Consider the following 230,686-nt stretch of genomic DNA (forward strand, 5'->3'; position numbering starts at 1 on the left):
CTGGCTGGCGATGATGGGGCTAACCCGGACGTTGTGGACGAGCGACAGCGATTTCTGGACGCTGAGCCTGCCACAATTTTTCCTGGGGCTGGGCATGACGTTTTTCATGCTGCCGATCATCAACCTCACGCTAAGCACCGTGGACGAAGAAGAGGTTGCATCTGCCGCCGGTCTCCAAAGCTTCATGCGCACGATCGCAACGGCTTTCGCCACTTCGGTCTCACTGACCTATTGGGGCGACACCCAACGTGCTGCGCGCAGCGATATCGTCGCGGTTTTGGAACCCGGTGCGGCGGGCGGCTCAATTTCCAGGCTTGGCTTCTCGCCCGACGCGGTGCTTCAAATGTTCAGCAATATGGTTGAGGCGGAGGCCACGACACTGTCTGTAATTCATATCTTCTGGACGACATCGGCAATTCTGTTCATCGCAGCGGCCCTGATCTGGCTGGCACCGCGTCCAAAGCGAACCGGAAGCATGTCGATGGAGCATTGAGCTGTCCGCAGCTGAGTTAGGTCGAGTTCGCCGCGTTCGGTCCGCTCCGCCGATCGACGCGCGAGCGCTTAAGGGCGGGCCTGCAAGGTTGCCATGATCGAGGTCGGCTGGGATGCAAGTCTAGATTGCGACCGTCACCGAAAGGGATAATGGGGCCGATGGCCTGGCAATGCGTAAGCGTCCGGTGATCGCCGCCTTGCGGTTGGCGTGACGAGCAAGCCACAGGTGTAGCACTGGTGCGGCACTATGGCTACGCGGATCATTGATGTCGTGGACGCGGTGCCGACTGGTCCGCGGCGGCGGTGCAGCGAGCACGACAAGGCGCGGATCGTGTCGGAAGCGATGATGCCGGGCACGTCGGTGGCCGAGGTCGCGCGCCGATATGGGGTGTGCGGGTCGCTGATCTACCGCTGGCGCAGAACGCTGCCCGGGTCGAGCGTGGCGTGACCGGAGCGGTCGCAGCCGCCGCCGGGCGGCTACGTGCCGGTCGAGGTCGCTGGTCCGCTTGCGACTGGTCCCGAGGCCGTGGGCGTGGTCGAGGTCCTAGCGGCGACCGGCCATCGCGTGCGGTTCGCTCCGCCAATCGACACGCGCGTGCTCAAGACCGTGCTTGCCGGGCTGACGTGATCGGCCCGCCGGCTGGGATCCGGGTCCATCTGGCGGCCGGCGTCACCGAAACGCGCAAAGGTTTCAACGGGCTGGCTGCGCTGATCCAGCATCGTCTGAAGCGCGATCCGTTCGGCGGCGCGGTCTATGCGTTCCGCGGCAAGCGCGGCTGGTGAAGCTGCTGTGGTGGGACGGACAGAGTCTGTGCCTGTTCGCCAAGCGGCTCGAGCGCGGCCGCTTCACCTGGCCCGCGACCCCGAGTGTGTTGCTGTGCTGACCGCGGCGCAGCTGTCGATGCAGCTCGACGGAGTCGAGTGGCGGCACCTCAACAAGCTCGATCCGCAAGTATCCTTCGCCGATACAATCGCCAGCATTGCCGATCATCCAGCTCGCCGCATCGACGACCTGCTTCCCCGGAACTACCGGTCAGCCCGAGAAACCCGCTTACCGGACGCTTACAATCCCAGTGTTTTCGGGTCCTGAGCGGCGTCGGCGGTGGCGTGAGGAGGAGCGACTGCGGATTCTTGCCGAGGCTTTTTCGCCGAGTAACTGTGTCGCCGGGGTTTACCGGCGCCACGATGTCTTTTCGGCGTTGATCTACATCTGGCGACGCAAGCACCGCGAGGAGCACGCCGAACCGGCGCCCGGCGATCTAACCGGGCCAGGATTTGCCGAGGCCATGGTGGTTGACGCACAAAGATCGCAGAACTCCCCTGCGAAGCCAACTCTACTCGCTCAAGAAACTCAATGAGTTCGAGACCAACGGCTCACCAGCAAAGTTCCACACAGCCCATGCCGACAAAAGCCGCGCTAATCGGCATGCCTCGCTTCAAATAGGGCGCTGCCGTCAGGCCACCCGTCAAGATGATCGAGCCGGCTGCTATAGTTTCTCCAATCCGTTGAAGTTCCGTGCAAAGCCACCTGAAGGCCGCTAACGTCCCCCCCATCGCAGCAGACGAATGGCCCGCAAGATGTTCGCCGCTCGGGGTGGTTAGCAAAACCCCGCAGCCGTCGCCTGCGATCATACGAGGAGAGCACGGTGCCCCGAGAACGAAGCCGGCGGCGGAGCTGTTGTCCGCCACATTGTCCTCGAAGGTGAAGACATAGTCGTGATAGCGGGTGTCCACAATTTCCAGCGACGGAATTGCGGCGTCGATGACCATCAGCGCCTCTTCGTCGGATCGGGGTACGAAGTCGATGTCTCGGCCAATGCGCAGCGCTACCTCCGGTTCGATGCGCGGATGGATCAACGGCACTGTAACCTCGTTGCTGCAGTCCATGCGCTGTTCCAGTCGGCCAAAATTCGGCACGTCGATATTCATCTGCCTGCGCATGGCTTGGCTGGTGTAGCCGAGCTTGAAGCCCACTTGACGTTCGCCCGACAGGGCCAGCGTCGCTTCCGCGATGCGCTGGCTCTCACGCGTCGTCACTGTAGGCCATATGCTGGTGACGAGATCGGTCGTCGTGCACGTTATGCGCGCGGTGAAGAGGCGCTGTGCGTGGGCAGCGATCAAATCCGGTTCGTCGGGCATTTTCGCTAAGTTCCTCGTCTCTGTCGAGCTTCGCAATGCAGAGCAGGCTTCTCATAAATTCAACGGCTCATTGACGCTGCTGCCTACGAGCTTCGTGCTATACTACTCCCTTGGCCCGAACAGCCCGTGGCTCAACCCAAGATGCGCGATTGTCCACCGACACCTTGGTCAAGAACGTTCCCTCCCGGTTAGGCTGCCGGCCAATCGACTCGCCGGGTCAGAACCGGCAAAACCGGATCAAAGAAGACGCCTCTGACGTTGGCAGCACTGGACCGCATTGACGTTGGTGACCGTGCGCCCAAGCTAAAGGATGTCTTGCAATCACGCTGAAAGGTTTGGTGGTGGCATCGAACCGCATCGACGTTAGAAACGAACTCGAGACCGTCAGCGCACTGCTGACGCGCGAGACTCTCGAAAGAGGCATAAGATGGATGAAGCCGAGCACGGAGTCGACCGATCGGATCGAAGCAAATTACGAAAGGGAGTCGTCTTCGCGACGGTTGCTTATCTGATCTACGGGATCATGCCTTTTTACATGAAGCAGCTCCAGGCGGTTGCGCCAGGGCAGATAATGGCCCATCGCGTCATTTGGTCCGTGCTCCTGCTCGTCATAATCGTAAGCGTCATCCGTCGATGGAAGATCGTGCGTTCAGCCGCCAGTATGCGTATGGTCTGTGTGTTTACGATTACCGCGGCCCTCATCGGCACAAACTGGCTGGTTTACATTTGGGCCGTCCTTCACAATTTTGTACTCGAGACCAGTCTAGGATTCTTCATCACCCCACTCATGACGGTGCTCCTCGGAGTCTTGGCGCTAAAGGAACGGTTGAGCCGAATGCAGGTGCTTGCGGTTGCACTCGCCGGTTTCGGCGTCGCTGCCCTCGCCATTGGACAGGGCGGGAGTTTGTGGATCGCCTTGGCCCTGGCCGTGACGTTTAGCACCGCTGGCCTGATCCGCAAGATCGCCCCACTCGATCCGCTTTGCGCGCTGTTGATCGAGACTTCAATCATGGCACCGCTGGCGATTGTGTGGCTTGGGTGGAATGCAGCGCATGGGCAGCCGGTCTTCGAGGCCTCGTTGGGCCAGAATGCTCTGCTGGTGTTGACCGGAGTGGTGACAGCGCTCCCGCTGCTGCTCTTTTCTTCGGCCGCCAAGATGATGCCTTATTCCCTTGCAGGTCAATTCCAGTACCTTGGACCCACGCTTCAGTTTCTGCAGGCGGTTTTGCTGTTTCACGAACCGTTCCGACCGCTCCACATGTTCACCTTCGGTTGCATCTGGGTTGGCCTTGCCATCTTCACCTTCGACACGGTGCGTGCGGGCCTGGCATTCGGACGGAATTCCGAGGCGTATGCCGAAGGGGGAGGCATGATCACTTCGGCACACTCCAACCTTGAAGGGCGGTGCCGGGAGCGATCGACTGGTCCGTGGCAATGCATATCAATGCCTTGGGTCGGCAAACGCAGGGGGCGGCTCGGAGAAATCTTTCGCTGGCAGCGCGTTTTCGACGGCATTTGGCCTAGCCAGTTTTTCTTGGCGAGGCAATCTAAGGTGATTGGAACGTTCGGCATCGCCAAAGCCAAGGCAATATGTCAGCGTGTAGCGGCAGTCTTTTCATTACCATGATCCGCAGGCACGGGTCAGGCTGCCTGCGCGATGTGCTGTTGATCGGTGGTTGCCAGTTCCAGGTTAGCAACTCGTCCCAGCGCTTCGCGGGCCAGTTGGCGACGATTTTGGGGATGACGTCGGCGATGTAGGCTTGCGGCCAAATGCCGTTTATCTTGACGGTGTCAATGACCGAATAGATTGCGGCGGGTGCCCGCCACCGGTAAGCGCCCGGCGAACTCCGCCTTGCGGTCGGCTTGAGGCGCAAGTCACAAGTGTAGCACAGTGACAGGCACTGATGGGGCGTATTGGTGCCAAGCCGGAGGCGTGGTTACATCGGAACGAGCCCGCCGCGCAGTAAGCGGTGAGCCTGTCCCGATGTCCTCATCGTCAGAATCGCACTTCGAATGATGCGCCGACCTTACGTGGCTGCTCGTAAAATCCGTCCGTGTCGAATGCCCCAGGCCTCACGGTCTGAAGAACTTTTTCGTTCGTCAGATTTGTTACCCACAGACCCGCCTTCCATTTTTCGCTTGGCGGAGACCAGGAAACAGATGCGTTGGCGAGGGTATAAGACGGCTGTGAAAAAGCCTTTGTATTGAGAAAGTCGTAATATACCCGCGAACTGAATGAGACGTTGGCGCTCGCACCCAACGTACCACCGCCCAGTTCGCCCTTGTAATCCGCGCCGACATTCCCAGACCACTTGGGCGCGCGGGTCATGACGTTGCCTGAGGCATCGACCGTTACAACGTTGTTGCTGCCATTGGAAAGCGGGACGAAGCCTTGGGCAGCGGTAAAATCCTGGTATCGCGCATGTGTGTAGGCCACTGCAGCGCGAAGCTTGAGCCCGTCAGCGACGCTGAAAAAGGTTTCGAGCTCGCCGCCATAGATTTCGGCGTTGGCGGCGTTCTGCAGAATATACGCCGGACTATTGGCCGCCTTCGCCTGGAGCTGAAGGTTCTTGTAGTCATAGTAATAGCCGGCCAGGTTCATTCTGAGCCAGGGCAATGGATCGGTCTTCAGGCCCGCCTCGTAGGCCTTAATCTCTTCTGGGTTGACCGGTGTGCTTACAGTTGCCGCCATATTGTAGACGCCGCTCTTGAATGCCGTGCTGTGCGTTGCGTAGACATTGGTCCGCGGCGCTATCTCGTAGCGCAGCCCCACCTTATAGTTGAACTTGTTGAACGTTTTGCTCACGTCGTTGACGACGACCGTGCCGTTGACCCGTTGCGTGAAATGGCGCGTCTCGGTCGAATAGCGCCCCCCCAGATTGACGAAGAATCCCTCCCCGAGCTCGTAGGTGCCATCGGCGAAGCCTGCAAACGAGCGGCCGGCGAGCTCCGGCTGCAGAAAGGGGCCGACCAGCGGGCTGGGCGGCGTCCTCGTCGACACTGGAAGCAAGTCGGAATGCCCGCCGAACTGGTAGAAGTAGCCCCCCACAATCCACTGAAAGGGTCCGGGATTTGCGGAGCTGAGCTTCAGTTCCGAACTCCCCGATTCAACGAAGAAATTCGCGGGGAAATTAGAGATATCGATGTTCGACGCATCTCCGTCGGTCTCCTGGTACCACTTCAGCTTGAGGTAGCCGCTGGTCGACTCGAGATTCACGGCTCCAAGATCGAGCGAAACGTGGAGTGCCCCGGTCCACCTGCGCAAGTCGAGCCTGGGTACCCGGGTGAGTGAAGCCTGCCACGCCTTGGTCGGGATGATGGCACCCGGGAAGGATTTACCGAGCGTTTGCCCGTTAAGGGGCTGCGGCGAATTGGTCGTGCTATCCTGATCGAAGTATTCACCCGTCAGCACCACCTTGAGATTGTCGGCCGGCTTCACCAACAGCTTGCTGCGAATATCGATGACCCGCTGATCGCCGAGCCCACCGCCGCGGACCAAGTCCTTGATGTAGCCCTCGTTTTTGCGATACAGCGAGGCAAGGTCGACCGCTACGGTGTCGCCGATCGGGCCGGTGACATAGAAGCGCGCGTCGTAGTCGCCAGCGTCGTTGCGCATGCGGCCGGCGCGCACCGAAGCCTTGCCGTGGAAGTCAAAGCTCGGATCGGGCGTGATCACGTTGATCAGGCCGCCCGTGGCATTTCTGCCGAAGGTTGTCCCCTGCGGGCCGCGCAGGACCTCGACACGCTCGACCTCGACGAGGTCGATCCAGTTCGCGGCTGATTCCGGCTGATAGACGCCATCGACGTAAGTCGCGATATTCGGTTCGTCGCCAATCGAGATGCCGGTCGACCCGACCCCACGGACCACGGGCTGGAACACTCCCATGTTGCGGCTGCCGATGAATCCAGGGACGATCTGGGTCAAGGTCCTGAGCGTCGATACGTCTGCTGCTGCCAGCCCGTCGCCGGTTATCGCCGTGACCGCGACGGGTACGTCTTGCAGCTTGGCCTCGCGCCGGGTTGCAGTTACGACGATATCCCCGAGCTGAGAAGTCGGCTCGTCAGCCTGATTGGCGCTCGTCTGCGCTTCGCTCGGCTGTACGGTGGTCTGGGACGCAGCGGCCTGTGCCCAAGCAAATGACGGAGCTAGGAGCGCCGTCGAACCGGCACACAAAAACAAGGCTACGCGATTGCGTTGGTACTGCTCTCTCACCGCATCTCTCCCTTGGTTGTGCCCCGCCGTCTTCAAGGCGGTGGCTTATCGTTGTGTATCTTTCGTCGGGCCGGAGTCCGCCATCTCTGACATCACAGCGGCCCAGCATCGGTGCAGTAAGACGGAATGTTGCGCGGAACCCGAGTTTGGTCGGTCCCACGCGGCCACCTTAACCTCCACTGACGCGAATCGCATTAGCAAACGCGATGCACCATATGCAACTATTTTTGGATAACGCACTGCACATTGTCCAACGTGGGTAGCGCGAGACTGGATCTGGAGATCGTAACGTCATCGCATCGATTAAGCATATCTGTCCGAGATAAGGGTCCCGGGCGTGCAGTATGCCGCCGAACCGCTCCTGTCGGTCTTGAAGAATTCCGCTCCGGCACCACGCCGATCCAGTCGGCGAGATCGCGATCAATCGTGAACACGGTCTGGCCAGCAACCGAGGCAGCCTGCGCGCTGCGGCCGACCATGGCTGGCGCCGAGAGGCTGCGCCGGGGTCGTGACGCAGATGCGCGTCGATGGTGTAGTGACCGCCATTCGCAGCGGCGACTTCGGCAACGGTGCGGTCGACGTCGCGCATGGCGACCGCGACTGGCTCGATCCGTACGATCGCGCCCTCCACCTGCGGCTCTACATCCACGCCGCGGCCGATCTAGACATAATGGGTAGCGCCCGACGACGTTGGCCGCTGTGTCTGCAAGCTGAAGACCGGGCACGGTCTTGGACGGCGCAACGACGATGTTCGCCGAGTTGAAATTGAAACTGCATGATGAAGAAACACTTGAAGTGCTGGAAGCGCAGGCACGAGAGCACCCTCAGATTGTCGAATGCTTCTCGATGAGCGGGCAGAGCGACTCATCTCATGCGGATCGTCGTCCGCTGCGTCGGCGACTATGAGAACTTCCTGAAAAAGGTCCTTCTTCACCTACCAGGCGTCGGATCGATAAACTCGAGCTTTGCCCCGAATTGCATCAAGATGACCATCAGATTGCCGATCTGAGCGACATTGCGCTCTATCGGTGCTCGGCGTGATGACTTGTGACGAAACCTCTGATAAAGTCTCGATCTGTTAAAGGATTCGTCACATGGCTTCCGCGGAGATCTCGCAAAGGACTAAGCTTCGCGATCTGTTCGCCGCGCATACCATGATGCGGGCAGGCGAGCTACGCACGGCCGGCATCGGGCCGCAGACGATAGCCCGCGCGGTTGAGGACGGCGAGCTGGAGCGGATCTCACGCGGCCTCTATCAGCATCGCGATACTCAAATCGAAGAGCATCAGATACTGGCTGAAGCCGCGACCCGCGTTCCCAAAGGAGTCATCGCCCTGACCTCGGCGCTGGCCTTTCATGGACTGACCGATCAGATGCCGCGGCGGGTATGGATCGCGATCGGCACGAGCGACTGGTCACCGGTTCCATCGTACCCGCCGCTGCGGATCGTTCGCCTCACCGCCCCCTATCTGCGCGAGGGCATCGAGCATCATGTGATCGCCGGCGTGAAGGTGCCTGTCTATTCGATTCCCAAGACGCTCGCCGACATGTTCCGAAATCCCAAGCTGGTCGACCGTTCAGTCGCAGTCGAAGGCCTGCGTAGCGCACTCGAGCAACGCAAGGCGACGCCGAGCGAGATCGCCGAAGGGGCCAAGGCAGGCGGCGCCTGGAAGACCATGCACCCTTTTCTCGAGGCCCTGACCGCCAATGGCTAGACCGCCGGTCAACATCGCCAAATCGGTCAAGGACCGTTTGCTCAATATCGCCCGACAGGAAGGCCGCGCGTTCGACGTGCTGCTGGTTCGCTTCGCGCTCGAGCGCCTGCTCTATCGGCTGTCGATCTCGCCCCATCGCGAGCAGTTCGTCCTCAAGGGTGGAATGCTCGTTACAGCGTGGATCGACGACGACAATCGTGTCACGCGCGATGCCGACTTCCTGGGCTTTGGCGATGCCGATCCCCACAAGCTGATTGCCGACTTCCGCGGGATTATGGTTATCGAAGGTGGCGACGGGCTGGTCTTCGATACCGGCGCTCTGACCGCGACCGCCATCCGCGACGAAATGGAATACGGCGGAGTAAGGATCAAGACCGCGGCCTACCTCGAGCGGACGCGGATTTCGGTGATCATCGATATCGGATTTGGCGATGCCATGGCCGTCACGCCCCAGCAACTCGACTTCCCGACGCTTCTCGATCTCCCGGTTCCCCGCATCCGGGCATATCCCCCCTCAACGGTCATCGCGGAGAAGTTCCAGGCGATGGTCGCGCTGGGCGTCCTCAACAGCCGGATGAAGGACTACTACGACCTCTGGGCCATTCCGCGGAATGTGGTCATTGCTCCAGAGGACCTCGACGCTGCGATCCTCGCGACCTTCACCCGGCGCGGCACCGCGATCCCGACGGAACGCCCGCCAGGGCTTTCGACGGAAACGACCCAGGATCAAGCGAAGCGACGGCAGTGGAGCGCCTATGCGAAGTCGCTTGAGCTCGAAGGCGTCGCCTTCGGTACGGTCGCCGATGCCGTGTGGGCGTATGTCGGTCCGTCATGCGAACGACTGACGGTGAATCCCAGTGTGACCCGACCGGAATGATCACATCTAACACCTGCTTGCCAGGATACCGATCGTGAGGCCCATCCACATGCGTTTATTCGCCGTGCTTTTAACCGGCGATAATTGTTGCGCTTTGTCACAGAGATTCTATGATTTTCGAGCGCTGCTGCACGCGGCGCCGAGGCGTGAGAACCTCGCTTGAGATAAGTTCCTTGCCAGCGGCCGGGTCGCCGGCGCGCATGTCCAGGCCGCTCGCGGCTAAAGGCGCTGGCGCATGCCCTCAAGCATGTTCTCACCACCCGGCTCCGGCCGGTGCCTCTGACGGAGGCAAGGCGGATGGGAGCAGGAAAGTCGTCGGTTAGGCTGGTTGCGCGCAACGCTCGCGAGCGCGCGCCATGAATGCGTCGTTCTCGCCAACGGTCGCCGCGGACGAATGTGGAGATCCGTCCGGCACCGCGCCGTCGAACACGACGACGGCAAGCGCTCTCGAGAGACTCTATCGGACCCAGTCCGCGCGTCTGCGCCGCTACTTCGCCCGGCGCACTGGCAGCGACGACGCCGGCGACCTCGTCCAGGAAACCTTCGTCCGCTTCGCCGGCGCCGCCGCTGACGGGCAGGCCGCCGTGGATTGCCCCGAAGCCTACCTGACGCGGGTCGCCACCAACTTGCTGCGCGACCGCGCCCGCACCGCCGCGCACAACGCGCTTTACCTGCAACAGCAGGCTGTTTCCGCTGCCGGCCGCTACGTCGACCCGCATCCGCTCCTCGAAAGCCGCGATGCCTTGCGCGGGCTCGAACAGGCGCTCGCGAGGCTCAACCCACGGCGCAGGAAGATATTTCTGCTCCACCGCCTCGAGGATATGACTTACGCCGAGATCGGCGCGGCGGTCGGGATGAGCGAGAAGGGCGTGAAGAAGCAGATGGCCAAGGCGCTTCTCGAGCTGCGGCAAGCCACGGACCCTTCGGCGTGAGCGGGCCGGGCGGGCGCAATGCGGAACAGGTGCAGGCCGACGCCGCGTCCTGGCACGCGCGCATGCTCGAGCCGCGTTCCGAAACCGAGGTCGCAGCCTTCGAGGCCTGGCTCGCCGCCGACCCCGCGCATCCACGCGCCTATGCAGACATGGAAGCGCTGACGTCGGCGGGAGCCAAGTTGCCGAGGGCCGACTACGACATCGCACCGGCTGCCGCGCCGCGTGGGGGCTGGCGTCCGGTCGCCGCGATGGCGCTCGCGGCGGTCGCGCTGGTCGCCGGTGTGTGGGCCTGGCAGCTCGCCTCCTCGCCGGCCTTTGCTGCGGTGAGCAACTTTGGACCCGCCGTGCGCGGGTTGCGCTTCGCCGACGGGACCGGGATCGTCCTCGATGCCAATTCTCAGATCGCCACCGCGCTCCGCTCGGGCATCCGCACAATCCGCATCGTCGGGGGCCGGGTCCGCATCGACGGGCGCCAAACCTCGCACGCGCTCCGCGTCGAAGCGGGTGCGCAAACCATTGCCGCGCGGTCAGCCCTCTTCGACGTCGCCCTGGAAGGCGCCAGCGTGTCAGTCGCAACGCTGCAAGGCAGCGTGGCGATCAGCGATCCGGCGGCGGCCGCTCCGACGGCGATCGCTCAGGGTGACGCCGTCGTCGTCGATGGCGACGGCAAGCGGGCAACCCGGCTCGACGGGAGCTGGCCGGCAAGCCGGATGCGGTTCGAACGCGCGACGCTCGCGCGCGTGGTGGATATCGCCAATCGCCTCGGAAATCCCGACATCGTCCTCGCCAGCCCCGACCTGGCGAGCATTCCGGTGTCGGGCGTCCTCGACGTCCGGCGCACGCGACCTCTCGCGCGCAAGCTCGGTGCGGCGCTGGACTTGCAGGTCCGTGATGACGGCGCGGTGCTCCAGCTCGGCCGCTGAGCCCTCCAGCGAAGTCGTGTGCGCCGGTCAACCTGACGGCGGCTCGAACCCCGGCCCGCTACGGCGGCGCGCCATCGTCCAGCTGATTCCGCTGGCGCGCACGATCCCCGAAACCTGCTTGCCCAGATGCCGCTCGAGCTCGGGGCGCCACGGCACCAGCGCGAACTCGCGGGACCGCCCGACGACCGCATAGGCCCCGCTTGCCAGCTGCTCGCGGCGCAGCAGGGTGCCTTCGATGCGCGCGCCGGGCTTGATCTCGACGTGCGCGAGACCGAGCTGGCCGGCGAGCCGCGCCCCTGCCGCTGCGACCTCGCGGCGCTCGAGCCGCGCGTGCAGGTCCGCCGGCCACGCCCCTGGCCCTGCTTCATCCCGGCCGAGGCCCTGAGCGATCAGCCAGCGCCGCCGCTGCTCCTGGGCCCGCCGCGCCTCAGCGCCGAACCCCGCCTCACGCAGTGGTACCGGTGATGCGCTCGTGAGTTCGCGGTCGAGCCAGGTCGCTCCCTCGTGATCGACCAGCTGCTCGAGCGGCCATGGGGAGAGCACCGTCAGCACGACGGGCCGGCTGCGTCGTTGCGCCGCCTCGTAGGCCTCGACCCGGGACAGGTGATCGGCACCGATCCTCCAGCTCCCGTCCGGATTGCGGACGGCGGCGCCGCCCCGGCGCAAGGCCTCGAGCCGTCGCACATGGGCCTTGGCGAACTCCTCGGATGCCGATGGATCGTGGCGCAAGTGGGCCTCGGTCCGATAGATGCCATCGTTGGCCGCGGCGACTTGGGCGACGATGCGATCGACCTGGCGCACGCCGCCGGCGCGCGGCGCGACGCGAACGACCGAGCCTTCGGCCAGCGGCTCGAACCCGGCACCTGCGCCGAGCGCGACGTAGTGTGCTCGCCCGTCGGTCGCCTCGATCACCACATAGCGGCGATCGGCGTGCTCGTCGGCAAGTCCGCTCGTCACGACCTTGCCGACAAGCGGCGCCGTACGCGCTTGGGCCGCATCGTAGATCGCGCGGTCGCTCAGCGCCGGAGCATTGTCGCGCCCCGCGTAGGTGCGCTGCATCGTGCGGATGATGTCCCCGCGCTCGCCCATGCGCCGCAAGGTGTCGGCCAGGCCGTCCTCGAGCCGCCACACCCCACTCCCGACCTCACGCGCCAGCCCCATCCGTGCCAGCGTCGCCAACCTCCCGGCGCGCAGGCTCTGCTCGAACGGCTCGCGCGCCGCGGCGAGCACCAGCCCGCCCTCGCGGGCATCGGCGAGCAAGCGCCGGTCGATCCCGGTCAGACGCTCCTGTCCGATCTCCGCACGAAGCGAGCGTTCGATCGCGCGATCGTCGCGCGGCCCCAGGTCGAGCGCGATCAGCTCGGCCGCGCGCTCGCGCATGCCCTGGGTCAGGTAGTCGCGCGCAATCACCAGGTCGCGTCCGCTGGCATCGACCCCGCGCACGACGATGTGGGAATGTGGATTGCCGGTGTTGAAGTGATCGACCGCGACCCAGTCGAGCGGCGTTCTCAGATCCTGTCCGACGCGCTCCATCAGCCGGCGCACGAGCGGCTTGAGGTCGTCGTACTCGGCGCCGTCCTCGGGCGAGACGATGAACCGGAACTGGTGACGATCGCCGACACCGCGTTCGAGAAAGGGTCGCGCCTCGACCCGATCCGAGGCCGGTCCGTAGAGGCTGCCGCGCTCGCCCTCGCGCGTGGTTCCGTCCCGCTCGAGGTAGCGCAAATGGGCCCGCGCCCCGGCGGCGCCCTTGCAGGCCAGGCGGACGATGCGCGCCTTGACGATCACCCGCCGCGCGCGAAACGCTGCGAGCCGGCCGCGGTTCGCGAGGACCCGCCCGACACCCGAGCCACGGCTGACTTTCGCGCCAGGCGCGCGTCCGCCCGCGCCTACCCCGACCCCGCCTCGGGCGAGATTGGTCGCGGCCAGGACCAGCGAGGCGTAGCGCGCCGCTCGGCGACCCTTGGTCGCGCGCATCCGCCCAATACGGGGCGTGAAGTCTTCGTCGCCGGCCATCGCCGCCGATCCTGCGGGGATTTCGGCGTTGGGCCAAGCGGTGCCGCCAGGAATGGCGGATTTGCGCCGTTCGCGAGCCGGACGGCACTGCCCGCGCGCCGACAGTGCCGACTCGCGCCACAAAAAACGATGTGCAGACAAGGACTTGAGCGCACGCCAGTGCCGCTCCTTTATCTTGCCTTACCCTTCCCCCTCCTTCCGCCTCCTTCTCCGCCTTAAATTCACCCCTTCAGCAGCAGCCTGTTCGACGCCGCGATCGACCCACCGCATCGGCAAAAAGAGAGCGACACGTCGCCGTGCCGCCCTCGAAATGATCTCGGTCGCGTTGCTCAATGCGCCCGATCGTATTCGCCTTCGGCACCTTCCAGGTCACCGAACGAGCGCAGCCAAAGCAGCGTTTCGACCTCGCCGTCGCCGTCCGCCAGGCACACTCCAGCATGCCATTGTCCGCCAAGCTGGCTCAGGATCGCGATCCGCGACAGCTCCTCGCCCGACCCGAACACGTCGTCGCAATACTGTCCGAGATAACGCTCGCGAACCCGCGCCTGCCAATGAAAGTCGGCTGCTTCGGCCTCGAGAATGCGCGACGCGACGATTGAACCGAACTGCGCTTTGAGCGCGTCCAGTTGCGCGTTGCAGTTGAGAACCTGTGCGTTTGCGAACAGCGGCTGGAAGGACATGACCAATCTCCTCAAGTGCGTCTCCCAATCGAAGACGAAGCTCTCGGAGGCGGGCGGCGGGGCGGCTGTCAGGGACGCGGCCAGCTTGCTGGTCGCGCCGCGAAGCGGGGCGTGGGGGAACCGATTTGCGATAGCAAATTGGGGGGGACCGCGCATCCTTGATCAGCCGTCCCGCCGCCCGCCATACTCGGACTCCACCGAGACAGCCCCCTCCCACCCTCGCCCCCTCTGCTCTTCCTTCCTGCGCTGTCCGGACACAAAAAAGCCCCGGCGGCGAACCGCCGGGGCATCAGGGAGGAGAGGACTTTACTCGGCCATCTCGAGTTCGGGATCAATCGGTTCCTGCGGCTCGCTCTCGGCCTGCTTGGGCCGGTTGAGGAACTGGACGTCGTCGGCGATGATCTCGTAGCCGTAGCGCTCGATGCCGTCTTTGTCCGTCCACTTGGTGTTGTGGATCCGCCCTCGGACCGAGACCAGCATGCCCTTGGCGGCGTACTGGGCGACGGTTTTGCCCAGCCCGTTGAAGCAGGTGACCCGGTGCCATTCGGTGTCCTTGACGGTGAAGCCCTGGCTGTCCTTGAAGGTCTTGCCCTCGCCGTCGCGCTTGGGCCGGCTGGTGCCGAGACTGAAGCTGGCGATGTCGGTGCCGCCAGTGGTGGTGCGAAGCTCGGGGTCGGCGCCGAGGTTGCCGACGAGCAGAACGATGTTGGTCATGGGTTTTCTCCTGATCTGTCTTGCGGGACCATCCCGTTCGACAGCCCAAAGGAGGGCGCGGACACCAGCGGCGGAGCGCACCGCAGGGGCAAAGCCCCAAGGGGAACCCGCGGGCCAAGGCTGGCGCGGGCAGCCCGTAAGGGCAACACGGGCCGCGGGACCGCCGGGTTGCGCGCCGCCGCGACCGCGCCAGGACGGGGCTGTGAGACGAACGGGTGGACCCCGATTCAGCCAGGCCACAGATGATGCCATCACGAGTTCTGCTCGTTCGACCGGCTAGCCGATCTCAAGCACGCCGCCCAGGTGGGCAACAGTGACTATCTGTCTTACGGCATCGAACCCGCCATCGCGCCTACCGAGCGTGCGGGGCAAGCCTTCCAGACACAGGCAGCCAGCGCCATTCTCGACCGAATGCGGGAACGAATTACGAGGATCGAAACGGCCCAGCAGAAAGCTGCGTTCAGAGGCCGCCTGGGTCGCTGGCTTAGTCTAGGCGCAGGTTGAGGACCGGATCGGCTTGGCTCCGTCGTCAGCGGCCCTTCCGTCCTCGGCTTTCCTTAAAGTCCGCAGTGGCCTCCAGATCTCTCGCCAATTGGTCCAGCGCGCGTCGAGCGCCCAGGCGCTCTAGTGCGTCTCGATGATCCACCGATCGCGGCGGGCTGCTCCTCGCTCGCGCAAGCCTCGCGGCGGCCCTGAGGGTTTCCGAATCCATCTCGTTCATCCTCCGATTGTTTGGCTACCGATCTGTACCACTTGCATTCCCAATCGCTCACGATTCGTAGACAGGCTCCTTGATTTTCCATCAAGGGAACCTCGCGTAGACTTCGCACATTGACCTATTTGCCGCTGCAATCTGCAAATCATGTTCGCAATCGAATGCGCTGCCAGGAGCGGCTGGACCTGATCAGCGGCTCGCCAAGATCGAGGAGGCACACTGCGGATCCGGACAACCGTGCCGTCGATGCTGTGGCGGAGTGCCTGGTAAAAGTGCACGGCAACAGGAAGCACACGCGTAGAACGTTGGTAGGCTTTCAGTCGAGTGCATCTCCCGGGCCGGTTTGTAATGTGCAACGATGCCAAGGCCTGACACCCGGCGATCCTTCTATGCGCAACCTGCACCCGACACTGAACAGGAGCCCATCTGGGATCGCATGGTCCGTTGATCACGGCGCCCAAGGGTGATGGCCAGAACCACAGGTGTGAAACGTGTGGGAAGAGCGTCCTCGCCGATGTTGAAATTTTGTTCTTTGTATGTTCCAACAAAGCCATGACCCGAATCGACCCCGAGAGCCTAGCGACCCACCTTGAGGTCGCTCTCGCCTGCAGCCCGCCCGCCGCGATTGCTGCGCTCAATCATGCCGATCGCTATCATCGGACGAAGGCCACCCGCTCGCTTGCCCTGTATCTCGCCGAGCGCCTCGGCTGCTTCGAGGTGACCGCCGGACCGGACCTGGCCGGTGCCCACCCCACCCTGTTCGAAGAGCCTACGCGCTCGGGGCGATGAGGCAGCCGCGCTTCGGCTGGGTTCCGGGCAAGGAGGACTACCGGCCGCTGCGCACGCTGCTCGATTGCGCGCGCTTCAAGCTCAACCTGCGGATGACCTGCCGGGCCTGCGGCCATTCGAGAGTCGTTGACGCGCCTAGCCTATGGTGGCTGGCCGACCGCAAGGGCTGGGACGACGCGATTCCCGCAATCGCCAAGCGCTGCTATTGCGAACCGTGCTGGACAGAGCGACAGGTCAAAGTGCGGGGGCCGGCGATCGTGCAGACCAGCGACGCCGCCGATGACCTTGTGCAGGCGCCCGATGCGCGCGATTGGAAGCGGGTCGTCAACCGGCACCGGAGCTGACAAGGATGTGCAATCTATACCGCATGACCAAGGGCGCCGATGAGGTCGCCCGGCTATTCAGCGCCGCGGTCGGCCAAATCGGCAACGCCGGCGGCGAAGTCTACCCCGGCTACCCCGGTCTGGTCGTGGCGGGGGGTGAATTGCGGTCGATGACGTGGGGATTCCCGCTAGTCATGAAGGGCAAGAGCGGACAGCCGCTCAAGCCGAGGCCGGTGAACAACGCTCGCGCCGACAAGCTCGACAGCTTCATGTGGCGCTACAGCTTTCAGGAGCGGCGCTGCCTGATCCCGGTGACGGCATTCGCCGAAGCCGAGGGTCAAAAAGGCCGAATGACCCGCACCTGGTTTAGCCTCCCCGACGAGGAGGTGTTCGCCGCCGCTGGCATCTGGAAGGATTCGCCCGAGTGGGGCCCGGTCTATTCGATGGTCATGACCGAGGCGTGTATCCACGTCGCCGACGTTCACGATCGGATGCCAGTGATCGTGAGACGCGACGATTGGCAGGATTGGCTGGACGGTCCGCCCGACAATGCAGAATTGCTCTGCCGCCCATATCCCGACCTGGTGGTGGTCGAACGAACAAGCGAGTTATGGGCCAAGCGTACGTAAGCGGTTCGCCTGCACCCATCTCCCAGCGCGTCAAGGCGCCAGCAACACCGCTGCGGGTCTTGCGAATGCCACGCTGCCCTAGGGTCTGGGTTTGTGCATCGAGCGCGTGAAGCCGACCCAGGCGATAGCTCACGCTGTCCCCTCGGTCGTCCACATGCCCAGCGCTTGGAAAATCTTGCTCGCCGGATCGTCGCCGCCATCATGCATCGCGTTGGCGAGGCCGGCGACGTATTTGGCCCACTTCTCGCTTTCCAGGCGCAGGTCGCGCCGCGTCTTGAGCGCGCGGTTCGAGACCAGCAGCATCGCCAGGGCCATCGCCACAGCTTTGGTCAGTTCGGCGCGATCGAGGGTGGCGGCGGCGGGAACCGCCTCGCGGTCGCCGAAGGTGTGGAACGCGGACTGCACGATGATCTGGGCGCGCATGTAGAGCTGCTGCTCGGGCGGCGCATCGGCCGGGATGTCGAAGACAAATTCCGGAACTTCGATCCCTTTAGACATCGTCGCTCCTCCCTCCCCGGCCGAGCTCAGACCGAGCTCGCTCCAGTTGGTAGTGCGGGCCGGGGCGGACCGGATCGGCGTAGTAGCCTGGATGTTCGCGTTCGACCTTCTCGGCTTCCAGGATGCGCGAAAGGTAACAAAGCTCCATGCGAACGTGGAGGCGATCTCTGCCGCCCGCAGCCTGCGCCGCCGCCGCGGATGCCCGATAGCTCACGCCGAGGGCGTCGCGAACGTCTTGGGGAATAGCCTCCGCCTTGCCCCGGCAATCATAGCCCTCGCACTCCCATTCGGCGGCGAAGACCTTATCGAAGGGCAATCCGCTGCGCTCCAGTTCCAGCCGCGCCGCCACGATGCCCGCGCGCAGCTCGGCTTCGGTCGCGCCTTCTATCGCCAGGAATATCTCGCCGTCGTCAATGCTGGCCATCGTCTGCCTCCGAATCGAGCCTCGATCATAGAGCAGAACGAACAAGGAACAAATCCCTTGCGTCCGCTCGGGCCTCGCGCTCATGAAGGCGCATGGTCAGACGTTCCGAGTCACAGTTCAAAGCCGACGATCGGGCCTATCCGATCCGGGTCAAGTTCAAGGCTCATATCGGGGGAACGAGGATGCTCGGGTTACCCGAATATCCGGAAACCTGGTTGCGCCGGGAACTGCCCAAGCTGGCATGGTCCTGGGGACCGGCGCAATCGGTCGGAAGCGCGGCCACCGCCTACTACTTCCGCTCGATCGATGATGCCCAGCGGTTCGTGGCGGCGTTTCCCCAGCTCGAGCTGGCCGACGCGATCGACGGCCCGGTCTACACCTCGCCGGCCAAAAGTGGGGTTTTCGGTCCTCGTCCTTGAGGCATCGCAAGACCAAGAGTATAGTAGCCGGATCGGCCGGTTTCTTAACTTTCGCTCTTCCGAGACTCTTCCGGATCAAAACAGCGCTGTCAGGGTTCCCCGGGAAGCCCACGCACAAGTTTTGTTTCAATGCCTACTGTCTCGATCAACCATCTTACCCGCTATCGCTATCGCCAGGACGTTGCGTTCGGGGAGCACCGCATTCTATTGCGGCCACGCGAGAGCTACGACCAGCGGCTGCTCTCCGCCGAGCTCGAAATTACCCCCGAGCCCGAAAGCCTGCGCTGGGTCCAGGACGTATTCGGCAATGCCGTGGCCATCGCCAACTTTTCGACGCTCGCCGATCAGCTCGAGGTCCGCGGCTCGGCTGAGGTCGAGCATTTGCCAATCGGTCCCGAGCAGATCAAAGTCGAGGACTATGCCGAACGTTTTCCGTTCCATTATTCGGCCGAGGATCTCCCTGACCTCCAGCGCTCGATCGAACGACACTATTCAGACCGGCGGCGCGAGGTCGACGAGTGGGCGCGCAGGTTTCTTCCCAGCGGAACGCCGATCCGCTCACTCGATCTGCTGCGGGTCATAACCGAGACGATCCACGAGCAATTCGACTACCGCCGGCGTGAGGAGAAAGGCATTCAGACCCCCACCGAGACGCTGGCCACGCGCTGCGGCACCTGCCGCGATTTTGCGATGCTGATGATCGAGGGGGTGCGCGCGCTGGGGCTCGCCGCGCGGTTCGTCTCGGGCTATCTCTACGACCCCGACGGGCGCGAGCGGGTCGGCGGGCGTAGTACCCATGCCTGGGTGCGGGTCTTCCTTCCCGGGTCCGGCTGGATCGAGGTCGATCCGACCAACGGCACCATCGGCAATGAAGGACTGATTCGCGTCGCCGTGGCGCGTGATCCCATTCAAGCGCTGCCGCTTTCGGGCTTTTGGCGCGGCGCCGCCGACAGCCCGCTCAACATGACGGTCGACGTGCGGATCAAGCGCCTCGATCTTGCCACCCGCCACCCCCGCTTCACCGCGAAGGAGCCCGCCTGATGCTGATCCGCACCGGCTTCGACATTGCGTTCGAGACCGACGCCGAGGTGCCGATGATGGCGCTGCTCAATGTCCGCCCCGAACGGCGCCCGGGCTTGCGCTCGGCCGAGGTGTTCGAAACCGAGCCGAGAGTGCCGGTTCGTCGCTATCTCGATACGTTCGGCAACGTCTGCAGCCGTTTCGTCATCCCGCCCGGCGGCATCGCCATTCGCACCGATTTCGTGATCACAGATTCCGGCGAGCACGATCCAGTGGTCCCCGACGCGCCGCAGCACCCGATCGCCGAGCTGCCCGACGATGCGCTCGTCTACCTGCTCGGATCGCGCTATTGCGAGGTCGACCTGCTCGCCGACGAGGCGTGGAAGATCGCCGGGCATCTGAGCGTTGGTTGGCAACGGGTCCAGGCGCTGGTCGATGGCGCGCATGAGCGGATCGAGTTCGACTACGCGAAGGCCGATGCGGCGCGAACCGCCGTCTCGGCATTCGAAGACCGCTTCGGGGTGTGCCGTGATTTCGCCCACCTGGCGATCACACTGTGCCGCGCAGTGAACATTCCCGCACGCTATTGCACCGGCTATCTCGGCGACATCGGGATCGCGCCTATCGACGCGCCGATGGACTTTTCCGCGTGGTTCGAGGCTTACGTTGGTGGGCGCTGGTACGCGTTCGACGCACGCCACAACCGCCCGCGGATAGCGCGCATCGCCATGGCTTACGGCCGCGATGCTGCGGACGCGGCGATCACCACGGCTTTCGGTCAGGCCAGGCTGGTTCGCTTCGAAGTGCACACCGACGAAGTCGCCGAAGTCGATCTGGCGCTTCCACCCGAGGAAACGGCGCTGCCGCAGAAGCCGCTGGTACCGGACGTGGCCTAAGCCCAAAGACCTAGGCGCTAGTCCAGCTTAAGCGTGTGACGCATCACTCGACTGAAGGGCTCATTTTTTGGGTCGCTTCTCGCCTTGTGCTCGTTTGGCCATTTATAACATGCTCGAACCAAATTTCTGGTCGTTCCGCGGTCTCCAAATACCTGTTGAACATGCCGCCCCTTGACTTGATCGTAGTGTCGCCAACGGGGCTGACAGCTGACAGTCGGCTTTCAGGCGGCGCGCGGCGCCAAGCGGACATTTGATCCAAGCTGAGCGCCTAAGCGCCGATCACGGATAAGGATCGACTTTCGCAGGCGTGACTGACCAATCACCTCGAATATGCGGGGCCGGTCAAACGTCCACATGCTATTGCGAGCCATGGCATCCGACGAACGCTACGAACCACATGACGCCAACGACGGCGTCCTCGATCTCTTCTTGGACGAATCCGGGTTCACCGGTTCGCGTCTCCCTCGATGCGAACCAACCGGTCTTCGCCTACGCGTCCGTCGCCATCGAGGAACGACGCGCATGGGAGATACTCGATCGTGCGCGGAAAGATAATCCGGTCCAGATGCCTGAACTGAAAGCGCAGAAGCTGCTGTCGTCCGAGAGGGGCCGAAGCCTGATCGCTCAAGTTCTTGCCGAGATAGACGGCCTCTATTCCTTCGTCGTCCAAAACAAGCGTGTGGTGCTCTGCGGCAAGCTTTTCGAGTACGTTTTCGAGCCTGTCTTCCAGTTCTCGCCGGAGCTGCTGTATGAGAAGAACCTCCACCGGTTCGTCGCGATGTACTGTTTCATCAATTCGGTGGATGAGGTCGGCGAAGAGACCCTCGTGCAGTTCGAGAGCTACATGCGCTCCCTCGAGCCCGGCGACGCCCCCCTACTCTTCGATCCGGATGCATCGGTGCATCTACCGGAAGACCACCCTCTCAAGCTCGTGCTGCGCTTCGCGAACGGATATCGCGACATAATCGTCGCCGACAACGCTCGGCTGCGAACGACAACGCCCGACGAAGGGAAGTACGTGCTCGACGTATCAGCGGCGGGGCTATGGAGTCTCCTCAATCATTGGGGGCGACAGAAGCGTCCGTTGCGGGTGGTTTGTGACGACAGCAAGCCAATCGCGGCATTTCTTCCTTCCCTTATCGACGAGGGCAAGGAGTTCGCGATCCGGAGGGCCGTCGCCTTGGGCGGCTCTCCGGAGCAGTTCGGCTGGGATCTGGCCGAACCCGTCGCGTTGACCGATTCCCGCGGCAGCCCAGGTCTGCAGATCGCGGATCTGATTGCGAGTTCCGCGACAAGGGTCGCGAAAGACAGCGATGAAGATTCCGAGATAGCGAGGGCGCTGGATCGCCACATCCATCCTCACTCAATTGGAACTGATTTGGCACCGGTGCGGCTGGGCACCCGCGAGGCGGACGTGAACTGGCTCGTCCTCATGGAATTAGCTGGGCGTGCGGATCGCCAGAACGATCCATGCCTCGGTCTCGAAGCGGTATATGAATACGCGGAAAAGAGCTGGACGCCCGATCGATTGGGTGGATGAGGGGGCCGGTAGCAGCGTGGCCGCTTTAGGAACCGAAGTCGTAGTAAGCTGCCAAAACAGGTGGCGAGCTCGTATGACGGCGGCCGCGTCAGATACTGAACGTATTACGGGGCAAAGGAACTATTCCAACCTCTTGCTTCAATATTCGGTGGATTTTGACCGTTACTCAAGTGGCAAAATATATAAAAATTTCTGCTTGATTTACTTGGAGACCTTGCCAGCGGCGTCCAGGTCCGCCGGCGATCCCCCTTGTTCACGCGGCTATTGCAGTCATTAGATCCGGGGAGCGCAGCAGACCCGCAAGCTGTGGCTTGGCCGCAACCAGCGCTGTTATCGCCCGGTGAAGCGCCGCTGCGCGCGCCCCTGTCTCGATGGTCCTCGAGATGAACGTCAAGCGCTGATTTAGTACTTCGTCGCGACTTGCCTCATCCTCCCGCGTCATTGCAATCGTAAGCGCCTGTTCGAGAATGCCCGTTGCGCCCATTTGATCGAAAGGAAGAAATTCAGCCAGTTTGTCGGCTAGGTCGGTGAGCTTCCAACTCAGCGCAAGCTGCATCCCCGCTTGGTGATAGGCCTCACGCGTTTCGCCGACGGCAGTCTGGACATGGGTTAGGATCGCTTCGACAATTGGGACGACGTCGGTCTCGGGTCGCGCAAACCCAATGGCGATCTTGAATAGGACGTCGGCCAAAGCCAGTGACGGCTCTTCGGTCAGTCGCGAGAGAAGCACTTGAGTGTCATCGACCGAAAACTGCGGCTTGCGCCTGCCCTTCTGCGACAGCCCATCGATTGGTCCGGGGAGATAAAGCAGAAACTTCATGCCCCGCTCGTCGAGACGGTCGGCACGCGCGGCGATCGCATCGAGCCAGTCCCGCGGTCGATCGGCCTCGTCGATGGTGTCGAGCAATTGATCGAAACGAGACAACAGGTTGGCCTCTACGGCATCCGGTATATGCCAAGTGTCCGACCAGGTCGGATCCTCGCTGCGATCAAGTAGCGCGCTTATCGTGAACTGTGGACCAAATCCTCGCCGGACGTGCTCGAGCAATGTCGGCCGCTCGATCTGGTAGTGTCGGAACACGCGGCATATCAGGCCAGCATGGGCAAGCACCGCGAGACGGCGTCTAGGCAGCGGCCAACCCCTAATCGGCGTTTGCCAGCGCGTGACGACCGTCGTCAGGATTGCTGCGGTGCAGAAATCCTCCGCAAGGGCGGAAGCGTTGCCGTCAGCGGACCAAAGGGCAGCGAACAGTTCGTCGCCGACCGCGCGGCAATCGGGATCATGAATGTGCGCACATATCAGTTCAAAGGCGGCGAGTTGGCTGAACAGATCGCCTTGCTCGATCAGTGCTTTCGCCAAGGCAGCCGCCGTGGCGGCGTCCGGCAGAGGGACAAACGACCCAAGCTCGAATCCTGGGACAACAGCAAGGACAGCGCTGGCGATTGCGCTGACCGTGGGGTCCATTCCTTGGCGGCGAGCGGCCGCGAGCGAGGAGACCATCATATCAACAGTCCCGTCCTCTGCGGCCAGGCCAACAAGGCTTTCGTAGTGGAGTGAGGGAAGGTCTGCCAGTTCCTGGAACTCGAAATCCTCTTTGCCCATTGCCGCAATCATCTGGTCGACGAAGCCTTGCGCACTGCTGCGCGCGTCCTCGGCCAACTGCTGAAAGTGAGTCGAATTAAGCGGTCCCGCGACAGCGATTGCACGCCAACGCGCTTCCCTTTCGGGTGCCAGCGTGCGGGTAGAAAGAAGGTCGCGCAGCGCCTCCGTCCGAACAGCTGCTTGGGGTGAGTGAAGTCCCGAGTGCGCGAAGCGCAGACGGCGCTCCTCTCGCATGATGCAGACCGTCCCGTCGTCGGCCACCTCGAACCGATCAGCGATGAGTTCGCCTCCCGAATCGCGCAGTTCGGCAGACGACCCGCTGAGCGCTGCAGTTAGAAAAGCAGTCAGTTGTTCCTGTTCGATCCGCGCGCCATCGACGTTAACTGTCGCACGCCGGCCAATGGCTTCGCGAACTACGACATCCTGAAGGAGCTTGTCGCGAACGAACTGTGGGAGGTGCGCGATCATCCAGCGTGCAATTTCTTCTTCAGAAAGCAGTTCGACACCATCGGGCCCTTCGAGCCCGTTGCCGCGTTCGACGATGATCGCCTTCAGGCGGCCGATGACGTCGTCTACGAGGTTAGCATCCCTGCCGTGCAAGCGTTCGAGCGGAGAACCCGCGTACCAATCGTGATGAGCGCGGAGTTGGTCTTCGCTGAGCTCGAGCGGCGTCGCGAGGAGAGCGTGCAAACCGATTGTCAGTGTGTCGGCCCAAAGCGTCTCGTCCGGTGTGCCAGCCTCGTTGGCCAGCGAACGAACATCCGGCAGCGTGGCAAACAAATATTCCGCGGCCTTTTGGGCGGCGTCACCAGGCAGGGAGCCAAAGCACCGCTTGATCCCGACCGCCACCGCATAGGTCGTCTGCTCCAGCCAATGCCTTTCCAAAGGCAGGAGTATCGATCGGCGCAGCATCGGCAGCAGGACCGAAGCCTTGATCTCGCGCATCGCGCGGCCGGGCCCGTGGGACCAGTCGCTCTGCATCGCCGCCGCGACGACTTCACCGCTCTCGATGGGCACCAGCCCGATCCCGCAACTTCGCAAGCGCCGGAGGGCCGCACCATGACGCAGCTCATCGATGGCACCGATGTCCCGAAGGTGGTCGAGAACGTCGAGCGACAGCGCGACAGGCCCCGTTTCGCCCTGTGAATCGGTGAACTTGCCATACCGGTTGACGAAGCGATCGTCGGCAACGAGGCAGTCGATGTCTGCGCTGTCCTGCAGTATGGCCGTCAGCGGCTCGATGTTCGAAGTCGGCAAATCATCGTCGCCGTCATCCGCGTTCGGACCGCCTCCTCGCAACGCCCGCCCGATGATGGCGCGACCCGAGCGCAGCGCAACACTCAGAGTTCCTCTCAAGCCGTCAATCTCGCCCTTCAGCTTTTCAATCGCAGCATGCTCCTCGATTTCGCCCTCGGCTCGCGTAACGACTTCGCTTCCAACGATCAGCCGAGTGCCGACACGGCGCAGCGGCGCGATCAGTTCGCCGTCGATGAGATACAACAGGCTGACGCTGTCGAGCACCAACGGGCGAGACAAGTCGATCGGACGCTCTTCAGCCCATTCTTCCCGGACCGACGGGAACCTCCGCGCACGGGTGGCGTGCGCCTGATCGATCTCGCCTCGAGCAAGCAGCGCAGAGACCACACCGCCCACGCTCGCCAGTCGCGACGCGAACGGCTCGGGATCTTGGAGTTGCTCTCCCAAGGAGCCCGGAACCCGCAGCGGCGGGATGTGGACCGCCATCCCCTGCTCGCCCTCGGCCGCCGCAAACTGGTCCTCGATCGCTTCGAAGGATTGGTTGTGCGGGGCGACCTCGAGCTGGCGCGTGCGTACGAGCCGCATCGTCTCCTCCGCGCGCAGCGCCCGCGATGGTTGCCCGCGGTTGCCATGCAGCAAGTCGTCGAGCAATGCGGGCAGAGTTCCGGCGGGCAACACGACTTGGTCGAATGTCTCGAATATGATCGGCAACACGCCGACCAGATGCAGCACGAGCAGAGCGGTGGGCTCGATGCCAATCCGCCGGACATCCGCAAGCGGCGTCTTCAGCCGATTGCCGGAGAATAGAGGCAGATAGAGACGGGTCCGAGCATCGGTCTTCGTCTCGTTCGCGGCTGCATGCTCAAGCAGGAGCGACGTCAATGTCGTCCCGAGCGGTCTTGCCGCAACGCTTACGGTAACCTCACTTGTGAGCAGCATGCGGTCGAGCCTGGCGCTTCGCTCGCGCTCCTCGTCGCGCCACGCGATCAGGTCACGAATTGGCCGCGTCTGGATTGGACCATCATCGTTCGAAAGAGCGACGGCCTGGTTTAGCCAGGCGATCGCCTGATCCTCCAGGTCTTCGCCGCGTCGAAGCGCGAGGTGAAACGCGCTGATATAGACTTGCGGATCGTCGCCGCCTTTTGCTGCGGCGGCAGCCAGTAACGCCTTGCCGTCGGGATTCCCGGCGGAGGTCGCCAAGGCCGCGCTCTGCAAGAGTTGTCGCGCCGAGCGATGTTCGGCGCGGAGAAGGTCCTGTGTGCACAGCTCGGCGAGGCTGTTCCACTCGCCGGTCTCGATCGCGATGTTGATCTGAAGCTGGCGAAGGGCATCGTTGTCAGCGTCCTGAGCGCGCAGCGCCGATGTCAGAACCGCGGCCTCGGCTAGCCGGCCTTCGCGATACCGCACCCAAGCAAGCTGCGCTTGCAAGACGGGATCATGCTCGATGGTGTCGCCCAGCTCATCGAAAAAATCGCGCAATTCGCGATCACGGCCGAACCACGCAAAGGCGTTGGCCGCCATAACCGCATCGTCGACGCGCCTACGTCGTTGCCACAGCCAATAAGCGAAGTCGGGAAGTCTGGCGTCCTTGGCCTCCGCCATCGCCTGGACTGCAAACTGCAAATCCTGATCGTCACCGCTGCTCTCGAAGCGCTCGATGTGGAGGTCGGGGGTGTCCTCGCCCGCGACGTGGGCGACGAGATCGGCGAGTCGCTGACGCTCCTCCGCCGAGATCTCGTCCCCGGCCGCCGTCAACTTTTCGCGCGCTTCACCGAACCGTTCGGCACGGGCCAGTGATTCCACCTGAATCCCCGCGGCTTGCGTCCCCACGACTTCATTCAACCGGCTGCGATGCTTATCGACGAAGTCCGAAATGATCTGCGCGTCGTGACTGTGAACCGCCAGGTCGAAGGCCGCGCGGAGCTGCAAATCATCCCACCCGGTCACTACGGCCGCTTGATCGAGCTGGCGGGCAAGCGCCTGCCTGTCGAAGTCGATGTCGAACAGCGTAGAGAGCGGCGTGAACTTCACCACCGTCGCCGGGTCGCCAAGTCGCGCTGCGACGGTCGCCCTCGCCTCGGCCGAGGTTGCAGGATCGTTGGAGACCAACGCGAGGTACTGGCTGGTAAAGTCGACTAGCTCGATAAACGGCTCAGGCGCCTTGCCCTCCAGGTCGTCCAGCAGCTCCCTGGCGTCGGCCAGAGCGAGCGATTTGAGCCGGTCGCCCTGGGGATCGTCGCGAAGCGTCGCCGGCGGCGGGAATGTCCAATGCGTCGTGACGACTTCCAAGCGCCGCTCAAGTGGAACGCACAGCGCCAGCCGGAAGCGCAGGCGGACAATACGCAGCGTACGGTTTTCGGCCATCTGCAGATCGGTGGCCGCCGAAAGCAGCCCCTCGCCAGATGCAACGTCGCGCTCTTCCGCGAGCCAAATGGCGAGGGTAACAAGCATGAAACCGTTGAGGTCGCCAGCGCTGAGATATTTCTTGAAATACTCAATCGCCGCGGCGCGGCCGTCCCGTCGCTGTAATGCGTCGAGCCGCAGCGAGTTCGAAGTGCGATCATCTTGCCCGCCGAGGAGGTGCAGGGCCGCGGCGGGATCGTTACGCGCGAGCGCAATTCTGGCGCGGTCGGACGACAGCTCGATATCGTCGTAACTGGAAGCGTGTGCGAGCCACCGTTCCGCGGTCTCGGCATCGCCATCGCGTGCGCACGTTGCCGCAACGAAGCGAAATACTCTGCTGCGGACGGACGGGCTTGCGCCGGCGAGGTTGCCGGTGAGAACCCTCTCGGCCAACTGCTCCGCGCGGGCGCGCCCATCCGGATCAACGATGGCGCGCGTCGATTCGCGTCGATCCAGCTCCAGCTCCAAGAACCGATCAATGACGTCGACCGGCGGATCGCGCGTCGCGAGCAATCGGTCCAGCTTCTCATCGGCCGTGCGGATGTCGGCGCGGATGGTTTCGGTTCGGACATCGTCGACGGCCAGGATGAGCTTGGTATCGAAGCTCGACCGTGCGCGAAGCGACAACGCGAGGAACGCCACCGCATACTCGAGGAGCGGCGCGCCGAACCAATCGCCATCGTCCGCGGTCGCACCGTACAGCGCCTTGGCGTCCGCCTCGAATGCCGAAATGTCGTTGCCCGCGATGAATTCGAGCGTCGCCTGCTTGAGCAGCGACTGGACATCGTCGCGCGTCAGCCAAGCCTGCGCGTCCGCGCGATCAAAGATGACAGGCCGATCGGACAGTTGCGACTTGGCCCAGGCCCACGCCGTTCCGATTGCCGTATCGCTCGACTGGCGCAGAACTGCGATTGCCTCATCGAGTTCGGCGGTCACGTCGGCGGGGTTGGCTGCGGCGAGTTCCGCACCGCGTCGATCCCATTGACGTCGCGCAACGGCGAGGAACGGCCGGGCTACGAGCCCTGCTACCTTGCCGAGTAGAGGTTCCGGGAGAGACATTTCTTACCGTTCCCCTGCTTCGGGAGTGCGCATCGACTCAAGGCGCATATGTCCTTGGCCTTGCCCTTCGTTCAAGTACGGCTGCACACGCGGCGGGCGGTCGAAGTGCCGCGCCGTTTATTCGCCGACCGGACGTCGCGTCGTCGCGTTCAAAGCAGGCGAACGGGAGGGCAACGTGGTTGTCGTCACTTCCAAGATCTCCCCGCAAATGGAGAGCCGGAGTCGTACAAGCTTAGTTCGTCGCTGAGCGTGCTGCCGGACCGATACATCGATCGTCAACGCTTCGAACGGGCGGCTGCTTGAGGACACTCGGCTCTCGATTTTGAGGGCGGGGAGCGGGCCCGCGGTTAGCATGTCGGCAAATTTGAAGCGACGGGGAGTCGGAAATTGGCTCCGCTCGCCGCCATAGTACGGAGTGCGTTGGCCAATGCTCTACCCGTCGAATCCGGGCAGTTGCATCGCGTCTCCCATCCCGTAACGGCGCACGCATTCGCGACATTGCGGCTCGCGACGGGGTAGGACAGCTTTGATGAGGCGCTTGAGGAAATGGAAGTGGGTGTAGGGCGGCGTGTTCGCTGGCCTACGCAGCGCCAGGAAGTCGAACAGGAAATCGTTGACCGCGTGCGCCGCAGCGACAGCGTTCAAGGTGATCACGCTCGGATTGGCTTCGTTCGTCCCATAGGCCTGGTCTTTGCGCTCTTGGTCAGTTTTGGCCTCGACTGCCAATTGCCCGGTATCGATGAAGCCGTTGCACCAGAGGCAGCCCTCGCCGGGCCGCACTTGGCGAACTACGCTCATTGACTCGTCGAGGCAGCCATTGGCCGCGGACCGGATCTTTGCGCCGAGCTGGACGACCGGGATGAGATACTGGTGCGCGAGCGCATTGACGATTAGCCGCGCCCGCATGGAGTCAGCGGCAAGGAAGATATAGTCGCAGCTTCTTAGCTGCATCGCCACCGAACGCCTTGCGACGTCGCCGTCAATCTCGGTCAAACTTATGCCCGGCGCCGCCTCCCGCGCATGCCGGGCCGCGATCTGCGTCTTCGTGAGACCATCGCGGACGTCGCGCTGGGTCGCGCCGACCACGCGGGAAAGGTTGGTCTCCTCGATATGGTCCGGATCGATGAGGATCAGCTCGCCAACACCAAGTCTTGCCAGATACTCGCTAACCAAGGAGCCGACGCCTCCGAGCCCGACGACGGCGACCTTGCTGGCTTTGAGCATTGTCTGTCCCGCCACGCCGAACATCCGGACTTGGCGGTCGAAGGCAACGTCGGCGTAGCCGGTCTGGCGCGGCGCCGGATAAAATCGCCGAATCGTCTGGCCGATCACGCGCAGCTCGCCGAGCGTGCACCGAGCCCGACCGGGCAACCAGACGTCGGCTTGCGCGGAGTCGCGGCCGAAGACTAAGGCGCCGACGGGGATGCCCTTGCCGATATCGAGCAGCGCCGGATAGCCGCGCTCATGCGAGTCGAGATCAATCGTGCTGAAGGCGACGCGGTCACCGCAATCGTGATTATGGACCGCAAGATAGGCAAGCTTTTCATTGCGGCATTGGATGATCTGGCGATGGATGAAGGTCGGGTGCAGCGCGCGATAGCCGATCTTGCCTTTGACATAGTCGCGCCCTGGCAGCGCGAGCTCGATGTGCCGAACGACGAACCGTAGCACGTCACCGTCGCGCACTACGCCGGCATGAAGGACGGCGCCATGCTCGTCACGGTCGCCGGGGAAGAGATGCCCAAGCAGCTGGTCGTGATGCGCCGCGCCGATCCAGACGTCGCAGGTGGCGGAGGCAATCATGGCAACTTCTCCAGGAAGTCGAGGACCTTGATGAACTTGGCGACCGCGGTCTGCGGGCAGGTTTGGATCTGGTTGTTGCGGCGCGATACCTGGATGGCGGGGCGACCGTCAAAGGAGGCGCCATGGGTCACCGGCGTCTCGAACCCTTTGCCATCGGCTCGCCGCACGGCCGCATCGATGAACAAAGGGTAGATGTCGGCATTGGGATAGAGCGCCGTGATGTGGCCGCCCATCCAGGTCTGCCGCGGCGAGAAGTGCGCCCCTAGGTCCACCGGATCGACGATCACGCGGGCACCACCTTCGCCATCGTCATTGGCCGTGACCTGCGCCTCCGGGAAAGCGCGCCTCAGTTCCACGACCGCTTCGCTGACGTCCGAGTTCATCTCGAGGCCCCTGGCGATCAGCTGTTGTCGTCAGGCGCGATGGCGGTGAAGCTCGAATTCTCGTTGAGCTTCACCGTGTCATTGTCCCCGATCACTTTACTGGAGCCGTTGGCGAGTTCCTCCTGCAGGACGAAGTTCGGCTGGATCGTCACGCCTTGCGCGATGGCCGCCTGCTTGATCTCCAGGCCGGTCGAGTCCTTGTCGGGCATCGTGACCTTATGGCCGTTGACCTCGATCTCAATAGTCTTGGGTTTGTCCGGCTTGCCGGCCCCGCCATCCTTTGCAGCCATCGCACTTTCTCCTTTGACAATCGATTGCTCTTAAGCAACACATATAGACGTTGCCGATGGGCAATGCAATTGCCTTTTAGCAACTCCTGGAGATATTTTGGATGGACAAGCGCAAATTCGATTTCCAGGCGTTCCAGCGCGCCGTGGGCGCGACCGTCGAGGCCCGCGGGACGAACTGGAAGAGGGTGAGCGAGGAAACCGGCATCTCGCAGACGACCCTGTCGCGGATGACACGCGGACGTCAGCCGGATGCCGAAGGTCTAACTGCGCTCGCAGCCTGGTCGGGGGTTAATCCAGTCGATTTCATGACGGGGCCCAAACATCCGCGCGAATCGATCGCAATGGTCGGGCGCCTGCTACGCGACGATCCGAACCTCGACGATGACGGCGCCGAGGCGCTGGAGGCGATCATCCGGGCCGCCTATGCGCGCTTTAAACGGTCGCAGACTTAGTTTCAGCCCCGCTTCTTCCTAAAGCGCAGGCTAGACGACGCCGAATAACGAAGCTCGGCGGCAAGTTCCTCTCGCGCCCTTATGTCCTCGACGATCGCCGGTATTACCTCGCCCTCCATCTCTGCGGCGTGGCTCGCCAACACTTTGGGATCGAGCGGCGTGGCGCCGCGGGCGCGCATATAGTCTTTCAGCGCATCACTCATAATCATCTCACCTTTCCTGCATCGGAGAGGAACAGACAAGTCGCTCACTTGGGTTTCGCATTGGCTGGTCGCAGATTCTGCTCCATCCGCCCCAGCGGCGTACAGAGCGGCCGTTTGAGGTTCATCACGTCTGCGACCGGTTTCGCCGAGGATCGGTCGAAGCGGATGCCGACATTTTCATCATGAGCGAACAGCACCGGAGTCGGGTCGCGCGGACTTGCGGTCGCGTCGATAATAGCGCGCCCGGCGATATGGCCATTCTTCCACTGCTCGTAAGACGCATATTCGACCACCCAGATGAATTGCGCGGTCTTCAATCGCATTAGGATATTCACAAGCTCGTCACCGAACTGGGATTCATATTCCCGCGCATAGCGCCGCAGCGCCGATATCGTCGTGATGAAATACCGTCGCAGCAGGACGTTCTCCGCCGGCAAGCTCAGGGTAGACGCCAATCCCTTGTGAAGCGCAAGCGAATAGCGCTCCATTGCCTCCGCGGAGTAGAAGACCTTCTCCGGCAGCGGCACGATGAAGCTGTCGAAGTCGGCGACGCTGTAGGTCATCGACCCGGGGGTGCCTGTCTTCGCCGTGGACGCCTTCAGGGGCACACAACGATAGGGCAGGCTGTTGTCGTCGACCGCAAGCAGGATGTCGACCTGCTCCCAGGCATGGCTGACGGCATAAGTCGGAGCCTTGGCGACCGGTCGCCAGGCGTAACCCGCGGCGACAATCGCATGCTTCTTCCCGGACATGGCGATGAAAAGCGGAAAGCCGGATTCCAGATAGGCCAGCAGCTGCACGTAAAAGGACTTCTCGCCCGCCTTCTTCCTGCCGACAATGACCGGGTAAGTTCCGGCTGACTGGAAAATCCGCTCCGCCTCGAGAAGATTGAGACCGTGTGCCGGCGTCAGCCCGCCGGGGTCGAACGGCTTGGCCAGCATCGTGATGTCATGAATAAGGAGCTCCCGGTGCGCCGCGTAACGCTCGCTATAATGGCGCAGAATCGCCCAGCAGGACACATGGGCGCAGACCGAAATGTCGATATGCTGCGCCATCGAAGGGAAACCCCAGACCGGCAGAGTCTCACCGAGCAAATGTACCTTGTGGAGCGACTGGATCGCGCGTCCGCGGGCGCCTTGCCGCATCTTCGGGGAAACGATCGAGCGGCCCAGTGTCGCCACGATGGTCGGCCGCAGCACGATATAGCCGAAATAATGGTCTTCCAGGCGGTTGTTGCCCGGACAGCTCAGTATCAGCCGAGTGGCATCGAACGCGACGCAATCCTCGAAAAAATGCAGCCTGACACAATCGTCGCGATACTGCCGACCTTTCTTCGCGTAATGATTATAATAAGTGCTGCGATAGTCCTTATCGATATACTCAAATTCGATCAGAATCCCGCAGACAGCAGTAGTGACAGCCACTTTCAGTTGCGCAGCGATTCGCGCGGGCTGGAATTCGAGGTCTATCGATGACCCCAGCTGATCAAAATCAGCGGGACTGGCAATTATCAGCCACTTGTAGCTCGTCACGCGTTCTCCCCTTGCATCGTTCTTGGCCGAACAAACACCTGGGAGTCAAACGGGCCTCGGACATTTGAGGGTGGGCAAATGCGCGGATCAACAACAGAAATTCTAATCGCAACGACTGTTTGCGCTACCCGCAACCTTCCCTGACAACAAACTTCCGCTTTCGGACATCGCAAGCGCCCGGCGGAACGGCCAAAAAGAAGCGCGAAGCCGCCCGGCGGTTAAGCCGCCTGCAGGCGGTTCTCGCAAGCCTGCTTCACCAAGATCTGCAGGTCCGCGGCTCGTTCTCCCAGCCACGCAAGCTGATCATCAGTGATCGCGTATTTTGGCGAGTAACGTGCGTTTACGTAAGCCTCACGGAGCAGTTCAAATGTTCGTCGGCTAAATTTGTCCCCCCGTGGCCACGCTGAGATTAAATCCGGAGCCACTTCCTCCGCGTGCGACCGGAGAAAGTTGAGCTTGTGAGACTTGGGGCTGTAGAGGGTCAGAACGAGTAACACGCAGTGGTATAGCCGCTCCGTTGCTTGATGGAGCTCGAAGGCAGCCTCATTCCGCCACCCTTTCTGGGCATGGGAAATGCCAGTTTGCAGGTAGCGCCCGGCACTTTCGAACCACCGCTCAAAATGCTTCTCCGCCTCCGCCCTCGCTTCCTCTGGCGGCAGCGCTCGCGGCGTCGTCAATTCGAACCCTTCGGCCTCGTAGAGCGCGATCCCCTGCTCGGCGATATCGACGAAGAACGGCCGCCCATGGCTGAGCTGATCGTTCACGTCGGCCAAGTCGTGGACGATAAAATTGACCGGCGCAGACAACGCCTTGTTGATCGTCGTGTCGCGCATCAGCCGGTCATCGGCGGTGGCCCAGTATTCGACCGGATCGGTCAGCCGCGCATCGTTGACCACGACCAGGATGTCGTAGTCGGACTGGTACCCACCCTTCTTGTCGTCAACCCAGTCGCCGCGGGCGTAGCTGCCGTAGAGGACCACCTTGAGGATGCGCCCGCGCTTCTTCCACCCCTGGGTCGCTAGCGCGGTCTGCGCCTCGAACTCCTCGAACAGCACACGCACGACATGCGCCAGCTCGCGCTGCTTGGATTTGGGGAGATGATCGAGATTGGTCTTCATGGGCGTGGCTTTCCGATTTGCCGGGCGAGCGGCAAAGGACAAGTGTTTTTCCAGAGAGATCTGGGGATGAGCCGGGCCGAAGAGCGACGACCCGGCTCAGGCAAGTCTCAGCCAACCGTCGCCATCGCAGGCGTCGCGCGCTTGGGATGCGTGCCAAGCGGCCCCCGGCGATCGACCACCGCGATGCGCTGGGTCTTGGCCTGGACCACCAGCCGCTCGAGCACGCCGTTGCCGGCAAACGCGACGACGTAGCGGGGCTTGAGCCCGAGCATCTGCTCGTTGCGGCGGAACCCCGCGCGCCTGCCGAGCCGTGCATCGAGCGCGAACGCAACCTGGACGATCTTGCGGTTCTCGGCCCACGAGGCGGCGATGCGATCGAGCCCCTTGCCATCGCCGCCATGGACCAGGACCATGTCAGCGACGCGCTCGCGGACCTTGTCGAGCGTCGCCCAGACGCTCTCGCCGCAGGTTTTGGCATCCTCCGTGCTCGCAAAGGTCAACCGCCCGCCGGCGAATACGACCGGGGTGCCTTCGGGCAAGGCGGCGCGGTGCCGGGTTTCGGCACGGGCGTTGAGGAATGCACGGCCATCGACCACCGCGGAGGTCAGGTGCGCCGAGTGATTGAGCCGCGACCCGGTAGCGGGGCGCCAAGATGATCCGGTCTCGCGCGCGTACAGCGCCGCCGCCGTCTCGCGAAATTCCTCGAGCCCGAGCATCGCGGCTTCGGCGCGCCGGGCGCGGTCGATCTGCTCCTCGAGTTCGACGCTGTGGACCTCGGAACCGTCGGCGCAAGCAACCAGGCAGCGGATCTCGTCGGTGGCGCGATCGACCTGGTTGGAGCGCTTCGCAGCGGCGCGGTGGAACAGGTTGACCAGGCCCCAAGCGATTTCCTCGGCGTCGTCCTCGAGCACGGTCTCGGGGAACAGCATGAACAGCTCGGACCAGATCGCGGCGAGGGTCTGCTCGATCGCTTCGCTGCAAGGCGGGTCGATCGCGGTGTTCTCGAACCGGCGGACGCTCAGATGACCGAGGTCGAGCCGGGCGAGCTGATGGGCGAAGCTGAGTGGCATGACGGTACTCCTCGAAGGGTCACGCCGGCCTGTCCGGCGCGCCAGGCGGCTACCGGCCCGGCGCTGCACCGCCCCGCACCGAGCGAAGCGAGGGGAACCCCCGGCGCGCGGCTGGCGCGGGCAGCGGCGAAGCCGCAACCCGGGCCGCGCACCGGCGGGTTGCGGGGACGTTGCAAGCCGGGCCACGGGCGCTCTCTCGCGCCGGGCCGGGGTGCTCCGCGATTGGAGCACCCGATCAGGTGACGATCATGCCGGCCGCGCGCGCGGCGCGGGCGTAAGCGCTGAGCGGACGATCGGCGACGAAGGCGATGTCGCGCTCCACGGGCAATCCGAGCCCGCCCCGAACCTCGGCGATCTCGGACAGCGAGACACTCCCGAGCTCGGGAAAGCCAAGCCCCAGGTCACACAGGCCGAACGCGATATCCGGGCAGTCGGGATCGAGCTCGCTCAGCAGCCAGGTGGCGTTGGCGTCGGGGGTGAACAGCTTCACCACCGGAGGCGGATCGTGATCCTTGCCGACGGCGGAACGCTGGCCATTCTCGAGCATGCGCAGGCGCAAGTCGGCGGGAATGAGTTCGGGCATAGCAGGTCTCCTAAAGAACTCGGGCGATTTCGGTCCGGAGGTGAAAGGTCTGGAAAGAACTGGGCACCGGGGCGTCGCGCTGGTCCACGGGGACGCGAGCGCTTGAAGTCGGGTTCGAGTTCGCGTGGGGCTATCGCCAGAACTGCCACCAGGGACGCGCAGCCCGGCTCAGGCACACGTCGAGCTTGATCAGTGCAGCGACTACGCGCGCCTCGGCGGCTTCGGCGCTGAACCCGAGGATCGTGCCAATTGCGGCATAGCTCAGGCGGTCGCGTGTCTTGAGCATGAAGGCCTCACGCTCGACGAACGGCAGGCGCCACAGCGCTCGCTCAAGGCGCTTGGGATCAACTTCGCGTAGATTGTCGGCGGCAGGTCGGGTGATCGGAATGTCGGACATGGGATTCCTCCAGTCCGGCGGCGGTCGAGATACGGTGGGGAGTCCGGGCCGCGGTGACCGCGCGCCAAGTTCCGATTGCCGATCTCCGGCTCGCGACGATCCTCCGCCCGCTTCCGGATGCGGGCATGGTGGGAGACCGCGCGGCAAGGTCACTCGGCTGGACGGCGAACGCGCGGACGACCGCGGCGGATGGTGGGAGCGCGCCCGCATGTCGCGTTGGACGCGCCCTGCAATCGCTTGTGACCAGGTCCGGTACACCGTATTCGACCGCCGCCGTGGCAGGCTCCGGACGGCACGCCGACAAAGCGCGCCGTCCGGTACTTGGGTTGGTGTCAGGCGGCGAGATCGACCGGGATTTCGGCCGAAGTGCCGACCTCGTCCTCTAGGTCTTCGGGCTCGTCGGACGCTTCGATGTCGACATCGTCGTCGCCGATTCCGGCCAGCGTGAACGTCACGCCCTCCAGGTCGGGATCGTCGGACACGAAAGTCACCGCGATGGGTTCGGCCTCGGGTGGCATTGCCGTTTCGGTGCCCGTTGCGAGCGTGCAGTCCGCATCCACCGCCGGGACGCCGTCACCGACATCTTCTGCTGGCGCGAGTTCATCTGGCGTGAGTACCGCGTCTCCGCCGTCGCTCGCGGCATCGGTCACTGCCGTCTCGTCCGAGATGACGATGGCGCCATCGCACAAGGCGTCGTCGCCTTCGCTTTCGCAGCCATCCGCGTCCGCTGCTTCGACATTCCAGGGCGGCGTGCCGTCGTCGAACCGCATCGGCTCGGGCACCCAGGCCAGCGCCCGCGCCTTGAGGTCCGCCTCGATGATCGAGGCACCCGCGAACACCCGCTCGCACGCCTCGGCGATCTCGCCCTTCTTGGCCTTGAGGTAGCGCTGGCCAAGCTCGGTCGCCCCGATCTCGGCAAGTGCGGCGAGGCATTGCGCCTTGGCCACGCGGTCGAACCAGTTGAGCGCGGTCGGCCGCCACCACGTCGCGACGTCGATCCCGAGCAACCGGCCGAGGTGGTCGTGGAATGCGCAGGCCTTTTGGCTGCCGCCGAACAGGCTGGCACCGCCCACACTGGCTTCCAGCGTGCGCGCCACTGCATGCCCGAGCCAGGCCTCGCGCTGGTCTCGGGACAGCGCGCGGAACGCGTCGAATCGCTCGGCCATGCTGGCGTGGTCGAGCCAGGTCCGATCGAGCGCCTCGCCCGTCTTGGCCCGAGCCTCGACGATCGCCGCCGATGCCGCTGGCATCGCCGAGATCAGCACCGGATCGGAAGGTCGGCGCGCGGTCAGGGTCGAGCCGGCACCGTCCCAGGTGTAGCCACCTTCGTCCGCAACCATCAGCACGACCGCGAGATCGAGCGCCAGCGCGGGATCGGCAGCAATGTGCAGCGCGAGTATGTCGCGGCGCTGCATGGCCAATTCATCAACGAGCCGCTGCGACAGCTTGGCAGACTTCGGTTCGGCCACCGCTGCCGATCCGCCGATCCCGACGGGGCCGCCTTCAGCGGAACTGCCAGTACCGCCATTCTCCGACCCTGCCCGGCCTTCGGTCAATGCGCTCTCGCCATCGGGCGCGCCCGAATCCTCGACAACTGGCGCATAGACTGCCTTGTCGAGACGCGGACGCCCTTCGCCGTCGATCAGCAGGAACACGCCCACGTTGGGCCTGAGCGCGGGTTCCACCTGCATCGGCTTGTCCGAGATCGCATCGATCGCCGCCTCGAGTTCGCAGATCTTGGTCTCGGCCACGTCGCGCGCGTGATCGTCGGCGTCCTCGTCTTCGAGCACCGCGATCTGCGCCTCGACCTCGGTCTCGAGCGTGGCGACCGCTTCGAGCTCTTCCTCGCTCAACGGCTCGGGTTCGACCGACAGACGCCGCAAGTCGTCGTACTGCCAGCCGTTGACGTGGAGGTCGAGCGTCGGACGGACGAACCCGTAGCCCAGTGCCTCACACTGTCGCTCGGCCTCGGCCTCGAGCTTTTCGATTGCGAGACGCTCGAGAATGGCGATGTCGAGCAGGCGCGCCTGGCTCTCGTCCTCGAACAGATCGCGTTCGATCCGGCCACCGGCGGCGACGTAAACCTCTTCGCCGACGAAGCGGAAGCGGCGGTCGTTGGCCGGGACGGTGGCGTTGACCATCATCCGCCGGATCGAGTCGGGATGCGCCCCGCCCCAACTGTTGTTGAGCTGGTCGAACACGTAAGCCTGCCGCTCCTGGTCGGAAGTCGCGGCGTAGGCCTTGGCGGCGTCGAGCGTGATCTCGCCGGCGCCGAGCGCCTCGAACACCACGAGTGCGAGGTTGGCGAGGCGTAGGCGGCCCTCGACGAACCGGACGGTGAGCCCGAACCGACGGGCGACACCCTCGACGTCCGCGCCTTGCTCGATCAGCGTGCCGAACGCGAGGCACTCGTCGGCGGGGTTCATCGCCAAGCGGTGGAAGTTCTCGGCGAGACTGGCCTCGGTCGCGGCCGCGGCGTCGGTGCTGAGCACGAGACACGCGACCTTGTGATCGACCGGGAGCACGCCGTCGAACTGCAACTTGTGCAGCGCGCGCAGGCGCCGACCACCCGCTTCGACCGCGAACATGCCTTTGGGGCGGGAGGGTGTGACCACGAGGTTGTTGAGCAGACCGCGCGCGGCGATGTCGGCGGCGAGTTGGGCATCGGCGGCTTCGTCGCTCACCCGGCGCACGTTGCGCTGACTGATCGTCAAGTTGGCGAGAGCTAGGGACTTGATCATGGGAACGTCCTTTTTCACAAAGTGAGCCGGTCCGGACCATCCGCACCCGTCGCTCACCCGCGTTCCCGCTCCCTTCCCTCTCCCGCGGGACGGTCGCCCCGGGCACCTTCGCCGGCCTCCGCCACCCGCCGCCCGCCCAGCCGCAGCAGCAGGTCGGACGCTTCCTCGGCCCGCGCCGCCGCGGTGAGGATCGCGCGATCGTCGGACCGCAGCAGCGTGAGCCAGTGATCGATGTACGACGCATGATGGTCGAGGTGCGCGACGGGGAGCCCCAGTTCGGCCCCGAGCATCGCAGACGACAGCTCGGCGATCAGCTCTTCGGCGGCGTAAGCCGACGTCCCGAACCGATGCTTGAGATTGCGATTCAGTCGGCTCTCATGCCCCGAAAAATGCGACATTTCGTGCGCGAGGGTGGCGTAATAATGGTCGTAGCTGTCGAACAGGCTTGGCGGCGGCATCGTGATGCGGTCGATCAGCGGCTCGTAATAGGCCTGATCGCCGCAATGGCGGACATCGGCCGGGATCGCGGCGAAGAACGCATCGAGCGCGGCCTCGCGCCCGGCCGGCTGGGCCACGCCGGCGTCCTCGGGTTCCGGTAGAGCGAACCGCGCCGGAAGCCCTTCGATTTGGTCGGCGTTGAAGATCGCATAGGACTTAAGCACGCGGCGTTGTTGCGACTGACCGTCGCCCTCCGCCCCCAGCTCGACGCAAGCCTCTGCGTCACCGTTGCGCTGGGTGTAGCACTTGTAGAAGACAGCGATGCTGGCGTGCTCGCCCTTGCGGACTTGGCCGCCCAAAGCCTGCGCTTGGCGATATGTCATCCACGTTGGCGACCGATAGCCTTGGCAATCGGCGACGAGCCACAGCCAGAAGACGTTGATCCCGCGATAGGGCGTGCCGCAGGCGCGCAGCGGACGCGCGCTCGCCGCGCAGCGCCAGGGGCGGATCCAGGGCTTCACCCCGGCCTCGAGACGGGCGACGATCGCGGCGGTGATCGTGGCGGCGGGTGACGGTGCCGCGGATTCGGGGCGGCGGGGTTTGAAGGTGGACATGGCGGCTCTCCGGCAAGGCCGGCCGGACGATCCGGCCGATCCCGCGAGAGCGGTCGCTCACCTCTTCCTCTCGAGTGCTTCGCAAAAGCGCAGCGCTTCGGCCGAATTCTCCGAGGTCCCGCTCACCGGCGCGAAGCGCTCCGAAATCAATCCGCTCGCCCACGAATGCTTCGCCCGCTGGAAGGGCCTATGAAGCCGCCAAACGGGTCGATCTTAACGGCCACCGAGTTCGACAAACAGCGATTGGCCGCGTCGGTTTGCGCCTTCGGGTTCATCGTCCAAAGGCGGCACGCCGGTATCCCGCCGCAAAACGAACAGGCCATGCCCACGTGTGGGCCGTTGCCCCTCCAACGCTGATCCTGGCGAGATCGACGGCGCAAGGCCGGTCGTCCGGACCAGATAGAGTCGGGTCTCGCCGGGGAGCGACTGGCGTCCGGAAAGATAGGCCGCATAGCGTTCCGGGCCCGCGTTGTACGCCGCGAACAAACCAGGATAGCCAAACCGGTCGCGCATCGCGCGCAAGTAGGCGGCGCCGGCCAGGATGTTGGCGCGCGGTTCATGGGGATCGGTGCCAAGCGCATGCCGCCGCGTCAGCATCGCCCAGGTCGCCGGCATCACCTGCATCAGGCCCATTGCGCCTTTGGGGCTTGTGGTGGGGCGGCCGGCGATCCGGGTTCGTCCGCCGCTTTCGGCACGCATGACCCGTTCGATCCAGCTCTCGGGAATGCCGAAGCGTTGCGACGCCTCGGCGATATAGCCGCGCCATTGCTCGAAAGGCTCGGCCCGGACCGGCGTCGCGGCGACCAGCGCCAGCGACAGCGACAGGCCAAGCGGTATCAGCGCACGCACAGCGGATGAGCCCGGCCGAGAATCGAGGCAGTTTCGCTCGGGCCGAAATAGCGCCCGTCGAACGATGCCGCCGCATCGGCCATCAGGAGGAAGATCTGGTCCGGGCGGACGGTCGTGCAGCCTTCCCACCACGGGAGCGGGCGTCCGGCCGCATCGCGGCGGCGACGCTCGACGACGCGTCGGCCATTGATGCTGATGACCGGGCCGGTCGCGCAGACCGTGTCGCCGGGGACGGCGGCGATGCGTTTTACTGCCGGGATATGGGCGGGGAGATAACCGCGCCTCGCCGCCAAGCGCCGCGCGCCGGTGGGAAAAACGGCGATTACCATGTCGCCCCTGCGCAAGGGAGCATCGACCCCGACGCGATACAGACCAAGCGGCGCGCTCGCGCTGGCGTTCCAGACCAGTTCGGCCCGCGGTTCCCACACCAGGGTCGCGAGCGCCCCGATCGCTGATGCTGCGGCCAGGACGAGGATGCCGCACGGCAGGCGCGAGCGCGCCTCGTCGGCGTCGGCTGGATGAGCCTCCGCCCAGGCGAACAGCGGCAACGAGGTAGGCTCAGGCACAATCGCTGCCGCGCGACCGGGCATTCGACCAAGCCTCGATGTCGTTGATATGATAGCGCCAGGCGCCTCCATGCAGGCGACCGCGCGGACCGGCGGCGTGCAAGCGCAAGTCCTTGAGCGTGCCCGGCGCGATGCCAAGGTAGAAGGCGGTTTGCTTGGCGGTGAGGAACGGGCAGGTCTGGCGGGCGGCCTGCGCCCGGTGAGCATCGTCGTCCATCGCTGGCTCCAGTCGGTGCCGCCAACGCGCGGCACCGTTGCGTCTGTGCCGAAGCCCGGCGCCGAACTGGAAGTTCGAAAACGTGTATACACGAATTCGTACGGGGGCCGGCCTCGCCTCGCTTGGAATGCGGCATTGGTGGCGCAGCACGTATGCTGCCTGGGACAACACCACCCGCCCGATGAACAACTAGGACGATGTCAAAAGATTCTGGGCGCCGCACCGCGCTTCGGAGCGGCCCGGCGCGGGCGCAGTGTTGGGCGCTAGAGGACGATCGGCGGGCTAGACCCGCGGCCTGCGCATCAGCATCCGCCATGCTCCGCCACGCAGCCGGGCGGTTTCCGCCACGAGGCGGTGGATTCGCAGCCGCAGCGATTCCCTAACTTCGAAAGACGCCGTGCCGGCGTCCCACAGCTCTTCGGCGATCTCGCGGTTCGTGGCGCCGGCGGCGAGTGCGTCGGACACGCGGAGCGCAAGAACGTGCCGCTTGAGCCTCGGGTCGCGCACCACCAGGGCCTTGCCGAAGCGACGGTTGCGGACCAGCCAGATCAGCCTGCGCAGCGGGAGGATCTTGGACTCGGCCGAGACGATTCCGCCGATGCGATAGTGCAGCACCACGGGAGTGCCGGAGAGCAGGCTGCCGTTCTCGACGTCGATGCGGACATGATGCCGCCCATCGGAGAGGACGGCGTGTTCGATCCCCGCTGCATCAACCGCGGCGTTCAACCACGGCAGCAACTCGGCCAGGGCGAGCGCATCGGGATCGTTGGGCTCGGCCGCGACTGCAACCGCCGTGAGCACACCGGGGTCGAGATCGGCGCTCCAGATGATCCGGGCATCGCGGGCCGAGATCGTCGGATCCTCCGCGAAAATGGACCCCCCAGTGCCGCGCTTCGGCGGCTGTCGGCAACACGCCCCCGCCGGTCGCGGCGGTGGCCTTGATATGCCAGGCAAGGTAGGTCTCGTCACGGCGCAGCCACTCCCACATCAGGCTCGCACGATCCGCGCCAGTCAGCCACGAATAGGCCGAAGAGTTGCGCCAGTTGGGCAGTTCGAGGGAGGTCCAAGCGTCCACGCTATGGCGTCCAGAACCCGCGCCGCGCCGGCGAGCCGGCGAAATAACCAATATATTTGAAGAATATATTTGAATGGCTCCCACATTTTAGGCAACTTGTCCGGCAACAAACGGGCGCGTAGGCACCGGTGCAGCAGCGGAGTGAGATCCCGCCGGCGTACCCCAGGACAGGGGAAGGAACGAGCGCAGGGGATTTGGCGACTTGAGGCGCCGCCGGTGCTCGGTTGAAGGATCGATGGACGAGTTCCGGATGTCCGGCGAGCTGTGCCGGATTGTCGAAGCTGCAGGCAGCGTCGACGACCTCGCCGTGGCAATGACCGCGGTCGCGACCAAGCTCGGCTTCCAGTTCTACGCCTTGTCGCACCACGTCGACATCGCGCGCGCCGGTGGCGATGCAATCCGCCTGCACAATTATCCCGCACGCTGGGCCGACTACTACGACAGCCGATCGCTGAGCGTGTCGGACCCGGTCCACCGCGCCAGCCATGTCACCAGCTACGGGTTCTGCTGGTCGAACATGCCGGCGATGATTCCGCTGACCTGCGAGGACAAGAAGGTCCTGGCGCTCGGCCGCGAGCAAGGGATCGGCGACGGCTTCACCGTTCCAGCCAACGTGGCCGGCGAGGCGCGTGGCTCGTGCTCGTTCGCCAACGAGGCGGGCAGGCCGATGCGAAGAGAACTGTTGCCATTCGCCCAGTTCGCCGGCGCGTTCGCGTTCGAGGCGGCGCGCAGGCTCATCACTCCGCGAGGCATCATAGGAGGATCGCCCATGCCGATGTTGACCGATCGCCAGCGCGACTGCGTGATGTGGGTGGCGCGGGGCAAGACCGACTGGGAGATCAGCCGGATCCTTGGCGTGACCGAGGAGACGGTGCGGCGCCATATCAAAATGGCGCGTGAAAAGCTGGGGGTGGGAAAGCGCACACTGCTGGCGGTCCGGGCCCTGTTCGACGGATCGCTGACTTTCACCGATGTTTTGAAATCCTGACATTCCCCGTTCGGGGAATAGGCAGCCCGAGCGTTCCTGCCGACCCTTGCGCGATCACGCCCAAGGGAGGCCCCGGCCATGCTCCACCAATTCGCGTTTTTGACCCAACCCACCGAAGACCATGTCCTGCGGTCGATGTTCGAGGCGCGCAAGCGCGTCTTCATCGACTTGCTCAAATGGGACGTTCCCGTCCTCGAGGGTCGCTACGAGCTCGACCAGTTCGATGATGAGCACGCCGAATACCTGGTGATCCAGACGGCCGAGGGGCGCCACGCCGCTTCGGCCCGTCTGCTCGAGACGACCCGACCGCATATTCTCGGCAACCTATTTCCCGAGCTGTGCCAAACCGAACTGCCGCAAGGGCCGCGCGTCCGCGAGATCACCCGGTTCTGCCTCGATCCCGAGCTCACGACGCTGGAGCGCCGCGAGTTCCGCAACGTCCTGGTGTCCGGCTTGGTCGAGCATGCGCTCGCCAAGGGCATAGAGACCTACACGGGGGTCGCCGACATGGGGTGGATGCAGCAGATTCTCGCTTTCGGCTGGCACTGCCACCCTTTGGGGCTTCCCCAGGTGCTCGGGGGCCGGATGCTCGGCGCCCTGTCGATCGCGATCGATCATGAAACGCCCGCGCTGCTTGCGCAAAGCGGGATCTACCGGCCCGTGGCCGCGGCCGCCGCGCGCACGCTCGAGCTGGCCTGAGCCGATGGAGAGCCCGATGACCCAACCCGCTTGCGACCAGGCTACGATCGACCGCTGGGCGGCCGACCTATTCGGCGACGGCTATTGCGTGATCCCGGACCTCGTCCCGGCGCGCGACATCGCCCGTCTCGACGAGGATCTCGCACCCGATTTCTGCTTCACGCCGTTCTGCCAGGGGAAGTTCTATGGTGAGAAGACCAAACGCTTCGGTCGGGTGCTGGCGCGCACCGACCATGCAACACCGCTGGTCATGCATCCGCTGGTGCTCGGCGTGGTCAAGCGCGTGCTCGATCCCTGGTGCGACACGATCCAGCTCAACCTGACCCAGGGAATTTCGATCTATCCGGGCGCGCTCGCGCAGATGCCCCACCGCGACCAGGACATGTGGGGCGGCCCCAAGGGCAAGGTTGAATATCTCGTCAACGTCATGTGGCCGATTTCGCGATTCACCCGCGAGAACGGCGCGACGCGGATTTGGCGCAACAGCCATATGGCGCGGATCAACGACAATTTCTGCGAGGGCGACGAAGTCGTTCCCGAGATGGCGCCCGGCTCGGCGCTGCTGTTCCTCGGCTCGACGCTTCACGCGGCGGGTGCCAACTGCAGTTCCGAAACGCGCCGCGCATTGGTCACCGGATATAGCCTTGGCTGGCTCAAGGCCTACGAAAATCAGATTCTCGCCTATCCGCCAATGATCGCGCGAACCTTCGATCCCGAGCTGGCCGCGCTCGTCGGCTACCGCCAGCACCGTCCCAACCTCGGCAACTTCGACGGGCAGTGTCCCTCGGTCTTGCTTGGCCCGATCCCGACAGAGCCACTTGCGGCGATCGACGCACTGCGCCCCGACCAGGTCGCTGCGGTCGATGCGCATGCGGCCGCGCAGCCGCCCACGGTGCCCGTTGCCTAGCCCGGCCCGCGAGCGCGCCGACTTCTGGCCCATGAGCCCCGGCCCCACATTCGACCGCGTCTATCGCGAACTCAAGGGGCGGCTGATGACCGCGGAATTCGCACCGGGCGAGCATCTCGAGCCGGTGGCACTCGGCGAAAAGCTGCACGCCAGCGCCACGCCGGTGCGCGATGCGCTGCAGCGACTGGCTGGCGAGCGCCTGGTCGACGCCCCGTTGCACGAAGGCTTCCGTACGCCGGCGCCGACCGAGCCGGACCTTCGCGATCTGCTCGAATGGAGCGCCAAGCTCGTCGATCTGGCGCTGCGCAGGGTCGCGCCAGCTGCGGTCGCGACCTCGGACAACGCGCCTTTCGCGACGCCGCACGCGCCCGAGAGCGCCGACGAGATCTTCCTGGCCATCGTCCGAACGACGGGTAGCGACGAGCATGTGGCCGCAGTGGCGGGGCTGTTCGACCGGCTCGCGGCGCTGCGCACCGTCGAGCATTTGGTTTTCGACGACGTCGCGGAGGAATACGCCGAACTTCACCTAACGTTCGCCAGCGGCAATCTGGTCGAACTCCGCCGCGCCGTGGCCGCCTACCACCGCCGCCGTCAGCGCGCCGCCCCTGATCTCCTTGCCGCCCTGCGTCGCGAAACCGGGCGCAGGCGGTGACGAGCCCCGATCTCGCAAATCGTGGAGCCGACAATGACCCATCGCAATGAGGCGCAACGCCGCTGTCCCGGCGCCTGGCTTGCTGTGTCCCGATCAAAGCGAGCCAGCGACGGCGCGTCAGTCCTCGAAAGAGCGGGGCCGCCCACCGCGGCCGGGCGACCTCCGGCCGCCTCGATCCGGCGGCTGCTTGCTCTTGCGCGCGTACTCTTGCCGCGAGCCATGGCGCCGTGCGCGGGCGCGGTCGGCACCGCGCCGCCGACCCGTGATGCGCGACTCCACGCGCTTGCCCGCAAACTCGAGTCCATTCTCGACGAGCTCGACGAGCTCGGCGCCCAGCGCGTCGCGATCGACGTCTGCATGGCGTTGGAGCGGATCAAGGTTCAGCTGGCGGATGAAGGCGATGCGCCTGCGCCCTTCGCCGAGAACGGGAGCGCGCACGCCGAGATCTGACCCGCTGGCGGGACGCTCGGACGCTTCGATGTGACACGGGCGTGTCGGCCCAGCTCACCCGGATTGGGGCGTTTACGTCGCGATTCCGGGCATTAGGGCGGTTCCGCCAACATTCGAAAAATCCTCGCCGTATAGGTTTCGTATATCGAGCCGCCCGGCCCAGCCTTCGCCTTGCTGCACTCTCGCAGCACAGGAGAAGAACGATGACCTTCGAACTCGACAACACCAGCGAGCTGATCGACCTCGGCGCCGCCACCGCGGAGACCCATGGGGGCTTCGGCCCGCCGATCGACGATGCGCAGCAGTCGCTCGGCGGCGGTCTCAGCGACGACTGACCGGGACGAGGCGGAGCGGTGGTCGGTCGGCCGCCGCTCCGCACGCTGCGCCGATGGCCTACGGTTTTTCTCCTGGAGTGAGTGGTTGCGTCGCCGATGGCCGCCTGATCATTCTCGATGTCGCAGCGGACCGCTACCGGATGCTGCCGCCAGCAGCCGAAACGGCCATCTTGCGGCATTTCCATGGCGACGGCCTGCAATGTGGCGACGAGCGCGCGCTGGCGCGCTTGCTCGCCAATGGCATCTTGCAGGTTCAGCCCGATGGCGTTGGCGGACAACTTTGCGGTCACGCGCTTCCGGAACTCAGCTTCTTCGACGATCCATGGCGGACGCCAGGCGCGGTGGCTGTCGCACGCGCCGCGCTTTCGGTGGTGCGCGCCATGGCCGACCTGCGCTTGCGCGGCCTCGCGCGCACGCTCGAGGCGTTCCCGCGCTCGAACTCATCACCCGCAGCCGCGCTGTCCTGCTCGCAACGTCACGCTGCCGCGTTCGCGGAATTGCGCCTGATCATGCGGACGCTTGACCGCTGCCTCCCACTCTCGATCGCGCTTGCGCGAACGGCGCGCCGCTCAGACGGCGACATTCGCCTGGTCATCGGCGTCAAGCTTGATCCGTTCGGGGCGCATGCCTGGGTTCAGCGGGGCAATGTCGTCCTCAACGATCGCCTCGACGCCGTCGTCCCGTTCACGCCGATCCTGGTCCGGTGAAACGTCCTCGGTTCGCTGTCTGGGTGCCGCGGGGGCGATCGTTCGCGGAGCACGAGACCGCAGAGTTCGAGCGCAGCGCTGGCGATGCTGGCTTAGTGGCCCACATGCTCGAAGGGGGCATGCTGGTAGCCACCGATCCTGGCTTGGCGGCCTTCGCGCCTTCGTCGGCGCTGATCGGCGAGGTCCACTGGCGGGGCCAGGCGCGTCTTGCCGATCGGGACGATGTCCTTGCGGAGGTCTGCCGACTGTCCCCGTCCCAGATCGTCGATCGCATCTGGGGTAGCTACCTCCTCTTTCTTGGCGGCAATGGGCGCGACGCGGCACGGATCGTGAGGGCACCCTTCGGCGACATTCCGTGCCGGTGGATCGATCAGGACACGCGCGTGCTGGCCGTGTCGTCGCCTGGCCTGCTCAAGGCATTCGGCACTCCACGCCCGAAGGTCGCCTGGACCGAGACGCTGCTTTACCTGCTGGCAACCGAACTGCCGCGCGCGACCACCTGCCTTGCCGGGGTTCACGAGCTTCCCAGTGGCGCCTGCCTCGAGGTTGCAGAGGAGGGCGCGAACGTTCGCCCGGTGTGGTCGCCCTGGCCCTTCGCCATGGACGCCGTCGCATCCGACGATCCCGGTGAGGCGGCCGAGCGTGTCGCCCGAGCCGTCGACCTGGCTGTCGCCGGCCGCACCGCGGCCGCCAAGGCAAGCGTGCTGCTGCTGTCCGGCGGTCTCGATTCGGCGGTCGTCGCCGCAGCGATGGCCAGGGCCGGACGAAGCTTCGCGTCGCTGAACATGGTAACCCGCCAACGCAGCGGAGACGAGCGCGGGTATGCGCGCGCCGTCGCGGACGCGACCGGTTCGCCGTTCATAGAACGCCTCCGAACGACTGAAGCGATCGACTGGGACGATCCTGCCCCTGCAAGCTTGCCGCGGCCATCGCATCGAATCTTCCGTCAGCCATCGCTGGTCGCGGCGCGCAGCGTCGCCGCGGAGCATGGCGCCGATCTCGTGATCGACGGCGGCGGCGGCGACAACATGTTCTGCTCGCTGCAGTCGGTCGCTCCCGTGCTCGATCGCTTGCAGGTCGCTGGCCTCGGTCGCGGCGCCTGGCAAAGCGCGCGCGAGATGGCCTTCCTGTGCGATGTCGGGCTCGGCGCGATCGCGTGCAAGCTCGTCGAACGGCTGATCACCCGCCGGGTGCGCTTCGGCTGGCTGGTCGATCCGTCGTTTCTGGTTCGGGATGCGCTGGATCTGTCCGGCCAGGCGACCGCGCACCCGTGGCTGGAACCCCCGGATTCGGCTTTGCCGGGCCAGGCGGCGCACGTCGCGCTCGTGCTCGCGGCGTCCAGCCTTGCCGACAATCTGCCTGCGGATGGCGCCGCCGCTGTCGTCTCACCGCTTGTGGCGCAGCCGCTCGCCGAAGCCGTGCTGGGCGTGCGAAGCTGGCTGTGGTTCGCCAACGGGCGGAACCGCGCGCCGGTTCGTCAGGGCTTCGCCGGGCGGTTGCCGGCGCGCAGTCTGGCTCGCCAGGGAAAGGGCACGCCCGCGGGCTTCATGGCGGAAATCGTCGGGAGCGAGCGCGCTCGCCTTCGCGAGTTGCTCCTCGACGGGCTGCTCGTGGCGAACGGCGTCGCCGATCGCGCCGCGCTCGAAGCCTTCCTGAGCGACTCAGGCCCGCCGCGGGATTTCGACTTCGCGCGCGTCCTTCAGATTGCGGACGCCGAGCGCTGGGCGCGGCTATGGACCTGACGCGATCGGCGTCCCGCCCGACGTCTTGAGCGCACTCCACCGGCGATATTGCGCGGCCTTAACGGGATCGGGATCGACCCTGCCCTGCAGCCAGAAGGCGAACCAGTCGAGGTTGCGCGAATAGATCGCGGCGCGATGGACCGGCTGCCACTTGGTGTGATGCTCGCCCGGGAACACGTACATCTCAACCGGCTTGCCGTGTTCGCGCAGCGCGGTGAAAGCCCCGAGCGCCTGGTGGTATTCGTCGTCGGAAATCTGCATCAGCAACGGCGTCCGGATCGTCGCCGCATTGAGCGTCAGCGACATCGGTTTCCAAAATCCAGCATCCGGTTGGCTCGACGGCGGAAATCCGAAGCTCCTGAACCAGTCGGCCTGGGCGATACCGCCATCAACCATCACCGAATATGGCTCGAGCCCGCAGGTGCTGATCGCGGCCGCCAAGAATCGGTCCGGCGCATGGATCAGCGCGTAGCGGGTGGTCATCGCGCCGTCGCTCAGGCCACTCAGACCAAGGCGCCGACCATCGATATCGCCGCGCGCCAAGACCAGATCGAGGCCCGTCATCAGGCTTTCGTGGACGCTGCGGCGATCGGCCCAATCCTTGTAGACCGCGGCGACCAGGCCATCGACACCGTTCGCGCGCGTGTCGAAGTCGGGTCGCTCGAAGCTGAGCACGGCGATCCCGCGCGCGGCGAGCGGGAAGATCGGATACTCGTCGCCGACGCCGCCGCGCAGAAAGCCGCTGCTACGATATTGGACGACGACCAGCGGCCAACCCGAGGCGGGCGGTTTGCCCTTCGGCAAGACGAGATCGCCCCACGCCTCCAGCCCGAGACTGTTGCGCCAGCGCAACCGCTCGACTTTCGGTAACACCAGGCCCGCCAGTTCAGGATTTGGATCGAACAGGACGCGCTCGCCGCCGCGCCGCACGTCGATCGTCACCAGACGGCGCGGCTGCCGCGAGGCTTCGCTCAGACAAAGCACCCCGACCCGAACGCCGATGCAGCCGGTCAGCCGGTCCGCTGTCCTCTTGAGCAAGCGCATCGTCCCAGTGTCCGGCGACCAGGCGTAGAACGCGCTGGTCTCGCGGGCCCATCCTTCCCGGCGAAGGAATAGCACTTGCCCGCCGGACCAGATCACCGCGGCGAGTTTGCCGGTGCAGGCCTCCATGGCGCAGACGATGCGACGACCTGCGGGAGTCTCGGCCCAGAGCCGGCGAGCCGCGAAGTAGGAATTGTCGACGGCGTCCGCGCCCGCCCGCCAGCCGCGTGAATCGCCAACCGGCCCCAGGTCGCTGGCGCCGAGCGGTGCGAGCGGACTGAACTCCGACACCTGCGCCGCCGTGGCCTCGGCCGCCAGTCCGCCCGATGCGGGCACCGTCATTATCGCCTGGGACAACACCTCGGGCAGCTGCGGCTCGGCGCCCACATGGGGCAGTACGCGCGCATCGTAGAGATAGCCCTGCGCCGCCTCGGCATTGCGCTCCGCTTCGAGATCGCTTCTTCCCGGCCGGACCGCGTAAAGCAGCGTGGCGCCGTCTGCGCTCCATTGCACGCCTTCGACATCCTGCGGCGAGCTGGTCACCTGTCGGGCCGACCCGCCAGCGATGTCGACCCGCCAGACCTGTGTGCGACCGCCGCCTCGCTTGCGATAGGCAAGGGAGCGTCCGTCGGGCGACCACGCCGGGCGGTTGATGTCCGGCACCCCGCTTTCACGTCGCACCCCGCGCAGCGCTTCCTCCGCAAGAATGCGATGGCCGCCGCTGTCGAGGGCGCGCGGCGCGCTCTTCGTGGACAGGTCGAGCACGACTAGGGTGTCGCAGTAGTCGTTCGCGGCGAGCGAAGCCTGCGTGACGAAGAACGCGACCCGCTTGCCGTCGGGCGAGATCGCCAGCGGGCTCGGCGCCGACTGGGCCGCCTCGGGCATGCCGATATCGCGCAGCAGCAGCAGATGCTCGGCGTCGAGCTCAGAAGTTGCCGAAACCGGCGCGCGCGGTGGCCACACCGAGGGACATTGAGCCTCCCCCGCGCGCGCCGGGGCGGCGTGGAATGTTGCGATCATTCCTGCGCCGGCCAGCAGGGCGACCCGAAAGGCCCCGCCGATCACCACTTCTTGCTCAACGAGACCGAGACGAATCGGCCGACCGGCGAGTAGTTCGCGCTGTCGTAGGGGTGGTCGTAGGTGACGGTCTGGGCGATCCGGCCGGGCGTCTGGTTGAACAGGTTCTGCCCGGTCAGCACGAGTTCGATGCCCGCGAGCAACCCCGACGTCTGAGTGCTGCGGATCCGTGCGGTCAGGTCGTACGTGGTCATGCCCCGCACCTTGATCGGGGTGGCGAAGCGCGGATCGGTCACGCCGCCGATGCGGTTGACCGCGCCGGTCAGCGCGAACGGGCCCTCGCTCCAGCCGAGCACGCCGCGCGCCCGGAAGTGCGGGGGGTTGAACACGAGTCCCGCCAGCTGCGTGACCGGTTGCACCGAGGTCAGCTTCTGGCTGCTCTCGAGGTAGCTGGCGTTGAGCGTGGCGGTAATGCGCGCCGGACCGTCTCCGACCGCGCGCGAGATCGTCAGCGCGCCGTCGATCCCATGGATGTGCTGGCTCGCCGCATTGACGTTGGTGTTGTCGACGATCGCCACGACCTTCGCCGGATCGTAGGTCGCTCCGGTGACGTTGAAGAACTGCGCGGCGTTGGCGAGGACTTGGGTGAGCAGCGCCGCGCTGGGCGAGCGCGTCACCTGATCGGCATAAATCGGATTGGTCAACGCCTGGCGGCTGAACACGACCGGCGCGACGATCCGGTCGGTGTAGCGGATGTCGAAGTAGCTCAATTCGAGCCGCGCGCCGTCGAGCGCGCGCGGATGGATGTCTGCGGTCACCGACCAGCTTCGCGCGCGTTCGGGCTTGAGGTCCTCGCGCCCGCCCGTGAGGCCAAGCACAGCCGATCCCGCGGGCAACCCGCTGCCGCCGAACGACGCAGCCGGCTGCAGGACCGCGACCAGGGCCGAATAGCGCTGCAGGAAAGTCGGCGCGCGGAACGACTTCCCCCAGCTAGCCTTGAGATCGAAGTCGGGGATCGGCGAGACCACCAACCCGAGCTTTGGCGTGACCACATCCACGATGTCGGCGTAGCGCTCGTAGCGCAGCGCGCCTGTCGCGCGCACCGCGACCGCGCCATCGCGACGCGCCAGCAGCGGAACGCTGGCCTCGCCGAACGCGTAGGCACTGGACTGACGCTCGGCGATGTTCTGCGGGCTGCCGACCCCGCGGAAGCTGACGAAGCCGACGTCGCGATGGCCGACCCCGGCCGCCAGTCGAACTGGGCCGGCCGGAAGCTCGAACAACGGACCGTCGCCCGACAGCTCGACCGTCTTGAGATCGTTGCAGTAGCAGCCGACCAGAGCGCTGGTCTGCACGCCGCCACTGAAGACGTTCGACTGATAGCGGACCTTGTCCTCGCCGTAGCCACCGGTAAGCTCGGCGCGCCAGCCGCCGCCAAGCTCGGCGCGCAATGTCGGCGCGATCAGGAACGACTCTGTCCTGCTCGGCAGTTCTACGCGGAGGAGCGCACGGTTACCCGTCGCGTTGGCGGCGTAGATCTGCAGGCTGCGGCGATTGTTGTAGAGAGCGTCGAGCGAAGCCGTCAGCCAGCCGAGGTCTTGATGGACGCTCAGCGCCGCGTTGTGGCGCCGGGTCTCGGGCAGCAGGTCGAGTCCGCGCGCGACGGTCGCGGTGTAGTCGCGCTGACGACCAACGACCGGCGTGTTGCTGCCGTACTCGTAGGCGACGATCCCGCCGCCACCGCCCCAGCGCAGGCCGGCTGACGCACTATAGGTCTGCTGGTCGTTGCCGCCATCGGTCGAACCGCCCAATCGCGCCGTGGTGACGAGCCCCTGCATGTCGCGACGCAGGATGATATTGGCGACGCCCGCGACCGCGTCCGAACCGTAGATCGCCGAGGCGCCATCGGCGACCACCTCGATCCGCTCGACGATGCCAACGGGAATTGCCGAAAGATCGATGCTCTGGCGCGAGGCGCTGTAGGCGAGCCGGTGGCCGTTGAGCAGCGTCAACGTCGCGTCGCTGCCCAATCCGCGCAAATTGAGCGAGGTGCCGCCGCCAACGTTGACCCCGCTTGCCGCCGGGACGGCAAACCCGACCCCGGGGTTCTGCCCGCCACCGAAATTCTGCGGGATCGACTGCGCGGCCTCGGTCGTGGTGGCCAGACCCTGGTCCCTGACGGTCTCGAGGTCGACCGTGACCTTGGGCGAGGCAATCGCCGCGCCGCGGATGCGGGTGCCGGTCACCACGATTCCCGGATCGCCGACCGTCTCTGTCTCGGGAAAGGGGGCGGCGCCCGCCGGGCGGATCACGAAAGCGCCGTCGACAACGCGCCACCTCAGGCCGGTTTGGACGAGCAGGCGTTCGACCGCTGCTTCGGCGGATAGGGAACCACGCACCGCGCTGCTGCGCTTGCCGACCAAGATGTCGCTGTTCGCCACGACCTCTCGGCCGGAAGTTGCAGCAAACGCCTCGAGCGCCGGCGCGAGATCCTGCGCGGCGATGTCGTAGCTCCTGAGCGGCTCGGCCCAAGCCGGTGAAGCCAGCACCGCACAAACCGCAAACGCGGAAATTCCCAGTCTCGTCATATCCGTCTCCCTCCCATCCCGCGCTCGTTTTCGCGGTGTGTGGGCGAATTGACGGTCGAGGCGGTGGAGCGGCCCCCTCCCCCCTGGAAAAGTTCTTGCACGGGCAACCTGGAGAGATTCGTCCATTCGATCGGGACGCGGCCGGGCGGGACCGCCAAATCCGGCCAATCTCGGCCGATCTCGGCCGATCACCACCCTGTGCCTGGTGGATGCGATCGGCGAATTCTGCGCGTGCCGGGCTGCTCCGGCAGGAGCCTTCCCCGTGACCCCGACCAAGCTGCTTCTCGGCCAGATCGCGATCGTGTTCGCCCTCGTGATCGGGGGCGTCTGGGCGGCGACCCAATGGGCGGCGGTAATGCTCGGCTACCAGCCCAGGCTCGGCCTCGCGTGGTTCGGCCTCGCCGGGGTGCCGGTTTACCGCCCGTGGCAGCTGTTCGCGTGGTGGTACCACTACGAGGCCTACGCACCGCAGGTCTTCGACAAGGCCGGCATGCTGGCGGGTGCCAGCGGGTTCCTCGGCTGCGCCGCGGCCATCGCCGGCTCGTTGTGGCGCGCCCGGCAATCGCGTGACGTCACCACTTACGGCTCCGCGCGATGGGCATCGGCGGCCGAAGTCGCGAAGGCCGGGCTGCTCGGCCACCGCGGCGTGATGCTAGGCCGCTACTACGGGGATTTCTTGCGCCACGACGGACCCGAGCATGTCATGGCGTTCGCGCCGACCCGTTCGGGCAAGGGCGTGGGGTTGGTCGTGCCGACGCTGCTCGCGTGGACCGGCTCGGTCATCGTCCATGACATCAAAGGGGGAGAACTGGGAGCTGACCGCGGGATGGCGCGCGCGCTTCTCGCACTGCCTGCTGTTCAACCCCATCAATCTTCAATCGGCGCGCTACAATCCGCTGCTCGAGGTCCGCCGCGGCGTCGCGGAGGTCAGCGACGTCCAGAACATCGCCGACATCCTGGTCGATCCCGAGGGTGCGCTCGAGCGTCGCAACCACTGGGAGCGCACTGCACATGCGCTGCTGGTCGGAACCATCCTCCACGTGCTCTACGCCGAGCCCGAAAAAACCTTGCGGCGGGTCGCCCGCTTGCTCGCCGACCCCCAGCGCAGCTTCGTCGCCACGCTTGGCCGCATGCTGGCCACCAACCACCTGGGCACCGCCGAGAGCCCGCAAGTCCATCCAATCGTGGCCGAGTGCGCACGAGAGCTGCTGAGCAAGTCGGAGAACGAGCGTTCGGGCGTGCTTTCTACCGCGCTGTCGTTCCTGGCGCTCTACCGCGATCCGCGGATCGCGCAGATAACCTCGGCCTGCGACTGGCGGATCGCCGATCTCGTCGAGGGGCCCCGCCCGGTCTCGCTCTATCTCGTGGTGCCGCCGTCGGACATCAGCCGGACCAAGCCGCTGATCCGGCTGATCCTCAACCAGATCAGCCGCCGGCTGACCGAGGAAGAGAACCCCACGACGCTGGCAAAACGCCGCCGCGTGCTGATGATGCTCGACGAGTTCCCCGCGCTCGGCCGGCTCGAGTTCTTCGAGACCAGTCTCGCGTTCATGGCGGGCTACGGGATCCGCGCCTTCCTCGTCGCCCAGTCGCTCAACCAGATCGAGAAGGCTTATGGCGAGCACAACGCGATCCTCGACAACTGCCACGTCCGCGTGGCCTTCGCGACCAACGACGAGCGCACCGCGCGGCGGATCTCCGACGCGCTGGGGACCGCGACCGAGCAGCGCGCGATGCGCAACTACGCCGGGCACCGCCTCGCGCCATGGTTGGCGCACGTCATGGTCAGCCGCCAGGAAACGGCCCGCGCGCTGCTCACGCCCGGCGAGGTCATGCAGCTGCCGGCCAACGATCAGCTCGTCCTGGTCGCGGGCACGCCGCCGATCCGCGCGCGCAAGCTGCGCTATCACAAGGAACCGCTGCTTGAGGCGCGCTGCCTGCCCGCGCCCGCGCTTGGCGCGAACGGATTCGCCGACCTGCCGCCGCCGCGGGGACACGACTGGACCAATCAGGAGCGGTTCCACGACACGCGCCTTGCGGCGGACGCCCCCGACGGCGGAGAAGAAGCCGGGGCCGATCTCGAGCGGCAACAGGCGCCCGATTTGGGCGAGCACGACCCAAGCGCCCAAGCCGAACGCGAGCCGGACACGTCGAGCGACGAAGACGACGTCGATCAGGCGGCGACGACTCGCCTCGCCGACCTGACGCGCGGCCCGAACCTCGGTGCCACCGCGCATGGGCTCAACCAGACCGAAGAACCCGACGGTCCCCCGACCGGGTTGGCGATATGAAGGTCCGGCAGAACCTCTACCTCGACCGCGCGGTGACCGACGCGCTCGAGGCGCTGGCCAGCGCGCCGGGAACCAACAAGTCGCGGATGGTCAACGATGCGCTCGCCGCCTGGCTCGCGCGACGCGCGAGCCACGAAGCCGACACGCTGTTCCGGACCCGGCTCGATCGGCTGTCGCGCGAGATCGCATTGACCCGCCGCGATCTCGAGGTCGTGCTCGAAAGCCTCTCGCTGTTTATCCAGCACCAGCTGACGGTCACCGCGCCGTTGCCCGAGGGCGACGCCGCCGCGATCGCGGTGGGACGCCGCCGCTTCCAGGACTTCGTCGCCGAGGTCGGCCGCCAGATCGCGGGCAGCCGCCGGGCGCTGGTCGCCGAAGCGTCGGGTGACGCCGGATGAGCGAGCCGCTTGCCCTCGAGCGCCGCCGCGCGATGCTCAGGACCGCGCTTGGTCCGGCGATCGAAGCCGCGTTCGCCGACAGCGCCGTGATCGAGATCATGGTCAATCCCGACGGCGCGCTGCGCCTCGACCGGCTCGGCGAAGGCGTGGTCGACACCGGCGTGCGCCTCGAACCCGCCCAGATCGAGCGTATCATCCGCCTGGTCGCCGCCCACGCGCGTAGCGAGGTCCATGCCGGCGCACCGATCGTCTCGGCCGAGTTGCCCGCCCATGGGCGCGGTACGGGCGAGCGCTTCGAGGGCATCTTGCCCCCGGTCGCGAGCGCGCCGTGCTTTGCCATCCGCAAGCCCGCGACCCGCATCCACACGCTGGCCGACTATGTCGCCGACGGCATCATGACCGCGCACGCCGCGGGCGTGCTCGCCGCCGCGGTCCGCGATCGCCGCAATATCGTGGTCGCCGGCGGGACGAGTTCGGGCAAGACGACGCTCGCCAATGCGCTGCTCGGCGAGATGGCAGGGCGCGACGAGCGGGTGATCCTGATCGAGGACACCCGCGAGCTTCAGTCGCCCGCCGCCGACACGGTCGCGCTGCGCGCGCGGATGGGCGCGGCGACGATCGCCGAACTGGTGCGCTCGACGCTGCGACTGCGTCCCGACCGGATCGTGGTCGGCGAAGTCCGCGGCCCCGAGGCGCTCGACCTGCTCAAGGCATGGAACACCGGCCATCCCGGCGGGATCGCGACGGTTCACGCCAACAGCGCGGCCGCGGTGCTGACCCGGCTCGAGCAACTCGTCCAGGAGGCGACTCTCGCCGTACCGCGCGCGCTGATCGCCGAAGCCGTCGAGCTGGTCGTGTTCCTGGCCGGCCGCGGCGCAGCGCGCCGCGTCGAAACCATCGCCGAAGTCGCGGGGCTCGACGCAGCCGGAGCCTACCGCCTGCGCGCCCTGCCGCTCGAACCCCACCCACCAGGAGAACACCGATGAACCGCCAAGCCACCCGACCAACCCGTCTTGCCCGCCTCGTCGCGGTCCTGGCCTGGGCGGCCTGTGCCGCGCCGGCTTGGGCCAGCGGATCGGGAATGCCGTGGGAAGAGCCGCTCCAGAAAGTTCTGGAATCGGTGCAGGGTCCGGTCGCCAAGATCGTCGCGGTGATCATCATCATCACCACCGGTCTGACCCTGGCGTTCGGCGAGGCCTCGGGCGGCTTCCGCCGGCTGATCCAGATCGTGTTCGGGCTGTCGATCGCGTTTGCCGCCTCGTCGTTCTTCCTCTCGTTCTTCAGCTTCGGCGGCGGGGCGCTCGTCGGATGAGCCGGATCGAGGGTTTCGAAGCGCCGATCCATGCCGCGCTGCATCAGCCGATCCTGCTCGGCGGCGCGCCGCGCGGCGTCGCGATTCTGAACGGGACGATCGCCGCGGCGCTCGGGCTCGGACTCCAGCAATGGCTCGCCGGTCTCGTGGTCGGGATGCTCGGGCACACCCTCGCGGTGTTCGCGGCCAAGCGCGATCCCGACTTCGCGCCCGTGCTCGTCCGTCACTTGCGCCAGCGGGGGTACCTGGGATGCTAGCCTTGCACGAATACCGCCGCCGCGGCGACTGGCTCGCCGACCACTTGCCCTGGGCGGCGCTGGTCGCGCCGGGCGTGGTACTCAACAAGGACGGCAGCTTCCTTAGGATGCTGGCCTATCGCGGGCCCGACCTCGAGAGCTCGACCGAGGCCGAGCTCGTCGCGATCTGCGCGCGAGTCAACAACGTGCTCAAGCGGCTCGGCAGTGGCTGGGCGCTGTTCTTCGAGGCCGCGCGCCGCGAGGCTGCCGACTATCCCGCGAGCCGGTTCCCCGACGCCGCCTCGTGGCTGGTCGACGAGGAGCGCCGCGCCGACTTCGAGGCCGCGGACGCGCACTTCGAAAGCCATTTCCACCTCGGCCTCACGTGGATGCCGCCCGCCGATGCCGGCGACGCCGCCGGGCGCCGCTTCGTCGAGCGCCCCGAAGCCGACGGCAGCCGCGACTGGAGCGGCGCACTCGCCCGGTTCGTCGCCGAGACCGACCGCATTGCCGACCTGCTCGCCGCGCTGATGCCCGAGGTCCGCGCGCTCGATTCGGGCGAGCTCCTCACCGCACTCCACGCGACGGTGTCGGATCGCGCGCACCCGGTCGCCGTCCCCGAAACCCCGATGTACCTCGACGGGTTGCTCGCCGACACCCCGCTCATCGGCGGCCTCGCACCCCGCCTCGGCGGGCACTGCTTGCGCACGCTGACCGTGCTAGGCTTTCCCAACGTCAGCCGGCCCGCGCAACTCGACGCGCTCAACAGCGCGGCGTTTCCCTATCGCTGGGTCACCCGGTTCATCCCGCTCGATCGCGCCGACGCGATCAAAACCCTGACCAGGATCCGTCGGCAGTGGTTCAACAAGCGCAAGTCGCTGACCGCGGTGCTGCGCGAGGTGATGTACAGCCAGCCCGCCGCGCTGACCGACAGCGACGCCGACAACAAGGTCGCCGATGCGGACTGCGCGCTCCAGGCGCTGGGCGGCGATTACGTCGGGTTCGGGTACCTGACGACCACGCTGACGGTGTGGGACGCAAACTCCGCGCGCGCCGACGACAAGGTCCGCGCGCTCGAGCGAATCGTCCACGGGCTCGGGTTCACCTGCGTTCGCGAAAGCGTCAACGCGGTCGAGGCCTGGCTGTCCTCGCTCCCGGGCCAGGTCTATGCCAACGTCCGCCAGCCGCTGGTCCACACCCTCAACCTCGCCCACCTCATGCCGCTCTCGGCGGTCTGGGCGGGCCCGCCCCGCGACGCGCATCTTGCCGGGCCCCCGCTGCTCCATGCGCGCACCACCGGCTCGACCCCGTTCCGGCTGTCGCTCCACGTAGGCGACGTCGGCCACATGCTCATGGTCGGACCGACCGGTGCAGGCAAATCGGTGCTGCTCGCGCTGCTGACCCTGCAATTCCGCCGCTACCCGGACGCGCAGATCTTCGTCTTCGACAAGGGCTGGTCGGCGCGCGCGGCGATCCTGGCGATGGGCGGCGCGCACTACCCGCTCGGTCTCGGCGGCGCCGACGAGCGCATGCTCGCGTTCCAGCCGCTGCGCGGAATCGACGCCCCGGGTGAACGCGCCTGGGCGGCGGAATGGATCGCCGCCCTCATCGCGCACGAGGGCGGCGCGGTGACGCCCGAAGCCAGGGACCAGATCTGGCTGGCGCTCGAAAACCTCGCCACCGCGCCCCCCGAAGAGCGAACGCTGACCGGGCTCTCGCTTCTGCTGCAGTCTAACGCCCTGCGCACCGCGCTCGCGCCCTACACGCTCGACGGGCCGTTCGGCGCGCTGCTCGACGCGGCCGAGAGCGAGGTCGCGCTGGGCGATGCGGTGTGCTTCGAGACCGAGGCGCTGCTCGGCCACGCCGCGGTGGTCGCGCCGGTCCTCGCCTACCTGTTTCACCGCATCGAGGCGCGCTTCGATGGGCGCCCGACGCTGCTGGTACTCGACGAGGCCTGGATCTTCCTCGACCACCCGCTGTTCGCGGCGCGGATCCGCGAATGGCTCAAGACCTTGCGCAAGAAGAACGTCTCGGTGGTCTTCGCCACCCAGAGCCTCGCCGACATCGCGCGCAGCAGCATCGCTCCCGCCATCCTCGAGAGCTGTCCGCAACGGATCTTCTTGCCCAACGACCGCGCGGTCGAGCCGCAGCTGCGCGCCGCCTACGAGGGGTTCGGGCTCAACGATCGCCAGATCGAACTTGTCGCCCGCGCCACGCCCAAGCGCGACTACTATCTGCAATCGGCGCGTGGGAACCGGTTGTTCTCGCTCGGCCTCGGCCCGGTCGCGCTGGCGCTGTGCGGTGCCTCGGACCCCGACAGCCAGCGCTTGATCGACCTGGTCCGCGAAGAAGCCGGGCCCGACGACTTCCTCCACGGATTTCTCACGCTGCGCGACCTCGACTGGGCGGCGACGCTCGCCCCCGCGTTCGACCGCTCGGCGGGCCTCCCTGCCGACACCTTCCCAACCCCGACCACCAAGGAGATCGGACAATGACCACGCGTGCCTTCTTCAGCCCCCGCCTCGCTTGCGCCCCCGCGCTCGCGCTGCTCGCCGCGACCACCACCGCGTTGCCGCCGTTCGCGCCGCCAGCGCGAGCCCAGATGGCGGTGTTCGACCCGACCAACTACGGCCAGAACCTGCTCTCCGCGGCGCGCGCGCTCGAGCAGATCAACAACCAGATCCAGTCGCTCCAGAACGAGGCGACGATGCTGCGCGACATGGCGAAGAACCTCAGCAAGGTCGACTTCGCCGAAATCGGCGAAGTCGAACAGGCGCTCACGAAAATCGACGGTCTGATGGCGCGCGCGCAAGACATCGACTTCGACAGCGCGAAGATAGAAGCGCAGTTCAAGAAGTTGTTTCCGGGCAAGCCGGGCCAGGCGCCGGCCGCGACGCGTGTCGCGGCCGCATCGAGCCGCCTCGAGGCGGCGCGCGAGGCGCTGCGCCACACGCTCGAGGTTCAGGCAGGCGTGGTCGGCGCCGTCCAGGCCGATGCGCGGACGCTGTCGGCGATCGTCGCGCGCAGCCAGGGCGCCGAAGGCGGCCTCCAGGCCGCGCAGGCGACCAACCAGCTCCTAGCGCTCGCCGCCAAGCAACAGTTCCAGTTGCAGGACATGCTCGCCGCGCAGAACCGCGCCGACGCGATCGAGCGCGCGCGCCGCCTGCAGGGCGAAGCGGACGCCCGCGCGATGACCGCCCGCTTCCTCGGCTCGCGCCCGGCTTCCGCACCCCCTCGGTAGGCCGGACTCAAGCGGCGGGCCGTTCCTCTCGGTCCCGCCGCCGCCGCGGGACGTGCGGTGCCCCCCAACGCGCGTCCCGCGGCATTATCCCCCGTTTTCTCAAGCAGGTTGCTCAGAATGCAGGACCTCGGCGTCATCGACCAGTTCATGGCGGACTTCATCCGCTACATCGACAGCGGGTTCGGCCTGCTGGGCGGCGATGTCGCGTTCCTGACGTCGGCGCTGATCGCCATCGACATCACGCTTGCCGGCCTGTTCTGGGCGATGGGCGGCGAGCAGGACGTGCTCGGGCGCTTCCTCAGGAAGATCCTCTACGTCGGCGCGTTCGCCTTCATTCTGGGCAACTTCGCGCGGCTCGCCGACATCGTCTTCCGCTCGTTCGCCGCCGCCGGGCTGACCGCGGGTGGTGGGACGATTTCCGCCGACGACCTGCTCAAGCCGGGACGGCTCGCCCGGATCGGGTTCGATGCGGCCTGGCCGCTGCTCGAGCAGGTCTCCGAACTGGTCGGGTTCACCACCTTCTTCGACAACTTCCTGGTGATCGCGGTGCTGCTGTTCGCCTGGGCCATCGTGATCCTCGCGTTTTTCGTGCTCGCGGTGCAGCTGTTCGTCACGATCATCGAATTCAAGCTGACCACGCTCGCCGGGTTCATCCTGGTCCCGTTCGCGCTGTGGAACCGCACCAGCTTCCTCGCCGAGCGGGTGCTGGGCAGCGTGGTCAGCTCGGGCATCAAGGTCATGGTGCTGGCGGTCATCGTCGGGATCGGCTCGGGCTTCTTCGCCCAGTTCACCACCGCGCTGAACGGCCAGGACCCCGACATCGGCCAGGCGATGAGCCTGGTCCTCGCCTCGCTGGCGCTGTTCGGGCTCGGCATCTTCGGCCCCAGCCTGGCCTCCGGTCTCGTTGCGGGGGCGCCCCAGCTGGGCGCGGGCGCCGCGCTCGGCACCGTCGCGGGCGCCGCCGGAGCGACGTTTGTGGCGGGAGCCGGCGCGGCCGGAGCCGCGCGGTTTGCCGGCGGCGCGGCGCTCGGGGCGATCCGCTCGGGCACGACGATGGGTGCGGCCGCCCAGACCGCCTACCGGTTGGGTCAGGAGACGAGCGGCTCGCCCAGCGTCGGCGCTGGCCTGAAGGGCGTCGGCGAGGCCGCAGGCAGCGCGCTCAGGCAGCGCGCCGATTCTGCCCTCGGGCTGAGCGAAGCGGCCGCGACCGGTCGCCAGGCCGCGTGGTCGGCGCTCAACGACAACCGCGACGGCGGCCTCGGCCAGTCCGCGGCGACCGACTCCGCGCCACCCTGGGCGCAAGCGCTGCAACGCCGCCAGGACGGCCGTCATCATCGCCAGGTCGCGCTGCACGCGCTGCGCGAAGGCGACCGCGGCGGCGCGTCCGCCACCCCCGACATCAAGGAAAAGGAGGACTAGCAGATGATCTTCAAGCGCAGCGTCCAGCGCTATGGGCGCACACCCGCGCCCGAGACGCCATTCCAGCGCGCCGGGCAGTTGTGGGACGACCGGATCGGTTCGGCCCGGGTTCAGGCGCGCAACTGGCGATGGATGGCGTTTGGCGCGCTCGGCCTGTCCGCGGGGCTTGCCGCAGCGTTCGCCTGGCAATCGGCGCAGAGCCGGGTCGTGCCGTACGTGGTCGAGGTCGACAAGCTCGGCGCCGTCCGTGCGCTGGCTCCGGTGGTTCCGGGCCACACCCCGAACGATCCGGAGATCGCCTGGCACTTGTCCGAGTTCATTCGCCACGTCCGCACGGTGTCGCTCGATCCGATCCTGATGCGGCGCGACTGGCTCGCCGCCTACGATTTCGTGACCCCGCGCGCCGCCACGTTCCTGGGTGCCTATGCGCGCCAAGCCCGCCCGTTCGAGGCGATCGGCGAGCAGACGGTCTCGGTCCAAGTGACCAGCGTGGTCCGCGCCTCGGAGCGCTCGTTCCAGGTCAAATGGAGCGAGACCGCCTACGCGCGTGGCGACGAGGACGGCACCAGCCGGTGGACCGCGATCCTCGGCGTAAAGATGCGGCCACCGTCCGACGCCGAGACGCTCCGGAAGAACCCGCTCGGAATCTACGTCGATGCGATCGACTGGAGCCGCGAGCTCGACGGCCCGGCAGTTCCAGGCACACCGCCTCCCGCAAACCCCTCCCAAGCCCCCAACGCGCGCGATGGTCTCGCCGGTCGCGCCGCTCCCGAGGAGACCGATCGATGATCGCCCACCGCTTCCCTCCCCTCTTTCTCGTCGGTGCCGCCCTGGCGTGGGCGCCAGTGCCCGTAGCCGCGAAACCGGCGAAACCGCGACCGGCAGTTGCTGCGTGGACCGGTGACAGCAGCGCCGTCAGGACATTCGCCTTCACCAAAAACGCCACATATTCAGTGGTCACTGCTCCGGGCCGGGTCACCGACATCGCGCTCGAGCCAGGGGAGACTCTCGGTGCGGTCGCCAGCGGCGATACCGCGCGCTGGGTGATCGGGGACACCACCAGCGGGGCCGGCGGCGACCTGCGCGCGCACGTCCTGGTCAAGCCGGTCGATGCCGGTCTCTCGACCAACCTGGTGATCACCACCAACCGCCGGGTCTATCATCTCCTGCTGACCAGCGGCGGCGGCGCGCCCGTGGTCGCAGTATCCTGGACCTATCCCGCCGATGCCCTGCTCGCGCTCCGACCTGCCCCGACCGGCATGGCGCGGCCGATCGCGGCGTCAATCGGGGTGTCACCGGACCGCCTGAACTTCGGCTACGCGATCAGCGGCGACAAGCCGACCTGGCGTCCGCTCCGGGTTTTCGACGACGGTCGCCAGACGTTTATCGAGTTTCCTGCAAGCCTCGCTTCGGACCAGGCGCCGCCGCTGTTCGTGACCGGGAGCGATGGCTCGCCCGAACTGGTCAACTACCGTCTCATCGGGCGCCACTACATCGTCGACCGGCTGTTCGATGCCGCCGAGCTGCGGCTCGGGACAAAGAAACCGCAAAAAGTAAGGATCGTGCGTGCCCAGGGCGCCCACGACTCCGCTCGAAAGGAGAAGGGGGCGTGACCGAGGAAGCAGGCGATAGCGCCACCGCCGAGTCCCAGCAGCTTCCCGAAAAAGTCGATCCCGAGACGTTCGAGCTGCGAGGGCGCCCTGCTAGCGTCGTGCGTTTTCGCCGCGGCCTCATCGTGGGGGTAGCGGGATGCGCCGCAGCCTCGCTGGTCGCAATTGCCTGGTTCGCGCTGGATCCTCCAAGCCTTGCCACCGCCACGGTCGATGATGGCGGCCGACTGGAGACGGCAAAGCCGGGCGACGCGCTCGCGGCGCTGCCTGGAAGCTATGGCGACGTGCCCACCCTGGGTTCGCCGCTGCCCGGCGATCTCGGTCGGCCGATCCTAGACCAGGCGCGTGAGGATGCTGCGATGCGCGCACCTCCCATCAACGACCAGCGCGAGAGCGAAGCCGCTCGCCTGATCCTGGAACGGCGGGAGCGCATCGCCGAAGCGCGTCGCGCTGCGAGGTCCTCGGCCGTGCTCGCCAGGGTCGGTTCAGGCCCCGCCGGCGGTAATGCGGACGTGTCCACAGCGACCGCGCTAAGTTCGCCCGAAGCGAGCGGGCAGGTCACCTCGCTCGCGGACAACCCGCGGCCACGGCGCGCCGGCCTTGCCCAAGCTGTTGGCGGAGCCAGCGCGCACCAGCTGGAGGATGCGGCATCCCCCTTTGTGGTGGCGGCCGGAAGCGTCATTTCGGCCAGCCTGATTACCGGTCTCAACTCCGATTTGCCCGGCCTGGTCACCGCGCAAGTCACCGAGCGGGTCTACGACAGTCCGACGGGACAAGTGCTGCTGATCCCGCAAGGGGCGAGGCTTCTCGGCACCTACGACAGCGTGGTTGCCTACGGGCAGCGCCGCGCGCTGATCGTCTGGCAGCGGCTGCTCCTGCCCGACGGCTCCTCGCTGGCGATCGACAACGTGCCCGCGACCGATGCGTCGGGATACGCGGGACTAGCCGATGGCGTGGATTTCCATACCTGGGCGCTGCTCAAGGGGGTCGCGCTTTCGACACTGCTCGGGGTGGGAGCGAACCTGTCGATATCCGGCGAGAGCGATCTCGTTCGGGCGGTGCGGGAGTCGATCCAACAAGGAGGCTCGCGGGCCGGTGAGCAGGTTGTGGCCAAGGGGCTGGATATCCAGCCGACGATCACCATCCGCCCCGGCGCTTCGGTCCGACTGCTGGTCCATCGCGACTTGGTGCTGCGCCCGTGGCGAGGGTAGTCCCGATGTCGAACCGCGAAACGCGAAGCGCCGCGCCAGCTGTGTCGGCTCGCGCGAGTCAGCAGCTCTGCGTGCGCGTCGATCGGGCGATGGAGCTGCTCGATATCGGCAAGACAAAGCTCTACGAGCTCATCGCGTCGGGCGAGCTAGAGGCGATCCGGATTGGACGTCGCACATTGGTACTGAGAGAGAGCATCGAGGGTCTCGTCGTCCGACTAAGGAGGGCATCGACGCCACCGCGCTAGGACGCCTTTGCTAGCTTGGCTTTGCGTTGCGCGGATTAGGCTCTTTGCAGTCCGTTCGCAAAATCGGCCCATTCCGACATTAGGACACGGCGCTTCTCGAGACTGCGTCCACGCCGGTATGCGCGCTCGGCCTTGGAGGCGATCGTATGGGCCAAGGCCATTTCGACGTCTTCCCGCGCATGAGACGTGACGTCGCCGGCCCAATCTCGAAAGGTCGAGCGAAAACCGTGAACCGTAATGTCGCCTCGTCCCATGCGCCGCAGCAGTGCGGTCATGGCCATATTGGATAGCGCCTTCTTCGGCTCCGCCCCGAAAACAAAGTCTTCCAGCATCGTTGCCTGCGTCTTCATCGAGCGGAGAAGCGCTGTCGCGGCTGCATCCAATGGCACCTCGTGCTGGACGCGTGCCTTCATCCGATCGGCGGGAACAGTCCACAATCGGTTCTCGAGATCGACCTCCTCCCAGCGCATCCCGAGTACTTCGCCCGAGCGCGCCGCAGTGAAAATCGTGAATTCGAGGGCTCGCGCTGCGGTGCCTTGGCGTTGCGCAAGGTCCTTCATGAAGTTTGGGAGACCGCGAAACGGAAGGGCGGCATGGTGAGCCACGGACTTGTCCTGACGTGGCAGCAGCAGTTGGAGATTGCCCTGCCATTGTGCGGGATTGTCCCCTTGACGCAGGCCCCTGACTTTCGCCGCATCAAGGATGCGAGCCACGCGCTGTTGGACGCGGCGGGCAGTCTCGGGTTTTGACAGCCAGATCGGACGCAAAACCTCGAGTATGTTGTCCCGGCCAACCTTGTCGATCGGCGTGCGAGCAAATGACGCCGTATAGGTTGCAACCGTCGTCTGCCATTGCTGGCGGTGCTTTGCATTGTCGAAGCCACCTTGGATGCTCCGGATGTACTCCTTGGCAAACTCTTCGAACGTGACGGTTGTGGGCGCTTCTGCGTCGCTGAGACTGTTTGCGGGCACGAGGTCGAGCCCGTTCGTCGCGCGTGTGCGAAGGGCTTCCGCGCGCTCACGCGCCAAGGCGAGCGACACGTCGAGAGCTGAGCCCAGGCCCAGCTCCCGCCGAAGGCCTTTTGACGTTCGGATGAATAGCCACGACTTCGACCCACTTGGCCTTACCCGCAGATAGAGGCCTCCTCCATCCGAGTAGACGCCGGGTTTCTTGGCCGCAGCCACGCCTTTGACCGAGAGCTTGTTTCGCACGGGCATCGCACCCCGACTGCTCGCACAGTCCGCCCAATCCGTCCAGTCATAAAGATGGTCATAATCTTGGACGCGGAGACAGGCGAACCGTGGCGAACTGCGGCGGGCTTCGATTTTCAAAAAATCGCCGTAATTCTGCAAGATTTGCGCGACCGCTGGCGTTCGTCAGCGTTCATCGAAAATCGATATTTGGCGGAGCGGGAGGGATTCGAACTAGCTTAGTTTGCGACCCTTTTGCGGGCAATTCGAGGCTTACTGATCTCGCGACCCTAACAGTAACCCTAACGCCGTCCGTTGCGGCGCAGGCAGGCGGCGGCCAAAACGCACCGAGGTGCGCAACCTCCCAGGGTGTTGAAGCGGCAACTTGGCGGTCGGCTGGCTGAACCATAGCGCCTGGAGCCACAACGTAGACTTCGCTGGCCACGGTTCACGACCCGGGCGGCGTTGGCCCCCTGAACTGCATGGTTGCGTTGTTCGTACGCCGAGCGTTCACGCAGGTGTGAACAGCTCGACAGGCTGGGCGATGCCCTTGAGTGTAAAGCTGCCCACGGATGTCATCTCAAGGCCTGATTGCTGGCCGACATCGCCGGTGCAAAGTACAGTCCGGCCAGCTTCCTTTGTCAGCCCCTCGATCCGCGACGCAAGATTTACCGTCGAGCCGATCGCGGTGAAATCGAGCCGCTCGCGCGCACCGATATTGCCATAAGAGAAGGTTCCGCTCGCCAGACCCACCCCGTGGCGAAGGAGCGGTTGGCCGGCATCGCTTCGGCGGGCATTGATCCGCTTCAGCATCTGCGTGCCATTTCGTGCAGCATCGAGGGCAGCCCGGCAGGCGCTGCCCGGGTCGGGGTGGGCTCGATAGGGAAACACCGCCAGAACCGCGTCGCCGATGTATTTCAGGACCTCACCGCCCTGGGCATAGATGGCGGGGACAACCGCGTCGAAGTAGTCGTTGAGCGAGGTCACCAGACCCGCTTCATCAAGCGTTTCGCCGATGGTGGTGAACCCACGCAGATCCGAGAACCATACGACCGCCTCGTCGGAAACGATGGCACCGCGTGAGATCATCCCGTCGCAGACCCGCCTTCCCGGATCGACGCCGACATAGCATCGCGCCAGTGTCTCCTTGGCAATGTTCTCCATCACGGTGTCGAGGCGAAGCGTGAAGAGGTCGAGGCTCCAGCGCAGGTCGGCGAGCCGCGCCGGGTCTAGCCCACCGGCACGCATGGTCGACAGGCCGATCTTTTGCAGCAAACCAGCAAAGTTCGTCAGGCGCCGCGCATAGTACGCGCTACATCCAGCTTTCGCGAGATCGTCGAACAAGGGATAAGGCTGCTGTTCACCCGTGGGCCGGACCAGCTCGTAGAGTTCACCAACCTCCTCCACTTTGGCGAACGGGCTCGCCAGGTACTGGGGGTTGCGCTGCGAGCCGGTGTTGAACAGGATCTCATCGACCATAGCTTCGCCGAGCTGAAACTGGCGGCGCGCGATGATCACGGCGGGATTGATCGCCCCCGGGTCGGCCGAGTGAGGAAACCACACGTGCCGGGTGTTCGTGACCAGAGGATGGACAGCTTCGGTCGCCAAATTGCAGCGATGGATTTCGAAGCCTTCGCGGTTGAGTAGGCTGCACCAGCCGTCGAGGAGGTCGGGGATTGAGCGAGCACGCGCGCCCTCGCCGATCAGCCACGCAACAAATCGCTCGCGAAATGCCAACGAGTCTGGGCTCGCCTGCTCCATCAGCGCAGCTTGCTCCAACTACGTGCGATAGCAATGGGTAGAAGAACAGACCGGCCGCTCAGCACAGGCATATCGGCCGTTGCCGTTCATGAGTCCGGACCGGTGAGCCGACAGTCCGCTTTCCCCGTGAAGGAAGTGAGACACGGTGCTTGCGAAGGCCGAATTGACAATCAAATTCGCGCCAATTCGGTTGCGCAATCGCGGCGGCATTTCGGGCCGTGGGGCTGCGTTCACGCCGCTATCCGCTGCCCCCGGCCAGATTCAGCGCGGCGAAGCGCACGCGGGCGGCATCGATGAAGGCGCGCACGTTGACCGAAGTGCGGCGGTTTGCCTGATAGACTAGGTGTACGGGCAAAGGCGGAGGAGCGAAATCCTCGAGTACGGGAGTTAGGCGACCAGCGGAGATCGCATCCATTGCCTGGTAGGACAGCACGCGAGCGATCCCGACGCCGTCGATTGCTGATGCTATCGCGGCATCGGCGGTATTCACGGTCAGTCGCGGTTCGATCCGGATCGCGGGCTTGCCCATGGGGCCGAACCGCCACTCGTCGGCCCGGTCTAGCTCGGTAAAGGCGACCAGCGGATGCTCATGAAGCGCGGCGACGGTCGTCGGAGCTCCATGCACTTTTAGGTAACCTGGACTTGCCACGAGCACGCGCCGCACTTCGGCAACCCTGAGCGCATGGAGCGAAGAGTCCGACAAGTCGCCGATGCGAACCGCTACGTCGATCCCCTCGTCGACCAGCCGCACAACCCTATCGATCAGGGTCAGTTCGATCCTGAGCGCGGCATGCTGGCGCAGCAAGGTGTTTACGATGGGCAGGATATGGAGCCGCCCGAACGTAACCGGCGCGGTAATCACAAGCGTTCCGCCAGGTTCTGCACCGTCGCCGCGGAGCGCCATCGCGGCATCGTCAAGGTCGGCCAGCGCGCTCCGGCACCGCTCGACATATCGTGCGCCCTCCTCGGTCAGGCGTACCGAACGGGTTGTGCGACGCAACAGCGCAGTGCCGAGCGACTGCTCGAGCGTGGATATCGCGCGGCTTGCAGCGGTTGGCGATATCCGCAGTTGCCGCGCTGCCTCGGCAAAGCTCGCCCGGTCGGCAACCGCGACGAATGTACGAAGCATTTCGAGGCGATCCATGATTATCCCGAATTTGGCAGGAATGATGTGCCAATAGAGAATATTATCACAAAAAGGTAATTGGTGCACTTCCGAACCGCGGACGGCATCCAGCGGCCCGCGCTTCGGAGAACGCCATGACCCGCCTGACCATCCCCTCCCGCGAAAATGCCCCCGCCAAGTCGCAACCCCTCCTCGATGCGGTCGAAAAGCAGCTGGGCATCGTACCCAACCTGTTCCGCCTAGTCGCCACCAGCCCGGCCGCGCTCGAGGGTTTCCTCGGCCTCAACGGCGCGATGGGGCGCACGCTCGATGCCAAAACCCGCGAACGGATCGCGCTGGCGATTGCCCAGGCCAACGGCTGCGATTATTGCCTGTCGGCGCACACCTACCTCGGGTTGAACCTCGCGCAGATCGACGAGACCGAGATCGCGCTCAACCGGGCTGGCCATTCGGGTGACGCCAAGGCCGATGCGGCGGTGGTGTTCGCACGCAAGGTGCTCGAGGCGCGCGGTCGGGTCAGCGATGCCGATCTGGCCGAAGTCCGCCTTGCCGGCTTTTCCGAAGCCCAGGTGATCGAGATCGTGGCGGCTGTCGCGCTCAACGTGTTCACCAACTACGTCAACAACGTCGCCGAGACCGACATCGACTTCCCGGTCGTCCGGGCTGCGCAAGCCGCCTGATACCCCCGCCGTCGGCGGGTTGCTTCCTCGCTCGCCGACGGCCCTCAATTTCCGGACCCTCGCTATGGCAAACGCCTTTCTCGAGATCGCCACCACCCCCGCCGTCCTCGCTGCGCAGGTCGCGAACGGCAGCGCCGGGCTTTACGACAATGTCGGCAAACAAAGGCGCTCGGATCGCTTCACTCCGACCGAGGCGGAGTTCATCGCGGCGCGAGACAGCTTCTACATGGCCAGTGTATCCGAAAGTGGCTGGCCTTACGTCCAGCATCGCGGCGGCCCGCTGGGGTTCCTCAAGCTGCTGGACGAGACCACGCTGGCCTTCGCCGACTTTCGCGGCAACCGGCAGTATATCAGTTTGGGAAACTCGACCGCGAACGATCGCGTCGCGCTAATCCTGATGGATTATCCGCACCGCCGTCGCTTGAAGCTCTACGCCCGGATCGAGGCGCGCGATCTTGCGGCCGATCCCGACCTCGCCGCCAGACTCGACCTGCCCGGCTATCGCGGCATTGCCGAGCGCGCGTTCGTTCTCCGGCTCGAGGCGTTCGACTGGAACTGCCCGCAACACATCACGCCGCGTTTCACCGCGACCGAGATCGCCCCGCTGACCGCGCGCATAGCCGAACTCGAAGCCGAAAATGCAGCACTTCGCCAATTCGCCGCAAAGAAGGACCCGTCCTAATGACTGACGTCGAAGCACCGCGCCCACCGCTGCCCCCGTTCACCCGCGAGACTGCGCTGCGGAAGGTCCGCGCGGCCGAGGATGCCTGGAACAGCCGCGATCCAGCGCGGGTGGTGCTCGCCTACACAATCGACAGCGAATGGCGGAACCGCGACACGTTCCTTTCGGGACGCCCCGCAATCGTCGCCTTTCTTGCAGAGAAGTGGCGTCGCGAGGAGGAATATCGCCTGATCAAGGAATTGTGGGCCTACACGGACAACCGGATTGCGGTGCGTTTTCAGTACGAGTGTCGGACAAACGGGCAATGGCTTCGCTGCTACGGCAACGAGCTGTGGGAGTTCGCCGCGAACGGGCTCATGCGCCGCCGCGAGGCATCAATCAACGACGTCGCCATCAACGAAGATCAGCGTCGGTTCTGCTGGGATACCCCCGGACCGCGTCCCGAGAAGCACCCCGGGCTGATCGGCTTAGGCGGTCGGTGATCACTTATAGGACGGCCGCGCTGATTATCCGCCCGCCGTTTCTCATCTGAACGATCACCGCGGTCTTGAGACCAGATTCGCGTGCAATTGGGAGATGGGCTGCGAAGCCCGCACCGTTCCAGCTTCCCAACTTGACCAGCTGGCGCACGATGTGGCGGTGGAGGAGCGTTCGACCGCCATTCTCGCCCGTGCGGATGGGCATCTGGCACAGCGCGCCGGTGCTCATAGGAGCGCCACTTGGCCGGCTCATCGTTCCGCACGTGGTGCGTTGGTGACAGCTGAATAACCTACCGCGCGCTGTTGGCCGCAATATGGGCCTTTGGTGTTTGGCCATATGCGCGGACAAGCCCCGTCATCCCCTGGCACGGCCGACTTGGCGGGATGGCCCGCGATGGCGCACCGGACTGACGAGGTCATGGACGGCTGCGTCCGGAGGCGACCATTACACCCCGAATAACAATGGGCGACTCCAAAGAGTGCGCACGTTTGATGACTTTGTGTCGCTGCGAGAATTGGCGTCTGCACCACATCGCCAAGATGGGTTCTTGCCGCACCCGAAAATGCGATCCGACGTCCCTTCCCAAAACGTGGTATGATCAGTGGAACCCAAACGCTGTGCCAGTCGTTAAGGCTCCGTCCTTCGGGGGCGGAGGGATCTTTGGATCAGAAAATCTCGATCATGGTGTTCGAGGATGAACCGCTCGTCGCGATGTTTGTCCGGGAAGCACTTGAAGCCGAAGGCTTCGAGGTACTCCTCTCCAACAGTCCCGCTGAGGCTGAACAGGCTATCGAAACGAGTATCGAGGCGGTGTCCGCGCTGGTCACCGATATCCGCTTGGGCGCCGGGCTTAGCGGGTGGGAACTCGGTCGCCTGGCACGGGAGAGATGTTCTGATTTGCCGGTGATCTATGTCTCGGGTGACAGCGCGATCGACTATAGCGCCCAAGGTGTTCCGGGCAGCACCATGATCCAGAAGCCATTCGTTGCAGCGCAGCTCGTGACGGCTATCGCCGGATTGTTGAACCAACAGGGCGGATCGGCCTGAATTTCGCCGAACGCGCGAGTGTGTGTCCGGCAGGTCGTTCATGCCGCGCGGACTTCGTCAGGGATAGACCGTCGTATAGGTGATTAGATACTTCAACATTGCCGCGTCGCGGTCAGGGAGGCCGGATGGCGGAGCAGACACACCCGGAAAGCATCGGCGACGCTGTCCATCAAAGACTTGATGGGGTCGCGCCGTATCGCTGGTGGCACAGCACCATTGTGGGCAGCGTCGATCACGCGGAGGTGATCGGACGGATCATCGAGGAAAGCGGCTGGTCACCGCGGTACTTGTTCATGACGATGATGTCAGCCGGCATCGCGGTGCTCGGTCTACTTCTGTCGTCACCCGCGGTCGTGATCGGCGCGATGTTGATCTCCCCGCTGATGAGTCCCATTCTCGGTCTGGGTTTCAGTCTTGCGTTGTTCGATTTCAGCGAGATGCGTCGCGCGCTGATTGCGCTCGTGGCCGGCTCGGTGTGTGCGGTCGCTTTCACCGCGCTGATCGTCGCGCTCTCGCCGCTCCAGGCGCCCACGGCCGAGATCGTCGCGCGCACGCGGCCAAATCTTTTCGATCTCGGGGTGGCTTTGTTTGCGGCGCTCGCCGGTACTTTTGCGATCATCCGCGGGCGCGGCGACACGGTCGTCGGTGTCGCCATCGCCACCGCGCTGATGCCACCGCTGGCGGTGGTCGGCTATGGTCTCGCTACCTGGAACCTCGCTGTGCTGGGAGGATCGCTGGCACTGTTCGTAACCAACTTCGTCACCATCGCGCTGTGTGCAACGGTGATGGCCAGGTTTTACGGTTTCGGCCATTTCCTTTCGAGCCAGCAGAGCTGGACGCAGACGGTCGTTCTCACGCTTGTGTTCATTGCGATGGCGATACCGCTAGGACTTTCGCTCAAGCAGATCGCGATCGAGGCCGTCACCGTCACGCAAGTTCGGTCGCTCCTGTCCGACCGGTTCGGGGCTGACGCGCGGGTGACCCAACTCGATGTGAACTTCGATGCCTCGCCTATTGTGGCCCGGTCTGTGGTCATAACCCCGCGCAAGCGGATGCAGCGGACCGCTGCGCTTCAGGCCGACCTCGAGAAAAAGTAGGCCAGCCGATCCGCCTGCAACTAGACCAGGTAGTGCTTGAGCCCGGCGCAGGCGCGATCGATGCCCAGCGTGAGGAAATGCGTCAGGCGGGAGATGCCGGATCCGCGCAAACCGCGCAGATTGCCGCGCTTTCACAAATGCTTGCCCTAGCGGCCGGCGTTTCGCCAGACGACGTGATGATCGACCGCGATCATCGCCGGGCGAGTGTCGCTGCGGCACCCCTTCCGGGAGCTTCTGTTGCAACCTATCGTGCCCTCGAGCAGCGCTCGCACCAGGAAGCCGACGATTGGGATATTGCGATCAACCCGCCGCAAGGTCCGTTGCCGCTCATAGCCTTTGCCGACAACGCCGACACGCTCGATCCCGCTGCGCGTGACGCGGTGTTGACGTCGGCGTGGGCCGCGCGGCGATGGAATGTCCGCGCGCTTGCCGTGCCTGGGCTACCCGAAACGACCGCGAAATCGCCTAACCTGACCCAGCGACGCGCGCTTGCCATTGCGGCAATTCTGAAAAGCTCTGGAATCGGAGCCGTACCCACCGCCCCGGCCGGACAATCGTTTCGCCTGTCGGCTGCTGCACGGGAGGGCGCGCCATGATCGGGGGAGTTGCCCTGACGCCATTCGATGCGGCAGCGATCCTGATCGTCCTGGCCGCCACGCTGGGGTATCTGAACTTTCGCTTCCTGAAATTGCCGCCATCGGTCGGGCTGACGATTATGGGCGCGGTGTCGTCGCTGATTGTGGTCGGCCTCGACCGTCTGCTCCCGGGAAGCACCGCGGGTGCCGATGTGGCGCGGTTCCTCGCAGGGATCGATTTCCACACGACGCTGATGGACGGCATGCTTTCTTTTCTGCTGTTCGCGGGCGCGCTCCACGTCGACTGGAGTGAGATGAAGAAGGGGCGCTGGCCGATACTGGTGCTGAGCACGATCGGAGTGCTGATTTCGACCGCACTGGTCGGCGCTGGCTTCTATGCCCTCGGGCGACTGGTCGGGCTGGACGTCCCGCCGATCTGGTGCCTCGTGTTCGGTGCCCTGATCAGTCCGACCGACCCGGTTTCGGTGATGAGCGTGCTGAAGCGGGCGAAGGTCTCGCCGGTGCTCGAGGCAACCGTCGCGGGTGAGAGCTTGTTCAACGACGGGGTCGGGGTCGTGGTCTTCGCAATCCTGCTGGCAACCGCAGTTTCGGGCGAACCGCTCTCGCTCGCCCGCGCGGCGCACCTGTTCCTCCTCGAGGCGGGCGGGGGGATCGTGCTGGGCTTGGCGATCGGCTGGATCGCCTTTCGGGCCATGCGCTCGATCGACGAGTACAAGGTCGAGGTGATGATCACGCTCGCCGTTGTCATGGGCGGCTATGCCCTGGCGAGCGCGATCCACGTCAGCGGACCCGTAGCGATGGCAGTGGCCGGCCTCGTCATCGGCAACGCCGGCATGGCCTACGCCATGAGCGACACCACGCGCGAGTACGTCCACAAGTTCTGGGCACTGATCGACGACATCCTCAACGCGGTGTTGTTCTTGCTGATCGGGCTCGAAGTGGTCACCATCCCGGCAGATCCGCGACTTCTGGTGCTGGGCGGTCTGGCCATTCCGCTGGTGCTCGCCTCACGAACTGTCGCGGTCATGCTACCGCTCACGCTGATGAAGCGACTGCTCGATCTAGGCCCGCTGGCGGCGCCGACGCTGATCTGGGGCGGGCTGCGCGGGGGCATCTCGATCGCCCTCGCGCTCGGTCTGGCGAGTGAAGCGGCGCGCCCGGGTCTGCTGGCCGCAACCTATATGGTGGTGTTGTTCTCGGTCATCGTCCAGGGCGGGACGATCGAACGGCTGCTCCGCCGCGTCGCTGCGCGGTCCAGCACGTGATGAGCAGCGCGGCCCTCAGCGCCATCATTCTCGCCAGCGCGCTGATCCTGTTCGTCAGCGAGAAGGTTCGGCATGATCTGGTGGCGCTGATCGCGCTGTTAGCCTGTCTCGCGGTCGGGTTGGTTACCCCGGCCAAGGCGTTTCTGGGCTTTGCCGATCCGGCTGTCCTGGCGGTCGCGGCGATCCTTGTTGTCGGTCGCGCGGTCGAGCTATCGGGCATAGCTTCGGCTATCGCCAAGGTCGTAATCCCGCAGCGCGCCAGTTTCCTGTTCCGCCTCACCGCGCTGCTGGCCGTGGCCATGGTACTGTCGGCTTTCATGAACAACATCGCGGCGCTGGTCATCACCATGCCGATCGCCACCGAGATCGCGCGCGACGGCCGCCTTCCGCCCGCGGCCACGCTTATGCCGCTTGCCTTCGCGACCATTCTCGGCGGGATGACGACCTTGATCGGCACCCCGGCCAACCTGATCCTGTCCTCGGTACGCGAGACTGAGCTCGGCGCGCCGTTCGGCTTCTTCAGCATGTCTGCGGTGGGCATCGCGGTCGCGCTGCTGGGGTTGATCTACCTCAGCTGGATCGGCTGGCGGCTGCTGCCGATCCGCGAAAGCGCCGAACGGGCGAAGCGCCCACCGTGGCGGGTGTTCGAGGTTGCCCTGTCGGAGAACATGGGACGAACCGAACTGCTAGATCGTCTGCGAGCCGCACGCGCGCGGTTGCTCGCGTGCTTCCGCGAAGGCGCGGCCCCCAGTGAGGGTTATCTTGCCGGGGATCGACTGCTGGTACTTTCGCGCGCCAACCAGTGGACGGTCGCCGAGCAGACCGGGCTGGAGACGATAGCGCAACGCTCCGGAGGATCGGACGCCGTAACGGCTCGTGTCGCGGTGGCGCACGGCTCCACCCTGATCGGAACGGGGTATGACCAGATTCGCAGCCAGAGCGAAGGCACTCTCGAGGTGGTCGCTGTGGGACCACGCGTGGCGCGCGAGAAGCAGCCACTGGTGCGAATGCAGATTCACGCCGGAGACCAACTCTACATCCGCGGCGCGCAAGTCGATTTGGCCCGCTTCGTTCCGCGCGCTCGGCTGCTGGAGATCGATCGTCTCGACCCGGCTCCGGTCGCACGCACCCGCGCCTTCCTGATCCTCGCGATTTTCGGTCTATCGATAGCCAGTATCGTGTCGCTGGGGGTTTCGCCCGCCATAGCGTTCCTCGGCGCGGCAGCGTTGCTCGCCGGGCTGAGGCTCCTGCCCGCCGAGGAAGTCTACAGGTCGATCGACTGGACCGTTGTGATATTGCTCGCCGCGATGATCCCCGTTGGCCAGAGCTTCGACGACAGCGGAGCTGCGGCAATCGCGGCGCATTGGTTGGGGGACGCACTGGCCGGGATGCCGCTTGCGGCTACGCTGGCCATCTTGTGCACGGTCACGATGCTGCTCTCTATCTTCCTGAACAATGTTGCGACCGCCGTGATAATGGGCCCGCTGGCGATCGATGTGGCCCAGCTTCTCGGGATCAGTCCCGATGCGGCGCTGCTGGCGGTGCTCATCGGGGCTTCGTCGGATTTTCTCACCCCGATCGGGCACCAGAACAACCTGCTGGTGATGGGGCCGGGCGGTTATCGCTTTACTGACTATGCGAGGATGGGGGCAGGTTTGGTTGTGATCGTAGTGGCGACTGCGTCGATCACGCTGGCGCTGCTTTACCGCTGATCTTCAAGAAAATTGGCTGACCCGGTTTCAAACAGGTCCGTCATTGTCTAGAGCCACTCATCGGCTCTGACATTTGCGCAAGCACTCTACCGGTCGGGCAGAACGACCGGGGTCGCCCAATGATTGTCACAGTTGTAGCTCTCGCAAGCGCAGTCGCCGTCACCGCCTTCCTGTCATTCGGGCGTTTCGCGCGATCAGAATCATGGCGCGCGACGGTCACGCCGCTGGCCTCGATCATCGGCAGCGGGTTCCTCATATGCGGTCCGATCCTCGCGCGGGAGTTCGGCCAGGCGGCCATCCTCGCCGAGGCGGTGCTGCTCGCGATCGCTTATGCGGCGGGCGCGGTGATCCGATTCAACATCGTTCACGTCGAAAGTTATCTGGAACGGGCCACGCTTCACGATCCGGTGGCGTGGCTCGCCCGGATCACCCAAGCCGTGCTCGCCATCGCCTATGCAATCTCGGTAGCCTACTATCTCAAGCTGCTTGCGGAGTTTCTGCTCAAGCCGATCTCCATCGGTCCCGCGTCGCACAGCCTGGTTTCGAACGCGCTCGTAACTCTGATCCTCTTCGGCATCGTGGCGCTGGCGTTTGGCAGCGGGCTACGTCGGGTCGAGCATCTCGCGCACGGCACCGTCTCGCTCAAGATCGGCATCATCGCGGGCATGCTGGCGGGACTAGCCTGCTGGTGGCTGACGAACACCGCTTCCGACCCGCTACCTCCCGCGAAAATCGGATGGAACAGCATCCCGCTGCTGCTTGGACTGGTCATCACGGTACAGGGCTTCGAGACCTCCCGCTATCTCGGACAAAGCTATTCGCAGGATCTACGCATCCGGACGATGCGTCATGCGCAATGGCTCGCCTCGGGCATCTATCTCGCGTTCCTGGCCCTGCTGACGCCATTTCTGGGACGCGCGGCGGATGCCGAGGGTGTGGCGGGGATTCTCGATATCATGACCCTGGTCGCTCCCGCTCTAGGCATCTTCGTGCTGATCGGCGCGCTCGCCAGCCAGCTCAGCGCGGCGGTCGCGGACTCGATCGGTTCCGGCGGGCTACTCAGCGAGGTCACCCAAAAGAAGCTGAGCGTCCGTGCCGCTTTTGCGCTTGCCGCGGGTCTGGCCGTCGCTGTGGTCTGGCTGACCGACCCATTCGAAGTCGTCGCGATCTCGTCGCGGGCGTTCGCGCTGTATTACGCGTTTCAGTGCGTGCTCGCGTTCATGGTGGCGCGCAAGACAGACGTCGCCACGCCGACAAGATTGGCGGGATTCGCGATCGTTGGAGCGATCTGCCTGGTGGCGACCCTGGTCGGCGCGCCAGCGGAGGGTTGAGGGTGCGCTTGCATCGACTTACCCCGCGAAGGGCTCGCGCCCTGCTGCGCCGGCATGGTCCCGAGGCCCTGGTATGGCGACGGCGAATCGCCATTCTCGGCGGGGCGATCCTGATTGGCCTCATCGCGTTGCTGTTCGCACGCCTGTCCGACTGGGCTGGCGAAATATTCCTGACGATCGAGAGGCGCTGCTGGTGGGCACCGCTGCTTGCGACGCCGCTGGGATTCGCGGGCTTGGTATGGCTGACGAGATTACTGGCACCCGCGGCCGGCGGATCTGGAATACCACAAATCATCGCCGCCTCGCGCGATCCGGAAGCCGCGATAAGGACACTCGTTTCCGCGCGCACGGTCGCGGCGAAGTTCGTGCTGACGATCGGGGCACTGCTGTTCGGCGCTTCAGTCGGTCGCGAGGGACCAACTGTTCAGATCGCAGCCTCAATCATGGGCTACGCGCATCGCGCGATGGCGATCCCGCTGCGCGCTTCGGTTTACATCGCAGGCGGCGCGGCGGGTGTCGCCGCAGCGTTCAACACCCCGCTCGCCGGAGTCGCTTTCGCAATAGAGGAACTCGCTGCGGCCTATGAGCAGCGCATGACCCTGTTGGTCATGGCGGCGGTGCTCATCGCCGGCATGGTCAGTTTGGGATTGGCGGGCGACTACGTTTATTTCGGGGTGATGCGCGAGACCTTGAGCCTGGGGGACGCCCTGGTTGCGACCCCGGTAGCGGGAGTTTTCGGCGGGATCGCCGGGGGGCTGTTTTCGCGGCTGATGCTCAGCGCCGGAAAATCAACCGCCTTCGCACCGGTACTCTGGCTGCGGGCGAGACCGGTAGCATTCGCGGCGGCCTGCGGGATCGCGGTGGCGGTCCTGGGCGTAGCCACCGGCTTGACCTGGGGAACTGGCTATCGAACCGCCAACGCGATCATTTCTGGAGCCCACGTTCCGCTGTGGTTTGGGGCCGCCAAGTTCGTGACGACGCTCGCGACGGCTGTATCGGGCCTTCCTGGCGGGATTTTCGCGCCCTCGCTTTCGGTGGGAGCGGGCATTGGCGACGTGCTGCGCAGCGTATTTCCCCATTACCCGGCTGGCGCGATTGTGTTGCTCGGGATGGTCGCCTATTTCACCGGGGTCGTCCGCGCGCCGCTGACCGCTGTCATCATCATCTCGGAGACGACTGCAAGCCGCGGACTGATGCTGCCACTTCTCGCCACCGCTCTGATAGCCGATTTCGCCGCTCAACTAGTGAGCAAGGAACGGCTTTACCATGGTCTCTCCGAGCGGTTCCTCAATCGGTCAATGTCACCGACAGTCGTCAAATCCGAGAATTCCGGACACTTGGGGGGAAGTTAGATGGGGCCACTCGTCTACTCCGCCAGGCGGTGAATGAAGAACCGCAGCCATGTGGTCATGCAAATCTGTCGGAATAGAAGAACTCCCGCCGCTCCAGCTGAGTGCGAATCCAGACCGCGGGCACAGGCAAACACCCCTCCAGCCCAGCCGGAATTTTGTAGTCACCGCCTCAGTATTTCCCGATTTGACTCATTTCAGATGTGCTCGGCTCATCGCCGGACAGTTACCGAAGGCAAGCCCATTTGGTCCTTTTATCCCATGGCCTATTTGGCCGATGACCATGCCCGCTTTGCTGACTACGGTGACATGATCGTCATCGACGTTCGCGACGTACAGCTTTCCATCCGGGCCAAGGCGAACATTTAGAGCACCCTTACGCGTGAAGAAGAACCGCGGCGCTCTCGCGTGTTTGATCCAGACGACCCCGCCATCGGCAATTGATGGGGCAACGAGCGTGCCATCGGGCAAGCTTTCGAGGTAAATTAGTTGACCTTTGACTGGCGAAGCCCAACGCCGCGCAGTCTTCAGTGTCAGAGGATTCAGCAGCGTGATCTCCCCCTTGCCCGAAGCTGCGAGTTCGCCTTTGCGGGTTAGGCGCAGGCCCCTCACCGACGTATCAAGTTTGAGGGTCGCGAGCATGACACCGGTCTCGGACTGATATTTGGAAATCCCTCCACTCCGGCAAACGCGAAGAGCGAGAGTCCATCAGCCGAGAAGACGAAATTGTGAGTGCCTTTTGCCAAGGGGAATGTTCGGAGCAAGCGGCCGGTACCGGAATTATACACGAGCATCGTATCGCCGCCGGACTCCGCATTGACGAATAGCTCGTCGGTGCGCGGGCGAAGCTTGACACCATGTGGCGCTCGCAGGCCGTCGGGAAGCGTGAAGCGTCCAGTCTCCCGAGATGATCGCAAGTCGATGCGGCTGACGTGATCGCCGGGAGTGCCGATGCGGCTGTCGTAGTCGGTTATCCCGAATTGGGAGATGTAGGCCGTCCGGCCGTCGGGGCTCACCTCAACCTCGTGCGGCCAAGTACCAACTTCGACCCGGTCGATGAGTGTTCCGTCAGGATCTACGATGGCGAGCGCCGTTCCCTGCTCTTAGGCAATCAGGATGCAGAACGGTGTCGTGAGCGCCGCCGCCAAGACGGCACTGGCCAGCAACTGAAACATGAGGTGTTCCTCCAGCGAGGTGTCCGGGATGGACTAGCATCTCAGCCGCAACTGGCCCAACGCCGCCTGCGCACATCTGACACCTTTATGATCATCGTCGCCCACCGCGGCAGGAAGCGGACGCTGCTGCGGTTCTTGGGTAACGCACGCACGCGGTTCTAACTCCGAGAGCATACTCGCGTGCCTGGCTAATGCAGCACTGCGCGTTCGCGTCAGGGGTTGCGAAGATGCGCTCGTCGTTTACCGGGTAGCGAAGTGCCAACGCCGGAGCCTATTGCCAGCCCCTCGGCAGAGGAGGCCGTCGAATTCATTCGCGATACGTTTCGGTCGGTCTGGTCGATCGAAGTGCTTGGTCAATTGCGCGCTCATGTCGATCGGACGATTGCCGAAGGCGACCTGGTTCGCGAAATGCGAGCAAGTTTGCTTGTTGTGCGGCAGAGCCTGGAAAGCTTGATGGCCGCGGGTCTGGTGTCAATCCATGGCGATGACACGATCTGCTATGCCCCCGCCACCCCTCGTCTAGGTGCGCTCGCAGATGCTGCGCTCGAATATTATCGAAAAAACCCCGATGCCGCCCGCAGGGTGATCGTCGCCGCCTTGAACCCTGGCGCAACCGCGTTCGCTGCCGCATTCAAGCTGAGGAAGGATTGATGGCCCCTGCAGCACCGACCTTGGTGTACGTGCTATGCCTTGTCACGGCGGCCATCTGTGCTTGCCTGCTAGGACGGGGATATGCACGCAGCGGCCAACCCCTGCTGTTCTGGAGCGCGATCTGCTTCGTCTTCCTGGCTCTGAACAGCCTGATCGTTGTAATAGACCTGCTGCTCGTGCCCAATATCGACCTGCGTCTATTGCGATACGCGCTTTCGCTCGTGGCGGTAGGTTCAATGCTCTATGGCCTGATCTGGAACGAACGATGACGGCGCTGTTGGCATTGCTCGCGGGAGCTATAACATTTGGCTTCGGCGCCATTGGCCTGTTCTTTCTGCGCTATTGGCTCAGGTCTAAGGACGGCCTGTTCTTGGCCTTCGCAATCGCGTTCTGGCTGCTCGGAATTGGTCAGGCCCTGACGACGCTTTCCGAGTGGCCGGTCGAAGAGCGGAGCTGGCTTTATTTGCTTCGATTGGCAGCCTTCCTTCTCATTATCATAGCGATCTGGCGCAAGAATCGCGGGGAATTGCGGTAGCTGGCGTAGCGGCTCGGCCGTCAGGAGAGGCGTCCTCAGCTGATACCGACATCGTTTGCAAGACGACGCGGACTCGAGAGGCGAAGAAGCTTCGAAAGATCGGACAAAGCTTCGTCGAAAGATATTTGCGCGGATCGCGCCTGGGGCGGCTGGTGTGGCCGTCGCATATTTTCACCGCGTCCGCGATCGGTAGCGAGCTTAGCGACCGCCGGCTATCAGGCAAATGTCACGCCCATCTTCTGGCATGGTGCCGGGCGAATGCCGGTCGATTAGAATGGCGAGAATTCAAGGGCTGGCCCTTTTGAGCGGCCCGGCCGGAACCGGCCCCATTGCCCGTGACCCGAGTGACATCGGGCGATCGGCGGGATAGAAGGCGATAATTTCGGAACCCGGAAACGCGGCATCGAGGTGGGCATGGAGCCGGTTCAGAATTGCACTTTGGTTCCGCAATACCGATAATTTGTTCCGCTCATGCGAAAGTTGCTGGGATTCCTGATGGTGAGGACCGTAAGGCCACCCACTATCACGTCACCGCTTTGAATATCTCGACACTGATCCCCGAGCGTGAAGACGTTGCCTTTCTGCGTGACGGTCTTGATTGAGCATTCGCCCTGGGAGGCGCCGATGGAGCTCTTGCCGCCCCAGTAGGTCACTATCTCCGCATTGGACGCCCCTTTGCAGGGTCGACCAGTAGGCACATAGATGCCTTGCTTGAGGGGGAGAAGGTCGGCCGCGATCGCTCCGCTTGAGGCGAGCAGGGCAACCACGAAAGCAATGCTGGCCGGCAAGCGCATTGGCGATCTCCGAGGGGTGAAGGAAGTGCGACCGCGCCTACGTTAGCCATTTCCTGCCGCCAAGGGAACCGCGACACCCAGTTTCCGCCCAGGTAGCTGCGGATCGACCGCTATCGCGGCCTAAGGGTCCGAAAGCGGTTTGTCGGCCTGCGGCCCCCTCGTCGGTCAATCAGGCTTGGGAACGCTTAGCCAGCTGGCCTGACTGCCTGCGGGCACAGCTCCAACGACCGCGACTGATTAAATGAAGGTGGATAGCGGGCATAGGCTCAACGGGGAGCTTGGGTCGCGCTACCGCCGCCCATTCCTTAGTCTTGGCGACCCCCTCGCGAGAAGTGCATCAGTGGCAGGCATGGCAAATGTCTACCGCATCAGAAAGACAACGTGCGGCGTCACTCGATGCTCCTTCCGTGGAATCTTGCACGCCAACTTCCACAATCACTTCAACCAGGGACGTCACTGGGTTGAGGGTCAGACCCACACCCGTCTCCGTCGAGCCGGCTGAGTGACGGACGCTTCACCGAGTATCTACATCTCGGGATTTCTTCGATATTGCTAACACGCCTACACGCGTTTGAATCCGAGGGAGACCATGTCTTGCCCGCAAGCCTGACAGACGAACACTATCAAGCACTAGCCAATTTTCGCTACGCTTTACGAACCTTTCTCGCGTTCAGCGGGTCTCAGGTTGCAAGATTTGGCCTTACTCCTCAACAACATCAGGCGCTTCTTGCTGTCCGCGCAGCGACACAGGAAGCCGACATCGGATATGTCGCGGAGCGCCTGATAATCAAGCCTCACAGCGCATCAGGCCTTGTCGCGAGACTTGAGGCCACTGGGTTCGTAACGAGCCAAAGCTCCCAGAAAGATCGCCGCCAAAGGCTTATTGTTCTCACCCGAAAGGGCCGCGACGTCCTCGAGCGGTTGTCAGTCATAAACCGGGGGAAATCGATCGCCTACGCCCGATTCTTGAAGCGATGCTAGATACGCTGACCTGATCAAGCCGGACAGGCTTGCCGGATATATCGCTCTATGACATATCTCGGCAAGAGAGGCACTCCTATGTTAGCATCCGGATCGCTTTCCTGTGGCCACATTAAAAGCGAGATTGCCGCGGCCAGCCTCTCGGCACGCTTTCCTCGACCCCGGCGCGCGCGAGCTGGGGGTCAGACGAAAGGACGCGGAGTGGCCGCGATCTTGTTAGCTCTGATACTGATCCCTCCATTGGCGGCCTGCTCCAAAAGTGACCACGTACCCCGCCAATCGACTAGCCTAACTTCGCATGCCGAGAGAGCGGGTTCCTTCAACGCCGCACCAGGTGGAAATGACGGCGACTGGACGAGCCAAGCAAAGGACTTCGCCAATAGCCGGTACTCCACGCTCGATGACATCAATGTGGCGAATGTTTCCCAGCTGAAGGTCGCTTGGACGTTTTCAGATGGCGCCCTTTACGGGCACGAGGGTGCGCCTCTCGTTCAAGGCGACGCCATGTATCTTGTCTCGCCTTTCCCGGATCGCGCTTACGCGCTCGACCTTACAAAGCCGGGATCCCCCATAAAGTGGGCGTTTTCTCCCAATCCATCACCGATGGCCATCGGCAAAGCTTGTTGCGACGCGGTACTCCGCGGCTGGGCCATCGGAGGAGGAAAGTTAGTCTACAGCCTCCTCGACGCCCATGTCGTCGCAGTCGATCTTAAGACGGGCAAAGAAGTTTGGCGCACCAAGATGGCGGACGTCGCCAAGGGCGTCACGATGACTAGCCCAGCATTTATAGCGGGCGACAAAGTCTTCGTGGGCAATTCGGGCGGAGAAATGGGGGTCGCCGGCTGGATGGCCGCACTTGATCTGGGAACCGGTAAGGAGCTGTGGCGCGCCTATTCGGTCGGCAACGACCAGCAGGTGAAAATCGGAGCGCGGTTCAAACCTTTCTACCCGCAACTGCGCGGAAAAGACCTTGGTATCACCTCCTGGCCCGTGGGTATGGCGCAGCACGGCGCTGGTGCCGCTTGGGGCTTCTTCAGCTACGATCCTGAAACAAACCTGGTTTTCTACGGCACGTCCAACCCCGGTCCGCGCGTTCCCGTGCAGCGCCCGGGCGATAACTTGTTCTCCAGCGCCGTGTTTGCACGGGACGCTGACACGGGAGAAGCGGTCTGGGCCTACCAGTTCACCCCGCACGATGAATGGGACTACGACGGCGTCAACGAGATGATGCTGCTCGACCTTCCGATCAACGGCCGGATGCGTAAGACCATTGTGCACTTCGATCGTAACACCTTTGCCTATGTACTAGATCGCCAGACAGGCGAGGTCATCAGAGCAGACAATTTCGCCTACCAGAACTGGTCGACCGGGTTCGACTACAAGACCGGCCGCCCGATCGTGAACCAGGCCAGTGAACCGCATCCCGAAAAGGCGCTCGACCGGGTCTGCCCGCCCGATATCGGCCAGAAGGACTGGGAGCCGCCGGCCTTCAGCCCGCAGACGGGGCTCGTCTACGTCGGCGCGTTCAATATCTGCATGAAGCTGACCGATCACAAAGTGAGCTACATCGCCGGCACTCCCTATGACGGAATGGAAATGAAGCGCATGAGCGTCGACGGTCCGGACGGCGACTGGGGCCAGCTGATCGCATGGGATCCCGTCAAGGGTCGCGCGGCTTGGCGTATCCCTGAACGGTTCATGGTAATGTCCGGCACGCTGGCGACCGCGGGTCACCTAGTCTTCTACGGTACCAGTGATGGCTGGTTCCGCGCGGTCGACGCGCGGATCGGCAAGATCCTTTGGCAGCAGAAGCTATCGAGCGGAATCATTGGCCAGCCCATGACTTATCGGGGTCCGGATGGAACTCAGTATGTGGCTATCGCCAGTGGGGTGGGTGGCGCTGCGGGCGTTCAAGCCGCCCGCGACGGGTATCCGCCGCGCGGGTCCACGCTTTACGTCTTCTCGATCGACGGCAAGAGCGTTTCCGGCACGCAAAGCGGCGCCTCCCGACCACAGGGCGATACGGTGTCGGGTCAGGGACCGGGGAGCCGCGGCTGATGCGCCCGGCTTGCGTGGTGGCGATCGCGCTGGCGTCCGCGGCCTTCGGCGCGGCGGTCAGCGGCTGGATCCTGCGGACCGCGCCTGACACGCGGCTAAGTGCCGCCGTTCTCTCCAACACCGGATACCAGGGGCCGGCATCGGTGCCGCTGGGCGATATGGCCGGCGGAGCCGCAGCGCATGGCGCGATCGATATGCCCAATCCCCGTGGCGACTCGGACGCGGTGGTCGCCGAGGGCAAGCAACTATTCCGCCAGATGAATTGCGCGGGCTGCCACGGCTATGACGGCGGCGGCGGCATGGGACCGCCGCTAAACGACGAATACTGGCGCTATGGCGGCAAACCGGCCCAAGTCTACAAGACATTGTTCGAAGGGCGCCCGCAGGGCATGCCCGCCTGGGGCGTTGCGCTGCCTCCCGACAAGTTGTGGGCACTCACCGCCTATGTCGAGTCGCTCGGCGGGGGCATCGAGCCGAAGGCCGGCGTAGCGGCGCGCGATGGCGATGAGCGCAAAGGCAGCACCGCAAAGGGCGGTTCGCCGATCCTGGAAGGCCAATGAGCGGCAGCGCTCCGCTCAGCTACATGGCGGGCGGCGGCAGCCGAAGCGCCCAGACGCTGCAGACGCTGGCGTGGGGCTTTAGCGCGATCTGCACCGCGGTCGTGGTCATTGTCGCGGTGCTTATCCTGATCTCAATCCGCCGCTCGCGCCGCGCGGCCATTGTGGGCCCGGACGGAATCGCGGGCGAGGGCGACGGTCTGATGCTGATCTGGTGGGGCCTGGGCCTGTCTTTCCCGGTGCTGGCGGCGATGGCGGTGTGGAACTTTCTGGTCACCCGCCAGCTGGCGGAACCGCCGAGCAAGCCGGGTGTGACGATCGAGGTAACCGCTCACCAGTGGTGGTGGAGCGTGCGCTATCTTGCGGGGGGCGCAAACATCTCTGCCGCCAACGAGGTGGTCATCCCCACCGGCGTTCCAGTTCGGCTCCAGCTCGCCAGCAACGACGTGATCCACGATTTCTGGGTGCCAAAGCTGGGCCCCAAGATGGACATGATCCCGGGCCAGACGAACCAGACCTGGCTCGAAGCGGACCGGCCTGGCGTCTATCGCGGCCAGTGCGCTGAATACTGCGGGCTCGAGCACGCGCGCATGGCTTTCACGGTGCGCGCGGTCACGCCCGCCCTCTTCCGACAATGGCTGGCGCACGAGGCGCAGCCCGCCTACGGCACGAACGCGGCGTTCGACAATGCGGCGCATTCGCCGCCCAGTGGAATGTCCCCGTCAGGTGTTCCGTCCGAGGGCCCCGGCGCAATGCTTCCGGAACAAACCATCCAGGCGACTTTTGAAAGCCGCTGCGGCGCCTGCCACGCCGTGCGCGGCACATCAGCCGGAGGCATCGCGGGGCCGGACTTGACGCACTTCGGCTCGCGCGGAACGATCGCTGCCGGATGGATGGCGAACACCCTGGCCAATCTCGATCGCTGGCTCCAGGATCCGCAGGCGGTGAAGCCCGGCGTCAAGATGCCGCGGGTGCAACTGACGCCTAATGAGCGCGGGCGGATGGCCGCGTGGCTCGAACGCCTGTCATGATCAGACCTGAACGCACCGCTCCGGAATCGCGGCGCGCGCGCGCACGGCCCGGTCGACACCAAGCCGCCCCTTTCGCCGATCCCTGCCGATATCGGCGAGGCTCTGGAGGCATCCTGGGGGGAGGCGCCCGGGCTAAAAGGTTGGTTCGGCACGGTCGATCACAAGGCGATCGGCATCCGCTACCTGATCACGGCCTTCGTCTTCCTTATCATCGGCGGGCTCGAAGCGCTGATCATGCGCATCCAGCTGGCCGAAGCCGACAACACGCTGCTCACGCCCGAACAGTACAATCAACTGTTCTCGATGCACGGCGTGACGATGATTTTCCTCTACGCGCTGCCCATCCTCTCGGGCTTCTCAAACTACCTTTGGCCGCTGATGCTGGGAAACCGCGATATGGCGTTCCCCCGGCTCAACGCGCTGAGCTACTGGCTTTTCTTGGCCGCAGGACTGTTCCTCTACATCAGCTTCCCGCTGGGCGCGGCACCGAACAGCGGCTGGTTCGACTACGTCCCCCAGGCTTCCGCGGAGTTTAATCCGGGCCCGAACATCGATGTGTATTGTATCGGCCTGATATTCCTGGGCATTTCCACCACTGTAGGCTCGGCCAACTTCGTAGTGACGCTGCTGCGGATGCGCGCGCCGGGCATGAGCATCAACCGGCTTCCCATCATCGTCTGGGGCACGTTGACGGGATCAGTCGCCAATCTGTTCGCGGTCCCCGCGGTCAGCCTGGCTTGCGTGATGCTGTTCATGGACCGCAACCTGGGCACCCACTTCTTCGAAGTGTCGGGCGGGGGCCAGCCGCTGCTGTGGCAGCACCTCTTCTGGATGTTCGGTCACCCCTGGGTCTACGCCATCGTGCTGCCGGCGATGGGCATGGTCAGCGATGGCTTGCCGGTCCACTGCCGGCGCCCGCTCGTGGGCTACACGTTCGTCGCGATGGCGACCGTGGCGACGATGGTCGTCGGGTTCGGCGTGTGGGTCCACCACATGTTCGCGACCGGCCTGCCGACGCTGGCAATGAGCTTCTTTTCGGCCGCCAGCTTCGTGATCGCGATCCCCAGCGCGATATCGGTTTTCGCCTGGATCGCCACGATCGCGACGGGCCGCGTGCGGATCACCACGCCGTTCCTGTTTTTCGCCTCGGTCATCCTGCTGTTCGTGATCGGAGGCGTTTCAGGCGTGATGACCGCCAGTCTCGCGCTCGATTGGCAGCTGACCGACACCTACTTCATCGTCGCGCACCTTCATTACGTGCTGATCGGCATCAATCTCTTCGCGGTCGTGGGCGGGATCTATCACTGGTTTCCGAAGATGACGGGACGGATGATGGACGAACGCGCGGGCAAGTGGGTCTTTGCTCTGATGTTCACGGGTTTCAACGTGGCGTTCCTGCCCATGCACTGGCTGGGCATGTTGGGAATGCCGCGGCGGGTCTACACCTACGCCGCCGGGATGGGCTTCTCCGGCGTCAACATGGTGATCACCGTGGGCGCGTTCCTATTCGCGCTGGGGCTGCTGTGGTTCTTCATCGAGATCGCCCGCGCGCGCATCTCCGGGCGGCTCGCCGGGCCCAACCCGTGGGACGCTCCGACGCTGGAGTGGTCGATGACCTCACCCCCGCCGATCTACAATTTCGCGATCATTCCCGTCGTCGCATCACGGCATCCTTTGTGGGAAGACCGGCTTGAAGGGGGCGACGAGCGATCGGTCTTTGCCGAGGGTTTCTTGCTTGATCGCGGCAAGGAAACGCTTGCGGTCACGCCCCTGGACGGGGAACCGGACGTGATCCTCAAGATGCCCGGCGACAGCTTGCTACCGGTGTTCCTGTCGCTGGCACTGTTCGTGACCTTCGGCGGGATGCTGTTGCTCTCGCCCTGGATCGGCGGGCTGGGGATGCTCGCGGTGCTGGTTGTGCTGGCAGTCTGGTTCCGGCCCCATGCGGTGACCGCGGGCACCGAGGATGTGCGAGTCTATGGCTGAGGTGCGCACGCTGAAGCAGACGTTGCCCGTCCACGGCCAAGGGCTTGTGGGCACGCCGTGGTGGGGCATGCTGTGCCTGATCGCGACCGAAGGCATCCTCTTCGTCTACCTGATCTTTTCCTACGCCTATCTGGCGACGCAAGGTCCGGCCGGGCCCTGGCCAACGACCGGCGGTTCCCCGTCGCTGACGCTCGCCATTCCGGCGACGTTGATCCTCCTGGGGTCGAGCGTAACCGCAGAGTGGGGCAAGCGCACCGCCCGCCTGGGCAAGCTGGGGACCGCGCGGCTGGCCTACGGCCTGACGATTTTGCTTGGCCTGGTCTTCATGGGGCTCAGTGCCAGGGAATGGGCGGACAAGCCCTTCGGGCTGGGCGACAGCAGCTACAGCTCGATCTATTTCCTGCTCACCGGAACGCATCTCAGCCACGTCGCCATCGGCCTGGTCGCGTTGATCGTCATGCTGGTCTGGAGCCTGCGTGGCAAGATCCACGCGGGGCATGACCAACACCGCACGCTGGCGACCCTGTACTGGCACTTCGTCGATGCGGTGTGGATCTTCGTCTTCATCACCATCTACGTGTCGCCGCGGATCGCATGAGCGACCTGCACCCTCTCATCAGCGCCGTGTCGCACCCCGCGCCGCTCAAGGGCACCCTGCCGCGCTGGCGTATCGTTCTCGGTCTGGTACTGGCGCCGGGCGCCTTCGCCGCGCAGGTGATCGTCAGCTACGCCCTCGCCGCCATTTCGTGCGACGGGGGCGGCGCGTCGCGCCCCATCATCACGGGGGTCAATCTCCTCGCTCTTGTCGTGATCGCGACCGGTCTTATCGTTTCGGCCGGAAATTTCCGCCGCACTCGCGGTGAAGGCAAGGGAGGCCATCGCAAGGTTCAAAGTGAGGGCGATGGGCGGACGCGATTTCTCGCGTATTTCGGCCTATGTGCCAGCATCGTCTTCGCCCTGGCCGTTATTGTCCAGTTGACCTCGCTCATTATTCTCCATCGATGCCTCGGCCTGCCCACCTTGCCCTGATCGCGGTTGGGGTCCTGTGGCCGCTCCGGGCGCTGGCGCATGGAGGCGAGGCGCCCGCCCCCTGGAGCGTCGAACCAGTTGCGCTCGCTCTCCTACTCATGTCGGTGACGCTTTACGCAGCCGGTCTCGCGCGGATGGGACCGCGGCAGCGCGCCGCCATCGCTCCGCGGAGACGAGTCCTAGCGTATGCTGGCGGCGTCGCCACTATCATCGTCGCGCTCTTTTCACCGATCGACGAACTCGCGGATGCCAGTTTTGCGTGGCACATGGCGCAGCATCTCTTGCTGATGCTGGTGGCTGCGCCCCTTATGTCGATGGGCAACGCCCATCTCGTCGCGCTGATGGCCTTCCCTATAGCTCCACGTCGAAGGATCGGACGCACGGTCAACCGCACGCCCGGCGTACGTTGCGGCGGATCAAGTCGCGCCGCACCCCCGCTCGCGGGGCTGGCCTTCGCAGCCGGGCTATGGTTGTGGCACGCCCCGCGCATGTACGACGCTGCGCTAGCCGATCCTACATTGCACACGATCGAGCATCTGACGTTCCTGGTGACCTCGGCGGTTTTCTGGCGGATGATTTCGACCGCTGGCGACCGACGGCTTGATGGACTGAGTGCCGTCGTCATTGTCACTCTCATCGGCCTTCAAGGCAATTTGCTCGCCGCTCTGATTACGCTTGCGCCACTGCCACTTTACCTCCCCTACGCCGCGAACGGGCTTTCAGATCAGCAGGTGGCTGGCCTTTTGATGTGGCTGCCGGCCGGGATGCTGTATCTCGCATCCTCACTCCGTGCGATTTTGATGATACAGTCCGAGCGTTCGCAGATGAGACGCCCTGAAAGTTAAAGGTGAGGCTCCGATCATTTTCACGAAACTAGAATCATCAACGGCACTCGCAGTAATTCGCACTTGCAAGCGCGAGGCAAAACTAATCCTTCCCTTCTCGAAGTAGGCACTTTTGTCCTTCCCTAAAAGGGCATGCCGGATAATGAGGTAGATGCCCGCCGCTTTCGGGGACGGAAAGTGGTGCTCTGCCACCTGAAAACTGGATCGTTTTGAGCTAGAGTCTTTGGCCTCAGATTTCCTTGGCTGGGCAAGGAGGCGTGGCATGAAGGCATCGAAGTTTACGGATGCGCAGAAGGCGTTTGTGATTAAGCAGGGCGAGGAGGGAACGCCGGTGGCGGAGGTCTGCGGCAAGGCGGGGATCAGCCAGGCGACCTACTTCAACTGGAAGAAGAAGTACGCGGGGCTGTTGCCGACCGAGATGCGGCGGCTGCGCGAACTCTAGGAGGAGAACGGCCGCCTCAAGCGGATCGTCGCTGACCTGACGCTCGACCGGGAGATGCTGCAGGATATCATTCGCCGAAAGCTCTGAGGCCGGATCGCAAGCGCGAGCTGGTCGGCGGGATGCTGGCGGACTGGGGCGTATCGATCCGGAGGGCTTGCAAGGTCCTGCCGTTCGACACCTCGAGCTACCACTACAAATCCCGCCGCACCGATCCGGCCGTACTCAAGAAGCGCATCAAAGCCATCTGCGAGACGCACGTCCGCTACGGCTATCGCCGCGTCTATCACATCCTCCGCCGGGAAGGCTGGGTCGTGAACGCCAAGAAGGTCTACAGGCTTTACAGGGAGTTGGGCCTGCAGCTGCGCAACAAGACGACCAAGCGGCGGGTGAAGGCGAAGTTGCGCGAGGATCGTGCGCCGGCCATCCGGCCGAACGATGTGTGGGCCATGGACTTCGTCCATGACCAACTAGCGACAGGTCGCAAGCTGCGCATCCTGACCGTGGTCGACACGTTCAGCCGGTTCTCGCCGGTGATCGATGCGCGGTTCAGTTACCGTGGCGAGGATGTCGTGGCAACGCTCGAGGCGGCCTGCCGGACGGTGGGCTATCCAAGGACGATCAGGGTGGACAATGGCAGCGAGTTCGTCTCGCGGGACATGGATCTATGGGCTTATCAGAGGGGTGTGACGCTCGACTTCTCGCGGCCTGGGAAGCCGACAGACACGGATGTTGTAGAAAAGCCCTTTCATGCAGATGCTGGCATTTTCCTCTCCATGCGTGATCTGGTGCGAGGCCTGGTTCGCCACTGGGAGGTGAAGTCGGCGTACGACTCTTCTGCCTTCTCGACGCGCACTCGCTCGGCCGCTCGCTTCTCCGGGATGTTATAATCGTAGGCCGCGCCGCGCTTGGCGTGCTCGGGCGGCAAGCCTGCCTTGAGCTCGATGCTGCGGAACTTGCGAGCGAGCAAGGCCGGCCGCACCCAGATGTAATCCTCGCCTTTGGTGAGCATATGCCAGATGATCATTGCGAGCTTGCGCGCAGTGGCGACCGCAGCGATCGGCTTGCCCCGCTTCGCCGCCACGCGCTGGAAGAACGCGCGCAATGGGCCCGGCGATCGCGCTGGAGCCCATGCGGCTTCGACGAGCATTCCGCGCGCTTGGCCGCGACCCTGCTTGGTGATGCGCCCATGGTAGGCGGGCCCTTCGCCAGACTGGCGCGTACTCGGGTTGAGGCCGAGATAGCCGACCAGCTTCGTTGGATCGCCGAAGCGCCGAACGTCCCCGATGGCCGCAGCTACGCCCGAAGCGACCGCCATATCGACGCCCGGTAGCGTCATCAGCCGCCGGATGACCGGATCAGACATGGTGGCCCTTGCGATGTCGGCCTCCACGTCCTTGAGCGATCCTTCGATGAGATCGATCTGCGCTAAGTGGCGCTGGACTGCGGCGCGTTCGTCGTCGGGCAGGTACTGGGCGGCGATCCACTTTCGCCCGCTGATACCGGTAAGGTTGCCATGCGGGCACGGTGGGATCAGATGCGCGTGCAGGATCGACTGGATGAGGTTCTTCAACCGCACTCGCTGGCGGATCAGTTGCGTGCGGCGCGCCACCTGTCGTCGGAGGGCGAGCGTTGCCTCGTCGGGAATCCACACCTCCGGTAGGAAGCCGGTTGCGTACAGTTTGGCGAGCACCGCGGCATCGATAGCGTCGGTCTTGATCTTGGCATGCGCAATCAGTCTCACCTGCTTCGGGTTGGCGATGACGACGCGTTCGACGTGAGGGGCCAGCAGCTCGACGACGGCCGCTGCGTTACCTGTGGCCTCGACAATCAGGTGGTCGTCATGCGTGAGCTCCCTCCTGGCGAACTCCTCTAGCCGCTCGCGTAGCATGGGGATGCGGCCGAGCTTCTCCAACTTGCCATCGAGCAGCGCCACGGCCTCGGCCGCTACCCGGTGGATGTCCATGCCAACAATCCGCATAACCTCCTCCTTGGTCCAACAAGGTTGAGGGAGCTGGCGGGCAACACGACAATTACGGATCCGCGCTCGCAGCGCATCCGGGCTAGTCGCAGGGGCGGCCAGATAACGACCTCGAGCTCGCAGCTCATGTCAGTGCGACGGCCTGCCCGCACTCTCTGTGCTCCCGGTGCCCCATGGCCCGGATCAGCGGAACCTAGCAGTTGCCACTGACGTCAGGAACGGGTCACCGTCATGCATCATGCCGGATAATGCGTTCGTGGAATCGTTCAACGGTCGCCTGCGCGACGAATGCTTTAACACGCACTGGTTCCTGTCGTTGGAAGACGCTTGCGAGAAGCTGGACCGCTGGCGTAGACACTACAACGAAGAGCGACCGCACAGCGCGATCGGGAATATCCCTCCGATCATGCTGGCAAACCCGGCCGGGGCCACCAGCCTCCCGGACCTGGGCCAGGCGGAAAACTCTAGACCAGAGTGGTCCAAGGTTGGGTAGCAGTGCACCTTGGGGCAGACTCTACATCAGATCGAGGGAGCCAGCGGGGGGCAGGTCACGCGCAGAGACCTTCTTCGGATCGGTTCTTTGGGGCGGGATGAGCGCGATCATGATAATCGGCGCCACGCGCCGGGCAGACGTCCCTACCAACAGCTTTCTTTTCTTTCGCCTGTTGGCAATCGCGTTCCTGGTCCTCGATCTCTTGAAAGGCGTGGCGACCGGGGAGTGGGCCGGGATCGAGTTTTTGCTCTTTGTCCTCACAGCAGAATATGCGGCGATAATTCGCACAATCCCACCGAGGGAAGCAGGCAAGTCGGCCAGAAAGATAGTTACGGCCAAGTAGGCCCGAATAGATTGGTCGGCGCACGGTGGTTGCCCAACATCGCAGCGCCGCAATTGATCCGGCCGCACGTGCCCGCCCGAGGCTTACAGAGGTTATGATAAGGGCGGTGACGACTGTTCCCAGGTTTTCGGGATAGGCATCTTATCTCGCTGCCTTGTATTCAGTCGGTCCAAGGGCAGAGAGCGCTGCTTCCACTAGTTCGCTCAGTTCTCCTCGTGGCGAAGGGATCGTTGGCGGCGACGATCCAGGTAAGGCACGACCTGTTCGCCGGATTTAACCCACCGCAATGCCTCTTGGTGCGAAGCCAGGACGATCCGCTCGCCCACGTCGTCGCAAAGCGGTTTTCCTTCGGCGTCGATGATTATGAACGGCATCGCTCTTGCCATCATATGCGAGGGCGGCTGAGGTGTTTCGCCTACCCCAACCGCCCACGCGTGCCCCGGCAGTGCTACGACCCAAGGGCCGGGCGTTCAACCGAAGTGACACGGAAAACGGTCGGATCACATTACGACTCATCAAGTTCGGGCCGGTTCCCATGCTGAGAGGCCTCAGCAATTTCGGGCCGGGGCCAGAAACGGAAGGCCCCACCAGCGGTGACAGCGGTCGGCGAAGAGGTGGAATTCGATGTGCGGGTCTCGGGTTCCGAAAGCGAGGTATCGTCCCTCACAGAAGAATGACCCTTCGACCCTCTAAGCAGTCGCGTCGTTTGTTGAAACAGTCGACCGCCTCCCGAGCCGTGCTCGCGAGGCGGGCGACTGTCCATCACCGCTTGCCGGTGCAGGATGGTCCGCACTTGCATGTCGGGCCGCACTTGCAAGCGTTCGGTTGAGTCGAGCACTGGCAGGTGGGAGAGCAAGCGCAGGGATTGCATTTGCAGGTCATTGGTGAACTCCTTTCGTCGGGCCTTGGGAGCTAGCCTTTTAATTCGTCTCCAATCCGGACGATTGAACGTAGCGGCTGACGGGGCGAGTATATTTTGCGATGCCATCGCTTCCCGGGGCGACGCCGCCAGGATTGAAGGACAAGATCATCGCACTTGTGGGCCGTGGCCAGATCGTCGTGTGGGAGGGAGCTGCTCTGTGGCTGCTCGAGGGCACGCAAGACAGAGCTGAGCTCCGGCCGCATTCCCACCACGCGATCCAGGTCACTTTTGCTCTAAAAGGCGATTTCAAGATTGGCGTTGCTGGTGAGGACCTTTCGGGTCCGGTTGCTGCGGTTGATGCAGATGCAAGCCACACCTTCGAGGCAACCGGCGTCGCTGCCTTCCTGTTCGTTGCGCCCGAGAGCGCCGCGGGCAGAGCGCTCCAGCAAGGCATCCTTGCGGGCAGGCACGCGGCTAGCGTCACGACCGGGCCCTTGGCATCGGCCCTCGGCGGGCTTCGCAATTGTTATGAGGGCGGCGCCAGTGGTGCGGAGATCCGGCAACTGGGGCAAGACATCGTCGATGCGCTCCCGACCGCGGACGAGGGGAGTTTGCCCGATCCCCGTGTCCAGGCCATGATCGACTATGCTCGAAACCATCTGGACGGTTCGATCACCCTGCCCACTGCAGCACGCCTTGCCCAACTGTCCGACGACCGCGCGCGGCATTTGTTCGTCAAACACACTGGTCTGCCATTCAAGACCTTCGTGCTTTGGCTGCGGCTCGAGCGCGCGGTCGCAAAATATGCAGGCGGAAGCTCGTTGACCGAGGCTGCCCACGACGCCGGGTTCGCGGATTCTGCGCACCTCAGCCGGACTTTCCGGCGCACGTTCGGTTTGCCGGCTGCGGCGCTTCGGCTCGTCCAAGCGCTGGCGACGATTCCAGTGACTGCAAATCGAACCCATGAAGGGCGGTACTTCCATTTCCAGCGTGCGACAGCTGCCATGCCGGAAACGGCCGCGTAGCTGCAATTCCTGTCCGCCCAGATCACCAATTTGCCGTTCATTAACCATGTTCAGCTAACGGACCTGGCATGATCGAGGGGCAGGCTCAAGCGCGGATATATCAAGCGTTATGCGCTGTCGGCGTGGGCGACGCCCTGCCGCCTGGTGCGCTGGGCGCAATCTACGGCGAACTGTCCCACTTGCGCTGCGCCGGCGGCCCACCCGATCGAGCCGACATCGCCGAAAGGATCCCCGTGAAGCTGTTGCGACTGGAATGGGCCTTGCGGCTCAGGAACAAGCCGGGTGTGGAACGATATCGCGACGATCTGCGCCAGCTATGGTGGGAGTGGCTCAACCAGCCCATCCACGCCACTCTGCGTGCGGCAGAGCGCGAGGACGCGATCGGCCCAGCTAGCTAGCCCGATCTCCAAGCCTCCTGGCGGTCTCGGCCCCGAAGCGGCCTATGTACCAACTCGCCTAGATGTTCCGTTTATGTTCTCATCATGGCATGCGACTCGATCCTGACATTCTCGCCGACACCCTTCTCCTCAAGTCGCCGGGGTGGGCTCGTGTCGGCCTGACCGCGCCCGATCCAGGGATGCGGCACCAAGCGGCCCAGGAACTCGCCCGCGTGATCATCGATGAGATCGGTGACGATCGCGCCGCGCCCGATCCGGCGCAACTCGGGCTGGCCGTGTAATGTGGCGCGCTGGTCGGCGTCCGGGATGCTCGAGGCAACGACGATCCTCGAGACGGCGATCCAGTCCCGCGCGGTGCTCGTCACCTGCGGCTGCGGACGCAGCGCGCGCTACTGGGCGCCCGGCCTGTGGTGGTGGTTTCATCGATGCGGCTGGAACGATGAGTTCGGCCAGGCGCTCGCGCGCTTCCGGTGCCGGAGCTGTAGTGAAAGGGCGGGCCATCGGATCAGGCCGCAACGCATCGAAGTGGTGCGCGAAGGACCGGGCGAGATTCTGTTGCCCGAGCCCGAGCCGCGGGCATGGAAGCGCGCGCTGTCGCGCTTCCGGTAAACGGGAGCCCGTCGATGTCCGTTGATCCTGCTGTCGATGGGCCGGGCAAGCTGGCCAAGGTCCACCTTTTCCGTCGCGACGGAAATGATGCCGCGATTGCCGTGACGCGAAACTAGAAAACCAGGCAATATGGTTCCATTCCGTGCTTTGCGCTGCGGGGGCGGTGACGTCCAACCGAACACTTTTCCTGCGCGTGCGACGGGTCAAACGGGATCGATCTAATGAGCGTGGCATTCCGGCGTGACAGTGACGAGGAACATCTCGAGCCAAAGTTCGAGCTGCCGATCCCGGCTGGCCCTAATCTGGTGACAAAACGCGGCCTGGAACTCATCGCCAGTCGGGTAGCGGAACTGGAATCCGAGATTGACCATGCTGAAGAGGACGCTCTTCCGGCGCTCAAGCGGGACCTGCGCTATTGGCAGACCCGCCAGATCACGGCGGAAGTGATGCCCCCGCCGGCTTCGGACAACGTGGAATTCGGGTCGAAGGTCACCATCTCGCTGAATGGCACACCCAAGACATTTCAGATCGTGGGCAGCGACGAGGCCGAACCCGCGGCTGGCCTCGTCTCGTTCACCGCGCCGCTCTCCCGCGCGGTCGTCGGAGCAGCGGTTGGCGAGGTGCTCCCGTTTGGCGCTGTTGCCGACGCAATCAGAATCCTCGAGATCAGCTCGCCATGACCTTCCCCCAAAGCAAATCACGCTGGCTGGGCAGCGCGACACTTGGCAGGGCCTGAGGCATGAGCCGTAAGAATTCGAAACGTGACCCATATGAGAACGTTGATCGCGTCGCGGAGCCTTCAGCGGCGATAGAACCTTGCTGGCTGTGTCGCCGGCCCCTTGGCAAGACCACCGTCTGGCATCATCCGGTACCGAAAAGCCGGGGTGGCCGCGATGTCGTTCCCATGCATCCGATTTGCCAACAGGCGCTGGTCGCCAATTTCACCAATTCTGAACTGCAGCGCCATGCGATGGATGTGGAGGCCCTTCTGGCCAATCCAAACGTGCGCAAATTTGTCGATTGGGTCGCCAAGAAGGACCCAGACTTCACTGCCACCACCTCAAAAAAGCAGCGCTAATCGGCTGAATAGAGACCGAATTCCGTCCGACAGGTTTCGGATTCGTTTGTCACTAACCGGACGCCAAGGCATCCCCTCAGTGGGGGAGAACGATAGACTATTGGCGATGATTGCGTCCTGTGAAGTCGTTTGAACGCCAATCAGGGTCGCCGCATCCGACGCACGGTGCTTACGAGGTCGACGCCACGCTTTCCCGCCTGTATCGAACGTATCACCATGCAGCCTTCGCACGATCAGTCGGGCGGTGCGAACTCGGCAGGGGTTGACCAAACGCCCGCGCTCGTGGCGCCATCAGGTGCCTTGGTACTGGCGGGGTCAGCAGCAGCGAACGGCGTCGCCAACGGCAGTGGACTCCATGCGGGAGGATTGGCTGGGCCGATCTGGACCAGACCCGCAGCACGACCGGCAGGAATTTCCGGAGGGCGCATTGCGATCAGCCCGCCGAGCCCCAATGCCAGGATCGCCGCGCCAGTGGCGATCATTCCGACGACCGCCTTAGCGCTCATAACCCTTGAGCTTCGAGCGCGTCGCGACGTAGATGTCCGCTTGGCCTTCACCTCCGGGCTTGCCCACCGATCCGACCAGGAGGAAGGTGCCGTCCCACGAAAGCGACGCGCGGGTATCGTTTCCAGGGCCACTCACCACCCCGAGGTGCTGCGGAGGTGACCAGGGGTCGCTGGTCGAAGCGCGCTCCGAGGTCCACACGTCCTGCCCGCCCAAGCTCGATGCCCGGCCCGAGTCGAATACGATCTCGCGGCCGTCCTTTCGGACGTTTGGTCGCGCCGCATCTCCACCGATACTGAGTTCGCCGACGAGTTGCGCGGGTCTGGAATTGACACTGGCATAGATGCTGTGTGGACCGCCAGCGGGCCCTGTCGTGCGCGAGAAATACAATACGTCGTTGCCGTCGTCGTCAGTGAAGAGCGAGGGGCTCCACTCCTGCGCGGTGCTATTGATCGTGTCGGGCAGACGCTCGGGCGTATCCCAACCGTCCTGGCTTAGCCGGCTGCGGAAGATGTCCCCATTGTTGGTCCCTGCGGGCGCGCGGACAAACAGCAGGCCCTTTCCGCGTAACGGCGACGGACAATATTCATTGTCGGAGGTGTTAATCGGAGCGGGCAATTCCACCGGCGCCCCCCATCCCGACGTCGTCGTCTCGCGACGCGCAACCCAAATATTCAGATCGGGAAACGGATCACCAGGAAATTCGGGCCGGTTGGTTGCCATGTACAGACTAAGGCCGTCGGGTGAGAGGATCGGGCAGCCATCATTGAATAGGGTATTGAGCGACGGGTCCGAGCCTTCCTCGGCGCTCACCGGCACGCTCCATTCGCTGAACGCGGCGGCATAAAGCGCCCCGCCAAGCGCGGTCGAGGCCAAGATCGCACAGGCGGTGCTGAATACGAGGCGCCGAGTCAGATATGATCGAGAAGAACGCATCGCTTGTATCCCTTCGGCAGTTCGTCCGGACGAGGCTTGGTAGCGTCTGTTTGTGTCGCCGTCCTGTTCGGATCGGTTCTGCCTCCGACAATGGGCCCAGTATCGGAAAAGTCCTGTTGGCATGCCGACAGAAAGCTGACTTCTTGCCGACTTTTCCCGAACTGCACGTCACGCCGCACCGAAATCGTTCGAAACATGCGGAAATCAGCGTTATCCTCAGCGCGAAGGAGGACAGCGCAGGTGGGCGACGAAAAGCTGGCGTTCGACTTCAGCGGGGTTTCCACACCGGCTCCTGTACCATTGGCACATGTCCCACGGTTTCAGCTGGGGCGTTTGATCGTCGAGCCAGCTCTGCGCCAGGTGCGCTCCAGCTTCGGGCGCACCCAAACGCTCGAACCCTTAGTATTGCAATTAATGATTGCGCTGAGGGCTTCACTGGGAAGCACGCTTAGCCGAGACGATTTGATCGCGGCATGCTGGAATGGGCGGATCGTGAGCGACGACGCAGTCAACCGCGTGGTCTCGAAGCTGCGCCGCGTTCTGATCGAACTTGGCGAGGGCGCTGTCCGATTGGAGACGGTCCCCAAGGTAGGCTACCGGATCGTCGCCGACCCTGTTGATCCTCCGCTCGTGCGTGCAGAGATGGAGACCCCAGAACCGCGCGCCCAATCGCCGCGGCCACGCCAGCGGGTGCTTAGCGCACTTGCGCTCGTTGCAGCGGTCAGCTTGGGAGGTGGGTTCTGGGCTTACGCGACGCAAACCCGCGCCAGCGAATCGCTAACGATTGGCGTCGAGCCCGTGGCCAGCACGGCTGGCGACCGCGAAGTCCAGGCATTCGCCAGCGCGCTCACCGGCGATCTCGCGCAAATGGCCGGCGCGATCAGCCGGGTATCGTTCGTCGAAAACGTGCCCTCTGGCCGTCGCGCCAAGGAAGACCTTGTGGTGCGTATCGCGATCGAGCGCGAGGGCGGGAGATTGGTTGCGCGACCCCGCCTAGTCGACGGGGCGAACGGCGCGGTGCTTTGGTCGGACCGGTTCGAAAGCGACGTCCGCACCCCAGACCGATTGCGGCAGCAGGTCGCGATGGCGACCGCCGGCGTGATGCGCTGTGGGCTCGAACGTTCGGCAAAGGTGCTTGGCGATGCTGCATCGATCCGCTTGTTTTTTAGCGCTTGCAACGCGGTCATGCAGGGCGACCCAGCGCGTGGGGCAAGCTTTGCGCATGAAATCGTGGCGCGTCGACCAGATGTCGCTGCAGGCTGGGCATGCCTCGCGTTGACCACGCTCTATTCCAACTCCGCACCAGGTAACTCGACAGAAAAGTCGGCTGCAACGGCTGAGGCGACGAGATATGCGCTCAAAGCCCTCGAGCTCGATCCCAAGATCGGGCGCGCGTATCAAGCGCTTGCGGTGGCGGCGGCGCAAGGCAGCGTCGAGCAGTTCTCGATCATCGAAAAGGGTATTGCCGTCGATCCCGAGCTCCCGGCCCTGCATCGTGTTCACTCGTATGCCCTGCTCGATGCGGGCTATGTCCGTGCGAGCGTCGTCGCCGCGCAACGCGCACTTGCGCTTGATCCGACCTCAATGGCTGAATTTGGTAATGTCGAGCTCCGTCTCATGGCTGTAGGCCGGTTGGACGAGGCTCGCGCGATGCAGGCTAAGGCGGAGCGGCTATGGCCGAGCGAACCGTGGGTTGCGGGCATGCGAGAGTCCCTCCTCGTATATGACCCTGACCCGCGCCGCGCTCTCGCGGAAATGGAGACGATCGAAGCGAAGGCCCATGGCAAAGGACTGTCGCCGCTTCTCCGACGCGAAATGCGCTGGCGCTTCGATCCCGCTTCACGAAACCTCGCGTCTCTCGAACAAGAAGCCGAATCTGCCTTTGCTGCCGACCCGACTAACGCTTGGGAAAATGCGGCGACTTTTGCTCACCTTGGCTTGCTGGATGCCGCCTTCGCGTGGATGGCGCGCGCGCGCCGGAGCGAGAGGGACTACCAATGGTCACTGCTCTTCCGGCCAGAGAGCGCCGCCCTCCGCCGCGACCCACGTTTCTTTGCGGCGATGGCGCGGATCGGGCTAGCCGACGTTTGGCGCGCTCGTGGGCAGTGGCCCGACTTCTGCTCGGAGCCAGGGCTACGTTACGATTGTCGCACCGAAACGGCCCGCATCAGCGGCGTTAAGGCCTGACTGGAGCTTCATCGAACTTTCTGAAAATGGGATCTGCCGACCAGCATCGTCGGTCGCATTTCGGGCCTGACCGCTTTCGCGAGGTCCGTAACGGGGCCGACAGCGGATTGGCAGGTATTTCAAGATCTCGGTTGAATGCAGCCCTTCAATCTAGCGCTTGACGCAGCGGAACCCGATATGGCTGGTCGAGGTATCAATCGTTTCCGGGTGACGTGCTGCCGGGCGGAAGCGTCGGCAGTAGTTCTCAGCACAGAGGTGCGAACCTCCATTGAGGACCTTACGGCCGAACTTCACATGGGACTGCGTTGGGTCGAAGCTCTCGCGCAGGACGTCATGTAACGACAAGCCCTTCGCTCGCCTGACTGGTGCCTCCGGGAAACAGCGTTTTCATCGCCAGCGCCGGGTCTAGCGCGAAGTGTTGGGCCACTGCACCGGCGATCGTCGCATCCAGCGACGCGGTCGGCCTTAGGTCGCGGCCTTCGTAGAGGCTGGCGGTGGCGAGGCCGGGCCAGTCGGCTACGATCCGACCGCCCACCACCGTTCCTCCCAGCAGCATCGCCAGGCTCGCGGTGCCGTGATCGGTGCCGCCGGTGCCATTGACGGCCGCGGTGCGTCCGAATTCGGTCGCGACCACGACGAGCGTATCGGCCCAGGCCGGTCCCAGCCCCACCTGGAGGGCGCCGATCAGCGCGTCCAGCCCGACAAGCTGGGCGCGCAGCCGGGCAAGCTGGCCGGCGTGGGTGTCCCAGCCGCCGGTCTCGATCATCACCACGCGCGCGCCCTGATCGCCGGTCATCAGCGAGGCGGCAAGCGCGCCGGTCGCCGCCGCACCCCTGCCGCCGTCCGCGGCGAGGTCGCCGGCCATCGCCCGGGTCGCCATCGCCTCTGCCCACAGCGGGTGGAGCAGGGCGTCGCCTTGGTAGAGCTGGGTCACCCGGTTCAAAAGGTCGTCGCTCGCCCTGGGCAGGTTCGAAGGGGCGTAGCTCGCGACCTGCGCCGGGCCGCGCAGCGCGGCCGGGATGGTCGCCGAAATCGCCAGCGCGCGCGCCTCGCTCGCTGGGAGCAGCCCGACCAGCCGGTTGAGCCAGCCCGACTTGACGTCGTACGGCATGTTTCCGCCGGTCTCGAGCACGTTCTGCCCGTCGAAATGCGAACGATCGCGATAGGGCGATGCCGCCGCGTGGACGAACAGAGCCTGCTTCGCGCCATGGAGCTTGGCCACTTGCGCCAGGGCGGGATGCAGCGCGAACATGCCGCCCAGTTGCTGCGCGTCGGCGAAGTCGGCGGCGAGCGCGCCTCGCAGTCCGGCATAGGCGGGGTCGCCGGTGGGAGCGAGGGTGCCAAGCCCGTCTGCGGCGCCGCGCTGGATCACGAACACCAGTCGGCGCTGGGTCGAGGCGCGGGCGAGCGCGATCCGCGGCGCGAACAATAGACCGGTCCCGGCGAGCGAACCGCTGACAATCAGCGAGCGGCGATCTAGCATCGGATTATCTCCGCATCATTTCGGGCGAAGCGAGCAATAGCGCCAGCCCCTGCGCCGGGCTCTCGGCGCGCTGGATCGCGGTGCGCGTCGTCTCGGCTAGCGCGCCCGGAAACAGCTTCTCGGCAAGCGCGCGGGGATCGGCGGGGGTGGTCACCCTTCCGGCGATTCTGTCGGCCAACTCGACCCGGCGGACGAGCGCGTCGGGACCGGCCCAGCTCGCGGCAATGTCGTCCCACCCCGCGGGCGAGCCGGGTTTCCACACCGCCTGTCCGAGCTGGACGAAAGCGCCCGCCGCTGCCCGATCCTCGAGATGCCGAACCCCCGCTGCGCGCATCGCGGCGATGCCCCAGTCCCAAGGAGTGCGAAACTTTGCCGCGGTTTCGTCCCACCCCTCGGGTGCCGCTACCAGCGCGCGATAGACGGTAGGCAAATCGCCGCGTGAGGTGAGGAATGCCTGCTCGAGCCGCGCCACCAGCGTCGGGGGTGGATCATCGGCGGAGAAATGGCGGGCGAGCTTGGTCGCGATGTGCCGTGCGGTCGCCGGGTGCGCAGCCAGATCGGCGAGCACCGCCTGCGCTTGCTCTTCCCCGTCTTCACCATAGCGCTTGCCCATGATCGCCCGCGCACCGGGCTCGTGGAGCGGCGGGGCGTAGAGAAAGCCGCCCTGAGTCCCGCGCAGGAAAGGGAGGCGGCCGAGCCCGCCCACGGTCCACCCGGTCAGCGCGCGGGCAAATTCGGTCACGTCGGCCTGGGTGTAGACCGTGCGCACCCCCAGCGTGTGCAGTTCCATGATCTCGCGTGCGAGATTTTCGTTGAGGCCGCGCTGGCGTCCATTGCGTGCCGCGCGCTGGCCGAGCGGGCTGTCTGGGCCGATCGACTGCGCCTGATCGAGATAGAGCAGCATCGCCGGGTGGCGTTCGACGGCGCCGAGCAGATCGGCGAAGCTGCCCAACACGTGCGGACGGATCGCCTCGAACTCGAGCGCGCCGGCCAGACCGATCGAGACCTGCTTGTCGACCGACACCGCGAAGTGGTTGGCCCAAAAATGGACCAGCCGCTCGACGAACGGTGTTTCGCTGACCAGCGCCACATTGGTGCGCGCGCCAACCGCCGCAAGATAGGCTTGGCGCAGTCCGCGGCCGAGACCCGCGCCGGGCATCGCCGTGGCGGTCCGCAATTCGCCGTTCATTGCGGGTTCGGGTGTGGCCGTTGCTGCGCGCCGTTCCTGCCGCGCCTCGCGCAGGTCGGCCAGCAACGCCACAAGCGCAGGGGTTCCGGGCAGCGCGGCAATCGGGGCGGGACGGATCGCAAAGCGAGCGAGCTGATCCGTCAGCCAGCGGTGCGGATCGGAAGGCGGCGCCTCATCGTCCCGTGCGCCGAGGCCAAATCGGTTCAGGGCAATCCTTGCAGCGCTCATCGGCCTCTCCGCCTGATGTTGGCCGGACGGTGCAGGACGCTGGGACACAAGTCACGTCGCGAAATGTATCCGAATGTCACTTGAACGGTCTCTGAAATGCAGGTCGGACGTCAGCGGCCGATCGAGGGCGGAGGCCCGCCTGCACCGTCGGCTCCGATATTCGTAGGCGCATCTTGCTTGAGCTCGTTCCCGAAGAAGTCGGTGACCGGCGATTCGCTCACCTCTGCAAAGACGCTTTTGCCAGCGTCGGGAAACGGTGGGTGCGCGACAGCCGTTCCGGCGCCGATGGCAGCGCTCCCAGGCAGGAGACGGTATCCCTCGGGCGAAGTCGCTCCAGGATTGGCAATATTCGGGTTGGCCGAGACGACACCGGAACCCATGGCCAGGAGTTCTGCATTCGTCTTGCCGAAAAACAGGTTGTTGCGCAGGTCTAGCGGCGGCCCCCGCAGATCGAGCTTCAACTGTTCGCCGATCATGGCATGGGGCGATACGTAAAAGATGTTGTTCCAAACGTGAGCGTTCAATACGGAGAACGAGAGGTCGGGAAAGAGGCCGGACCTTATAAATACAGTATTATTATAGATATAGACTTCGTCGGACGGATTTTTGCGCGGCGACCATGTGCTGATCCACAAGGTATTTCCGTCCTTTTCGCGCAGACCGTCATTTACACTGATATTATAGCGCCAAATGATATTGCGGTTATTCCCCAGGATCTCGACGAAGCCGCCTTCACTGTCTTCCGAGTAGTTGTATTGGTAGAGGACATTGAGATTGCCGAAGTCGACGTGCATCCCGTACGAGTCCTTGTATCCGCGGACATGGCGCGAACGATTGCGCTGCGCGACGATGTCCCGAGAATTGACCACCCAGGCTCCACTGCCGCGTCCCACCATCCGATCGGGTCTCGCGCTAGAGCCGCAATAGTCGAAATCGTTGTTCTCGATCAGCGCATCGCGCGCGCCGGCCAGTTGCACTGCCGAACCGCCCAGCTCGAAGAACTTGTTTTCGGCGATGACGATGTCTCGGTTGAAGCCCGTCTCGGGATCGCGCGATTGGGCGTCCCCGGCTCCTCGACTGCGCGGACCGGCGTTGCTGATCTGCACCCCAAAACGCCCGGTATGCTCGATCCGGTTCCCCGAAATGCGGATATCCCGAAAGTACGACGGCGCCGCCCGCGTTTGCCTGTCGGTTGTCTCGAAGCGAATGCCGCTCACGGTCACCCGGTTGAACTGATCCTCGGTGGTATGGGTGACGGCCTTCGCGAACACGTCGTGGACGTGGAGGTCGGTCATCCGGATATGCTCGAGCACCCCGCCGCCGTCGTTGACGAACAGAATGCCCGCAGCGGTGTCCTCCGCCTCGCCCGGGCGCGGGCGGTCGACGCTGTTGCTGATTTCGAGCCCGCGGATCTCGATGTGGTGTTGATTGCGGACCAGAATTGCCGCCGCGTAGGCTCCCCCACTGCCGCCGGCGCCATCGATGCGGGGACGCGCACCAGCGCCGTACGTGGCGACGATCAGCGGCTTACCGGGGTTACCCGACGACCGAATCTGCAACTGCCCGTTGAAAATATCTCCAGCCTTGAACAGGATCTGATCGCCAGCTTCAAAGGTCTGCGCGTTGACGCGCTCGAGCGAGGCCCAAGGGCACGATGGAGCGGTCGCAAGGCAATTGTCCCGACCTTCGGAACTGCTTACGTAGAAGACGCGGCCGTGCGGCGAGATGGGCGGATTGGCGGCAATCGCAGCGCCACACGGAAGGCACGCAAAACCGGTGGCGAGCGCGACCGCGAACGCGACCGCGCACGACATGACTTCATGCCTCATTTCGCAGATTTTCTCAGATCGGTCGAGAACGGTCCCAACGGCAGGCCGGAACTGTCGAATACGTTGCAGATCGGCGCGGCTGCGTAGCAATAACGGACAGTATCGGCCTTGACGCCGGCGGGCACGGCGACGCGGATTCGCTCACCGTCGAATTCCGCGTCGGCGAATTGGCAGACATTCTGACTGCTTTTCGTGCCACAGACCATGAAGGGTCCCGGCCTGCCCCATGAAGCGGAGATCAGTGGCTCCGAGGCCCCAGCAATCTCAATGAAGACCGAGCTGCCATCCAGCCGTGCGGCCCCGAGTTCCGGGCCCGTCTTCACCATCTCTCCATACACGAGCCTGCGCAAACCCATCGCGGCCCGGCGGGCAACGGGAAGCTTGAGCGGAGGGTGTATGTCGAGCCGCTCGCCGACATCGATCGTGACCACCAGAGCGGTCCGCGGGTCGTTTGCTACGACCTGGCGTTGGGCTTCGCGAACCTGTGCCCAGTTGTTGTCCTCCGCCATGGCGCTCAAGGGGCCGAAGCTGGCCAGTTGTACGATGACGAAGGGCAGATCGGCGTGGAATTGGCGGCGCCAACTCGCAAGCATGGCAGTGAGCTTTGCGCGATAGACCTGCGTCCCGTCGCGGCGGCCGGCGTTGTTCTCGCCCTGATACCAAAGCGCCCCGGCAAGGCCGTAGTCTGCGAGCGGCGCTATCATTGCGTTGTATAGGTTCGCATAACCGATGCGACCGCCCGATTCCGAAGGCGCGTTCCAGCGAGCGTCCAGCATGGCGCCATACCGAGCTTCTGCAGCTGCCGGGGCGGCGCGAAAGGCCTCCAGAATAGCGAGTTCGGGCTGCATGCCTCCCGCAGCCGCGAGACCGGTTGCAGGCGTCCACGATTCAATCGCGGTTCCACCCCAGGAGGAATCGATCAGCCCCACCACGACCTTCTGCCGAGCGGCGATCTCACGTCCCGTCAGGAAGCAAACGGCAGAGAAATCCTGGCCAGCCTCATCGGCGGTTTGCCAGGCAGGGGGCTTTAGGAAGGTGACGAGAGGCAGCCTCGCCTGGCTCTGCGGGACCGTCAGCAAGCGAAGCGCGGCATCGCCTGGCTGCTTGCGATCCTTGGGCTGTAGCGCGGTCTCGGACATGGCGAACTGCATGTTCGACTGGCCCGAGCACAGGAAGACGTCGCCAATCGCAATGTCCCTGGCCGCAATCGTCTCGCCGCCCGAGCGGGCGACGATCGCTTGGCCCGTCGCCGCCTGCTGGCGGGGGAAGAGCGCGCGCCATTCGCCCTGCCGGTCGGTCAGAACGGTCCGGGTCATCCCGGCGAATTCGATGGAGACCTTCGCTCCCGCGTGGGCGTGGCCACGGATCGCGATGTCCTGGCCGCGCTGGATGACCGCGTGGTCGGCGAACGGGGCATGCAGGACGAAGTCCTGACCTTGGGCCCGGGCGGGCGCCGCTGCCGAAGCAGTCCAAATCGCAACTGCGACTGTGGCGAGAATGAGCGGCGCGACCTTCATTTTCCGAACAAAGCCTTTCTCTCGGCGATATTTTCTTTGGCGACGTGATCGGCGGAATATCGGCGCACGTCCTCCTGCGACCAGAAGGTTCCGGTGTGCCAGCGCGGATGCTCGAGGGTGCCTTCCCACGCAAACAGGCGCTTCATCATCGAGCGCACGCGTTCGGGATCGGCATCGGCAAGATTGCGCGTCTCGCCGATGTCGCCGACGAGATCGTAAAGCTCGGGCGGCCGATCCGGATACCGCAGCAGCTTCCACCGCCCGTCACGCATCGCCGCCATGTTGTCGTAGCGCCAATACAGCGGGCGCGCGGCGAGCTTCGCCGGATCGGACAACAGCGAGAGGCCGTCGAGCGACTGCGGCACTTGCGCGCCGCTCAACTCAAGCGCCGTCGGCAGGACATCCAGCAGTGAGACGGGAGCCGTCACTTTCGTCCCTGCGCGTCCGCGATCGGGCAAGCGGACGATCAACGGCACTCTGATACCGCCTTCCAGAAGCGTGCCCTTCGTGCCCCGCAGGGGCGTGTTGTAGGCACCGATCCCCACCCGGTCGCCTCCGTTGTCGTTGGCGAAGACGATCAGCGTGTTGCGATCCGCGCCGGTCCGCCGGAGTGTCTCGATCACCTTCCCCACCGCGCGGTCCAGCGCCCAGCTCATCGCCGCTAGCCGTCGCCGCTGCGGATCTTTGATCGCCGGGAACCGCGCTTCATCGGCAGCGAGCGCGTCCATCGGAGCATGGACCGCGTTGAACGCGAGATAGAGCAGGAAGGGCCGGTCCTTGCTCTCCTCGATGTCGCGTGCCGCCTCTTCGCCGAACTGGTCGGTCAGATAGCGGCCCGGCGTCTCAGGAGCACCGTCGCGCTGGATCGCCGCGGCCGCGATCCTGTTTGGAAAATAGCTGCTGCCGCCTCCCAGAAAACCATAGAAGTGATCGAACCCGCGGGTTCGCGGATCGAACTGCGGCTGTTCCCCCACATGCCATTTGCCGACGGCGTAGGTCGCGTAGCCGGCGGCACGGAACAGGTCGGCTGCGGTCCGCTCGCCGGTATCGAGGCCCATGAAGCGCGCCTCCACGCCTTTGGGCGGAGCTTGGGTCAGGTTGAACTCGTACCCGAAGCGCTGGGTATAGCGGCCCGTCAGCAATCCGGCGCGCGATGGGCTGCAGAACGGCATCGAGGCATAGGCATCCGAATAGACGATGCCTTGACGGGCCAGCGCGTCGATATTGGGGGTGCTGATTTCGCGGCTGCCCTGGAAGCCGAAGTCGCGATAGCCCGCGTCGTCGGCGAGGATGATCACGACATTGAGCCTTGCCGGTTTGGAGGACGCAGCCGCAGGCGTGTACGCCGACAAGAGAGCGGTCGTACCCAGGCAGGCGGCCGCCGCCAGGCGGAGGCTTCGGCGAAGTCGCGGTCCGCTAGTCCTCGCCGGCGAAGCGATCATCGCAAGCCCCCGGTCCGCGCGGGCTCGGCGATCCGGCGCGCTTCGACTGCCCTCAGCTCCGCTGCGAGGCGCGCGGCCAGCGCCGGTCGGGCGGATGCCAAATTGCGCCGCTCGCTAGGGTCGCGCCGGAGGTCGTAGAGTTGCGGCGACGCGCTTGCCCCGCCTTCGATCCCCTTGCCGGCGATGAAGGCGGCGGTCGCGGGGTACCGGGCGGGGGCGATATACTTGAACGCGCCCGAGCGGATAGCTCTGGTCGGAACCGATTCGGTGAAAAGATAGTCGCGTCCCTTGCGATCGGTGCCCAGCAGTGCGGACAGCATGTTGCGGCTGTCGATCGCCTGCTCCGGAGCGAGCCGCGCCTTGACCAGCCTGGCGCACGTTGCAAGCAAATCGACATGGGACAAAAGCGCCGGACTCGTCCCCGGGCGGATATGGCCCGGCCAATACGCGATCAGGGGAACTCGCGTACCGGCCTCGAAGGCGCTGTACTTGCCGCCGCGGTAAATCCCGCCCGGCCGGTGATCGCCCAGCTGCTGGACCGCGCCGTCCTCGTACCCGTCGTTGAGCACGGGGCCATTGTCGCTCGACAGGATCACCAGAGTATCGCGCTCGAGACCCTGCGCGCGCAGTTCGGCCATGACCTGCCCGACGATCCAGTCCATTTCGACGATCGCGTCCCCGCGGGGCCCCATGCCGGTCTTGCCCGCGAATTCCTTACCCGGAAGGCGGGGGACGTGCGGATCGGGAATGGGGAAGTAGAGGAAGAACGGCCGCTCGCGGTTGTCGCGGATGAAGCCACGCGCTTTGCTGGCGAGCACGGTGTGAATGTCCTCGTCGACCCATTCGGCGGACTTGCCGCCACGCATGTAGCCGATGCGCGAAACGCCGTTGATGATACTGTCCGAATGCTGGTCGTCCGCCTTGTAGCGCAGCATTTCAGGATGCTCGCGTCCAACCGGGCGGCCAGGCAGGGGAGCCGCATAACTGACCGAGATTGGATCGGCGCGATCGAGGCCGACCACGCCCTGGTCCTCCAGATAGACGGTCGGTACGCGATCGAGCGTCGCCGGCAGCAGAAATGAGTAGTCGAAGCCGATTTCCTTCGGGCCGGGAGCGACGCGGGAATTCCAGTCCACCGTGCCCCCGCCCAGGCCGAGATGCCATTTGCCCACCACCGCGGTACGGTAACCCCGGCTCTTTAGCACCGAGGCGATCGTGGTCGTGCCCGGCCGGATCAGTGCCGGCGCATCGCCGGGCAGGATTTCCGCATTGCTGCGAAAGCCGTATTCTCCGGTCAGCAGGGCATAGCGCGAAGGCGTGCAGGTGGCCGCCGGGGCATAGGCATCGGTAAAGCGCAGGCCCCTGGCCGCAAGTCTGTCGCTATGGGGCGTCGCTACCCGCCTCGCGCCGTACGATCCCAGATCGCCATATCCCAGATCGTCGGCATAGAGGATGACGATGTTGGGGGTTCGCGCGGAGGGCCGGTCCGCAGCCTGACCGGATCCGGCCCGCACCGGCGCGAAGGCGCCCAGCGCTGCGCCTAGCGCCAGCAGTCCGGCCAGCGCGCGGCGCCGGGACGATGCGGGTTTCACCGATCGTCGCCCTCCCCCTTCAGCCGGTTTGGCGGGTTTGCCAGCGGTGGCCGCGGTAGCGGCATTGCCCTTGGCCGGCCATGTGCCGAGCGGCGGGAAGGCTGGTTTCGGCGCCATCTGACCAGCCCATGCCGCGTAGAGCTGATCGAATTTTGCCATGGTCTCGACGTTCTGCTTGGCGATGTTGCGCGTTTCGCCGATGTCGGTGCGCAAGTTGAAGGCGGCCTTTCCGTCAGGCGTTGCGATGTACTTCACGTCGCCGATCACCATCGCCCCCTGATGCTGATCGAATTTGCGCCAGAACAGTGCGGGATGCGGATCGCCCTTGGTGGTCCCGGCGAGATAGGGGGTGATGTCGACCCCATCGAGCGGCTTTCCGGACCGGGTCGCCAGCCCAAGCTCGTTGGCGAGAGTAGCGAAGATGTCGAGCGAGCTCACCGGCCGCTCGTAATCCCGGCCGCCGGCGATCTTGCTGGGCCAGCGTACCGCAAAGGGCACCCGCACCCCGCCTTCGAACAGTTGGCTCTTGCCGCCGCGGAGCGGCGCGTTGTCGGCAACCGGCTGCTCGCCCGTTTCATGGGTGACTACCCCGCCGTTGTCCGACAGGAAGTACACTGCGGTATCCTTGGCGATCCCGCGACGATCTAGCTCGTCGAGCACCTGCCCGACCCCGTCGTCTACCGCGCTGATCATCGCCATGTAGGCGCGCCGCTTGGGATCCTTCACTTGCGGGAAGCGGGCGAGGTACTTCTCGGTCGCCTGCAGCGGTGCGTGGGGGGCATTGTATGCCAGGTAGAGAAAGAACGGCTTGTCTGCCGTCGTCATCCGATCGACGAATTCGACCGCACGGTCGGAGAATTCCCTCGGTCAGGTATTTCTTGAACTCGACCGCCACGCCGTTGTCGGTAAGCTTCGAGTAGTACCAGTCGTAGGTCACCTTGGACTGGCTGATGTCGTTCATGCGGCTGAGGCCCGGGAAATATTGGTGGCCGCCCTCGATGAAGCCGTAAAATTCGTCGAAGCCCCTGACCCGCGGGCGCAAGGTCGGATGCGTTCCCAGGTGCCATTTGCCGATCGCCTTGGTCGCATAGCCGGCCGCCTTCATCGCTTCAGGCAGCATCAGCTCCGTGCGCGGAACGCCGCCCTTGGGATCGGCCGGGTCGCCGTTGGGGTTGCGATCGAAGCCGAAGCGCGCCGGATAGCGACCGGTAAGGAGTCCCGCGCGGCTCGGCGCGCAGACCGGGAACGCGACATAGCCGCGCGTGAAGCGGACCCCTTCGCGCGCGATGCGGTCGATGTTGGGCGTGGGTATGTCGGGGCTGCCGTTGAACCCGACGTCGCGATAACCCTGGTCGTCGGTGACGATGACGATCACGTTGGGTCGCGCGGCGGCATCGGCGCGGGCGAGCACCGGTTGCGGCGCGAACAGGCCCGTGGCCAGCGTGCCGGCAACGAGCGCCATACGGCGCATCCGGGCGCGCGCCGATCGGATGACTATCATCGGGAAACTCCTGCGGGTGCGTTGCGCCGTGCGATGACGGCTGGGTCCTGCCCGGACGCCAGGGGAACGAGGCGGAAACTCCAGGCGTAGTTTTTGGCCGGAATGCTGTATTGCGGCAGGGGCAGAGCGCCCCAGCTGTTGATTCCCGCTACGCCCGTCTGGAGATGATCGAGGTTGACGCTCACGAGGTCGCGGAAGGTCACGTCGCCGCCGTGGCGATGCGGCGCGCCGCGGCGGCGATCGTGGTCGAGATCGCTCTGCAGCACTGGCAGCGCCGAGAAGTTTAGCAATCCGTCGCCGGTTACGAGGATGCCGGTCCCGTGCGTATCGCGCAGGGCGAACCAGCGCACGTCGGTCTTGTTGCCGGTCTCCTGCGGCCGCGTGTAGTCGTGATACTGCTCCGCGACCGTTGCCGAATAGCGGCCCACCGCGGCGCCGTTCCGGCGATCCCAGTAATTTTCGTGCGGTCCGCGCCCGAACCATTCGAGATTGGAGAACGCGCCCTTGAACTGCAGGTTGGTGCCGACGCGCGGGATGATGGGCAGCTTCTCCTTGAGGGGATCGAGCCGCGCCGCGACATTGAGCGAACCATCGGCGGCGATCGTGTAGTCGAGCGCGAAATCGGCAATGTCGCCGCCCAGACGATAGGCCGTTTGGACGCGGACCGCCTGCCCGCTGCGGGATACGATGAACGAAGTCAGCTTGCGGTTGGCGACGGCCGATTTCCAGATGCCGGAGGTCTTCAACATCCATGATGCCCCGGAATCGTTGTCGGTCGGCGCGCGCCAGAGGTTGGGAACCAAGCCTGCGGTGAGCATCTCACGATCGTTGCTGCGCCACGATGCCAGCTGGCCGGTCGATCGATCGAACGTGAATGCCGAGCCTTCCCTGGTTACCACCGCAGCCGTCGTGCCGCTTTCAATGAACTTTGGCCGTCCGTGGGCCGCAGGCGAAATCCTCAAGGGAGGGGACCCGAGCGGGAATTGCTCCCACGCCACCACCGCGCCTGCATCAATCAGCGGAATGGCGCCGGGGCGTGCAATCGCCTCAATGGTCAGGAAAGCTTCGGTTTTGCCGTCCTGCTCCGTCGCCTCGGGCGGGAGCGGCAACGTGGCACTCGCGCGGGGGGCCACTTGCGGAGTAGGCAGCGGGCCGCCTGCGACCGTCTTGCCGTCCTCATCGCGGCGCCAGCGGAATGTGAACCCGGACACGTCCTTGAAATCGAGGCGATTGACGACTTCGAGCCCTTGCGCGGGATCGAACCGGAAATCGATCGGCTGGTAGACCTTCTTCAGTTCCCAGGCGTGGGGATTATAGGTCCGATCCGGTTGGACGAGGCCGTTGGCGCAGAAATTATCCGAATCCGGCCGAGGGCTTGGGCCGAAGTCCCCACCATAGGCCCATATCGTCCTGCCGTCGGGCAGCTTCTTGTAGAATGTCTGGTCCACGAAATCCCAGACGAAGCCGCCCTGGAGGCGGGTGGGGTGCGCGTAGATCGTGTCCCAGTACTCGCGAAAGCCGCCCAGGCTGTTGCCCATGGCATGGGCATACTCGGCCATGATTTCGGGCTGCGCATTGTTTGACGCCGCATAGTCGAGCAGTTCCGAAGGGGGATCGTACATCGGTGAATAGAAATCGACGTACGGCAGCACCGCCGGACCATCGACGGTGCCATATCCGCCGTAACTGACCAGGCGATGGGGATCGAGATTGCGCGAGAGCGCCGCGGCCTTCTCGAACGTGGGACCGATCCCGGCCTCGTTGCCGAGCGACCAGAAGAGGATCGACGGGTGATTGCGATCGCGCTCGATCATCCGCTCGACGCGCTCGAGGTGGGCTCTTTCCCACTCCGGCTTGAAGCCGAGCTGATAGTCGGCGCGGGTCTTGGGCGGCTTGGCCTCGTCGCCCATCCGCATGTATTCGTGGCTCTCGATGTTGGCCTCGTCCATGACGTAGAGGCCATACCGGTCGGCGAGTTCGTAGATGTACGGGTCGTTGGGGTAGTGCGACATCCGCAGCGCATTGATGTTGAGCTGCTTCATGATCCGGACGTCCTGCTCCATCAGCGCGCGACTGATGACGTGGCCGGTCGTCGGATCGTGTTCGTGCCGATTGACCCCCAGATCGTAATCGGCTTGCCGTTCACGGTGACCAGACCGTTGCGCATCGCCACGGTGCGAAAGCCAACCATGCGGCGCACGGCCTCGATCGTCGCTCCCCTGCGGTCGGCCAGGCGAACATCCAGCGCATAGAGCTTGGGCGTCTCGGCGTCCCAAGGGACGATTCCGGGAAGATCGCGCGCAAAGGTCGCCGTCGTGCCGATGGCGGGGCGTGTCTCGCGATACAGCACCGTGTCGCCGTCACTCAGCGTCACCTCGACAGTCGCCCTCGAGCGCGCAGCCGCCGGCGACAACGGCGCGGTTACGCGCAGCTGTCCGGTGGTGAGATCGTCGCCCAGTTCCTGTCCGACGACGATGTCGGCGAAGTGCGCCGCGGGGCGCGCAGATATCGCAACATCGCGGAAGATCCCGCTCATGTTCCACATATCCTGCTTTTCCAGATAGCTGCCGTCCGCGAAGCGGTAGACTTCGACAGCAATGGTGTTGCGGCCCGGCCGGATCAGCCGGGTGACGTCGAACTCTGCAGGGAGCCGCGAATCCTCGCTATAGCCGGCCAGCTTGCCGTTCACCCACACGTAGAAGGCCGACTGGACCGCGCCGAAGTGCAGGGTGAGGGTCTGGCCGGCCCAGGCCTTGGGAATATCGAAGTCGCGGCGATACGAGCCGACCGGATTGTAGTCGTCGGGCAGATAGGGCTGGTTGGCCGGAAAGATGTATTCCTGGTTGATGTAGTGCGGGATGTCGTAACCTTGCAGTTCCCAGTTTCCCGGCACCGCTATCCGCGGCCAGGCGGCGACATCGAATTCCGGTTTCTCGAACCCCGTTGCGCGCTCGGACGGGTTCCTGGCCCAGTGAAACGACCACTGGCCATTGAGCGAGAGTTGCCGGGCGGACCGAGCCGGGTCGTCCTGCCGGGCAAGCTCCTCGCTTTCGTAGGCGATGAAGCTCGTGCGCATCGGCAGGCGGTTGATGGCGTTGATCTGTGGGTTCTCCCAGTCGGGCAGAGCCGCCCGCGCTCGCGGATCGGGCTCCGCCTGCGCCACCGTGGGCAAGCTTCCGGACAGAAGGGCCATGGTCAGGGCGATCAGCGCTCGTTCGCGGCGTCTCATCGAATTGCACCTTTGCGCTGGTAGACACGGACGTAATCGACCTCAAACCGGGACGGCAGCTGCGTGTCGCGGAGAGGCCCGCCTTTGGCGCTACCCAGCGCCAGGTTCATGATCAGGTATTGCGGCTTGTGGAACGGGTTGATGCCGCCCGGGGCTTCGCGGTTGCGGACTTTGGCGAGGTCCAGCCGATTGATCTCGCGACCGTCCAGACCCAGGCTGATCCTGCGTTCATCCCAATCCATCGTCCAGATGTGAAACTTCTCGTCCCAGCCGGGATTGCCGGCGAGTTCGGCGACGGGAATCCGGACGCTGTTCCAGACCGGATGCCCGGGCACGCGCGAAGCCCAGGCGAAGTTCGCGAGAATGTGGCCCTGATAGAATTCCATCAGGTCGATCTCGCCGCAGGCGGGCCACCTTCCATCCGTGCCGACAAACCACAGCGCAGGCCACAGGCCCTGTTCCGCAACAAGTTTGGCTCGGATTTCGAAGCGTCCATAAGTCCAGCTTTGCAGCCCCTTGGTCGACAGGCTCGCCGAGGTGAAGTTGATCGACTTGCGCTCACGAAAGGGCGGCTTGAGCGTAGGCGATCCGAATTGCGGGTTCGGCTTGCGCTCGCGCCGCCCCTCGATGATCAGGCGCCCGTCCGCGACGCGTGCATTGTCTGGCTGATACCACTGCATCTCGCCGTTTCGCACGAACCCTCGTTCGAACGTCCACTTCGCCGGATCCGGCGCGCCCTCTCTGTCAAACTCGTCCGACCACACGAGCGCATAGCCCGGTGGACGCAGTAGCGGGTCAGGCCCTGTATCTGCTGCCACGCCGGCCGCCAGGCACCCGAAGGCCGACAAGGTCACCACAGACGTCAAGTAACGCAACTTCCGCTCCTGCGCAGGTTGTTGCGGGGCGCGGCTAGGAAAAGCCACGCCCCGCGCAATCGTTCAAAAGCTGACCGAGACGCCGAAATTGTATTTGCGGCCGGCGTAGGCGAGATAGTTCACTAGTTGCGGATACTTGATATAGCGAAACGTGCCGGTGTTGGTCAGATTGATCGCGTTGAAGGTGAAGCGGATGTTCTTGTTCACCTTGTAGCGCAATGCCAGGTCAAGCTGGTCCCGCGCCGCCTCAGTTTCCGGCAGCGTCTCGGGCCGGGCAAAGCCGAGCGCGACATTTTCCCGCCGAGTGAAGTCGCTCCGCCAGTTGTAGGCGAGGCGTGCGCTGAACTTGCCGTCGTCGTAGTAGGCGCCAAGATTGGCCGCCTTGGTCGACAAGTCGCGCCGGCTGACCGGATCGCCTTCCTGGTCCACGAGGTCGCTGGATTCATCGACGATCGTGTAGTTGGCGGTCACCCCCAGGTGTGACAGGAATCCCGGCAGGTAGTTGAAGGCGTGCGCCATCCCCAGCTCGATGCCCTTGATCTTGGTGCCGCCGAAGTTGTCATAGGTGCGTACCGCGAAGACCTCGTTGCCGATCTGTAGCGGCACCTGGGCCGACCCGAGGAAGATGGTCGGATCGATGTTCTTCATGAACGCCGCGACGGAAACGAAGCTGCCCTTGTCGTAGTACCATTCGAGCGAAGCATCGAAATTGTTCGAATGGACCGGCTCGAGATCGGGATTGCCCGCGGTGCCGAAGCCGTCGAAGTTGGGATCGACGTCGCTGCGGGTGATGGAGAGTCCCGGCGAAATGATCGACAGGCCGGGCCTGCCCAGCGAACGGGTATAGGCAGCACGAAGGATGATGTCCCGGGTGAGCGCGAAGTTGAGATTGGCTGAGGGAAGCCAGTCATCGTACTTGCCCGGCAGCTTCACCGTGTCGAATGCGCCCGTCGTGGTCGCACTGGGAATGTACCCGCCAGAGGTGGTCTTGGTCTTGACGTAACGGACGCCGACGTTGCCGAACAGATCGATGCCGCTAAACGTGGTGCTGAAATCGGCCCGAAGATAGGCGGCAAGCGTCTCTTCGCTCACATCGAAGCGCTGTGCGACCTGCTCGTAATAGCCGGCGCCTGTCGCCGGGTTGACCGCCCGGATGTCGATCAGGTTGAAGTAGGCCTCCACCGCCTTCAGATCGCAGCCGGCGGTCGATCCGAATACGCGGGGAAGATTGCTGTCGAACTGAGCCAGCAGGCCGGCGCGCCCGGCCGAGTTGATGCACGGCTGAAGAAAGACGGAAGTCGCCGCGGCGCCGGCGTCTGTGGTCGACGCGGGATTCACCGGGATGCGCTGGATATTGACCAACTGGGCCGGCGCGCGCACCCCGTCGAAGGCGGTGAAGACGCCCGCGTTCTGGTTGGGGTTCTGATAGACCGCGCGCTGGAAGCTTCGCTCGGCCCAGCGCCCGCCGAGCTTGAATGCCTTGAAGAAGCTCGAGCCTGGATCCCAAGTGAGATCGAAGCGCACCGAATCGTCGCGGTTTTTGGTGTCGGACGCATTGCGCTGATATTGGAAATAACGCTGGCGTACGTAGTTGATGTCGGCGGGGTTGAGGGCCTTGAGGGCGGTCGGCGCGACCACGGCGTTAACCCCGTATGCGGGCGAGGGAAACGGATCCTCGTAGAAAGTGACATTCGGGATTTTTCCCTGTGACTGGTCGAAATCGACGAAGTTGTAGAAGTCCTGCGCGTTGAACGTCGTGTTGGCGCCGCCTTGCTGTTCGATGCCGGTGCTGAGCTGCGCCTGGATGTCGGTGTTCGCCTTGCCACGTGAAGTCGAACCCTTGGCGTAAAAGGTCAGCGAAGAGGTGACGTCCCAGGTCGCCTCGAGCGAATATTGCTGAGACTTACGATTGACCGTGTTCACCGACGGCGCGGCGCCGACGCGGTTGGTCGCCGAAGCTATGCGACCGGATTGCAGGTAGTACACCGAGCCAAGCGCCGGCGTATCCTCGAGCTTGGTATAGACGTTGCCCGGGCCGCCGATCAGCGGGCCCGCACGCGGCACGTTGAAGTTGATCGAGTAGTTCGCCCCGGTCAGATTTTCCTCGATATCGGTCAAGACCGTGTCGAAGCGGATCCTGAGGTTGTTCGCCGGCTTCCATTCGAGCGAACCGTTGAACGACTTCTTTGTATCGTCACGAGTGCGTTCGAAAAACCCGAACTGGCCGGGAATATAGTAGATGTCATTGGAATCGCTCACGCCGTCCTTGTTCGGATCCTCGGCGAGATCATAGCGATAGGGGTTGGCCTGCCCGGAAATCGTGGGCTGAAAGAAGAAGTTGAAATTGGCGTTGGTCGAAGTCGGATTGTTCTGCGGAACATCCGCCCCGGTCTTGCGAATCCAGATCGCCGGAGCTTCCTCGAAATCGCCGCCGCCATAGACCTCGGCGACGCTCGCGGTTTCCTTGTAGCCGAAATTGACAAGCACACCGATGTCGCCGATCGGCGTGTCGCGAAATTGCTTGATCGCCAGCACCGACGCGTCCTGGTTCCAGAGCCTTCCGATCTCGGCATGCTTCTGCGTGGCAGTGGCGTTGAAGACGAAGTCCTTCTTGCCGTCGAGCGGTGCGCGGGTCTTCAGGTTGATGGTGCCGCCCAGTGAGCCTTCGATCGCATCCGCGGTCGGCGATTTGAGGATTTCGACCCCCGAAAACAGCTCGGCGCCCAGATCCTGGAAGTTCACGCCGCGCTCGGCAGCGGTGCCCGAGATCGTCTCGCCGTTGAGCTGGACGTTGTTTTCCGAAAGGCCGCGGATCTGGACACCCCGGCCTTCGCCGTCGTCGCTGCGGTTGACCTGCACCCCGGCGATGCGTTGGAGTGCTTCGGAGATATTGTCGTTGGCGAGCTGCCCGATATCCTCGGCGGTGATCGAATCCTTGATTTCGGTCGACCGCCGCTTGTCGTCGATCGCGCTCTCGATGCTCTGGCGTACGCCGGAAACGACGATCACGTTTTCACTAGGCTTGGGTTCATCGGGCGTAGCCGCCGGCTTGTCCGCCGTCTGGGCCCAAGCTGTCCCGCTGGACGCGCTCAAGCAGGCGATCGCCAAAGCCCATGTGCACGCCGATTGCCCCAGAACCTGACGCATTATCCTCTCCCCAACCCGACTCATATCTTAATGATACGATAAATAAGATATGAGCTAGTTCGGCGAGGCTGTCAACGATGCTTTTGAAGATCAGACGAGCCTTGACCGGCGATCAGTCCGGCGGCCTCGGACAACACTCAGTGGCTGTCGCGCGGTATGCCGAAGGTTCTGTCGATACGCTGGTAGAGTTCGGCGCCTTCGAGCACTGCCCCCTCGGCAAGCCCGCCGACCCGCTGCCGTTGCAGTTCCTGCCAAGGCGTTTGGGAGGCTGGGTAGCGATACCCCCCGGCCGCGGTCAGTTGCTCCCGCCGCCGTTCCATTTCGGCCTGGTCGATCAAGACATCGACGCGTCGCTGTCTAAGGTCGATCCGCATCCGGTCATACGTTTCGAGAAGCGCAATGCCGCCGCCACTAGCTGCCTCGGGAGTGACGTGAAGGATCGAAGGCGAGGCGCTGGTCCCTGACTGTCTGCCGTCTCCGAGGCAGGCCATTTGCATGACGCCCTCACGGATGAGGTAGTCGGGTGGGCGCATGTTGACGACCTCTGCCGCGCCCGGAAAGCCGACCGGTCCGCAGCCCCGGATGACCAAGATGTCTGAAGGTTGCACTGCCAAAACGGGATCGTCGATCCGATGATGGTAATCCTCGCTGCCATCGAACACGATCGCGCGTCCTTCGAAGACTTCCGGATGGTCGGGATCCGAAAGGTATCGCTTGCGGAACTCCTCGGAAATGACGCTGGTCTTCATGATCGCGCTCGAGAAGAAATTGCCGTTCAGCACGATGAACCCCGCCTGCTGGCGCAGGGGGTCGTGGAAATGACGGATGACCTCGGGCAGCGCGGTCGTCGTTCCGCGATAGTTGTCGCCGATGCTGCGCCCGGTAACGGTCAGCGCCTCTTCGCGGATCATCCCTACGTCGATGAGTTGGCCGACCACGGCGGGAACGCCGCCCGCGTGATAGTAGTCCTCGCCGAGATACTCGCCGGCTGGCTGGAGATTGACGAGTAGCGGCACATCATGGCCGACCCGCTGCCAGTCGCTGAGATCGAGCTCTACACCCGCATGCCTGGCGATCGCCGCGAGATGGACCGGAGCGTTGGTGGATCCGCCGATCGCCGAATTCACCACGATCGCGTTGAGGAAGGCGTCGCGCGTCAGGATCGCCGATGGACGCAGGTCTTCGCGCACCATGTCGACAATGCGCTTGCCGGTACGATAGGCCATTTCCTGGCGCTGCCGGTAAGGCGCAGGAATGGCAGCCGACCCAGGCAACTGCATTCCCAGAGCCTCGCACAACGAATTCATCGTGGTGGCGGTGCCCATCGTGTTGCAGTAGCCGGTCGAGGGGGCCGAGGCAGCCACCATGTCGACGAATCCTTCGTAGTCGATTTCACCGGCTGCCAGCTTCTTGCGGGCCTCCCAGATGATCGTTCCGGATCCCACGCGCCGATTGCCCTGGCGGCCGTTCAGCATGGGCCCGACCGAAAGCGCAATCGCCGGAATGTCGACCGTCGCCGCCGCCATAAGCAAGGCTGGGGTGGTCTTGTCGCAGCCGATCGTAAGGACCACGCCGTCGAGCGGGTAGCCGTAAAGCAGTTCGACGAGTCCAAGGTACGCAAGGTTGCGATCGAGACCCGCGGTCGGTCTCTTGCCCGTCTCCTGAATGGGGTGAACCGGGAATTCGATGGCGATGCCACCGGCCTCGCGAATGCCTTCACGGATGCGCTCGGCAAGAACGAGGTGATGGCGATTGCACGGACTGAGATCACTTCCGGTCTGCGCGATGCCGATAATCGGACGGGACGATTGCAGCTCGTCACGGCTGAGCCCGAAGTTGAGATAACGCTCGAGATACAGCGCGGTCATGTCGGGGTTGGCGGGGTTGTCGAACCAGGACCGCGACCGCAACCGGGGAGCTTCGACCGCGCCGTTATCGATGGGGCTGCTCTTGCTCATCGCACAACCGCCTCGCTCTTGGGGACTCCAGCGGGCGTTATGTCCATCCACGCTTCGACCAGCCCCTCGGCATTCCTCGCGATTTCCTCGATAGACATGCTCGGACGGAACAGGGCGCCGCCGACACCGATTCCCTCGGCGCCGGCTTCCAGCCACGAATGGAGCGAACTGGCGTCGGTGCCGCCCACCGCCCAGACGCTGGTCCCCGCAGGAAGCACTTCACCAAGCGCTTTGAGATAGCCGGGTCCCAGCGGTGCTGCGGGAAACAGCTTGAGACGGCGCGCGCCAGCCGCAACCGCGCTGAATGCGTCGGTTGGCGTAGCGATGCCGGGCATCGCTTCCATGCCGCATTCGATCGCCTGGGCAATCACCGCAGGATTGGTATTCGGGGAGACGACGAGCTTGCCGCCCGCTTGGGCGACGTGTTCGACTGCGGCAATGTCCAGGACTGTGCCAGCGCCGCATACGGCTCGATCCCCGACGGCCTCCACCAACCGGGAGATCGACAGAAGCGGGTCGGGCGAATTCAACGGGACCTCGATGATCCTGATACCGGCCTCGACGAGTGCCTCTCCAACAGTGGCTGCCGTGTTCGGAGTCACGCCTCGCAAAATAGCGACCAGAGGCGGAGCTCCGCCATTCAGCAGGTCCGTGATCGTCATTTCGCTTGTTCCTCGCAAATTTTGGCGAGCCGACCCAGGCCCGCGATCACACAGGCGTCGCCATCGTAAAGGGTCATGGTGAGGCCCAGTTGCTTGCCGGCCTGAAGGTACAATGCCGACAGCGAAGGGTCGCCGATCACCGTCAAGGTCGTTGCGGCTTCTCCGATCAGCGCGCGCGCCTCGCCAAGCTCGCCGCCGATCAGCAATCCGGACAGGAAGCCGAGGCCCCACCCGTGGGTGCGACCGTCGACCAGCTGGGCTGCGCGGGCGGCGAAGAGTCCTGCCAGCGAATGGCGCAGTCCCTGGGTCACCCCGGCTTCGAACCCGGCATCGACATCGCCTGGATCCGCGCCGGCACGGACCAGGGTGGAATGGTCGCGCAGCAGCGCGAACAGCTCGCCCGTCGGGAAGGTGTGAAAGCTGCGTATCGTCCCGCCAGCGGTGACGACCCACTTGCTGTGCGTCCCGGGCAACACCATCACATGTTCGCCGCAGGCAAGCCTGGGCTCGATGACCATCGCCCCGAACACCTGAGTTTCCTCCCCGCGCATGACGTCAGGCAGGTAAGCAAAATTCGCCCCCTTCAACCCCGTCGCCACGCGAACCGGATAGGCAAATCCCTCGACGATCCCGACCTGGGCGCTCCAATCGTCGAAGCCGACGGGACACTCGACGTAGCCCAAGTCGATCAGACCGTTGCGCGAGCCGGCCATCCCACACAGCAAGACACCGCTCTCTAGGGCTGGTTCGGTCCACGGCTCAAGCATGGCCGCCAACGTCTGGGAGGGCGAGGCGCGCAACTGCCCGATTCCCGGACCGACCAGCTTGTCGGCGTCCGCCCTCGCCGATCGGAACATTCGCAGGCGCGTCGTTCCCCAGTCGCCCACGATCATCGTGCCCGCCTCCCAGAATATTTCCCGCTCGAATCATGCCAACGGGGTATCGTACTTTTCCCTTCTAATAATAATATAAATATGCTTCAAGAGCAGAGATGCCGACGTCGTCCGATCGGCAGGGGGAGGACCTAGGATGCCACTTCAACCCATCGACGTCGCGGTCATCGCCGCTTACGCGATCTTCATTTTCGGCCTCGCGCAATGGGTTAGCCGCGACAAGCTGGGAGCGGGCCCGAAAAACACCACCGACTACTTCCTCGCTTCGCGCAATCTGCCTTGGTGGGCGATCGGTGCGTCGCTGATTGCCGCGAACATCTCAGCCGAACAGATCGTGGGAATGTCGGGGTCGGGCTACGCGATCGGACTTGCCATTGCGTCCTATGAATGGATGGCCGCGGCGACCTTGCTGATCGTCGGAAAATTCTTCCTCCCGATTTTCCTCCGCAATGAGATCTACACGATGCCGCAGTTTCTCGAGCGGCGTTATGGCCCTTCGATCCGGACGCTCATGGCCGTCTTTTGGCTGGCACTTTACGTCTTCGTGAATCTGACATCGATTATCTGGTTGGGCTCGATCGCGGTCACGAAGGTGGCCGGAGTCGATCAGGATTTCGCCCTCGTCATCCTCGGGTCGTTCGCTCTGCTCTATCAAATACGTGGTGGGCTAAAGGCGGTCGCACTGACGGACATCGTGCAGGTTACGCTGCTCGTGCTCGGCGGGCTGATTATCGCCGGGCTCACCCTTTCCGAACTGGGCGAAGGCGCCGGCATAGTAGCCGGCTGGGTTCGCCTGACTTCCGCAGCCCCCGATCACTTTCACATGATTCTCGAGCCTGGCAATCCTCACTATATGGACCTGCCGGGGCTTTCGGTCCTGATGGGCGGCATGTGGATCGCAAACCTGAGTTACTGGGGGTTCAACCAGTATATCATCCAGCGAGCGCTCGCGGCCAAATCCTTGGATGAGGCGCAGCGCGGCATCCTGTTCGCAGCGTTCCTGAAACTGTTGATGCCGATCATCATCGTGCTTCCGGGGATCGCCGCGGTCATTCTTGCACCTGACCTGGCTAAGCCCGACGAGGCCTATCCAACGATGATGCGGCTGCTGCCCCCGGGTCTCCTCGGCCTTGTTTTCGCCGCGCTCATTGCCGCGATAATCGCTTCGACCGCGTCGAAGATCAACTCGATCGCAACGATCTTCACGCTCGACGTTTATGCGAAGGCGCGCAAATTGAAGACTCACGCGGAAGATCAAACCGTCGGTCATGGCGCCAACGAACGCCACCTCGTTATGGTTGGACGGATTGCCGCGACAAGCGCCATCCTCATCGCGATCTTCACCGCACGGCCGCTGCTGGGATCAAGCGAACAGGCGTTTCAGTTCATCCAGGAGTTTACCGGCTTTTTCACCCCCGGGATTACCGTGATCTTCCTTTTGGGCCTGTTCTGGAAGCGAGCCAACGAAACGGGCGCGATTGCCGGCGCGATTGCTTCCGTCGCCTTGTCCTGGCTGTTCAAGGTATGGCTGTCGGGTGTGCCGTTTCTTGACAGGATGGGCATCGTATTCCTCCTCTCGTTCGGCTTGGCGGTGGTGGCTTCGCTTCTCACGGCGCCGTCCGCACAGCGAGACACGATCGAAGCCGTTGGGGTGAGCTTTGTTACCCGCCGGGCTTTCAACGTGGGGGGCGTCGCGGTTCTGCTGATCCTCGTTGCCCTCTATGCTACGTTTTGGTGACATGGTGGACGGGCCAAGAACTCCCGCGCCAATCGCCCTCGGCCTGATTGGCGTGGGCAAGATTGCGCGCGATCAACATCTTCCGGCCATTGCCCAGGAACGCTCCTTCAGACTGGTTGCCATGGCAAGCCGGGACGCGGCCGATCAGCAGGACGTGATCTACTCTTCGCTGACCGAGCTTCTTGCGGGCACCCCCGAGGTCACCGCGATTTCGCTTGCTTCACCACCAGTTGGTCGCGCGGATCTCGCCCGCGAAGCGTTGTTGGCGGGGAAGCATGTCATGCTGGAAAAGCCACCCTGCGCATCGCTCGGCGAAGCCCATGCCTTGGAAGCCTTGGCCAGGCAGAAGGCGTTGACGTTGTTCGCGACGTGGCATTCGCGGGAGGCCGCCGGGGTTGCCGGCGCGCGAGCTTGGCTGGCGGACAAGCGGATTACGGGCGGACAGATTGCCTGGCGCGAGGATGTTCGGGTGTGGCACCCGGGTCAGAACTGGATTTTCGCCCCCGGCGGCATGGGAGTCTTCGATCCGGGTATCAATGCGTTGTCGATCCTGACCGAGATCTTGCCCGGCGCGCTTACTTTGCGTTCAGCAGACCTCGAGGTGCCTGAAAATCTGCACGGCCCAATCCGCGCGCGGATCGAAATGATCCATGACTTTGATGTGCCGATGGCCGGTCAGTTTGATTTTCTCTACGAGGGCGTCCCCCATTGGACGATCGATATCCACACAGATCAGGGTTCATTGAGACTTGACCGGGGTGGCTCACGCCTGACGATCGCCGAGGCGGAGGTCGATTGTGGCGAAGATCGCGAATATCGCCGGCTTTATAGGCGTTTCGCGAGGATGGTCCTCGGCGGAACGAGCGAGGTCGATCTGCGACCGCTGGTCCTGGTCGCTGACGCAATGCTTGTCGGTGACCGCAACAAAGCTCCTCCCTTCCATTTCTAAGATAAATGAGTTGATTGTTCTGGCAGGATCAGCAGGATGACAGCGGTTGCCGATTTCGAGGATTTCAGAGCATTTTCATGATCGGCGCAGGACAACCGCGGCACCAACTAGGCCGCAATCTCACTTATGGGATGCTCGATGCGCTAGGCAGGGCCATCGTCACCGGTGCTTACGACAACGCTCCGTTTCCGACCGAAGCCGAACTTGCCAAGCAACAGGGCGTCAGCCGGTCGGTTACGCGTGAGGCGGTCAAGATGCTTACCGCCAAGGGCTTACTGAGTGCGCGTCCTCGCCAAGGCACGATCGTGCAACCCATCAGTTCATGGAACTTGTTTGATCCTGATGTCCTGAGCTGGCTGCTCGATCGCCGCTTTTCGATCGACCTCTTACGCGAATTCAACCAGCTCAGGATTGCGATTGAGCCGGAGGCCGCAGCACTGGCCGCAACGGTTGCCGGAGACAGCGACAAGGCCAAGATCCGCAAAGGCTTAGACCGGATGATCGCGGCCGAAGCTGGCGACGACGACCCACTTGAAAGCGACATCGCATTTCATGTGGCAATCCTCCAGGCGTCGAACAATGCGTTCTTCGCGCAATTCCGCGATGTGGTTGGCGCCGCGCTGCGCACCTCGATTCGCTTTACCAACCGGGTCGTGGGCCGAACTGCCAGCGTTCCTGATCACGCCGCGGTGTTCCAGGCGATTAGCGCAGGCGATCCCCATCGGGCGCGCGCCGCCATGCGCCACCTAATTTCCGACGTGCTTACTTTGATCGGAAACTCAGACCCCGTCCCAGATCCAGCAATCTGACGAATCCCGGCAAGATCTTTCGTGACAAGCGATCCATTGTGTCTCGAACCCGCAGGCCAAGTTTCCGTCGGCAACCGGTTGGGCGAGGGAATCGTGTGGGATTCACTCTCGGAATCCTTCCTCTGGACCGACATTCACAAGCGAAAGTTCTATCGGCTGCAGTGGCCGACAATGAGGTTGGAACAGTTCTCTTTGCCGCACAGGCTCGGTTCTTTCGGGTTGACACGACTACCCAACCTGATTCTAGCCGCCTTCGAGGCTGGTTTTGCCTCGTACGACTTCGAGCGCGAAACGTGCGAATGGATCTGCCGCCCGGTGTTGCCGCCTGGCGTGCGCTTCAACGATGGCAGGGTCGACCGGGCCGGCCGGTTCGTTGCCGGGACGATGGTCGAGGACCCGGTGGCGGCGGGAAGCCCAACGGCCGGCGCCCTCTTTCGCCTCGAGACATCTGGTCGCGTGACCGAGCTCCTTTCCGGTATCGGTATCACCAACTCCCTTTGCTGGTCGCCCGACGGATCAATTATGTATCACGCGGACAGCACGGTCGGAGCGCTCAACGCATACGACTATGGGACTCAGTGTGATTGGCGATGCGAACTATCCAGAGCGCACGCGCCATCCACGCCAGACGGCGCAACAGTCGATGCACAAGGGCGGATTTGGGTGGCAATGTGGGGTGGTGCTCGGGTGGCGGTCTTTGCCGCAGACGGCACGCTGCTCGACCAGCTTCCGGTGCCCGTCACGCAGCCGACATGCGTTGCGCTCGGTGGGCAGGAACTCGACGTGCTGGCGGTCACGAGTGCCCATGATGGCCTCAATTCTGTCTCTCTGGCCAAGGAGACGGCGGCAGGGGACGTGTTCTTCTACCGCACGGCGATCCAAGGCTTGGAAGAATGCCGGGTGACCGTGTGACGCTGCCTGGCGGTTCGCACATCGCGGATGGTGGCGAGGTGATTGCGTTGCCCGGCGGCACGTTCCTGATGGGGTCCGACCACTTCTATCCCGAGGAAGCTCCGCGCCGCCGGGTGAGCGTCGACCCGTTCCGGATCGATGCCTGCCCCGTAACGAATGCCGAGTTCGCAAGGTTCGTCAACGCCACGGGCCATGTGACCTTGGCCGAGACTGCGCCTGACGGGAAAGACTACCCGGGCATGATACCGGAGATGGCGCGCGCCGGATCGCTGGTCTTCCACAAGACTGCGGGGCCCGTGCCCATTGACGAGATCCATCGCTGGTGGCGCTTCGAATTCGGTGCGGACTGGCGCCATCCATACGGCCCCGACAGCAGTCTCGCCGGGTTGGACGACCATCCGGTAGTCCACGTCGCATGGCAGGATGCCGCCGCGTACGCGCTATGGGCCGGAAAGGCTCTGCCGACCGAAGCCGAGTGGGAATATGCGGCACGCGGGGGCCTCGAAGATGCGGACTACGCCTGGGGTGACGAACTGGCACCCGGCGGTGCCATGCTCGCCAATTACTGGCAGGGCCTCTTCCCCTTCGCCAACCAATGCCTGGATGGCTGGGAACGAACCTCTCCGGTGCGATCGTTCCCCGCCAATCCCTACGGGCTATACGACATGATCGGCAACACCTGGGAATGGACGGACGACTGGTATTCAGAGCCTGTCGCAATCCGCAAAAGTCAGCCCGGCACCTGCTGCACGCTCAAGAATCCGCGAGGGGGAACCCGGAAACGAAGCGTCGACCCACTTCACCCGGAGATCAAGATCGGCCGCAAGGTCATCAAGGGCGGTTCGCATCTTTGCGCTGAAAATTACTGCCGCCGCTACAGACCTGCGGCGCGCCATCCTGAAACAATCGACACATCGACCAGCCACATCGGCTTTCGCTGCGTCCTGCGGGGACTTTGAATTTGTACGGGCCTCAGTCGTCATATCTATGATGGTCAACTACCGTATAGCCTTGGCCTACTGCCGCTAGCGCGGAAAATCCTTGACCGGCCGACCCGCATCACCCCGTAGGGTAAGGCCGGGCTTGCTTGACTGGATGGTGGAATTACGTCGACCACACTATACTCATTCCGCTTCTGATCCCAGCCAGTCGGCGGCTTCCATATGGCTGCGGTCGCCGCAAAGGTAACCAGGCTGCCGCTTTTGGTGTGGTCAGAATGGAAGTGAATGGCGTGTTTGCGGGCGCATTGCGGCCTGACCGCTTCAGTGGTGCGCCAACGCCAGATCCCAGAGCTCACCAGGTAACTCTACTTTCAGGAACCACTTAGGTTCAAACTCGGCGATGTTACACTTGACATACCACGCGCAGCATGTAGGATGGCGGCCATAGGAGAGTTTCCGTGGCCAAGTCTGTTTTCGACGCCCCGCAGTTCAAGACCGAAGAAGGCGCTTTCGCCTACGTCGAAGCGAAGCTCTGGTCGAACGGCCCGGTGTGCCCGAAGTGCGGCAACTGCGAGGCCGCGCGCATCCGCAAGATGCAGGGCGAGACGACGCGCCTCGGCCTCTACAAGTGCAATGAGTGCCGTAAGCCCTTCACCGTTCGCATGGGCACCATCTTCGAATCCTCGCACCTGGCCCTGCATTTGTGGCTGCAAGTCATTCACCTGATCTGCGCCAGCAAGAAGGGCATCAGCACCCGCCAAATCCAGCGTATGCTCCAGTGCAGCATGAAAACCGCGTGGTTCCTGACCCAGCGCATCCGCGAGGCGATGCGGGACAGCGGCCTCGATATGTTCGGCGGCGAAGGCGACGTGGTGATGGCCGACGAAACGTGGATTGGTAACAAGCCCGGCGTGGAGCGCGCGCGGGGCGGCTTCCGCCACAAGATGAAGGTGGTCGCCCTTCTCGACAAGCGCACGGGTCGCACCCGTTCGATCCATGCTGGCGAGATGGTTGCCAACGAAGTGGCGAACATCGTGCGCGCCAACGTGGACCGTGAAAGCATCCTCGTGACCGACGAAGCACGCCACTACTGGAAAGTCGGTAAGGAATCTGCCGACCATCGCCGCGTGTTCCACGGCATCGGCAACTACGCCAAGGACGGCTTCTCGACCAACCAGATCGAAGGCTATTTCAGCATCTTCAAGCGCGGGATGCGGGGCATCTACCAGCATTGCGCCGAGCAGCATCTGCACCGCTACCTTGCCGAGTTCGATTTCCGTTACAGCAACCGTTCGGCGCTCGGCGTCGAGGATGCAGAGCGCGCCGAGATCGCGCTACGCGGGGTGATCGGCAAGCGGCTCACCTATAAGTCAGCTAACGGCCTTCAAGCCGTCTGCGCCTAAGCCAGAGAAGCGGAACCGCAGTCGATGGCGCACCAAGCCGCACCGAAGAAAACCCCCGGAAAAGACTGCTTTACCGGCCGATTCCCGGTGCGTAGAATCCTCGCCGGAGGCGCGTGAGATGACGAAGCCGGTTCGGCTGACGATCAAAGGGGCCGGTGATGCTGGCGACAACGCGCCCACGGTCGATGACCTGCTTGGGCAGGTTGCGGATTTCGTTGAGATTCTGAAGGGCGTCGAAAAGGCGCTTGGCGACGACCACGGCAATCAGATCGTTTGGCGGGTGACTGACGCAGAGCGACAGAACCCGATTACATTCGAGCTTACCCCGACGCCAATCAGGGCGGGGATAATCATTGATGACCGGGCCATCAACGTAGAGCGGATCGCGCGCGCGGGCTTCGCGGCGCTCCGCAATGGTGATGCTCGACCGCCATTCTTCACTGACGAAATTATGACCAAGGCGCGTCAGATGCACGCGCGCGTTCGCAATGGTCTTGTTGACACGATCATCGATTCGCCTGACGCTTCCGAGCCTATCGTCATCGACACGGTTGCGGCGGGCGGCGCGGAGCGAACCTTTGCGGCTCAGAAGGCCGCCGCGCCGAAACCCTACCGCGAGCTTGGCAGTATCGAAGGGTTTGTGTCGAAGGCCGAGCTGGACGGATTTAGCCGGGCGGTCCTGCGCTTTTGGGCGCGGACCAATGGCGCGGAGATCAAGGCCGTTGCGACCGGAGAGGCGTTCAAGCAGCTAGAGGAAATGCGCCTGTCCGATGTTTGGCATGGGGTGCGCGTGCGTGTTTACGGCACGATCAGCTACAAGAGCCTTGGTATTATCGACAGCATGACCGCGACGGGAATCGAAGTTCTCGACCGGAGCCATCTACCGGGGATCGACGAAATCGTTGACCCCAACTTCACGGGCGGCTTGTCGGTCGAAGAATTTTTGGCAGAACAACGCCGTGATTAAGCATCCGCCCCGCATCTACTGGGACGCTTGCGCGTGGATATCCTACATCAACAAGGAAATGCCGGGGCCGGGCAAGAACTTCACGGACGCGCGCTTTGATATGTGCCGTGAGACGCTGAAGGCTGCGGAGGCCGGGGAGATCGAGATCGTCACATCGGCGTTCACGCTGGCCGAAGTCTGCAAACGCGCGCCCGATCCAACATCGCCCGCGATCAACCTGCCCGCGTTCTTTGACCAGTCTTACATCCTGCTTGTGCCGGTCGATAAGGCTATCGGACAGCGCGCGCAGAACTTGCAGTTGGCAGGACTATTCGGGGTCAAGCCGCCCGACGCGGTGCACCTTGCATCGGCGCTCGTTCACAGTGTCCCGGTGCTGCACTCGTTCGACACCGATCTACTCGACTTAGATATGCGGCTCACGCTCGACGACGGCAACCAACTCAAAATCTGCAGGCCGACGCACGAGAAGCCGACTCCAGGCTTGCTGGAAAAGATGCGCGATGGCTAACCCTAAGAAACCGCCCCTGACCGACGCCGAGCGCCACAAGCGCTTCAAGGACATGGCTCGCGAAGTCGAAGCGGTCGATGCGCCCGATGCTTTTGACCGCGCCTTCAGGCGTGTCGTCCCGCTCGACAAGCCAGCGCCGGGCAAGTCAGAGTGAGCCAGTGGGACGGCAACAATTACCAGTTATACACCCAGATTTTGATCGGCGGTTGCGTCATCTGCCTTCTGGTCGATCGGTTTGCCGCCACCGGTGACGGATCGCTTTTTGGCCTAGCCATCCTGTTCCTGATCGTTGGCATCTTCCTAGTGCCGGAAGGCCCGCAGCCACCGAACTAGCCCATATGGTGCGTGGTATGCGAAGTGTATCATCGCCTCAAACTCCCAATGAGCGAGCTGCCCGCCCACCCATGAACCTAAATAGGAGACCCAGTCACCGTCGTTGAACAGTCGGGCGCCCGGAACCGGACACCTAGCCGCATCAAGAAATCCGACCTCACGCAGCTGAGGAAGCAATAGCCCGACCGGGGTCCAAATCGTTGGTTTTTCCCAAACTCAAGCTCATAGAACCGTTCTTGGGTGTCGGCGTCAAAGCCGCCAAAGTCGGCCGTGCCGTCACCGTTCCTTTTGGAGGAAAGGACACTAGGGCCATGCTGAGCGAGCGCTTCCGTGAGGAGCACTCTGGCAAAGCGGAAAGCAGGCGCGCGCAACTTTAAGAAAGACCAGATTCGTCGGCCAAGTGATAACTCAGTCGACGTTGACCTATGGCGGGGTCCGACTCCCACTTCGCGACCATTTTCCCACATGAAATTAGATTGTGAACTGCTCGTTGGACTTGGAACCTGTGAGCTCGATCCCCGAGCTGGGTCGTCGCCCTCCGCCATGGGGAAACCAAGGGCCGCATACCGACCATTTTGTGAAAGTACTCGTGCACTTCGGCACTCCTGATTAGCTGATCTGAAGAAGGAATGAGGACCATTCAGCCATGAGTGCGCGCCGCTGCTCGAGCGCGTCACCTCGGCGGTAAGCCCGCTCGACTTCGTTGCCGACCTGGTGAGCCAGAGCCTGCTCCGCGATCTCGCGCGGGTAAGTGGTGGTCTCGCCGGCCCAGTCGCGGAACGACGAGCGGAAGCCGTGGACGGTAACTCCAAGGCACTTCATCCGGCGCAGCAGCATGGCCATCGCCATGTTGGACATCGGCCTTTCGGGGTCGGCGCCGGGGAATACCAGCGGCCCTGTCCGCGTCAGGCTGTTCAGCAGATCGACCGCGGGCTTGCTGAGCGGAACGCGATGCTCCTTGCCCGCTTTCATCCGCTCGGCAGGCACGATCCAGATGGCGCGGTCGAGATCGAACTCCTCCCACCGCGCCTCGAGAATTTCGGAGGTACGCGCCGCGGTTAGGATCAGCAGCTCGAGCGCCAACGACGACGTGCCGGGCAGCTTGCGCAATCGCGCGACGAACGCTGGCACGTCCTCAAACGCCATCGCGTCGTGATGCTTTTTAGGACCCTTGCGCGGCTTCGGCATGAGCAACGCGAGGTTGCCGCGCCACGCGGCTGGGTTCTCGCCGGTGCGCAAGCCGCGGACCTTGGCTGCGTCGAGCACAGCCTCGATCCTCCCCCGAACCCGACTTGCCGTTTCAGGCTTGGTCCTCCAGATCGGGCTCAGGATTGCCACCAGGTCGTCGACCGCTACCGCGTCAATCGGTCGCTCCCAGATCGGTGCAGCGTAGGTCTTGAGGGTGTTGCGCCACTGCTGGCGGTGCTTGGTGTTCTTCCAGCCTTCATCACGGCTTTCGATCAGTTCGAGGGCGACCTTTCCGAAAGTCGGCGCTCCCTGCTCGACGCGGCGCCAGTGCTGCCGGGGATCGATGTCCTGTGCGCGAAGCGACGCCGCGTCCTGGGCCCGTTCCCGAGCTTGAGCCAGAGTTACAGCTCGTGCCGGACCCAGGCCCAGCTCAACGCGCTTGTTACGCCAGCGGTAGACCAGTGCCCAGGACTTCGCGCCAGTCTTACTGACCGAGAGGTAGAGCCCGTTGCCGTCTGCATGCAGCCCCGGCGCATCGAGCGCCTTGACCTTGAGCGGGTTGAGCCGGTTGATTGTACGCGCCATGATCAAGTTGCCAAGTTGCGCTCGAGCAGGGCTTCGAGATCGCTGTGACGGATGAGTGTCCGGGTTCCGATCTTGACCGGCCTGAGTTGCTCGGCCTTGATCAAGTCGTAGATGGTCGTACGACCGATACCCGATACTTCGGCGGCTTCGCGTATGCTGTATGACAACTTGTGCACTTGATGATCCCTGATTGCTTCTGCACCCGCTTTCGCAAGAACTACGAAACTGATCTAGGGAAAGTGCTATGTAAGCCCAGGGCTAGATGTCTGGTGCCATACGGACCGGCCCGCCGTAGCGGCGCCGGTCGCAGGGTAAGGGTCAGACGAGGAGTTCGCCGAGCTCGGCGCCGAGGTCGGAGAGATCCTCGAGGATCAGACGCTTTTCCTCGCTGGCCTGATCGAACCCGTCGAGCTCAGCTTCCCAGAGCACTTCGAGCTTGATCCGCACGGCAGCGAGAGTGGGGGAGCTGAGGTCGAGGAGCTCGTCCTGTTGCGCCGCCACGGCCCGTTCGAGAGCTTCAGCTTCGGGGCCCTGGGCCTGAGCCAGCTTCTGGCTCAGATCGGTGTAGGTGGCGAGGGCGCTATTCCATTTGGAACGGCGAGTGGTAGTGGCTTGGTTAGTCATCGAGTCGATCCTTTCGCGATCGGTTTTGTGGTTAGGATCGGCGTTGGTGTTGGTAGCACCGCGTCGATCCGCTTTCTTTTGGAACCTGCTTGAGGTTTGGCTTCGCCCAGGTCCCGTCAGTGGGCTACGAGTCCGGGAGTCTGAGGTCAAGCACGAACAGGCCACATTTTGTGGCGTAATTATGTTTCCATTTCTTGTTCTTTATTAGCTAGGTTACATATCTCCTGGGCTCGAGTCTAGAACGTGAGTTTCAGATGGGTAGCGGTATAGTCGGAAGCTCGTGAAGAAAATTCTTCAATTTTATCCGCTATAGTCAAGTTTCAAATCGCCCATGCCCTGGGTTTAGATCATTTAATGTGTTGAGTTTCAAAAAGCCTTATTTCTAGGACATATCTCATTTGAGACTTGACTATGGTGGTCGACCTCGGCCTCAGGAAATCTTGAAGGCCGAGGAGGCGCATGGCCTACGCGGCCTTCCTCTCGTATTTGACCAAGCCCGTGACGATGTAGTCGCCAATCAGGTCGCGCTTGACTGTGAGATTGAGGTCGCCGAGCATCTGCATGAACTGTTCGAACGCCACGGGCATCGCACGGCCGACGTCCCGCATGTGGAACGAGTAGGCATCGTAAACCTCCCGGCATTTGCTGTGACCCTCACCAACCACGAAGCCAGTGTTATCCTCGAGGAAAGCCTGGACCGAGTTGTTGATCCGCCGCATCTGGGCCACCCGACTGTCATGGCTGGCGGGTAAGGTGAAACCGTTCTGATCGAGTAGCCGGCGAACCCCCTCGAGAGCCCACGCAGCAATCGCCTCGCGTTCCTCCGCCACGATGATCTCGGCCAGGTTCTTGACTTGATCTTTTTCAGCCACCGGGTGGTTAAAGTCGAGGATCAACCAACGCCGAATGAATCCGCGCGAGCTGTCTCGCGAGACCGGCAGGTAGTTCGAGGCGAACCAATGCGCACAAATCGGTGTGAAGCCGAAGGGGTCCTTGCCTTTGAATTCGCACCGCTGCGGGGCTCCCTCAACCACCTCCTTGAAACTGCTGCCGGTGATCATCCCATTCTCCGGCAACTCGCCGACGATGTTGGCAGTCTTGCCGATCAGGTCGGTCAGTGTGAAACGCTCACTCCAAGTCTGTGGACCCAATTGCGCCACTGCATCGGGTGGCAGCAACGCTCGCAGCACCCTTAGCATGACGGTCTTCCCTGTCCCTGCCCGCCCAAACAGCAGGAACGCGCGCTGATATGACGGCGCTATGCCGAACAGAGTCGCCGCAAACATCTCTTGGAGGGCCATCACACGCTGCTTAAAGTCGGGTTCACCGCCCCAACAGGAAGCGAGAAACTCAAGCCACCGGTTACAGCGGGTCGCGCTATAGCGGTCGTATTCGAACGGCAGAGTGAAGGTTGCCCCGAACTTGGGGTCGTGGCTGACTATCGACAGGTCCTCCCCGACGTAGCCGTTCGCGAAATTCAGCCCCCGATCATGGCATTGAACCAGCTTCTTTTTGCACATGCGCTCCAAAACCTGGACGATAGCGTTGTAGTCGCTGTTGCGCCGGACAAGCGCTGAGTGCGTGACGTTTTTCGCTACGTGCAGATAAATCAGGTCTTCGTCGAGCCTGGCGAAGCACGCCCCGTTCCACTGCCAGAAGTAGCCTTGATCGTAGCGGATCTCGCCGGAGTGCTCGAGGTACGACAGGACATGAGCGGCAATCTCAGCATGGTTGTCGACGTCCAAGCCTTCTGACTGGCTCCGCTTCGCATTGAGCAAGGTTGTGAGGTCTCGTTTGCCATATCCCAGAGTTTTTGAATGTCGCCGGATGTGAGCGATTAGTGCGTCACGGTGTGGGTCGGAAAAATGATCGTCCTTGGCGATTTCCGTGAAAAGAAGGTCGATTGAAGTTGCGAGCCAGTCATCGCTTAGGGGATTTTCTGCAATACGGCCGTCAAACCACGCTTTGGCTCGTTCATATGTCCAGCTTTGGTCAATATTGGCGGCCGCGATCTTAACGACCTCTGCGTGCTCGCGCCAGTCGTCGGGAAGCCCAGCATCCCAGCCCGGAGGCATTGTGCGACCCTTCTCGAGATCCTTGATCAGGAACTCGAGCAGCTTGGCGACACCCTTCTGGGGGTCCATCGCGTCGCCCGAGACCTTGGCGGTGAAAGCCTCGACCCAGTGGTACATCTGCTGGATGGCGTCGAAGAGCGAGAAGACGGCCGAGCGGTCGATGCCGAGAACTACCCGCGCCAGATACCCGGCGTGGCGGACCATCATCACGTCGCGCTCCCCCGAAGGGATCACGTCGAGTGGCGAGGAACGTCCACCACTACCGATCTCGAAGCCCTTCGCGCCGAGCAGCGCCCGCAGCTTGTCTTCGATGTCCTCGCCCAGACAGGTCAGCTCATCCATCACTTCCCACAGATTGGTGTTCGAGGTGTAGGGGCGGCCAGTGTCGGGGTGGATCGAAGGGGGGACTACACATTGGTTCCCCTGGCCGAGGAACTCGCACAGCATCCCGCCGTCCGCAGCACGAAGCTTGAAGTTGCGTTGGTTTTCGAAGCGATAGGCAAGGGCCATCCCTTTCTTTCCGACGCGCACCCACGGGCTGGGACCGCAGATCTCGCGGATCGCGGCGATCAGCATCTCGTCTTCAGTATCGACGTCAATGATCGCCATACCCGAGGCCGAACCCAGAGGAAGGCCGATGTTGCCGTAGGGGAACGACTCCATCCAGTGGTTCATCTCCAGCTGGTCGGGCATCCGGGTGCCGAAAGTCGACCAACCCGAAATATCTGGCATCTTGTTGCGCTGGCGTAGGGGGATCACAGGTAGGCCCGAGTTCCAATACTGGGGGGCAAACTGCTCAAAGATGCGGTCAGTCACTTTATTTTCCTTAGAACATGAAGGCCCCCCTTCAGGTTTCGTGGACTTCCGGATGGAAGATCAGGCTGCGTTGAAGACGAGCGCACCCTCGAGCTCGTAGAATCCTCGAACAGTGGCTGGATCTCGCACGACGCGGTCAACCCGAGCCGGGTATTGATTGAAGGCTCTCTTGAGGTCGCCGCTAGGATCGGTGAGGACGTTGTCGAAGAGGTCGAGGAAGTCCTCCCGATCCACGCTCCGACCCGAAGTAAGGTGGAAGTAGCTGTCGTGACCCTCGACGTAGATCCACTCGTGGCACATCTCGATCCAGCAACCTCGACTGTAGCCCGCCCACTCCCAGGCAAGAGCAAGGAGGCGGTGAATCTTGGCAGGCGGCATGTCGGTTTTGCGGGCGGCTTCAGCGTACCTCCGGGCAATCGGCTCCCATTCAGCACCGCTGGCGAAGACCTCGGCTGCAATTGCGGCCGCCCCGGGGAGAAAGTTCCAGGCGTGGCACCCGCCTTGGATTTCGTAGCTCCAGTGGTCGAGGGTAAATTCGATGGCGTCGTTGAAGTGAGCATGGTCGAGATGGACCCTGCCATTGTGGGTCAAAGTAGGAATGTTCACGGTGTATTTCCTTTGTTGGCGTGCGCCAATGGAGCCGCTCGGATAGCGGCAGCCGATGGCGACGATCGAGTTGGCGTTGGGGCTCAGCTAAGTTCGTTAAATGCGAGCATTCCATCCACTTCGTGGAAACCGCGAGCCAGGCTGGCGTCGAAGATCAATTGTTCGACGTATACCAAGTGAAGTAGGAAAATTGCCGCTGCTCGTTCCGACTCTGCAATGTCTCGAAAAAGCAAGATGAAGTCATTGGCGTCCACCGCGCGGCGGGTCGCGAGGTTATAAAAGAAGCCGCCTTCCACAACCCGTATCCATTCCCGACACATCTCAATCCACCAGGTTAGTCGGAAGCTGGCGTACTCCTCGGCGAGGGCAAGGTGTCGGCCAATGACCTCCGCGGGGATGCCATGGTCCACGGCAGCCTGACTGAAGCGACGGGAGACCGGCTCCCATTCGATGCCGGCGGCGAAGACTTCGGCCGCCAGCGTGGAAGCGCTGGTGAGGATACTCAGTTGCGAGGCGTCGACCCTCATATCTGCAACGCGACGCTCGAGCGAAGTCTCGATGGCATTGACGAATAGGTGGGGAGGCCGATCGACACGGCCATCAGAATTCAGGGTAGGAATGTTCACGGTGTATTTCCCAGTGTTAGGTGTGCGTCTCCGGCGCCGCTCCCGGGAGAGCAGCAGAGACAGAACGTGATCGGTGGGCGGTGGCCCGCCCTGAGGCAGAAGGCTCAGGCGTAGTTGAACACGAGCAGATCATCGCGGATGAAAAACTGCTTCGCGATGGTTGGGTCGCGCTCGATGGCCTCGACCCGATAGATCAGGTCTTCCGCAATGAGGAATTCTGTCATGCCGAAGCCCGACAGTGGGCAGTATTTGTCAACGCGCTGATCGAACTGCTCAGGACAAAGACGTTCCCCCGTGTTTACGTTGAACAGGGTGTCCGCGACCTGGTCCCAGATGAACCACCTTGGCAGCATCATCCATGCAGTGGGGTTCTGACGTCCCCACCGCCAAGCTTCGGCAAGGATTGGCGTTGCGGTCTCGGTCGGGAGACCGTTCTCGCGAGCCACCTTACTCAACCCTGCGGAGACGCGCTCCCAGTCGAAGTTCGCGGTTACGGCATCTGCAGCAGGTGCAGCACCAGCAACCCGAAGGCGCCATTCCACGCTGGTGTGCGATGGATCGGAGAGTCGGTCCATCCCTCGCGACAGCCTGTGGTCGATAATCCAATGTTCAAAAAATTCGGGTGGACAGTGAACTTGCCCTAAGGCAGTAAGAGCGGGGTATTCCAATGTAGATCTCCAATATTTGAGGCACACATCTCTAACGCCGCTCACGGGTGAGCAGTCGGGATGGCAGTTTGTGTGGTGGACCAGCCAGCTAAGCCCGCGAGTCCGGCGGTAGTTCAACTTGAGCAGAAGTCGCCGTCGATCGACTAGCTGGTCAGAGTACGTGCGGTGCGTCCGTAAATCGTGTAAGTATGTGGGCTAGGGCGGGGGCAGAGCTTGGCCCTCGCGGGGCCGTGTAGTTTTTGTCATTGTTTCAATCCTCAATGGTGTTGGCCAGCTGGTGAATGGTCTTTGGCGGAACACTGACTTCTTGAGAATGGTCTACTCTACTAAAGCCCAGGGCTTACCGCGGTTTGATAAATTCGAGCTCATACGGACCGAAGTGTTTATGGACGCTCGACCCCACCTTGGGTGGACATGTGTCCGCTCCAGTCGCCGAGGCTGCCTGTGGACTGCCGGGTCGAACTGTAGCCCTCGGGGGCTGGCCGTAGGTCAATTGCCGCATGGAAGCGGGAATCGGGGGCTGAGGGTTGGAACCCCACTCCGATCTGCAGCGAGCGGGATTACGCCCCGGGGCCCGCGGCGAAGTGTCCTTCCCCGCTCGAAACAGGCAGTGATCGGCTATGCATTGCTCGAGCGATCGCACCATGCCCGTTCCGCCTGACCACTGCTGTGAATCGACCGAACCCCTCATCCCGCACCATTCTGTCGGGGACGCTGATAACTCTCAGGTTGAGGGCTGCTTCCGCTCGAGACGTCAGGTCCGCCAGCGAACAATGGCTCTGTGTCGCCTGATCCAGAACCCCAGTCGAATCAGTCGCCTGCTGGGTCGGGCAGGCGGTGCGAGGCAGATCGCAGTGCGCTGCGAGCCCAGAGTTGGATGGAGTGTGGACCCCAAGGGATCTCACGATGCAGTGACGCATGCCGCCAATCCGAGGGGATCGTGTCCCACCATGTGGTGTAGGTTCGCTGGCGTAGTCGCAGCGATCTCCGGCCAAGCCGGATTGATCATGCCGCCATGGCTGGCAACCTGATGATGGTGTTATCGCTTAATCCCGAGACGCTTTCCAGCGTCATGTAGCGGCAGCGCTGAACGGCCCACTCGTCATTCTGTTCGAGCAGGATCGCGCCGACGAGACGGGTTATGGCCTCCTCGTTGGGGAAGATGCCGACGACGTCGGTGCGCCGCTTGATCTCGCCATTGAGGCGCTCGATGGGATTGTTGGAGTGCAGCTTGGTGCGATGCTGCGCGGGGAAGGTCATGTAGGCCAGCACATCGTCCTCGGCGCTGTCCATCAGCGCCGCCAGCTTGGGCACGGTCGGCCTGAGCTGATCAGCCACGCTGCGCCACTGGGCCTTGGCGGTCTCGGGTGTTTCCTGGGCGAAGGCGGTGGCGATGAACGCCGAGACGACCCGGCGCCCACTCTTGCCGGCATGGGCCAGGGCGTTGCGCATGAAGTGGACGCGGCAGCGCTGCCAGGTTGCGCTGAAGACCTTGGCGACCGATGCCTTGATGCCTTCATGGGAGTCGGAGATCACCAGCTTCACGCCGCGCAGGCCGCGGCGGGCAAGGCTGCGCAGGAAGTCCGTCCAGAACACCTCGGCTTCGGAATGCCCGATCGCCATGCCGAGGACTTCGCGCCGGCCGTCATTGTTGACACCGACCGCGACGATGACGGCGACCGAGACGATCCGGCCGGCTCGCCGGACCTTGATGTAGGTGGCATCCATCCAGACATAGGGCCAGTCGCCTTCGATCGGACGCTCGAGGAACGCCTTCACGCGGCCGTCGATCTCTTCGCACAGCCGGCTGACCTGGCTCTTCGAGATGCCGCTCATCCCCATCGCCCTGACAAGATCGTCGACCGAGCGCGTCGAGATGCCCTGGATGTAGGCCTCCTGGATCACAGCCGTCAGAGCTTTCTCCGCCATGCGGCGGGGCTCGAGAAAGCCCGGGAAGTAACTGCCCTTCCTGAGCTTTGGGATCCGCAGCTCGACGGTGCCGGCGCGGGTCTCCCAGTCCCGGTCCCGATAGCCGTTGCGCTGCGCGAGCCGCTCGGCATCCTTCTCGCCGTAGGCCGCACCCGTCAGGCCGCCGACCTCCAGCTCCATCAACCGCTGCGCGGCAAAACCAATCATGTCGCGCAGGAAATCGCCGTCGGCAGTCTTCCCAACCAGCGCGTGCAGGTCCATCTTGTCGTTGGTCATCGGTGTCTCCGTAAGTTGAGTTTCGCAACCCAAGCTTATCCGAAGTTCGCCGATGACCACCCGCGAAACTGACCGGCCGCTACAGCGCTAGTTGGGGAGCGCGCGTCCGGTCAGCTTCGCTACCCTCGAAACCTACACCACGCCCGGGGGCACGACCTCCGAGGGCGCGATCGAGTGCGACGACACCGGTGTTGGCGAAGAGAGCTATCGGGATGTGGTTGGGGGGCATGCTCGACGGGGGTCGGCCCATTCTGCATATTCACGCTCAACGATGCTCCGCGCCTGCTGGTCGAGATCAGCGGCGGGGACGCTGATGGGCCGCACCCCTGGATCGGGTGATCTTCGCCAGTGGTTCGCGTCCCCTACGGCCCGCTGGTCCCGTCAACCCAGAGCTTGAGGTCAAACCCGCGCCCGAACCCGCGACCGAGCCGGAACAATTATCTGGGAGTGCACCGGGTCACGAACTTGGAACCCCGGCGAGCGCGGCTTTAAGGGGCGTTTGGCCTTCCGTGAGAAGGGTACCATGGCTATTTCTAGCCCGGATTGGTGGCAGCGGATGACAGTGGTCCGACGATTCCGCAGAAAATTTTCAGATTTCTGACCCTAACACCGACCCTAACACCTTGCCGTAACACGTACGATTGCGTCCGAACTCCAGTGAACGAAAAGCACCAAATTCTGCGGTTGCGCTAATCCGGGTGTGTCCACACGAGTACGCTGGAACGGCTGGGTGGCGGAGGAGGCGGTCCGATGCGAACTGCTCTCTCAGGCGAAATTCCCGTGCGACGGGAATTTCCCGGTCCTATGGCGGTCGAACACTCCAACCAGGCCCGAAATTCGACGGCACGACAACGACTTAGGACTCCAAATCGCTAAGATCACGAAGCCATTCGACGGGAACTTTTTACCGCATGCACGGGATTTCGTGTCTCCGAACGGGCCCACCGACGATTGATTCTCACCAGCGACCTTCCAAAAGTCCCTCTCCCCCCTATAACAAAAAACTGATTTACCTTATAAAAATCTGTTGACGCCAGACTTCACATTCGGCTTGTTAGGCAGCGGAAGGCGGATGACCGACCCAGACCAGCTCTTTACGGGCTGGCGTGTCTCCCCGGCCGAGGAAGTCAGCTCGGCGTCTACCACACATCAAATCAATGCACCAGCCATGCGCTGGGAACATTAACATGTGCGGGGGGCACCGTGGATAATTCGGACGAAGAGGCTGTTGGCTACAAAAAGCCGCCAAAGAAAACCCGTTTTTCGAGCAAGTATCAACCGAATCGAAATCCGGCTAAACAAGTCGATGCCGATTGTACACTCGATATGCGTGAGACTCTTCGTGATATTTTAATGCAGGTGTGCAAGATTCCTCGGAACGGTCGGAATACCAGGATTTCTATTGCGGCAGTGCTTGGCGAGAAATTTGTAAAGGCCGGACTCAACGGTGATATAGACGATATGGCAAAGGTGATGAAGATCCTCAAGGAATTTGGGGTCTTCGAAGATGCGGGCAAACTTAAATATTTGCAGCGTGAATGGGAGGCCGAACGCGAGACGCTCGACGCGACTATTGTTAAGTTGAGTGACGCCGTGGCTGGCCTGCTTCAATTCTTCCGTGAGATAAACTCGGAGTGCATTTGGCTCGCAGAGAAATATATGGAGGCGAACTCCAAATGTAATTGTGAGGCTTTTAGCGATGATGTTGAGCTTATACAAGCCATACGGCAGCTGGCGGATGGCGCACGAGAGGCAATAGCCTTAGACCCGCAAGATGGACCAGAGATGGGTCACTGGGGCGGCTTCCAGTCAGACCCGGCATTGAATACTTCCAGGCGATCCCAACGGGGTGGAAATGGGAGGTCTGACAGCGAGCCCTGTTTGGAGGATGAGCTCAAGAACGAGTTCTACACCGGAATGCTGGGTGCCGACGACCCCATCCCGCCCGCGGGCGACGATGACGGGGAGGATTGATCATGGGCAGCTTCGTTATCACCCGGAAGAGCACTTTCCAGAAGCAGAGCCTCGCCAAGACCACCGGGCGGCGCAAGAAAAACGTCGCCAAAGTCGAGCTGCAAGCGCTGACCGCGCATACTCCGCTCAACGACATTGCCCCGGACATCAAGATCAGTTGGCGCAACACCGATGAGCTGAAAGACGCCCGGCGCAAGGTGCGCAAAATCGAGGATCGGCACGTTGCTGACCTGGTTCGCGCCATCTCGCATTTCGGGTTCGTCAGCCCGATCATCGTGCGCGGCAATCGGGTGGTCGATGGGCACACCCGACTTGCGGCCGCGCGCGCTTGCCATGCCCAAGGTGCCGTGCATCGACGTCAGCCACCTGTCAGAGGACAAAGTCCGGCTGCTGACGATCAGCCTTAACCGGTTGGCTGAGAAAAAGACGTGGGATCTGGCCGAGCTCAAGTTCGAGCTGGAAGAGCTCGAAATCATGGAGTTCGACCTCACCCTAACCGGGTTCACCATGCCGGAGATCGACATCATCTTCGGGGACGAGGCTGAGGACAAGGACAAGGAAGATGCGGTCCCTGAGGCACCGGAAGTGCCGGTCACCATCGAGGGCGACCTTTGGTTGCTGGGGACACACCGCGTGCTGTGCGGTAGTGCGCTGGCGGCTGCCGACTACGAAAGGTTGATGTCCGGCGACCTGGCTGCCGCGGCACTGACTGACCCGCCCTACAATGTGGTGATCGCAGGGAACGTCAGCGGGCTGGGCAAGACCAAGCACGGCGAATTCAAAATGGCCTCGGGGGAGATGACCCGCGAGCAGTTCGAAGAATTCCTGACGGTCTACCAGGTGCATTGCCGACGCTACTTGCTGGCGGGTGCGGTGGCCTTCGGGTTCATGGATTGGCGCTCGATTGATCTATTGACCAATGCTGCGCGCAAAGCCGGTCTCAAGCACATAAACACCGCGACCTGGAACAAGGGTTCGGGCGGTATGGGTTCGCTTTACCGCTCGGCGCACGAGTTCGTCGGCGTGTTCTGCAACGGGGATGTTCCGCGGGTGAACAACGTCGAGCTCGGCAAGCATGGTCGCGACCGGACCAACGTCTGGACTTATCCTGGCGCCAACAAGCCCGGCACCTCGGGCGCCAAGGCGCTCAAGGACCACCCCACGCCGAAAAACCTGGAGATGTGCGCCGATGCCTTGCGTGACGTTACCCGGCGCGGGGAGATCGTGATCGACCCGTTTCTGGGCTCGGGCACCACGCTGATCGCGGCCGAACAGACGGCACGCGTGTGCTACGGGCTCGAACTCGAACCCAAGTTCGTCGATGTCATCGTCCGCCGCTGGGAGAAATTGACCGGCAACCAGGCCGTTCACGCGGAGAGCGGCGAGACGTTCCAGCACACCGGCGAGGAGCGGCTCGCAAGCGAGGAATGAACGTCAAGGCCGGTTGGTGCGCGCAAAACCACTCGCCTTGCCCCTCCTTCCAAGCCATGCCGGCTACATGAGAACGAGCCATACCCACCCCTTGCAGATCGCCTCGGTCGAGGTCGCGCCCGGCTTTGGCCGGGTGGGTCTGACGCTGTGCCCGGGCAAGCACCAGGTCTCCGGCCTGACCGGGCCGTGGCAGCGTGATCTGGCGGTCGACGTGGCAGCGATCGCCGCGTTCGGTGCGGCGGCCGTGGTCACGCTGATCGAGGATCATGAGTTCGAGGCTTTGCGGGTGCAAGGCCTTGGTGCAGCGGTGAGCAGCCAGCATATGGAATGGCTGCACTTGCCGATCTCTGACAGGGGCGTGCCCGGCGATGCGTTCGAGGCGCAATGGCGATGCGTTGCACCGGGCCTGCGCGCGCGGCTGCGCGACGGGTTCGATGTGGTGGTCCATTGTATGGGCGGGCTGGGCCGCGCCGGCACGATCGCATCGCGGCTGCTGGTCGAGCTGGGCATGGCTCCCGATGATGCGATAGCCCGGGTCCGCGAAGTTCGCCCCGGTGCGCTGGAGACCGCCGAGCAGGTCAGGTTCATTGAATCGCTCGGCCCGGTTCACGATCCATTGCCCGCGAGCGATGCGGATGGTGTCCGCGACCGCGCCAGGGGAGCGCTGCTCGGCCTGGCCGTGGGCGATGCGATCGGCACCACGCTCGAGTTCACATGCCGCGATAGTTATGCGCCGCTCACCGACATGGTCGGCGGCGGACCGTTCGGGCTCGAGCCCGGACAATGGACCGACGATACTGCGATGGCGCTGGCGCTCGCCGATAGCCTCGACCAGGACGATGGCTTCGCTCCGCATGATCTGTCGCATGGCGCCGCGAGGGTGCGTATTCGTGCACTGGCAGCTGCTTCGATATCGGCGTCACCACCGCGCAGGCACTTTCCCGATTCGAGCGCAATGACGACCCATTCGCCGGCTCGCTCGATCCCGGCACCGCGGGCAACGGCTCGCTGATGCGGCTCGCCCCGGTGGCGGTCCGCCATTGGAACGATCGCGATACCTTGCGCCAGGTCGCGATCGATCAGAGCCGCACCACCCACGGTGCTTCGGAAGCAGTCGGTGCTTGTGCCGCCTATAGCGAGATGCTGGCCGAGGCGATCGCCGGGGTTCCGCGCAAGGCCGTGCTTACGCCCTCACCTCTCGCCTATTCCGGAGCCATCGCCAGCATTCTGCGCGGCTCGTGGCGCGGCAAGTCCCGGGCTTCGATCCGCTCGGGCAGCTATGTGGTGGAATCGCTCGAAGGCGCATTGTGGTCGATCGGGCGGACCGGCGATTTCCGTTCCGCGGTGCTGACCGCGGCCAACCTGGGCGACGATGCCGATACCACCGCGGCGATTGCCGGGCAGCTGGCCGGTGCCATCTACGGCGCCTCGGGCATCCCGGCCCAGTGGCTTGTCAGGCTGGCCTGGCGCGAGCGGATCGAGGGAATGGCGGATCGGCTGTTTGCGAGATCCGTCGATCGCTGACCCGGATTCGGTTGCGGTGGTCAGGCTGAGCTACAGCCATACCATGCAGAAAGCGCAAGGCTGGACCGTTTCTCACGCCCGATCGTTTGTCATGCAATGTCACCGGGGCCGCCGCCGAGCGGCTTTGCCGAAGGGGAACTCAGTCATGCACCACCGTCTCATCTTAGGGTTGGCTGCCGCGACAGTTCTGATCGCGCAGCCGGCTGCTGCCCAGTACTCGAGCCAGGATCAAAGCCGGGTTGGCCGGGTTTCTGGCGAGATCGCGCGAACCGTCGAGGAAGCCGCTCGGGCCATAGGCACCGTCACCGATGCGTTCGATCGCAGTGTGTACCAAGCGCGGTATCGCGGCCCGGAACTTTACGCGATCGATGCCTGCCGTCCGCAAGTTGAACGCTACGGGCGCATGCGGGTCGACGATGTGCGGCCCTACAGTAGGAGCAGCTTCAGGGTCTATGGCGTCACCGAGGGCTATCGCAGCGTTTATGGCGATCGTTACCGCAGCGACGACTTCGGACCGCGAAGCTTCAAGTGCACCGTTGATCGTGACGGACGGGTGAAGGTCAAAACCAAGCGGCTCCGGCGCTATTGAGCGGTCTGGCCGGCGACCCCTGCGTGAGGCTTAATGGAGCAGATTAGATTTGCCTGAGCGGTCGTGCGATCGGCCGATGGTCATCGTTCTGAGTGGGCGTAAGCGACCCCCAGCTCGATGGCTACGGTGCTTGCTGGTCTGGGCGTGGAAGTGGCGGCAGCAAGCCAAGTGGGATCCACTTCTACTTCCTCGCGCCGTCCCATACCCTCGAGCCAGTTGGTCAGGTAGGACTGCCCGCGGTCTGCGGCGTAGAACTGGCCGGTACTAGCCGAGCAGTCGAGCGCGTACTCCCAGTTGTTGGCGCGCATGCAGACGGTGCCTTCCGCACCATAAGGCCGCAGCGCGAGTGCGATTATGTGCTCCGCGCTGTTTGCATCGAGCGGTCGATAGGCTGCCAGACGCAAGCGACCATCTTCGCGCGATGCCATCGCTGCGATCAGCGCCTCGCCGCGCTGGATGGTCACTATCGGGCCCGTCAGATCAACCGGAGCGATCTCGATCCACCACTCGGCCCCCGCTGCACTCGCCTCTGTCCGCCCATCCTGGGGAGCGATCAGCTCGGCGAGCCGGACCATGGCTGGCTCATAGCTCATCCAGTCCGCATCGCCGGCCGCACTTGCTTGCTGCAACCCGTGGAGCATCAGCGCGAATGGCAGGTCATCGCCGGCACCGACCATCTGATCTAAACCGTCGATCGATATCGGATAGCCGATATCGGGAAGGCCATATAACTCGAGTGCCTCTGGCTTGAAGACCATCTCGGGCATCAGGTCTGTTCGGCCGGTGTTCCCGGCCCCGCCTTTTCTATCTCACGGATCGCGTCGATGGCTTTGGCGATCGCCTCTGCCCAGGCCTCGGCATGAACCGGCAACAGCTGATCGACGGTGGGCGCTCCAGCGCCGTTGGTGCTGACGAAGCTGCGCCCCTTGTAATCGAATGCCACGACCCCGCCGATGAGGTCGGCAAGGCGCTGGTTGTAGGCGTTCGCCAGTTGCGCAGGAGCTGCCGCGGCAAACGGGTCGGTCCACACCTTGCCGTTCTTGTTGATGTAGCCAAAGTTGATGGTGCCCGCTGCCTCGGGAAAATCCGCCTTGAGGTTAAGGGCCGCTTTCAGCTCGGGATAGACCCCCAGCGGTTCGAGCAGGGTCACGAACGCCCTGATCTGGGCGGGGAGGCCCGGATCCTTCTTGGCAAGCGCTTCGTAATAGAGCTCCTCGCTGATGGTCGTCGCCTTGGTCGCGACTTTGGCGGACCCAGCAGCCTTCACGACCGCTACCCCGCTCTCGATCGTCACGACACCGCGTGTGATCATCGCGGTGCGCACGAGCGTGCTGGGAAGCGCGACGAGCTCGCCGGTCAACGGGTTGCGCCATAGCGAAAGCTCGACCAGCGCGAACGTAAAGTGTGACCCGGCATGGCTCTGGAGAAGATCGGCCAGCGCCTCGGTTTCGGTGCGGATGCCATCGCCCAGCGCCATCACCAGCATCCGGCCAGATCTGAGGTTGCGCGTCACCGCATCAATGAAGTCTTCCTCGGGCAGAGCATCGGGTTTCTCGGCAACAAGCGCGTGAAGCGAAGATACGGTCATCCCCTGCCCCTTGCAGCAGGCAGCCTCGAACACCTCATAGGGCATGCCCGTCAGCGCGGCGACATAATCGAGCGCCTGGGCAACGACCTCCCGCCGCGCCTGCGGGTTCTTCCACAGCTTGGCTTCCACCAACACCAGATCGCCGCCGGGGGTGACATAGAGATTGTCGATATAGCCGTGCGCGCATGGCACCTCGCGGGCAACCGCGAACAGCTCGCCAAAGCGCGGTTCGATATCCGCGATCGGCAGGATTTCAGGGTAGTCATGGGCCAGGGCTTGCAACCAGGCCTCGTTGTGCTTGGAAGCCGCCAGGTCGAGCTTCTCCAAGCGAACCTGCGCCTTCCCGGGACCAATCAGCACTGGAGTGCCGGCTGCCTTGCACACCGGCGGGTACGTCGCGGTCAAGCGCCCAAAACTTCAGGCGGTCGGCGCGAGGCCGTTCGACGGACTTGGGAAACGCGCCAGAGTGGGGTGTCTGTGTAGACCATAAGTGACGCCACACATGCTTGGAACCCCAGGCAAGTCAACGCCAATGTGACTGATCGTCTGTAGATCGATCGCCGACACGGGTGTTGTTGCCCGGCCGTGGACATCCGTCAGCGCCTCGGCCGAAATGTACGTCGTCTCCGCGAGGAGAAAGGCTGGAGCCAGGAGGACTACGCCGACCGCGCCGGGATCCACCGCACCTACGTCAGCGATATCGAGCGAGGGAAGCGCAACCCCACGGTGACCGTGGTGGAGAAGCTGGCTGGGCCGTTGGGGGTGTCAGCGGGACGGTTGCTGGATTGAAAGGCGGGTGCGCTTTGGGCTCGCTCGGCTCCGTCAGGGGCGGTCGGTTCAGAGGCTTTGACGGGTGACACGGATTTCCTGCAGTCCGCGACGGAAGATGAGTTGCCCGCCAATCACAGTTGCGGCGACTCGCTCAGCGGTTAGGTCGGCGAGAACGTCGGCGAATGTCCCTTCGCAGATAATGAGGTCAGCTGGCTCACCTATTGCCAAGCGTCGTGGCGCCCCACCCGGATCGAGCGGATGGCCCATATACAAGCGCAGCGCCGCCATTGCCGGCAGGCGCTCACGCGGAGACAGGATGTGTCCGTCCATCGTTCGGCGGTCGCGAGCCGCCCGCATTCCGAGCCACGGATCGACTGAGCTGTATGGTGCGTCGGAGCCGGCAGCCAATGGAACCCCGGCCCTTGTGATACTCAAGGCGCGATATAGTTCGGCCCATTCGCCTTCAGGAACTGTCGCGTGATAGCGATCGCCGCGGTCGTGGATGAAACCGGGGTTGGTGACGACGGTCAGCGGGCTCGCTGATATGACCCCTAAAGCGGCATCTGAAATCATCCCGCCATGCTCTATCCGGTCGCCGCGACGCGCCCCGCCCGCCTCGTTCAGCGCCGCGAAGTAGAGTGCGAGTTCCGCCGCAGTTGTGCAATGTGCCGCGATAGCACGTCCCTGTTCGCGCCCAGCAGCGATCCGTGCAGCCAGCGTCGTCGGGTCGGGGGGATCGCGCTCATCGATCAGCAGCTTGAGCGGTCCACGCAGATAGCGCCCATCCTCGGGCAAACTTTCGTCGCCCATCAACACTAGACGTTGCGGCATCGCGTCGGCCAGAGTTGCCGCTTCCGTCGGGCCATTATGCGCGCCCGCGTCAGTGAGGCCCGTCAACCCCAAAGCGGCAAGCTCGGCGCCCAACCGGGAAAGATCGGGCAACAAGCGCGGCCAATGCTTTCCCAGCCAGTAATCCTCACGCCAGAACCGCCCGGTCGGTCGTCCCTCGTTGTCTCGCTCCGCGCCAGGGGGCAGCTCCCAGGGAAGCAAGGCCAGCGCTGCTGAGTTGAGCACCCATAAGGCCCCGGTCCGGTCCTGCAGTCGCAGTGGCCGGTTACCACTCCAGCAGTCGAGCATGATTCGGTCGGGCAGTCCGGCGACGCGCTCATCATAGGCGACCGCCCGAAGCTCGGTGCCTGTAGCGGCGGCAAGCGCTGTCTCGATGCCCGCAACATCCCTCTGCGCCGACAAGTCGACTGAGCCCGCGCGCGCCGCCGTGGCCAGGATGTGGAGGTGGTGATCGTGCAGCCCAGGAAGTACCGTCGCTCCGCCGGCGTCAAATTTCTCAAGTCCGACGTCCGCTGTGCCGATGCTACTAATCTGGCCCTTGGCTAACGTCAGATCGACGAGCTCCCCGCTCCATAACCGGACCTTGCAGATCGCTAGAGTCATCCGGCCATGGCCCGCGCGTAAGTCGCAGCTACGCCCGCCAGCGGGATGTCGAGGCGACCGAACTGCCCCGTTCGGAGCGACTCAAGCGCGGTCAGCGCGGCCTCCAGCCCGGTGAGCGGATCGGCGAGCGCGTCACCCATAAAGCGGGGCTCTCCACCTTCCCGGCCCACCAAACCACCAGCGAATGCACAATCGTCACCGAAGCCGACCCGATCGCTACTCCAACCATGAGCGGTGATCGCCACCCAGATCAATCGGAGATTATGATCGAAAAGCGCTGACGTAACGCCCAGCCGAGCCAGTGCATTCGCGCGTGCGCTCGTGACCAGGACGTCGGCGTCCCCAATCTCTCTGAGAAGTCTTGCACGTCCATCGAGCGTCCGCAGGTCGAGCGCTAGCGACGTTTTCCCTGCGTTCAGCCAACCGTCGAGTCCGGGCGAATTCAGCGCCACCGGGTCGGGTCGGGCGAGATTTTGGATCCGCACAACGATAGCGCCGGCTTTGGCAAGCAGACCGGCGCACAAGGGCCCGGCCCACAGCGCGGAAAGATCAAGCACCCGGATCGGGCGCCCCGGGCCGCCCTGTGCGAGCCGGATAGGCCTGGCCTCGGCGAGCCTAGAAGCCGGGAGTTGGAGTTCGGCTGCCGCCGTAACGAAATCGTCGGTAGTGCGCGCCGCAGCAAAGCGCTCGATCGTCGGCCAGTCATCGCCAAGGTCCGCTGTCAGTGCGGGAATAAGATCAACATCGTCTGACCTAGCGAGGTTGAGTGCGACCCATCCATCTCCTGCGCGCATGATCCGACAAGAGCCATTTGCCGAAACCTTGCCAGGGTCCTGCAGCCCCCCGAGCACATCGCGGGTAAACAGGCGGTCTGGTGTTACCGCAATCGGCAGCAAAGCGAGCCGCTCGCGCACGCACTCGCTCAATTTCACGATCATTTCATTATCATGTCGAGCAGACCCCAAGCGCGGCCCTGCGTTGCACCAATGCGCAACCCGGACAGCGCGAGCCAAGCAGTGCGGTGGCGGCCGATGCGGCGTGGCAGCGTCACGGTCCCACCGGCGCCGGGAATGAGGCCCATCTTCAGTTCAGGAAGGTGAACAAATGTATTAGGCGCGGCAAATATCCTGGCGCAGGCCGCAGCCATCTCGATACCGGAGCCGATGCAGGCTCCGTGGATCCGCACTTCGACACGGTCCTTAAGTCGATGCAACAATGCAGCGCAGCTGCGCGAAGTGCGAACGACGTGCGCCGCAGCAAGATCGCTGGCGGAACCGAACTCGGCAATATCGCCTCCACTGGAAAAACAACGACCCTCACCGCGCAAGGAAAGGGTGGGTTGGCTCGGATCTTCGACCACATTGGCTAGGGCTTCGTAGAGCGCGTCGCGCATTGCGGCGCTCATGGCATTGCGGGTCGACGGGCTAGCGAGCACCAGCGTTACGCTGTCATCTATGCGGTCGTAGTGCACGGATCCGCCGGCCGGTTTTATCAAAGAACACTTCGACTTCCGCCAATCCTGGAATTCCCCGCCTCCAAGCAACGCTGAATAGGCAAACGATTCTACCGCGAGCGCGTCTTCGAAGGACAGATTTTCGCTTAAACGCAGCACTTGCGTCAGTACCGTGGCGGCAACTGGAGATCGACCGATGTTCTCCCTGGCCTGCTTGAGCTGCGAGTTCAACCGGGCCATCGGTATGCTCACCCAGGGCAACGGGGCTTCCATACGTGTCGTGATTAGCACGTCGCACTGACTAGGATCGATCTCGGGCACGGCACCACCACGATCCACCGCGATCACGATGGCTGCGCGCGGCTTTGGCGCCGGCAACGCATCGGCATTACACAAAAGCAGTGGTTCGCCGAGCAAGGGGGAAAACGAACTGTCGAGCAAACCGTCGTGAGCCATAGTGCACCATCAACCGGTGCGATCGCTCAGGCAAGCTCCGCCTTGTATCGACTCCTGTGCTCGATGATGTTCGTTAGGGGCGGCTCGCGCGACGCGCCTCTCGTGACTGGTTCAGAGCGCCGCGGGTGTGGTCGAGAGGTCTTTAAGCGCGGTGCCGATCTGGGTCCTGTTGGCCGATCGGGTGAACCAGCGCCATTGCCTCTTCGTTGGGGCGGACCTGGGCTGATTTTCGGTCGCGTCACGTACGAGATGCACTGGTAACGCTGAAATAGCTGCATGCTCTCGGTTGCGGAATCGTCGCGACTGACGATTGCAAAAAACTTGCTTGGTGCTTGATCGGAAAATCCAGTCAGCTGTGATAGAACCGACTTTATCACGGATACCGCCCAAGGGAGAATGAGATGGATCAGCACGTCTATAAAATCGTTGAAATCGTTGGCACGTCGGGATCGAGCATCGAAGACGCGATTCAGACCGGGATTACTCGCGCCGCCCAGAGCCTACGCAAAATCGGCTGGTTTGAAGTTTTAGAGACACGTGGCCACGTCGTCGATGGACGCATTGACCGTTACCAAGTGACCATGAAGCTTGGTTTCACGCTCGAGGGAGTGGCGAGTGAGTCACTTTGAGGCTTCGGGCGATCTATCCCCTTAAAATTGCAGGTGATGGACTGTCGTCAAGCAGCGACTGCCGGAACCCTTACCCCGAGCATGCCTTGCAGGCGGCCATTGACGATATCTTCCGCCTCGCCGACGATCCGGTCTATCAGGTTCTGCACCGTCGGAATGTCGTGGATCAGGCCCTGGATCATGCCCGCCCAGAACACCCCCTTGGATAAGTCGCCGGTTTTGAGCAGTTCGCGCCCAGCGGTGCCCGCGACCAGTTCCTGGACATCCTTGAACTTCGCATCGGGCGCGCTGAGCCGGCGAACCACCTCCGTCGAGACTTCGCTCTTGCCGACCCGCGCGGTGTTCTTGAAGTTACGGAAGATCAGGTAAGTACCGCGCTCGTCGTTGTCGATGTACGCTTGCTTGACGCTGGGATGGATTTTGGCCTCTTGCGTCGCGCAGAAGCGGGTGCCCATATTGATACCGTCTGCGCCGAGAGCCAGGGCGGCGATCAGCCCGCGGCCGTCGCCAAAGCCTCCGCTGGCGAGCATAGGGATTTTCACTTTGTCCGCTGCGGCCGGAATGAGGATCAGCCCGGGAATGTCGTCCTCGCCGGGATGGCCGGCGCATTCGAAACCATCGATGGAAATCACGTCGCAGCCGGCCTTTTCCGCAGAAAGCGCGTGTCGCACTGCGGTGCATTTGTGGAGGATGACGATGCCGTGGGGCTTCAGCATCTCCCAGATTTCACGCACCGCCGGGGTTCCGGCGGTCTCGACGACCTTCACCCCGCTGTCGATGATCGCCTGTGCGTAAGCCTTGTAGTCAGGCGAATTAATCGTCGGGAAGACGGTCAGATTCACTCCGAACGGCTTGGGGGTCATGCTGCGGCAGCGCTCGATCTCGTCGCGCAGCGCTTGTGGCGTCGGCTGGGTAATTCCAGTCAGAATGCCAAGGCCGCCTGCATTCGAAACGGCGCTCGCCAGTTCGGCCACGCCCACGCCCTGCATCCCACCCTGAACGATCGGATGCTCGATTCCGAGCAGTTCGGTAATACGGGTTTTGAAGGGCATGGTCGTCTCCTAGGCGGGAATCTCGTTGAACGGCACGCCCTTGTCGGGTCGATAATCCTGCGGAAGACCGAGTATCCGTTCGGCAATAGTGTTTAGCAGCATTTCATCCGCCCCGCCGGCGATACGTCCGGTGGGAGCGTTGAGCCAGCTAGCCGTCCAGTCCTCCTTGACGAACGAGTGAGGGTCAAACGCAAACGCAGTGTTGCCCTGAAGGTCGATGGCAAGCTCAGAAAGTCTTTGCCTGCTGCGCACCGAAAATAACTTGTTGAGCGCCCCTTCCGGACCCGGCTCCATCCCCGCCTCCATCATTTTCATGGCCCGTGCAGTGATCGCATCAAGCCCGCGGCGCATCGCATAGTTGCGCGAGATGGCCGAGCGGACACGGCCATCCTGCAGCGCGGGCTTTCCGTTGATCTGGAGCTGGCGCGCCAGCTCAATAAACAGGTCGAGATGCGGTCCGGACCCCGCGCTGTCAGTGGCCGCGTACCGCTCGATCATCAGCGTTGCCATTGCGACGGCAAAGCCTCCGCCGACAGGGCTGATCCGCTGCGCATCGGTCAGTTTGACGTCGTCGAAGAACACCTCGTTCACGTGGCTGTCGCCGCCCGCAAGCTTAATCGGGCGAACCTGCACTCCCGGCGCTTTCATATCGACCCAGTAATAGGTGAGCCCTTTGTGTTTGAAGGCGCTGATATCGGTGCGGGCGACGATCACGCCGAAGTCGCTATACTGCGCCCAACTGGTCCACAGCTTCTGCCCGTTTAGCTTCCAGCCGTTACCGTCGGGCTCGGCCCGGGTGCGCAAGCCGGCAAGGTCAGAGCCAGCGGCGGGCTCGGAGAAAAGTTGACACCAGATTTCTTCGCCACGGAGTGCCCTTATCACCCGTTGCTTTACCCATTCACGGTCCTGACCGAAGCGGATGAGAACCGGCACCGGCATTCCAATCGAGACGCTAAAATATCCCGTCGGCATCCGGTACCGCATTTCCTCGGTGTCGAAAGTGATCTTGTGCAGTGGGGACAGGCCCTGCCCGCCAAATTCGACCGGCCAGTTAATACCTGAGAAGCCCGCCTCGTATTTGGCCGCCATATAGCGCCGACCGAGGGCCAGGTCGCCGCTAGGCGAGAGCTCGTGTCGCGCTTCCGAGCCGAAGGTTGCAGCGACCGAATCAAGCCACGCGATTGACCGCAAACGAAATTCTTCAACGCCACTCATGCTGCAACGCCCGTGAGTTGGTCGGCGAGAAAATCCTCCCAGTACAGCATGTTCCCCTGCTCGATAGCGAGGCTGCGCGCCCTGCGCATGTGGAGATGGAGCCCTAGCTCCCATGTAACTCCGATCCCGCCATGGATCTGGATGCAGTCGCGCGCGGCAGTGTCATACGCCTCCGTCGCCGAAATCCGGGCACAGGCCGCAGCCTCCACGAAGTCGGATTTTCCTACGCGGGCTGCAGCATGAATTGCATTGGCCCGGGCGATCTCGATCAGGCCGTAAAGTTCGGCGATGCGATGCTTGACGGATTGAAATGCTCCGATTGGCTGGCCGAAGGCCTTCCGGTTCAGTGCATAGTCGCGCGCTGCACGCATCAGCGACTCTGCCCCACCCACTTGCTCGAACGCGGTAACTACGGCCATCCGGGCAAGCACATCGCGCGCCAGCGCAAATGCGCGTCCGCCTGTGGCGATGATCCTGATGGGGGCCTGCGCAAAAGCGAGATCGGTGTGAAGCCGCGCATTGTCGAAGCCGGCCACCGGCGTGCGTACGGCGTCACCCCCTCGACGAGGCCAAGACACGGCTCATCCCCGGCAACGGCCCAGACCAGCACCAAGTCGGCGGCCAGCCCCCAGGGACGCCCTCTTTTGCGCCGCTCACCCTGGCTGCGGAGACTGCTGTCGTCGGTCGAATCGCGAGGGGTTGCTGGCCCTCTGCGAAAGCAATTGCAGCGATCGCGGATCCATCGGCGAGCCGGGGCAACCAGATGGATTTGCTCTCGTCGTCGTCACAACCCAGTAACGCCACTGCAGCTGCATAGCAGGACGTCAGAAACGGGGCGCCGGCAGTATCGACGCCGCATGTTTGAGCCACGAGTCCGAGCTCCATGAGCCCCAATCCTACTCCACCTTGGGCTTCGGGAATACCGATTGCCGACCACTCCTGCTCGACAGCAGTGAGCCAGAACCCCCTGTCCCATTCCCCAGTAGTCTCGACGAGATCGAGCAGGCGCGGAAGGTCAGACCGCGACGCGAGGACCCGGGCCGATTCGGTCAAGATCGCTTGCTGCTCATCGTTTAACAAAATTGACACTTCAAACCCTCCTTCCGGACCTTACCTATATAACTAGGTAATATAAGGTCAAGGCGTGACCGCGCCGGGGGGGTGGGGTTGTTCGAGAAGTCATTTGGCGTGTGCCAGGCTACGAGCCCGCCGTCGCAACTCTTGCTTGAGGACTTTACCGATTGCGTTGCGGGGCAATTCGGAGACGATCTCCAGTCGCTCGGGCGCCTTGCCGGGCGCCGCGCCAACGGAGGAGAAATAGGAGCGCACCGACGCAATCGTCGGTTGCGGGCCGAAACCGGTAACGACGAAGGCGCAGACGATTTCTCCCAGACGCTCGTCGGGGGCCGCGACAACAGCGGACTCGGTGATGTTCGGATGCGTGAATAGCACGTCCTCTACCTCGCGCGAGGAGATGTTCTCGCCGCCCCGGATGATCACGTCCTTTATGCGGTCGGTAATAACGAGATAGCCTTCCGCGTCGCGGCGGCCGATATCCCCGGTGCGGAACCAACGGTCGGGTAGAAACGCCTGGGCGTCGAGGGCGGGGTCGAGGTACCCTTGGAATAGCTCCGGACCACGCGTGACCAATTCGCCTTCCTCGCCCTCGGGCAGCTGGCGCCCTGCCTCGTCGACGAAAGTGATTTCGCATCCGCAGGTCGGGCGGCCTTCGCTTCCCAGCCGCTTCGCAATTGGATCGTGCGGATTCCCCGCAGTGACCGTTGGATGCTCGCTGGATCCATAGCTGCGGTATGGGCGCAAACCGCGAGCCTCTGCCCGCGCAATGAGGCCGGTCGGGACAGGAGCGGCCCCGACCAGACAATTGACGAGGCTCGACAGGTCGCGACTGTCACGGTCGGCAGCATCGAGAATCCCCTGTAGATGGAAGGGGGTGAATGAAGCCGAGTTGATCGCGAAGCGTTCGACAAGTTCGGCCGCAATCGCGGGATCCCACTGGTCGGTAAGCACAAGCTCTGTTTGCCCTGCCAGGAACCGCATTAACGTGATTGCCCCGGCAACATGGCCCGGCGGCCATGGCGAGAAAACGCGTTCGACTTCCAGCTCGCGACGCTCCCAATTCGTCGCCACGATCTCGGCCAGCAAGGAGCGATGCGAATGGCGCACCCCCTTGGGATCGGCCGTGGTGCCGGAGGTGTAGACCAGCATCGCCATGGTCTCGGGATCGACTGTCATTTTAGGAACCGGTTCGCAGGGCTGCTCAAACACACTCCAGGACAAAGCTTCAGATGGAGCTTCCCCGATTACGATATGGTGCTGGAGCGTTGGCAAGGATCCGCAATCCGCCAGGATGCGCACGAAGTCTGCTTTTCGGAAGCGGTCGGGGGTGATGAGAACTTTTGCCTTGGACTGGCGCAGGATGAAGCCGAGTTCCTTCGCACGGTAGGTCGACACCACGGGAAGCAGAATAGCACCGCAGCGCGCAATCGCGACGGCTGCAACAAGCCATTCCGACCAGGCTGGCAGCTGCACCGCGACAATGTCTCCAGGCTCCACACCCAGGCGGTGGAGCGCCGATCCCACTAATTCCCCCCGCCGATAAATCTCTCCTAGTGAGAGATCTGCAGGACGGACTTTTGAAACGACCACAAGACGCCGGTCGGGGCTGGAGGCAGCGGCCCGCTGGTAAAGCTTATCCAGCGTTGATGCTCCGGCGGTCATCAGGCGATGATCTTGGCTTCTCGGTACGCCGCGATTTCGACGTCAGAATAGCCGATCTCTCGCATGATTTCGTTTGTGTGTTCGCCGATCGCAGGACAAGCGCGGCGGAAGGCGACCGCCAGGTCGCCAAAGTTCCAGAATGCGCCTGGCTGTTCGACAATCCCGTAGAGCGGCTGCTTGAGTTTCGAGACGAGATTCAAGGTATGATTCGCTGGATCGTCGAAGAAGCGGTTCATCGCATCACGAAATTTTACCATGTCGCAAGGCACCCCAGCCCACTCCAACTCCGCGAGTAGTTCAGGTGCCGCTTTCGCACGGGCCTTTGTTGCGAAGTCATCTTCGTCCGAACCAAGGACCGAACGCATACCGGCCCGTTGCTTTTCATTCACCGCCGCTACGGCAATCCATTTGCCCGCATCGCATTCGAAAATGCGGTGGTAGGGCGAGAAGCCGGTTTGGTCGGCCGTCAAGTGATAGGTCTCGCTAAGCGCACCGTCGGTGCCGATCAGGCGTTCACCTTGGGTGAATGCAGCCACCCCAAGTAGTGACGTCTGGGTAGCATACGCCCTGCCTTCAGAACGGCTAGCGTACAGCGAAGCCATCATTGCGACCAGCGCGCTTTGCGCGGTGCAGACATCCATCGTCCCGGGGCGGTTAAACACTGGCGGGTTGCCCTTGCCTGCATTCTCAAACTCCCAACCGGCAATGGCGTTAAAAATTGAGTCATAGCCCGGCCAGTTTCCGCGCTCCCCCATTTGGCCATAGGCACTAGAATAATTGAATGAGACGGCCGGATTGATACGTCTGATGTTGTCTTCGGTCAGGCCGAGCTTGGCCGCGCCCTTGAAGCGCATATTGTGGTGGACGACCTCGGCCCACCGGATGAGCCGCTCAAGGATGGGCTGCGCTTCTGGCTTGGTCAGGTCGAGCGCCAAGCTTCGCTTCGATCGGGCCGCAGCCTGATAATAGCGATGCATAAAGCGAATCCGGTCGCCCGTCAGCGCCTCCACCTTGATGACATTCGCGCCCATGTCGCCCATCATCGACGTTCCCATCGGGCCTGCCAGGAACATGCCTAGGTCAAGAATGCGTGCACCTTCGAGGACCTCGACGGGTCGCTCACTACCTGGCGCGACCTTTAACGGATCTAATAGCCAATCGACATCACCTCCTTCGCCCAACGTCGGCGCGCGGGGAGCGGGAAGGATCGCGCCATCGACGTGGATGGGAACGTTAGGCTGAATCGTGGCGCCCAGCTCAGCATCATCGACCTCCACGGCATAACCATTTACGTGGGCTTCAGGATGACGCAGGACTTCGCCCATCGGATAAGCCGGCTCAGCGGCAATATCGGCGGCCCTTAAATCGGCGAGCCACGATTCTAGCGGACGACGACGGAAAGCCTCCACCAATCCTTCACTCGAGTCGATCTCGAATCCTTCGGCGAGCACTTCCCACATCGTTGGCAGCGAACCGAAATCAAACTGCTGCGACGGGTCCATGATTTGCAACCAGTCACCGCCGGCACACTGGTAAAGCTGGTTACGCATCGGCCGCGCGGCCAACGGGTAGGGCTGTGGATTGGGCATCGGCCCCGCGGAATTCCGCGCCCATACCAGCGGCAGCGTTGCGAGGAAGCCTTGACAGATCGAGGTATGCGTCGGGCCTCCGCGGCCGGTTGCAAGCCGCAGTACCAAACGCGCGAGAATTCCTGCAGCGGCCAAATGTGCCGCCGACCACCCGCCTTGGCGGTAGCGGTAGACGATTGGGCCAGAACGATGGCCGTCGTTCTCGTATAAAACTCCGAGCCGAGCTGCGACCAGCAACTCATCGGCGGAGCGTTCCACATCAACGTGGCCGGGAGGGGAACCAGTGATCGCGCATGTGACAAGTCGCGGAAATCGTCTCGCCAGGCTAGAGTCGTCAAGCTGGCGCGCCGCTGCCCGCCTGGGCGTGAACTGATGTAGCAACACGTCGGCAGCGGCAAGTCTCCGATCAAGCTCGGTGCGACTTTCTGCGGCGTCGAGATTAAGTACGATGCTGCGCTTACCGCGATTCCAGTTCGCAAACGGTGCCGTTCCCCGCGCTGGGTCACCCCCAGCGCGCTCTACTTTCAGAACTTCGGCGCCCAAGGCGCTCAGCAATAGTCCGGCGACGTGAACGGCCATACCTTCACCGATCTCGACGATGCGCAAACCCCGCAGCATCAATTAGACCTTGCGGAAGTTGGGCAGCACCCAGCCGTCATTGATCGGCGTCCACTCGACCGCGACATTCATGCCAATATGTACGTCCTCCGCCGCGCAACCGGTAACGTTGGCGTTCAACCGCGCTCCCGGCGCGCCATGGAGATCGACCACGATTGGAACGTAGATGTAGTCCTCGCCATCTTTTGGGTTCTTGTTGCAGATCGCAAAGCTGAAAACGGTCGCTGTGCCGGGTAGTGTCGGCCATTCCTTCTCGCGGCTGAGGCATTCGGGGCAGAAAGCGGTCGGCGGCATACGGAACGCTCCGCACGCCGCGCACTGACACGCGGTCAGGCGACCGTCCTTGGCGGCCTCCCAAAAGGGTTCGGTGTCGGGATTAGTGGTTATTGCAATCTGCTCGCCCGGGAGCAGGCGCGCAGGGCCATATATGACGTCAGCCATCATGCGCTCCTCAGGATAAGGCTTGATACCGGAAGCGACGCTGGACCGCCGGAGACCAGTGCAAAATCAGCATCTTTGACCTGGTTGATCGCGGTGCCCCGGACCTGCTCGACCCCCTCGACGATGTGGGTCATTCCGATGATGTAGGCTTCGTTTAGGTTGCCGCCGTGGGTGTTCACCGGTGTGCCACCGTTGACGCCTTTGCCGGTTGCGGGATCGTAGCGCAGCTTACCCGCGAGAACGTAGTCATTGCCTTCGCCTTTCGCGCAGAACCCGTAATCCTCGAGCTGCAACAGCACCATCGGGCTGAAGTGATCGTAGATCAGCGCAACGTCGATGTCCCTGGCGGTCAGCCCCGATTGCGCCCAGACCCGATCGGCGGTGAACTTGTGGCCCGAACTGGCGAAATGCGGATCGGGCATTCCCATCCAGGCAAATGCCCGGCCCCATTCGCGCTGGCCGCCATGGGCGCAGGCGTGGACCACTGCCGGCTTGTGGCGGCAATCCTTGGCACGGTCCATCGTGGTGGTGATCACCGCCACCGCGCCATCTGTTTCAAGGCAGAAGTCGAGCCGCCGCAGCGGATCGGCGAGCATGACCGAAGCGTCGTATTCTTCCTTGGACAGCGGGGCTTTGCGCACCGCCTTGGGCCGGTTGTGGGTGTTGGCGCGGGTAGCCATCACAACTTCGCCGAACGCATCCTGGGTGGTTCCGTAAAGGTGCATGTGACGCCGCGCGAGCACGCTCATAAGGTGGCCCGGACCGACCAGTCCCGAAGGCTGGAGGAAACTGTTTTCAGGATTCGGCGCCGCCGAGCCGAAAACCACGCCAAGCCGGTGCTGGGGCAACTGCTGGAGCGCCATTACGGTGACCGCATACTTGCAATCCTCGTTGACGAGCCCCGCGGTCGCCAGACCGATCGCGCCTGGGCAGCCACCGCCGCCGCTGGTCAGCGTCGCGGAGAACGAGACATGGGGCATGCCTAACGTCTCCATCAGCGAGGCGGTGTCGAACTTGTCCAGATAGCCCGCGCCCGCAGTCGAATAGTAGGAGAACCCATCGATGTCCTTGACGGTGATCCCGGCGTCAGCGCAGGCGTTGATGATCGCCTCGCCGGCCATGTCATTGATCGTGCGCGGCCAACTCTTGCCCCGTACGTAGTAGTCCGTCGCGCCCACGCCCACGATCGCACATTTGTCCTGGTTCGACCAAGCCACTCGGCACTCCTCTGCTGCCCATACATATATAACTAGGTGTTACATCCCTTGGCAAGAGGAGTGTCGTACCTAAGCGAAATGCAACCGCCGATATTTCCCGCGAAAATAAAGCAACGGATCGCGCCGCGGCTCAAAATGAGCGCACGTGACCTCGCCGACGAGGATGAAGTGGTCGCCCGCCTCGTGAACGGCGGCGCGACGGCACTCAAACGAGCTCAGTGAGCCCGAGAGCACCGGCACTCCTGACTCACCGTGGCTCCAGTCGGTCCCGGCAAATCGGTCCTGGCCTTTGCCAGCAAACAGGTTGGAGACCGGTTGCTGCCCGATTTGGAGAACGTTGACCGCGAAGGACTCGACCTCACGAAGTGCCTGAGCACTGCCCGCGCCGTTGGCTATGCACACCAGCAGAAGCGGCGGATCCAGTGAGACCGATGTGAAACTGTTGGCAGTAAGTCCGATTGGCGCGCCGTCGGCTCCATGCGCGGTAACGACCGTCACTCCGGTGGCAAAGCAACCGAGCGCATCGCGCAAGGTCCGCGCATCCGAACCGGCCCGGAACTCGATCTCGTCCCTGGGTTGCTTGCGTTCGAGGAAGGCGAGCAGTATCGCATTGAAGGCCTCGGTACGGTCGCCCACCACGAGATGACCCGCATCCTCAACGTCGAGCCGCTCCGCATCAGGCAGTTGCGCAACGAAGGCGTCGGCGTCCTCGCTGCGGTCGAGCCGCGCCATGCCGCCGCGGACGAATAATGTCGTCACATTCAGCTTTGGAGCGACTTCGAGAAGGCGATCGGCCACGAGGTTGAGAGGGAAGCCGGCAACCGCTCGAGAATCCCACTTGGGATCGGCTTGATCTGCCAGATCTTGCAGGCGCGCGCGGAGCCGTTCCGAGGCCTCGGGATCGCTGCGGGCGGGCATGTCCACAAGGACCAGCGCCGCCGCCAGCAGCGCAGCGTCGCCCTCGAGCGCGACCGCCGCGATCCACGCGCCCAGCGAGGCCGCGACAACCACGGGTCGCCCCCGAGCTGGGCTAGCACGGCGCGAAGATCCGCCGCGTGGGCGCTCAGGTCGTAGCGGCCGTCGGCGGGCCATTCGCTTCCCCCGTGCCCCCGTAAGTCGAGCAATATTGCTCGCCGTCCCGCATCCACCAACGCGCTGGCAATGTCGCTCCAGACTGCTCGAGTTTGTCCAGCGCCGTGGACAAGCAAGACCCCGGGATCGCGGGCATCACCTAGGATTTCAGCCTCGAGGCTGACCCCGGCAAACCCCGTAAATTGCACAATGGTCATCGTTCCGCCACTCCCGCCTGGACAAACCATTCCTCCAGCAATGCCGATCGGCGACGCATCAGCAGACGCGCTATATCCTCGTCACCTTCGAGCACTGCCTTGCAGATCGCTGCCTGGAGTTCGCGAGCTTTGCGTCGATCTTCCGACGCGCCAAAGAAGCGGATCCGCTCCTCCTCCATTCCGAAAGTGTGGCCGATCGCCATCACGAGTTCGATTGCAGGATTGCCGGTCATTCGGGTGAGAAGCGCGACAAGATCATTTTCCGCCCTGACTGTGTCCCCCGGGGTTTCGGCGTCAGGAATGGTCTTCGCGAACTCAGCCAGTTCGAGGCGAAGTCCAGGATCGGTGCAACGGGCGGCCAAGGCCCCGGCCTGCTCTGCGATCAAGCTATTGACCACAAAAAGGTCATGCAAGGTCGCCCCGTTGAGCCGGAGGTACCGCGCGACCGCCCGGACCGAATCGGTCGCGTCGGGACGATCGGAGTATAGCCCGCCGCGCTGTCCGCGACGGACGCTGATCAGGCGGTCGTTCGCGACCATCTTCGCCGCCTGGCGCAGGGTCGGGCGGCTCACTCCAAAGCGTTTCAGCAGATCGTCCTCGCTCCCGAGGTAGCGGCCGTCCTCACCTTCGAGGCTCAGTTCGGCAAGCTGGCGGGCGGTGCGATCAACGCGAGTAGGGGGTGCAGTGGTCATAGGCTTATAGATATCTCTTTAGCCCATATGTCAAGATTATGTTGCCGCGTGGCCCATTAACAGATATCTAATTAGCGACTCGCGGCGACCACTGACGCCAAAAAAGCAGGAGAGGCACAATGAAATCCTTCGTTTTCAGCGCCGATAGCCACATCATGGAGCCGGCCGATATCTTTCTCGAAGGACTCCCCGCGAGCTTGAAGGACCACGCTATTTACAGCCGCAAGGAGGGTGAGTTCCTGATCACCGGGACTAAGGACAAGGTCATCCACCGCCTGCGCGTGGGCCAGCACCGCGAGAAGGACCTCGGCGACGTCCAGCGCAAAGGCATTCGCGAAATCCCGGGCCGACTCGAGGACATGGAACTCGAAGGCGTGGATGCCGAGATCTGCTTTCCAAGCTTGGGCCTGTGGCTCTACTGCCTTGACGACCCTGAGGCGGAGGCGGCCTCGGCGCGGCTCTACAACGATTGGAACGACCGATTCTTAGGCACCTATCCCGACCGTTTCGTACGCTGTGGCATGCTGCCGGTGCTCGACTTCTCCAATACTCTTGCCGAGATCGATTACCTGGCGAGCAAAGGCTTCACCGCGGCAATGTTGCCCGCGACCACCCCGGCCGGACTGCCCAAATACAACGACGAGGTTTGGGATCCGATCTTTGCACGCGCCGCCACGAAGGGGCTGGTTTTCGTGCTGCACACCGGCACGGGGCTTGCCACGGTGGTGGTCGAGCGCGGCCCGGGCGCAGCAATAATCAACTACACCAATCAGGCAATGGACGCTCAGATCAGCGCTATGTACCTGGTTTCGGGGGGGTGCTTGAACGCAATCGCGGAGCCAAAGTCGCGTTCATCGAAAGCGGCGCTTCTTGGCTGGTGGCGCTAGCCGAGCGGATGGACGAGGTCGAGGTCGCGCATTCCAATTTCGTCAGACCCAAGCTCTCGCGCCGTCCCAGCCAGATTATCGACGACCAGGTCTGGGCGAGCTTCCAGCACGATCGCGCCTGCATCATCGCCGCTTCTGCCGGACTTCCGGGTGCAAGGAATGTGATGTGGGGATCGGACTATCCCCATGCGGAGGGAACTTTCCCGATCAGCCGTCGCGTTCAGGAAGAACTGTTCGAGGGTATTACCGTTTCCGAGCAGGTCCGACGTGACATTCTGGGGCTGAACGCCGCGCGCCTATTCCGGATTGCGCCAACCGTCGCAACCAGTGAAAAGCTGGCGGCGTAGGGAGCTACGCGCATGCAGCGCGTGGCAGACCTGCGCCGATCGAAGGCGCATCCGGATACTGCGGTGTTTCCGCGGTTCGAGCGGACGGATTAGGGCGTCCGCCTCGAACATGGCTGCCAAGCAAGCAATGGTGGAGTGGCGCGCGTTCTCGACCTCCCAACGAGCTAACATTTCTCGCTCGAGGCACCGGCAGTGGCAGTGGCATATCAAGCCGTGCGACTGAATGACATACCGGCTGACGCCGGTAGGATCATGTGGAGAGGCTGAAGCCGTCCTTGGCGGCATGCTGGTTGAGGTAATTTTCGATCACGTCATCGGTGATGTTTCCCGAGGTTGTCGAGAAGTAGCCCCGTTGCCAGAAGCGCTGTCCCCAGTATCGTTTGCGGATGTGGTCGAACTCCTGCTGGATCTTGCGTGAGGAGCGGCCCTTGGCGCGACGCACAAAGTCACTGACGACAACGTGTGGTGGTATCTCGACGAACAGGTGGACGTGATCGCGCGACAGCGCGCCCTTGACGATGGTCACTCCCAATTCGGCGCAGAACTGCCGGATAATCTCACGCACCCGGAGCCGAACGTCGCCATGCAGCACCTTGTACCGGTACTTGGGCGACCAGACGATATGGTAGCGGTGGTGGAATTTCGTGTGACTGCCGGTCGAATGCTCCATAGCCAGTATCCTCGGGAAAGTGAGACTTCACGCCCTACAGGCGGTCTCACTTTCCCGAGGATACTGGCTATCAGGCGAGTCGAAGGCTGAAGCCAGCACCCGACTGAAGTCGGGGGGTTTTCTCCGCGCGTGAGACACTAAATCTGCACGCTCCGAACTTCAGGATCACTTACCCAAAGTAAAATTGACCTGGCCAATCGCCCCGTTGAATTTGAAAGGCATGCGATCGCGATAATCTGGAACAGCGGCGGTACCATCGTCTTCGCCAATGTCCAGTCCCTCGGTAGATTCAAACGTCAGGGGCAAGGTCCTATCGATCCGCCCACGACCAATAACAGTCCCGCTGTCCCTCAGCGTGATCTCGCCCCCTTGCCCATGCCACCTCCGTCGTAAACGAATTCGACCGAAAGGCGATGCTTGCCCGAGGCGATGGCACTCGTTGATTGAATGCGATAAATGACTTGGCCCGCCAGATTATAGCCGAAAGTAGGCCTTCCTTTATCAAGAAAGAAACTCCAGCCCGCGAAACGGCCGCCTTGCGTAACCAAAACTCCTTCCGCATTTTCGCTCACAATGACATCGGCACTGATTGCGAAGCTCTTGTTCTTGATATCGGGCGCGCTTCCGTTGCTGACGCGAGTGACGCCTGGATAATAGGTAAAATGGGTCTTGCCCGCCGTTGGGCTGGGCCGCTCCGGATTAAAAAGCCGCTCGATAAAGCGGTTGTCGAGCGGCAGCACGTTGTTGCGCTTGGCTTCGGACCACCACAACGCCTTCATCTCATCGAGCTTGGCAGGGTTCTTGGCGGCCAGGTCATTGGCTTGTGTCGGGTCCGCCGACAGATCGTAGAGCTCCCACGGCAACTTGTCGAAGTCTGCACCCGGCGCTTTGTGCCAAGGAATACCGTCCCGGCTTGAAGCAAACCATCCATCGTGAAAGACACCGCGATGGCCCATAATCTCGAAGTACTGAGTGTGTTTGTGAGTTGGGGCGCCTCGGGGGAGTCTTTCAAATGTGTAGGCCATACTGATGCCGTCCATCGGCTTCTGATCTACCCCATCGACTCGGATCGGTGCAGGAACGCCGATAACATCCAGAATGGTCGGCACGATGTCGTTCACGTGATGGAACTGGTCGCGCACCCCCCCCTGTCGGCTATGTGCTTGGGCCAGGTGACAACCATACCGTTGCGGATGCCGCCAAAATGGGACGCGACGGTCTTGGTCCAGCGGTAGGGTGTATCCGAAGCCCAGGCCCAGCCTGCCGGTAGCATCGGATGGGTTTCTTCCGATCCGAGCCCCCCAAGCCTCGATAGCATGTCTGGTACCGTTTCGGACAGCTTGTTCCCAAACGCCATGCTGTTCAATGATCCGTTGAGGCCCCCTTCAGAGCTGGCCCCATTGTCGCCGGCGATGTAGAATATCAGCGTATTGTCGTAGACGCCAGTCCGCTTCAGTTCGTCGATCAGTCGGCCGATTTCGTAGTCCGTCTGGGCTGTAAAACCCGCGTAATTCTCCATCATCCGCGAATAAAGCTGCCTTTGGTCCGCCGTCAGTGAAGTCCAAGAAGGGATCTCTTCCGGACGGGAAGTCAGCCGGGCATTTGCGGGCAATACGCCCAGCTTCTTTTGGCGACGGAAAGTCTCCACGCGATACTCATCCCAGCCAGTGTCGAACTTTCCCTTAAACTTCTCAGCCCACTCCTTCGCCACCTGATGAGGCGCATGCGTTGCGCCCGGAGCGAGATACATCAGGAATGGCTTGTCGGGCGTAACGCTACGCTCACCGCGCAGCCATGCGATCGACTTGTCGATCAACAGCGCCGTTAAGTGGTCACCCTTCTTGTCTGCCGACACTTCGATTGGACGGTTGTTCTCGTAAAGACTCGGGCGCCATTGGTCCATCTCGCCGCCATTGAAACCATAAAAATATTCGAAGCCCAGTCCGCCGGGCCAGCGATCGAATGGTCCCGTGGGCCCACTTTCCGCGTCGGGCGTATTATGGTTTTTGCCGATCCACGCCGTCGCATAGCCATTGCCCTTGAGGATCTGTCCGATGCTGGCGACCGACTTCGGCCAGACGTTGTTATAGCCCGGGAACCCAGCTGAAAAATTCTCGATGATCCCGAAACCCGCGTTGTGATGGTTGCGACCCGAAAGCAGCGCCGCGCGAGTGGGCGAGCAAATTGCGGTGGTATTGAATGCTGTGTAGCGAAGACCGTCCTTGGCGAGGCCATCGAGAACCGGTGTGGCAATGGGCGACCCGAAGGTACCCATCTGACCATAGCCAACATCGTCGAGCAGGATAATGAGAACATTGGGCGCGTCCTTTGGCGCCGCGGGCGGTCGTGGGAAGTCCTGAATTGAATCCGCAGCCAGCGTCTTGACTACGCCGGCAAACGGGGTTTCCGGCTGAGGCAATATTTGCTGAGCTACTCCCATTGTTGAGAGACTGGTAAGCACGACGGCGAAGACGACGGCGCTCAATCGGACATTCCTGCCGAGACCTACTATGGGAGCGTCCGCGACGCCGCGTTTGCCGGCAATTTTAAGCACCGAATCCACTCTCCTCCGCCTAGCGCGCCAAGCAACTTCGCTCGATTCCGACGCTTGTCACCCGTTCAGCCTTCGGACACCACCGGAAGTTAGGGGGAGGAACCCTGAAGCTCCTCCCTTCCTGTCCACAACGTTGCGTTTCAGGGCCTTCGCATCCGCTTGGCCTAAAACTTGACGGAGGCGGTCACGCCGTAGGTGCGCGGCTCGTTGTAGGTGGCAGATATGTACCCAACCGGCGCCACAAGCTGGTTCTGGACGAATTCACGTTCATTGGTCAGATTGCGGCCGAACAGCCCGATCTCGAACCGATCGAGGAATTCGACCGAGACGCGCGCGTTGAGTAGCCCCAGCGATGGCCCTGTCGTTGCGGCGACAATCGCACCATTCTCCGGATTTGGAGCGTAATTGTACGTATCCAGAGGAACCTTGCCGCGCCACGCGTAATCGGCATGGAGGTTAATCTCGGCGTCATCTCCGACCGGTCGACTGTAGTCCGCCCCAAGTGCAAACTGCTTCTTGATCACTGCGCTGAACCGCTCGAATGAACGATCGCCGGTAAGGTCAGCATACTTTACATACTTCGGATCGATTAAGGAACCAGAGACCGAAAGTGTCAGACCCTCAGCAACCAAAGCGGTGATTTCGGCTTCGGCTCCACGGAATCGCGCTTTACCTGCATTTCCCAGAACCGTTGCAGCACCGCCGACGCCGCCCGGGGCGGGGATCAGCGTCGAACGTTGAATGTTTTTCACGTCTGAGGTGTAAGCAGCCAGATTCACACGCAGGCGCCGATCCAGAAATTCACCTTTGAAACCAACCTCATAAGAGTAAGCTGTCTCAGGCTGGAACGGAATGAGGAAGGCCGCGGACGGGGCGCGCAGATTTTGTCCGCCCGAGCGGAAACCCTTGGCCGTCTTGACATAGAGCAAAATATCTTCGGACGGCTTGTAATCCAGTCCGGCAGTGTATGACCAGCCGGAGAAGTTATCTCGGCGCTTTATTGCACATTGAGGCGCGGCTACGATTTCGGGCCCGATCACGACTGGTACGCCCGCGATAACAGAGCAAGCTGTCGCGCTGGTGATCCGATTAAAATTATTATTTCGGCTTTCGAGCCCTTTGTCGTCGACCGAATATCGACCCCCACCCGTGAACGCGAGTTCGTCAGTGATGTGGTACGTCGCTTGCGTGTACATCCCGATGCTATCGTTATCGATGCTGCCCCAAACGTGACTGGTTTGCGGATTAAGCGTGGGCGCCGTGATGGAAAAAGATTGTTCGAAGCCGCTTTCATGAAAGGCAAAGGCGCCAACTGCGAAGTCGAGCGCATTGTCGAGGGCTTTTCCGGTGAACTGAAGTTCGGCCGATTGTTGCTTCACTGACTGCTGGCTCTCAGTGAAGTGAATCGGAAGGGCGGTCCCTTCGAGGTCGATACCCGAGAAGGAATCGATCTTACGGTAGCTGAGGATAAGCTTTGCTTCCCCCAGCCGGTGTCAAGCCTGCCGGTCGCGTTGTAGGTTTGCGTCTTGGCATAGACGTAAGGCACTTCGTTGTTCGCGGTAATACGCCCACCGTTAGCCAGACGGGCGATCTCAGTGTTGAGAATGCCGAGACCGACTGCAGGCGCCGTGACTGCGGACGCGCCATTCGCCAAACCAGCAAAACGAGCCGCCGTGTTCGCCGTATTATACGTCGAATTGGCGCCACTAAACGAACCAGTAACATAAGCCAGATTGCGGCTCGGCGCAACCTCATCTAGCTTAAAATATTCTCCAGAGAGTAATACGCTGAAATTATCGGTAGCCTGTACTAGAACCTTGGCGCGCGCCTGCCAACGATCGCGGTCATCCGCCTTGATACCATTGAGATTGCCCGTGCGGGGCTGCCGCTCCACGACCGCGGTGCCGAGGGGAACGATGCTGGCGGCAGTAGCAGGAACGCTGTTAGTGGTATATCCGTCACGGGAGAACCGCTTTCCGGCTAAACGGATCGCAATTTTCTCACCAAGCGGAATATTGACCACGGCCGTCGGCTCGTACTCGTTGAAGCGCCCGTAACTCGTGGATAGTTTGCCGCTAAATTTGCCCAGTTGGGGATCATTGGAATTGATCAGGATTGCGCCACCCGTGGTGTTGCGGCCAAACAGTGTGCCCTGTGGCCCTTTAAGGACCTGGACGGAATTGATGTCCAAAAGGTTGGCATTCAGACCGTACGCACGTGCCCAGTAAACTCCGTCGACATAGGTCCCGACCGAAGGATCGAGCGTTATGAGGGTGTCATTCTGCGCTTGGCCGCGCAAGGATACCAGGATGCCCGCAGGGCTATTCGCACCGGACCGCATGTACATCCCCGGGGTGAACGCGGCAATGTCCTGAACGCGGATGACAGACTTCTTGTCGAGTTCCTCGCCCGACAACACGGTCACTGCAACCGGAACTTCCTGAAGGTTCTCGTCAACCTTGCGGGCCTGGACGATGATCTCCGATAGCCCTCCTTCGGTGCTTTCCGTTGCCGTTTCATCGGCTGGAGCCGCCTGGGCGCATGCTGGTGCGGCGATCCCAATGGCAGCAACCCCGCTCAGCAGGAATACGGAAATAGGCGTGACGATCTTGCGCATGACAGGCTCTCCTCCCGGGAAGCATATGCGCGCTTCCGCTCCGAGTTGTATAACTAGGTGGTCTAGGATGCACAAGCCGTTTTTGAGTTTTTCTGCAAACTACGTGATAAGGATTTTTTCAGAGAGAGTCGGCACGTCGGCCAACGCGCGAAGGACGTCGTTGAGATGGGTACATCCCATAGTGCCGGGCAACGTGTTAAGCACGCTGTCGCGGAACTCTCCGAGGGGCTGGCCGACCAGCCGCCCGACTTTGATTGACGCGCCGGGGCATTCGCGAAAGGGCAGAATCAACGGTAGAGCCTGGATGGACGCTAACGTCATCGTGTTTGGATCAATTTCCGCATGCACGCGATATTCATGAATGGCGGTGCGAGTGCCGCTCGGGCTGCTTCCACTATCCTGGAAGCCGATATCAGCGCGTAGCAAGACCCCGTCACGGAAAAGATCGATCCGTCGGGCACGCCGCATTTGCGGGCCAAATTGGGTCGCCAACTCATGCCAGCCTTGTGGGTCGTCGGGGTTCTCAAGTGGACCGACCTCCGTCCGGCTCTGGCTGCCGTGCACGACCTGGCCGTCTTCGCCAAGCGAACTTGCGCCAGTGGCAAACCCGGTGCAGATGTTTTCCATTGCCCCGGTGCGGCCTGCAACCGGCTGTTTGCTGCCCGTGCCTAAGTCGGCTTGCCAGTTCTCGACCCATTCGGACCAAATCCATCCGGCAACGAGGCTGGCCCCGGCAAAATCGTCCAATAACTGGAATTGCGGGGTGCCACGCAAGTCACCCATGGTCGCCTTGAGCGCCTCGCGACTGGCGCCGCCAGCGCGGACCCCGACCATCTCAGCGCTGCGGGGATGCGGCGGATCGACGACGATTTCCAGAATCTCACGGCGAGTCGATGCCGTGATGCTGAAGCTAGCATTCGCAAGCTCTACGGCCGCGCCGTGCGAGGTCGTCAGCAAATCCCGCGCGCGTCCGGTCATTGTCCATGGCTGGCCCCGTCCGTCAGGCCAGTGCGAATCAATCGATGTCGTGCGCCGCACCGAGCCGGGGCGGCGGAGTGGGGCGGGCCCGGCGGAGCGGCGCGCCCAATCGAACTGGGGAGGCACACTCATCTACCGACCTCCGCCCCGAAACCGATTGGGCGCTTTGGCTGCAGATCAGGGCGCAGCGTCAAAGCCATTCCGCCAAACGCAGTGGACTGCCGTGCGGGCCCGTGGCGAAGCTTCGCTTGCTGCACACTATGACCCCCAAAAACTAACCAACGGAGATGAGACGACATTTTCATGCGTTCCTCATGTTTTCGCAAAGAGCATCTGCAGTCCCTGAGCAGATGGTTTCATCGACGCGGTTCGCGGGAAGTCATCGACAATGCGAAACCGCACCGGCACCTGGTACGGCAATAGGCGCGTCCGGAGCCATTGACGCAATTCGGCTTCAATCGGCGGATTGGCCGAGTCGCGGGGAATCACGGCAGCAACCGGCACGGCGCCAAGACGACCGTCGGCCACGCCAATCACCGCCGCCTCGCGCACCGACGGATGCGCGTTGAGTGCTTCGGCCACATCTTCGGGATGAACCTTAAATCCACCGCGTACGATTGCATTGTCCGCGCGTCCGCGAATGAACAAGAAACGGTCAGCGTCGATTACGGCCCGGTCGCTGGTCCGCAGCCAGCGCTCTCCGCCGATCGCGTACCCCGGTCCAAGCTGTTCACCCTGAAGCTCCAGCAGGCCTTCGTCGCCGGGAGGTAGTGACTTGCCGGTTTCCGGATCCACCGTGCGCGCCCCAACGTTCGCGTGAAGACGTCCCGCCGCGCCGCGCTTTTGCGCCCAACACTCGCGGAAGGTATCGATGGTCCATCCGGCAACAGCTCCGGCGAACTCGGTCGCGCCATAGTTCGCGCAAACCGGGATCCCGAATCGTTCGTAAAACGTGTCAACCAGCGCAGGGTCGAGCGGCGCAGTTCCGCTGACGAGTGACGAAAGACTGGACAGATCGGCGGGATCGACATTGGCATCGAGCAGCATTCGCAACGCAGATGGCACCGCAGAAGCGACCTTGGGACGATTTCGGCGAACGGCGTCGACCCAGGCCGCCACTGTGAAGCGTTCGAGTAGCGCAATTTTCCGGCCCGCTACCAGGGCACCGATGCAGCCGTAGATTCCCCCGATATGGGTAAGCGGGTTGACCACCATCGTGACCCCTGAGCGGAGACGAGGAGGCTCGGCGATGTCGCGATTGCGCTCGTATGACGTGAATGCTGCAAAGCTCGCTTCAAAAGCTTGGCGGGTCAACGGCACACGCTTCGGTGTGCCCGTCGTGCCGCTGGTCAGCATCTCGATTGCTACCCCGCGCGATACCGGGATCGGGCCTGCGCGCGATGTTCGTGCTTGAACGGTGCGGACCCCCTCCAAGTGGGCCCCGATGATAATACTGGTGGTGCCCGCCTGGTCGAGCGCGCTCGCAACTACGGGACGCGCCGCATCGCTCTCATCGAGGATCACCACCGGCAGCCCCAGTGCGGCGATATCTTCTGCAAATCGTTCGTCTGGCAGGGCGGGATTAAGGCTGACGAGGCAATATTCGCCCCCGACGACCGCGAGGATCGCAGCGACATGACCAGGCCGGTTGCGCAAGGCGATGCCGACGCGAGCATCGGCGGGCAAGCCTAGCGCATCTTGCACGGATGCGAGGCCTTCGACGACTCGCGAGATCTCGCCCCACGTATAGTCACGGCCCCCAAAATCTATCTCCGCTCGCGAAGGGTCGAGCGACATGATCGCGCGCAGCTGCGCTGTGAACGCCGCCATCAGATCGCCAACCCGCTGGCAGCTTCGATCACATTGCCGGTGGCCGATACGGCCTTTCCTCTCAGGCATCCCATGCAGCCCCACTTGCCAACATAGTTCACTTAGTGCAATAACTCATTTAGAGGGTGCTTGATGGGACGAGACGGTGCGCGAGCCGGTCTACGAATTCGATTACATTGCCGACCCGGCCCTGCTCGCCGACTGCCATGCGCGTTACTGGCAGCTGCGGGACCAGGCGCCGGAAGTGTTCTGGACCAACGCCAACGGCGGTCACTGGGTTTGCAACAGCGCCGCCACGGTAACGCAAGTGCTGCGTCATCCGGAGTACTTTTCGAGCCGCTTTCTCTCGATCCCACCCAATCCGGGCCAGCCGCGGATGATACCCGAAATGCTGGATCCGCCCCAACACCGGGCATACCGACAAGTCCTGCGGCCGTTTTTTGAAAGCAAAGCAATTGCCCCACTTGAAACGCAGGTCGAAGAGTGGACTGAGCGCCTGCTCGGCGACGCGGCCGCGCGGGGTGAATGTGAATTTGTCGGTGCTATCGCATCGCGCCTACCGGTTGCGGTGTTCATGGAACTGTTCGGTTTCCCGATCAAGAAATTCGACGAGTTTCGCGGCTTAGTAGTTGATTTCTTTAGTGCGCAGGCCACGCCGGACGAGCGCAACGGGCTGGGCCAAGCCATCAGCGTCCATATCGCCGAATTGATCCAACAACGCATTGAAGCGCCTTGCGACGACATGATTTCGAAAATCATCGCCAGCGACTTCGTCGACGAAGCGGGGGTCCGCCGACTCGACTTCGGCGAGTTGATGTCGATCGGCTTCCTGATGTTCCTCGCCGGGCTCGACACCGTAACCAACGCGATGAGCTTCGGAATGCGCCACTTGGCGCACGATCGCGCACTTCAAGAAAAGGTGATCGCCGACCCAGGCGTTATCCCTGACCTCGTCGAGGAACTTCTGCGCCGCTACGCCTTCGTCGCGACCCCGCGCTACGTCGTCGAGGATGTCGAACTCGCCGGAGTGATCATTCCCGGGGGCGATCTCATCCTTGCTCCATTGCCAATGGTTGGCTGGGACAACCAGCTCAATGCCAAACCTGAAGAGGTCTCCGTCGAGCGCCCGTTCTATCGCCATGCCGCCTTTGGATCTGGCATCCACACTTGCCTTGGGCTCCATCTCGCGCGGATGGAGCTCGCAGTTTTCTACCGCCAGTGGTTCGAACGCATGGGCCGCTTTCGCCAAATCGTCCGCGGTGACGAAGGCTGCCGTGGCGGATCGGTCATGGCGCTCGAACGCCTTCATCTCGCGTGGGAGCCGAAAGGCGAAGACGGCGGATTTAGCCCCCTGCCGCCGCACTCAATACGATCGAAAGGATGAGTCACTTGACTACCAAAGCAACCCAATCGTCGGCTACTGCCACGGTGCCGCAAGTCCACCTTCACATCGGCCATGAGCGGCGAACATCGGGATCTGGCGGAACCCACGAACATCTCCACCCGGTCAAACAGGTCGTGCAGGCGACTATTCCGCTTGCTGGTGCAGCGGAGGTCGAGGAAGCCGTGCGCCGCGCCGAGGCAGCGCGGGAAAGCTGGCGGCGAACCGCGCCCGAAGTACGACGCGACATCCTCAATCGCATCGCAGACCTGATGCACGCCAACCGCGCCGAGCTCGCCCAAATGACTGCGCTCGACGGCGGCACCCCGCTGTTCGCAGGAGAGCGCGGGGTCGATTATGCGGTGGCGTGGTGTCGCTATTACGCGGGATGGTGCGATAAGACGTCCGGCGAGTTACTGAGCACCTTCGATACTCGCGGCGAGTTTTCTTACACAATGCCCGAGCCGATCGGCATCGTCGGGATCATCATCACCTGGAACGGCCCTCTGATATCTCTCGGTATGAAGGTTTGCGCCGCGCTCGCCGCGGGCAATTGCGTAATAGTCAAACCGGCAGAAATAACCCCGTTTGCGCCAGAGCTGTTTGCGCGGCTCTGCACAGAGGCAGGGATTCCTGACGGCGTGCTATCGATCATCCCCGGAACAGGGGAGGCGGGCGAAGCGATTGTCCGCCACAAGAAAATCCGCAAGATCAGCTTTACGGGAGGACCCATTACGGCGCGTCGGATTCTCGAAGCTTGCGCGCAAGAGATCAAGCCGACGGTGATGGAACTTGGCGGCAAATCCGCGAGCCTAGTCTTTCCCGACTGCGACTTGCAGGCGGCTGCCGAGCGCGCGGCGTTCTGGACTGTCGGATGCCTGTCCGGGCAAGGCTGCGCGCTGCCAACTCGGCAAATTGTGCACGCTGACATCTATGATGAGTTCGTCGCAAAGCTCAAGGCTGTTATCGAAGGCTTTAAAGTTGGCGATCCGTTCGAGCCGGAAGTGATGGTCGGGCCAGTCATCAACAAGGCCTCAGCTGACCGAATCATGGGCATGTTCGAACGAGCAAAGCGGGATGGCGCCGCGACCTTCCTTCTGGGCGGCGGGCGCTGCTCTGGGGCCCTTTCGGGGGGCAACTTCATCGAGCCCACGCTGATCGTCGATGCGGATCCCGATCATGAGATCAGCCAGGTGGAGATTTTTGGCCCGGCGATCGTGGTCTTGAAGTTTCACGATGAAGATGAAGCAGTCCGCATCGCCAACAACAGCGAATACGGTCTTGCGGCTTACATTCAATCTAACGACATCCAGCGCGTCCACCGTCTGGCAGAACGGCTCGAAGCGGGTGGCGTTTATGCCAATGGCGGAATTCAAATCAACGCGCACACGCCCTTTGGTGGCATCGGCATCTCAGGCTTCGGCAAAGAAGGCGGCAAGGCAGGGATCGATGAGTTCCTCCACTACAAGACGGTAACCGTGGGTGTCGGCACAGGAGTATTTTCATGAGCTTTTCAAATCGCGCGTTCCGTCTCGACGGCAAAGTTGCGATTGTTACTGGAGCGGGCGGTCGGGGGAACTCGATCGGGCGCGCCTATGCAATGGGTCTCGCCCAAGCGGGTTCAAGCGTGGTGGTCGCAGACCTCAATGAGGACGGAGCCAGGAGGGTCGCCAGCGAGATCGGAGAGCAGGCACTGCCAGTAAAGGTGGACATCGCAGATGAGGCTTCAGTCGCGGCAATGATGGCCGCGACGCAAGATCGCTTCGGTGGACTAGATATTCTGGTCAACAATGCCGCGTTGATGGTCGAGGCTGTGGGCACCCCGGCTATCGAAACGGAAATCGCCGATTTCGAACGCCTACTGAAAGTGAATCTGCTTGGCGCGCTGATTTGTACTAAGGCTGCGGTACCGTTTTTCGAAGCCCGCGGCGGAGGAAAGATCGTGAACCAGCTGTCGGCCGGAGCATGGCCGGCGCAAACGCCTTACGGCGTTAGCAAGATCGCTCTCCACGGCCTGACCATCACGCTCGCCACCGAGCTTGGCCCGCTGGGTATTAATGTGAACGCGATCGCGCCTGGAATGACCATGTCTGATGCGGGCAAGGCGCTAACCCCCGATGACAGCCCTTTCGTCAAGGCGGCGATGGCTCGCGTGGTCAAGCAGCCGCGCGGGCTGCCCGACGACCTCGTAGGCGCGCTGCTCTTGCTCTGCTCACCGGCAGGAGACTGGATCACCGGTCAAGCGCTCAATGTCGATGGTGGATTCGTCCTGCGCAATTGATCGCACGGGATGCCGAAACGATGGAACACAGCCTGGGTACGCGGGCAGGCGTCGCGTGGTAATTCAGCTGCTCGCCTCGCGGACCCGGCCAGGCGCCCCACGGCGCGTCAGGCAAGCTCGGCCTTGAGCACGCGGCGCAGAAGCTTTCCGGTTTCGTTGTAGGGCAATTCGGCGCGGAAAAACCAGGCCTCGGGAGTCTTGGTTGAGCGAAGCCGGGCGCGGACGTGCGCGGCGAGCACGTCTGCCTCGATGCCATCACCCCGGCAAACCACTGCGGCGACGATCTTTTCACCCCAGCGGTCGCAGGGCAGACCCAGCACGGCAACGTCGGCGACGTCGGGATGGGCACGCAGAACGTCTTCGATTTCGCCGGGCGAGATGTTTTCACCACCCCTGACGATTACGTCATCGAGTCGCCCCTCGACGTAAAGGTAGCCATCCTCATCGATCCAGCCGGCATCGTTGGTGGGAAACCAACCTCCGCTCGCGAGCGCCGATTTGTGAAGGTACTCTCCTGAAACCTGATCGCCGCGCACGAAAATTTCACCCGGAGTGCCAGGCTCGCAGCACTTCCCGTCGCTGTCGCGGATCTCCAGTTCGAGGGTGGAAAGCGGGCGTCCTACCGAGGTCAGCCGACGTCGGACTTTGGGATCGGCCGACGTGAATGCGGCACGGTGGTCCTCCCCATCGAGTAAGGCGATAGTCGAACTGGTCTCGGTGAGACCATAGGCGTTGACGAAGGACACTTGCGGCAACTTGGCCATGGCGCGCAGTATCGTGGCCTGTGGCATCCGCCCCCCGCCGTAGGACAACGCGCGCAAGTGCGGTAGGGTCTCGCCGGCGGCCTCCATCGCGTCAAGAACGCGGTCAAGCATAGTGGGCACGACCATCGCATGGCTGACAGCCTCACGCGCGGCAACGGCGACCCATTCCTCGGCCGAGAATTGCGACAAGTAGACAATCCGTCGGCCGCCATAGCAACCTGTCAGAACCGCCGAGATCGCGGCGATGTGGTAGGGTGGGACGCTCACTAGCGCCGCCTCGTCCTCGCTTGATGCGAGGAACTCGACCGTGCTCATCACGTAGCCAGTCAGGTTGGCATGGCGCAATATTGCGGCCTTCGGATCGCCAGTGGTGCCGCTGGTGAATAACAGAACTGCAATGTCCTGCTCGGACTCTTCATGGACATCCTCTTGTGGCATATTGGGCGCGAGGAAGCGGGTTTCGAAGGCGCTTCGCGTGATGACCTGAACTCCCGCGACGCCGGAAAGCCGCTCCGCCATATTGTCGTCCACGATCGCGACTGCGGGCGCACTGCGTTTCGCCAAGTTGCGAAGGTCGCCGTCACTCAACCGATAGTTGAGCGGTACGAACGCCATTCCCGCGTATCCTGCTGCGAACAGGGCGAGCGGCATAGCCGGACCGTTAAGCCCGACGTACACAAGGTTTTTAGCTCCGGTTCCCCTCATCTCGGAGCCAGCCGCTCGGGCGCCATTGCGAAGCCGAGCGAAATCGACGCCCGCGTCGCGGGGGCCGACGGCAATGCGCTCCCCCGCACGTGTCGGCAGCAAGTTCGAGGAGAAGTGTGGTTCGCATTGGCTCAGTCAGACGCGGGCAACGGCTTGGCGTCTTTTCGCGCAAGCGGGCGCCCCGCGAATGTAAGATCGCCCCTTCCGATTTTGGTGCAGAGCATCTCGACCCCGCTCTCAATGTCAGAATAGCGCTTGCCCACCATCGTGCCCTCGCCGTCGTGAGGCGCGCTCCCTGAGACACCGTCAGCGCTGCTATGGGCGCTCAGGGGCATTCCGCCGCACCCAAGCTGGCCCTGACCGGATGGCGGCCGGACGACGATAAATTCGCCGTTGCACACCGCGCACTTCCACCGCGATCCTGGCTTGTAGTCGCTCATATAATCGCTCCCTTAGCTTTCAGGCACCCAGCCGAAATTTACCGAATTGGCGACTGCACCGCATCTCGTCTCTCACCACTGGCTCATGGTCGCCCGCACAATTCCACTGGAAACATATTCCCATAGTTGTATAACTAGGTACTACAGGACTTTGAGCGAATGATCAAGGCAAAGGTGCCAATTCGCGAATATGACCACGCTGGCATGATATCATCAGAGGGCGGTATGGCCCATGGGCGCTACCGGTTGCCCGGGTGGCAATTGTTGGACCAGTACGCAGCGTGGAGTCTCTTCGCTTAAGCGCAGTCGTGCAGGCCACCCAAAAATTCGTTGCCGTCCGGCGCTAGCCGCCAATCGAATCTACAACGCGGCTCCCCTCGTCGCCACGTGTCCAGGCTTTATTGGCATTACGCAAATGTAGTCGCCAGTGCTCGACAGCGGCCTCAACATCCCCCGCCTCGATCAACTCGACGAGTTTGCAATAAGATCGATAACCAAGCTCTGCCGCCTTGTTCCGCTCTGCTGCTTTCCGTGGGTGTCGTTTTTCGAACTCGACCTGATGCTTGAGCGCTAGGTTCGACAACATCCGGTTGAGGAATGTGAGCGTCTTGAGATTAGTGCTCGCTACCAGCGTCCCGTGAAAGACCTCAACATGTTGAATGAACTCGTCGAAATGGCCATCCTCTATCATTCGCCGCATCTCGGCGAGCAGATTACGCAACTTGACCGTCGCGCTGCGGTCTTGGTCGGTCGTAAGCCAACGCACGACTGAAGGCTCGATCGCCAACCTCGCGTGATAAAGGTCTGCGATCGTCGTACCTTGCGACTCCAAGACGTAGCCCGCGTAGCGCGCGACAAGGTCGGCCGAGGGTTTGTGGACTCGAGCACCGGTGCGAGAACCCCGGATGACGCTTATTAGCCCTTCGGCCTCAAGAATCCGAAACGCTTCACGCAACGTCGGTCGAGAGATCCCAAGGGTTTCCATAAGCTGGCCCTCGGGAGGCAGGAATTCGCCCTCGCTGCGGTCGCCTCGGACGATCTGCCCGCGGATCTGGTCGGCAACGATTTCGCTTGTCTTTGGAACGCGAATGCGAGAGTTGGTCCCTTCTAGCTCGTTGCGCGCCACGTCGTGTCCCCTTGACTGCTGAGATACAGTTAGGGAATAACCTAGTGAACTTGGTTTTATAACTAAAGCTTTATTTGCGGTCCCAGCATTTATCGCGTTCAGGCATCGGCTGCGTCAGCCGCAAGCGTCGTCGGGCGACGAGCCGCCGTCTCGGCCCATGCAACCAGCCGCATTCGCAAGTCATGGGGCCGTCCCGTATTCGGCTATGTTCGAGGATCGGGACCCCGACCGAAGCAGGCTCAGACCCACCGTTTTTCAATCTCGGCCAGTCGCTCGCGCCATGGGCTTTTCGGCACCAGTGCGGCAAACTCGTCGGCGAGCCGCTCAATCAGGGCTGCCGTCGGCTCGACACCGTCAATAAGGCCTACGCTTTGACCGGCGCTGTAAAGATCAAGCCATGGGCGCACACCATCCGGCATTGCGGTCCGAATGCTCGGCAAGGTTGCGATGTCAAGGCCTGCAATTTCCAGCGAGTCCTGGATCCAGTTCGCAGGCACGCCGTTCATTGCCGCCGAAGTCACGATACGATCCACGCCCACGCGGGGGATCATCGCCCGATGCCCCGCAGCCACTCCACTCTCGGGCGTGGCGATAAAGCGCGTGCCCATGCATGCGATATCGCCGCCCAACGCCAGCGCCCCGGCCATCCCACGGGCATCGGCAATTCCGCCCGCAACGATCAGCAAGCCGCCCCAAATCCTTCGCACCGCCGGCACGAACGTCAGCGGGGTGATGAACCCAGTGTGGCCCCCTGCCCCGGAGCATGTCAGCATGAGGCCGTCGACCCCGGCCGCGATCGCCTTTTCGGCGTGGCGCAGCGTAGTCACATCCTGGACCACTCGTCCGCCCCAAGCGTGCACTCGTTGTACCATCAAACTAGGGTCGCCCAAGCTCGACAGGACCAGCGGCGCGCGATGCTTTTCGAGTAACGATAGCTTTGGGTCGTTCATCGCCGCGCTCGCGATGCGCGCGGGCAGGTTCACGATCGGGGGCGCGCGCGGGGACGCCTTCAGCACCTCAAGATAGCGTTCGAACTCATACAACGGGGTTGCACTTCCACCTTGCCAACCACCAATCGCGCCCGCTGTGCAACACGCGAATGCAAGAGGCACCGACGAGGCAAAACTCATCGGCGCGCACATCAGCGGCGCAGCTAGATTCTGGAGCACTAGGCCACTGACGACGCGTATTCGGCGTACGCCGCCTCAATTGCGCACGCGAGCGGCGCGGCATTGGAGATTTTCGCCGCATCCGTAATAACCCCCATGTCGAGGTTGGCCCCGCTGCGCCGCGAAGTAACGTTGAGGAAGCGGCCGCTGCCGATAATTGGAACAGGAAAGTTGTGCAGCTGGCGAAAGCCCATGAACAAGCGATCCCCGCCAGGTCCTGGCACATTGGAGACAGTAAGGTTTCCAGGCAGCACGCGCGTTCCGCCTGCCGTCCGCTCGGCAAAAGTCGCGCGGCGATCACGCGCGCCGAAAGGCTTCTCCAGCGCATCGAGGAGTGCCTCGTCGTAAGCGGTCCGGCGCATCTCTGCAGCCATGGACGCCTGGATTGCGCGCAACCGTCCCAGCGGATCGGTAATGTGCGTAGCGAGATGAGGGTGCAGCGCGACAATACGGTTGCCGAACGCGCCATGTTCGGAGCGGCGATAGCTGCGCGCCGAGTTCACAACCAATGGCGTTGCGGGAAGATCATCGCGCGCAATGAGGTGGTCGCGCAACGCTTGGCTCACGCAAGCTAGAAACAGGTCGTTGATTGTCGCGTCGAGGCGTTTCGCGGCGGCCTTGAAGCGATCCAGCGGCAGGCTGAGCGTCGCGTAGGCGCGCTGCGCCGAAGTGGGGCCCGAAAGGCGAAGGGTCGGAGTAACGGCACGGTCACCCTTGAACGCCTCGAGCGCGGCCAGCGCTGCCTTTCGCGCTGCCGATTGGGCGCTGCGAGCTGCAGCCTCCGCTGCAAAGCGGCGTTCAGCTAGCGCACGCCAATCGTCCGCCGACGGCAGCGTGACCTCCGCTGTCCGGCGAGGTTGCCGCGGTGACTCATCACTCAGCAAGCGAAGCACTTCCTGGAAGCCGATCCCATCAGCGACCGAATGGTGCATCTTGAAATATATCGCAGCGCGGTCTCCAGGCAAGTTTGGGAAGACATAAGCGAAGAAGGGTGGGTACCTGAGGTCGAGGCGTTCCATGTTATGCCCCGCGACCGCAGCGTACAGCTCAGCATCGCTTGCAAAGGGCCGATCATCGCACACGACGTGCGCATCCAGGTCCAGCGAGGCGACGTCCGCCCAGACATCGGAATCGAAGCCGTCGGGCGCGTGCTCCAGTCGCACCTGGATCGGAGTACCGGGGAGCCGCTCCCTCAGTTGGCGACGAAACGCCAAAACAAGTTGCCTCTTTTCCGCCTCCGGAACCTCCAGCACCAGCAACGCCCCAACGTGCATTGGCGAAGCGTCGGTTTCCGATAGGACCATAAAGTGGTCGTCCGGGCGCATCCGCCGAACTCCCGGGATCAGTTGGAGCGAATTGGTCGTCACCAGCCTGCCAACTCGGCCCGCGCGCGCGATGGTGCGCCGGACTTCCGAGCCAGGCACGATCGTAGACCGAGCGGCGGAACCAGTAGTTGAGGCCGTATTCCCAGGTGTAGCCGATCCCGCCGTGAGCGGCGATCGCGGCTCGCGTGGCGCGGGTATAGACTTCGCACAGATGCGCTTTTGCCAATGCGGCGGCGCGGCTTGCGTCCTGCAAATGCGCGTCCCAAGCGTAGGCTGCATACCAGACTAATGCCCGCGCCGATTCAACATCGAGCGCCATGTGCGCGAGCTGATGCTTGAGTCCCTGGAACCGACCGATCGGCTGGCCGAACTGCACGCGCTCCTTGGCGTACGTCACGCTCATATCGGTCACGCGCTGCGCTCCCCCCAGTGCGTCAGCGGCGATCAGAACGAGTGCAGCGTCACGGATACGCGCTGTGAGTGGATCGCCGCCGCCGCACAGGCGGTGAGACTTTGCTCCTTCGAACGAGACGCGCGAAACCGGGCGACTGAGATCCGTCGGGGTTAGCGGCTCAATCGTTACGCCTTCGCCCGCCTCGATCAGCAGCAAGCCGCCATCGGGGGCATCGGCTAGGAACAGCTGCGCCACGCGAGCGGATTGAACCAGCCCCGACCCTAGCGCCAACGTCGCAACAACCTCGTTCTCGGCAATTTGAGGAAGGAAACGACGGGCCTCGGGATTGTCGCTCGCGGTTACCGCCATTGCGGTAATTATCTGACCGATGACCGGCCCCGGCGCGGCGGCCTCGCCGATGGACTCGCAGACAAGCGCAGCATCGAGCAGGCCCAGGCCGGCCCCGGCCATATCCTCGGGCAAAGTAAGCGTGCCGATGCCCAGCGCCATCAAGGCTTTCCAGCTCGCGGGATCAAAATCCGCAGCGCCGTCAGCAAAGGTGTGCAGCTGCTGAATCGACCAGACGTCGGCAAGCGTACCTTTCACAGCTTCTTGGATAGCGACTTGTTCCTCGCTCGGGTGGAAGCGCATCAATGTTGCTCCGCATCCATCGCAAGATCGCGTGGAAGACCCAGACCGCGCTCGGCGATGATGTTGCGCTGGATGTTCGAGGTCCCCCCCGCGATCGAATTGCCTAAACTGCCCATGATCTGGTCGAGCCATTTGTTGGGCCCACGCGCCCCACCGCCGCTGCGTCCGCCGACCGCCCCGGGTTGCGTCAGCGCATCCTCTCCGATGAGCTCCTGCGCCAGCAGCGCAATCTCGTGACCGGTCTCGGTCAGCAATAGCTTCATCATCAACTGGAGGGGGCCGGGGTCGTCGCCAGCCGCTTGACAGGAAAACAGGCGAAAGCTGCTGTATCGATGAGCCATCACCCGGCCTTCGATCTCGACCAGTCTGTCGCGAACAAGAGGGTCGCCCGATCTATCCATCTCCTTTGCCAGTTCGACCAGCTTGCCGAACTGGCGTCCGAGCCCGTCGGCACCGCCGATCGCCGCCCGCTCGTGTTTGAGCGTGGTGCGGCTTACGTACCAGCCCTGCCCACGCTCGCCGACCTGCCAGGCGACGGGTGCCTCGGCGTCGTCGAAAAAGAATTCGAAAAATGTATCTTGGCCTGCCATGCCAGTCATCTGCCGGATCGGGCGGCGGGTCACCCCCGGCTGGTCGAGGTCCATTAGCAGGTACGTAATGCCGTCATGCTTGGGCGCATCCGGCTCGGTGCGGACGAGCATGAACATGTGGGTTGCCGCCCCCCCTCGGCTCGTCCAGATCTTCTGGCCATTTACAATCCAGGTCGTCCCGTCGGGCGAAAGCTCTGCCCTGGTCCGCACGCTCGCCAAGTCGCTTCCCGACCCGGGCTCGGAATAGCCCTGTCCCCAGACATAGTCGCCCTCGATGGTCTTGCGAATGAACAGCTCGCGTTGGTCTTCGGTGCCCTTTTCGAGCAGCGTCGGCACGGTCATGTTCACGCCGTTACCACCAACCTCGGCAGGTGCTCGTGCACGCCCGAATTCTTCTCGGATCACTTGTGCCTTGATGACGTCAACTGGCTGCTCCGAGCCCCCATAGCGTCTGGGCACCGAGCGATAAAGATAGCCGGCTTCGACCGCCTTGCAGCGAAAGGCGCGAATGTAGTCCTTAATCTCGCCCTGTGGGAGTTCTTCTGGCTGCCACTCTCTCGCCAGGAACTTGCGAACTTCGTCTCGAAATTCTTCGGCCTCGGTGCCGTAGCTCAGGTCCATCAGGGTTTGGCCTTGTGTTCTTCGCGCCAGATCAGCGCGCTGGCCTGCGTTGACAGGTTCATGTGAAGCGCCTCTGCGTCAAGCGCGGCTTCGAACGCCCAGTCTTCGGCGTTGTTCAGGTTGGCCTTCATATAACGCAGCCCCATCCGCGGTCCGTCGGCCAATCGATGGGCAGCGCGCATCGTCACCTCGCGCAATTCGTCGTCATCGATCAGACGGGTAAATATGCCTTTGGCGAATGCATCTTCTGCGCTCAGCTTCTCGCCCAGCAGGAACAACTCTCGAGCACGGCCTGTACCCAGAATTTTGGTCCAGAACCATGTCGAGCCAAAATCGCCGCTCGCCCCGATCCGGTCGAACGCAGTCAGGAACGTCGCCGATCTCGCGGCGAAGCGCAAATCGCAAGCCCCGGCCAAGCCAATTCCCGCGCCGGCTACTGGACCGTTGACCATTGCTATCGAGGGTTTGGGCATTTCGTGGAGCAAGCGGGCCGCCTCCATAAATCCGCGCAGTCGGGTGAAGCCCTGCTCCACGCGGCTGCCGATTTCGGAGTTGGGCGGAGCTACTGCTTTGTCGGCACCGCCCTCTTTGATGTCGCCGCCCGAGCAAAACCCACGGCCAGCGCCCGTTATCACAACGCAGCCGACCGAGGCGTCGCGCGCCGCATCCGCACAGGCGGCCGCCAGGGGGAGCCATCACCGCCGAAGTCAGGGCATTGAGGCGGTCGGGGCGATTGAGTGTAATCACCCGCACGCCACGATCGTCCTGAATCAAAACTTGGTCGGCCATTGCCTGCTCCAGCTGCACGCCCGAGAGCTACCTCAGTCCCCGCCCATTTCCCAGTGACGCGCCATCAGTCTCGCCGCCTGGTCGGCCAATTCGTCAGGCACGGTCGGATAGAGCGGCAAAGGCCGGGCATTGCTCGGGAGCGCAATGGTAGCGGTGCCGCGCACGGTTTCCTCGCCTCGCTGGTTGGTGAATTTAACTGCAACGTCGACGACCTGGTTCCCATGCTCTGTACGCTTGGCGAGTACTTCGCCAGTGACATGCTGAACGTCACCCATATAATTGAACTTACGGACTTCGTCGTGGAGACTGGTAATGACGGCATCGTCGCCCGCCCAATCGTTGAGGTATTGCCACAGGTAATTCTCGCGCATTACGCCGTAATCGTAAGCCATTGGGTTGCCGATCGCTTGCGCCCAAACCGGGTCCCAGTGGAGCCGCTGAGCAACATCGGGAATGCCGTGCTCGTTCTTGACGTAAAATGCGGGGATGCGCTGGCGGTTTTTATGCGCGCGGCGGTTGGCTGTAGGCGCGTAAGGCGAAAAGCCATAGCCGCCGGCATGAAAGCAGATCACGTCGGTGACTGTCAGGGGGCCTTTGGCTTGAGTACCCAAGCTATCGCCCTTCTCGACATCCTCAAAGCGGCGCTTCTTTGCGCCCTGGACAGTCTCCGCGGCGTAGATTTCCTCGATCGCACGAAATTCTTCATCGGTATACGTTGCTGGCTCGATCGCGCTGTATTTACCCTTGGTGGCAGCAGTTTTACGTTCCGTGAGGACGCGCAAGACGTCGTAAGTGGCTATGACTTCGGCCCGCTGGTTCACCTTGACCCGGCGACTGGTCATAATGACGGAACGGCCCGCGAATTCCGACTGCTTGACCTCGCAGGTCAACTCCCCGCCGAAGGTGTAAACGGCGTCGCCGGGACGAAGCGGACGGTAGAAGTTCCAGTCTGCGCCGGAAACGAATACGTGGATACCTTTAAACAGACTCTTTTTAAGCGCCTTCACCTCGGCGCTTGGGGGATCGCCGCGCATCGGCGTGCTGACCTGTCCGACCATCATTCCCGGCGCGATGACCCCTCCCCAGCGCGTTTTGCGCGCGTAGTTGGGATCGACGAACAACGGGTTATCATCACCGCAGCCGTAGGCCCAATTACGGATGGAATCGTGCGAAGCGGTCTGGACGTATTCAGAGGTCTTCATCGCTTCCCAGACGCCGATGAGTTGGCGTTGACGCTCGATGTCCGAGTCGAGAATTTCGTAGGCGACGGCCTTCTGCCATTCGTCGCTCTGCTTGATATCAGTTTTTACCTCAGCCATCGCCTGCTCCCTTGCATCCACATATATAACTAGGTAATAGAAGCGGAGAGACGAAGCAAGGGGTTTTGCATGACCACGGTAAGGCGCATCAGCGACGCTTTGAAGACGCGCGCTGTGCATCAGAGCGATGAGATAGCGCACGATGACACTCGTCGGCAGCTAACTTTTGCCGCATGGGACCGCGAAGCGGACGAAATCGGAGGTGGGCTTGCAAAAGCGGGTTTGCTGCCCGGCGACCGGGTGTTCCTCCCGATCAGCAATGTTCACGCGGTGGAAATGGCGATCGCGGTTTTTGCGATCTTCCGCGCGGGTGGGATAGCATGCCCCATCAATACCCGCCTGAGTCGCCGCGAGATCAACGATTACGCAGAACTCACTACACCCAAATGGTGTATGACCGACACGCCGGAAGCGGTTGCTGGGCTAGAGTTTTCAAGGTGTTGGACTGTCGATGCGATGCCGCGCGATTTTTCTGCGCTGCCGGACCAGGCAAGTCTCGATCCGAATGCTGACGCGGAAATTTTGGGCACCAGCGGAACCACAGGCAAAATCAAGGGCGTCGTCGTAACCCATCCCGACTTGATGAAGGGCGTCACCGGCACCAACATGGACCGCTCCCGTTCAACCTTGAACGCGTTGCCGCTAACCGGTTCCGGGGGCAACCTAGGCATTGTTATGCTGCCCGCAAAGGGCGGCGCGACTGCAATTACCCAGCCCAAGTTCGACCCGAAGGGCTTCCTCGACCTGGTGCGGGATAGGCGCCCCAATCTCGTTTACCTGGTGCCCTCGATGCTGCGCCTGTTGCTAGATCATCCTGACGTCGCAGCTTACGACTTTGCCGGGGTGCGCTACCTGATGACCGGCACCGCGCCACTACCGCACGATTCGGTAAAGCGTGCCATGAAGCTATGGCCGCACCTTCGGATCCGGAATACTTACGGCATGTCCGAGGGCGGTGTCGGGATCGGCACTTCAAGCCAGGCACAGGTGCTCAAGGCCGGCTGCGTGGGCAAACTGCCGGATCATATGCAGATCCGAGCCGAAGACGGCAAAGTGATCCGGGAGGCTGGGATCGTCGGAGAGATTTTCGGATTTCAAAAGCACCCGCGCCGCTACTGGAACGATCCGGAGGCCACCGCAGCCAGCTTTGCCGGGGGTTGGACTAGGACGGGCGACCTCGGCTACGTCGACGAGGACGGCGACCTGATCATGTCGGGCCGCTCGAAGGAACTGATAATTCGCGGCGGGTACAACATCACTCCGCTCGAAATCGAGACGGTGCTACACCTCCACCCTGCGGTGCAGCAGGCCGCGGTGGTGGGTATCCCGCACGATGTCCTGGGGGAGGATATCGCGGCCGCCGTGACGCTGCGTCCCGGCGAGACTGCCTGCGATGTTGAGATCGTCGCATTCTGCCGAGAGCATCTTGCCGACAACAAGATCCCGAGAACCCTGCTGGTGCTCGAACAGATGCCGCTCAATCCCAACGGCAAGATCGTCAAAAAGGAACTTGCCCCGCTACTCGAAGAGGCTGCGAGAGTGGCTCGGGCGAAACGGGTCGCATAGCGTCGGTCAGGATTGCTGCCGGTCATTTCGGCAGCATCACATGATGCCCATCCCAAGCGGACTCACACATGCCCCGGTGGTGCCGGGCCGATGCCGATTAACCTACCTCAGTTCATCGAACGGAACATCCTTGTCCATGCGAATTTCGCCAGGCATCCCAAGCAAGCGTTCAGCAATCTGGTTGCGCAGCACTTCATCAGCGCCCCCGGCAATTCGCATTACCGTCGAGTAAATGTAATCGTATTGGAGATCGGCAGTGGCCGCGTCGCGAGGGTCAGGTGCGATCGCATCGAGGCCACGCAGTTCCATCCCCAGCCCACTGGTCTTTTGGTAACGCGCGGCATAGGCCAACTTAACCATCCCCGCGAGCGCGCCGGGATTCTCGCCCTTGGACACCATGGTCCGCAGGCGCGCCTGGAACCATCGTTCCCCCTGCTCATCGGCAAGCGCCTCGGCGAGGCTTTGCCGCACCGCGCCGTCGTCGAACATTGAGCCCCCCTTTCCGTCGGGGGTCTCTTGCGCAAACGCCAACAGCGGTCCGATCTCGCTTTTATACGAGCCAGAGCCGAGCCGCTCGCCCATTAAGACCGTCATGCAGCAAGCCCAGCCTTCACCCACCGCACCGATGCGGTTGGAATCCGGAATTCGAACGTCCGTGAAGAAAGTCTCGTTGAACTCACTGGCGCCGGATATCTGGCGGATCGGGCGGGTTTCGATGCCGGGAGTCTTCATATCCACGACAAAAAACGTAAGGCCTTTGTGCTTGGGCATCTTGGGATCGGTACGGACGACGAGAATGCCCCAGTCGGTCAGGTGCGCCCAGCTCGACCAGACTTTCTGCCCGTTTACGATCCAGTCTTCACTGCCGTCGTCAGCGCGAACCGCTTTCGTCCGCAAACCCGCGAGGTCCGAACCGGCGGCGGGCTCGGAAAACAACTGACACCAGGTAAGGTCGCCGTTAAGTGTCGCCTCGATGAAGCGTTCGCGCTGCTCATCGTTACCGTGCTTGGCGATGACCGGGAGCGCCATACCAGTGCCAATCGAAATGAATGGTCCCTTGGGCAGGTTATAGCAGGCCTCTTCCTCCGCGAAGATCAAGGCCTCGGCGCCCGACAACCCCTGCCCGCCCAGAGCCTTAGGGAAGGTCAGTCCCGACCAGCTGCCCCGAGACAATTCGCGCATCCAGGCGCGGCTGCGCTCCGCTTCTTCGGTGTCAGGAATCTTCTCTCCTGGGGTAAGTTCGTGCGCTGGTGCGTGGCCAGCAAGCCAAGCCTTGGCCTGTGCCCGGAAAGCGGCCTCCTGAGGTGAATCGTTGAAGTCCATTTCAGGCTGCTTTCGTTTGAGTGCCGGGCTGCTGAGATAGCAGGCGATCAGCCCAGAACCCGCGGTTGCCGAGGTTGACTGCGAGCAGGCGTTCTCGCCGGTAATAGAAGTGGCAGTTAGCCTCGAAAGTATAGCCGATTCCGCCGTGGACTTGCAGATTCTCTCGCGCCGCTAGCTCGAACGCCTTGATCCCGGACAGCCGGGCCGCTGCCGCAGCGCCGGGTAACTCCTCCGGCGCGCTTCCGGCCGTCCAACCAGCGAAATAGGCGTTGGAACGAGCCAGCTCAATTGCCACCGCGACATCGGCCAGCTTGTGCTTGATGGCCTGGAAACCCGCAAGCGGGCGCCCGAATATCTGGCGCTCCATGGAGTAAGCCCGGCCCATCTCGAGGCATGCTTCTGCTCCGCCGACCGCCTCGAACGCTACTTGGACAGCAGCTCGATCAAGCAATGTAGGAAGTTGGTTCTGGCCGGGAAGGAACTCCGCCTCCGCGCGATCGAAATCGACGCGATAGTGGGGGCGAAGCTGATCGAAACTCTCAAGCCGCGTTCGGGAAACACCCGGTTGGTCGAGCCTCACGAGAGCGATACCGGAGCCAACTTGAACCGCTGCAATATCCGCCACCCCGGCATCGGCGACGGGTGTTTTGGTCCCACTTAGTTTGCCGTTCGCCAATGAGACGGTCTGGCCCAGAATCGGCCCCGGCCCTTCGGCACTGGCGAAGCAGCCGACCGCCTCACCGCTCGCCAGTTTTGGCAGCCATTCGGCTTTCTGCGCGTCACTCCCGCCAAGTCTGATTGCATCGGCAGTAAGGACAATCGACGAGAAGAATGGCAATGCCGCATTGACGCGCCCTAGCTCCTCCGAAATTACCCCTTGGTGAAGCTCGGACAGACCCATGCCACCATACGCTTCGGGCAGATTGATGCCTAGGAATCCCATGTCTGCCAATTCGCGCCACAGGACATGGTCCCATTCGGCGTTGGCATCGATCAGGACGCGTAGGCGGTCGTATGGTATGCGTTCGGCCAGAAGTCCGCGAGCCTGCTCGGCAAACATCCGTTGTTCGTCGGAAAGGTCGAAATTCATAGCCTCAATCCTCACTTCAACGTCTTGAGTGCGTCAAGCATTCGCACGAAGTGGAGGGCGTCCCAGACATCCTGGTCTTCTCCCCAGCCCACCCTGCCGTCGAAGTCCCAACGCATAAACTGGTTGGTGCCATAGCCCGCTTCGCTCATCTGGCTCATGGCCATGCCTTCGGCGGTCGTCTTCCGCCCAACGAGATCGGCCATCTCAACCTGCATGTGGGCGCTCCAGGCGGTTTCCGGGCTCCGGAAACAACGCATTCGGCTGATCGCCTTGTTGAGCGAACCGTATGCGCCGTCGCGCAAGAGGTAGCCCCCGTTCATCGGGCTCCAGCCTTCGGCATCGCCATTTGTGGCCGGACAAAGCCGAGGAACCCGTTTTGGCCGTCGGCGTGTCTGGCCTTCTATTGCCAGGCGCAGGTCAGGGCGAATCACGCTTGCCATTTCCCGCCCAGTTGTATAACCTAGTGCCATATCATTCACATTATGCGGCGAAGGTGTCAAGCTTGGCTTATCAGGGCGAACGTTCGGGACAATGAGGCCCTCTGCCGACCGCCTTGTCGCCGAACGATTCCCGCGCCGGATGCCCGTTCCGGTCCGTTTTGCCGACATGGACATGTTTCGGCACCTCAACAACGTCGCTGCGGGGCAATTCTATGAGGAAGGGCGCTTTGCGATTCTGGCCGAGGCTAACGCGCGCGTGCCCCGCGAAGAGCGACGATCGCTTGTCGTCGCGAGTGTCCACACCACCTTCCTGGGCACGGCTCGCTATCCCGGCAAGATCGACGTTTGCACCGGCATTGTCGAAGTTGGCATTAAATCGTTCGTGATCGGCCAGTCCCTGTTCGTCGAACAACGCTGTATCGGAACAGCCGACACAACCGTCGTCGCTACCGACCCCGATGGCGCATGCCCCCTGCCGGCAGTGCTTGTTGTGTACCTTCAAACACTGCTCATAACTCCGTGACCGCTCTGGGGGCGCCAGACTTTGATCGAAAAGGATAAACTCGAACATGAACGCCCTGCACGTCCACCCGCACGAGGAATCGGCCGAGCGCCGCTGGTCAAGGTTCAAGCCGATCCGCTCGGGCGAAGACTACATCTCCTCACTTCGCAACCGGGGCACCGACCTCTATTTGTTTGGTGAAAAGGTCGCCGAGCCGGTCGACCATCCAATCATTCGTCCCTCGATCAACGCGCTGGCTATGACTTATGACCTGGCGCTGGAGGACCCCGATCTCGCCACGGCGCATTCCGAACTCATCGATGCGCCGGTCAACCGCTTCCTCCATATCGTCGGAAGCCCGAACGACCTAGTGATGAAGAACAGGATGCAACGCCGGATGGGTCAGCTTACCGGCACTTGCTTTCAACGCTGTGCTGGCCTCGACACGGTCAGCGTGCTTCACTCCCTTACCTGGGACATCGACGCAGCACACGGCACCTCCTATCACCAGCGCTACCTCGAATTCATGCGCCACGCGCAAGCGAATAACATCGTCATCGGTGCGGGTATGACGGACCCCAAGGGCGACCGTTCGAAGCGTCCCTCCGAGCAGGCCGATCCTGACATGTTCATGCACGTCACCCGCCGCACCGAGCACGGGATTTATGTCCGCGGGGCCAAGGCGCACATGACCGGCGGATGGAATTCGCACTGGATCGCCGTGATGCCGACGATGAATCTCGGTCCGGGGGACAAAGACTATGCGGTTGTCGGACTCGTCCCGGTGGATGCAGCGGGGCTAACTTTTATATACGGTCGCCAGTCATGTGACACGCGCGCAATGGAGAGCGGCAAGATCGACCAGGGTAACGCGCGATTCGGCGGGCAGGAGGCGCTGGTCGTATTCGATGACGTGTTTATCCCCCACGAGCATGTGCTCATGGACGGCGAGTACACCTTCGCACAGCTCATGGTGTCGCGCTTTACCAGTTATCATCGGGCTTCGTATGTTTGCAAAACCGGGCTGGGCGATGTGATGGTCGGTGCCGCAGCGGCTATCGCGGAATACAACGGCGTGGACCAGGCCAGCCACGTCAAAGACAAGTTAGTAGAAATGACGCATCTTAATGAGACCATCTATTCGTCGGCGATCGCTTCGAGCCATGAGGCCAAGCAGCTCGCGTCGGGTATTTTCATGAACGACGAAATGCTCGCTAATGTTTGCAAGCACAACGTTACTCGCTTCCCATACGAGATCAGCCGACTTGCCCAGGATCTGGCCGGCGGGCTCATGGTGACCCTTCCCTCCGAGCAGGAATTCGAAAGCGAGGTCACCGGGCCCATCTTGCGCAAATATTTGCAAGGCCGCGCCAATGTGCCGATCGAGCACCGACAGAGAATGTTGCGCTTGATCGAGAACATGACGCTGGGCCGCAATGCCGTGGGCTACCTCACCGAATCCCTCCACGGTGCGGGCAGTCCGCAGGCCCAGCGCATCCAGATCCAGCGGCAAATGGACGTCGAGAAAAAGAAGAAATATGCCCAGAACCTCGCTGGCATTGGCGAGGAATCTGGAAACTAGCGGCATGGACATCCCGATTGTCGCCCTCTGCGGGATGGCCTCTGACTCGGCCAGTTGGCACGGGATGCCTGTCGATAGGATCGAAGTTCCGCGTGGGCCAACGATCGCCGCGATGGCCGAGCGCATTATCACAAAGTTGCCGCCGCGCTTTGCTTTGTGCGGACATTCCATGGGAGGATATGTCGCGCTCGAGATCGCCCTACGCGAACCAGACCGTCTCACGGCCTTGGCCCTTATTTGCAGTTCCGCCACGCCCGACACGCCGGAGCAGTACGCGGCGCGGTGGGCGCTTATAGATCTGGCGCTCCGGGATTTTGAAATGGTGGCGCGGCGCCTTGCACGCGCCTTGCCCGGACCTAAGGCCAAAGCCGACCAGGTTTTTGTGAATGATCTCGAAGCGATGATCGTGCGCTGCGGTGTCGAGGCATTCGTGGAACAGCAGGAGGCGGTGGCAAACCGTCCCGATTACCGCGATCGCCTTTCAAGCATCGTAGTCAGCACGATGGTGTTGGCGGGCGCTGAGGATCGCATTGTTGCACCCGACCGATCGCGGGAGATTGCCGACCTGGTTCCCTCCTGCACACTTCAGATCATTCCCGAATGTGGGCACATCCCGCAATGGGAGCGCCCGGCCTTGGTTCACTCCGCCCTCGACAAATGGCGAAACACTGCAACGGAAAACCACTGACAGAGTTCAATTCGGATGAAGAGATATTCCATGAAATGTTGCGTGACCGCCGGGAATCGCACTTGCGATTAACTTGCTCATTTAAATAACCTAGTAATATTGCGGACGTCGTGTCCGGGGAGTTTCAGGGATGTCTTATCAGACAATACTGCTCGATATAGCCGGCAACGTCGCCACCATCACCATCAACCGCCCTGAAGCGTTCAACAGCTTCAACAAGATAATGGTGGAGGAGTTCGAGGCGCTGTGGAAGGAACTCGCCTGGAACGACGACGTCCATTGCTGCGTCCTGCGCGCCTCGCCGGGCCGCGCGTTCTGCACTGGGGTCGATGTCAAGCAATCGCTCGAACCCGGAAATGAGGTCGTCCGCCTCGACAATATCTGGCATTGCGAGGATCCGGGGAAGTACCTCGGTCCCAAATCGATGAATTGCTGGAAGCCGGTTATTGCGGCCGTTCACGGCATGGCCGCGGGCGGCGCGTTCTACTGGCTCAACGAGAGCGACATCGTCATCTGTAGCGACGATGCGACCTTCTTCGATCCGCACGTCACTTATGGCATGACCAGCGCGCTCGAGCCGATCGGGATGACCTACAAGATGCCGCTGCAGGACGTGTTGCGGATGGTCCTGCTCGGCAACGACGAACGTGTCAGCGCGAAAACCGCGGAGCGCATCGGCATTGTCAGCGAGGTCGTACCGCTCGACACGTTATGGGACCGCGCGGCGGAACTGGCCGCAATTGTGGCGGCCAAGCCACCTGCGGCGACCGCCGGGTCGGTCAAGGCTATCTGGCAGAGCCTTGATCTACCGCGGTCGGTCGCGCTGCTCAATGGCCTGAAATATTGCCAGATCGGCAATCCTGTCGGCATTCCACAAGTCGATCGCAACGCTCTGATGGCAGACAAGGCCAAGCGCTTCACCCTACGCTGAAATACCCGCGATGCCCTTCCTTCCGCTCCCCAGTCACGACACGCCTGGGGTGCGATAGTCAATGGCAGTGCCTCGCGATGCTGCCGGACTCACCCCAACTCCGCAAGTTTACTTGTTAAAGTCGAAGACCAGATCGGATACGCCACCACCGAAAGGGACGCCGCCAATATAGTCGGGAGAAACGGTACTGCCCCAATCAATTCCAATATCGAAGGTCTCGGAAAGACTGAAGGTTGGTGGCATTTTGTATGTGACGACGTCCTGAGCCAAGATACTGCCATCGTTAGAGATCACAATACCGACCTGTTTTGGCTGACTTTCACCCGAAGCGGGGCGTGAGATTTCAAGACGAAGCGTATTCTCGCCAGTATGCAGGGCTTGCTGTCCCACAACTTCAACAGCCTTACCATCCATTGCGCGCAAGGTGACGACCGGCACTCCATTGCGAAGATGGAGTGCCATCCCACCTAGTGCCCCACCACGCGCAAATATGGGCCCATTCTCATGGCCAGTTGTCAGCCGGACACGAGCTGACATACGAAAAGGCCTTAGCGTTATAGGCGGGCTTGCTCGTTCGGCGATATGCGAAACGGGCGCTTGAAAAGTCCACCGCCCTCCACGGAGGCGCAGTTCTTCCTCGCGCAATTTATCCTCGTAAGGCCGAGATTCGCTGATGTTGCCAATGGGATATACGTTGTAAAGCTTGGCTTGGCGATCGAACTCCGCAGCCATCAATGCAACTCTCGCCGGATCCGCCCTTGCAAGGTCTTTTGTCTGGCCGGGGTCTCGCGATAGATCATAGAGTTCCCAGGGCTCATTGGCTGGCTTGTTATCAACCATGTCCCAGGTATTGATGCGATGACTGGTGACGATTGACCATCGATCGGACCACAAGCTTTTGTTTCCGTACATTTCAAAATACTGCGAGACCTTTCGGTCTTTTGCATTTTTATTGTCTAGCGTGTACGCAAAGCTGAGCCCTTCGAAAGGAGCCTGCTTGACATTGTTAAGCACCGCGCTCGGGCTGACACTGGTAAGTGCCAAGATCGTCGGAGTAATATCGGAAACGTGAACAAATTGTGTTCGCAATTCGCCCTTCGCAGAGATTTGGGCCGGCCACGAAACTACGAGGGGCACCCGCGTGCCGCCTTGGTGCGCAGTCTGCTTGTAATAGCGGAACGGGGTGTTCCCGGCAACCGCCCAACCGAAGGAATAATGAGGGTACGTTTCCGGTCCGCCCCATTTGTCAATGAACGGCATATTTTCTTCGGCTGATGGAAAACTTCCATTGGCAAAAAGAAACTCGTTGTAGGACCCATCAAACGCGCCTTCTGCGCTGGCCCCATTGTCGCTCGTGACAATGATCAGGGTGTTTTTCAATTCGTTCGAATCTTCGAGCGCCGTCAAGAGGCGGCCGAACTGCTCGTCGGCGTAACTAAGCGATGCAGCAAAGACCTCCATCTGGCGCGCATACAGCCGCTTCTTGTCTGCCGACAGACTATCCCACTCGGGCATCCCATCTGGGCGGGGAGCCAATTTCGTGAGCTTGGGGAGCAGCCCTGCCGCAATTTGCCTTTTTAGAATTTCCTGTCGTGCCCAGTCCCACCCCCGGTCAAATTTGTTACGATAGTGATCGATCCACACCTGCGGCGCGTGGTGGGGCGCATGCGCTGTTCCGGTAGCGAAGTACAAGAAGAAGGGTCGGATCTCTGCAACTGCCGCGCGGCCGCCGATCATCGCGATTGCATGGTTCACCAAGTCGGAGTTAAGATGATATCCGGCTGAGGCGGGGGCCTGGACCGGAGCATTGTCCTGCATGAGCACCGGGTGCCAGTTGTCGGTGTCGGCCGCGAGAAAGCCGTAGAATCGGTCGAACCCCTGCTCCAAGGGCCAGTGATTGAAAGGACCCGCGGGCGTCATCTCCTTAGTCGGAAGATGATCCCATTTCCCAAGGGCGAGCGTCAGGTAGCCCGCCGCGTGAAGGTTGGCTGCTACAGTCCCATCTTCGGGCGGAATATTCGCATCGTAACCCGGAAATGGTCGAAATGCGGCAGCGTGCCCCCCCATGTGTACGCTGTGCGAGTTGCGCCCCGTTAACAGGGACGCTCGACTTGCCGAGCAAATCGGTGTGGTGTTGTAGTTGGTGTAGCGCAACCCTGATGCGGCCAATCGATCGATATTGGGAGTTTCGACCAGCCCTCCAAAAGAAGACAGTTGCGCGAAGCCAACGTCGTCGAGCATCCAAACGATGACGTTAGGCCGCCCCTCCGAGCCTCGCGCCGATTTCACAACCGCGGGGTCATTGCTTTGCCCCAACGCAGGCGAAACCAAACCGAGCCCCGAAGCGATCGCTAGGAACTTCAAGGCTGTCGGAATTTTCATAAAAAGCTCCTATTGATACAATGCGAAGGCCCCAGCAGGGTCGTCATGGCTTCAGCTGATTGTGCCGTTCGAACATGCGCTGAGCTTTCGCCGACAGCTCAAGATCCGCTCGCGGCTTGATGACTGGTCCATGTTCGCGGCTCGGAAGGAGAATTGTCGCTTCACCCTCAACGGTGTGCTCACCCCGCTGATTCGTCATCGCAAGCTCCAGATCGACAAGGAAACGACCGTCATCGACCCTCTTGGCTAAGACCCGGCCCGATAAAAACTGGGTGTCGCCTATGTAGTTGAACTTACGCATGCTATCGTACTGACGGAATACCCAGCCGTCGTCGCCGCACCAGTCGGTCAAATAGTGGTTGAGCCACGATTCGCGCACCACCCCGTAGTCATAGGCCATCGGGTTACCGATCCCTTGGGCCCAGGCATTATCCCAGTGGAGGCGTTGCGCGACATCGGGGATGCCCTGCTCGTTCTTGATGTAAAATGGGGGAATCCGCTTGCGATTCTGATGCCAAAGCCTTGAGCCGAACAGGCCGTATTCCCTGATTCCGAAGCCGCCGGCATGATAGGCGATGAGGTGCGTTACTAGGAGAGGCCCCTTGACCATTGCGGGGAGTTCTTCTCCGACCGACACATCTTCGAAGTACCGCGGCTCCGCGCCGCGACGCTGTTCGGCGGCATAAAGGTCATCGATCCTTTGCAGGTCTGCGTCCGAGTAGGTAGCGGGCTCGATCGCCATGTATTTGCCCTTTTTCACGGCACTCGAGCGTTCGGCGTATATAGAGCGTGTGCGCTGGTTAAACACGATCTCGCCACGCTGATTGAGCTTCACGCGGCGCTTGAATTTTGTCACGGTCCGCCCTGAGAATTCCGAAAGCTTCTCGACAAACGACTCATCTCCGCTGAAGGCGTGGAGTGAGTCACCGGGAAAGATTGGCTCATAGTACACCTTTTCCGACCCTGAGACGAACATGTGAATGCCACGAAACAGGCCGCTTGCAATCTCCTTCATTTCCTGCGGCAATTTATCGCCGTACATCGCCTTCGTTATGACTTCCGCCATGCTCGGAGGCGCGATGACCCCACCCCAGCGGGTTTTTTCAGCATACGCTGGATCGGTGAAAAGCGGATTGTCGTCGCCTATCCCATGGGCGTAGTTACGAATATTGTTCTCAGTTGCCTGTTCAATGAAAAGATTGCGCGTTTCGGCAACGTCGTAACCTACGGTTTTCTGGGCGCTTGCGATGTCTTCATCGGTAAGTTTCCACACTCGCGCCTTTTCAAACTCGTCCGAAATTGAAAATGCCTCGGTCATCGTCGTATTCTCAATCTTAGCGAGGCAATGCTCAGTTACGTTGTGCCCGACGCTGGTCAAAGCCTACGGAAAGCAGGCCTAGCCTGCTACATCGCGATTTGGGTAAATTCGTACTCGTGGCCACAGGAGCCAGGCCGGCGCACGAGATCGGCACAGAAGTCATGCTTGACACCTTCACGGCTTAATGTGAGTGTTATGCTACTAGGTTATATACGTGGCGAGACATTGGCAAGCGGGATTCTCATGCTCGATCAATCTTTGACAGTCCCTCGCCTCATTGCCGTACGCGCGCTTCATCGGGACGGCAGCCAGCACAAGCCGCCGGCTGAAAGAGTAGAGAGGTCTTGTTCGGCGGGTAAAGCTCGATCGGCGATAATGCCTCTGCAGAGGGTCGTGCCCTTCCTCGCCCTGCTTCTTGCGCTTGCACTGGGGGCTTGCGGAACCTCTCGCGCGGAAAATCACACGACGGCGACGAGAGAGTGCGCACCTATATCAGATACACCGGTGAAGCTGGTTGGTGGCACGTTTTCGATGGGGCAGGACGACGTCTACCGGGAGGAAGGTCCTGTGCGCCAAACTCATGTCGATAGCTTTTCAATTGACCCTCACGAGGTAACTAACGCCCAATTCGCGAGGTTCGTACAATCGACGCGATATATCACGGTTGCAGAAAAACCTGTGGATCCCTCAGCCTTCGGTATTCCCGTTGCGGAGATTCCTCCAGATATGCTGAAGCCGGGTTCGGCCGTGTTTTCCCCGCCCGCGTATCCGACGAACAACTACCAGGATTGGTGGAAATATGTGCCCGGGGCCAACTGGCGGATGCCTTACGGTCCGCAAGGCCCCCGCCAAGTCCCCGACGAACCTGTGGTCCACCTCGCGTGGCAGGATATGACTGCCTACGCCAAATGGCGAGGAGGTCGGCTTCCGACTGAGGCCGAATGGGAGTACGCCGCGAGTGCTGGTCAGGTGGCTTCCACTGCGCAGCCATCCGAAGCCAACAGTTGGCAGGGCGTCTTTCCGCAGTTCAATACCGAAGAGGACGGTTTCAAGGCCATTGCACCCGTTGGCTGCTATCACCCCAACGCCAATGGACTATACGACATGATCGGGAATGTGTGGGAGGTCACCTCCGACTTCTACAAGCCTGGCCACGATCCTAAGGAAACAGATAATCCGCAGGGGCCAAGCGCGGCCGAAGCCTATGATCCTTCGAACCCCGGCTTTCCATCTCGCACAATGAAGGGCGGCAGCTACTTGTGCGCCCCGAATTATTGCCAACGCTACCGCCCCGCTGCGAGGCAAGGGCGAGACCCAGGAATGGGGAGCAGTAACGTCGGTTTTCGACTCGTTTATGACCAGCCGGGGTAGATGCTGCCCGTTGGCGTGCTCGGTCACGTGAATCGGGCGCGAACTGATGAGTACCGCGAGCTAGACCACATATCCACCAAGCAAGAACCCCTAACCGAATCACCGGACACCGCCATGGGCCTCGTCGAGGTTTCGCAGCCCGCCGGAGTCAGTACCCGCGGGAGCACAAATTCTTCGAGGTTCAGATAGTCGTTTGAGGCAAGCTCGACTCCACGATCAACCTGTGATACCTAGGTCACTAGGTTATATATGTAGGTTCAGGGGATGTTACAATGCGCCGGATTTCCGCCAGCGACGCTGTGTTTCTCGACATGGAAACACCCAACGCGCCTTTAGTCATCGGCGGAGTATTCCTGCTCGATCCAACAACCGCGCCTGGAAATTTCGTCAGGCACCGCGACATCCTCGACTACGTCGACAGCCGCCTCCACCTTATGGGCAATTTGCGACGAAAGCTGGTCCATCATCCGCTTGGGCTCGATGAGCCCCGGCTCATCGACGACCCCGATTTTGACCTGGAATTTCACGTACGACATATCGCGTTGCCGAAGCCACATGACTGGCGACAACTGAAAATCTTGACCGCCCGGCTAATCTCCAGGCCGATGGATATGCACCGCCCGCTTTGGGAAATGTACATCATAGAGGGACTGGATGAGCTCGAAGGCGTCCCAAAAGGTGCCTTTGCGATGCTCTTCAAAATGCATCACGCGACTTTTGATGGCAAAGCCGCCGGCGCGGCACTGTGGGCGTTCATGCAGGACACCCCAGATTGCGAGCCAGTACCTCCGCAAAAGCGCTGGGTGCCGGAACGCAATCCCAACGCACTCGGCTGGACCGTCAATTCAGTACAGGAAGGGGCTCGCCAATGGCTGGCAAACCTTAGAGCTATGCCAAGCCTGGGCAAAGGTATGGTGGCCAGCATAAAGTCAGACGCCAGCAAGCGACCGACTGACTGGCGCGAAATGCTTGCACCGAAAACCCGCTTTCAAAACAAGATCACCACCCATCGGGTGTGGGATTTCGTCCGCTTCGAGATGGCCGATGTGCAAGAACTGAGGGCCGCCCTGGGCAAACCGAAAATGAATGACTTGCTCCTCACTGTCGTAGGCGGAGCCTTGCGAAAGTACCTTGCCAAACACGGCGAACTGCCCGAAAAATCTCTGCTCACAATCTGCCCGATCAACGTTCGCGGCTCCGGCGACCCCGCCGAAGGAGGAAACTTCGTTTCCGGCATGCGCGTTCCTTTGGGGACGGACATCGCCGAACCTCTCGCGCGGCTCGACGCAATCGCTGAAAGCGCCAAGAAGGGTAAGGCCCAATCCGAGGCGCTGGGCGGCCACTTCCTTGGCGACATGTTGGCATTGACTCCCTATCCGGTGCGCACGCGAATTATGCGCGGGATATCGGGAATGGCAGGGCGCGGCAACGCCTCGCTGCCAGGCTTTGCCAACACCACGGTCACCAACGCGCCCAACCCACCCGGCGGGCATTACTTTGCCGGTGCCAAGGTTCTTTGCTACGCAGGCTTTGGGCCCCTTTTCGAGGGAACAGGCCTATTTCATACCATAACCGGGATGGACTTTGAGATCACGATTTCCGCCACCAGCTGCCGCGAAGTCTTGCCTGACATAGCCTTCTACATCGAGTGCCTGCGGGCCAGCTTCGCGGATTTGCAGATAGCGGCCAGGGAAAAGGCCGCAACGAAGTGACCCATCCGCGCGTCCATGCTTTGCATCACCCGGACAAGCCCGCAGTCATCATGACCGACGGATCTGCTACGCTCACTTATGGCGAGCTTGAGGACCGGGCCAACCGCGGAGCGCGATTGCTGCGGGCACGCGGCATCGAGAACGGTGACACGGTTGCCTATTGGCTCGGAAACGGTCCCGGCATATTCGAAGTCTACTGGGCCGCCCAACGCTGCGGGCTTTACATCACTCCGATCGCCACTGCTCTGACCGGAGAAGAAGCCAGCTACATTGTCGCGAACTCTGGGGCGAAGCTGGTCGTTGTAGCGCCAGAGATGGCTGGCTTGTCCGGACTCGACGTAGCACCCAATGTCGAGGTTTTGACCTTCAAGGAATGGCGGGAGGAATGCGCTCGGCACCGCCCGGAGCCGATTGGCGATGAAAGTCCCGGTTTCCACATGGTCTATTCGAGCGGTACAACCGGACGACCAAAAGGCGTTCGGCTCACGTTGCCCGACGGGGGAGTGACCGATCTCCACATGCTCGCGGCCAAAGCGCGCGACGGTTACGGGATTGGGCCCAACGACATCTACCTGTCGCCCGCTCCGTTGTACCATACGGCCCCGCTGGCATTCACCACCACTTGTCACCGGCTGGGCTCGACCGTGGTCCAGATGCCAAAGTTCGAGCCTGAAGCGGCGTTGGCGGCGATCGAGCGCTATGGGGCGACAATCACCCAGATGGTTCCGACCATGTTCGTGCGGATGCTGAAGTTGCCGGAACAGTTACGGGGCCGCTATGACCTGTCGTCGCTCAGGACGGTGATCCACGCCGCCGCGCCGTGCCCGGTACCGGTCAAACGCCAGATGATCGAATGGCTTGGCCCGATAATTCATGAGTACTACGGCGGGTCGGAAGGCAATGGCTCAACCGCCATCTCGTCGGAAGAATGGCTTGAAAAGCCTGGCTCTGTTGGCCGGGCCAACTGGGGCACGCTTCACATCTGCAACGACGATGGCGACGAACTCTCGGCTGGTGAGCAAGGCATCGTTTATTTCGAGGGTGGATGGGACTTTCAGTACCTTGGCGACGACGACAAGACCCGCGACAGTCGAAATCCCAAGCACCCGACGTGGTCCGCGCTGGGCGATGTCGGCTACTTGGACGAGGATGGCTATCTCTTCCTGACCGACCGCAGAAGCTACATGATCATCTCGGGCGGAGTTAACATCTATCCGCAGGAGATAGAGAATCTGCTGATAATGCATCCCGAGGTCGCCGATGCCGCGGTGATCGGCGTGCCTCATCCCGAGTTTGGCGAAGAAGTGAAGGCGGTCGTCCAGCCGGTCGAACTGGATGCCGCGGGACCTGCGCTGGCGGAAGAGCTTATTGCACTTTGCAGACAGAACCTGTCACCGATCAAGTGTCCGCGCTCTGTCGATTTCGACCCCGCACTTCCCCGGCTCGACAACGGCAAGCTTTACAAGCGCCTCATCAAGGATCGCTACTGGCAGGGTCGGTCAACCCGGATTTCGGGCTGATGTTAGCCGGTTTGGCGACCCTGTTCCTGGCGCTCGGTGCAGCGGGTTTATTCGGCGTCAAGCCTAGGTGGCTGCCGCCCGGGATGCTCTTGATCTACTGGCTGCCGAGCTGGCTCGGCCAGTCGTTGGCGGCACAAATTATGGTCGCCTCTGCAATCATCGCAGGCCTCGGAGAAGGGACTGCGCAGGTGATTGCAGTTCTGGCAACTGTCGTCCTGTTCGTCGTGCACTTGCGAAATCGGCGGGATGGTCAGGCGGTGATGGCCGCGGTCAAGCTCGAGGAACGGCTTCCTGTAACCGCGGGCTTTTGCCCGTTTAGCAGCCGGCATGGGATCAAGCGCATTCAAGGGGTTGCCTATGCCCAAGGCGGAGAGCGCAACACGCTGGACATCATCACTTCGAGCGATGCGCCAACAGAGGATGCAAGGGTTCTCATCCATATACCAGGCGGGGCGTGGGTCACCGGCAAACGCAACCAGCAGGCACGTCCGCTGATCCACCATCTTGCACGCAATGGTTGGGTGTGCGTCGATATCAACTACCGGCTCGGTCCCCGCAATCGCTTCCCGGCTATGCTCACTGACGTCCTGCGCGCGATCGCCTGGGTCAAGACTCACATCGCCGTCTATGGAGGCGATCCTGGGCGTATCGTACTCACTGGAGGGTCCGCAGGAGGGCACCTCACCGCGCTCGCGGCGTTAGCGCACGACCGCGACGAGGCGAAGCCCGGGTTCGAAGGTGTCGATTGTGCCGTTCGGGCCGCAGTGGCGCTCTACGGGCGATACGACTTCATCGACCGAAATCGCTTGTGGGGCCGCAATCACGACAAGCTGATCCAATTTGCTGCCGAAAAAATAATGCCTCGCGACGCTGGCCCACAATTGTGGGACCTCGCGAGCCCCATCGCTCAAGTCCGAGGCGATGGCCCACCGCTGCTGGTGATTCATGGACGCCACGACACCTTGCTGCCGAGCGAGGAAGCGGACCTGTTTGCCGACGCCCAGCGCGCAGCGGGCGGCAAGGTTGACGGGGTCACCCTGTCTGGCGGCCAGCACGCCTACGATATGCTGGAATCTGCAATGACTGTTGGACACATGCGCGCAGTGCGCCACTGGCTCGAAAGTAGGATGTGACATGGCCGAACTTCACCAGCTGACCTCAAGCGACGCGGCGATGCTGTTCCTCGAAACGCCGGACACGCCGAATCACATCGCGCCGCTCATCATCTGCGATCAGTCCACCGTGCCGGGTGGCACCACGCTGCGCCTGCGACAAATCAAGGCTAAAATGGAACGGGCCCTCGATGGCGCGCCAAATTTCCGCCGACGGCTAGTGCGTCCGCCGCTCGACATCGACAACCCCTACTGGGTTGACGATCCGAACTTCGACCTCGACTTCCACTTACGCCATCTTGCCTTGCCTGAGCCCGGTGATTGGCGGCAGCTGTCGATTCAGGTGGCCCGGCTGCTCTCTCGCTCGCTGGATCCGAACCGGCCATTGTGGGAAATGTACGTAATCGAAGGACTGGACCGGGTTGTCGATCTCCCGCCCGGGGCGTTTGCCGTCCTATTGAAAATTCATCATGCAATGATGGACGGCATGGGGGCGATGTCGCTGATGGATGGAATGTTTGATCGCTCTCCGCTGCAACCGCCCGAGCCGTCGGCAGCGAAGTGGCGTCCCCAACCTGGGCCGCATATGACTGAGATAATATCCCGCGGCTGGTTGAATGCCGGCCTTCGCTTTAGCAAAATCGGGGTACGATTGAATGCCCTTGCTGCCAAAGCCGTGCGCGAACGGCTATCCGGCCCCACAGAAGAATCACCGATTCCCGCCAACGCAGTGCCAAAGACCCCATTTAATGGCCCTCTGACCCCGGCGCGTGTCTATGACCTGAAACAATATCCACTCAAGCGCATCAAATCATTACGGTCACTGGTTCCCGGCTCAACCGTAAATGATGTCGGGTTGGCGCTCATCACCGGCGCGCTCCGGCGCTACCTGATAGGCCGAAATGCCTTACCCGCGGACAATCTGATCTGTGCGGTACCAGTGTCGATCCGAAGCGAGGCCTCTAGAAACAAGCCGGCCGGCAACGAAATTTCGGCTATTTATACCCCGATCCCCACAGGGACCGAGGACCCACTGGAACGATTGCGCCTGATCGCTGCGCAGATGGCCCAGCAAAAGGTTCTCGACCGTGCGCTGAGCGCGCGCAGCTTGGTCGATTTGACGTCTGAGTTGCCGGGCACGATGGGTGGGCTGATCAGCCGTGGGATGACCGCCATTGGCGATCGAAGGGGCCGGGCGCTTATCGCCAATACGTTGGTCACCAACGTTCCGGGAATGTCCGCACCGATGTATTTCTGCGGAGCTCGGATCGTCAATATCGTCGGCGGCGGACCCTGCGTCACCAACATGGGCCTGATCCATCTGATCGGGAGCTATTGCGACTTGTTCAACATCAACGTCGTGGGTTGCCGAGACCTGGTTCCGGACATAGGGTTCTACATGGAGTGCGTCGAAGACAGTGTGGCCGAATACTTTGATCTATACGCAGCCCTAGTCGGGCACGATGTGACCTCCTCACCTGTTTCTCGCCGGACTAAGAAAAAAGCGCTCTAATATTCAATTGTTTACCCTCTCGGGGAAATACGAGGAAGTCTCGGACCAAAGGATCGCCGCATCCGCGTGTCACGTCTATCGACCGCTTCATTCTCAAGCCGAACTAAGTGGGCGTTGAGCGCCTTGCTCACCGATATAGCATTACGGATCTGCTCGATCCGGGGCCACGTAGCTCGCCGCCCCTCGGCTATCAGTTTCTGGATTTCGGCATCACTTGAGAACTTGAAAAGTGAGTGCTTCAGACTGCGCGCGTTAAAGCTTGCTTCGATCGTGATATCGCCGGAGACAGTCTGATCGGCGACGCGATAGAAATACTCAAGCCAGGCGTCGGCCCCATATCGATTAATCCCCCACGGTGAGCGTTGCGCAAGCTTGGCACCCTCGCGCAGCGCACCGAAGAAGAGGTTGCTCGATTGATAGATCACTCCGTCCTTTCCGGATTTGGGGTCGGCACGGAAAAACGGCGTCATCAAGCTCATGGGATTTATCTGGCTGACAATAGTGTGATTGACCGCGTAGAGTCGCTGCAGCCGCTTCAACGGAAGATCGTCTGCCAAGGCACCGTCGATCCAGCGCTGGTTGGGCAAGTATGGCACGATCTTGCCGCTGCGATCCTTGGCTTCAAGCATCGACGGTTCCACAAACTGCGGCACTGACGAGGTCGCATGGCAGGCGGAACGCAGCGTGACGTTGGGCGAAGTGATCGCATTGAGGAGGCGACTTCTATGATGCCGATCGGGCGAAGCAATTGAAATATTGATCATTCGCCCAGTGTGTTCATACGCCTCTGCAAAAGTCATGTCGTCTACAAGCTCCTCGATGACTTCCCGCCTTGATTGATCGAGTTGGCTATCGGCCCGCACCTTTCGCCCCAAAATAGCAGCCCATGGAAGACCATTTTTGCCTACCAAATTATAGCGTTTGGCGTCGAGATACCCTGTGAGCTGCTCGTCGGTGCGCGTACCGAGCTGCGCGCAAAGCCAACCACCGGCGCTGGATCCTGACAGCACATCGGGCAAAACCCCCTCACCGAGCAACGCATCGACCACACCGTGATGGAAATATATCCGCCCCCCCCACCGCTCAGCATAAGCGCAGAGCGACCGTAGCAGAGGGAGGCCCTCTGGAAAAAATCGAGCTTCTCGCCAAAGGCCACTTCATTCTCGGGTGATCTGGCAACCACATCCAGCGCTTCAATTATTGCCGCGACGTACTGCGGTATCAAATCCTTCGTGCCGTACTTCGAACGGGCATACAGTTCCGGATTTCCCATCCCGCCCATGTTGCCGTGAATGCCCTCGCTAAGAATATTGAGCAGACCTTCGCCGTCGCGAGACTCCACACTCTGACGCAAGGAATCCTGCCTTCTTCGGATGTCTGCCGCATCGAACGAGCCATCTACTTCGTCCGCCTTCCATGCGTCAGCACCGGAGACCCGGTCACAACTCTTGGCGGCGGCGCTCCATTCGGCATAGGTCCTTGCCGGAACTCGACGGTTTGGCGTGTTCGACACGGTCTCGCCTTCGAGGTTTGCCATCGACAACACGTTCTTCCCCTACTTATCATACTAGGTTATCTATCATGAGGGATAGCGGGCCGATGCTCGGATAGCAAGCTGTCCGGGTCCCCTTCCCACAAGTCTCCGCACGCTTGTATGCCCTCCCCCATGTGCTGCCGACGACGTGTGTATGCTTTCATTCAAGCTATTTGCTTGCACACCTTGCCTACATAGTCCACCTAGTGCAATATGTCGGCGCAGAGGATGTGGCACGGCGATCGTGGGAGCGCGCCTAATGCCGTGCAGCAGCACCGGCTACTTGTCCCGAGCCAGATTCTCAACGTGGACGGCGGCTTGGTGCTGCACAACTGAACGAAGGACTACAACCTTGGCACAAGACATTCTAGGATACGCGGGCAAGCGCTGCGTCGTAATGGGCTGCTTCTCCGGCACAGGCGAGGCTCTGGCCCGCCAACTCGTGGCACTCGGTGCCGAAGTCCACGGCGCGGACATCAAGCGATCGCCGGTCGAGCTTACCTCATTCACCACGGTCGACCTCAAGGATCCATCATCGATAGCCTCGGGCGTCGCCAGTATTGGCGGTGAGATCGATGCGCTGTTCAACGTTTCTGGTCTGCCGCAGACCTTTCCCGGAGAAGACGTCGTTACCGTCAACTTCCTCGGGATTCGTGCCTGGACCGAAGCCTGCCTGCCGAGGATGCGCGATGGCGGCGCAATCGTCACCGTTTCATCGCTGGCGGGCATGGCTTGGCTCACCAAGCAGCCGCTCGTGCGCGAATTCATGGCAATCACCGATTTCACTGCCGCCCGCGACTGGTACACCGCCAACAAGGACCGAGCTGGGGATCCCTACGCCCTGTCCAAGGAAGCGATAAACACCTGGACGCAGATCTCCGCACCAATCTTGATGGAGCGGGGCATTCGCATCAACTGCACGATGCCGAGCCCGATTGACACGCCGATGCTCAATGATTTCAAGCAGATTGCGGGCGATGCGGTGCTCGGCGCTTTTGCCAAGGCCAAGGGCCGTTACTCGACTCCCGAGGAACAGGCATTGCCACTGATCCTGCTCAACAGCGACGCGGCGGGTTTCATCAGCGGGGTCTGCCTTCCCGTTGACGCAGGGCTGGCAGGTGGTCTTGCGACCGGGGTCCTCGATATCCAGAAGATGATCGCCGAGGCGAGTGCGGCGGCCTGAATTCCACCATGTTGAATGAAAGTAATCGACGCACTGTCACTATGAGCGAGAGCAAGGTCCATGACTGAAGGTGCGGGCCGAGGTGCGCTCGTGACCGGTGCGTAGTAGGGCATGGGTCGCCATTTCGCGCATGCCTTCGTCAATGCAGGCTGGCGCGTCGCAGCAATCGCTCGATCCTCGGCGGTGCTGGCTTCGCTTGGCCACGACGACCGGACCATCGCATTGCCATGCAAAGTCACCGGTCCGGCTTCGGTCAACAGGCCAGTTGTTGGAACCGTCAACCCCTTCGACCGCCTTGACCCTGTCGTCGCTAACGTAGCGATCTTCCGCCTGTTCGCGTTTGAAGGCGCGAGTGATGCGGTCATTCGCGACCATATCGAGGTCAATGTCCTTGGCGCGAGCTGGACGATCCGCGCGGCGATCCCACATTTGCACGCGACTCGCGGCCAGATCGAGGCCCACTTTCATCATCGCGATCTGCCTGATCGCGACTGCAATCTGCCTGCCGCTGCCAAGCCGCCCCGCCAGTCGAACGCAAAGGAAACGGTACCGATGCCGGCACTACCTGAACTGACTCCCGAGAACACGCCCTTCTGGACCGGCGGCGCACAAGGTGAGCTACGGATCGCCTTCTGCGCCGACTGTGCTCGCGCGATTCATCCGCCGCAGCTGGTTTGTCCCGGCTGCTTATCCGAACGGGTCGAGCCTAGGGCGGTGCCGGGCACCGGTACCGTCTATACATTCACGATAAATCACCAGCCGTGGGTGCCCGACTTGGACGTGCCCTTCGCGATCGCGGTGGTCGAGATCGATGGCGCGCCAAACGTGCGGATCACCGCACGGGTGGTCGGATCCGACCCCGAGAGCGTCCACATCGGCCAACGCATGACTGTTATTTTCCACCAGGCCGAGGACGTCTGGTTGCCACAATGGAGGCCCTTGCCATGAAGGCGGCGATAACTGGCGCAGGCTTGTCCGATATCGGGCGCAATACCGGTCGCCCGGCGATCGCGCACTTCACCGAAGCGGCAAAGCGGGCGCTGGCCTCCGCCGGTTTGACCCGCGACGACATCGACGGGATCTGCACCTACCCGGGGCGGAGCGACAACACCCCCGGCCAATCGCCGCTAGGAACCGGAGAGGTCCGCGACGCTCTGGGTCTCAAGACCCGCTGGCACTGTTCGGTTCCCGATGGCCCTTCGCAGATGGCACCGATCATGGTCGCAGCGATGGCGGTGCTGACGGGCCAGGCGCGCCACGTGCTCTGCTTTCGCGCATTAACCGAAAGCTCTTCTCAGACGGTGGGCCGCCGGGCGAGCGTCTCGGGAACGAACGGCGGGCGGGTCGGGGGTGGATCGGCTGGCTTGTCGCCGCAGGTGCGATGTCCGCGGCAAACTGGGCCGGCTGGATGGCAACCCGCTATTTCCACGAGTTCGGGATGACCCGCGAGCACCTAGGGATGATCGCCACAGGCCAGCGGGCTTTTGCGGCCCTCAACCCTGGCGCAGTGATGCGCAAGCCGCTGACAATGGACGATTATCTCGCCGCGAGAATGATCTCCAGCCCCCTTGGACTGTTCGACTGCGACATTCCCATCGACGGGGCCAGCGTCATAATCGTATCTGCCTCAGACGCAGCGCGCGATTGCGCTCGCCCGCCATTGTGGATCGAGGCACAGGGTGCGGCGCTGCGCAGCCAGGAAACTTGGGATCAGCGCGCCGACCTGACCACAATGGGCGCGCATGACGCCGCTGCCGACATCTGGTTGCGCACCGACTTAAAGCCCTCGGACATCGACGTGCTCGGACTCTACGACGGGTTTTCGATCTTTGTGCCCTTGTGGCTCGAGGCATTCGGTATGTGCGGACACGGCGAGGCCAAGGATTTCATCGCTGCAGGGAACATCGGTCCGGGCGGCCGCTATCCGGTCAATACTGGAGGCGGCCAGCTCTCAGGCGGTCGGCTCCACGGTTTCGGGTTGATCCACGAGACTTGCCTGCAGCTGTGGGGTGAGGCTGAGGGACGGCAGGTGACCAATGCCAAAGTCGCCGCCTGCGGGACCGGCGGTGGTTTCATTGCGGGGGCAATGTTGCTCAGGCGCGATTGAGCAAGGAAGCGAGCTCCTGGTCGCCTAGGCAATCGCCCCTTTGGTTTTCAAAGACTCGATACGCTCCCAGTCGAGGCCGATATCCATAAGTACAAGCTCGGTATGCTCGCTGGCCTCGGGCGCACGGGTGTTTTCGGCGGCTTCGCGATCGAACTGGACCGGATTGGCGACTAGTCTGATCGGTGCCCCGCCATCGGCGCTCTCGACCTCGTAGATGAACCCGTTCGCCGCGACCTGTTCGTCGCGCGCGACGTCATGGACGGTCTGATAGGGCGACCACTGGCCGCGCATCGTCTTGAGCCGCTCGATCCAGTAGGCAAAGGGTTTGGCCGCGATCGCGCTCGCCACTTCGGCGAAGGCTGCGGGCGTGTTGGCCATGATCGCCTCGGCGGTGGCAAAGCGAGGATCTTGCGCCAAATGCGGCACGTCGAAGTGGCTGAACACGTCATCGATATAGGGCCCGGGCGACAGCACGGTCAGGTTGATAAACTTGCCGTCGGCCGTTCGGAAGGCCCCCATGAAGGGGTTGGTGCCCTTACCGATGCCCGATCCTGGCAGGTCCGCCTTGAACAGGTCCTGGGTATCGGGCAGCTCCATTGCAACGTCGATCGCACAGGCGGTAGCCCATATCCCAGACGACAGCAGCGAGACGTCGACCTCGGTCGCCTCGCCGGTCCGTTCGCGGTGGAACAGCGCCGCGGCGATGCCGCCGACTAAGTTCATCCCGCCGATCGTGTCGCCGTAAGCCGGGCCGGGCTGGAGCAGGGGGCCTTCGAGTTCCTTGGGAGTCACCATCATGGCCGATCCGCCCCGCGCCCAAAAAGCGGTCGAATCGAACCCGCCCTTGTCGCGTTCGGGGCCCTTGTCGCCGAATGCGCTGCCGCGGGCGTAGATGATTTTCGGGTTGGCGGCGCGGATATGCTCGAGATCGATCTTCAGTTTCTGCCGTTGGCTCGGCAGATAGTTGGTCAGGAACACGTCGCAGGTCTTTGCAAGTTCGTAGATAAGCTCCTGCCCTTCAGCAGTGGCAACGTCGATCCCGACGCTCTGCTTGCCGCGATTGGGGTGCTGCATCAGGCTGGAGCGCTGCGGGTTCACCGCCAGGCGCTGTAGCATCTGGATGCCGCGCTGGGCATCGCCGCGCACTGGATGCTCGACCTTGATCACTTCGGCGCCCCAATCGGTAAGTACCCCGCCCGCCGCAGGCACGAACGTAAACTGCGCGACTTCGAGCACGCGAACGCCTTGCATGACCTTGGTCATCGTCCGGTCTCCATCATGCCGCCTGGAAGCTGATTGTCTTTTGGTAGGTGAACTCGTTCAAGCCCTCCTCGCCATATTCGCGGCCATAGCCCGAGCGCTTGATCCCGCCGAAGGGCGCATCGGATTGCATCGTCCCGGCCCCGCCGTTGATCGAGACCCCGCCGGTGCGGACGCGCAGCGCCATTTCATAGGCCTTGCCCGGATCGGCCGAATAGATCGCGCCTGACAGGCCGAAGTCGCTGGCGTTGGCCATTGCAATCGCCTCGTCGTCGTCTTCGAAACCGATCACTGCGCCGATTGGGCCGAAGACCTCTTCCTGCGCCAGCCTGCTGTCGTTTCGGACGTTGTCGAACAGTGTCGGTTCGAAAAAGAAGCCCTTCTCAAGTCCCTCGGGACGGTGGCCGCCGTGGACGAGAGTCGCGCCCTCGTCGCGCGCGATCTGAACGTAATCCTCGGTACGCTTCCGAGCCACCTCGCGGATCAACGGGCCATAGCTCACGTTGGGATCGGCCGGATTGCCGATCTTGACTTGTGCCAGCATCGCCTTGAGCGCTTCGACGAATTGCGGCCGGACCGAATTGTGGACGATGTGGCGCGTGGTCAGCGCGCAGCCTTGGCCGCAGTGTGTGGTGAAGCCCATGATCCCGGCGGCAGCGGCGCTCTGGATATCGGCATCCGACCGGACGATTAGCGCCGACTTGCCGCCCAGTTCCATGACCACCCGGGTGAGATTCGGCGCCGCTTGCGCCTGGATCATCGCCCCTACCTTGTCCGAACCGGTGAAGTGGACGAGATCGACTCGCTTGTCGCTTGTCAGCAGGCGGCCCGCTTCGATGTCGCCGGTGACGACGCTGAAAGTACCTTTAGGCAGCCTCACCTCGTCCGCGATCTCGCCCAGAATTAGCGCCTGCATCGGGGTGTAGGGCGATGGCTTAAGCACCACCGTGCAGCCGACCGCCAGCGCGGGGATGACCTTGCCGATGTTGAGGAAGAACGGAAAGTTGTAAGGCGAGATAGCGGCGACCACGCCGACTGGCTCGCGGCTGACAACGCCTGTGCCGAGCGTCGTGCCCCCTTGCCCGTTCGGGGTCAATTCGATCGGCAGTGCGCTGATCGGCGACCGGCTGGCGAGCTCCACGGTGCGCCAGGCATGTTTCATGGGAATGCCGTATTGAAGGAATTCGGCTAGCATTCGGGTTGCGCCCGCTTCGGCCACGATCAGATCGATCAGCTGCGCCTTGCGCGCCTCGATAGCGCCGAGGAAGCGGGTTAGCACCGCTTGTCGTTCGCGCACCGGCAGGTGTGGCCAGTCGCCATCGTCGAAGGCATGGCGCGCCGCAGCAATGGCGGCGTCGACCTGGGCTGTGCTGCCGACCGGAGCCTCGATTAACAGGCTCTCGTCGGCCGGGTTGATGACCGCCTCGCGCTGGTCGGTTGGCTGCCATTCGCCGCCCACGTAAATAGAATCGGGGTGCTTCAAGTACATCGGGCAGGGTTCCAATCAATCGGAAGGTTGCGGATCGCATGCAAGCCGGGATCCACCGTAGTGTCCGCCCACCTGCTTGACATGAGAGGTCGAGGGCACCCGCCCGAACCACTCTCTAGCAGCACTCGCAGGGCATCGGCGGGCGCGGGCCGCACCGCTTGGGGGGCGAGCGTGGCCATCGTCAGGCCCCGGCGAACATGCGCTCGATGTCACCTGAAGTCACCGGACGACGCGCGTTGCCGATCGCGTCCATACTGTCGGTCTTGAGCCCGCCGAGATTATGCCGGGGGCTAACATCCACGTCTTTGCCCAGTTCGCGCAGGTGGGCGACTGAGCAATTCTCGCGTCCACCATTGAGAGTGAAGGCATCGAAGCTGTATTCACGCATGACGTTCTGGTGCGTGATCTTGTCGATCGTGGTGGGGGCCAGCGCGTTGACCGAGGCCCAAAGATATTCGGGCACATTGGGCCAGACCGTGTCGGAGTGCGGATAGTCGCACTCATAAGCGACCATGTCCTCGTTCATGTAGGCAAGGTTCTTCACCCCGAACTGGTCGTCGATGAAGCAGCAGATAATATGCCGCTTGAACAGGTCCGAAGGCCGCTCGCCGCCAAAATCGGTATAGGTCCACTCGTGGTGATGTTCGTGCGTGAAGTCGGCGCGCTCGAGAAAATAGGGAATCCAACCGATCCCGCCCTCGCTTAACGCCATCCGCAAGTCGGGATAGCGACGCCAGAACTTGGCGAACGTCCAGTCCGCCGCCGAATTGGCGATCGAGATCGGCATCGCGGTGATCCATGCATCGATTGGGCTCTCGGGCGAGGGATGCATGGCCTGCGAACCGGAACCGATGTGGCAATTAATCACCATCTTGTAGTCAGAACACGCCTTCCAGAAGGGCTCCCAGTATTCGTTATGAATACTGGGCAAGCCAATGTTCGACGGGTTGTCGGAGAACGACACCGCATGGACACCGTGATCGCTCATGCGTTTCAGCTCCGCTAGGGTATCATCCATATTCCACATGGGAATAAGGCACATCGGGATGAAGCGTCCGGGGGCGGAGGCGCACCATTCCTGCACGTGCCAGTCGTTCCAAGCGCGGCAGGCGAGCAGAGCCTCATCCGGGTCCTTGCTTGCCACCTTGACGAACGTGCCCCCGGCGAAGCTGGGCATAGTTGGAAAGTTGAGCGAGGCCAGGACGCCGTTGGCGTTCATATCCTCGACCCGCAGCTTGGGATCGTAGGTGCCGGGGCGGAGCTGCGAAAATGCCGACGGTTCCATGCCATATTCACTGCGCGGGCGACCAACGACGGCGTTGAGACCAATGGTGGGGAATCGTTCGCCGTTCCACTGCCAGACGTCCTTGCCGCCTTCGTTGACGATGCGCGGGGCCCGGTCCTTCTTGCCTTCGGGATAGTGCCTGATGAACGCCTCGGGCGGCTCGACCGCGTGATCGTCCACGCTGATGATGATCATGTCGTTCATCTGCATCGTATCTCTCCCGCCGAGCCGTCTACGCGGTCCGAATCAAAAATCTGATAATCCATCAGTTCCGGAGTGCCGGTTGCCGCACAAATACGCCACCGCCATACACACCTAGGGTCAGATATATAACTAGGTTCCACATCATTTGCTAGGGTTATTTGAGCAGAGAATTGATCGCCGATGCATGGATTGGTCCCTCGCGGATCCCTTCCTGCTGTCGAGTCGGATTCCCTGCCGAACATGACCACCGTCGCCAGGCTCCGGACCGCAACACATGCCGCAATGATTTTGGGCCGTCACCTCGATCGGGCAGCCGAGCGATTTGAAGCGGAGAAACGGCTTCCTCAACCGTCGGATCAGACATGACGCCCGTTTATCAATCCGCAGGTCCGCATCCGCGATTTTGGGGCCGGTAGCGGCATGACCGGTTGGTGGAGAGCAAGTGGCTAAACCAGTCGTTCGTATCGCAGACCCTATCAGTGTAAACGAGAGGCTCGAGTTGCCATAACGCCCGTTCTCAATCTGAGCACTTTGACCGTTCAACCCTCATCCGCAGCGGCGAGTAGATTCACGAAATTGCGCGCTAGTTCGCATCCGCCGCGTGCTCAATCGCGATGTCTAAATCGGGACCACGAACTGCAGCTCGAGCGCTTGGCGTCGGAGAGATGATCGAGTGAGCTGTTCATCACACGATCCCTGAATTGCCGGGAGGAAGGAAAAGGACACCGTTGATGGCCATGACGCGGGAGGCCCCTTCCCCGTCCAGCCTAGTTCCTGCCGGCCTTCTTCGTTCTTATCTTCGATGTTGCAGCGCGTCCGGTATCGCTCTGGGCCATCGCCATGTGGAGAAAATGCCCTTCGATCCATTGGCTCAGAAATACCCGGGCAAGATCGGGGCGGCGATCGGGCGCCCATGGCATCGCCTTCAACATGCTGAATAGGATGCCGAGGATGTCCGCCCACTGGTCCCAGCGCCCGCGCAGCGCCTTGCGCAGCAGCATCGCGAAGCAGGCCCCCTTGCGCCACCCCGGCAGATCGGTCGCCCAGACCAGCGCGGCGAACTCTGCGACAGCTGCAAGGTGCGAGACCATCTCGGCCTTGGGTCCGCCGATGTAGTCGCTCGCCGCGTCGAACAGCGCGCTCGCTTCGGGCTCGCCGAGAGTTGCGATCGCGATCAGGGTTCCACCGTCGAGCGCAACGTGGCCGTGCTTGAGTGCAGCGAGATGGCCGACACTGCGCGCCAGCTCGGCCGAGGTCAGGTCGCCCTCGTCGGCGAGCAGCCGGGCGACCGCTTGGAGCCAGCCGCCGCGTCCGCTGCCGTAGCGCCGGCCGAGCTGGCGCAAGTGCAGGTCGTCGGACAGCAGGTACAGATCGTGCTGCCGAGCTAGCAGCACCGGGTCGAGCATCGCGCGGATAGTGTCGCGATTGACCAAGCTGTTGAGTTCGTGGTCGTCGCTGCCGTCGACCGGGAGGATCCGGCAACGCGCGCGCAGCGCAGCAATCGCGGCATCGAACATTGCGATCCGTCGCGCGGTATCCTCGGGCGCGTGGATGGTGCGCACCGGCTGGTCGCCCTCAAAGCCCAGCGTCATGTACTCGCGGTCGAGGTTTGGGCGCTCGCGCTCGCGCATCTCGAGCAGCTCGTCGAGCACCGACTGCGGAATCGCCAGATGGCCAAAATGGCCTTCGAGCGCGGGCAGAAGCCCGAGATGGTGCGCGCACCACGCGGTGAACAGGTCAAGCGCGGCACCACGTCCGGCGTATGCTGCTGCATCCGCGATCGCCTCGGCGCGCTCTTCGCCGCTGCCCAGACACGTGCGGATTTCCCCTCCCAAGTGACGGATCAGCTCGGCTACCGCGATGACCGGGCGGTGATGGAGCGCGGCGAGGACGTCGAGCGGAATCGCGAGTTTAGCGTAGGCCGTGAGAATCGCATTGCCCTGCGTGCTCGACTGGCGCGCAACTTCGAGCACCGGGGTGATGTCGTTGCCCTCGAGCGTCATCTCGCCCATCGTGGTGGACTCGGGAAAGCGCGTGCCGTGACCCTTGGTGATGTCGTGGAGCAGCCAGATCGCGCGATGCTTGACCTCGCGAATGCGGTATCGGCGGTCCGGTCCGAAAGTCTGCGCCAGCGTCACCTCGTCGCCGACCGCCTTGCCCAGCATCGCGCGCGCCAGCGGGTGGTCGGGCGCGTAGCTGGAAACTTCCGGCACTTGGCCCTCTTCGATCAAGCCAGAGACATCGGCGACTCCCTCGCCTGCCAGGTCAACCCAGCAACCCGGCGCGACGCCGCCGCTCACCGCCACCTCCGCCGGCAAGTCATCTCGGTAAAAGATCAGGGCGGGATAGTACTCGACAATCTCGCGGCTGCCGCGGTTGCTGGAGGCGACCGCGAACCCGAGTGCGAGCGCACGCGCATCCTCGCCGTGGCGGCGCAGCAACAACGCGAGCCGCATCCGGTCGAGCGGCGCGGCGCTTGCCGTCCTCTCGTCGAACGCGGCGACCACAGCAGCCGCATCGGCTTCGCGATCGCCGCGCATCAGCACGCTGTGGAGGATGATGAGCGCGCGCACATCGCTCGCATTGCCGGCGAGCGCTTGGCGCAAATGGGCTTCGGCCGAGGTGAGATCGCCGCGCGCCGCCTCGGCCGCGCCGGCGAGCCTGGCATAGTAGGGCTCAGCCAGCAGCGCCGGCCCCAGCCCGGCGAAGAACGCATGGGTGCGCGGACGTGTCGCGGAATTGGCGAAGGCCAGAGCAAGCCAGCGCAGCGGCGGGCTGTCGTGATCGGTCGCCAGATACCCGTCGAGCGCCCGGATGATCGTCTCGTAATCATTGTCGTGGAGCGCGAGCTCGGCCATCATCCAGCGTTCGACCTGGTGGGTGTCGGGCCCGAGCGCGGCAAGCATGCGGTCGCTGAGCGCTGGCGCGAGATCGGGCGCATGGCGCCGGGCGATCTCGGTTGCGGCGACGAGGATGCCCATGCTGTCTGGCCAGCGCGTTAGCAGCGCCTCGATCTCGCCGACGAGATCGTCCGTCGCCCCGGTCTCGGCCCGGGCGCGCAGCACCATTGTGTCGAACAGCTGCCGGTCGATGCCAGCGATTGCCTCGCCCCGCTCCGGCGTCGCCAGCGCGAGGATCGCAAGCCAGTCTTGCTTGCTGGCATGAGCAAGCAGGAGCACCAGGGTGCGCGCCGCGCTGTCCGCGACGCGCGCCATGCGCGCGATCGCAGCGTCGTCGCGGTCGTGCATGAGGTCGACATGGGCCGCTGCAATCAGCGTGTCGTTATCATCGGGCGCGAGCGCCAGCGCTTGGGCAGCAACCCGCTCGGCAGCCGGAGTGTCGCGCAGCAGGCGATAAGCCGAGATCAGGTTCAGCCCGACCCCGAGCCAATTCTTGTCGGCCGCCATCTCGTAGACGCGGATTTCATCCCAGTGGCGCTGGAGCAAGGCCGCGGCTGTCACCAACCGTTCGTGCCAGGCGCCTGTCTCGCCCGCGTTCGTGTCGTCGCCGTCGTCTGCCACCGCGCTCCCGACGTTGCGCGCCGCGATCGCAGCCTCGAGCAGTGCTTCCCCGGCCGCCCGGGCAAGCGGTCCGCTCGCCGGCCAGCGCGAATGCGCAGCGGCCGCCTCGTCCTGCCAGCTGTTGCCGCCGCGGCGGCGCAGCATGCCGATGCGCGACGGGGCAACTTCTTCCGCCTGCCACAAGGCCCTCGGTACGAACTCGTCGGGGTCGCCCGTAGCGCCCAGTTCAACAGCGACATAGGCCATCGCAGCGACAGCCTCCCACGCCGGGTCTTCTTCGAGCAAACTGCGCGCTTCGGCGAGCGCGCGGTCGGGCTCGCCTGCGAGTGCCAAGCCCAGCACACGGTTGGCCCGGATTTTTCGGTCGCCGGGGTCGAGCGTCCACGCCTCGAGCAGCAGCTCGCTGGCGGCACAGGTATCATCGAGCTTGAGACAAGCGAAACCGCAATTGGCTTTGACCCGCGCGCGAACCGCGGCGGAATGCTGTGGCGTCAAGGTCTGTTCAAGCGCCTCGAGCATGGTCAGCGCGGTTCGCGGCTTGCCGTTGTTGAGCAGGTCGCGGATCTGGTCGATCTGCGCATTGAGGACGGCGTCGATCGCTAGACGGCTCGCCGAATCGCTACCGGCGAAAGTGGCCGCGAGGCTGCCGACGGCCTGGAGGATTTGCGCGCTTTGGTCAGATAATCCTCTGATCGTGGCGCGATTGGCATCGCCGGTGTCGCGGGTCTCGGTGGTGATCTCGATCAGCTGCGCGGTCGATGCGCTATGGTCGGGATCGAACGCGTTGAGCGCGACCCTATCGCCGCGGATACGGCGCTGCAGCTCGTCCCAGCCCCAAATCTGAATGTCGATCGTGCGGCCCAGCGCCGCTTGCTCCTGTCGCAACGTCAGAGCCAGGATATCATAGGCCAGATCGTCAGAAGCAGTGGTCGCGACATAGAGCTCGGTGAGCAGCGGGCGGATTGCCAGCGCGCGCGCCACATCCGAGCGGATCGCTGCCTCGCCGAGCTTGTCGCCTTTCGTCTTGAGCTTGCATTGCACCGCGACAGGCTTGTGGGGATCGCGATCCCGCGCGCCGATGAGGTCGATGCCCTGCTGGTTCTTGCCTCGCGTCGCCACCCGCTTAAAATTGGGATCGCTGACGTGGCCCGCGAACAGCGGAACGCACTTCTCCTCAAAATCCGTATCGTTGGCCGGCATGGCGATGACGGTGTTGGCGCTCATTGGGTATGATCTGGCGTAACTGCGCTAGGAATCAACTCCGATCACAGCGCATCGTGCCGCTTAACCAAGCGTGCGGTCGCCGAGCCTCGTTCGCCATGTCAAAATCAAAACACCCGCCGACTACCTGTCGATCATAATTTTGACGTTTGGCACAGCGGTTGCGCGCTCAATCGACGCCGACGGAGGCGTGCCCGAGTTGTCGGCGGCCCCATCGGATGTTTCTGAGCGCACCTCATGAGGCACATCGGGCCGGATGGCCGGTTACGGCGACCAATCTCAAGCGAGCAGACATAGCGGGTAGCTCAATCCGCTTTGTCTCATTCTTCCTCGCTTGCATCTGAAACCTGATCGCCAGTCGCTGGTGTCACGACGTTGCCGTTCGCATCCACGTATGCCGTGTCATCGCCTTCCATGGCTTCGCTCTCGGCCTCGCTTGCAGCGGCCTTCGCCGCAAGCCTGGCTACTGCTCGCTTAGTGACCCCGGCGGCGTATGCATCGAGTGCCGACCAGCGTTCATCCATGGTCGATTGGTCGTCTGCGTGTGACTTGGCCGCAGCAAAAAAACGCCCCGCCGCGGCTTCGCCATCCAGGTAAGTCAGTTCGGCATCGCTCCCGGTTTGCAAGCCTTCGAGCACGTTATGGACCGCCAGCGCGTCGAAGGCGCCGCATTGGTCCAACTTCGACCAGGTAAATCGCTCTTCCAGTGCCGCGTAGCAGTTCTTGCTAAAGATCATGCTGGAGGTGGCATCGTCGACTGCCGCAACCTTCGTGAACGATTCCGCACCGATGCCTAGGTCCGATTTCGATTGGGCGAGCACAGGAGTCGGCGTCGGCGTGGGCGCATCCGTGGCTGCTGGCGCAGTGTCGAACGAGCTAGCGCTGGTCGACTGTGAGGAATCCGCGCACTTCACGACGAGGAGGATGACGCCGACGAGCGCAACAAGCGCCAGGCATCCCTGATCTGTTTTCTCAGGTTTCGGCTTGGCGGCTGTCATCCTGAAGATCGGCTCCCCTCAACCGATGAAATTCCAACTGGGGTTCTTCGATACAAGGTCTTCGAAATCAATTCCAAGCGCAATCGCAATGCGTTAGGAAAGTGGCGGAGGGGGCCATCACTATTCGTATCGCAATTCCCGAGGGTCTTTCCGACGGTCAAGTCGTGACCGCGATTGCGCACATGCTCGACGAATTTCCAGAGTTCGCGATTTTCGCTGATCAGTCGTGGATCCACGCTGACGGCGCCTGCCTCAGCGATCGGTCGCTGCGTGGAATTTTCATGTCCGCCCTTGCCAACGCGCGCCTAGAGCAGGTCCGCGCCGAGGCCCACGCAAGGCTCCTCGAGCACCTTCTCGCATGAGGATGGCGCCCCTCAAACTTCGGGCGCGGCGCGACGGCGACGTTCTTTGCGTGTCCAGCTCAGGCGACTTCTTTCAGGCTTCCGCTGACTTTGCGGTCCGCTTGGCAACTGACGCGCTTACGACCGGAGATGCGAGCCAGCTCCAACGCTGGGGTTTGATGGCGGCGGCAGATCTTGACTGGAACTTGCAGGGTCTGAAGCTTGCTCGGCGGATGAGCGTGGTTCGCGAACTCGACTATCTCATCCTCGTTCCAACGCTTCGTTGCAATCTGAGCTGCAGTTATTGCCAAGTGTCGCGGGTCAACGAAACGCAGGTGGGGTTCGACTGGAGCGAGGAGACTCTCGCCGGTGTGCTGGCTTTGATCGATAGCCTTCCGAGCGATCAGATCAAGGTCGAGTTCCAGGGTGGCGAGCCGACGTTACGTCCGGACTTGATCGAAGCCGTAATCGCGCGATGCGCCCGCTTCACCCATGCGGAATTTGTCGTCTGCACCAACTTGCAGTCACTCAGCGATGTGGCAATAGCGCTGTTTGATCGCTCGGACGTGTTCATCAGCACTTCGCTGGATGGCAGCGCAGCTACACATCGACGGCAGCGCACCGCCACCGACGAAGCGAATACCCAATTCCACGAGAATTTGCGGTTCCTGGTCGATCGGTATGGACCCGGAAAGATTTCGGCCCTGCCAACCATCGATCCGGCAAACCCTCCCGATCCCGACGACCTGATCGGCGCCTACTCCAGTCTGGGCCTAGCCAGCATCTTTCTTCGTCCGATCAATTTTCAGGGCTTTGCGCGCAAGCGCCACGCGGGTTCGAAATCGCTTCCAAGGACGTGGAGTGATTACCACGAGAGGTTCGTCCGGCGAATGATCGCGCGAAACTGGGATGATCGGACGCGCGTGCTCGAAGAAACGTATCTGAGCATCTGCCTGCGCCGGATTTTCCAGCCGGGCGCAGAGCGTCACGTCGATCTTCGCAACCCCAACCCGATGGGAATCGACTATCTCGTCGTCGATCACGATGGGACATTTTACCCGACTGACGAAGCGCGGATGCTTGCGCGATCAGGCGTGATCGACCTTTCGATAGGCAGTATCTCAGCCGGCATTGATCTGGAGAAGCGCGCGCTGCTAAACCGGCACGCAACCAACAGTTTCGATCCCGACTGCATCCGCTGCGCATACCAGCCATTCTGCGGACGCGACGTTGTCGACGATCTCTCACGCTATGGCACGATTGATGTGCGGCGCCTCAATACCGAGTTCTGCCGCCGGCATAGAGACATCTTCGATTTCGCCTTCGAGCTCATCTACTCCGAGGACGAAGCAACGCGCTATTCGCTTTGCCGCTGGCTCGGCTTGTCGGGTGAAATTCCCCTTGGGGAGGTTCTCCAGTGATCCCGCTGCGCCTGCCGGCAGCCATCGAAGCCGAAAGGCCATTCGTCACGCGGATTGAGGATGCCGGCGCGAGGCCCGCGGGCAAGCGGCGGTTCCAAAGCTGGATTGTTGGCGACGACGTGTTCGGCCTAGCTCTGGCCGGTGATCAAGGCCTATTCACAATCGATGGAATCCAAGCATCACAAGTGGTCGGTGATGTACTGCTGGTCGATCCCATTCGGCAGCAGGCGGAGCGCCTGATCCGGGCTGATTCCTTGCACAACACGCTGCTAGTAACTGAGCGCTGCGATCAACTTTGCCAGATGTGCTCGCAGCCGCCGAAGAAAACCCATGAGGATCGTTTCGAGCTTCTTCGTCAGGCGAGCTTGTTGGCTCCAGAAGGCGCCACCCTTGGCATCACGGGAGGGGAGCCGACCCTCTACAAGAACGAACTCTTCGATCTTATCGAAATCACGCTAGGTGAACGTCCCGACATGTCGTTTCACGTGCTTTCCAACGGCCAGCACTTCGAACAACATGACGTCGGGCGGCTGCGGAACCCGGCGTTCGCGAGAGTCACTTGGGGCATTCCGCTGTACTCGTCGGCCGCGTCAGAACATGACGCAATCGTTGGCAAACCCGGCGCGTTCGAGAGGCTTCACCAGAGCTTTGGTCGTCTCGTGGAGGCGGGAGCGAGGGTCGAGCTTCGCACTGTTGTTCTGAGCTCCAACGCTTTCGAGTTACCGGCGCTTGCAAAGCACATCGTCTGGCGGCTCCCGTTCATCGGGAGCTGGTCCGTCATGCAGCTTGAAAACATAGGGTTCGCCAAGAACCGCTGGTCCAAATTGTTCTTCGATCACCGGGCGAACTTTACGCCGATAGCCGAGGCCCTGGATCGGGCGAGCCTTCACGCGCTTCAAGCGCGTCTCTTCAACTTTCCTCTGTGCACAGTGCCGCCGGCCTACCGTTCGTACGCTGTCCGCTCGATCTCCGACTGGAAGCAGAAATATGTCGCCGCGTGCGACGATTGCTCACTGAAGCCGCGGTGTGCTGGCTTTTTCGAATGGCATTCCGGGGAGCACGCAAACGCGTGGGTGAGGCCAGAATGAGGGCGGGGCGTTTTCTTGTCGCGAGCCTGGTAACGGCCGGCTTTGGCGATGTCAGCCTCGCCCAGGAGCGACTGGTTGGCATTGCTACGGGCTCGGATCCTGGCGCCAACGAAAGCCTTCTCGAGCAAGCCTACGCCCGTGAGCACCTATTCACGCTCGCCGGTCATCGTAGCCATTCCAGCCATAGCAGCCACTCTAGCCATCGATCGTCGTACGGCGGGACGGGCCATTCCAGCCACGTCAGCCACACGAGTCATCGCTCCAGCACCGGCGGCGGCGGATACGACTACGTTGCCCCACCGGCAGCGGTCTACACCAGCCCACAAACCACCACGGCACCTCGGCGAAGCCAGCCTTCGGTCCCCTACGAAGACACCGGCTCATCGAGTTCGAACACCCAACGTTACGGCTTCATTTCGCCGAGCAACGATGAGTCGAGGTCTTCTGGTTTGAAGCCCCTCACGGGGCGGAGCGAGCGGTTTCGAATGATCGTGTGCAGGGTTCAGCTGGCGCTGGCTGCCCGGGATTTCTATTCGGGCGCGATCGATTGCACTGTGGGGCCTAAACTTCGCGGTGCGCTGCGGCGCTTCCAGGATTCTCACAAACTCAACGGGACAGGCACGATAACACCGGAGGTGTTAGACGCATTGATGGTATCAACAGATTGAATCTCGGGAATTTTCTGAGGACTATGGCGGGGCCGGAAGCAGTCCATCTGGTGTTAAGCTGAGCATTGCCAAAAGCAGACCATCGCTCGCTAACACTCCCGTTGTCAGGGAAAAACTAGGTCACCCATTCCAACAAAACTAGCTCCGCAGGCCAATGCCGACGCGCGCGCCGCCAACATTAGAGTGTCAATCTGCCGAATCCGCATCGCATAGCTAGGGGCCGCCCCATCCGCACGGCACCTGATGTGTTCACGTTTCGTCACGCGAGGCTGCAATACGATGAGTACCTTGCTCGCACTGGCAGGCAACGCCTGGATTGCCGCAAGCATCGCAGTACGGTTGGGTTGCTTTATGCCATTGTGCCAGACGGCGGCACCAATCTTGCGGCCCTTCCCCTTTTTCAACTCGGCAGCAAGATTGCGGCGGTCGAGGTGGCGAAGGTTCTTCACGGCCTGAGCGACCACCACCTCATAATCGGTAGGTGCCGCGGAACGATCATCGCCAGTCTTGCTCGAGGCCTTGACATGCACCAGGCTAATTATCGCTTTGACCGGATCGATATGGATAAAATCTGCTAGTTCCATTGAGCCGTCGTCGCTAGCGAGCCAGCCGCTCGGCTGCCCTTGATCGTCAAGAAACATTTTCTGCACGACATAAGCGAAGAGCGACGTATCGCCTGCGGTCGCGATTTCCGCTGCGAGAGTTGAGCCCGCGGGTACGACTGGCTTTTCTCGATCGATCTCATAGCCATCGAAGGTTCGGAAGTCCCATTCGAAAGGCTGATCCGAATAGCCACCACGGTAGCAATGCCCCTGCGCGATGGCATGCCCGCTCTCGTAAAAGATTTTCACCTGATGCGGATCGCTAAGATATCGTGCGCATTCGTTGCGCTCGACTTCCTTGCCTGCGACAGTCGCGCTCCAGATCAATGTGAATGCAGCCTCCCCGTTGACCATGTTTACGCCGAGATCGGCGGTCCCGATGGGCTGTCCGTCGAGTGCCACCGCTACACGCAGCGACAGCCCTGGAAGTGGCTCGACCTCAAAGGTGGCGTCGAACGCCCAGCGTCGAGCACGCTCGCGTTCAGCGGCGGCGATCTCATCTTCCGACAGAAGCTCGCCAGGAATAATCGTGATACCGTAGGCCACCGCTACCTCAGCGACGTCTTCGACGGGCTGGGAAAGCGCGGCGAACGGGCTCGGTGGCCGAGCGCCATTCAAAGCATGGTCGATGATTACCGCAATTACGCGACGATAGTCTTCCCAATCAGTCGCCCGCCGCACCCAAAGACGTGAGTTGCCGGGTGCAGCACCAACCAGCGGCTTTTTGAGATCGGCGGGTTTGCCGAGGCCGGCGACATCTGGAACAGTGCGCGCAGCAGCGCAGTAATACGTCTGATCGCCGATTGGATCGATCGCGTATTCGAGCGCAATACCAGTGATCGCCTTGCTATCGGCCTTTGACGCGGTCGGCGTGTGCGCGCCACTCAACCACAACGCGCGCGCCTCGTCGCCAATAAAGGCCGCGATCGCATCGCGCGGCATTTTGCGAACTGCGTTGCACTCCTTGACGATCCTATCGCGCATAGTGCCGTCGGAAGCTGAAAGCGCGACGATCTTGTCGCGCACTGCAATCACGAGCAATTGATGATCTTCGTTTTCGAGAGCAATCGTCCCAGCCCAAGCCGGCTGACTGGTCTCCCGGTAAATGACCGCCTGGAGAATTAGCCCGTCCCCTTCATCGATGCCTGTCGTGCGTACAATCCGGCGACGAACATGATTCGAGCTAGCGCGGGCCAGTTCCGCTGACTTGTTAACGAGCCGCCTCAATAAATCCGCGCCTCGCAGTTCGCCCACTGCTTCAAGCAAAACGGGCGCAATGAAAGGTCTAAGCTGCGGAAAATCTATCTCGGGCTGTGGCATCAGGTCCCCCGTCCCATCCATGATCTGTGACTACAGAGCTTACCGCTTATCGTGTCTTTTGGCTCCTTGATCGGCTCAATCCCGCTTGTCTCCTATCAGCCGTCGTTTCGCGGTCCTACTACGCTGATCGCAATAAGCAGAGATTCGGATCCCCACGGACAAGATTGCGCATGAAGTGCCGCTGCTTGGGCTTACAGGGGGGGCGGTTGCAGAGTGTCAGCTCGAGGCTAGGCTCCCGCGAAAATCGGACTCGACCGTCGACACGATGGGTCCCGTGGAGATGGGTCGTAAGCGTGATATCGAGTTCTTTCCTGCTTGCGGCAAAATCCGTGTTCTGTAATTCTCGCCGTGCAGGGGGCTAGATGGCAATTCGACGTGAATGGAAGGGTGATGAGTGGCAGGAATTCGCCCTGCAACTTGTCCAGCGCCGACACGGCGCCGAAAACGTGCAGATAGTTCCGGACAAGGTAAAAGGTGATGCGGGACTGGAGTTCTTCACAACCTGTGGTTGCTTTTATCAGTGCTATGCGCCGCAAGAAGCATCGGATGTAGCCAAGGCCGCGAGCGCCATGAAAGCCAAAGCCGGTCGCGATCTGCCCAAATTGATAAAGAACAAAACGATAATCGAAAAGCTTCTGGCTGGCACAAAGGGTAAGCGATGGATTCTCCTCTGTCCGTTCCTCGATAACAAAGAAGTTGTCGCCTCCGTGCGGGAGCGCGGTCTTACAATAAGGGCAGAGAATCTCGCCTTCCTCACGTCGGAATTTGAAGCGCCTTGTCACTCTCAGCAGGACTTTCTGGCGGAAATCGAGCAACTGAAGGCCCTTTCGCTAGGGCCACCGCTCAGTGTTGCATCGCCGACCGCGGAAGAGGTGAAGGATGCAGCCGGTGACACGGAGATAGGCGTGCGGATCGATGCCAAGCTAGGCCGGGCGTTCGGCCCAAACGCCCCCGGTGGTCAAATCGTGGCACGCCGCGACCAGTATGTTAAGGCCCACCTCCACCGCGAGAACGCGCTCGAACAGTTGCGCGATAACCACGCGGTACTTTGGGAGCGTGCGTTCGAGACGATCGAAGCGGAGGAAGCCCGACTTATTGCCGTCGGCGCGACGTCGACCATACCTGGTCAGCAGCTACAGGAGAGCATGAACCGGATGGAGAATTCGCTTGCGCAAGCGTTGCCGACTCTGAATCCAGCACTCCGAACGCGCATCGCGCTCGGCACCATTAGCGATTGGCTGATCCGGTGCCCGCTCGACTTTCCGGAAAGCGATCTGAGTTGAGCAGCGAGGAATTCGCCCATACGCGCTTTTCGTTCGAGCGGCGGCCGACGCCGGTGCCCGGTGATTTGCGGATTACCTGGCGCGTGTCGCTGATTCTCCTCATGCTCTCGGCGTCGCGATCGAGCCGGGCATCCCTTGCGAAGCTCCACATAGTGAATGACGCGATCCGGTCCAATCAGATCGCGCGGCTTCGGGATGCAACCGACGCAGACGCCAAGATTCTACCCTGGAATCTGCGTGTCGAGCCGGCATTCGCCCGGGCGATCGATTTCGTCGTCGGAGAACGCCTCGCAGAATGGACTAGAACCGGCGGCCGCGCTTCGCTGCAGCTCACGAGTAGAGGGCTATCAGCGGCAAAACAGATCGAGAAGGTCGATGACGCACTTGAGCGTGAACGAGCAATCGTTTTCGAACACGCCAAGAAACTTACCGAAATCCGCGTGTCCGCACTGTTGGGCGAGCGACAAGCAGCATGATACGGCTCCGCCATCTGCGGTTGCGATCGTTCACCGCCGAACACGCCTATGGGGCGGACATTCCGTTCAGTCCGGGCCTCAACATCATTCAAGCGCCCAACACGTCGGGCAAATCGACCTGCCTTCAGGCGATCATTTACGCGCTCGGGCTCGAGCGGTCACTTGGTCCACAGCTAACTATCCCGCTCCCCTATGCGATGCGCGAGCGTATCCATGCTGTTGAAAGCGACCCATATGAGGTCGTGCTGCAGTCATTCGTCGAATTGGAGATCGAGAATAGCCGTGGTGAGATCGTCGTGCTGCATCGAGATGTGGTCGGGGCGAAGGATAGCAGACTGATCCAAGTGACGTTCGGCGCATCGCTGAGCCAAGACGCTCCGCGAAGCCGACAGCGCGACTTCTATGTGTTGGACGGCGGATCGGCGGTTCAGGAAGACGGGTTTCACCGCTACTTCGCCGGTTTTCTCGGTTGGGAGCTGCCGATCGTTGCGCGCTATGACGGCACTGAGTGCCCGCTCTATCTCGAAACTATCTTTCCGATGCTGTTCGTCGAACAGAAGCGAGGCTGGTCTACGATCCAAGGGCCGTTCCCGACATTCTTCCGCATCCAGGACGTGGCGCGCCGGGTGATGGAGTTCCTGTTGAATCTCGATGTAGCGCAGTTTCGACGGCAGCGCTCGGAGTTGCGCAATACCATTGCGGAACTCAACCATCGCTGGACTAACGAGCGCAACAAACTAGCCGAAGCCGCGGCGAGAATAGGGCGCGTCCGTGGACTCCCACAGCAGCCGAGCGCCGAGTTCGCGCAGGATTCGCAAATCGATTTACAGTTGTATCAGGAGGGCGAGTGGGTACCGCTCTCAACCCTAATCACCGAAATCGAAACGCTTGTTTCGGAGCTTGAAGCCGCGCAGTTGCAGACGGTTGACGCGGTCGCACCGCAGCTTGAGGCGCGGGTTGCAACGCTACGCAGCCAGATCGACACGGAAAGTGCGATTCTCGAGGCTGTGCGAAGCGAATATGCCGCCGAGACCCAAGATAGTCAGGCAATGGGTGCACGCGTTCGATCGCTGGAGGTCGACTTGCGCCGAAATCAAGACGCCCAAAAGCTTCAACGACTAGGGTCCGAGCTTGGCAAGGCGTCCTCAGAACATGTCTGCCCAACCTGTCATCAAGGCGTATCGAACGAACTGCTTCCAACCGTCGAGGCGGTGGGCATGGGCATCGAAGAAAATATCGCCTTCGTGAAGTCTCAGCTTGAGCTTTACCGATCCGCACAGGGCGCGTCGGGCGAACGAATTCAGGAGATTGCCGGGCGCTTCCGCGGCGTGGAGCGCAACCTGCAGGACAAGCAAAAGGAATTGCGCAGTTTGCGCCAGGAATTGGTCCGACCCGGCACGTCACCGTCGCGTGCCGCGATTGAAAATCTGGTTCGGCAGCAGAATTTCCTGGCACAGCTCAGTGGTGTCGA

At 62.7% G+C, this 230,686-nt stretch carries 214 protein-coding genes and 8 pseudogenes (2 of these 222 cut by a window edge); 118 read left to right on the plus strand and 104 right to left on the minus strand.

Annotation, left to right across the window (positions count from 1 at the left end; all coding sequences use genetic code 11):
* The 6 genes and pseudogenes from GKE62_RS05345 to GKE62_RS05365 all read left to right on the plus strand — a co-directional run.
* Window positions 1–493, plus strand: partial view of a DHA2 family efflux MFS transporter permease subunit gene (locus GKE62_RS05345; RefSeq protein WP_154691336.1) — the 3' end only. 1,037 nt of this gene lie to the left of the window's left edge; 493 of the gene's 1,530 nt are visible here — the last part of the coding sequence; the start codon falls outside the window, past its left edge; it ends in the stop codon at window positions 491–493.
* 246 nt (window positions 494–739) lie between these two features.
* Window positions 740–940 carry a transposase gene (locus GKE62_RS05350; protein ID WP_154691337.1) on the plus strand — a complete coding sequence of 67 codons (201 nt, stop codon included), beginning with the start codon at window positions 740–742 and terminating at the stop codon, window positions 938–940.
* 33 nt (window positions 941–973) lie between these two features.
* Window positions 974–1,120 (plus strand): hypothetical protein, encoded by a 147-nt coding sequence (locus GKE62_RS05355; RefSeq protein WP_154691338.1) that lies wholly within the window; start codon window positions 974–976, stop codon window positions 1,118–1,120.
* A pseudogene (tnpB, locus tag GKE62_RS05360) lies at window positions 1,117–1,376 on the plus strand (IS66 family insertion sequence element accessory protein TnpB). The gene GKE62_RS05355 and the pseudogene tnpB overlap by 4 nt, the downstream one beginning before the upstream one ends.
* Window positions 1,370–1,582, plus strand: a complete 213-nt coding sequence (locus GKE62_RS19635; protein ID WP_370516122.1) for a hypothetical protein — start codon at window positions 1,370–1,372, stop codon at window positions 1,580–1,582. Before tnpB ends, GKE62_RS19635 begins: the two are co-directional and overlap by 7 nt.
* On the plus strand, window positions 1,566–1,850 hold the full coding sequence (locus GKE62_RS05365; protein WP_230206934.1) for a transposase: 285 nt from the start codon (window positions 1,566–1,568) through the stop codon (window positions 1,848–1,850). The genes GKE62_RS19635 and GKE62_RS05365 overlap by 17 nt, the downstream gene beginning before the upstream one ends.
* Window positions 1,851–1,866: 16 nt before the next feature.
* Here GKE62_RS05365 and GKE62_RS05370 read toward each other — a convergent pair whose 3' ends face one another.
* The gene (locus GKE62_RS05370) at window positions 1,867–2,631 is read right to left on the minus strand and encodes a 2-keto-4-pentenoate hydratase (RefSeq protein WP_154691339.1); all 765 of its coding nucleotides are present in this window, start codon (window positions 2,629–2,631) and stop codon (window positions 1,867–1,869) included.
* A gap of 427 nt (window positions 2,632–3,058) precedes the next feature.
* On the opposite strand from GKE62_RS05370, the gene rarD reads away from it, so the two are divergent.
* Window positions 3,059–4,258, plus strand: a complete 1,200-nt coding sequence (gene rarD / locus GKE62_RS05375) for an EamA family transporter RarD (protein ID WP_154691340.1) — start codon at window positions 3,059–3,061, stop codon at window positions 4,256–4,258.
* On the opposite strand, the gene GKE62_RS19640 is transcribed toward rarD, so the two are convergent.
* The 3 genes from GKE62_RS19640 to GKE62_RS05390 all read right to left on the minus strand — a co-directional run bounded on the left by GKE62_RS19640 (window position 4,179) and on the right by GKE62_RS05390 (window position 7,433).
* On the minus strand, window positions 4,179–4,505 hold the full coding sequence (locus tag GKE62_RS19640; RefSeq protein ID WP_370516061.1) for a transposase domain-containing protein: 327 nt from the start codon (window positions 4,503–4,505) through the stop codon (window positions 4,179–4,181). The genes rarD and GKE62_RS19640 overlap by 80 nt on opposite strands.
* A gap of 122 nt (window positions 4,506–4,627) precedes the next feature.
* A complete protein-coding gene (locus tag GKE62_RS05385) occupies window positions 4,628–6,844 on the minus strand; it encodes a TonB-dependent receptor (RefSeq protein WP_154691341.1) in 2,217 nt (738 codons plus the stop codon).
* A 169-nt stretch (window positions 6,845–7,013) separates the two neighbouring features.
* The gene (locus GKE62_RS05390) at window positions 7,014–7,433 is read right to left on the minus strand and encodes a DUF3363 domain-containing protein (RefSeq protein ID WP_230206935.1); all 420 of its coding nucleotides are present in this window, start codon (window positions 7,431–7,433) and stop codon (window positions 7,014–7,016) included.
* Here GKE62_RS05390 and GKE62_RS19645 point away from each other — a divergent pair.
* From GKE62_RS19645 to GKE62_RS05420, 7 genes are all read left to right on the plus strand, one after another.
* Window positions 7,353–7,607, plus strand: coding sequence for a hypothetical protein (locus GKE62_RS19645; RefSeq protein ID WP_230207111.1), 255 nt, complete (start codon window positions 7,353–7,355; stop codon window positions 7,605–7,607). The genes GKE62_RS05390 and GKE62_RS19645 overlap by 81 nt on opposite strands.
* On the plus strand, window positions 7,592–7,750 hold the full coding sequence (locus GKE62_RS05395) for an Lrp/AsnC ligand binding domain-containing protein (RefSeq protein ID WP_154691342.1): 159 nt from the start codon (window positions 7,592–7,594) through the stop codon (window positions 7,748–7,750). The genes GKE62_RS19645 and GKE62_RS05395 overlap by 16 nt, the downstream gene beginning before the upstream one ends.
* Complete coding sequence (locus tag GKE62_RS19650; protein WP_154691343.1) at window positions 7,716–7,853, plus strand: hypothetical protein; 138 nt, start codon at window positions 7,716–7,718, stop codon at window positions 7,851–7,853. The genes GKE62_RS05395 and GKE62_RS19650 overlap by 35 nt, the downstream gene beginning before the upstream one ends.
* Window positions 7,854–7,938: 85 nt before the next feature.
* Complete coding sequence (locus GKE62_RS05405) at window positions 7,939–8,559, plus strand: AbiEi antitoxin N-terminal domain-containing protein (protein ID WP_154691344.1); 621 nt, start codon at window positions 7,939–7,941, stop codon at window positions 8,557–8,559.
* The gene (locus GKE62_RS05410) at window positions 8,552–9,436 is read left to right on the plus strand and encodes a nucleotidyl transferase AbiEii/AbiGii toxin family protein (protein ID WP_154691345.1); all 885 of its coding nucleotides are present in this window, start codon (window positions 8,552–8,554) and stop codon (window positions 9,434–9,436) included. Before GKE62_RS05405 ends, GKE62_RS05410 begins: the two co-directional genes overlap by 8 nt.
* A gap of 356 nt (window positions 9,437–9,792) precedes the next feature.
* Complete coding sequence (locus GKE62_RS05415; protein WP_154691346.1) at window positions 9,793–10,368, plus strand: RNA polymerase sigma factor; 576 nt, start codon at window positions 9,793–9,795, stop codon at window positions 10,366–10,368.
* A complete protein-coding gene (locus GKE62_RS05420; protein WP_154691347.1) occupies window positions 10,365–11,291 on the plus strand; it encodes a FecR domain-containing protein in 927 nt (308 codons plus the stop codon). The genes GKE62_RS05415 and GKE62_RS05420 overlap by 4 nt, the downstream gene beginning before the upstream one ends.
* Window positions 11,292–11,318: 27 nt before the next feature.
* On the opposite strand, the gene rlxS is transcribed toward GKE62_RS05420, so the two are convergent.
* From rlxS to GKE62_RS05435, 3 genes are all read right to left on the minus strand, one after another.
* Complete coding sequence (gene rlxS / locus GKE62_RS05425; RefSeq protein ID WP_154691348.1) at window positions 11,319–13,307, minus strand: relaxase/mobilization nuclease RlxS; 1,989 nt, start codon at window positions 13,305–13,307, stop codon at window positions 11,319–11,321.
* Window positions 13,308–13,636: 329 nt separating this feature from the next.
* Window positions 13,637–13,987 (minus strand): hypothetical protein, encoded by a 351-nt coding sequence (locus GKE62_RS05430; protein ID WP_154691349.1) that lies wholly within the window; start codon window positions 13,985–13,987, stop codon window positions 13,637–13,639.
* 306 nt (window positions 13,988–14,293) lie between these two features.
* A complete protein-coding gene (locus GKE62_RS05435; RefSeq protein WP_154691350.1) occupies window positions 14,294–14,701 on the minus strand; it encodes a single-stranded DNA-binding protein in 408 nt (135 codons plus the stop codon).
* Between the two features lie 1,267 nt (window positions 14,702–15,968).
* On the opposite strand from GKE62_RS05435, the gene GKE62_RS05440 reads away from it, so the two are divergent.
* From GKE62_RS05440 to GKE62_RS05450, 3 genes are read left to right on the plus strand one after another with little or no spacing between them, the layout of a single operon-like run.
* Window positions 15,969–16,205, plus strand: coding sequence for a hypothetical protein (locus GKE62_RS05440; RefSeq protein ID WP_154691351.1), 237 nt, complete (start codon window positions 15,969–15,971; stop codon window positions 16,203–16,205).
* Window positions 16,202–16,549, plus strand: a complete 348-nt coding sequence (locus GKE62_RS05445; RefSeq protein WP_154691352.1) for a hypothetical protein — start codon at window positions 16,202–16,204, stop codon at window positions 16,547–16,549. Before GKE62_RS05440 ends, GKE62_RS05445 begins: the two co-directional genes overlap by 4 nt.
* A gap of 5 nt (window positions 16,550–16,554) precedes the next feature.
* Window positions 16,555–17,157, plus strand: a complete 603-nt coding sequence (locus tag GKE62_RS05450) for an SOS response-associated peptidase (RefSeq protein WP_154691353.1) — start codon at window positions 16,555–16,557, stop codon at window positions 17,155–17,157.
* Window positions 17,158–17,286: 129 nt separating this feature from the next.
* Here the strand turns inward: GKE62_RS05450 and GKE62_RS05455 are convergent, their stop codons facing one another.
* Together GKE62_RS05455 and GKE62_RS05460 are read right to left on the minus strand one after the other, a co-directional pair.
* Window positions 17,287–17,655: a hypothetical protein gene (locus GKE62_RS05455; protein ID WP_154691354.1), complete on the minus strand. Its 369-nt coding sequence runs from the start codon at window positions 17,653–17,655 to the stop codon at window positions 17,287–17,289.
* Complete coding sequence (locus tag GKE62_RS05460; RefSeq protein ID WP_154691355.1) at window positions 17,648–18,079, minus strand: hypothetical protein; 432 nt, start codon at window positions 18,077–18,079, stop codon at window positions 17,648–17,650. Before GKE62_RS05460 ends, GKE62_RS05455 begins: the two co-directional genes overlap by 8 nt.
* Window positions 18,080–18,171: 92 nt before the next feature.
* Between GKE62_RS05460 and GKE62_RS05465 the strand changes: the two genes are divergently transcribed.
* The 4 genes from GKE62_RS05465 to GKE62_RS05480 all read left to right on the plus strand — a co-directional run bounded on the left by GKE62_RS05465 (window position 18,172) and on the right by GKE62_RS05480 (window position 21,954).
* Window positions 18,172–18,498 carry a hypothetical protein gene (locus GKE62_RS05465; RefSeq protein WP_154691356.1) on the plus strand — a complete coding sequence of 109 codons (327 nt, stop codon included), beginning with the start codon at window positions 18,172–18,174 and terminating at the stop codon, window positions 18,496–18,498.
* Between the two features lie 129 nt (window positions 18,499–18,627).
* Window positions 18,628–19,539, plus strand: a complete 912-nt coding sequence (locus GKE62_RS05470) for a transglutaminase family protein (protein ID WP_154691357.1) — start codon at window positions 18,628–18,630, stop codon at window positions 19,537–19,539.
* Window positions 19,539–20,414 carry a transglutaminase family protein gene (locus GKE62_RS05475; RefSeq protein WP_154691358.1) on the plus strand — a complete coding sequence of 292 codons (876 nt, stop codon included), beginning with the start codon at window positions 19,539–19,541 and terminating at the stop codon, window positions 20,412–20,414. Before GKE62_RS05470 ends, GKE62_RS05475 begins: the two co-directional genes overlap by 1 nt.
* A gap of 397 nt (window positions 20,415–20,811) precedes the next feature.
* Window positions 20,812–21,954, plus strand: coding sequence for a DUF3800 domain-containing protein (locus GKE62_RS05480; RefSeq protein WP_154691359.1), 1,143 nt, complete (start codon window positions 20,812–20,814; stop codon window positions 21,952–21,954).
* 253 nt (window positions 21,955–22,207) lie between these two features.
* Here GKE62_RS05480 and GKE62_RS05485 read toward each other — a convergent pair whose 3' ends face one another.
* The 4 genes from GKE62_RS05485 to GKE62_RS05500 form a co-directional block, all read right to left on the minus strand.
* Window positions 22,208–27,859, minus strand: a complete 5,652-nt coding sequence (locus GKE62_RS05485) for a hypothetical protein (protein ID WP_154691360.1) — start codon at window positions 27,857–27,859, stop codon at window positions 22,208–22,210.
* An 849-nt stretch (window positions 27,860–28,708) separates the two neighbouring features.
* Entirely contained in the window at window positions 28,709–30,079 is a 1,371-nt protein-coding gene (locus tag GKE62_RS05490; protein WP_154691361.1) for a ThiF family adenylyltransferase, read from the minus strand.
* Complete coding sequence (locus GKE62_RS05495; protein WP_154691362.1) at window positions 30,076–30,462, minus strand: hypothetical protein; 387 nt, start codon at window positions 30,460–30,462, stop codon at window positions 30,076–30,078. The genes GKE62_RS05490 and GKE62_RS05495 overlap by 4 nt, the downstream gene beginning before the upstream one ends.
* Before the next feature lie 17 nt (window positions 30,463–30,479).
* The gene (locus GKE62_RS05500; RefSeq protein WP_154691363.1) at window positions 30,480–30,752 is read right to left on the minus strand and encodes a multiubiquitin domain-containing protein; all 273 of its coding nucleotides are present in this window, start codon (window positions 30,750–30,752) and stop codon (window positions 30,480–30,482) included.
* Window positions 30,753–30,853: 101 nt separating this feature from the next.
* Here GKE62_RS05500 and GKE62_RS05505 point away from each other — a divergent pair, with 101 nt between their 5' ends.
* Window positions 30,854–31,204, plus strand: coding sequence for a helix-turn-helix transcriptional regulator (locus tag GKE62_RS05505; RefSeq protein WP_154691364.1), 351 nt, complete (start codon window positions 30,854–30,856; stop codon window positions 31,202–31,204).
* Window positions 31,205–31,206: 2 nt separating this feature from the next.
* Here GKE62_RS05505 and GKE62_RS05510 read toward each other — a convergent pair whose 3' ends face one another.
* From GKE62_RS05510 to GKE62_RS19655, 13 genes are all read right to left on the minus strand, one after another.
* Window positions 31,207–31,407 carry a hypothetical protein gene (locus GKE62_RS05510; protein WP_154691365.1) on the minus strand — a complete coding sequence of 67 codons (201 nt, stop codon included), beginning with the start codon at window positions 31,405–31,407 and terminating at the stop codon, window positions 31,207–31,209.
* A 44-nt stretch (window positions 31,408–31,451) separates the two neighbouring features.
* A complete protein-coding gene (locus GKE62_RS05515; protein WP_154691366.1) occupies window positions 31,452–32,939 on the minus strand; it encodes a hypothetical protein in 1,488 nt (495 codons plus the stop codon).
* A 218-nt stretch (window positions 32,940–33,157) separates the two neighbouring features.
* Window positions 33,158–34,057 carry a nucleotidyltransferase and HEPN domain-containing protein gene (locus GKE62_RS05520; protein WP_154691367.1) on the minus strand — a complete coding sequence of 300 codons (900 nt, stop codon included), beginning with the start codon at window positions 34,055–34,057 and terminating at the stop codon, window positions 33,158–33,160.
* A gap of 107 nt (window positions 34,058–34,164) precedes the next feature.
* Entirely contained in the window at window positions 34,165–35,127 is a 963-nt protein-coding gene (locus GKE62_RS05525) for a DUF2493 domain-containing protein (protein ID WP_154691368.1), read from the minus strand.
* Window positions 35,128–35,362: 235 nt separating this feature from the next.
* The gene (locus GKE62_RS05530) at window positions 35,363–35,710 is read right to left on the minus strand and encodes a DUF2958 domain-containing protein (RefSeq protein ID WP_154691369.1); all 348 of its coding nucleotides are present in this window, start codon (window positions 35,708–35,710) and stop codon (window positions 35,363–35,365) included.
* Between the two features lie 130 nt (window positions 35,711–35,840).
* Window positions 35,841–36,107 (minus strand): sigma factor-like helix-turn-helix DNA-binding protein, encoded by a 267-nt coding sequence (locus tag GKE62_RS05535; protein WP_154691370.1) that lies wholly within the window; start codon window positions 36,105–36,107, stop codon window positions 35,841–35,843.
* Between the two features lie 332 nt (window positions 36,108–36,439).
* Entirely contained in the window at window positions 36,440–38,848 is a 2,409-nt protein-coding gene (locus GKE62_RS05540; RefSeq protein WP_154691371.1) for a ParB/RepB/Spo0J family partition protein, read from the minus strand.
* Between the two features lie 53 nt (window positions 38,849–38,901).
* Window positions 38,902–39,900, minus strand: coding sequence for an ArdC family protein (locus GKE62_RS05545; protein ID WP_154691372.1), 999 nt, complete (start codon window positions 39,898–39,900; stop codon window positions 38,902–38,904).
* A 213-nt stretch (window positions 39,901–40,113) separates the two neighbouring features.
* The gene (locus GKE62_RS05550) at window positions 40,114–40,749 is read right to left on the minus strand and encodes a lytic transglycosylase domain-containing protein (protein ID WP_370516062.1); all 636 of its coding nucleotides are present in this window, start codon (window positions 40,747–40,749) and stop codon (window positions 40,114–40,116) included.
* Window positions 40,737–41,315 carry a S26 family signal peptidase gene (locus GKE62_RS05555; RefSeq protein ID WP_230206936.1) on the minus strand — a complete coding sequence of 193 codons (579 nt, stop codon included), beginning with the start codon at window positions 41,313–41,315 and terminating at the stop codon, window positions 40,737–40,739. Before GKE62_RS05555 ends, GKE62_RS05550 begins: the two co-directional genes overlap by 13 nt.
* A complete protein-coding gene (locus GKE62_RS05560) occupies window positions 41,308–41,532 on the minus strand; it encodes an AlpA family transcriptional regulator (protein ID WP_154691374.1) in 225 nt (74 codons plus the stop codon). The genes GKE62_RS05555 and GKE62_RS05560 overlap by 8 nt, the downstream gene beginning before the upstream one ends.
* A gap of 282 nt (window positions 41,533–41,814) precedes the next feature.
* Complete coding sequence (locus GKE62_RS05565; RefSeq protein ID WP_195908603.1) at window positions 41,815–42,333, minus strand: DNA -binding domain-containing protein; 519 nt, start codon at window positions 42,331–42,333, stop codon at window positions 41,815–41,817.
* Window positions 42,242–42,691, minus strand: a complete 450-nt coding sequence (locus tag GKE62_RS19655; protein ID WP_370516063.1) for a transcriptional regulator domain-containing protein — start codon at window positions 42,689–42,691, stop codon at window positions 42,242–42,244. Before GKE62_RS19655 ends, GKE62_RS05565 begins: the two co-directional genes overlap by 92 nt.
* A 151-nt stretch (window positions 42,692–42,842) precedes the next feature.
* Here GKE62_RS19655 and GKE62_RS05570 point away from each other — a divergent pair, with 151 nt between their 5' ends.
* The 8 genes from GKE62_RS05570 to GKE62_RS05605 all read left to right on the plus strand — a co-directional run bounded on the left by GKE62_RS05570 (window position 42,843) and on the right by GKE62_RS05605 (window position 49,087).
* Window positions 42,843–43,595 (plus strand): LuxR family transcriptional regulator, encoded by a 753-nt coding sequence (locus GKE62_RS05570; RefSeq protein WP_230206937.1) that lies wholly within the window; start codon window positions 42,843–42,845, stop codon window positions 43,593–43,595.
* Window positions 43,596–43,673: 78 nt separating this feature from the next.
* Window positions 43,674–44,294, plus strand: coding sequence for an acyl-homoserine-lactone synthase (locus GKE62_RS05575; protein WP_154691376.1), 621 nt, complete (start codon window positions 43,674–43,676; stop codon window positions 44,292–44,294).
* A 16-nt stretch (window positions 44,295–44,310) separates the two neighbouring features.
* Window positions 44,311–45,201: a phytanoyl-CoA dioxygenase family protein gene (locus GKE62_RS05580; RefSeq protein ID WP_154691377.1), complete on the plus strand. Its 891-nt coding sequence runs from the start codon at window positions 44,311–44,313 to the stop codon at window positions 45,199–45,201.
* Between the two features lie 31 nt (window positions 45,202–45,232).
* Window positions 45,233–45,853 (plus strand): GntR family transcriptional regulator, encoded by a 621-nt coding sequence (locus GKE62_RS05585; RefSeq protein ID WP_195908604.1) that lies wholly within the window; start codon window positions 45,233–45,235, stop codon window positions 45,851–45,853.
* A 219-nt stretch (window positions 45,854–46,072) separates the two neighbouring features.
* Complete coding sequence (locus GKE62_RS05590; RefSeq protein ID WP_154691379.1) at window positions 46,073–46,303, plus strand: hypothetical protein; 231 nt, start codon at window positions 46,073–46,075, stop codon at window positions 46,301–46,303.
* A gap of 203 nt (window positions 46,304–46,506) precedes the next feature.
* Window positions 46,507–46,638, plus strand: a complete 132-nt coding sequence (locus GKE62_RS05595; RefSeq protein ID WP_154691380.1) for a benenodin family lasso peptide — start codon at window positions 46,507–46,509, stop codon at window positions 46,636–46,638.
* A gap of 77 nt (window positions 46,639–46,715) precedes the next feature.
* The gene (locus GKE62_RS05600; protein WP_195908605.1) at window positions 46,716–47,345 is read left to right on the plus strand and encodes a lasso peptide biosynthesis B2 protein; all 630 of its coding nucleotides are present in this window, start codon (window positions 46,716–46,718) and stop codon (window positions 47,343–47,345) included.
* A 119-nt stretch (window positions 47,346–47,464) separates the two neighbouring features.
* Window positions 47,465–49,087: an asparagine synthase-related protein gene (locus tag GKE62_RS05605; RefSeq protein ID WP_195908606.1), complete on the plus strand. Its 1,623-nt coding sequence runs from the start codon at window positions 47,465–47,467 to the stop codon at window positions 49,085–49,087.
* Here GKE62_RS05605 and GKE62_RS05610 read toward each other — a convergent pair.
* Both GKE62_RS05610 and GKE62_RS05615 read right to left on the minus strand, forming a co-directional pair.
* Window positions 49,076–51,148, minus strand: coding sequence for an Atxe2 family lasso peptide isopeptidase (locus GKE62_RS05610; protein ID WP_154691383.1), 2,073 nt, complete (start codon window positions 51,146–51,148; stop codon window positions 49,076–49,078). The genes GKE62_RS05605 and GKE62_RS05610 overlap by 12 nt on opposite strands.
* A 41-nt stretch (window positions 51,149–51,189) precedes the next feature.
* Window positions 51,190–53,733, minus strand: coding sequence for a TonB-dependent receptor (locus GKE62_RS05615; protein ID WP_195908607.1), 2,544 nt, complete (start codon window positions 53,731–53,733; stop codon window positions 51,190–51,192).
* A gap of 262 nt (window positions 53,734–53,995) precedes the next feature.
* Between GKE62_RS05615 and GKE62_RS05620 the strand changes: the two are divergent.
* The 12 genes and pseudogenes from GKE62_RS05620 to GKE62_RS05675 all read left to right on the plus strand — a co-directional run bounded on the left by GKE62_RS05620 (window position 53,996) and on the right by GKE62_RS05675 (window position 65,696).
* Window positions 53,996–56,024, plus strand: a pseudogene (locus GKE62_RS05620) (conjugal transfer protein TraG).
* Window positions 56,021–56,422: a CopG family transcriptional regulator gene (locus GKE62_RS05625; protein WP_154691385.1), complete on the plus strand. Its 402-nt coding sequence runs from the start codon at window positions 56,021–56,023 to the stop codon at window positions 56,420–56,422. The pseudogene GKE62_RS05620 and the gene GKE62_RS05625 overlap by 4 nt, the downstream one beginning before the upstream one ends.
* Window positions 56,419–57,408 carry a P-type conjugative transfer ATPase TrbB gene (gene trbB, locus GKE62_RS05630; protein WP_154691386.1) on the plus strand — a complete coding sequence of 330 codons (990 nt, stop codon included), beginning with the start codon at window positions 56,419–56,421 and terminating at the stop codon, window positions 57,406–57,408. The genes GKE62_RS05625 and trbB overlap by 4 nt, the downstream gene beginning before the upstream one ends.
* Window positions 57,405–57,734, plus strand: coding sequence for a TrbC/VirB2 family protein (locus GKE62_RS05635; protein WP_154691387.1), 330 nt, complete (start codon window positions 57,405–57,407; stop codon window positions 57,732–57,734). The genes trbB and GKE62_RS05635 overlap by 4 nt, the downstream gene beginning before the upstream one ends.
* Window positions 57,731–57,991 (plus strand): VirB3 family type IV secretion system protein, encoded by a 261-nt coding sequence (locus GKE62_RS05640; protein ID WP_154691388.1) that lies wholly within the window; start codon window positions 57,731–57,733, stop codon window positions 57,989–57,991. Before GKE62_RS05635 ends, GKE62_RS05640 begins: the two co-directional genes overlap by 4 nt.
* Entirely contained in the window at window positions 57,985–60,465 is a 2,481-nt protein-coding gene (gene trbE, locus GKE62_RS05645) for a conjugal transfer protein TrbE (protein WP_154691389.1), read from the plus strand. Before GKE62_RS05640 ends, trbE begins: the two co-directional genes overlap by 7 nt.
* Window positions 60,462–61,211 carry a P-type conjugative transfer protein TrbJ gene (gene trbJ / locus GKE62_RS05650; protein WP_154691390.1) on the plus strand — a complete coding sequence of 250 codons (750 nt, stop codon included), beginning with the start codon at window positions 60,462–60,464 and terminating at the stop codon, window positions 61,209–61,211. Before trbE ends, trbJ begins: the two co-directional genes overlap by 4 nt.
* Before the next feature lie 117 nt (window positions 61,212–61,328).
* The gene (gene trbL / locus GKE62_RS05655; protein WP_154691391.1) at window positions 61,329–62,630 is read left to right on the plus strand and encodes a P-type conjugative transfer protein TrbL; all 1,302 of its coding nucleotides are present in this window, start codon (window positions 61,329–61,331) and stop codon (window positions 62,628–62,630) included.
* Between the two features lie 3 nt (window positions 62,631–62,633).
* Window positions 62,634–63,419, plus strand: coding sequence for a conjugal transfer protein TrbF (gene trbF / locus GKE62_RS05660; RefSeq protein WP_154691392.1), 786 nt, complete (start codon window positions 62,634–62,636; stop codon window positions 63,417–63,419).
* Window positions 63,416–64,243: a P-type conjugative transfer protein TrbG gene (gene trbG, locus GKE62_RS05665; RefSeq protein ID WP_154691393.1), complete on the plus strand. Its 828-nt coding sequence runs from the start codon at window positions 63,416–63,418 to the stop codon at window positions 64,241–64,243. The genes trbF and trbG overlap by 4 nt, the downstream gene beginning before the upstream one ends.
* Entirely contained in the window at window positions 64,240–65,451 is a 1,212-nt protein-coding gene (locus tag GKE62_RS05670) for a TrbI/VirB10 family protein (RefSeq protein ID WP_154691394.1), read from the plus strand. Before trbG ends, GKE62_RS05670 begins: the two co-directional genes overlap by 4 nt.
* A gap of 5 nt (window positions 65,452–65,456) precedes the next feature.
* The gene (locus tag GKE62_RS05675) at window positions 65,457–65,696 is read left to right on the plus strand and encodes a helix-turn-helix domain-containing protein (protein WP_154691395.1); all 240 of its coding nucleotides are present in this window, start codon (window positions 65,457–65,459) and stop codon (window positions 65,694–65,696) included.
* 35 nt (window positions 65,697–65,731) lie between these two features.
* On the opposite strand, the gene GKE62_RS05680 is transcribed toward GKE62_RS05675, so the two are convergent.
* The 3 genes from GKE62_RS05680 to GKE62_RS05690 all read right to left on the minus strand — a co-directional run bounded on the left by GKE62_RS05680 (window position 65,732) and on the right by GKE62_RS05690 (window position 69,776).
* Window positions 65,732–67,048 carry a site-specific integrase gene (locus GKE62_RS05680; protein WP_230206938.1) on the minus strand — a complete coding sequence of 439 codons (1,317 nt, stop codon included), beginning with the start codon at window positions 67,046–67,048 and terminating at the stop codon, window positions 65,732–65,734.
* A gap of 348 nt (window positions 67,049–67,396) precedes the next feature.
* Complete coding sequence (locus tag GKE62_RS05685) at window positions 67,397–68,494, minus strand: adenylate/guanylate cyclase domain-containing protein (protein ID WP_230206939.1); 1,098 nt, start codon at window positions 68,492–68,494, stop codon at window positions 67,397–67,399.
* Between the two features lie 391 nt (window positions 68,495–68,885).
* Window positions 68,886–69,776: a LysR family transcriptional regulator gene (locus tag GKE62_RS05690; protein WP_230206940.1), complete on the minus strand. Its 891-nt coding sequence runs from the start codon at window positions 69,774–69,776 to the stop codon at window positions 68,886–68,888.
* 131 nt (window positions 69,777–69,907) lie between these two features.
* Between GKE62_RS05690 and GKE62_RS05695 the strand changes: the two genes are divergently transcribed.
* The 3 genes from GKE62_RS05695 to GKE62_RS05705 all read left to right on the plus strand — a co-directional run bounded on the left by GKE62_RS05695 (window position 69,908) and on the right by GKE62_RS05705 (window position 71,617).
* A complete protein-coding gene (locus GKE62_RS05695) occupies window positions 69,908–70,453 on the plus strand; it encodes a carboxymuconolactone decarboxylase family protein (RefSeq protein ID WP_154691398.1) in 546 nt (181 codons plus the stop codon).
* A gap of 64 nt (window positions 70,454–70,517) precedes the next feature.
* Window positions 70,518–71,135, plus strand: coding sequence for a pyridoxamine 5'-phosphate oxidase family protein (locus GKE62_RS05700; protein WP_154691399.1), 618 nt, complete (start codon window positions 70,518–70,520; stop codon window positions 71,133–71,135).
* Window positions 71,135–71,617: a nuclear transport factor 2 family protein gene (locus tag GKE62_RS05705; protein ID WP_154691400.1), complete on the plus strand. Its 483-nt coding sequence runs from the start codon at window positions 71,135–71,137 to the stop codon at window positions 71,615–71,617. Before GKE62_RS05700 ends, GKE62_RS05705 begins: the two co-directional genes overlap by 1 nt.
* A 4-nt stretch (window positions 71,618–71,621) precedes the next feature.
* On the opposite strand, the gene GKE62_RS05710 is transcribed toward GKE62_RS05705, so the two are convergent.
* Window positions 71,622–71,843: a DUF1223 domain-containing protein gene (locus GKE62_RS05710; protein WP_230206941.1), complete on the minus strand. Its 222-nt coding sequence runs from the start codon at window positions 71,841–71,843 to the stop codon at window positions 71,622–71,624.
* Window positions 71,844–72,275: 432 nt separating this feature from the next.
* Between GKE62_RS05710 and GKE62_RS05715 the strand changes: the two genes are divergently transcribed.
* From GKE62_RS05715 to GKE62_RS05735, 7 genes are all read left to right on the plus strand, one after another.
* A complete protein-coding gene (locus tag GKE62_RS05715) occupies window positions 72,276–72,662 on the plus strand; it encodes a response regulator (protein ID WP_230206942.1) in 387 nt (128 codons plus the stop codon).
* A gap of 125 nt (window positions 72,663–72,787) precedes the next feature.
* On the plus strand, window positions 72,788–73,759 hold the full coding sequence (locus tag GKE62_RS18800) for a DUF389 domain-containing protein (protein WP_230206943.1): 972 nt from the start codon (window positions 72,788–72,790) through the stop codon (window positions 73,757–73,759).
* 32 nt (window positions 73,760–73,791) lie between these two features.
* A complete protein-coding gene (locus tag GKE62_RS18805; protein WP_230206944.1) occupies window positions 73,792–74,355 on the plus strand; it encodes a hypothetical protein in 564 nt (187 codons plus the stop codon).
* Window positions 74,352–75,620, plus strand: coding sequence for a sodium:proton antiporter (locus GKE62_RS05725; protein ID WP_154691403.1), 1,269 nt, complete (start codon window positions 74,352–74,354; stop codon window positions 75,618–75,620). The genes GKE62_RS18805 and GKE62_RS05725 overlap by 4 nt, the downstream gene beginning before the upstream one ends.
* Window positions 75,620–77,332, plus strand: coding sequence for an SLC13 family permease (locus tag GKE62_RS05730; protein WP_154691404.1), 1,713 nt, complete (start codon window positions 75,620–75,622; stop codon window positions 77,330–77,332). The genes GKE62_RS05725 and GKE62_RS05730 overlap by 1 nt, the downstream gene beginning before the upstream one ends.
* 119 nt (window positions 77,333–77,451) lie before the next feature.
* Window positions 77,452–78,663, plus strand: a complete 1,212-nt coding sequence (locus GKE62_RS18810; protein WP_230206945.1) for a hypothetical protein — start codon at window positions 77,452–77,454, stop codon at window positions 78,661–78,663.
* Between the two features lie 8 nt (window positions 78,664–78,671).
* On the plus strand, window positions 78,672–80,015 hold the full coding sequence (locus GKE62_RS05735; RefSeq protein ID WP_370516087.1) for a chloride channel protein: 1,344 nt from the start codon (window positions 78,672–78,674) through the stop codon (window positions 80,013–80,015).
* 189 nt (window positions 80,016–80,204) lie between these two features.
* Here GKE62_RS05735 and GKE62_RS05740 read toward each other — a convergent pair whose 3' ends face one another.
* Window positions 80,205–80,654, minus strand: a complete 450-nt coding sequence (locus GKE62_RS05740) for a hypothetical protein (RefSeq protein WP_154691406.1) — start codon at window positions 80,652–80,654, stop codon at window positions 80,205–80,207.
* A gap of 788 nt (window positions 80,655–81,442) precedes the next feature.
* On the opposite strand from GKE62_RS05740, the gene GKE62_RS05745 reads away from it, so the two are divergent.
* The 3 genes from GKE62_RS05745 to GKE62_RS05755 are packed head-to-tail and all read left to right on the plus strand — an operon-like array spanning window position 81,443 to window position 82,373.
* Complete coding sequence (locus tag GKE62_RS05745) at window positions 81,443–81,838, plus strand: hypothetical protein (RefSeq protein WP_154691407.1); 396 nt, start codon at window positions 81,443–81,445, stop codon at window positions 81,836–81,838.
* Complete coding sequence (locus tag GKE62_RS05750; RefSeq protein ID WP_154691408.1) at window positions 81,838–82,107, plus strand: DUF5985 family protein; 270 nt, start codon at window positions 81,838–81,840, stop codon at window positions 82,105–82,107. The genes GKE62_RS05745 and GKE62_RS05750 overlap by 1 nt, the downstream gene beginning before the upstream one ends.
* Window positions 82,104–82,373, plus strand: coding sequence for a DUF5985 family protein (locus GKE62_RS05755; protein ID WP_154691409.1), 270 nt, complete (start codon window positions 82,104–82,106; stop codon window positions 82,371–82,373). Before GKE62_RS05750 ends, GKE62_RS05755 begins: the two co-directional genes overlap by 4 nt.
* Window positions 82,374–82,798: 425 nt before the next feature.
* Here the strand turns inward: GKE62_RS05755 and GKE62_RS05760 are convergent, their stop codons facing one another.
* Window positions 82,799–83,167: a hypothetical protein gene (locus GKE62_RS05760; protein WP_154691410.1), complete on the minus strand. Its 369-nt coding sequence runs from the start codon at window positions 83,165–83,167 to the stop codon at window positions 82,799–82,801.
* Between the two features lie 594 nt (window positions 83,168–83,761).
* Between GKE62_RS05760 and GKE62_RS05765 the strand changes: the two genes are divergently transcribed.
* The 9 genes and pseudogenes from GKE62_RS05765 to GKE62_RS05805 form a co-directional block, all read left to right on the plus strand.
* Window positions 83,762–84,148, plus strand: coding sequence for a MarR family winged helix-turn-helix transcriptional regulator (locus tag GKE62_RS05765; protein ID WP_370516064.1), 387 nt, complete (start codon window positions 83,762–83,764; stop codon window positions 84,146–84,148).
* A 201-nt stretch (window positions 84,149–84,349) separates the two neighbouring features.
* Window positions 84,350–86,206, plus strand: coding sequence for a PQQ-dependent dehydrogenase, methanol/ethanol family (locus GKE62_RS05770; protein ID WP_230206947.1), 1,857 nt, complete (start codon window positions 84,350–84,352; stop codon window positions 86,204–86,206).
* Window positions 86,206–86,766, plus strand: coding sequence for a c-type cytochrome (locus GKE62_RS05775; protein ID WP_154691411.1), 561 nt, complete (start codon window positions 86,206–86,208; stop codon window positions 86,764–86,766). Before GKE62_RS05770 ends, GKE62_RS05775 begins: the two co-directional genes overlap by 1 nt.
* Complete coding sequence (gene coxB / locus GKE62_RS05780) at window positions 86,763–87,794, plus strand: cytochrome c oxidase subunit II (protein WP_154691412.1); 1,032 nt, start codon at window positions 86,763–86,765, stop codon at window positions 87,792–87,794. The genes GKE62_RS05775 and coxB overlap by 4 nt, the downstream gene beginning before the upstream one ends.
* A 102-nt stretch (window positions 87,795–87,896) precedes the next feature.
* Window positions 87,897–89,780 (plus strand): cytochrome c oxidase subunit I, encoded by a 1,884-nt coding sequence (gene ctaD, locus GKE62_RS05785; protein WP_255453605.1) that lies wholly within the window; start codon window positions 87,897–87,899, stop codon window positions 89,778–89,780.
* Entirely contained in the window at window positions 89,773–90,378 is a 606-nt protein-coding gene (locus GKE62_RS05790) for a cytochrome c oxidase subunit 3 (protein WP_195908609.1), read from the plus strand. The genes ctaD and GKE62_RS05790 overlap by 8 nt, the downstream gene beginning before the upstream one ends.
* Window positions 90,375–90,809 (plus strand): hypothetical protein, encoded by a 435-nt coding sequence (locus tag GKE62_RS05795; RefSeq protein ID WP_154691415.1) that lies wholly within the window; start codon window positions 90,375–90,377, stop codon window positions 90,807–90,809. The genes GKE62_RS05790 and GKE62_RS05795 overlap by 4 nt, the downstream gene beginning before the upstream one ends.
* Before the next feature lie 98 nt (window positions 90,810–90,907).
* The gene (locus GKE62_RS05800) at window positions 90,908–91,654 is read left to right on the plus strand and encodes a cytochrome c oxidase assembly protein (RefSeq protein WP_195908610.1); all 747 of its coding nucleotides are present in this window, start codon (window positions 90,908–90,910) and stop codon (window positions 91,652–91,654) included.
* A 262-nt stretch (window positions 91,655–91,916) separates the two neighbouring features.
* Window positions 91,917–92,833: pseudogene (locus GKE62_RS05805) on the plus strand (IS3 family transposase); the annotation flags it as partial.
* An 8-nt stretch (window positions 92,834–92,841) separates the two neighbouring features.
* Here GKE62_RS05805 and GKE62_RS05810 read toward each other — a convergent pair.
* Entirely contained in the window at window positions 92,842–94,074 is a 1,233-nt protein-coding gene (locus tag GKE62_RS05810) for an IS110 family transposase (protein WP_370516065.1), read from the minus strand.
* A 214-nt stretch (window positions 94,075–94,288) separates the two neighbouring features.
* Between GKE62_RS05810 and GKE62_RS05815 the strand changes: the two are divergent.
* Window positions 94,289–94,567: pseudogene (locus tag GKE62_RS05815) on the plus strand (transposase); the annotation flags it as partial.
* A 97-nt stretch (window positions 94,568–94,664) separates the two neighbouring features.
* Window positions 94,665–94,910 carry a hypothetical protein gene (locus GKE62_RS05820; RefSeq protein ID WP_154691417.1) on the plus strand — a complete coding sequence of 82 codons (246 nt, stop codon included), beginning with the start codon at window positions 94,665–94,667 and terminating at the stop codon, window positions 94,908–94,910.
* A 203-nt stretch (window positions 94,911–95,113) separates the two neighbouring features.
* Here the strand turns inward: GKE62_RS05820 and GKE62_RS05825 are convergent, their stop codons facing one another.
* Window positions 95,114–95,284, minus strand: coding sequence for a hypothetical protein (locus tag GKE62_RS05825; protein ID WP_154691418.1), 171 nt, complete (start codon window positions 95,282–95,284; stop codon window positions 95,114–95,116).
* A gap of 640 nt (window positions 95,285–95,924) precedes the next feature.
* Here GKE62_RS05825 and GKE62_RS18815 point away from each other — a divergent pair.
* The 6 genes from GKE62_RS18815 to GKE62_RS05855 all read left to right on the plus strand — a co-directional run bounded on the left by GKE62_RS18815 (window position 95,925) and on the right by GKE62_RS05855 (window position 98,882).
* Window positions 95,925–96,797 (plus strand): helix-turn-helix domain-containing protein, encoded by an 873-nt coding sequence (locus GKE62_RS18815; RefSeq protein ID WP_230206948.1) that lies wholly within the window; start codon window positions 95,925–95,927, stop codon window positions 96,795–96,797.
* A gap of 68 nt (window positions 96,798–96,865) precedes the next feature.
* Window positions 96,866–97,195: a hypothetical protein gene (locus GKE62_RS05835; RefSeq protein WP_154691419.1), complete on the plus strand. Its 330-nt coding sequence runs from the start codon at window positions 96,866–96,868 to the stop codon at window positions 97,193–97,195.
* Window positions 97,196–97,284: 89 nt separating this feature from the next.
* Window positions 97,285–97,476, plus strand: a complete 192-nt coding sequence (locus GKE62_RS05840; protein WP_154691420.1) for a DUF6771 family protein — start codon at window positions 97,285–97,287, stop codon at window positions 97,474–97,476.
* A gap of 25 nt (window positions 97,477–97,501) precedes the next feature.
* The gene (locus GKE62_RS05845) at window positions 97,502–97,804 is read left to right on the plus strand and encodes a hypothetical protein (protein WP_154691421.1); all 303 of its coding nucleotides are present in this window, start codon (window positions 97,502–97,504) and stop codon (window positions 97,802–97,804) included.
* 221 nt (window positions 97,805–98,025) lie between these two features.
* Entirely contained in the window at window positions 98,026–98,484 is a 459-nt protein-coding gene (locus GKE62_RS05850; protein ID WP_154691422.1) for a GreA/GreB family elongation factor, read from the plus strand.
* 59 nt (window positions 98,485–98,543) lie between these two features.
* Window positions 98,544–98,882, plus strand: a complete 339-nt coding sequence (locus GKE62_RS05855) for a hypothetical protein (protein ID WP_154691423.1) — start codon at window positions 98,544–98,546, stop codon at window positions 98,880–98,882.
* A gap of 233 nt (window positions 98,883–99,115) precedes the next feature.
* Here GKE62_RS05855 and GKE62_RS05860 read toward each other — a convergent pair whose 3' ends face one another.
* Window positions 99,116–99,388 (minus strand): hypothetical protein, encoded by a 273-nt coding sequence (locus tag GKE62_RS05860; protein WP_154691424.1) that lies wholly within the window; start codon window positions 99,386–99,388, stop codon window positions 99,116–99,118.
* On the minus strand, window positions 99,378–100,199 hold the full coding sequence (locus GKE62_RS05865; RefSeq protein WP_195908611.1) for a PD40 domain-containing protein: 822 nt from the start codon (window positions 100,197–100,199) through the stop codon (window positions 99,378–99,380). The genes GKE62_RS05860 and GKE62_RS05865 overlap by 11 nt, the downstream gene beginning before the upstream one ends.
* A 126-nt stretch (window positions 100,200–100,325) precedes the next feature.
* Here GKE62_RS05865 and GKE62_RS05870 point away from each other — a divergent pair, with 126 nt between their 5' ends.
* The gene (locus GKE62_RS05870; protein ID WP_154691426.1) at window positions 100,326–102,509 is read left to right on the plus strand and encodes a winged helix-turn-helix domain-containing protein; all 2,184 of its coding nucleotides are present in this window, start codon (window positions 100,326–100,328) and stop codon (window positions 102,507–102,509) included.
* Window positions 102,510–102,659: 150 nt separating this feature from the next.
* Here the strand turns inward: GKE62_RS05870 and GKE62_RS05875 are convergent.
* The 15 genes and pseudogenes from GKE62_RS05875 to GKE62_RS05945 all read right to left on the minus strand — a co-directional run.
* A pseudogene (locus tag GKE62_RS05875) lies at window positions 102,660–102,836 on the minus strand (SUMF1/EgtB/PvdO family nonheme iron enzyme); the annotation flags it as partial.
* Window positions 102,837–102,840: 4 nt separating this feature from the next.
* Window positions 102,841–103,992 (minus strand): DUF1501 domain-containing protein, encoded by a 1,152-nt coding sequence (locus tag GKE62_RS05880; RefSeq protein ID WP_154691428.1) that lies wholly within the window; start codon window positions 103,990–103,992, stop codon window positions 102,841–102,843.
* A 4-nt stretch (window positions 103,993–103,996) separates the two neighbouring features.
* Complete coding sequence (locus tag GKE62_RS05885) at window positions 103,997–105,409, minus strand: DUF1800 family protein (protein WP_195908613.1); 1,413 nt, start codon at window positions 105,407–105,409, stop codon at window positions 103,997–103,999.
* Between the two features lie 110 nt (window positions 105,410–105,519).
* The gene (locus tag GKE62_RS05890) at window positions 105,520–107,328 is read right to left on the minus strand and encodes a right-handed parallel beta-helix repeat-containing protein (RefSeq protein WP_154691429.1); all 1,809 of its coding nucleotides are present in this window, start codon (window positions 107,326–107,328) and stop codon (window positions 105,520–105,522) included.
* Window positions 107,235–108,755, minus strand: a complete 1,521-nt coding sequence (locus GKE62_RS05895) for a sialate O-acetylesterase (protein WP_154691430.1) — start codon at window positions 108,753–108,755, stop codon at window positions 107,235–107,237. The genes GKE62_RS05890 and GKE62_RS05895 overlap by 94 nt, the downstream gene beginning before the upstream one ends.
* Complete coding sequence (locus GKE62_RS05900) at window positions 108,752–110,053, minus strand: sulfatase-like hydrolase/transferase (protein WP_195908614.1); 1,302 nt, start codon at window positions 110,051–110,053, stop codon at window positions 108,752–108,754. Before GKE62_RS05900 ends, GKE62_RS05895 begins: the two co-directional genes overlap by 4 nt.
* A gap of 140 nt (window positions 110,054–110,193) precedes the next feature.
* Window positions 110,194–112,614 (minus strand): sulfatase-like hydrolase/transferase, encoded by a 2,421-nt coding sequence (locus GKE62_RS05905; protein WP_154691432.1) that lies wholly within the window; start codon window positions 112,612–112,614, stop codon window positions 110,194–110,196.
* 178 nt (window positions 112,615–112,792) lie between these two features.
* Window positions 112,793–113,290, minus strand: a pseudogene (locus tag GKE62_RS19370) (sulfatase-like hydrolase/transferase); the annotation flags it as partial.
* Window positions 113,287–115,353 carry a glycoside hydrolase family 2 TIM barrel-domain containing protein gene (locus GKE62_RS05915; protein ID WP_230206949.1) on the minus strand — a complete coding sequence of 689 codons (2,067 nt, stop codon included), beginning with the start codon at window positions 115,351–115,353 and terminating at the stop codon, window positions 113,287–113,289. The pseudogene GKE62_RS19370 and the gene GKE62_RS05915, both read right to left, overlap by 4 nt.
* The gene (locus GKE62_RS18825) at window positions 115,353–116,519 is read right to left on the minus strand and encodes a sugar-binding domain-containing protein (protein ID WP_154691435.1); all 1,167 of its coding nucleotides are present in this window, start codon (window positions 116,517–116,519) and stop codon (window positions 115,353–115,355) included. Before GKE62_RS18825 ends, GKE62_RS05915 begins: the two co-directional genes overlap by 1 nt.
* Complete coding sequence (locus GKE62_RS05925; RefSeq protein WP_230206950.1) at window positions 116,516–117,337, minus strand: family 16 glycosylhydrolase; 822 nt, start codon at window positions 117,335–117,337, stop codon at window positions 116,516–116,518. Before GKE62_RS05925 ends, GKE62_RS18825 begins: the two co-directional genes overlap by 4 nt.
* Window positions 117,338–117,457: 120 nt before the next feature.
* The gene (locus GKE62_RS05930; protein ID WP_230206951.1) at window positions 117,458–120,541 is read right to left on the minus strand and encodes a TonB-dependent receptor; all 3,084 of its coding nucleotides are present in this window, start codon (window positions 120,539–120,541) and stop codon (window positions 117,458–117,460) included.
* 137 nt (window positions 120,542–120,678) lie between these two features.
* Window positions 120,679–122,499, minus strand: coding sequence for an IlvD/Edd family dehydratase (locus GKE62_RS05935; RefSeq protein ID WP_154691437.1), 1,821 nt, complete (start codon window positions 122,497–122,499; stop codon window positions 120,679–120,681).
* Window positions 122,496–123,161, minus strand: coding sequence for a 2-dehydro-3-deoxy-6-phosphogalactonate aldolase (locus GKE62_RS05940; protein ID WP_154691438.1), 666 nt, complete (start codon window positions 123,159–123,161; stop codon window positions 122,496–122,498). Before GKE62_RS05940 ends, GKE62_RS05935 begins: the two co-directional genes overlap by 4 nt.
* On the minus strand, window positions 123,158–124,054 hold the full coding sequence (locus GKE62_RS05945) for a 2-dehydro-3-deoxygalactonokinase (RefSeq protein WP_154691439.1): 897 nt from the start codon (window positions 124,052–124,054) through the stop codon (window positions 123,158–123,160). The genes GKE62_RS05940 and GKE62_RS05945 overlap by 4 nt, the downstream gene beginning before the upstream one ends.
* Before the next feature lie 136 nt (window positions 124,055–124,190).
* Here GKE62_RS05945 and GKE62_RS05950 point away from each other — a divergent pair, with 136 nt between their 5' ends.
* From GKE62_RS05950 to GKE62_RS05995, 10 genes are all read left to right on the plus strand, one after another.
* Window positions 124,191–125,792 carry a sodium/sugar symporter gene (locus GKE62_RS05950; RefSeq protein ID WP_154691440.1) on the plus strand — a complete coding sequence of 534 codons (1,602 nt, stop codon included), beginning with the start codon at window positions 124,191–124,193 and terminating at the stop codon, window positions 125,790–125,792.
* A gap of 1 nt (window position 125,793) precedes the next feature.
* Window positions 125,794–126,741: a Gfo/Idh/MocA family protein gene (locus GKE62_RS05955; protein ID WP_154693581.1), complete on the plus strand. Its 948-nt coding sequence runs from the start codon at window positions 125,794–125,796 to the stop codon at window positions 126,739–126,741.
* A gap of 77 nt (window positions 126,742–126,818) precedes the next feature.
* Window positions 126,819–127,550, plus strand: coding sequence for a FadR/GntR family transcriptional regulator (locus GKE62_RS05960; protein ID WP_154693582.1), 732 nt, complete (start codon window positions 126,819–126,821; stop codon window positions 127,548–127,550).
* Window positions 127,551–127,628: 78 nt separating this feature from the next.
* Window positions 127,629–128,462, plus strand: coding sequence for an SMP-30/gluconolactonase/LRE family protein (locus GKE62_RS05965; RefSeq protein WP_195908616.1), 834 nt, complete (start codon window positions 127,629–127,631; stop codon window positions 128,460–128,462).
* Between the two features lie 38 nt (window positions 128,463–128,500).
* Window positions 128,501–129,421, plus strand: coding sequence for a formylglycine-generating enzyme family protein (locus GKE62_RS05970; protein ID WP_154693583.1), 921 nt, complete (start codon window positions 128,501–128,503; stop codon window positions 129,419–129,421).
* Between the two features lie 440 nt (window positions 129,422–129,861).
* Window positions 129,862–130,806 (plus strand): IS1595 family transposase, encoded by a 945-nt coding sequence (locus tag GKE62_RS05975; RefSeq protein WP_154691442.1) that lies wholly within the window; start codon window positions 129,862–129,864, stop codon window positions 130,804–130,806.
* Window positions 130,807–130,924: 118 nt separating this feature from the next.
* Window positions 130,925–131,773 carry a hypothetical protein gene (locus GKE62_RS05980; protein WP_154691443.1) on the plus strand — a complete coding sequence of 283 codons (849 nt, stop codon included), beginning with the start codon at window positions 130,925–130,927 and terminating at the stop codon, window positions 131,771–131,773.
* Between the two features lie 58 nt (window positions 131,774–131,831).
* Window positions 131,832–132,281: a PIN domain-containing protein gene (locus GKE62_RS05985; protein ID WP_154691444.1), complete on the plus strand. Its 450-nt coding sequence runs from the start codon at window positions 131,832–131,834 to the stop codon at window positions 132,279–132,281.
* A complete protein-coding gene (locus tag GKE62_RS05990; protein ID WP_154691445.1) occupies window positions 132,274–132,435 on the plus strand; it encodes a hypothetical protein in 162 nt (53 codons plus the stop codon). The genes GKE62_RS05985 and GKE62_RS05990 overlap by 8 nt, the downstream gene beginning before the upstream one ends.
* On the plus strand, window positions 132,432–132,614 hold the full coding sequence (locus GKE62_RS05995; RefSeq protein WP_154691446.1) for a hypothetical protein: 183 nt from the start codon (window positions 132,432–132,434) through the stop codon (window positions 132,612–132,614). Before GKE62_RS05990 ends, GKE62_RS05995 begins: the two co-directional genes overlap by 4 nt.
* Window positions 132,615–133,223: 609 nt before the next feature.
* On the opposite strand, the gene GKE62_RS06000 is transcribed toward GKE62_RS05995, so the two are convergent.
* From GKE62_RS06000 to GKE62_RS06035, 8 genes are all read right to left on the minus strand, one after another.
* Complete coding sequence (locus tag GKE62_RS06000) at window positions 133,224–134,387, minus strand: site-specific integrase (protein WP_154691447.1); 1,164 nt, start codon at window positions 134,385–134,387, stop codon at window positions 133,224–133,226.
* A gap of 2 nt (window positions 134,388–134,389) precedes the next feature.
* Window positions 134,390–134,563 (minus strand): helix-turn-helix domain-containing protein, encoded by a 174-nt coding sequence (locus tag GKE62_RS06005; RefSeq protein WP_154691448.1) that lies wholly within the window; start codon window positions 134,561–134,563, stop codon window positions 134,390–134,392.
* A 142-nt stretch (window positions 134,564–134,705) separates the two neighbouring features.
* Window positions 134,706–135,011 carry a hypothetical protein gene (locus GKE62_RS06010; RefSeq protein WP_154691449.1) on the minus strand — a complete coding sequence of 102 codons (306 nt, stop codon included), beginning with the start codon at window positions 135,009–135,011 and terminating at the stop codon, window positions 134,706–134,708.
* A 464-nt stretch (window positions 135,012–135,475) separates the two neighbouring features.
* On the minus strand, window positions 135,476–137,902 hold the full coding sequence (locus tag GKE62_RS06015) for a phage/plasmid primase, P4 family (protein ID WP_154691450.1): 2,427 nt from the start codon (window positions 137,900–137,902) through the stop codon (window positions 135,476–135,478).
* A 60-nt stretch (window positions 137,903–137,962) separates the two neighbouring features.
* On the minus strand, window positions 137,963–138,508 hold the full coding sequence (locus GKE62_RS06020) for a hypothetical protein (RefSeq protein ID WP_154691451.1): 546 nt from the start codon (window positions 138,506–138,508) through the stop codon (window positions 137,963–137,965).
* Between the two features lie 83 nt (window positions 138,509–138,591).
* Window positions 138,592–139,134: a hypothetical protein gene (locus GKE62_RS06025; RefSeq protein WP_154691452.1), complete on the minus strand. Its 543-nt coding sequence runs from the start codon at window positions 139,132–139,134 to the stop codon at window positions 138,592–138,594.
* A gap of 104 nt (window positions 139,135–139,238) precedes the next feature.
* Window positions 139,239–139,709 carry a hypothetical protein gene (locus GKE62_RS06030; RefSeq protein ID WP_154691453.1) on the minus strand — a complete coding sequence of 157 codons (471 nt, stop codon included), beginning with the start codon at window positions 139,707–139,709 and terminating at the stop codon, window positions 139,239–139,241.
* 1,098 nt (window positions 139,710–140,807) lie between these two features.
* Entirely contained in the window at window positions 140,808–142,007 is a 1,200-nt protein-coding gene (locus GKE62_RS06035) for an IS256 family transposase (protein ID WP_154691249.1), read from the minus strand.
* 1,203 nt (window positions 142,008–143,210) lie between these two features.
* On the opposite strand from GKE62_RS06035, the gene GKE62_RS06040 reads away from it, so the two are divergent.
* The 6 genes from GKE62_RS06040 (at window position 143,211) to GKE62_RS06060 (ending at window position 147,525) form a co-directional block, all read left to right on the plus strand.
* Entirely contained in the window at window positions 143,211–143,981 is a 771-nt protein-coding gene (locus tag GKE62_RS06040; RefSeq protein ID WP_154691454.1) for a hypothetical protein, read from the plus strand.
* A gap of 2 nt (window positions 143,982–143,983) precedes the next feature.
* Entirely contained in the window at window positions 143,984–144,388 is a 405-nt protein-coding gene (locus GKE62_RS06045; RefSeq protein WP_230207058.1) for a ParB N-terminal domain-containing protein, read from the plus strand.
* The gene (locus tag GKE62_RS06050; protein WP_195908619.1) at window positions 144,315–145,412 is read left to right on the plus strand and encodes a DNA modification methylase; all 1,098 of its coding nucleotides are present in this window, start codon (window positions 144,315–144,317) and stop codon (window positions 145,410–145,412) included. The genes GKE62_RS06045 and GKE62_RS06050 overlap by 74 nt, the downstream gene beginning before the upstream one ends.
* A gap of 67 nt (window positions 145,413–145,479) precedes the next feature.
* Window positions 145,480–146,424 (plus strand): cyclin-dependent kinase inhibitor 3 family protein, encoded by a 945-nt coding sequence (locus GKE62_RS19375; protein WP_255453584.1) that lies wholly within the window; start codon window positions 145,480–145,482, stop codon window positions 146,422–146,424.
* Window positions 146,325–146,936: an ADP-ribosylglycohydrolase family protein gene (locus GKE62_RS19380; protein WP_255453607.1), complete on the plus strand. Its 612-nt coding sequence runs from the start codon at window positions 146,325–146,327 to the stop codon at window positions 146,934–146,936. Before GKE62_RS19375 ends, GKE62_RS19380 begins: the two co-directional genes overlap by 100 nt.
* Before the next feature lie 43 nt (window positions 146,937–146,979).
* Window positions 146,980–147,525 carry a hypothetical protein gene (locus GKE62_RS06060; protein ID WP_195908620.1) on the plus strand — a complete coding sequence of 182 codons (546 nt, stop codon included), beginning with the start codon at window positions 146,980–146,982 and terminating at the stop codon, window positions 147,523–147,525.
* An 80-nt stretch (window positions 147,526–147,605) separates the two neighbouring features.
* Here the strand turns inward: GKE62_RS06060 and GKE62_RS06065 are convergent, their stop codons facing one another.
* Both GKE62_RS06065 and GKE62_RS06070 read right to left on the minus strand, forming a co-directional pair.
* Complete coding sequence (locus GKE62_RS06065) at window positions 147,606–148,292, minus strand: hypothetical protein (protein WP_154691458.1); 687 nt, start codon at window positions 148,290–148,292, stop codon at window positions 147,606–147,608.
* The gene (locus GKE62_RS06070; RefSeq protein WP_154691459.1) at window positions 148,292–149,440 is read right to left on the minus strand and encodes a hypothetical protein; all 1,149 of its coding nucleotides are present in this window, start codon (window positions 149,438–149,440) and stop codon (window positions 148,292–148,294) included. The genes GKE62_RS06065 and GKE62_RS06070 overlap by 1 nt, the downstream gene beginning before the upstream one ends.
* Window positions 149,441–149,698: 258 nt before the next feature.
* On the opposite strand from GKE62_RS06070, the gene GKE62_RS06075 reads away from it, so the two are divergent.
* Window positions 149,699–149,902 carry a helix-turn-helix domain-containing protein gene (locus GKE62_RS06075; RefSeq protein WP_154691460.1) on the plus strand — a complete coding sequence of 68 codons (204 nt, stop codon included), beginning with the start codon at window positions 149,699–149,701 and terminating at the stop codon, window positions 149,900–149,902.
* 48 nt (window positions 149,903–149,950) lie between these two features.
* Here GKE62_RS06075 and GKE62_RS06080 read toward each other — a convergent pair whose 3' ends face one another.
* Genes GKE62_RS06080 through GKE62_RS06090 form a run of 3 tightly spaced genes read right to left on the minus strand, consistent with a single transcriptional unit; the run spans window position 149,951 to window position 153,245 of the window.
* Complete coding sequence (locus GKE62_RS06080) at window positions 149,951–151,336, minus strand: amidohydrolase family protein (protein WP_154691461.1); 1,386 nt, start codon at window positions 151,334–151,336, stop codon at window positions 149,951–149,953.
* Window positions 151,333–152,250 (minus strand): CoA transferase, encoded by a 918-nt coding sequence (locus GKE62_RS06085; RefSeq protein WP_195908621.1) that lies wholly within the window; start codon window positions 152,248–152,250, stop codon window positions 151,333–151,335. The genes GKE62_RS06080 and GKE62_RS06085 overlap by 4 nt, the downstream gene beginning before the upstream one ends.
* 20 nt (window positions 152,251–152,270) lie before the next feature.
* A complete protein-coding gene (locus tag GKE62_RS06090; protein ID WP_154691463.1) occupies window positions 152,271–153,245 on the minus strand; it encodes an enoyl-CoA hydratase/isomerase family protein in 975 nt (324 codons plus the stop codon).
* A gap of 401 nt (window positions 153,246–153,646) precedes the next feature.
* Here GKE62_RS06090 and GKE62_RS06095 point away from each other — a divergent pair, with 401 nt between their 5' ends.
* Window positions 153,647–153,874 (plus strand): dodecin, encoded by a 228-nt coding sequence (locus GKE62_RS06095; protein WP_154691464.1) that lies wholly within the window; start codon window positions 153,647–153,649, stop codon window positions 153,872–153,874.
* A 47-nt stretch (window positions 153,875–153,921) separates the two neighbouring features.
* Here the strand turns inward: GKE62_RS06095 and GKE62_RS06100 are convergent, their stop codons facing one another.
* The 11 genes and pseudogenes from GKE62_RS06100 to GKE62_RS06140 form a co-directional block, all read right to left on the minus strand.
* Complete coding sequence (locus GKE62_RS06100; protein WP_154691465.1) at window positions 153,922–154,926, minus strand: nitronate monooxygenase family protein; 1,005 nt, start codon at window positions 154,924–154,926, stop codon at window positions 153,922–153,924.
* Window positions 154,927–154,935: 9 nt separating this feature from the next.
* Entirely contained in the window at window positions 154,936–156,141 is a 1,206-nt protein-coding gene (locus GKE62_RS06105; RefSeq protein ID WP_154691466.1) for an acyl-CoA dehydrogenase family protein, read from the minus strand.
* Entirely contained in the window at window positions 156,138–156,677 is a 540-nt protein-coding gene (locus GKE62_RS18830; protein ID WP_230206953.1) for an acyl-CoA dehydrogenase family protein, read from the minus strand. Before GKE62_RS18830 ends, GKE62_RS06105 begins: the two co-directional genes overlap by 4 nt.
* 16 nt (window positions 156,678–156,693) lie before the next feature.
* Complete coding sequence (locus tag GKE62_RS18835; RefSeq protein ID WP_230206954.1) at window positions 156,694–157,230, minus strand: acyl-CoA dehydrogenase family protein; 537 nt, start codon at window positions 157,228–157,230, stop codon at window positions 156,694–156,696.
* 90 nt (window positions 157,231–157,320) lie between these two features.
* Complete coding sequence (locus GKE62_RS06115; RefSeq protein WP_154691467.1) at window positions 157,321–158,880, minus strand: class I adenylate-forming enzyme family protein; 1,560 nt, start codon at window positions 158,878–158,880, stop codon at window positions 157,321–157,323.
* Window positions 158,880–161,087, minus strand: a complete 2,208-nt coding sequence (locus GKE62_RS06120) for a CoA transferase (RefSeq protein WP_154691468.1) — start codon at window positions 161,085–161,087, stop codon at window positions 158,880–158,882. Before GKE62_RS06120 ends, GKE62_RS06115 begins: the two co-directional genes overlap by 1 nt.
* Window positions 161,088–161,090: 3 nt before the next feature.
* Entirely contained in the window at window positions 161,091–161,528 is a 438-nt protein-coding gene (locus GKE62_RS06125; RefSeq protein WP_154691469.1) for a Zn-ribbon domain-containing OB-fold protein, read from the minus strand.
* Complete coding sequence (locus tag GKE62_RS06130) at window positions 161,528–162,745, minus strand: thiolase (protein WP_154691470.1); 1,218 nt, start codon at window positions 162,743–162,745, stop codon at window positions 161,528–161,530. The genes GKE62_RS06125 and GKE62_RS06130 overlap by 1 nt, the downstream gene beginning before the upstream one ends.
* Window positions 162,746–162,814: 69 nt before the next feature.
* The gene (locus tag GKE62_RS06135) at window positions 162,815–163,756 is read right to left on the minus strand and encodes a flavin reductase (RefSeq protein ID WP_230206955.1); all 942 of its coding nucleotides are present in this window, start codon (window positions 163,754–163,756) and stop codon (window positions 162,815–162,817) included.
* A 56-nt stretch (window positions 163,757–163,812) separates the two neighbouring features.
* Window positions 163,813–164,064: pseudogene (locus tag GKE62_RS18840) on the minus strand (alpha/beta fold hydrolase); the annotation flags it as partial.
* Complete coding sequence (locus GKE62_RS06140) at window positions 164,031–164,726, minus strand: FadR/GntR family transcriptional regulator (RefSeq protein ID WP_154691471.1); 696 nt, start codon at window positions 164,724–164,726, stop codon at window positions 164,031–164,033. The pseudogene GKE62_RS18840 and the gene GKE62_RS06140, both read right to left, overlap by 34 nt.
* Window positions 164,727–164,845: 119 nt before the next feature.
* Here GKE62_RS06140 and GKE62_RS19385 point away from each other — a divergent pair, with 119 nt between their 5' ends.
* Entirely contained in the window at window positions 164,846–165,613 is a 768-nt protein-coding gene (locus GKE62_RS19385; protein WP_154691472.1) for an amidohydrolase family protein, read from the plus strand.
* Window positions 165,544–165,960, plus strand: coding sequence for an amidohydrolase family protein (locus GKE62_RS19390; RefSeq protein WP_195908622.1), 417 nt, complete (start codon window positions 165,544–165,546; stop codon window positions 165,958–165,960). The genes GKE62_RS19385 and GKE62_RS19390 overlap by 70 nt, the downstream gene beginning before the upstream one ends.
* Before the next feature lie 250 nt (window positions 165,961–166,210).
* Here the strand turns inward: GKE62_RS19390 and tnpA are convergent, their stop codons facing one another.
* The 7 genes from tnpA to GKE62_RS06185 all read right to left on the minus strand — a co-directional run bounded on the left by tnpA (window position 166,211) and on the right by GKE62_RS06185 (window position 174,678).
* Window positions 166,211–166,630 carry an IS200/IS605 family transposase gene (gene tnpA / locus GKE62_RS06155; protein WP_154691473.1) on the minus strand — a complete coding sequence of 140 codons (420 nt, stop codon included), beginning with the start codon at window positions 166,628–166,630 and terminating at the stop codon, window positions 166,211–166,213.
* A 350-nt stretch (window positions 166,631–166,980) separates the two neighbouring features.
* Window positions 166,981–167,751, minus strand: a complete 771-nt coding sequence (locus GKE62_RS06160) for a hypothetical protein (protein WP_195908623.1) — start codon at window positions 167,749–167,751, stop codon at window positions 166,981–166,983.
* Window positions 167,748–169,193 carry an arylsulfatase gene (locus tag GKE62_RS06165; protein ID WP_154691475.1) on the minus strand — a complete coding sequence of 482 codons (1,446 nt, stop codon included), beginning with the start codon at window positions 169,191–169,193 and terminating at the stop codon, window positions 167,748–167,750. The genes GKE62_RS06160 and GKE62_RS06165 overlap by 4 nt, the downstream gene beginning before the upstream one ends.
* A gap of 155 nt (window positions 169,194–169,348) precedes the next feature.
* Window positions 169,349–170,671, minus strand: a complete 1,323-nt coding sequence (locus tag GKE62_RS06170; RefSeq protein ID WP_154691476.1) for a TonB-dependent receptor — start codon at window positions 170,669–170,671, stop codon at window positions 169,349–169,351.
* Complete coding sequence (locus tag GKE62_RS06175) at window positions 170,560–171,801, minus strand: TonB-dependent receptor plug domain-containing protein (RefSeq protein WP_154691477.1); 1,242 nt, start codon at window positions 171,799–171,801, stop codon at window positions 170,560–170,562. Before GKE62_RS06175 ends, GKE62_RS06170 begins: the two co-directional genes overlap by 112 nt.
* Before the next feature lie 99 nt (window positions 171,802–171,900).
* Window positions 171,901–172,779 carry a DUF2889 domain-containing protein gene (locus GKE62_RS06180; RefSeq protein WP_195908624.1) on the minus strand — a complete coding sequence of 293 codons (879 nt, stop codon included), beginning with the start codon at window positions 172,777–172,779 and terminating at the stop codon, window positions 171,901–171,903.
* Window positions 172,780–173,091: 312 nt separating this feature from the next.
* Complete coding sequence (locus GKE62_RS06185) at window positions 173,092–174,678, minus strand: class I adenylate-forming enzyme family protein (protein ID WP_370516067.1); 1,587 nt, start codon at window positions 174,676–174,678, stop codon at window positions 173,092–173,094.
* Window positions 174,679–174,754: 76 nt separating this feature from the next.
* Here GKE62_RS06185 and GKE62_RS06190 point away from each other — a divergent pair, with 76 nt between their 5' ends.
* Genes GKE62_RS06190 through GKE62_RS06200 form a run of 3 tightly spaced genes read left to right on the plus strand, consistent with a single transcriptional unit; the run spans window position 174,755 to window position 178,271 of the window.
* Window positions 174,755–175,993 carry a cytochrome P450 gene (locus GKE62_RS06190; protein WP_154691480.1) on the plus strand — a complete coding sequence of 413 codons (1,239 nt, stop codon included), beginning with the start codon at window positions 174,755–174,757 and terminating at the stop codon, window positions 175,991–175,993.
* Window positions 175,990–177,498, plus strand: a complete 1,509-nt coding sequence (locus tag GKE62_RS06195) for an aldehyde dehydrogenase (RefSeq protein WP_154691481.1) — start codon at window positions 175,990–175,992, stop codon at window positions 177,496–177,498. The genes GKE62_RS06190 and GKE62_RS06195 overlap by 4 nt, the downstream gene beginning before the upstream one ends.
* Window positions 177,495–178,271, plus strand: coding sequence for an SDR family oxidoreductase (locus GKE62_RS06200; protein ID WP_154691482.1), 777 nt, complete (start codon window positions 177,495–177,497; stop codon window positions 178,269–178,271). The genes GKE62_RS06195 and GKE62_RS06200 overlap by 4 nt, the downstream gene beginning before the upstream one ends.
* 107 nt (window positions 178,272–178,378) lie before the next feature.
* Here the strand turns inward: GKE62_RS06200 and GKE62_RS06205 are convergent, their stop codons facing one another.
* The 8 genes and pseudogenes from GKE62_RS06205 to GKE62_RS06240 form a co-directional block, all read right to left on the minus strand.
* The gene (locus GKE62_RS06205) at window positions 178,379–179,740 is read right to left on the minus strand and encodes a class I adenylate-forming enzyme family protein (RefSeq protein ID WP_370516068.1); all 1,362 of its coding nucleotides are present in this window, start codon (window positions 179,738–179,740) and stop codon (window positions 178,379–178,381) included.
* A gap of 783 nt (window positions 179,741–180,523) precedes the next feature.
* Window positions 180,524–181,306 carry a FadR/GntR family transcriptional regulator gene (locus GKE62_RS06210; RefSeq protein WP_154691483.1) on the minus strand — a complete coding sequence of 261 codons (783 nt, stop codon included), beginning with the start codon at window positions 181,304–181,306 and terminating at the stop codon, window positions 180,524–180,526.
* 239 nt (window positions 181,307–181,545) lie between these two features.
* Entirely contained in the window at window positions 181,546–182,448 is a 903-nt protein-coding gene (locus GKE62_RS06215; RefSeq protein ID WP_370516069.1) for an NAD(P)H-dependent flavin oxidoreductase, read from the minus strand.
* 26 nt (window positions 182,449–182,474) lie between these two features.
* Window positions 182,475–183,800 (minus strand): wax ester/triacylglycerol synthase domain-containing protein, encoded by a 1,326-nt coding sequence (locus GKE62_RS06220; protein WP_154691485.1) that lies wholly within the window; start codon window positions 183,798–183,800, stop codon window positions 182,475–182,477.
* A gap of 82 nt (window positions 183,801–183,882) precedes the next feature.
* A pseudogene (locus GKE62_RS18415) lies at window positions 183,883–184,845 on the minus strand (acyl-CoA dehydrogenase family protein); the annotation flags it as partial.
* Window positions 184,845–186,056: an acyl-CoA dehydrogenase family protein gene (locus GKE62_RS06230; protein WP_154691487.1), complete on the minus strand. Its 1,212-nt coding sequence runs from the start codon at window positions 186,054–186,056 to the stop codon at window positions 184,845–184,847. The pseudogene GKE62_RS18415 and the gene GKE62_RS06230, both read right to left, overlap by 1 nt.
* The gene (locus GKE62_RS06235; protein WP_154691488.1) at window positions 186,056–186,742 is read right to left on the minus strand and encodes an enoyl-CoA hydratase-related protein; all 687 of its coding nucleotides are present in this window, start codon (window positions 186,740–186,742) and stop codon (window positions 186,056–186,058) included. The genes GKE62_RS06230 and GKE62_RS06235 overlap by 1 nt, the downstream gene beginning before the upstream one ends.
* A 135-nt stretch (window positions 186,743–186,877) precedes the next feature.
* A complete protein-coding gene (locus GKE62_RS06240) occupies window positions 186,878–188,164 on the minus strand; it encodes a MaoC family dehydratase N-terminal domain-containing protein (protein WP_154691489.1) in 1,287 nt (428 codons plus the stop codon).
* A gap of 69 nt (window positions 188,165–188,233) precedes the next feature.
* Between GKE62_RS06240 and GKE62_RS06245 the strand changes: the two genes are divergently transcribed.
* Window positions 188,234–189,730, plus strand: a complete 1,497-nt coding sequence (locus tag GKE62_RS06245) for a class I adenylate-forming enzyme family protein (protein WP_154691490.1) — start codon at window positions 188,234–188,236, stop codon at window positions 189,728–189,730.
* Window positions 189,731–189,832: 102 nt separating this feature from the next.
* On the opposite strand, the gene GKE62_RS06250 is transcribed toward GKE62_RS06245, so the two are convergent.
* From GKE62_RS06250 to GKE62_RS06260, 3 genes are read right to left on the minus strand one after another with little or no spacing between them, the layout of a single operon-like run.
* Entirely contained in the window at window positions 189,833–191,053 is a 1,221-nt protein-coding gene (locus tag GKE62_RS06250; protein WP_154691491.1) for an acyl-CoA dehydrogenase family protein, read from the minus strand.
* Between the two features lies 1 nt (window position 191,054).
* The gene (locus GKE62_RS06255) at window positions 191,055–192,143 is read right to left on the minus strand and encodes an acyl-CoA dehydrogenase family protein (RefSeq protein ID WP_154691492.1); all 1,089 of its coding nucleotides are present in this window, start codon (window positions 192,141–192,143) and stop codon (window positions 191,055–191,057) included.
* A gap of 11 nt (window positions 192,144–192,154) precedes the next feature.
* Window positions 192,155–192,463, minus strand: coding sequence for a hypothetical protein (locus GKE62_RS06260; RefSeq protein ID WP_154691493.1), 309 nt, complete (start codon window positions 192,461–192,463; stop codon window positions 192,155–192,157).
* Between the two features lie 259 nt (window positions 192,464–192,722).
* Here GKE62_RS06260 and GKE62_RS06265 point away from each other — a divergent pair, with 259 nt between their 5' ends.
* The 4 genes from GKE62_RS06265 to GKE62_RS06280 all read left to right on the plus strand — a co-directional run bounded on the left by GKE62_RS06265 (window position 192,723) and on the right by GKE62_RS06280 (window position 196,286).
* Window positions 192,723–193,106 carry a thioesterase family protein gene (locus GKE62_RS06265; protein WP_195908627.1) on the plus strand — a complete coding sequence of 128 codons (384 nt, stop codon included), beginning with the start codon at window positions 192,723–192,725 and terminating at the stop codon, window positions 193,104–193,106.
* Window positions 193,107–193,152: 46 nt separating this feature from the next.
* Window positions 193,153–194,667, plus strand: coding sequence for a 4-hydroxyphenylacetate 3-hydroxylase family protein (locus GKE62_RS06270; RefSeq protein ID WP_154691495.1), 1,515 nt, complete (start codon window positions 193,153–193,155; stop codon window positions 194,665–194,667).
* A gap of 4 nt (window positions 194,668–194,671) precedes the next feature.
* On the plus strand, window positions 194,672–195,355 hold the full coding sequence (locus GKE62_RS06275) for an alpha/beta fold hydrolase (protein WP_195908628.1): 684 nt from the start codon (window positions 194,672–194,674) through the stop codon (window positions 195,353–195,355).
* Window positions 195,356–195,485: 130 nt separating this feature from the next.
* Window positions 195,486–196,286 carry an enoyl-CoA hydratase/isomerase family protein gene (locus tag GKE62_RS06280; RefSeq protein WP_154691497.1) on the plus strand — a complete coding sequence of 267 codons (801 nt, stop codon included), beginning with the start codon at window positions 195,486–195,488 and terminating at the stop codon, window positions 196,284–196,286.
* Between the two features lie 108 nt (window positions 196,287–196,394).
* On the opposite strand, the gene GKE62_RS06285 is transcribed toward GKE62_RS06280, so the two are convergent.
* Both GKE62_RS06285 and GKE62_RS06290 read right to left on the minus strand, forming a co-directional pair.
* The gene (locus GKE62_RS06285; RefSeq protein ID WP_154691498.1) at window positions 196,395–198,668 is read right to left on the minus strand and encodes an arylsulfatase; all 2,274 of its coding nucleotides are present in this window, start codon (window positions 198,666–198,668) and stop codon (window positions 196,395–196,397) included.
* 43 nt (window positions 198,669–198,711) lie between these two features.
* On the minus strand, window positions 198,712–199,986 hold the full coding sequence (locus tag GKE62_RS06290) for a MaoC family dehydratase N-terminal domain-containing protein (RefSeq protein ID WP_154691499.1): 1,275 nt from the start codon (window positions 199,984–199,986) through the stop codon (window positions 198,712–198,714).
* Window positions 199,987–200,490: 504 nt separating this feature from the next.
* On the opposite strand from GKE62_RS06290, the gene GKE62_RS06295 reads away from it, so the two are divergent.
* The 5 genes from GKE62_RS06295 (at window position 200,491) to GKE62_RS06315 (ending at window position 207,214) form a co-directional block, all read left to right on the plus strand.
* Window positions 200,491–201,357 (plus strand): formylglycine-generating enzyme family protein, encoded by an 867-nt coding sequence (locus tag GKE62_RS06295; protein WP_230206957.1) that lies wholly within the window; start codon window positions 200,491–200,493, stop codon window positions 201,355–201,357.
* 272 nt (window positions 201,358–201,629) lie between these two features.
* Complete coding sequence (locus GKE62_RS06300) at window positions 201,630–203,069, plus strand: wax ester/triacylglycerol synthase family O-acyltransferase (protein ID WP_154691500.1); 1,440 nt, start codon at window positions 201,630–201,632, stop codon at window positions 203,067–203,069.
* Window positions 203,066–204,589, plus strand: coding sequence for an acyl-CoA synthetase (locus GKE62_RS06305; RefSeq protein ID WP_154691501.1), 1,524 nt, complete (start codon window positions 203,066–203,068; stop codon window positions 204,587–204,589). Before GKE62_RS06300 ends, GKE62_RS06305 begins: the two co-directional genes overlap by 4 nt.
* Before the next feature lie 11 nt (window positions 204,590–204,600).
* Window positions 204,601–205,722, plus strand: a complete 1,122-nt coding sequence (locus tag GKE62_RS06310; RefSeq protein WP_195908629.1) for an alpha/beta hydrolase — start codon at window positions 204,601–204,603, stop codon at window positions 205,720–205,722.
* 1 nt (window position 205,723) lies between these two features.
* Window positions 205,724–207,214, plus strand: coding sequence for a wax ester/triacylglycerol synthase family O-acyltransferase (locus GKE62_RS06315; RefSeq protein WP_154691503.1), 1,491 nt, complete (start codon window positions 205,724–205,726; stop codon window positions 207,212–207,214).
* 11 nt (window positions 207,215–207,225) lie between these two features.
* Here GKE62_RS06315 and GKE62_RS06320 read toward each other — a convergent pair whose 3' ends face one another.
* Window positions 207,226–208,233, minus strand: coding sequence for a patatin-like phospholipase family protein (locus GKE62_RS06320; protein WP_230206958.1), 1,008 nt, complete (start codon window positions 208,231–208,233; stop codon window positions 207,226–207,228).
* On the minus strand, window positions 208,119–208,751 hold the full coding sequence (locus GKE62_RS18850; RefSeq protein WP_154691505.1) for a DUF3336 domain-containing protein: 633 nt from the start codon (window positions 208,749–208,751) through the stop codon (window positions 208,119–208,121). Before GKE62_RS18850 ends, GKE62_RS06320 begins: the two co-directional genes overlap by 115 nt.
* A 256-nt stretch (window positions 208,752–209,007) precedes the next feature.
* On the opposite strand from GKE62_RS18850, the gene GKE62_RS06330 reads away from it, so the two are divergent.
* The 4 genes from GKE62_RS06330 to GKE62_RS18860 all read left to right on the plus strand — a co-directional run bounded on the left by GKE62_RS06330 (window position 209,008) and on the right by GKE62_RS18860 (window position 212,038).
* On the plus strand, window positions 209,008–209,931 hold the full coding sequence (locus tag GKE62_RS06330; RefSeq protein ID WP_154691506.1) for a coniferyl-alcohol dehydrogenase: 924 nt from the start codon (window positions 209,008–209,010) through the stop codon (window positions 209,929–209,931).
* 111 nt (window positions 209,932–210,042) lie between these two features.
* A complete protein-coding gene (locus GKE62_RS06335) occupies window positions 210,043–210,879 on the plus strand; it encodes an SDR family NAD(P)-dependent oxidoreductase (RefSeq protein WP_154691507.1) in 837 nt (278 codons plus the stop codon).
* Window positions 210,876–211,373 carry a hypothetical protein gene (locus tag GKE62_RS18855; protein WP_230206959.1) on the plus strand — a complete coding sequence of 166 codons (498 nt, stop codon included), beginning with the start codon at window positions 210,876–210,878 and terminating at the stop codon, window positions 211,371–211,373. Before GKE62_RS06335 ends, GKE62_RS18855 begins: the two co-directional genes overlap by 4 nt.
* A complete protein-coding gene (locus tag GKE62_RS18860; RefSeq protein WP_230206960.1) occupies window positions 211,340–212,038 on the plus strand; it encodes a thiolase family protein in 699 nt (232 codons plus the stop codon). Before GKE62_RS18855 ends, GKE62_RS18860 begins: the two co-directional genes overlap by 34 nt.
* A gap of 24 nt (window positions 212,039–212,062) precedes the next feature.
* On the opposite strand, the gene GKE62_RS06345 is transcribed toward GKE62_RS18860, so the two are convergent.
* The 5 genes from GKE62_RS06345 to GKE62_RS06365 all read right to left on the minus strand — a co-directional run bounded on the left by GKE62_RS06345 (window position 212,063) and on the right by GKE62_RS06365 (window position 222,016).
* The gene (locus GKE62_RS06345; RefSeq protein WP_195908631.1) at window positions 212,063–213,301 is read right to left on the minus strand and encodes a CaiB/BaiF CoA-transferase family protein; all 1,239 of its coding nucleotides are present in this window, start codon (window positions 213,299–213,301) and stop codon (window positions 212,063–212,065) included.
* Between the two features lie 13 nt (window positions 213,302–213,314).
* Window positions 213,315–214,787, minus strand: coding sequence for an aldehyde dehydrogenase family protein (locus GKE62_RS06350; protein WP_154691508.1), 1,473 nt, complete (start codon window positions 214,785–214,787; stop codon window positions 213,315–213,317).
* Window positions 214,788–214,968: 181 nt separating this feature from the next.
* The gene (locus GKE62_RS06355) at window positions 214,969–216,282 is read right to left on the minus strand and encodes an amidohydrolase family protein (RefSeq protein ID WP_154691509.1); all 1,314 of its coding nucleotides are present in this window, start codon (window positions 216,280–216,282) and stop codon (window positions 214,969–214,971) included.
* Window positions 216,283–217,043: 761 nt separating this feature from the next.
* Window positions 217,044–221,021: a hypothetical protein gene (locus tag GKE62_RS06360; protein WP_154691510.1), complete on the minus strand. Its 3,978-nt coding sequence runs from the start codon at window positions 221,019–221,021 to the stop codon at window positions 217,044–217,046.
* A 317-nt stretch (window positions 221,022–221,338) separates the two neighbouring features.
* The gene (locus tag GKE62_RS06365) at window positions 221,339–222,016 is read right to left on the minus strand and encodes a hypothetical protein (protein WP_154691511.1); all 678 of its coding nucleotides are present in this window, start codon (window positions 222,014–222,016) and stop codon (window positions 221,339–221,341) included.
* Window positions 222,017–222,180: 164 nt separating this feature from the next.
* Between GKE62_RS06365 and GKE62_RS06370 the strand changes: the two genes are divergently transcribed.
* The 8 genes from GKE62_RS06370 to GKE62_RS06405 all read left to right on the plus strand — a co-directional run.
* Window positions 222,181–222,378: a hypothetical protein gene (locus GKE62_RS06370; RefSeq protein WP_230206961.1), complete on the plus strand. Its 198-nt coding sequence runs from the start codon at window positions 222,181–222,183 to the stop codon at window positions 222,376–222,378.
* Window positions 222,379–222,380: 2 nt separating this feature from the next.
* On the plus strand, window positions 222,381–223,778 hold the full coding sequence (gene hxsB / locus GKE62_RS06375) for a His-Xaa-Ser system radical SAM maturase HxsB (RefSeq protein ID WP_230207062.1): 1,398 nt from the start codon (window positions 222,381–222,383) through the stop codon (window positions 223,776–223,778).
* Window positions 223,775–224,866: a His-Xaa-Ser system radical SAM maturase HxsC gene (gene hxsC / locus GKE62_RS06380; protein ID WP_154691514.1), complete on the plus strand. Its 1,092-nt coding sequence runs from the start codon at window positions 223,775–223,777 to the stop codon at window positions 224,864–224,866. Before hxsB ends, hxsC begins: the two co-directional genes overlap by 4 nt.
* A complete protein-coding gene (locus GKE62_RS06385; RefSeq protein WP_195908632.1) occupies window positions 224,848–225,534 on the plus strand; it encodes a peptidoglycan-binding protein in 687 nt (228 codons plus the stop codon). Before hxsC ends, GKE62_RS06385 begins: the two co-directional genes overlap by 19 nt.
* Window positions 225,535–225,850: 316 nt before the next feature.
* Window positions 225,851–226,015 carry a hypothetical protein gene (locus tag GKE62_RS19660; RefSeq protein ID WP_370516088.1) on the plus strand — a complete coding sequence of 55 codons (165 nt, stop codon included), beginning with the start codon at window positions 225,851–225,853 and terminating at the stop codon, window positions 226,013–226,015.
* Window positions 226,016–227,818: 1,803 nt separating this feature from the next.
* Window positions 227,819–228,739, plus strand: coding sequence for a hypothetical protein (locus tag GKE62_RS06395; RefSeq protein ID WP_154691517.1), 921 nt, complete (start codon window positions 227,819–227,821; stop codon window positions 228,737–228,739).
* The gene (locus tag GKE62_RS06400) at window positions 228,736–229,215 is read left to right on the plus strand and encodes a hypothetical protein (protein ID WP_154691518.1); all 480 of its coding nucleotides are present in this window, start codon (window positions 228,736–228,738) and stop codon (window positions 229,213–229,215) included. Before GKE62_RS06395 ends, GKE62_RS06400 begins: the two co-directional genes overlap by 4 nt.
* Before the next feature lie 20 nt (window positions 229,216–229,235).
* On the plus strand, window positions 229,236–230,686 hold the 5' portion of the coding sequence (locus GKE62_RS06405; protein ID WP_230206962.1) for an ATP-binding protein. Its footprint extends 106 nt past the window's final position; 1,451 of the gene's 1,557 nt are visible here — the first part of the coding sequence; it begins with the start codon at window positions 229,236–229,238; the stop codon falls past the right edge of the window.

Source organism: Novosphingobium sp. Gsoil 351 (assembly GCF_009707465.1).
Taxonomy (GTDB): Bacteria; Pseudomonadota; Alphaproteobacteria; order Sphingomonadales; family Sphingomonadaceae; genus Novosphingobium.

Coding starts and splice junctions, on each gene's coding strand:
- GKE62_RS05350 (WP_154691337.1), top strand. CDS start 740: ATGGCTACGCGGATCATTGATGTCGTGGACGCGGTGCCGACTGGTCCG.
- GKE62_RS05370 (WP_154691339.1), bottom strand. CDS start 2,631: ATGCCCGACGAACCGGATTTGATCGCTGCCCACGCACAGCGCCTCTTC.
- rarD (WP_154691340.1), top strand. CDS start 3,059: ATGGATGAAGCCGAGCACGGAGTCGACCGATCGGATCGAAGCAAATTA.
- GKE62_RS05390 (WP_230206935.1), bottom strand. CDS start 7,433: ATGCGCGACGTCGACCGCACCGTTGCCGAAGTCGCCGCTGCGAATGGC.
- GKE62_RS05395 (WP_154691342.1), top strand. CDS start 7,592: ATGTTCGCCGAGTTGAAATTGAAACTGCATGATGAAGAAACACTTGAA.
- GKE62_RS19650 (WP_154691343.1), top strand. CDS start 7,716: ATGCGGATCGTCGTCCGCTGCGTCGGCGACTATGAGAACTTCCTGAAA.
- GKE62_RS05405 (WP_154691344.1), top strand. CDS start 7,939: ATGGCTTCCGCGGAGATCTCGCAAAGGACTAAGCTTCGCGATCTGTTC.
- GKE62_RS05410 (WP_154691345.1), top strand. CDS start 8,552: ATGGCTAGACCGCCGGTCAACATCGCCAAATCGGTCAAGGACCGTTTG.
- GKE62_RS05415 (WP_154691346.1), top strand. CDS start 9,793: ATGAATGCGTCGTTCTCGCCAACGGTCGCCGCGGACGAATGTGGAGAT.
- rlxS (WP_154691348.1), bottom strand. CDS start 13,307: ATGGCCGGCGACGAAGACTTCACGCCCCGTATTGGGCGGATGCGCGCG.
- GKE62_RS05430 (WP_154691349.1), bottom strand. CDS start 13,987: ATGTCCTTCCAGCCGCTGTTCGCAAACGCACAGGTTCTCAACTGCAAC.
- GKE62_RS05435 (WP_154691350.1), bottom strand. CDS start 14,701: ATGACCAACATCGTTCTGCTCGTCGGCAACCTCGGCGCCGACCCCGAG.
- GKE62_RS05440 (WP_154691351.1), top strand. CDS start 15,969: ATGACCCGAATCGACCCCGAGAGCCTAGCGACCCACCTTGAGGTCGCT.
- GKE62_RS05445 (WP_154691352.1), top strand. CDS start 16,202: ATGAGGCAGCCGCGCTTCGGCTGGGTTCCGGGCAAGGAGGACTACCGG.
- GKE62_RS05450 (WP_154691353.1), top strand. CDS start 16,555: ATGTGCAATCTATACCGCATGACCAAGGGCGCCGATGAGGTCGCCCGG.
- GKE62_RS05455 (WP_154691354.1), bottom strand. CDS start 17,655: ATGTCTAAAGGGATCGAAGTTCCGGAATTTGTCTTCGACATCCCGGCC.
- GKE62_RS05460 (WP_154691355.1), bottom strand. CDS start 18,079: ATGGCCAGCATTGACGACGGCGAGATATTCCTGGCGATAGAAGGCGCG.
- GKE62_RS05465 (WP_154691356.1), top strand. CDS start 18,172: ATGGTCAGACGTTCCGAGTCACAGTTCAAAGCCGACGATCGGGCCTAT.
- GKE62_RS05470 (WP_154691357.1), top strand. CDS start 18,628: ATGCCTACTGTCTCGATCAACCATCTTACCCGCTATCGCTATCGCCAG.
- GKE62_RS05475 (WP_154691358.1), top strand. CDS start 19,539: ATGCTGATCCGCACCGGCTTCGACATTGCGTTCGAGACCGACGCCGAG.
- GKE62_RS05480 (WP_154691359.1), top strand. CDS start 20,812: ATGACGCCAACGACGGCGTCCTCGATCTCTTCTTGGACGAATCCGGGT.
- GKE62_RS05490 (WP_154691361.1), bottom strand. CDS start 30,079: ATGATTGCCTCCGCCACCTGCGACGTCTGGATCGGCGCGGCGCATCAC.
- GKE62_RS05495 (WP_154691362.1), bottom strand. CDS start 30,462: ATGAACTCGGACGTCAGCGAAGCGGTCGTGGAACTGAGGCGCGCTTTC.
- GKE62_RS05500 (WP_154691363.1), bottom strand. CDS start 30,752: ATGGCTGCAAAGGATGGCGGGGCCGGCAAGCCGGACAAACCCAAGACT.
- GKE62_RS05505 (WP_154691364.1), top strand. CDS start 30,854: ATGGACAAGCGCAAATTCGATTTCCAGGCGTTCCAGCGCGCCGTGGGC.
- GKE62_RS05510 (WP_154691365.1), bottom strand. CDS start 31,407: ATGAGTGATGCGCTGAAAGACTATATGCGCGCCCGCGGCGCCACGCCG.
- GKE62_RS05520 (WP_154691367.1), bottom strand. CDS start 34,057: ATGAAGACCAATCTCGATCATCTCCCCAAATCCAAGCAGCGCGAGCTG.
- GKE62_RS05525 (WP_154691368.1), bottom strand. CDS start 35,127: ATGCCACTCAGCTTCGCCCATCAGCTCGCCCGGCTCGACCTCGGTCAT.
- GKE62_RS05530 (WP_154691369.1), bottom strand. CDS start 35,710: ATGCCCGAACTCATTCCCGCCGACTTGCGCCTGCGCATGCTCGAGAAT.
- GKE62_RS05535 (WP_154691370.1), bottom strand. CDS start 36,107: ATGTCCGACATTCCGATCACCCGACCTGCCGCCGACAATCTACGCGAA.
- GKE62_RS05540 (WP_154691371.1), bottom strand. CDS start 38,848: ATGATCAAGTCCCTAGCTCTCGCCAACTTGACGATCAGTCAGCGCAAC.
- GKE62_RS05545 (WP_154691372.1), bottom strand. CDS start 39,900: ATGTCCACCTTCAAACCCCGCCGCCCCGAATCCGCGGCACCGTCACCC.
- GKE62_RS05560 (WP_154691374.1), bottom strand. CDS start 41,532: ATGGACGACGATGCTCACCGGGCGCAGGCCGCCCGCCAGACCTGCCCG.
- GKE62_RS05570 (WP_230206937.1), top strand. CDS start 42,843: ATGGACGAGTTCCGGATGTCCGGCGAGCTGTGCCGGATTGTCGAAGCT.
- GKE62_RS05575 (WP_154691376.1), top strand. CDS start 43,674: ATGCTCCACCAATTCGCGTTTTTGACCCAACCCACCGAAGACCATGTC.
- GKE62_RS05580 (WP_154691377.1), top strand. CDS start 44,311: ATGACCCAACCCGCTTGCGACCAGGCTACGATCGACCGCTGGGCGGCC.
- GKE62_RS05585 (WP_195908604.1), top strand. CDS start 45,233: ATGAGCCCCGGCCCCACATTCGACCGCGTCTATCGCGAACTCAAGGGG.
- GKE62_RS05590 (WP_154691379.1), top strand. CDS start 46,073: ATGGCGCCGTGCGCGGGCGCGGTCGGCACCGCGCCGCCGACCCGTGAT.
- GKE62_RS05595 (WP_154691380.1), top strand. CDS start 46,507: ATGACCTTCGAACTCGACAACACCAGCGAGCTGATCGACCTCGGCGCC.
- GKE62_RS05605 (WP_195908606.1), top strand. CDS start 47,465: ATGCTGGTAGCCACCGATCCTGGCTTGGCGGCCTTCGCGCCTTCGTCG.
- GKE62_RS05610 (WP_154691383.1), bottom strand. CDS start 51,148: ATGATCGCAACATTCCACGCCGCCCCGGCGCGCGCGGGGGAGGCTCAA.
- GKE62_RS05615 (WP_195908607.1), bottom strand. CDS start 53,733: ATGACGAGACTGGGAATTTCCGCGTTTGCGGTTTGTGCGGTGCTGGCT.
- GKE62_RS05625 (WP_154691385.1), top strand. CDS start 56,021: ATGAAGGTCCGGCAGAACCTCTACCTCGACCGCGCGGTGACCGACGCG.
- trbB (WP_154691386.1), top strand. CDS start 56,419: ATGAGCGAGCCGCTTGCCCTCGAGCGCCGCCGCGCGATGCTCAGGACC.
- GKE62_RS05635 (WP_154691387.1), top strand. CDS start 57,405: ATGAACCGCCAAGCCACCCGACCAACCCGTCTTGCCCGCCTCGTCGCG.
- GKE62_RS05640 (WP_154691388.1), top strand. CDS start 57,731: ATGAGCCGGATCGAGGGTTTCGAAGCGCCGATCCATGCCGCGCTGCAT.
- trbE (WP_154691389.1), top strand. CDS start 57,985: ATGCTAGCCTTGCACGAATACCGCCGCCGCGGCGACTGGCTCGCCGAC.
- trbJ (WP_154691390.1), top strand. CDS start 60,462: ATGACCACGCGTGCCTTCTTCAGCCCCCGCCTCGCTTGCGCCCCCGCG.
- trbL (WP_154691391.1), top strand. CDS start 61,329: ATGCAGGACCTCGGCGTCATCGACCAGTTCATGGCGGACTTCATCCGC.
- trbF (WP_154691392.1), top strand. CDS start 62,634: ATGATCTTCAAGCGCAGCGTCCAGCGCTATGGGCGCACACCCGCGCCC.
- trbG (WP_154691393.1), top strand. CDS start 63,416: ATGATCGCCCACCGCTTCCCTCCCCTCTTTCTCGTCGGTGCCGCCCTG.
- GKE62_RS05675 (WP_154691395.1), top strand. CDS start 65,457: ATGTCGAACCGCGAAACGCGAAGCGCCGCGCCAGCTGTGTCGGCTCGC.
- GKE62_RS05690 (WP_230206940.1), bottom strand. CDS start 69,776: ATGCTTCGTACATTCGTCGCGGTTGCCGACCGGGCGAGCTTTGCCGAG.
- GKE62_RS05695 (WP_154691398.1), top strand. CDS start 69,908: ATGACCCGCCTGACCATCCCCTCCCGCGAAAATGCCCCCGCCAAGTCG.
- GKE62_RS05700 (WP_154691399.1), top strand. CDS start 70,518: ATGGCAAACGCCTTTCTCGAGATCGCCACCACCCCCGCCGTCCTCGCT.
- GKE62_RS05705 (WP_154691400.1), top strand. CDS start 71,135: ATGACTGACGTCGAAGCACCGCGCCCACCGCTGCCCCCGTTCACCCGC.
- GKE62_RS05710 (WP_230206941.1), bottom strand. CDS start 71,843: ATGAGCACCGGCGCGCTGTGCCAGATGCCCATCCGCACGGGCGAGAAT.
- GKE62_RS18800 (WP_230206943.1), top strand. CDS start 72,788: ATGGCGGAGCAGACACACCCGGAAAGCATCGGCGACGCTGTCCATCAA.
- GKE62_RS05725 (WP_154691403.1), top strand. CDS start 74,352: ATGATCGGGGGAGTTGCCCTGACGCCATTCGATGCGGCAGCGATCCTG.
- GKE62_RS05730 (WP_154691404.1), top strand. CDS start 75,620: ATGAGCAGCGCGGCCCTCAGCGCCATCATTCTCGCCAGCGCGCTGATC.
- GKE62_RS18810 (WP_230206945.1), top strand. CDS start 77,452: ATGATTGTCACAGTTGTAGCTCTCGCAAGCGCAGTCGCCGTCACCGCC.
- GKE62_RS05740 (WP_154691406.1), bottom strand. CDS start 80,654: ATGCTCGCGACCCTCAAACTTGATACGTCGGTGAGGGGCCTGCGCCTA.
- GKE62_RS05750 (WP_154691408.1), top strand. CDS start 81,838: ATGGCCCCTGCAGCACCGACCTTGGTGTACGTGCTATGCCTTGTCACG.
- GKE62_RS05755 (WP_154691409.1), top strand. CDS start 82,104: ATGACGGCGCTGTTGGCATTGCTCGCGGGAGCTATAACATTTGGCTTC.
- GKE62_RS05760 (WP_154691410.1), bottom strand. CDS start 83,167: ATGCGCTTGCCGGCCAGCATTGCTTTCGTGGTTGCCCTGCTCGCCTCA.
- GKE62_RS05775 (WP_154691411.1), top strand. CDS start 86,206: ATGCGCCCGGCTTGCGTGGTGGCGATCGCGCTGGCGTCCGCGGCCTTC.
- coxB (WP_154691412.1), top strand. CDS start 86,763: ATGAGCGGCAGCGCTCCGCTCAGCTACATGGCGGGCGGCGGCAGCCGA.
- GKE62_RS05790 (WP_195908609.1), top strand. CDS start 89,773: ATGGCTGAGGTGCGCACGCTGAAGCAGACGTTGCCCGTCCACGGCCAA.
- GKE62_RS05795 (WP_154691415.1), top strand. CDS start 90,375: ATGAGCGACCTGCACCCTCTCATCAGCGCCGTGTCGCACCCCGCGCCG.
- GKE62_RS05800 (WP_195908610.1), top strand. CDS start 90,908: ATGTCGGTGACGCTTTACGCAGCCGGTCTCGCGCGGATGGGACCGCGG.
- GKE62_RS05810 (WP_370516065.1), bottom strand. CDS start 94,074: ATGCGGATTGTTGGCATGGACATCCACCGGGTAGCGGCCGAGGCCGTG.
- GKE62_RS05820 (WP_154691417.1), top strand. CDS start 94,665: ATGAGCGCGATCATGATAATCGGCGCCACGCGCCGGGCAGACGTCCCT.
- GKE62_RS05825 (WP_154691418.1), bottom strand. CDS start 95,284: ATGCCGTTCATAATCATCGACGCCGAAGGAAAACCGCTTTGCGACGAC.
- GKE62_RS05835 (WP_154691419.1), top strand. CDS start 96,866: ATGATCGAGGGGCAGGCTCAAGCGCGGATATATCAAGCGTTATGCGCT.
- GKE62_RS05840 (WP_154691420.1), top strand. CDS start 97,285: ATGCGACTCGATCCTGACATTCTCGCCGACACCCTTCTCCTCAAGTCG.
- GKE62_RS05845 (WP_154691421.1), top strand. CDS start 97,502: ATGCTCGAGGCAACGACGATCCTCGAGACGGCGATCCAGTCCCGCGCG.
- GKE62_RS05850 (WP_154691422.1), top strand. CDS start 98,026: ATGAGCGTGGCATTCCGGCGTGACAGTGACGAGGAACATCTCGAGCCA.
- GKE62_RS05855 (WP_154691423.1), top strand. CDS start 98,544: ATGAGCCGTAAGAATTCGAAACGTGACCCATATGAGAACGTTGATCGC.
- GKE62_RS05860 (WP_154691424.1), bottom strand. CDS start 99,388: ATGAGCGCTAAGGCGGTCGTCGGAATGATCGCCACTGGCGCGGCGATC.
- GKE62_RS05880 (WP_154691428.1), bottom strand. CDS start 103,992: ATGCTAGATCGCCGCTCGCTGATTGTCAGCGGTTCGCTCGCCGGGACC.
- GKE62_RS05885 (WP_195908613.1), bottom strand. CDS start 105,409: ATGAGCGCTGCAAGGATTGCCCTGAACCGATTTGGCCTCGGCGCACGG.
- GKE62_RS05895 (WP_154691430.1), bottom strand. CDS start 108,755: ATGAAGGTCGCGCCGCTCATTCTCGCCACAGTCGCAGTTGCGATTTGG.
- GKE62_RS05905 (WP_154691432.1), bottom strand. CDS start 112,614: ATGACGACGGCAGACAAGCCGTTCTTTCTCTACCTGGCATACAATGCC.
- GKE62_RS05915 (WP_230206949.1), bottom strand. CDS start 115,353: ATGGAGCAGGACGTCCGGATCATGAAGCAGCTCAACATCAATGCGCTG.
- GKE62_RS18825 (WP_154691435.1), bottom strand. CDS start 116,519: ATGAGACGCCGCGAACGAGCGCTGATCGCCCTGACCATGGCCCTTCTG.
- GKE62_RS05930 (WP_230206951.1), bottom strand. CDS start 120,541: ATGCGTCAGGTTCTGGGGCAATCGGCGTGCACATGGGCTTTGGCGATC.
- GKE62_RS05935 (WP_154691437.1), bottom strand. CDS start 122,499: ATGAGCAAGAGCAGCCCCATCGATAACGGCGCGGTCGAAGCTCCCCGG.
- GKE62_RS05940 (WP_154691438.1), bottom strand. CDS start 123,161: ATGACGATCACGGACCTGCTGAATGGCGGAGCTCCGCCTCTGGTCGCT.
- GKE62_RS05945 (WP_154691439.1), bottom strand. CDS start 124,054: ATGATCGTGGGCGACTGGGGAACGACGCGCCTGCGAATGTTCCGATCG.
- GKE62_RS05950 (WP_154691440.1), top strand. CDS start 124,191: ATGCCACTTCAACCCATCGACGTCGCGGTCATCGCCGCTTACGCGATC.
- GKE62_RS05955 (WP_154693581.1), top strand. CDS start 125,794: ATGGTGGACGGGCCAAGAACTCCCGCGCCAATCGCCCTCGGCCTGATT.
- GKE62_RS05960 (WP_154693582.1), top strand. CDS start 126,819: ATGATCGGCGCAGGACAACCGCGGCACCAACTAGGCCGCAATCTCACT.
- GKE62_RS05980 (WP_154691443.1), top strand. CDS start 130,925: ATGACGAAGCCGGTTCGGCTGACGATCAAAGGGGCCGGTGATGCTGGC.
- GKE62_RS05985 (WP_154691444.1), top strand. CDS start 131,832: ATGCCGGGGCCGGGCAAGAACTTCACGGACGCGCGCTTTGATATGTGC.
- GKE62_RS05990 (WP_154691445.1), top strand. CDS start 132,274: ATGGCTAACCCTAAGAAACCGCCCCTGACCGACGCCGAGCGCCACAAG.
- GKE62_RS06000 (WP_154691447.1), bottom strand. CDS start 134,387: ATGGCGCGTACAATCAACCGGCTCAACCCGCTCAAGGTCAAGGCGCTC.
- GKE62_RS06010 (WP_154691449.1), bottom strand. CDS start 135,011: ATGACTAACCAAGCCACTACCACTCGCCGTTCCAAATGGAATAGCGCC.
- GKE62_RS06030 (WP_154691453.1), bottom strand. CDS start 139,709: ATGGACCGACTCTCCGATCCATCGCACACCAGCGTGGAATGGCGCCTT.
- GKE62_RS06035 (WP_154691249.1), bottom strand. CDS start 142,007: ATGACCAACGACAAGATGGACCTGCACGCGCTGGTTGGGAAGACTGCC.
- GKE62_RS06045 (WP_230207058.1), top strand. CDS start 143,984: ATGGGCAGCTTCGTTATCACCCGGAAGAGCACTTTCCAGAAGCAGAGC.
- GKE62_RS06050 (WP_195908619.1), top strand. CDS start 144,315: ATGCCCAAGGTGCCGTGCATCGACGTCAGCCACCTGTCAGAGGACAAA.
- GKE62_RS19375 (WP_255453584.1), top strand. CDS start 145,480: ATGAGAACGAGCCATACCCACCCCTTGCAGATCGCCTCGGTCGAGGTC.
- GKE62_RS06060 (WP_195908620.1), top strand. CDS start 146,980: ATGCAGAAAGCGCAAGGCTGGACCGTTTCTCACGCCCGATCGTTTGTC.
- GKE62_RS06065 (WP_154691458.1), bottom strand. CDS start 148,292: ATGCCCGAGATGGTCTTCAAGCCAGAGGCACTCGAGTTATATGGCCTT.
- GKE62_RS06080 (WP_154691461.1), bottom strand. CDS start 151,336: ATGACTCTAGCGATCTGCAAGGTCCGGTTATGGAGCGGGGAGCTCGTC.
- GKE62_RS06090 (WP_154691463.1), bottom strand. CDS start 153,245: ATGGCTCACGACGGTTTGCTCGACAGTTCGTTTTCCCCCTTGCTCGGC.
- GKE62_RS06095 (WP_154691464.1), top strand. CDS start 153,647: ATGGATCAGCACGTCTATAAAATCGTTGAAATCGTTGGCACGTCGGGA.
- GKE62_RS06100 (WP_154691465.1), bottom strand. CDS start 154,926: ATGCCCTTCAAAACCCGTATTACCGAACTGCTCGGAATCGAGCATCCG.
- GKE62_RS06105 (WP_154691466.1), bottom strand. CDS start 156,141: ATGAGTGGCGTTGAAGAATTTCGTTTGCGGTCAATCGCGTGGCTTGAT.
- GKE62_RS06115 (WP_154691467.1), bottom strand. CDS start 158,880: ATGACCGCCGGAGCATCAACGCTGGATAAGCTTTACCAGCGGGCCGCT.
- GKE62_RS06120 (WP_154691468.1), bottom strand. CDS start 161,087: ATGCTGCGGGGTTTGCGCATCGTCGAGATCGGTGAAGGTATGGCCGTT.
- GKE62_RS06125 (WP_154691469.1), bottom strand. CDS start 161,528: ATGGCTGACGTCATATATGGCCCTGCGCGCCTGCTCCCGGGCGAGCAG.
- GKE62_RS06140 (WP_154691471.1), bottom strand. CDS start 164,726: ATGACCACTGCACCCCCTACTCGCGTTGATCGCACCGCCCGCCAGCTT.
- GKE62_RS19385 (WP_154691472.1), top strand. CDS start 164,846: ATGAAATCCTTCGTTTTCAGCGCCGATAGCCACATCATGGAGCCGGCC.
- tnpA (WP_154691473.1), bottom strand. CDS start 166,630: ATGGAGCATTCGACCGGCAGTCACACGAAATTCCACCACCGCTACCAT.
- GKE62_RS06175 (WP_154691477.1), bottom strand. CDS start 171,801: ATGCGCAAGATCGTCACGCCTATTTCCGTATTCCTGCTGAGCGGGGTT.
- GKE62_RS06180 (WP_195908624.1), bottom strand. CDS start 172,779: ATGACCGGACGCGCGCGGGATTTGCTGACGACCTCGCACGGCGCGGCC.
- GKE62_RS06185 (WP_370516067.1), bottom strand. CDS start 174,678: ATGCCTGAGAGGAAAGGCCGTATCGGCCACCGGCAATGTGATCGAAGC.
- GKE62_RS06195 (WP_154691481.1), top strand. CDS start 175,990: ATGAGTCACTTGACTACCAAAGCAACCCAATCGTCGGCTACTGCCACG.
- GKE62_RS06200 (WP_154691482.1), top strand. CDS start 177,495: ATGAGCTTTTCAAATCGCGCGTTCCGTCTCGACGGCAAAGTTGCGATT.
- GKE62_RS06205 (WP_370516068.1), bottom strand. CDS start 179,740: ATGAGGGGAACCGGAGCTAAAAACCTTGTGTACGTCGGGCTTAACGGT.
- GKE62_RS06215 (WP_370516069.1), bottom strand. CDS start 182,448: ATGTGCGCGCCGATGAGTTTTGCCTCGTCGGTGCCTCTTGCATTCGCG.
- GKE62_RS06220 (WP_154691485.1), bottom strand. CDS start 183,800: ATGCGCCCGGACGACCACTTTATGGTCCTATCGGAAACCGACGCTTCG.
- GKE62_RS06230 (WP_154691487.1), bottom strand. CDS start 186,056: ATGGACCTGAGCTACGGCACCGAGGCCGAAGAATTTCGAGACGAAGTT.
- GKE62_RS06240 (WP_154691489.1), bottom strand. CDS start 188,164: ATGGCTGAGGTAAAAACTGATATCAAGCAGAGCGACGAATGGCAGAAG.
- GKE62_RS06245 (WP_154691490.1), top strand. CDS start 188,234: ATGACCACGGTAAGGCGCATCAGCGACGCTTTGAAGACGCGCGCTGTG.
- GKE62_RS06250 (WP_154691491.1), bottom strand. CDS start 191,053: ATGGACTTCAACGATTCACCTCAGGAGGCCGCTTTCCGGGCACAGGCC.
- GKE62_RS06255 (WP_154691492.1), bottom strand. CDS start 192,143: ATGAATTTCGACCTTTCCGACGAACAACGGATGTTTGCCGAGCAGGCT.
- GKE62_RS06260 (WP_154691493.1), bottom strand. CDS start 192,463: ATGAACGGGGGCTACCTCTTGCGCGACGGCGCATACGGTTCGCTCAAC.
- GKE62_RS06265 (WP_195908627.1), top strand. CDS start 192,723: ATGCCCGTTCCGGTCCGTTTTGCCGACATGGACATGTTTCGGCACCTC.
- GKE62_RS06270 (WP_154691495.1), top strand. CDS start 193,153: ATGAACGCCCTGCACGTCCACCCGCACGAGGAATCGGCCGAGCGCCGC.
- GKE62_RS06275 (WP_195908628.1), top strand. CDS start 194,672: ATGGACATCCCGATTGTCGCCCTCTGCGGGATGGCCTCTGACTCGGCC.
- GKE62_RS06280 (WP_154691497.1), top strand. CDS start 195,486: ATGTCTTATCAGACAATACTGCTCGATATAGCCGGCAACGTCGCCACC.
- GKE62_RS06285 (WP_154691498.1), bottom strand. CDS start 198,668: ATGAAAATTCCGACAGCCTTGAAGTTCCTAGCGATCGCTTCGGGGCTC.
- GKE62_RS06290 (WP_154691499.1), bottom strand. CDS start 199,986: ATGACCGAGGCATTTTCAATTTCGGACGAGTTTGAAAAGGCGCGAGTG.
- GKE62_RS06300 (WP_154691500.1), top strand. CDS start 201,630: ATGCGCCGGATTTCCGCCAGCGACGCTGTGTTTCTCGACATGGAAACA.
- GKE62_RS06315 (WP_154691503.1), top strand. CDS start 205,724: ATGGCCGAACTTCACCAGCTGACCTCAAGCGACGCGGCGATGCTGTTC.
- GKE62_RS18850 (WP_154691505.1), bottom strand. CDS start 208,751: ATGGCAAACCTCGAAGGCGAGACCGTGTCGAACACGCCAAACCGTCGA.
- GKE62_RS06330 (WP_154691506.1), top strand. CDS start 209,008: ATGCCGTGCAGCAGCACCGGCTACTTGTCCCGAGCCAGATTCTCAACG.
- GKE62_RS06335 (WP_154691507.1), top strand. CDS start 210,043: ATGGGTCGCCATTTCGCGCATGCCTTCGTCAATGCAGGCTGGCGCGTC.
- GKE62_RS18855 (WP_230206959.1), top strand. CDS start 210,876: ATGAAGGCGGCGATAACTGGCGCAGGCTTGTCCGATATCGGGCGCAAT.
- GKE62_RS18860 (WP_230206960.1), top strand. CDS start 211,340: ATGGCAACCCGCTATTTCCACGAGTTCGGGATGACCCGCGAGCACCTA.
- GKE62_RS06345 (WP_195908631.1), bottom strand. CDS start 213,301: ATGACCAAGGTCATGCAAGGCGTTCGCGTGCTCGAAGTCGCGCAGTTT.
- GKE62_RS06350 (WP_154691508.1), bottom strand. CDS start 214,787: ATGTACTTGAAGCACCCCGATTCTATTTACGTGGGCGGCGAATGGCAG.
- GKE62_RS06355 (WP_154691509.1), bottom strand. CDS start 216,282: ATGCAGATGAACGACATGATCATCATCAGCGTGGACGATCACGCGGTC.
- GKE62_RS06360 (WP_154691510.1), bottom strand. CDS start 221,021: ATGAGCGCCAACACCGTCATCGCCATGCCGGCCAACGATACGGATTTT.
- GKE62_RS06365 (WP_154691511.1), bottom strand. CDS start 222,016: ATGACAGCCGCCAAGCCGAAACCTGAGAAAACAGATCAGGGATGCCTG.
- hxsB (WP_230207062.1), top strand. CDS start 222,381: ATGGCGCCCCTCAAACTTCGGGCGCGGCGCGACGGCGACGTTCTTTGC.
- GKE62_RS06395 (WP_154691517.1), top strand. CDS start 227,819: ATGGCAATTCGACGTGAATGGAAGGGTGATGAGTGGCAGGAATTCGCC.